Source organism: Flavobacterium sp. FlaQc-28 (genome assembly GCF_044007415.1).
Taxonomy (GTDB): Bacteria; Bacteroidota; Bacteroidia; order Flavobacteriales; family Flavobacteriaceae; genus Flavobacterium.
The window spans coordinates 1-230,686 of the sequence record NZ_JBIPCM010000003.1; the positions used below are offsets into that span (position 1 = coordinate 1).

Below are 230,686 nucleotides of genomic sequence, written 5' to 3' on the forward strand. Positions count from 1 at the left end.
AAAAGTGTGTCTAATTCTGCATCTGTTTTTTGATTAATCGATTCAAGGCTTAATCCAAGTACTTCAAATAAAGAGATGTATTTCTTTACTGTATTTCTGGAAAGAGACAAATACTTGCTAATAAACAATTTGCTCTTACCACCACAATGTAATTTAATTACTTTTCTAATTTTATTCATGTCTATTGTATTATTTGCCATAGTCTGTAGTTTTATACAGAGCCATGGTTAAACAACATGAAAAAGAAGTAGTTTTTTGGTGGTCACTTTGCAACGAAAACAGGTGCTCAGTTTAAATTGAAATTAGGTGATCAGTTTGCTCCGAATCGGGTGGTCACTTTAGACTGAAAAGGTATGGTCAATTTGACCGCTTTTTCCAATCTTGATGTTCTTAATAGTTTTTAAAAGAATAATAACTTTAAAATAATTTATCATGAATCAGAAAAATTTAGAATTCCTAAAAGATCAGTTAAAATATACTGGATTTGGAGAAACGTTCGATCAGGATCTGAAAGAAAAGATGCTAAAAGGAGAGACAGAGTTTAAGATTATAAAAGAAGGTGTTTATGGAAAAGATTCAATGACTGCCGAATTGAATTTTAAAAAATCTGACCAAAGTGATTTGTACTTTTTTAACTCTTATCATGTAAATCTTAAAAAGGAAGAATCAAAAGAAGGATTAGAACAGACTTTCTATATTAATAGCAACAGCAGCAATATCACCCTTAAAGAAGCCTATAATTTAATGGAGGGACGTTCTGTAAATAAGGACCTTAAAACTAAAGAGGGCGAAGTGTATAATTCTTGGATCAAAATTGACTTTAAAGAATCTGAGAGTAATTCCAACTTTAAAATAAATCATTACCATCAAAATTACGGATACGATCTGGAAGCATGTTTAGCAAAGCATTCTATAAAGGAACTTGAAACACCCAAGTATAAAGAAGATCTTTTAAATTCACTAAAAAAAGGAAATCTTCAGTCTGTAACGTTTGTTGTTAATGGAGTTGAAAGCAAACAGTATATAGAGGCAAATCCGCAATTTAAAACTGTAAATGTATATGACGGCAATTTACAAAGGATTAATCATCGCGAGAGCAAAGATGAGAAACAAAAAGAAACTCAAGGTAAATCTACTAGTAAGGACTTTAGCCAGAGAAAGGAATCTGTTTCAGATGAGCCGGCTGAAGTAGAAAAAAAAAGATCTCAAAGAAAAGGCAAAGCTAAATCTTTATAGTTACATGGAAAATTTAAAACCTTTATCCGATTTCTTTTTAGCTATTGAAAAAGATTTCCGCATAAGCACAACACACATTGCGCTTTATGCCGCTTTGCTTCAATATAGAGTTGCGAAAGGTTTTGTAAATCCTATACAGGTCTATAGATATGAAATAACTCCTTTGGCTAAAATTTTATCAGCTTACACCTATCATAAATGTATTCAGGAGTTGAGTAATTATGGTTATATAAAATACGAACGATCATTTAAGAAAACACAAGGGAGTAAGATTTATTTTTTTGAGTAATGGATTAAAAAAAATTAAAGGCCCGTAATAGGGCTTTTTTTTATATAAAATATTTTAGAGATGGAAGATGAAGAGGAAAACACAAGAGGGAGAATAACCCCAGAGAAAGCTATGAATATGTTAAACTCTGAGGGTATGAATGTTACAATTGAAGAAGCAACTGAAATTTTGCTATTTTTACGAAAAATGGCTCATGTAGCCGTATCTAAATTTTTGGAGTCATGAGTATTATAGCAGATTTATACATACGTGTAAGCACGGACGAACAAGCAGAGAAAGGTTATTCGCAGAGAAATCAGGAAGAAGTTTTAAGGAAATATTGTGCAATAAATTACATTGAAGTACGTAACGCTATTTATGAGGATCACTCCGCTAAAACGTTTAACAGACCGCAATGGAATAAACTTTTACTTAGTTTAAAAAAGCAAAAAAATACAACTGATCTAGTCTTGTTTACCAAATGGGATCGTTTTAGCAGAAACGCAGGAGATGCCTATCAGATGATAAGCTTATTGAGAAAGTTAGGTGTAGAACCTCAGGCGATTGAGCAACCTCTTGATTTGGCAATTCCAGAAAATAAAATGATGCTGGCTTTTTACCTAGCAGCTCCTGAAGTTGAAAACGATCGTAGAGCTTTAAATACTTTTCATGGAATGAGAAGAGCAAAAAAAGAAGGAAGATATATGGGGATTGCGCCGTTTGGATATGCAAATAAATCCAAAGAAGATGGAAGTAAATATATTGCACTTGTAGAACCTGCCGCCTCGGTTATGCGCTGGATTTTTGAAGAACTGGCTAAAGGAATATTCAATACAGAGCAAATATATCATATGGCGTGCAGGAGAGGATTTAAAAGAACTAAAAATAACATGTGGGGCTTGATAAGAAATCCTGTCTATTGCGGTAAAATATTTATACCGAAATATAAAGATGAAGAAAGTAGATTTGTTACAGGACAGCATGAGGCACTTATTTCCGAAGGGCTTTTTTATAATGTACAGGATATCCTAGATGGAAAATCACGCCTTTACAGACCTAAAATTAAAACTGTTGTTGATTTCCCATTAAGAGGCTTTTTTATCTGTCCAAAGTGCCAGAAGAAGCTACAAGGAAGTAAATGTAAAGGCAGACACAAATACTATAATTATTACCACTGTGAATCGCAGTGTAAGTTTAGAATTAACTCAGAAATCGCTAACGAGCTGTTTATTGAAGATCTTAATAAGTATCAACCTATAGCTGAAGTTAAAAAATTGTACAGCTCGATTTTGTATGAGACGCATCGTGATCTTGCAAATAACGCCGGCGAACAGAAAAGAAGACTTGTAGAACAGATAAAAGATTTTGAACTAAGATTAAGTAATGCAAGAGATCTTCTATTAACATCAAAAATTGAAGCTGATGATTATAAGCTGATGAAAGATGACTATGGTGCACGAATTGCAAACCTTGAACGCGAGCTATCAACAGTCACTAAAGATAAACATAGTATTGAAGAGCTACTGATAAAGGGAGTTGACAATCTTATCAAGCTTAATGATTCTTATTTGAAAAGGGATTTATCTGATGCAAGAAGCCTAATAGGTTTAGTTTACCCCGAAAATTTCACAATTCACGAAAATAAAGTACAAACCGCTAGAGTGAACAAAATAGTAGAATCTATTTATCTCATTAACAAACAGTTAAAAGCAAAAAAAAACGGGACAAAAGATGATTTTTATCTTTTGTCCCGAGAAGTGACCTCGACTGAACTACAATAGTTGCAAAAATACAAAATCAATTACACTAACATTTTATGTAAAATTACTCTAAAATATCAATAAAATCAATACTTTATAAAAATTTTCATTTTGATTTACTTTGCAATAGTTTGATGTAATTTTCATTTTACCGTACAAATACCGTACAAAATAATTATATTTGTATTATTCAAATACTCTATAATATGGCAACGGTTAATTTTTTGTATCGCTCAACTAAAGACAAAGCAAATTTGCATTTACGTTTATTGTATCGTTTCAATGATACTGATTTTGTTATTGGAGCAAATACAAAGTTTGAAATTGATTACTTAAATTGGTTTGGACATCACGCTGAAATTAAAGCAAACAAAGAAAAGGGCATTAAAGAAATCAAAATCAAAGGCTCAAAAGACCCTGATATTTTAAATAGACGTTTAGAAGTAAATACAGAACTTAATAAGATTGAAAATTACATTTTAAAAATTTTCAATTCTGTTAATCCTGATGAGGTAAACAAAGAATGGTTGCAAACTCAAATTGATTTTTATTACAACCCACCAAAGGAAGCGGAACAACTACCAACGGAACTTTTAAAGTACTTTGATTATTTTATGGAAGTCAAAAAAAATGAAATAACAATTGGTACTCAAAAAAAATACAATGTTTCAAAACACTTATTAGAGCGTTATCAAAAAACATTAAATTACAAAATTAAAATTTCTGATATAAACGATAAATTCAAAATGGATTTTGAAAATTATTGTTTAAAAAACAATTATGCTTTAAATACTATTTCAAAGGATTTAAGAACTATTAAAACAGTTTGTAATCACGCAAAGCATAACGGTATTACTACCAGCCACCAATTAGATAAAATTAAAACACCTCAACACAAAACAGAAAAGATTTATTTAACCTTTGAGGAACTTACAAAGATTGAGAACATTGACAAAAGACGTTTAAATGATAATTATGATAATGCCAAAGATTGGCTAATTATTAGTTGCTATACAGGACAAAGAATATCAGATTTTATGCGTTTTGATAAATCAATGATTAGATACGAAAAAAATAAACAAGGCGATTTGAAGCCATTTATTGAGTTTACACAAGTCAAAACCAATAAAGTTATGACGGTTGCATTACACCCGAAAGTAATCGAAATTTTAGAAAAAAGAAGTAATGAATTTCCTAAACCTATTTCAGACCCGAAGTATAATTTATTTATAAAACAAGTTTGCCGTATAGCTGGATTAACTGATGAAATTAAAGGCAGTAAATTAACAGATTTAAACCAAGAAGACAAAGCCCAAAAGAAAACCAAAAATAAAGATGAGGTTAAGCAGTATCGCAAAGAAATTGGAATGTTTAAAAAATGGGAATTAATAACTTCGCATATTGGCAGACGTTCATTTGCAACAAATTTTTACGGAACTATACCAACCACTTATTTAATTAATGTTACTGGACATAGTACCGAAGCGATGTTTTTAAATTATTTAGGTAAAAGCAATAAAGATTTAGCAATGGAAATAACTAATTATTTTTAGCATAAAAGTTTGTTTAAACATTCATTCTTTTAAAATTAAATACAAAAATATGATTACAGAAAAAATAAAAGCACTATTTAATTTCGTTGAATTTTTACATTCTAATATTGATAATTTCAAACAGTATGAAACTATAATTAATGAAGTTTATGGTTTGAAAGCTAAAAGAAACGTTTTAAAGCCTCAAAATAACTTTAAAGATAAAATTGAGCATGATGAGTTACAAAAAGAATTAATTATAAAATTTGATATAATTGTAAATAATATTACTAAGCCAATAGAATCAAAGGTAAACGAATTAAAAATTTGTGATTGGAATAGAACAGAATCGTTATGGAATAATAACATCGAGGAAATTTCAAATTTAAAAAGAGATTTTGATAATGATGATGTTGCAGAAATTTTTGAATTTAAAAATAAATATTTTGAATTTAGAACAAAGACAGCTTGTGATTATTTTCAGACATTCTTTTTTTCTGATTTAGATGAAGTATTTAAAGAATTATTTGATTTTTTTAAGGAAACAAGTGAAAATGAATTTGATAATTTTGAATCTAAGCCTTTAGAGGTTAATGATTTGTTTGAAGCAATTACATTATTTAAAGATGGACATAATGCATTTGAAATTCCAAATTTTATTTTAAATAAACCGAAAGAGCAACATAAAGTTAGCTATATTAAAGAAGCAGTCAAAGACCAAATATTTAACGAACTGGTTTTTAATAAAGGACTTTATTATTTTAGTGATATTCACAAAGACTACATACAAAAAAGATATAGAGATTTAGAAAATAACTTTGAAACAAAAATAGATTTTGAAAAAGCTGTAAATAGTTTACTACATTCAAACGGCTTACATTTTTACAGTAAATTAAGAACTCTCACAAAAGAGAGTGAGTTTATAAATTACATTGAAAGTCAATATAACTTATACAATGAGTACACACCTAATAATAGTTTAAATTGGTTAAATTTTACCAAGAAAGCAATAATGTACGGCTTCGGAATTTTAAGTGTCAATAGTGATGTTTTAAAGGCTTCATTTATGAATTGGTATAATGATGCTATAAGCAAAATAGAATCAAAAGAAAAACCAAAGACGGATTATTGGGAACAGGATATTAATAATGAATTGCTAATAACAGAGTTTGAAAAAGCAATTGTCAAATTAGTTGAAAATATTGAAATCGAAAAGGATTTAGGTTGTTTGCCAATGAGATTTCGAATGCTACCAAATGTTATTTTAAAAGAAGCTAGATATAATATTTCAGATAAAAAATATCTGTTAAAAAGAATGTTTTTCGTATTAGAGAGAAATAAATCAAATGAGATTATAAAGGAACTGATAGCGGAATTTAGACTAATTGTAGAACCTTACTTTGAAATTTATGATTTTATAATTAAAGAACCTCAACAAAATACAAACGATAAACCTAATAAAGGTAAACGAAAAAAAATTGCAGAAAAATGGTATGCTTTGCTGTATTGGATTGAGTTAAGTGCAAATGGACAACAACCTCCAAAAAGTATTGAAGGAACTTTTGTAAAAAGTGAAATTGAAAAAATCGGAAGAGAAAAAACGGGAACTACTGGACAAAGTTTTTACAGAGAATTTATAAAAATTGACTTAAACAACGAAAGATTAATTTCAAAAGCCTTTAGTAAAGAATGGAAAAATGAAATTATTAGATTATCAAATAACAGTCTATTAATTAGTAATTACATACAAGATAAATATAATTCAAAATAACTGGGTACTTCGGGGTACGTACCTAAAAAATACCCCTTAAAATACCTCACGTGGTTTGTGTAAACTTTTAAAGATAAAAAGATGCACAATTTAATTTTAACACCAATTTCAGTAGATGATTTAACTGAAAAAATTGCTTTAAAAACACTTGAATTTTTAGAGCAAAAAAAAGCAACCACAAATACTCATAATCCTGATGAGTTACTAACCCGAGAACAAACGTGCGACTATTTGCAAATTGATAGTAGCACGTTATGGCACTGGACAAATAAAGGCAAAGTTATAGCCTATGGAATTGGAAACCGCAGATACTACAAAAAAGCGGAATTATTGGAATGTTTAATTCCTTTAAAAAAATAGGACTATGCAAAGTAGATCTTTACAAAGTCCTTATTTTGAGGTATTAAAGCAAAACAAATTTAAGGTTTTTAGTGCTTTTAAGCAAATCATTTATAGTATTGTTTCAAGTGTATTTATAAAAATATAAGCTATGGAAACGGCAAACAATAAAGCCGTACCCAAAACTTATATTGCTGAATGGATTAAGTTAGATTTTTATAATAATTCTAATTTAAAAACTGATATTCAAAACCGTATTTCAAAGAATATCGAAACTGATTTTTTGGACGCTTTAAACAATATGAAAGGCGACAATAAAAGCGGTTTTGGTGTATCGTTTTCAGAAATTACACTTTTGGCTATGGCTTATTTTTATAGTGAAATTTTCACGTATAAAATAAAAGACAAGTACTATACAATTGAAATGGTTAAAGGGTTTATTGATGCTAATAATTTAACAACCTATACGGCAATTTATGAATTAGATGAAAAGTTCTATTCATTAGTTGATGCGCCATTATTCAAACATTGCTGGCTAATAATACAAAGTGCTTGGTTTTTTAATTCTCAATATTTTGGACATCACCAGCATATAGATTATGTTAATCACTACATAAATACTGGAGAAAAGCTACCTATTGAAAAGTATAATTTTGATCGAAATTATTTAGATAAAAAGTATAGTGATGTTGATAGTAGAAAGTCAAAATCAATACCGATTAATGGCTTTACTTTAGTTAGTCAATGGTATTACGGTATTTTGTTTTTAATATGTAAAGAATTGAAATTATCAACTTCGCATTTTAATATTTCAGTTAAAGACCATAGAGAATATAATCCATTGCCTAAAACGTCAAGACAATTAAGACCATTAGCACCGTTTAAGTTAATCGAATGCGACATAAAAAGCGCATTCCCTACATTTTTAGACATTGAAACTGGAGCAAATTTAAAAGATGACATTTATAATAATTTAATGCTTACAAAACGCATAAAAAGGAGTGAAGCAAAGATTTTGTTTAATACTATTTGTAATAGTGGTAAGTATAAAAGTAAAGAGTTTACAAAAGCATTTTTCTTGGATTGTGGTTATACAGACAAACAAAGTACAGATTTGCTATATTTTACGCATAACGAAAAATATAAATTTATTTCGTTTATGACTGAACAGGAAGAAAATGCAATAAATAATTTCATAAGCATTAATAATTTACAGCGTGGCGCACGGCTTCACGATGCACTACTTTTTATAGATGACAAAACAAAACCGCAAATTTTAAGAGTTGACCCAAATTGCGATTTTGGTTTGAAAGAACTTAACAGACCAGTAATAAAAGAAAACTTCTATTTATCAGACAAGCGATTGCCGTATGCTTACATTAATAGTTTGCCAAGTGGCTTAAATATGGTAACTAAACACGATTTCAAAAAACCTAAAATTAAAGGTAAAACAGATACTTTTATTATATACATTGATAATTTTGAGTACATAAGTGCTGGCTTTAATCTAAATAACTACAATGATTTTATTGAAGAAATAAAAGAAGAAGTAATCACTTTAAGTGAAAGATTTATCTATTATCATAAACAATTTGTTGGCAATCCAAATCAAATTTTTATTTCACTTTGTCAAAATATGTTAGATGTTTTATTTCATTTGAATAAACGTAAAATAAAGCCTTTAGAACTTGAATTAATATTAAAGCACATAAGAAGACAAAGTAATTATGTTTTTAATGTTAGAGCAACTTATTTGCGATTGATTAAATACAATAGCAATGGTTTGGATTTAAAGAACTTTAGAAAACGTGATTTTGATATTGTTGGAAAACCACAATTCAAAAAAAATATTGATTTTTTAAACGAAAAAAACAAAGCAATAAAAGAGGTTAACATTTTACTGAATTATAAAGATTTAGTAGATTTAATTCGTGAACGAATTCAAAATAATGATTACAGTTTTTTGAGTGAGAATACAATGGTAGGGCATAAACGAAACAATTTATTGACGTATGCTATAATTAAGAAATTCAATATGTTATGTACTGGGAGTTTTTATAAACCAAGAAAACCAAAAGTTTGTAACGTCTTTAATAATGATACTATAAAGAGGTTACAAACATTTGAAATAAACCAAGAAAGCAAACAATCAATACATCAATTATTTTTGATTTTATGCAAGATTGCTGGAGCAATATCAGAATTGGAAATTCAAACCGATACAGAAATTCAAAACCAGTTAAAATTTGAATTGATACAAGAAATTTCAAAAATTAAAATTAACGATATTGATGCTGGAGTAAATTGTTTTGAGTATTTATATAATGCAATGCCAACTAAAGAAGTTGCATTTAATTTGGATATTGAAAACAGTTTTGATACTGATTTAAGTAAAAGTGTTTTTAATTGCATTTCTCCTGAAGAAGCATTTTATAAAGGCGAACCATTTTTTAAAGAATATTTAAAATATCATAAAGTAAGTAAAAGTGCCGAAGCTATAAAGCCAGTAATTAAACCAAATCGAAATATAATATTTCCCGAGTTTGATTTTGATAAATTCTAATTTTAATTAAACTATTCCTTTTATAAAAAAAGATGTGATAACATTATTATATTTATACATTTACGAATTGTAAATAATTATCTTTTTATGAATAAAATTAGCACTAGAAAGGCACTAAATCCAGCGTATAGAAAACACAAACCCTTAAGGAATGATGTTACCACTTTTATAGAAAAATTAAAAGTGTGTATAGAAGCAGTAAAATTAAGTGATGAAAAAGGTGAAAGTGAAGAACATATAAAATCCCACTTTAAAGATTTCTTTCTAAACACATTTTACAAAGACAATTATATAAACACGAAAGAAAGAATAGATTTAGCAATATATTTAGACAGCACTGCAAAATCAGATATTGGTGTAATTATAGAAGCAAAAAAACCAAGTAATAAAGTAGAGTTTATTACAGAAAATAATCTCAATAAAAAAGCATTACAAGAATTACTGCTATATTACTTAAGAGAGCGTCTAGATCGAAAAAACAATAATTTAAAGCATTTGATTGCCACAAATGGCTACGAATGGTTTTTGTTTAAAGCAGAAGATTTTTACAATTATTTTTATAAAAACAAATCATTAATAAAAGAATATGAAGCATTTAGAGATGGTTTAAAAGATACCACTAAAAATGAATTGTTTTATACTGAAATTGCTAAAAAATATATCGAAGAAGTTAAAGAAGAATTGCCATTTGTGCATTTAGATTTTAGCACTACAAACCTAAACACTTTAGATGATAATAAACTAAACACTTACTTTAAAATATTTTCTAATGTTCATTTATTAGGACATAGTTTTGGAAACGACAGCAACCAATTAAACAAAAACTTCTATAACGAATTATTACACATTATTGGTTTAGAAGAAGTAGTTGATGGCGGTAAAAAAGTAATTCAAAGAAAAGATTCTAAATCAAGAGATTACGCATCACTACTAGAAAACACCATTTTTACACTTGAAGATAAGGATTATCTAAGAAAAGTAAATTTAATAGGAATTCAGGACAATAAAGCTTTCAATGTTGGTTTAGAATTATGTTTGACTTGGATAAATAGAATTCTTTTTCTTAAGCTTTTAGAATCACAATTAGCAACCTATCACAAAGGAGCAAAAGAATACAAATTTTTGCATAGTAATTTTATCAATGGTTTTGATGCCTTGAACGATTTGTTTTTTTCAGCATTAGCAAAACCTTATGATGAAAGACATGAAAAATTTGCTGAAACTTATAAATATATTCCTTATCTAAATAGTTCTTTATTTTCTGTAGAGGCTGGTAGTATGGAAGATTTGACTTTCACAATTTCAGCATTAAAAGATGATGAAATGACAGTTCATCCAAGTACTGTTTTGAAAGATGTTAATGGTAAAAAAATTAAAGGCAACCTAAAAACATTAGACTATCTTTTTAAATTTCTTGATGCTTATGACTTTGCTACTGATGGAACAGAAGGAATAGTTGAAGGAAAGGAAACAAAAACATTAATCAATGCATCTGTATTAGGTTTAATATTCGAAAAAATAAACGGGTACAAAGATGGTTCATTTTATACACCTGCATACATAACTATGTATATGTGTAAAGAAACCATACGTAGAACAGTAGTGCAAAAATTCAAAGAAAAAGAAAATGATACCATAGAGACATTTGAAGATGTAAAAGCATATACATCACGTTTTTTTAAACCCGACGATTCTAAACGATTCAATACACTCATAAATAGTTTACGCATTTGCGACCCCGCAGTAGGTTCAGGTCACTTTTTAGTATCTGCACTTAATGAATTAATTGTCATTAAAAATGAATTAGGCATATTAGTAGACGAAAAAGGGATACCATTACGAATTGATATACAAATAGAAAACGACGAACTATACATATCAGATGCGAACGGGTATTTATTTGAATACAACCCTAATGATACAGAAAGCGCTCGTATACAAAAAACACTCTTTGAAGAAAAACAAATCCTTATAGAAAATTGTTTATTTGGTGTAGATATTAACCCAAATTCAGTAAAAATATGTCGTTTACGTTTGTGGATAGAGTTATTAAAAAACGCTTATTATACAGAGAAGAAACAGCTACATACCTTACCAAATATAGATATTAACATTAAATGTGGTAACTCCTTAATAAGCCGTTTTAATTTGCAAGACGATTTAAAAGATGCCTTTAAAGGAAAAGAAGTAAAATACAATTTTACCAATTATAAAAAAGCAGTAAACGATTATAAAAACTCCAACAGTAAAGAGGAAAAATACCAAGTATTAGAAATAATAAACGAAGTAAAAAACAACTTTAAAAGTACACTAGACAATAAATTTATCGACAAAGTATCTAAAGCAGTAGGTACCTATGAAAACGAAAAACAACGACTAGATAATTTAGCACTTTTTGGCGAAAAAATTAAAAAAGCAGAAAAAGACAAACTAAAAAAACTAAAAGCCGATGCCGATAAGTTTGTACAAGAAAAAGAAGACACTATAAATAATGCTATTTATAATAATGCATTTGAATGGCGTTTTGAATTTCCTGAAGTGTTGGATGATAATGGAAACTATTTAGGTTTTGATGTTGTAATTGGAAATCCTCCTTATGTATACAGAAATGCTGATTTTGATAGCTACAAAAATTATTTTAAAGCTATTTTTTTTGCAACAAGTGGTAACTTTGATTTATATAAATTTTTCATTGAACTTTCTTTGAAAATACAAAAGGTAAATTCATTTCATTCTTTTATAACTAATTCTTCCTTCATTTTACAAAATTCATTTTCTAAAACAAGAGAATTTATTTTAAAAAGCTCACAAATAGTGCAGTTAATACCTTTAGGTCCAAACGTTTTTGAAGAAGCTACAGTCGATTCAGTAGTTTATATTTTAAAGAAAGCTAAAGAGAGTAATAATTTGATAGATGTAAAAACACCTTCCGAACCTAAAGAAATCTATAATACGAAGTCAAAAACAATCGAACAATCAAGGTTCACTAATAATGATGGGTTTATTTTTGATTATTTATTAGACGGAAAAGAATATGCATTGATTGACAAACTTTTTAAAACCTTTCCATTTATCGACACAAAGTATGACATTGGTGTAGGAATCAATACAGGCTATATTAAAGATGAACTGACTTCTGAATCTAAAATTAATGAAAAATATCACCCAATGGTGCCTGGCACAGGAATCCCTGTTAAATATGGTAAAGTTAAAACTAAAGGTTTTATTATGTATGATAAAGAATTTGTTAGAAGTAAAGGTAAATTAGGTCGTTCACTACCTGACGAGAAATTTTTTAATAGACCAAAAATATTGGTTGTAAGAACAAGGAATATTTCAATGAAAGTGCGCATAGTTTCTACTATTGATAATAATAACTGTTATAATTTAAATAGGCTCTCTAATATTATTTCTAAAGATGAAAATAGTTTAGAAGGCTTATTAGGAGTTTTAAATTCAAAATTATTTAACTGGATATATTCTGTAAGGTTTCTTGATTATGAAATTAAGCCTATTTATTTAAGAAATTCTCCTCTTTGCAATTCAAATGATGTAAAGTTAATTAATAAAGTCAACCAAATATTAGCCTTAAAACAAGAAAACCCAGAAGCAGATACAACAACTCTAGAAAAAGAAATAGATGCTATGGTGTATGTGTTATATGGCTTAAAACCTGACGAAATACAAATTGTCGAAAATAGTTAATTGAAGTACTTATTTATGTAGTGTTTTGAATTAGATTAATCGTATTATAAATAACTTGTTTTTAGTTAATTAGATTAATTTTTCGTAAATTAGTTATAGAAAACAAATCATTTATTCCTTAATAATTTAGGTTATTCTCTATGGGACGTTACGCTAATTATCCAGCAACAGTTGAAGACTGTTTGTATTTATCAATAAAGAAACTCAAAGAATGGGACTACTTAACTTATAACGGTACTAAATCCGGTACAGTTAGTTGGAGTAGGAACGGAACACCACATTCAAATATTGGTCTAAAAGTTACAAAGAATGATTTTGAAATGTTTGCTATTTTAGATTATTCAGTAAATGGAGAGCCTAAAAATTATAAAGTCAAGATAATTAGTAAACCGTCAAATTTAGGCAAAGGAGAGGTTTTATATTTTGTTTGTCCAAGCACTAAAAAACATTGCAGAAAATTATATTTGCATAGTGGTTATTTTTTGCATCGTGAAGCTTTTAACGGTTTGATGTATCAAAAACAATTAGAAAGTAAAAAAAGCAGAGATTTAGGTAAAATTTTTGAGGCTTGTTACCTTTCAGATAATGTATATGAGGAACGTTATAAAAAACACTTTAAAACGCATTACAACGGTAAGGAAACAAAACGCTACAAAAGATTAAATAATAAAATACTTAAAGCAGATAGTTTCCCAGTAGGAACGATTGAAAGATTATTGATGGGAAACTACTAAAGTAGTTCAAAGTAGTAATCTAAAGTAGATTAAAATAGACTTTTGATTAATCAATTTTTTCAAGTTTAATCATTAGGGTAACATTAGGGTTAAGCCTTACCGTAATCTTACCGTTAAAAAATATCATTAATTCATTAATGATTTTAAATGATTTTATTTTGCACTATCTGTAATGCTTATGTATTATTTGATTAATCAATTTTTTTCAAAAATTTGAGAGTTAAATAAGTCAACAATACAAAAATCGTACAAATATTAAAATAAAAAATCCTTAAACTCCTGATTATCAGTATGTTTAAGGATTTTCTTTGTGACCTCGACTGGATTCAAACCAGTAACCTTCTGAGCCGTAATCAGATGCGCTATTCAGTTGCGCCACGAGGCCTTTTTTATTATCAATTAGCTAATTTTTTGTAGCTTTGTTGATTGCTTATTGCGGGTGCAAAGATAGACATAAATGTGAGATATACAAGAGAAAAATAACATAAAAATAAAAAAAAATGCAGATTAAAAATTATATACGTGATATACAGGACTTTCCAAAAAAAGGAATTTTATTTAAAGATATCACTCCACTGCTAAATGACCCAATTGCAAGAAAAGAATGCCTTGAAATTTTAGTAAAATCATTAAAAGATCAAAAAATTGATAAAGTGGTAGGAGCAGAGAGCCGCGGGTTTTTCTTTGGTATGTTATTAGCGCAGGAATTAAACGCTGGCTTTATTCCGGTAAGAAAGCCAAATAAACTACCATATGAGACGATTTCGGCCTCTTATGAACTCGAATATGGTTCTGATAATTTAGAGATGCATACAGACGCTATAAAGAAGGGAGAACGCATTTTGATTCATGATGATGTTTTAGCAACAGGAGGAACCGCAAAAGCAGTTTGTGAACTTGTAGAAAAGCTGGGCGGTGAAATTGTACAATGCAATTTTTTAATGGAGTTGTCTTTTCTAAATGGTCGTGAAAAAATTAAAGACTATCCAATCTTTTCTGCGATTACTTATTAAGCGCTAAAAGGTATTGAATAAAAAAATCCCAATTCTAAAATTAATTCAGAATTGGGATTTATTATTTCTAAGGCTTTTTTATCTTAAACTTGCTCCAAGTTCAGTTTCAAAAGCCTGTTGCAATTTAGACATGATTTTATCAATCTGAGCATCAGTAAGCGTTTTAGTATTGTCTTGAATCGTAAAGCTCAGAGCATACGACTTTTTACCTTCTGGAAGTTTTTGGCCTTCATAAACATCAAATAAATTAATGTCTTTTAAAAGTGTTTTTTCCGTTTGCTTTGCCAAGTTAAAAATACTTTCGTACGTTGTATTTTTATCAATCAACAAGGCTAAATCTCTACGTACTTCAGGGTATTTAGGAATCTCAGTGTATTTAATTTTTCCAGTAATGATTTTCAAAATTAAATTCCAGTTAAAATCGGCATAATACACATCTTGTTTTATTCCAAAGTGCTTTAAAATAGATTTCTTAATTACTCCGGCTTCTACTAATACATCATTATTATAAGTAATTGCAGTTCCTTCAGAGAACACATCTGACTGTACTGGTGCATTCGAGATTTTTTCAATTCCTAAACGTGCCAATATACCTTTTACATATCCTTTCAATAAGAAAAAGTCAGTTCCTTTTTGCGGATTTGTCCAAGACTCTTTGTTTCTGTTTCCAGAGATTAATAAAGTCAAATGTTTGTGCTCTTCGTAACCGCTTAAAAACTTATGATATGTTTTTCCGAATTCAAATAATTTCAAATCAGAATTGCGTCTGTTAATATTGTAAGAAACAGCTTCAAGCCCAGAAAACAATAAAGATTGGCGTAATGCTGCTAAATCACTGCTTAATGGGTTTAGCATTAATACATTATGCTCTTCTTTTAAAACAGTCGATAATTTTGCATATGAAGCTGTTGTTAAAGAGTTTGCCATCATTTCATGAAAACCTTGTGAATTCAATTGTGAAGCAATTGTATTTTGTACTTTATAATCTTCGGTTCTTGGCGAATTTGCAACCGTCGCATTAAATTTCTTAGAGAAATTAATATTATTGTAACCGTAAACTCTTAGAATTTCTTCGATTACATCAATTTCACGCTGAACGTCTACACGATAAGCAGGAATAGTAAGTCCTAAACCAGAATCAGAAACACTATTTACTTTAATATCTAAAGAAACTAATATTTTTTTGATAGTATCTTTTGGAATCTCCTGTCCGATAATTTTTGAAACATGGCTGAAATTCAACACAACAGCAAAGTCTTCTACTTTTTTAGGATAAACTTCTATAACATCCGAAGTTATTTTTCCGCCCGCCACTTCTTGAATTAAAAGCGCTGCGCGTTTCAAAGCATATTCTGTAATAGTTGGATCAATGCCTCTTTCAAATCTAAAAGAAGCATCAGTATTCAATTGGTGTCTTTTTGCTGTTTTACGAACACTTACAGCATCAAAATAAGCACTCTCTAGGAATATAGTTGTTGTACCTTCAGATACACCAGATTTTTTACCTCCAAAAACTCCTGCGATACAAAGCGGTCCTTTTTCGTCGCAAATCATCAAATCCTCTTTATGCAATGTTCTTTCAACATCGTCTAAAGTTGTAAATTTTGTTCCCTCAGGAAGTGTTTTTACAATAACTTTTCCGTTAATTTTTGCCGCGTCAAATGCATGTAAAGGCTGTCCTAATTCATGTAATACATAATTAGTAACGTCTACAATATTGTTTTTTGGAGTTAAACCAATAGCTTTTAATCGATCTTGTAACCAGCTTGGCGATTCTTGAACCGTAATTCCAGAAATCGTTACACCGCAATATCTAGGAGCCAAAAGAGGTTCTTCGACATTAACATCAATTTTAAGCGTACGCATATCTACTCTAAAATTACTTACAGAAGGTGTAATCAATTCTATATTTACGCCACGCTGCAGCATTCCTGCTCTTAAATCACGCGCAGTACCAAAATGACTCATCGCATCAGCACGATTTGGAGTTAATCCAATTTCAAAGACTTCATCATTTGTAATTTGAAAAACTTCGGCAGCTGGAGTTCCTGGAACTAATTTATCGTCTAAAATCATAATTCCGTCATGACCAGTACCAAGACCTAACTCATCTTCGGCGCAAATCATTCCATGACTTTCCTGTCCGCGAATCTTACCTTTTTTAATAGTAAAATCACCACCGTCTTTATCGTATAAAACAGTTCCAATAGTCGCAACCGGAACTTTTTGTCCTGCAGCAACATTTGCAGCACCGCAAACAATTTGTATAGGTGTTTCTAAACCAATATTTACAGTTGTAACTTTTAATCTGTCGGCATCAGGGTGTTTTTCGCAAGTAAGTACGTGTCCTACAACAACCCCTTCTAAACCGCCTTTAATAGATTGGTATTTTTCGACAACTTCAACCTCAAGACCTAAATCTGTCAGTAATTCTGAAGTTTCTGCAGATGTCCAATCTGTTTTAATGAATTGTTTTAACCAGTTGTAAGATATTTTCATGTTAGCTTTATTATTCTTGTATGAGGTTACAAATATAAGAATTGCGCATTGTAGTAAGAAACAATTTATTTGGTTTTTTCGAGTAAGACTTTTTTTAAATTAAATGACTAGCGATCAGTATAAAATCATATTTAGTATTAATTTTTTAATAAAAATTCATTAAAAATTAGATAAAAAAATGAATGTGTGATTTTTGTGCTATTAGATGAATGAATAATGCTATTCTGTTTCTAATTATGAAACTAAATTTGATACAAATCAAAAATTTACTAATTATGAGCACTACCACACAAAGACCTGAATTTAAGGCAAAATATGACAATTACATAAACGGAAAATTTACAGCTCCAATTTCTGGAGAGTATTTTGACGTAGTTTCTCCAATAGATGGAAAAGTGTTTACCAAGGCAGCTCACTCAGGCAAAGGAGATTTAGAAAAAGCAGTAGACGCAGCGCATGAAGCATTTAAAACTTGGGGAAAAACATCGGTAACAGAACGAAGCATTTTACTTAATAAAATTGCACAAAAAATTGAAGATAATCTAGAGTATATAGCCACCGTTGAAACTATAGATAATGGAAAACCTATTCGTGAAACTCTTGCTGCTGATATTCCGCTGGCAATAGATCATTTTAGATATTTTGCAGGTGTAATTCGTGCCGAAGAAAGCTCGATTGCCGAATTGGATTCGCAGACGGTTTCAATTGCTTTAAGTGAACCATTAGGAGTTGTAGCTCAGATTATTCCATGGAATTTTCCTATTTTGATGGCCGTTTGGAAAATCGCTCCAGCCCTTGCAGCAGGAAATACCATAGTTTTAAAACCTGCCGAAAGTACTCCTATATCTATTATGGTTTTAATGGAACTTATTGGAGATATTCTTCCTCCGGGAGTTTTAAACATTGTAAACGGTTTTGGCGCCGAACTTGGACGCCCATTGGTTACCAATAAAAAAGTTTCGAAAGCCGCATTTACTGGATCTACAACAACAGGTCGTTTAGTAATGCAGTATGCAACCGAAAATATTATTCCAGTTACTTTAGAATTGGGAGGGAAATCGCCTAATATTTTCTTTCCATCTGTAGCAGATCACGATGATGATTTCTTTGATAAAGCCATTGAAGGTGCTGTTTTATTCGCTTTAAACCAAGGTGAAATTTGTACTTGTCCGTCAAGATTATTAGTTCATGAAGATATTTATGACAAGTTTATTGCCAAAGTAATTGAAAGAACAGAAGCTATAATTGCTGGAAATCCGTTAGACAAATCCACTATGATTGGAGCGCAGACCTCTTTAGTTCAGAAGGAAAAAATCATGTCCTACATAAAATTAGGTAAAGAAGAAGGTGCAGAATTATTAACAGGAGGCGACGCAAATCATTTAGGCGGAGATCTTGAAGGTGGTTATTACATAAAACCAACTCTATTTAAAGGTCATAACAAAATGAGAATTTTTCAGGAAGAGATTTTTGGACCTGTGCTAGCGGTAACAACTTTTAAAACTACAGAAGAAGCTATTGAAATTGCAAACGATACAATGTACGGATTAGGAGCAGGGGTATGGACACGTGATGCGCATGAAATTTACCAAGTTCCTAGAGCAATTCAATCTGGTCGCGTATGGATTAATCAATATCATTCTTATCCGGCAGGAGCACCGTTTGGAGGTTACAAACAATCAGGAATTGGGCGTGAGAATCATAAAATGATGCTGAGTCAATACCGTCAAACAAAAAACATGCTTATTTCTTATGATAAAAAGAAATTAGGTTTCTTCTAGAAAACAGTATCCCTATTAATATAAACCTGAGCATAATAAGTTTATTTTTTGTGCTCATTAAATCAATCTTTGTTATGTTACCAAAAACAATGAAAGCAGCAGTTATTAGAGAATTTGGTTCTCTTTTAAAAATTGAAGAAGTTGAAGTAAAACGACCGGGAAGAAATGAAATTCTTGTAAAAGTGATTGCAAGTGGTGTTTGTCATACCGATTTGCATGCCGTTGAAGGCGATTGGCCGGTAAAACCAAAAATGCCGTTAATTCCCGGACACGAAGCTGTAGGTTATGTTGCGGCTGTAGGTCAAGATGTGAAAAATGTTAAGGAGGGTGATGCTGTAGGAGTGCCGTGGCTTTACAGCGCTTGCGGCGGCTGCGATCAATGTATTACTGGATGGGAAACATTATGTGACAGTCAGCAAAATGGCGGTTATAGTGTAGACGGCGGTTTTGCTGAGTTTGTAATCGCTGATGCAAGATATGTTGGAATTTTACCTTCAAATGTAAATTTTATGGAAATGGCTCCAATACTTTGCGCTGGAGTTACTGTTTATAAAGGTCTGAAAGAAACAGAAGTAAAACCTGGAGAATGGGTAGCGATTTCTGGAATTGGAGGTTTAGGCCACGTAGCTGTACAATACGCTAAGGCAATGGGAATGCATGTTGCAGCAATTGATGTTGCCGATGATAAACTTAACCTGGCAAAAAAACTGGGTGCAGACTTAGTAGTTAATGCAAAAAATCAAAATCCTGGAGAATATTTAAAAAAGGAAGTCGGTGGGATGCATGGGGCATTGGTAACTGCAGTTTCTCCTATAGCTTTCAAGCAAGGTCTTGAAACCTTAAGAAGAAAAGGTACAATGGCACTCAACGGGCTTCCGCCAGGTAATTTTGATTTATCTATTTTTGATACGGTTTTAAACCGAATTACAATTCGAGGCTCGATCGTTGGTACACGTAAGGATATGAAAGAGGCAATAGAATTTGCCACTGAAGGAAAGGTAAAAGCTACCGTAACTGCCGAGAAACTGGAAAACATTAATACCGTTTTTGATAAAATGAAAAAAGGCCAGATAGAAGGACGAGTCGTTCTTGATATCGCAAATATTTAATTGGTAATGCAAAAAAGCAGTAAATTTATAACAATAAGTTTACTGCTTTTTTTAAATTGTAAAAGTCATGGTTAAAAGAATTGAAGCGACACAAGAGGCAATAGAATTAATTAAAATTCTAAAGGAAAAACATGGCGATTTAATGTTTTATCAAGCCGGAGGATGCTGTGAGGGCACACAGCCACAATGTTTTGAAAAAGGTGGTTACTACCAGCGAATAGGTGATGTTTGCATCGGGACTATTGAAGATACTGAATTTTGGGTTGACAATGATTTGTATGAATACTGGAAACATTCGCATTTTACACTTAAAGTTATTGATGCTTTTGGTGTTGGAGGTTTCTCTTTAGAAACACCTTTAAAAAAAACATTCCAAATTGAGTATCGAATCTTTACTGAAGAAGAGGAAAAAGATTTAGAACCCGTAAAGATCTTTGAGTAAGTTTTAAAAAAAGCGACAGAGGTTCAAAGGGGCAGAGAGACAAAGGATTTGCAGGGTTTTGTCATTTCGACTGAAAGGAGAAATCGCACTAGAAACTCCGCAAAGTATATCGCTAATCTTTATGGATAATCTTTGTCGAGCTTCTAGTGCGATTTCTCGTTCCTCGAGATGACAAGATGGCTTAGAAACTCAAAACCTTAGCACTTTAGTATCTTAGGACCTTTAATTAACATAAAGCAGCTGATACTGTTTTGGTGTAATTCCTTCGTGTTTTTTAAATAATCGGATGAAATAATTGGCATCTTCAAAACCTGATAAATAGCAAACTTCGTTTATTTGTATGCTTGGATTTTTGAGCAGTTTTTTAGCATATTTAATTTTCTCATTCAAAACATATTCTATTGGGCTCATGCCTAATTCTCTTTTGAAAAAACGATAAAAAGATGCTGTACTCATACAGGCTTTTTCGCTTAAGCTTTTTAGATTTATGTTTTCCTTCAAGTTAAGTTTGATAAATTCGGTAACTTCAAAAATTGGATTGTTGGATTGCAGCACAGCTCCGTCATCTAGAGATTTTACGGTTTGAGTTTGAATAATTCTGATTAACAATTCCTGTAATGTCAAATCGGCAATAACATCTTTTGTTATTGATGTACTCGTGCATTCTTTTATTAATTTGCTGATGGTTGAAGCAAGGTCCACATTATTGTAAAAAAAGTAATTCTGATAATTTAACTGCCAATAATTATTGGTGCTTCCTTTTTTTGGGTAACGTTCATTTAAGAAATCAAGAGTCTCGGTAATTTTTGTTGTGTCAATGGCTAAAGCAAGACATTGCGTTGGATTTTCTTTTGAAGCTTCTGGAAAATCAATTTTCATTTCAATATTTGAAGGAATAACAACTGTTTCCCCCGGCAGATAGTCAAATCCAGGCTCATCAAACAAATGCATTACTTTTTTTCCTCGAAGCATACTTGTAACTACAAAATCGTTGAATTTTAAAGGTACAAGTTTTGAAGATTCGTAAGTTTCAAAAATATTCAGCTCGCAATGGTTTAGAGTGTAAACACTCCTGTTTTCAACAAGTGTTTTTAATGATTTTTCATTAGATAAATCTGGCGGAGTAATTAAAACACGTTGATTTTGCATTGTATTAAATTTTCGAGTGGAACTCTAAATTTAATAAAAATAAGTTTAGCAATTTAAGATTTAACGTTTCATTAGATCAATTCTTCAACATGTTTCTTGATATTTTCAGCCATTTTTCTTGTCGGAAGGTCATTCTCGTCATCACCAAAAGGGTCTTCAATTTCTTCTGCGATAAGCTCTAAACTCGCTAAAACGTAAAAAATAAAAACAACTACAGGAATTACATAATAGCCTAATGTAAATACGTAACTAAAAGGGAGTGTGAGGACAAAAATAAATATAAATTTCTTGATAAAAGCGCTGTAAGAGTAGGGAATAGGAGTGTTTTTTATTCTCTCACAGGCTCCGCAAATATCTGTAAACGTTGTTACTTCATTGTTTAAGGTAATGAGCTGTTCGCCTGAAATTTTATTAGTTACATAAAGATCGTGTATTTTTTTGAACATTATTTTTGCAACCTGATTTGGTCTGTGCTTGTGATGATCCAGTTCTAAATCTACATTATCAAACAATTGCATTCCAGTTTCTTCATCCTTCAAATGTTTATTTAAGATAGAAGCATATCCTGGAATCATCTTTCTAAAAAAAGCTTTATCCTTTTCGTCCACTAAAATAACCGAAAGTTTCATAGCAAAATTACGACTGTTATTTACCAGACTTCCCCACATCCTGCGTCCTTCCCACCAGCGATCATAGGCAGTATTGGTACGATATGCAAGTAATAATGAAATTACAAAACCCAACATGCTGTGCATTGTTGAGATATTTTTAACCTTGCTGTCTTCTGGTAAATCCCAATATTCAAGTTCAAGATAAGCAATTCCGCCACAATATATTGCCATAAAAAACATTACGGGAATTAATTTACGGAAAGTATCGGCTTTGCTAAAATGAAAAATAAAACTAAACCAGTCTTTTGGGTTATACGAAGTCATTGCTTTTTTTTGCAGTAAATTTACTTTAAAAATTAATATTTCCTGCCAATTCTTTTAAAGCAATTTCAGATAATTTTGCCTCATATTGTGCATTGCTGTAACGCACTTTTGCGTTTACATAATTAAGCTGAGCCGTTCTAAAATCAAGAGTTGTAATAGTTCCGATTCTAAATTTGTCTAATGTAATGTCTAAATTTTGCTTAGCAATTGCCTCATTATCTTCTTCTAAATCGATCAATTCCAGATTGGTTAAATAAGTTTGAAAAGCAGTACTTAACTGTGTATTCAAAATCATATTTTGCTGTTCGATAGCAATTTGAGAGTTTTCGATTTGAAGTTTAGCAACCTTTTCATTTCGATGCTGATTAAAACCGTCAAAAATGTTTAAAGTTGCATTAAAACCGTAATTCAAACCACGTGATGAAGCTTGGCTAGTAAAGCCTAAGCTCGACTGACTTTCGTTAAAATTATAACCAGATGTTAAGTTTACAACAGGATATCGATCTGCTTTTACTTGTTTGAGCTGCAGTTCGGCTATACGTTTGTTAATGATTTGTGCTTCTAAAGCAGGATTTTGTTTTTGTGCTAAATCCATAAGATCAGCCAAAATCAATTTATTATCAACAGTAACTAAATCTGTAACAGTAAAATTTATTTTAGGATCTCTGGCTAAATATTGATTCAATAAAATTTTAGCATTTGCATACGATTCTTTTTGTCTCAATAAAGCAACTTGATCTGAATTTAAATCAACTTGCGCATTTAAAACCTCCAGTTTTGAAGCTTTTCCGATACTGAAACGGTTTTGAGCTAAAGTTAATCTTTGTTTTGAAATTACGATTGTAGTATCTAAAGCGGCTAACTGGTGCTGCTGCTGAACCAAATCATAATAAGCAGAGTTTACCTGACCAATTTTGATTAAAATGGTTCTCTTTAATTCTGCATCTCCTAATTTTTGAAGCTCTTTTAACTGATCTAGTTTAGCAAACATTTTCAATCCATCAAAAACAGTCCATCCTAAACTTACGCCGTAATTTAAGCTGTTATTTTTAGCGTTATCCAATGAAGTTGTTGTTCCGTCTTGACGCGTCTGCGAAGAATTTGTTACGCTGTTGTTGTCTGTAATCGAAGCGCCTGCATTTGGAAGCATTCCTGCATTTCCTAAAGTCACATTCGTTTCGCTTATTTTTGAGTTATTCTTGGCTATTTTAATCTCAAAATTGTTTTCTAAAGCAATTTTCATAGCATCTTCAATAGTCAAAACTTCTTGCGCATTAGTTTTTGTAATGCTTAAAAAGAGTAATAACAAACTGCTAATTAAAATTTTAATATTCATATTATTTTTCTTTTGCCTTAAATTCCTGAATTAATCAAATGCAATTCAGAAATTCAAGGCTAATAAATTATTTACTTACTTCTTTTTCGTATTCTTCGATATGATCAAATTCCGGATAATGTTTACGTGCTTTAGACCACATCATATAGATAGCAGGAATAACAAAAAGTGTTAATGCTAATGAAAATATAGTTCCGCCAACAATTACAACTCCCATACCAATTCTACTGGTTGACGCAGCTCCAAGTGACATCGCAATTGGCAATGCCCCTAAAGCAATGGCTAAACTGGTCATTAAAATTGGACGTAAACGCGCTTCTGAAGCTTCAAGAATTGCTTCTAATTTTGGTTTTCCTTGTTCTCGTAATTGATTGGCAAATTCAACGATCAAAATACCATTTTTAGTCACCAGACCAATAAGCATTACGGTTCCAATCTGACTGAAAATATTCCAAGTTTGATTGAATAACCATAATGAAAATAAGGCTCCAGCAACTGCCATTGGCACCGTCAAGATAATAATAAAAGGATCTATAAAACTTTCAAACTGAGCGGCAAGAATTAAAAATATTAATAATAACGCCAATCCAAAAGCAAAAGATGTATTCGAGCTGCTTTCCACAAAATCTCTCGATTCTCCGCTCAAATCTGTTGTAAAACTATCGTTTAAAACTTTAGCTTTAATTCTATCCATTTCAGCAATTCCGTCGCTGATGCTTTTGCCCGGAGCTAAACCTGCAGAAACGGTTGCCGACATATAACGGTTATTGTGATATAATTGTGGAGGATTACTTTGTTCTTCAACATTTACCACGTTATCCATCTGAATTAATTCTCCTTTTTTGTTCTTCACGAACATCGAAGTTAAATCTAGTGGTTTCGATCTGTCTTTTTGATCAAATTGACCAATAACCTGATATTGTTTTCCGTTTTTGATAAAATAACCAAAACGCTGTCCGCTTAAAGAAAGCTGCAAAGTTTGTGCAATATCAATAATTGAAATTCCTAAACTTTCGGCTTTTTCACGATTAATACTAACGTTTATTTCAGGTTTGTTGAATTTTAAGTTAACATCACTGATAGAGAAAACATCACTTTTACCAACTTCATCCATAAAAACAGGTATTTTTTCTCTTAATTTTTCAAAATTAGGAGCCTGAATAATATATTGAATTGGTAATCCGCCGCGTCTGTTTACAGCAATTGTAGGCTGTTGAATAACAGATGTTTTTGCGTCAGGATATTGCTTTGTCCATTTTGTTAATTGGTCGGCAATTTCTTTTTGCGATCTCTTTCTTTCGTGAGGTTCTTTTAAAGAAAGTCTGATAAAGCCAGTATTTGTAGCCGAAGCTCCAAAACCAGGTGCGGTAATCACCAAACTTACTTTTTTCTCAGGAATTGAGTCATCGACCAATCTTGAGATTTCCTGCATAAAACGATCTGTATATTCATATGATGATCCTTCAGGAGTTGTCATACGCATAGTTACAGAGCTTCGGTCATCATAAGGAGCGGTTTCTTTTGGTAAAATGGTAAAAAACAAATAAATCAATCCAAAACAAGCAATTAGAATTGGGAAACTAATCCATTTTCTTTCCATAAATTTTGAAAGAGCTTCGGCATAACTGCTGTTCATTTTTTCAAAGAAAGGCTCTGTTCTTACGTAGAATTTAGATTTTTTCTGTTCTCCGCCTTTCATTAAATAGGCATTTAACATTGGTGTTAAAGTAAGGGAAACAAATGCCGAAATTAATACAGCGGCACCAATTACAACCCCAAACTCCCTAAAGAGTCGCCCTACGAAACCTTCTAAGAAAATTACGGGCAGGAATACCGCTGCCAATGTTACCGAAATCGAAATTACGGCATAAAAAATCTCATTTGATCCTTTAATTGCAGCTTCAATAGGCGACATTCCTTCTTCGACTTTCTTAAAGATATTTTCGGTTACAACAATTCCATCATCCACAACCAAACCTGTGGCTAAAACAATTGCTAATAAAGTCAATACATTAATAGAAAAACCAAAAAGCCACATTATAAAAAACGTTGCAATTAAGGAAACTGGAATATCTATTAAAGGTCTAAAAGCAATTGCCCAGTCTCTAAAAAACAGATAAATAATAATGATTACTAAGATTACAGATATTCCCAGTGTTTCGGCAACTTCGAGTACCGATTTTTTTACAAAAATGGTGTTGTCAAGTGCAATATTTAGTTTAATATCTTTTGGAAGATCCTTTTTTAAAGCTTCGTATTTTTTATAAAATTCAGCTGAAATATCTAGATAATTTGCGCCAGGCATTGGTACGATTGCCAGTCCAATCATTGGTAATCCTGATTGGCTTAATTTGGTTTCGATATTTTCTGGGCCTAATTCTGCACCGCCAACATCACTTAGACGCACAATTTTATCTCCATCAGTACGAATAATGATATTATTGAATTCTTCTGGTTTCGAAAGATTTCCAACTGTTTTTACTGTTAATTCAGTGTTGTTTCCTGTTAGTTTACCAGAAGGTAACTCGACATTTTGAGCGTTAAGTGCATTACGAACATCTGAAACAGTACAGCCGTAAGCCGTTAATTTTACAGGGTCAATCCATAAACGCATGGCGTAGCGCTTTTGTCCCCAAATTTGAACACCGCTGACTCCTGGAATTGTTTCTAAACGCTGCGAAATAACATTCTCGGCATAATCACTTAATTCTAATGAATTTCGACTGTCACTTTGTACCGTCATCGAAATAATAGCATCACTATCGGCATCAGCTTTTGATACAACAGGCGGCGCATCGATATCTTGCGGTAAACTTCTTATAGCTTGCGAAACTTTATCACGCACATCATTTGCAGCTTCTTCTAGATCTTTATCTAAGTTAAACTCGATGGTAATATTACTGCTTCCTTGATTACTTGACGAAGTTATATTTCGAATTCCGTCAATCGCATTAACTGCTTTTTCAAGCGGTTCTGTAATTTGTGATTCAATAATGTCAGCGTTAGCTCCTGTATAATTGGTTCTAATGGAAACCTGTGCAGGATCTATCGAGGGAAATTCGCGGACACCCAAAAAAGTATAACCAATGAAACCGAATAATATAATTAATAGATTCAGTACAATGGTTAAAACGGGTCTTTTTATACTTGTAGTTGATAAACTCATTTGCAATTTTAGATTTTAGATTATTGATTTTAGATATTAGACTTATTACTAAATCTTACTGCATCTTTAAATCTATATTTAAGCCTTAATAATTTTCGACTTTGGACTATTTAACTTTAACTATTATTGGTGCTTCATTTTTTAATGACATAACACCGCTTGTAATTAAAGTGTCTCCTGCTTTTAATCCTGATAAAATCAAAATTGAAGAATCTGTTCTTGTTGTTGCATCAACCATAACTTCTTTAGCCTTGCCCATATTGGCTACATACACTTTTTTACCACTTTGTACAGGAACTATAGCTTCAGACGGAACTACGATTGCATCTTTAATAATGTTTAACGGCAGTTTTACATCGGCAAAAGTTCCAGGGAAAAGTTTTCCATCTGTATTATCAGCAATGGCACGAATTTGCAGTGTACGAGTAGCAACGGCAACTTCTGGTTCAATAGCATAAATTTTTCCGTTATAAGTTTTATCTGAGCCAGAAACGGTAAAATCGATTGTAGAACCTGTTTTTACTTGTGAAGCATATTTTTCTGGAATCGAAAATGTAATTTTTAGTTTTCCTGTATTTACCAGTTTTGCTACTACAACTGTTGGAGTAATATAGGTACCTGGAGAAATCGAACGTAAACCAATTTTTCCTGAAAATGGCGCTTTTACAGATGTTTTAGCAATTTGCGCTCTGATTAACTGACTTTGAGCTTGCGCCGAAGCATGATCGGCTCTGGCAACATCAGCTTCTTCTTGGCTGATTGCTTCTTTTTGCAGCAGTAATTTTGCTCTTCTTTCATTCTCAGCGGCTAAGCCTTCTCTGGTAACAGCTTGTCTTAATTGCGCTTTTAGTTCAATATCGTTTACTTTAAAAAGAACTTGTCCTTTATTTACATAACTACCTTCATTAAAATAAATTCCTTCTACAATTCCTGATACTTCACTGTGAATCTCAATTTGTTCGTTTGCTTCAATAGAACCAGATAAAGACAAATTATTGTCAAACGTTGAAGTTTTAACTACTATTCCTGTAACTGTGGTTGGTTTGTCTTTATCGCCAAACTTTTTTGAGTCTTCATTTTTACCTTTGTTAGATACTATCCTATAAGTGATAAATCCTCCAAAAATAATGATAATCAAGGCGTAGATTAGGTGTTTAATTTTCATAAAATTTAGGTGAATGTGATTTTTTTTGGTGTATGTTTTTTGCAACTCACAAATTTAACTTTTTGTACTGAAATCAATTGACGTTAGGTTTTATTTAACACTTGTAATACAATAAACTTCAAAGCACTGTTTTTCTTGGCTGTAACTGCAAAACTTTGCAGCTTAGATGTTAGTTTTTGCAAAAGGTTTAATGATGTGAATATATTTTGTTGGGTAATTTTTAACACTGGAGTGTAGTTTGTATTTAAAAATCTGTTAATCAATGTGTTATTTGTTTTTTGTTTTTTAGAAATTAATTGATTTTAAAGTTTAAAAGCGTTGTTGAAAAACTATTATTTAAGGGATTGAAAAAAAATACGCAGTTTGTCGAATTTATATTGCATTTCATCGATTTTATTTGTAACATTGATACGTTAGACAAAATAATTAATATGGCAGTATAATCAACGTGTTTTTGTATAATTAAATGTTAAAATATAGATTTTATAGCTTTTTTTAGATCATTAAAAAGAAATATAGTATTAATTGTTTTAACAAGTGTTTATGTTTTTTGTTCCAAATTATAAAAATAATAATAGATGAAGAAAAAAATACTCCTAGCATTATGGTTTTCATTTTTATTTGCTGCAATTGGTTTTCTTTTTTGGCAGAATGAGTTTAAGTACAGTCTGCCAACACCAATTCCAAAAAATTATCACAGCATTGCAATGGGAGCTAAAATTGATTTGTCTCAATGCTGTCCTTTTGATAGTAAACCTGTTTTTTTTCATTTCTTTAATCCAGATTGTCCCTGTTCACGATTCAATGTGCCGCACGTTGCTGGTTTGATAAAAAAGTACGGTGATAGGGTTAACTTTAAAATTGTTGTTTTAAACAAGCAAAAGACTTTTACAATCGAAGAAATACAGAAAAAGTTTGACGCACAAATTCCTGTTTATTTTGATCAAAATATTGCTAAAAAATGCGGTGTTATTTCGACTCCGCAAGCAGTTTTGTTAGACTCATCGCATAATCTATATTATCGCGGCAATTATAACAAAACAAGATATTGTACTGATGCCGACAGTAATTATGCTCAAATGGCTATTGACTCATTGTTAAAGCAGACTAATTCGCCCTCATTTAATGCTTTAGCTCTTAGAGCTTACGGATGTTCGTTACCAAATTGCACTAAATAAATCTATCCCTAACTTAATTTTTTAACCTATGAAAAGAAAAGCTAGTTTGAATGAGCAAGATTACTTGCACAGTTTTATGTCTACAATGACACAAAAGTCTGATACTATTATTAATTATGTTCTCGCAGTGTATTTCCTTCTCGGAATCGCATTGTCTTTTAAGTATGATACTTTTGAAATTGGAGTAGGAGTTGGAACTTTGAATCTTCTTTTGTATTATTCTGCAAAGTTTTTTATTAAGAATTCAAAATTCTATCAGTACGTTTTATCGGTTGTACTGGCTATATTCATGGCGCAGTACATCTATCAAATGCATGGAATGTTCGAAATGCATTTTACTGTTTTTATTGCCAGTACTATTTTAATTATTTATCAAAACTGGAAACTTCAAATTCCGCTTACTCTTTTAGTAGTGCTTCATCATGCTGGTTTAGCGTATTTGCAAAACTATATTTATAATGATGCAAATGGGCTTCAGGTTTATTTTTCGCAGGTAAATTTTGATCTTGAAACTTTAATTATTCATACTGTTTTAGCTGCAGTTGTATTTTTTATGAATGGTTATTGGGCTTATTATTTTAAGGAACACAGCGAAAATCATATTTCTAAAATCTCTGACGAATATGAACTGGAAAATATGAAGCTTGCATCGGCTAAATACAGTTCATTATCAGCAACCAAAGAGTACAATGATTTTATTCATAGAACAACTTTAGATTTAAAACTTCCAGTAACTTCAGTGCTAAAATTAATTGATGTTTCAAAAGGACATACTGACAATGATCAAATTTTGACTTATTTGGATATGATGCGAGAAAGTGCTAAAAAAATTGATGATCTCGTAAACGATATTCATGTAAAATCAACTAATACAAGAAAGTAAAAAGCACAAAATAATTTCCAAAAATGAAAAGACTCTCGAAAGGTATTTTAAAAACAGGTTTTTAGAGAGTTTCTTTTACAAGCAAAAAAACTCATGCCAATTAATTTTTAATATAAAATTTTATGGAGACCAGAACTACACGCCCGACTCCTTCAGACAGAGAAGTCGATTGGAATAAAAGCAAAGTATTGCTTAGCAAAACAGATAAAAACGGAACTATTTTGTATGCCAATGAAGATTTTATCGATGTTTCTGGCTATGATGAGTTTGAATTAATCGGACAGCCTCACAATATTGTGAGGCATCCTGATATGCCTAAGGTGATTTTTAAATTTTTATGGGACAGCATTAAATCCAGCCAAAATATTCATGTTGTTTTAAAAAACATGGCAAAAACAGGTCGCTATTATTGGGTTGTCACCGAATTTAAAATCATTGCGGATACTGACGGCGATATTGTTGGTTTTTTCGGAACAAGAAAATCAGTTCCCGAAAATATCATCGTAAAATTCATAGAACCATTGTACAAAAAACTTTTGCAAATAGAAGAAGTAAGTGGTTTAACGGCTTCTGAAGAATATTTGATTGGTTTTCTAGAAGAGCGTAAAAAAACGTATATGGAATATATCGATCATTTAATCGCTACAGGAAAAGATGATAAAAACAAAGTTAGTAAAGGTTTGTTCAGCGGTCTTTTTGAAAAGAAAACTCCACCAAAGAAATAATAAAGCTGGTTGTAGAATTATTTATAACACATAGAAACATAGGTTTTGTTGCTGTTGAAAGACATTTCACTTGCATTAACAAGCATGACTATGTTTCTATGTGTTTGATTTTTTTCAACATTTAGTCATATTAGGTTGAAGGATTTATTGCCTCAGATATGATGTAATTGGACTTACTTTTAATTTAAGAAACCTTTGAACCTTTGTATCTTTGAGTAAAAAAAAAACTAACTGATATAATTCCAGATACTTTTCTTTTTAGTAAGTTCAATAAAAACAGCTTTTAGAATCGCATGTTCAGGTTTGTTCAACGGACCGTCTTCTTTTAGTATTTTCATGGCATAATTTCTAGCAAGCCCTAAAATATCTCTATCACGAACAATATCTGCAATTTGCAGATTCAAAACACCGCTTTGCTGTGTTCCCATTAAATCACCAGGGCCGCGAAGTTTTAAGTCAACTTCGGCAATTTCAAAACCATCATTTGTCTGAACCATCGTTTCCATACGGGTTTTACTGTCAGAACTTAATTTATGTCCCGTCATCAAAATGCAATAACTCTGTTCAGCACCACGACCAACACGGCCGCGTAATTGATGTAATTGAGACAAACCAAAACGTTCAGCGCTTTCGATAATCATAACACTCGCATTGGGAACATTAACGCCAACCTCAATTACTGTTGTTGCCACCATAATATTCGTTTTCCCTTCAGAGAAACGTTTCATTTCGGCATCTTTATCGGCAGGTTTCATTTTTCCGTGCAAAATCGAAATTGAATATTGAGGCAAAGGAAAATCGCGAGAAATACTCTCGTAACCGTCCATTAAATCCTTATAATCCATTTTTTCCGATTCTTGAATTAGCGGATATACAATATAAATTTGTCTTCCAAGTGCAATTTCATCACGTAGAAACTTCCAAACTTTTAATCGGTTACTATCAAAACGGTGAACCGTTTGTATTGGTTTTCGTCCCGGAGGAAGTTCATCAATTACAGAAATATCAAGATCTCCATACAAGCTCATTGCTAAAGTTCTCGGAATTGGTGTTGCCGTCATAACCAAAACGTGCGGAGGAATTTCGTTTTTCTTCCACAATTTAGAGCGCTGCTCTACACCAAAACGATGTTGTTCATCAATTACAGCCAGTCCAAGATTTTGAAACTTCACTTTATCTTCCAATAAAGCATGTGTGCCTATTAAAATCTGCAAAGTGCCATTTTCAAGTTCTTCGTGAATCACTTTTCGAGCTGCAGTTTTAGTTGAGCCAGTTAATATTTTTATATTAATATTCAGAGTATTAGCAAATTCTGATAAACCAATAAAATGCTGGTTAGCAAGAATCTCCGTCGGTGCCATTAAGCAGGCTTGAAAACCATTATCCATTGCCAAAAGCATGCTCATAAAAGCCACAATTGTTTTTCCAGAACCAACATCTCCCTGCAATAATCGGTTCATTTGAGCATTGCTTCCCATATCTGAACGAATTTCTTTAACCACCCTTTTTTGAGCATTCGTAAGCTCAAAAGGAAGATGATTTTGGTAAAATTCAGTAAAAAAATCACCCACTTTGGTAAATGGATGCCCTTTTATTTTGTGCTTTCTAATTAGATTTTTAGTAATTAACTGCAGCTGAATAAAAAACAATTCTTCAAACTTCAATCTAAATTGGGCTTTCGCCAAAGCATCGGTACTTTTTGGGAAATGTATATTAAATAAAGCGGCTCTTTTTGAGATTAATTTTAATTCTTCAATTAAGTACAATGGAAAAGTTTCGGTAAACAAAGCTTGAGTTTCGATAAACAATTGTTCCATTAATTTGTTAATCGTTCTATTTGAAATACCTCTATTTGTTAATGTTTCCGTAGATGGATAAACGGGCTGCATGGCAGAACGCAGACTTTTTTCATGTTCTTTCAGTAACTCAATTTCGGGATGTGCCATGCTGAATTGGCTTCCGTACAAAGAACATTTTCCAAAAATGACACAAGGTTCGTTTAGTTTTAAACTTTCACGAATCCATTTATGTCCTTGAAACCAATTAAGATCTAATTGCCCTGTATCATCTACAAATGTGGCAACTAAACGCTTTTTATTCTTGGCAAATTCAACTGTTTTTATATTGATGATTTTGCCAATAATTTGAACCTCAGTGCCTGTATTTTGAAGTTCGTTTATTTTGTAATAACGAGTTCTGTCAATATATCTATTTGGAAAAAAGTTTACCAAATCTCCATATTTATGAATTCCTAATTCCTTACGAAGCAGTTGACCACGACTTGGTCCAACGCCTTTTAAGTATTCGATAGGAGTTTCAAGCAGATTATTAGACATTCTTAGATTGTTGATTTTAGATTTCAGAATATTGAAGATAGATTTTAGTCTATATTCTTTATTGTTTTATCTTTTAGAAAAGCGAAGATAGTTTTTTGTTTGTAGAATTAAAAATTGAATATTCCGTTATTTAAATGTAAGAAAAAAGCTGTTTTATTTGAATTTAAATTGTATTATTGTTTAGCAGTTAAGTGCTTAAAAAAAAACAACTATCAAAACCAACAAAAGAATGAAACTATCTAATTTATTACTATTTTTAATTGTTTTAGGTGCAAATACAATGCTTTTTGCTCAAAAACAAATTATTACAATTACACCAAAAGTTAATGACGATAATAGTGTTGATTTTTATTATGAAAAAACAAAACCTGGCAGTTATTCTGTTGATTTAGAATTTTCAAATGTAATTAATTGTGATATAAATAATTACAAAACGGTAATTAGAGGTAATTCAGGTACGTTGCAAAAACTTAGGCCTCTTGATAAAACGAAAGGGATCAGCTATTCATTTCGATATAATTGGATTATGGGGGATTTAGAGCCTAAAGTAGATAGTTTATTCCGGTATACTCTTCCTTTCAAAAATCGGATAAAAGTAAAAATTTATGAAGCAGGAAGTATTGGTGAAAAATACTATGGACAAGAAAAAGATCTAAATTGGAAATCTTACGTTGTGAAATCACAAACTCCTGATACGATTTGCAGTATGAGAAGAGGAATTGTAGTCGATTTAGTTAATGAATATGATGAGAGTTCATCATTGAATCCCGAGTTTACAAGCAAGAGAAATTTAGTAAAAGTTGAACATAAAGACGGAACATTTGCAATTTATAAGGGGTTAAAGAAAAATGCCATTTTCGTAAAATTGGGACAGGAAATTTATCCAAAAACTGAACTGGGAATAATGGAAATGTATGATAAAGGCAACTACAGGCTGGATTTTTCGGTTAATTATTTGTTTGATAAAGATTTCAAATCGAATAAGAACCAAACACTAAAAAATTACAAAAGCAATTATAAGTATATAAAGCCCTACTTTGTTACGGAAGAAGGTGAAATTCAGATTGAATCCAAAAATGATTATACTGCTTTGTTTACTGATGCCATAATTACTCGGGAATTTTCAAAATCAGAAAAGAAAAAATATGCTAAAGATCCAAAGTTGTTCAAATAAATCTTTTTGATCTATTGTAGTTCGAATTTAAAGATTAGAAAATAATATCTTTGAAGAATAAAATTCTAAAAATGACAACACACTTAGTACTTTTACGAGGAATTAATGTTTCTGGCCATAATATGATGAAAATGGATGCTTTGAAAACGATGTTAGAAAATATTGGTTTTCAGAATATTCGAACTTATCTGCAATCGGGAAATGTTTTTGTAGACAGCGAAGAAGATGCTTCGAAAGTTGGTTTTATGATCAAACAAGAAATATTTAGAGTTTTTGGACATGAAGTTCCAACGATTGTAATAACAAAAGAGGATTTAGAATTGTGTTTTAAAAATAGTCCTTTTCTGAAGGAGAAAGATATTGATACTAAAAAATTATATGTAGCTTTTGTTTCGGCACAATTAAAAAAAGAGAACATAAACGACTTAAAAATCAGCCAGTTTAAACCTGATGAAGCGAGTATTGATGGAAATAGAATTTTTATTAAATATGCTGTTGGTGCTGGAAAAACTCGTTTTGATCAAAAATATATAGAGAAAAAACTTAATGTTACAGCAACAATTAGAAATTGGAATACAGTTACTAATCTGCTTGCGATGTATAATGAGTAATTTTTTGCCGCGAATTTCATGAATTAACACAAATCAATTGGTGAAAATTCGTAAAATTCGTGGCAAACTTTTTTTAGAAACTATTTAGGAATCAAATCGCAATACCAAAATCCAAAATCGAAAGCATCAGAAGCGCTGGTATCGCAGGCAGTATCTGATGAGTTTTCTTTCTCAGGTTTTTCATATTTACGATAAACAATTTCTCCTATTTCAAAATCTATTGGCTGCGAAAAAATAGGACCATCAAAAGCAAAAGTGTGAAACTCTCCATTTTCTCCGCAAACGTCAACGTTTTCAGGTAAATCGTTTATAAAATCCTGATCTATAATTCGGCCGACAAAACTTTTATCTAAGTAACGCTCGTTTACACAAACTACAATAGTTTTAAATCCCAATGAAATAAACTCTTGGATTAAATCTTTTGTAGGTGTTTTCCAAAGTGGAAAAATGCCTTGAAAACCCATTTTTGCTAATTGATCTTCACGATACTTTCGTAAATCTTCCAAAAAAATATCTCCAAAAACAGAATGTGTAATACCGTTATCTTTTAATTCAGTTAACGTTTCGGTCATTACATTTTCATAGACTTCCATAGTTGGCATTTCTGGAATCTGCATAATTTTTAGAGGCAGTCCAATGCTGTTGGCTTGAGAATTTAATAATTCAACACGAACACCATGCATTGAAATTCGTTGGTATTGTTGATTCACGCTCGTTAATAAACAGTCAATTTTATACTCAGGATCTTGAAGGATTTTGTATAATGCAAGCGCCGAATCTTTTCCGCTGCTCCAATTAAATAAGGCTTTTTTGGGTGTAAACACGTTTTAGATATTTTGTGTGGTAAACTTACAAATTTGATTCGATTTGTTGATGAAACCTTTGTAACTTTGGAATTTTCGCCTTCAAATTTATTTCAATGAAATATATATTCTTATTATTTACCACTTTTCTTTTTGCACAGCAAACTAAATTTGTCGATTTTAAATCGGTTAATGCGCAATTGACTATTGATAATGCTCAAAAAACAATTGCAGGAAAAGTTGATTACGATTTTAACGTTTTGCAGTCTGTTGATACGATAAAAATTGATGCTAAAAACATGGAATTCTCTAATGTTCAAATAAATGGAGAGAATGCTGTTTTTGTAAATACGGGTAAAGAATTACAAATTGTGGGTCATTTTGAAAAAGGAAACAAACAGCTGACATTCAATTATACTGTAAAACCAAAACAAGCATTGTATTTTGTTGAAATTGAAAATGATGATGTTCAAATCTGGACGCAAGGACAGGGAAGATATACTAGTAACTGGTTTCCGAGTTTTGATGATGTCAACGAGAAGGTGATTTTTAATTTAGGTATTACTTACAATAATCAGTATCAGGTAATTTCAAACGGTATTTTAAAAGAAAAAACAAGCAACGGCGATTTGTTTCACTGGCAATACGCAATGGAGAAACCAATGAGTTCTTATTTATTGATGCTTGCTATTGGTAAATACGATAAAACGGAAATGCTCTCAAAGTCAAGAATTCCGCTAGAATATTATCTAGAACCAAAAGATAAAAAACGTTTTGAGCCAACGTATCGTTATTCTAAACGTATTTTTGACTTTTTAGAGAAAGAAATCGGTGTAAAGTATCCTTGGAAAATTTACAGACAAATTCCTGTTCGTGATTTTTTATACGCAGGAATGGAGAATACAACTTCTACACTTTTTGCAACTCGTTATGTGGTAGATTCTATTGGTTTTGAAGATCGAAATTATACCAATGTTGATGCGCATGAGCTGGCGCATCATTGGTTTGGAGATTTAATTACAGCCGAAAGCAGTAGGCATCATTGGCTTCAAGAAGGTTTTGCGACTTACTTTGCTGCTTTGGCAGAAAGAGAAATTTATGGAGACGATTTCTTTTATTCGAAATTATACAATACAGCGCAGCAAATAAAATTTGCCTCACGAACAGATTCTATTCCTGTTTTAAATGTAAAAGCAAGTTCACTTACTTTTTATGAAAAAGGAGCTTGGGCATTGTTTGTATTGCATGAATCAATTGGAGATAAAGCTTTTAAAAAAGCAATAAAAAGTTATTTGAAAAAGTTTGCTTATCAAACCGTAATAACTCAAGATTTCTTTGACGAAATAAAAAAAGTATCTGATTTTGATCTTGATAAATTTCAAAAAACCTGGCTGGAATCAACGGTTTTTGATACGCCGACAGCAAATGCTTTACTGAGCAAAAATAAAGCAATTCAAACTCGTTTAGAAATTGATAAACTTAAAAAAACGCCATTATCCGAGAAAGAAGTTTTTTTAAGGAAAACTTTAGAATCTAACGTTTACGAATCTGTAAAAGAAGCAATTGTAGATCAATTAGAAAACGAAAAGTATGAAGTAAAGAAAACGTTTTTACAAATCGCATTAAAAACAAATAATATTCAAGTGAGACAAGCAGTGGCGGGTTCATTGGCTAAAATTCCAGAAGATTTTAGAACGGAATATGAAACTCTACTTGATGACAAATCCTATCAAACACAAGAAGCTGCTTTGTTTTATTTGTGGAAAAACTTTCCAAATCATAGAGCAGATTATTTGAATAAATCTAAAAACTGGATTGGGTTTAACGACTTTAATCTTCGAACATTATGGCTTTCGCTGGCTTTATCAACACCAGATTACAGTGCAAATGCAGAAGGATTAATACATGAACTAATTGCTTTTTCATCAACTAAATACGAAGCTCCAACACGTCAGAATGCGCTTGAAAAACTAATTGCATTTAAAATTATTAACGATCAGGTTTTAACCAATTTAGTAAGCGCAACAACGCATCATATGTGGCAGTTTTCAAAATTTGGAAGAGATTCCATTAGGATTTTATTAAAAAATTCAGAAATGCGTGCTTCGTTTAATAGAATTTTACCTAATTTAAACCCCGATGAACAATATCAATTGAATCGTTTGTTGAAAGAGTAGAATAGAAAATAGAAGCAAGAAGAGAGGTGCAAGAAATTAGCGGTTAAAAGAAGTCTTTATTCTTGCTTCTTTTTTCTTTAAAAAAAATCAAAAAACAAACCTACATTAAATTTTATGAGAGCATTAGTTATTTCTGGCGGTGGAAGTAAAGGCGCATTTGCCGGCGGAGTTGCACAATATTTGATTGAAGAAAAAAGAAATGAATATGATTTGTTTATCGGAACATCTACCGGAAGTCTTCTAATTCCGCATTTGGCACTTGGTCATATTAAAAAAATTCATTCCGTTTATACCAATGTTACCATGACAAGTATTTTTAATATTTGTCCGTTTGTAGTTAAAGTAAAAGAAGGAATAGATATTGTTACTATCAATCACTTCAATGTATTACGCCAGTTTTTTAAAGGAAAAAGAACTTTTGGCGAAAGTAAAGGTTTAAGAAAGTATATTCAGAATAATTTCTCGTTATCCGATTTTAATAAGTTAAAAAAACTAAATACCGATGTTATTGTAACGGTAACCAATTTTACTAAAAACGAATCAGAATACAAATCGGTAAAAGACTGCAGCTACGAAGAGTTTTGCGAATGGTCATGGATTTCTAGTAATTATGTTCCGTTTATGAGTTTGGTTACTAAAAACAATTCAGAATATGGCGATGGAGGATTTTCAAGTTTAGTTCCCATTCGTGAAGCTATTAATCGCGGCGCAACCGAAATTGACGTTATTATTCTTGAAACCGAAGTTAATACAACAAAAACGGCTATTGGTAAAAATCCGTTTTCATTGATGATTGATTTGTTTAGAATTGCTCTAGATCAAGTAGAAAAACACGATATTGCGATAGGAAAGCTTATGGCAACTAATAAAGATGTAAAGCTAAATTTATATTACACACCAACTAAACTGACAGATAATGCTTTGATTTTTAATAAGGAGGTAATGAAAGAGTGGTGGGAACAAGGCTATGAATATGCTCAGAATAAATCTGAGGTAATGAGTGATAATAGGTGATTTGCAAATTTGCACTATGAAATAACAACATTTAAATAGTATTGATAATGAGAAAAATAATTACAGTTTTAATTTTTCTAGCTTATGTAATTCCTGTATTTTCACAAGTAAGCATAGGTAGTGAAATAACTGCTGAAGGAAATTCTAAGATCAAAGTTAAACCTGATTGTGCAAGATTTAGAGTTACAATTGAGAAACAAAATTTAATTGAAAAAACAGCCATTAAGGAGTTAAACGAAGAAATTGAAAAACTTCAAAAAGGGCTTTTTAACATTGGTTTTACTGAAAAAAATATAAAAATTTCTGAATACAGAATATCCAGCAGTGAGAACAATGATAATAAAAAAGAATATACAGTTACCAATTCCCTGTCAATAAATTTTGCTTTAGATAATAAGATAATTGAAGCATTTTATCAGGAAATACAAAGTGAAAACATTAAAGATTTGGACGTTGAATTTGAAACTTTTCTCTCTGAAGAATTAGAAAAAACGTTGAGATTGAAATTAGTTCAGAATGCAATTAATGATGCTAAGAATAATGCTGATAATATCGCAAAAGCATTAGACGTAAAAATTGTAAATGTAAAACAAGTATCGAAATATGCTTTACGAGATATGGTTGCTTATGATAGGGTAAATGAAGTAAAAGCAGGTCGAATCATGGCAGCGGCAGCTTCAAGTCCTAAAACGTCATTTGATAAATTTGAAGTTGAAGAAAAAGAGCTAGAGGAAACAATAAATATTATTTATGGGATCGCTAAAAACAAAAAATAATATAAAAACATTGAGTTTAGATTTAATCTTAAATCTAAACTCAATGTTTTTTACCAAAGTTCAGCAACTTCATTTTTAATATATCCTAAAGCCGCATTACTAGGAGATTGTTTTTCAAGCAAATCATTCAAGATTACTTCACGCAATTTATCGGCATTTTCTACTTTATCGCTCATTGCAGCTTTACGAATCATTTGAATTGTAGCATTTTTGGCTGTAGTGATAATTGTCCAACATTCATCAGACATATAAATTTGCTGCGTTAAATTATGTTCAAACTCTTGTTCAATTTGATCGATTACGTAATTTTCATAATTATGCTTATCGTTTGAAATTGGAGAAATTCTAATTAATAATTTAGTTAAATTAATACGTTCCAAAAACAAAGTCATACGCTCGTAGGCTTGTAAACGTATAGGCAGAGATTGCTTCTGATATTCTCTATTCAGTAAAAAAGCACGTTTTTTGTCATTGTTTTTAATATGCAGTTCAAAAAAGCGGTACGCAACAAATCCAGTCACAATTGCAGGTAAGGTATAACTGGCTAATTCTATAATTTTTGTAAAATCCATTTGGGTAATTTTTTTAGCAAAAATATACTTTTTGAGTAAAAATCTAATTTAAATTTATTGTAATAAACAAAATGTAAACTTTACTTTTGCATTCAGATTCTCAAAATCTACCGAAAATATACTTTTAATGGATTTATACATAATACTTTTTCTTTGTTTAGCTGCGTTCGCAGCAGGGTTTATCGATGCTATTGTGGGCGGCGGCGGATTAATTCAAACTCCAATGGGGTTAATTTTATTGCCGAATCTTCCAGTTTCAACAGTTATTGGAAGTTTAAAAATTCCAGCTTTTACAGGAACCGCTTTTGCGGCATTTCAATATCTAAAAAAAGTAGTAATTCAATGGAAATTACTATTGATTATGATGTGTTTGGCTGTTCCTTCGGCATTTTTGGGATCTACAATATTAACTATGGTCAGTAATGATTTTATGAAACCACTTTTACTTGTTGTTTTATCATTGCTGTTTATATATACATACGCTAAGAAAAACTTTGGTCAGCATGTTGCGAAAGACCATTCAGAAACCACTCAGATAATTTATGCAGTTGTAATCAGCACAATTGTTGGTTTTTATGACGGTTTTATTGGTCCTGGAACCGGAAGCTTTTTTGTGGTAGCTTTTATTGCACTTTTGGGTTTTGACTTTTTACACGCTTCTGCAAATGCTAAAATGGTAAATTTGGCAACAAATTTTGGTTCGATTTGTTTATTTATGATCAAAGGAAAAATCATTTGGGCAATCGCAATTCCAATGGCAATTAGTAACGGATTAGGCGGATGGCTTGGTGCAAAATTGGCGATTAATAAAGGAAATGGTTTTATTAGAATTTTCTTTTTGGTTGTAGTTGTCGGTACGTTGATTCGATTTGCTTACGATGTGTTTTATAAATAAGGTTCCAAGGTGCTGAAATTCTTTGATACTAAGTTTTTGGTTGCCATTGTTCTTAACTAATATTTTTTTTAGGTTGTATGAACAGTACTTTAATAACTTGAGGTAATGATCTTATACATCAGCAGCAATTGGAAGGAGCGGTATGTGAATTCTGTTTTATAAAATGCCAATTCTTTAGTTTAGAAAAGAAAAAAAATAGCTTCTGAGAACCTCAGAATCTTAGTAGCTTTTTCAATCATTAATTCTTATTTTTGCATCATATGGAGAAAAATTTCATGCAAAAGTACATTGATCAACTCAATGAAGCGCAACGACAACCTGTTCTTAAAAAAGACGGGCCAATGATTATTATTGCTGGTGCAGGTTCGGGGAAAACCCGTGTTTTAACAATTAGAATTGCTTATTTGATGGCTCAAGGTATTGATGCCTTCAATATTTTATCGCTGACTTTTACCAATAAAGCGGCTCGTGAAATGAAGCACAGAATTTCAGATATTGTAGGGGCATCTGAAGCAAAAAACCTTTGGATGGGAACTTTTCACTCCATTTTTGCTCGTATCCTGCGTTCAGAATCAGATCATTTAGGTTATCCATCAAATTTTACTATTTACGATTCGCAGGACTCTGCCAGATTAATTTCTTCAATTATTAAAGAAATGCAGCTGGATCGTGATGTTTATAAACCAAAACAGATTTTAGGACGAATTTCAAGTTATAAAAACAGCTTGATTACAGTAAAAGCCTATTTCAACAATCCAGAATTGGTTGAAGCCGATGCAATGGCAAAAAGACCAAGATTAGGAGATATTTATCAGCAATATGTAGAGCGTTGTTTCAAAGCAGGCGCAATGGATTTTGATGATTTGTTGTTGAAAACCAATGAATTATTAACTCGTTTCCCAGAGGTTTTGGCTAAATATCAAAACCGTTTTCGTTATATTCTGGTTGATGAGTACCAAGATACGAATCACTCTCAGTATTTGATTGTAAGAGCTTTATCAGATAAATTTCAAAATATTTGTGTAGTTGGAGATGATGCACAGAGTATCTATGCGTTCCGTGGAGCAAATATTAATAACATTCTGAATTTTCAGAAGGATTACGAGGGTGTTATCATGTTTCGTTTAGAGCAAAACTACCGTTCAACTCGTAATATTGTTGAAGCTGCAAATACGGTAATGGAGCATAATAAAACGAAACTTGATAAAGTAGTTTGGACAGCAAATGATTTTGGACCAAAGATTAAAGTCCACAGAAGTTTGACCGATGCAGAAGAAGGACGTTTTGTTGCAAGCACAATTTTTGAACAAAAAATGCAAAATCAGCTTCATAATGGCTCTTTTGCAATTTTGTATCGTACAAATGCACAGTCGCGTGCAATGGAAGATGCGTTAAGAAAACGTGATATTCCTTATAGAATATATGGTGGATTATCGTTCTATCAACGTAAGGAAATAAAAGATGTTTTGTGTTATTTGCGTTTAGTAATTAATCCAAAAGATGAAGAAGCTTTAATTCGTGTTATCAATTATCCAGCCCGTGGAATTGGTGATACAACGGTTGAAAAACTAACCATTGCTGCCAATCATTACAAACGCTCGATTTGGGAAGTAATGGTTAATATTGACAAAATTGACTTAAAGCTGAATGCTGGAACGAAGAATAAATTGAAGGATTTTGTAACAATGATTCAAAGTTTTCAGGTTATTGATCAAAATCAGGATGCTTTTTATATAACAGATCATGTCGCAAAAAAAACGGGTCTGGTTCAGGAATTAAAAAAAGATGCTACTCCAGAAGGAATGGCAAAAATTCAGAATATCGAAGAGCTTCTAAACGGTATTAAAGATTTTACTGAAGGACAAAAAGAAATTGATGGTGCAAGAGGTGCTTTAGCGGAGTTTATGGAAGATGTTGCGCTGGCAACAGATTTAGATAAAGATACTAATGATGATGATCGTGTAGCATTGATGACGATTCACTTGGCAAAAGGACTTGAATTTCCTCATGTTTTTGTAGTTGGTATGGAAGAAGATTTGTTTCCAAGTGCAATGAGTATGAGTACTAGGAGTGAATTAGAAGAAGAACGTCGATTATTTTACGTAGCTTTAACACGTGCAGAACATCAAGCTTATTTAACGTATGCACAATCTCGTTATCGCTGGGGGAAATTGACAGATAGTGAGCCTTCTCGTTTTATTGAAGAAATCGACGGACAGTTTTTAGAATATTTGACTCCTGCCGAAACTAACTATCGCTATAAGTCACCTATCGACGGAGATATTTTTGGAGATGTTGATAAGTCAAAATTACGATTAGCAAAACCAATAGGAGGGACACCTCCAAAACATGTTACAGATAATAATCCGAAGCCAGATTTAAATATTCGCAAACTAAAACCTGTTGCTGGAAATGCGCCCGCAAGTTCAAGTACTAATTTGTTTGATAATAAATTGACGGTTGGAAATGTAGTAATGCACGAACGTTTTGGAAAAGGCGAAGTGGTTAATCTTGAAGGTGTTGGAGCTGATAAAAAAGCAGAAATTAAATTTGAAGTAGGAGGTATTAAAAAGCTTTTACTAAGATTTGCTAAGTTAGATGTGGTGGGATAAATATATGTTTCAAGTTTCAGGTTTAAAGTTTCAAGTTTTGGAGCGCAAACTTGAAACTTGAAACAAAAAAACTTGAAACAAAAATATTATGGCAGAATTTATAAAAATATACCCAGATAAACCTAGTGAAGCTGCGATTGCAAAGGTTGTAAAAGTGCTTCAAAATGGAGGTTTGGTAATTTATCCAACAGATACTGTTTATGGTTTAGGTTGTGATATTACCAATTCACGTGCTTTAGAAAAAATTGCAAAAATTAAAGGTGTTAAATTAGAGAAAGCAAATTTTTCTTTTATCTGTCATGATTTAAGTAATTTATCAGATTATGTACGTCAAATTAATACATCGACTTTTAAAATACTAAAAAGGGCTTTACCAGGACCTTATACATTTATTTTGCCAGGGAATAATAATTTGCCTAAAGAGTTTAAAAAGAAAACTACTGTTGGTATTCGTGTTCCTGACAATAATATTATTTTAGAAATTGTTCGTCAGTTAGGGAATCCTGTGGTTTCAACTTCTATTCGAGATGAAGATGATGTAATTGAGTATACTACTGATCCTGAGTTAATTTTTGAAAAATGGCAAAACATTGTAGATTTGGTAATTGATGGTGGTTATGGAGATAATGTAGGTTCAACTATTATTGACTTATCAGAACATGAGCCGGTTATTGTTAGAGAAGGAAAAGGAGATATCGATATTTTGTAGGAGTATTTTATTGATTCTTTAGGTTATTGTAAAATTTTGTGGTTAATTAGCTTGTAATTTAACTAAACCATTTCTGTTTTATGAAAAATCTTTGTTTGCTTTTCTTTTTGTTCTTTACTGTTACTCTGTTTTCGCAAAACATTTTGAAAGGAAAAATTTCTAACAAGGACAATGTTCCGCTCGATGGTGTCAATATTTATTTAGACGGAACGACTATTTCGACTATTTCTGATGCTAATGGAAATTTTGCCATAAAATACGAACCTAATGCAAATAATATTGTTGTGATAAGTTCTATGGGATATCAAACTGAATATCTTACTGGTTTAGATGTCGCGAAGCCGCTGAATATTGTTATGACAGTTTCAGAAAACGCACTCAAAGAAGTTGTTATTACTAAAAATGAATTATTTACAAGAGCACAAAAATTAAAATTATTCAGAGAGTATTTTTTAGGAAAAACAGCAAATGGAAAATCATCAATAATACAAAATGAAAGTGATCTTCAGTTTAAATATGATAAGGATAATTTAATTTTTACAGCCACTTCAAATAAACCTTTGACTATTGTAAACGCATTTTTAGGCTATAAAATAGATTTTGAGTTGGTTGTGTTTGAAATTGCATTTAATAAATTGAGTATAAACTCTAAAGATGTTATAAAGAATTTTTATGGTGGAGTAAGTAAATTTGAAGAAATTGATAACTCGGCTGCAACTTTAGAACGAAGAGAGAAGACATTTCAAGGATCGCAAATTCAGTTTTTTAGAAACTTCGCTAAAAAAGAGTGGGGAATCAAAAAGTTTATTTTATTGAATGATGATCACAGTGTCGATCCACTTAAAAGATTTAAAATCATTGAAGAGGAAGATTATGTAAAAGTAGAAATACTTCCGCAGCCAAAAGGCGAAGTTAAAAACGATAATTTAAAAGATGTTGTAGCTTCTTATAATATTGCTTACAATAGACATGAAGAATCTAAAATTACTTTTCAAACAGATAGTTTTTATATTTATAAATACGGAAATAACTCTAATATTGAAAGTATACTATTTTCAGGAAAAATCTCTGAGAAAAAAGTGGGAGATATGCTGCCTTTAAATTATGGTATAAAATAAGTTTTATATTTTTTTATTATCTTGTGCAAAGAAATGTGAAGAGGGGTATTTGTAAAAAAAAACTTAAATAGTATAAAAGTTTAAAATAAATAACTAACTTTAATAAAGTTATAATTTAGTTAGTTAATTTAAAAATAATGCTATTCTTGATTTATATTTAATTGGTTATTAAAAAAATTAGGGATACATAAAAGCAGGTCAATTGACCTGCTTTTTCTGTATAATAAAGTATGTTACTTTAAATTATTTTGCTTGTTTTTTCATTTCTTTTTCAATCATGTCATAGAACTGATCGATTTTTGGCATAACAACAATACGAGTTCTTCTGTTACGAGCTCTATCATCTGGAGTATCATTAGATACTAAAGGAATATAAGAACTTCTACCAGCAGCAATTAATTTTGCAGGGTTAACACCAAGATCGTTTGTTAATACACGTACAATAGAAGTTGAACGTTTAACACTTAAATCCCAGTTGTCTAACAAAATTCCGTTGCTTTTGTATGGTACATTGTCAGTATGACCTTCAACCATACATTCAAAATCAGGTTTGTCGTTTACTACTTTTGCAACTTTAGCCAAAACAGTTTTTGCTTTGTCTGTTACGTCGTAGCTTCCGCTTTTAAATAACAATTTGTCAGCGATAGAAATAAATACAACTCCTTTTTCTACATTAATTTCAATATCTGGATCATTGATTCCAACAGCACCTTTCAAGCTTGTTACTAAAGCTAAAGTTACACTGTCTTTTTTAGTAAGTGCGTCTTGAAGTCTAGAGATTTTTAAGTCTTTTTCTTTCAAGCTTTCTAAAGATTTTTCAAGGTTTTCAGCTCCTTTAGTAGTTAAAACAGTTAAGTCTTTAGAAGTACTGATTAAGTCTTGATTGTGTTGTTTATAGCTTTCAGCTGTAGCTGCTAATGCTGCTTTTTCTTCTAGGCAAGAATTTAACTTAACAGTACAAGAGTTTAATAAGTCTTGAGTTTCTTTGTTCTTAGCTTCTAATGCTGCGTATTGCTTTTTCGATACACACGAAGTTAAGGCCATTAATACTGATAGTGCGATAACTATTTTTCTCATAGGTATTATATTTAATTAAACGTTGATTACAAATTTAGTTTTTAATATTTTGATTACTGTTAAAGATTTCTTTAAAAACCAGTAATTTCTTTATGTAATACAAGTAAACGATACTTTTTACGGTATAGTATTGTTGTATTTGAAAATCCTTGCGGTGTTTTAGATACTTTAAAGATATGCAATAAAATGAAAAATGTGCTTTTATAATGGCGAAAGTATGTTTGAACTTACCTTGTGTAAGAAAACGGATACCCGCAATTCCGTCTAAAACCATTCTAAAGAAAATCACGAAAAACAACCCTTTTTTAGGCAGGTTTTTAACCAGCATTAATAAGGAATTTCTAAAATTCAAAAAAGTTTTCTTCGGATTTCCTTGCTGTAATGTAGCGCCGCCAACGTGATATACTACAGATTTTGAATTGTACTTTATTATGTGTCCTTCATTTGCGGCGCGCCAGCATAAGTCGATTTCTTCTTGATGAGCGAAAAATGTCTCATCAAAACCGCCTAATTCATGATATACTTTCTTTCTAATAAAAAAGCAAGCACCTGAAGCCCAGAATAATTCGCAATTGTCATCGTATTGACCATTGTCTTTTTCTATGGTATCAAAAATCCTTCCTCTGCAAAAAGGAAACCCATATTTATCAATAAAACCTCCTGCTGCTCCGGCATATTCAAAGTATTCTTTGTTCTTGAAATCAAGAATTTTAGGCTGAATTATAGCGGTTTGTTTTTCTTTTTCGAAAGTTTTAATTATTGGCTGCAGCCAGTTCTCGGTTACTTCAATATCAGAATTTACTAATGCATAAATTTCTGCATCTATATGCTGAAGCGCATCATTATAACCCTTTGCAAAACCATGGTTGCCGCTATTTTGTACAATTTGTATCGTTGGGAAATTTTTCTTTACGAAATCAATAGAATCATCCGTCGAAGCATTATCTGCTACATAAATAGAGGCCCCTTCTGAATACTGTAAAACAGATGGCAAAAATTGCTCTAACAATTTTACTCCGTTCCAGTTTAAAATGACAACAGCTATTTTATCCAAAAGTAATTTTTATTTATTTTAATATTATTTATTCGCCGTAATTTGGCAAACCTCTTAAAAACTGATATTTTTCATTTTCAAAATCCATTTGACAATAAAAATGACTCAGTCCGTTTGTTACATTCAAAAACCGTGCCTGCATTGTCATATTGTAACGTGCAATTTGATCAAAAGTTGTTTGTGATATCTTAACCTCAGGAGCTTTGCACTCTACTAATATATGTATAGTTCCGTCTGAATTAAAAACGACTACATCATATCTTTTTCGCAAACCATTGACTGTTAAAACTTTCTCTACGTTTATAAGTGATTTTGGATATTTTTTCTCGTTCATTAAATAATGAACTACATGCTGACGAACCCATTCTTCTGGAGTAAGAATGATAAATTTTTTCCTGATTTCATCAAAAATAGACACTTTATTTTCGCTATTTTTGAATCGGAAAGTATAAGTAGGGAAATTTAGCTTTAACATAAAGCAAAAATATAAAATAGTTTCAGGTTTCAAATTTAAAGTTGCAAGTTATTGAGACGAGAAGTTTGAAACTTGAAACTTGAAACAAAAAATATTGAATGGACGAAGTTATAAAAATTGTTAATGATATCAAGGCAGGGAATATAAAGCCTATTTACTTTTTAATGGGTGAAGAACCTTATTATATAGATAAGCTGTCTGAATATATAGAACAAAATGTACTGGCTGAAGAAGAGAGAGGATTTAATCAAACTGTTTTATACGGAAGAGATGTTTCTGTAGAAGATATTGTTTCAACGGCCAAGCGCTATCCTATGATGGCTGATCGTCAGGTTGTTATTGTAAAAGAAGCACAGGATTTATCTAGAACAATTGACAAAATAGAATCGTATGTTAATAATCCGATGGAAACTACGGTTTTGGTTTTTTGTTATAAATACAAAACTCTTGATAAGCGAAAAAAAGTAACAAAACTTTTAGCTCAAAACGGAATTGTTTTCGAGAGTAAAAAATTGTACGAAAATCAAGTTGGAGATTGGATAAAACGTATTCTTGCAGGAAAAAAATATACTATTGACCCAAAAGCAAATGCAATGCTTGTTGAGTTTTTAGGAACTGATTTGAGTAAAATAAATAATGAGTTAGAAAAACTGCAGATTATTTTGCCGCAAGGAACTATGATTACGCCTCAACATATTGAAGAAAATATTGGTTTTAGTAAAGATTATAACGTTTTTGAACTTCGAAAAGCCATTGGAGAACGCAATCAGTTAAAAGCCTATAAAATTGCCGAAAATTTTGCGCATAACCCAAAGGAATATCCATTAGTTATGACTACAGGATTGGTTTTTGGATTTTTTATTCAGCTTTTAAAATACCACGGACTTAAAGATAAAAATCCTAAAAATGTAGCGGCCGCTATTGGTGTAAATCCTTATTTTTTAAAGGAATATGATTTAGCTGTAAAAAATTATCCAATGCGAAAAGTAAGTCAAATTGTTGGTGCATTGCGTGATATTGATGTAAAAAGTAAAGGAGTTGGAGCAAATGCTTTACCACAGTCAGATTTGTTAAAAGAAATGCTGTATAAAATATTTAATTAAGCCGTTAAAATTCACGATATTTGCCTTTCTAAAAAAAATACTACTTAAAAATAATAATTACACAATTATGGGAATGAATAAAAATACCGTTTTAGGATGGGCTACTTTTATAATGGTACTTATGGGATTGTTGCTTATAGGTCTTGGCGCTTTTAGATACAGAGATGTTTCAGGCTGGGGATTTGCTGCAGCAGGTGTTGGTTTTTTTGCCAATGCTTGGGTTTTTAATGCATTAAAAGGCAGAGTTTAAGAGTGTTTGCAATATAATTGCTGTTTAAAATCATAGAAAATAAATAATTAAAAATAAATAGAATGTCAGACGATAAGAAAGTAATTTTCTCAATGCAAAAATTGAGTAAAACCTATCAAGGAGCAGACAAACCGGTACTTAAAAACATTTATTTGAGTTTCTTTTACGGAGCTAAAATTGGTATTTTAGGACTTAATGGTTCTGGAAAATCTTCTCTTTTAAAAATTATTGCAGGAGTTGATAAAAACTATCAAGGAGATGTAGTTTTTCAGCCTGGTTATACAGTAGGTTATTTAGAGCAAGAGCCAATCCTTGATGATTCTAAAACTGTTATCGAAATTGTTCGTGAAGGAGCTGCTGAAACGATGGCTGTTTTAGAAGAATACAATCAAATTAATGATTTATTTGGTCTTGAAGAGAACTACTCAGATCCAGATAAAATGGATAAATTGATGGATCGTCAGGCAGCTTTACAAGATAAAATTGATGCTCTTGGTGCTTGGGAGATCGATACTAAATTAGAAATCGCAATGGATGCGTTACGTACGCCGGAAGGTGATACGCCAATTAAAAACCTTTCAGGAGGTGAGCGTCGTCGTGTAGCTTTATGTCGTTTGTTGCTGCAACAACCAGATGTATTACTATTAGATGAGCCAACCAACCACCTTGATGCTGAGTCTGTACTTTGGTTAGAGCAGCATTTAGCACAATATTCAGGAACTGTTATTGCTGTAACGCACGACCGTTATTTCCTTGATAATGTTGCTGGTTGGATTCTTGAGTTGGATAGAGGAGAAGGTATTCCATGGAAAGGAAATTATTCTTCTTGGTTAGATCAAAAATCAAACCGTATGGCTCAAGAAGAAAAAGTAGCTTCTAAACGCAGAAAAACGTTAGAGCGTGAGTTAGAATGGGTTCGTCAAGGTGCAAAAGGACGTCAAACCAAACAAAAAGCACGTTTACAGAATTACGATAAATTATTAAATGAAGACCAAAAACAATTGGATGAAAACTTGGAAATCTACATTCCAAATGGTCCTCGTTTAGGTACGAATGTTATCGAAGCTAAGAATGTTGCCAAAGCTTTTGGAGATAAATTATTATATGATAATTTGAACTTTACTTTGCCGCAAGCTGGTATTGTTGGAATTATTGGACCAAATGGTGCTGGTAAATCGACCATTTTTAAAATGATTATGGGAGAACAAGCGACAGATAGTGGAGAATTTTCTGTTGGTGATACTGTAAAAATCGCTTACGTAGATCAATCTCACTCAAACATCGATCCGAATAAATCTATTTGGGAGAACTTTGCTGATGGTCAGGAATTGATTATGATGGGAGGAAAGCAGGTTAATTCAAGAGCTTATTTATCTCGTTTCAATTTTGGCGGTGGTGAGCAAAACAAAAAAGTCTCAATGTTATCAGGTGGTGAGCGTAACCGTTTACACTTAGCAATGACTTTAAAAGAAGAAGGGAACGTACTTTTACTGGATGAGCCTACGAATGACCTTGACGTAAATACACTTCGAGCTCTTGAAGAAGGTTTAGAGAATTTTGCTGGTTGTGCGGTAATTATTTCTCACGACAGATGGTTCTTAGACAGAATTTGTACACACATTTTAGCTTTTGAAGGAGATTCTGAAGTATATTTCTTCGAAGGAAGTTTCTCTGATTATGAAGAGAATAAAAAGAAACGTCTTGGCGGTGATTTAACTCCAAAACGTTTGAAATACAGAAAATTAATTAGATAATAATTATCTAAGAATGTAAAAAGCCTCAATTTCAATTGAATTTGAGGCTTTTTTAATGTCTATTTTTATTAGAGTAATTATCTGTCTAAATGACCAATCTGCGACGGCAGTTCAAATATTTCAAGATCAAAATAAATAACCGAAGCCATAATGTGGTCAAAAATATCAGACATAATGTATTCGTAATTTGCCCAGCGTTTATCACTCGAAAACGCATAGATTTCTAATGGCACGCCATGAGCACTAGATTGCAATTGTCTACACATAATATGCATATCCTTATTCAATCCTGGATGTGTTACAAGATACTGCATAATGTATTTTCTAAATAAACCTAAGTTAGTCATATTACGACCGTTAAGGGCGAGAGATTTATCTATTCCTCTAAGGTCGTTATACTTCTCAATTTCAGCTTGCCTTGTTTCGATATAAGAACTTATCAGCTGTACTTTTTTCATATGATTCAGATCATCATTATTCAAAAAGCGAATACTGCTGCTTTTTATCAAAACGTGTCTTTTTATACGTCTTCCGTCAGATTTTTGCATTCCGCGCCAGTTCTGAAAAGAATCTGAACTCAAAGCATACGTTGGAATCGTTGTTATTGTATTGTCAAAATTTCGAACTTTTACAGTTGTCAAATTAATTTCGATAACATCACCATCTGCACCAAACTTATCCATTGTAATCCAGTCGCCAATACGAACCATGTCGTTAATAGCAACCTGAACACTTGAAACAAATCCTAAAATCGTATCTCTAAAAATTAAAATAATAATTGCCGAAAGTGTTCCTAGAATAGTCAGCAATTCGCCTTTCTTAATTCCGAATAAAGTCGAAATAATCATGGCAACACCAAAAATCCAAAGCACGATCATAATAACCTGAACAAAACTGTCAATTGGTTTGTCGCTGTATTCTGGTTTTTGCTTTAAATAATCACGAAGCGCATTAAAAATAGTTCTGATAATCCATAAACTAATCAAAACAATATAAATTCCGACTATTTTTCCAAACATCAATTCCCAATATTCGTACTTATCCAAAATAATTGGAACAGCTTTATAAATAAAGAAAAATGGAATTAAATAGGCGGTGTATTTGGTTGTTTTGTTATGAATTAAATAATCATCAAATTTTGTTTTTGTACGCTGTGCAAAAACAGCAGTTAAAGTAACCAGAACAAATTTTGCGGCATAATAAATGGCGTAAGCCAAAGCTATCATAACGGCAATATTAAAAATCAGGCTGATGTATGACGCAACATTGCGGTTCATCCCCCAATCTCTAAAAAGCGGATATAAAAAATTAAATATTTTATCCAAAAATTTATGCATTACTTTCTAAATACTTTTTCTCAATATAGAATGTTCCAAAAGGAATTAATGATGCAACAAGAATAATTAAAAAGGTTTTAAAATCCCAATTTTGAGATTTTCTCAACAATACTGCTAATATAATGTAGCCAATAAATAAAACACCATGTGTCATTCCTAACGGGCGTAATAAAGTATGATATAGTTCTGGGTTGTTAGTTTTAATAAAAAGCATATTAGCAAACAATACTAAATAAGAGATTCCCTCTAAAATCGCAGTAACTTTAAAAATCTTGAGCATATATTTGTTTTTTTGAAATTATAGCAGCAAAATTAAGGATTCTGGTTGGTTTTTGAGTTATGTATCAATAAAGTAATTTACTTTTACAATCTTAAACTTTGATAATGAGTAAGCGTGATTTAAAAAAATATTTAACCGAATTGAGTAAAGAACAACTTGAGGAGCAGCTTATGGAGTTGTATGAAAAATTCAGCCCTATAAAAGTGTATTATGATTTTGTTTTTAATCCAAAAGAAGACAAGCTTTTACAAGAATCTAAGGTTAAAATTTCGCAGGAATATTTTCCTGTAAAAAAAGCAGGTACAAAACGGTATCCAAAAGCAAAATTGCGTCGTTCTGTAGCTCAAAAAATTATCAAACATTTTATTATGCTTGGTGTTGATCCATTTATTACAGCAGATATAATGTTGTATAATATCGAAATTGCACAAACTTATTCTTCTCAAAACTTTGTGAAGCAAGAATTGTTTTACAAAAGCATGTTAAATTCATTTGAACAAGCTGTTAACTTTATAATTTCGAATGGAATTTTAGCAGAATTTAAAACAAGAATTGAAGGAATAAATGAAATAGTTTTAGAACAAAAATGGAGAAATAAGTACGATTTTGAAGCTATTTTAGACAAATTAAGCCTTTAAAATGCATTCCCATAAAAAATCTTATTTATAAAAAAACATTTATTTTAGGTTAAAATAAGATGAATAACTGTTTTTTCGGTGTATTTTTGCAAAAATCCAAAAATAAACAATGTCTCAAAACACTTTAGAAATAGAAAGAGAAGAGAAAAAAGAACTTTATGCATACCAAAAAGGCGATATCGATGCCATTTTTGAACGTCTAGATAATGCTCCTTCAAAACATCATTTATTATATCAATTGCCTACAGGCGGTGGAAAAACTGTGATTTTTTCTGAAATCGTTCGTCGCTATTTATCTAATAATGATAAAAAAGTAGTGGTACTAACACACCGTATTGAACTTTGTAAACAAACCTCAAAAATGTTGAAAGGTTTTGGTGTAAGCAATAAAATTATTAACAGTAAAGTAAAGGAACTGCCTGATCAAAACGATTTTTCATGTTTTGTGGCGATGGTTGAAACTTTAAAAAACCGTATCAACGATGAAAAACTGCATCTTGATAATATTGGTTTGGTTATTATTGATGAAGCGCATTACAACTCATTTAGAAAATTATTAAACTCATTTAAAAATGCTTTTATTCTTGGAGTAACAGCAACGCCTTTGAGTTCGAATATAAAATTACCAATGCATCAAAGTTATGATGAACTTATTGTAGGTGATACAATTGGTTCATTGATTGATCAAGGATTTTTGGCTAGAGCAACAACTTATAGTTATGATGTTGGTTTAACTTCGCTTAAAGTTGGTATAAATGGTGATTATACCGTAAAATCATCTGATGATTTATATACAAATACTTTAATGCAGGAGAAATTACTGCATGCCTATACAGAACGCTCTTTAGGAAAAAAAACGTTGATTTTTAATAATGGTATCCACACTTCTTTATATGTATATGAAACATTTAGAGAAGCAGGTTATGATATTAGACACTTAGACAACACGAGCAGTTCTGAAGAACGTAAAGATATTTTGCAGTGGTTTAAGAAAACTCCGGATGCTATTTTAACTTCGGTTGGAATTTTGACAACTGGATTTGATGAACCTACAGTTGAAACTATTATTCTAAACAGAGCGACAAAATCATTAACTTTATACTATCAGATGATTGGTCGCGGATCTCGTAAATTACCTGGTAAAGACGAATTTACAGTTATTGATTTAGGTAACAATGCGGCTCGTTTTGGATTATGGAGCGAACCAGTAAACTGGCAGCACATTTTTAAATCTCCAGAATTTTATCTTGAAAATCTAAGAGACGATACTGAGATCGAAATGTTTTTTAAATACACGATGCCGCCCGAGTTAAGAGCAAAATTCAGCAAAACTGCCGAAGTCACTTTTGATGTAGATGAAGAGCATAAATTGGCGATAAAACAAAACTTACGTTCTAAAATTGTATTAGACAAATCATTAGATCAACATGCAGCAATGTGTGTCGATAATACAGAGACACTTCAAGAAGCAAAATCATTGTCTAAAGAATTAGATGACGATATTGAGTGTCGTATTAAGCGTTATGCAAAATGTTTAAGCCAATGCAGTAAAAACTACCGCGAATGGCTTCTTGATGATTACAAGCAGAGATTGACCTTATTAGTAGGTAAAAAATATCGTGAAAAAATCATGAACGAACCAGATTGATAATTTGAAGTTCTATTTGTTTCAGATTTCATGTTTCAAGTTATTGGAATCTAAACAAAATAATGATCTTAAAAGGAGAAATCACATTTCAGAGTAATTCATTCTATTGTGATTTCTCCTTTTCGAATTAATAAAACTTATTTTTAAGTTTTGAAAGTAACCTGAAACTTGAAACAAATAAAAACAAAACAAACAAAGATAAATCATGTCTAAACAATTCTCAACATTAGGTCTATCAGCACCAATTTTAAAAGCTTTAGGCGAATTAAACATTGTTGAACCTACAGAAATACAACAAAAAACAATTCCGCTTTTATTGACTGAATCCCATGATGTTGTAGGTTTAGCCAAAACAGGAACCGGAAAAACGGCTGCTTTCGGATTGCCTTTATTACAATTAATTGATACTGAATTACCAGTTGTTCAAGCTGTTATTCTGGTACCGACAAGAGAGCTTGGTCATCAGATTTTTAGAAATTTAGAAGATTTCTCAAAACATATTCCAAATATTTCAATTGCAGCAACTTGCGGTGGAATTCCTATAAAACCTCAAATCGAGCGTCTTACTTCGCCAACACATATTGTTGTGGCAACACCTGGACGTTTAATTGATTTAATTCAAAGAAAAGCAGTTGATTTAAAACAAACTCAATATTTAGTTTTGGATGAAGCCGATGAAATGGTTTCGATTCTAAAAGAAAGTTTAGATGAAATCGTTGCTGAGCTTCCTAAAAAGCACCGTACTTTATTATTCTCAGCTACTTTGCCGGGAACAATTAAGCAGTTGATTCAGAATTACTTAAACAAAAATGTAGTTCAGGTAAGTGCTAGTATGGAAGTAATTGGAAACCAAGGTATTGATCATGAATATATTGTAGTAGATCCAATTGAAAAATTAGATGTTTTAATGCATTTTCTTAATTCAAAAGATGGTGAACGCGGTATTATCTTCTGTAAAACTAAAGCTGCCGTCAATAAATTAGCTAAAAATCTAGCAATAAATCGTTTCTCTTCTGGAGCAATTCACGGGAGTTTATCGCAGGGAATTCGTGACAGAATTATGGAGCAGTTTCGTGAAGGACATATCAATATATTAGTAGCGACCGATTTAGCAGCAAGAGGAATTGACGTGAAAGAGATTTCTTATGTTGTAAATTACCATTTACCAGATGCTTACGAAACTTATGTTCATAGAAGCGGAAGAACAGCGAGAGCAGGAGCAAAGGGACTTTCTTTAACCGTTTTACAGGAAGAAGAAGTTGCAGAAATTGCCGATTTTGAAAGAGAACTGGGATTGAAGTTTTCTGAGTTCAAAAAGCCTTCAGCATTAAGTATTGAAGAAAATAATACGCTTTTATGGGCAAAACAAATCTTCAAAACCAAACCAAATCATGATATTTCAAATGATCTAAAAACAAAAGTTAAAACAGTTTTCCATCATCTTACCAAAGAAGAATTGATAGAAAAGTTGTTAGCCAATTATGTTCTTCAAAACAAAATCGATGTAGTTGAAAAACCTGTTAAAAAATTCAAAAAGTAACAAGCATGACATTTATCATTGCATATTAAAGTTGTATATTTATAAGGTATTATTCTATAATCCTACTTAATAACAACATATAATATGAAGATAGTCATCATAGGAGGTGGTTTTGCAGGAATCAATCTAGCAAAGGAACTTGTAAACCACCCTCAAATACAGGTTACTCTTGTAGATAAAAACAATTATAACTTTTTCCCGCCGCTGATATATCAAGTTGCTACAGCATTTTTAGAACCTTCAAGCATTAGTTATCCTTTTAGAAAATTTTTTGCAGGAAAAAAAAACCTGCAGTTCCGTTTAGGCGAATTACTTTCAGTAGTTCCTGCTGAGAATAAAATTATACTTAATAACGGCGAATTGACTTACGATCATTTGGTTTTTGCAACTGGAGCTGAAACCAGTTATTTTGGAATGGAAAATGTAATGAAAAATGCCATTCCGATGAAGACCTTAAATGATGCTATCGAAATGCGTAATACACTGCTTAAAAACCTTGAAAAAGCAGCAATTACAAAAGATATTCGTAAACGCCGTAAATTATTAACCATTGTTGTTGCAGGAGGAGGACCAACAGGAGTAGAGGTTTCAGGAATGTTTGCTGAAATGCGAAAAAACATTCTGCTAAAAGAATATCCCGAACTAGAAACATCTGCCAGCAATGTTTATTTAGTCGATGGGGGAGACGCTCTCCTTTCGCCAATGAGTAAAGCTTCGCAAAAAGATACTTTAGAGGCGCTTACAAATTTAGGAGTTGTAGTAAAATTGCACACTCGAGTAACGGATTATGTTGATGATACTGTCTTTTTTGAAAATGGAGAAAAGATTCAAACCAAGAACTTAATTTGGGCAGCTGGAGTTTCTGCAAAACTTTTTGACGGAATTCCACAAGAAAGTTACGGACGCGGCAGACGTATGGCAACAAATGAATACAATAAAGTAAATGGTTTTGAAAATATTTATGCAATTGGTGATACCGCAATTTTAGCTGGAGATAAAAACTTTCCTGACGGGCACCCGCAAGTTGCACAAGTTGCTATACAACAAGGGTTAAACCTAGCTAAAAACTTTAAAGCAATAGCGCAGAATAAACCTTTAAAAGCATTTGCTTATATAGACAAGGGGTCAATGGCAATTATTGGAAAAAATAAAGCAGTAGTTGATTTGCCAAGCCCTAAATGGCATTTTAAAGGATTTTTTGCTTGGGTAATTTGGTTGTTTATTCACTTAATTTCCTTGATCACATACAGAAACAGATTGAATACTTTCTGGAATTGGATGGTTGCTTATTTTGCAAGGGATCAGTCACTTAGAATGATTATTAGACCTGATAAAAGATCTTAAAAAGTAAATATAATCTCAATATTAAAAATTCCAAATTCCAGAACTGGAACGAGCATAAAAAAACAGAATCTTTTTAGATTCTGTTTTTTTTATAAGTAAACGAAATTTTTGGAATTTAAGTATTGGAATTTAAAAAGTTAGTGCCCAATCACCACATTATCATTTCCAGATAATTCTACTTTATGTTTAATAAAGCGTTTTCCAATATTTAGAACAATAAAAGCTGTTATTGTTGTTGTTGTCATAATAGCAACCATTGGCGCAATAGAATCTTTTACAAAAACACCAATCGCAAATGATGCAAAAGCACCAATTCCTAATTGAATTGCGCCCATTAATGCAGAAGCACTTCCAGTATTTTTTGCAAACGGAGCCAAAGTTAATCCAGCTGTATTTGGATTTGAAATTCCTAAACAAGCCAAGAATAAAAACAACATTCCAATAGTTTCATATAATCCCAAAAGATTATTTAAAGATAAAATTAGAAAAACAATGCTTACCACAGATTGCGAAATCAAAGCGCCGTAGATCATTTGCTCACTAGAAAATCGCTTCAATAAAATAGAATTTAATTGACTAGAACCAATAAAACTTACAGACATAAATGCAAAAATCCAACCATAAGTTTTAGCATCGACATGGTAAATATCCATAAAAATAATAGGAGAGGCTGCTACATACGAAAATAATCCAGAAAAAGCGATTGCTCCAGTAAAAGCATAAGTATAAAACTGTGGTTCTTTTAATACTTTTAGAAAATTGGTAATAATGGGTTTTGGTTTTAAAGATATTGACGGGTCTGGTTTATAAGTATTTGGCAGACCAATTTGCGAAGCTGCCAGAATAAAAATTCCCATAAACATTAAAATCAAAAATACAGTATGCCAGCCAAAATCCTCAGTAACATATCCGCCGACTGTTGGTGCTAACATTGGCGAAAGCCCAACGACAAGCATTAATAACGAAAAAACTTTAGGAATATCTTTGACAGGAAATAAATCTCTAACCATTGCAACTGATGCAACAGTGGCAGCACAACTTCCAATGGCTTGAACAAAACGTAAAAATATAAACGAATCAATATTAGTCACATATATACAGCCTAATGAAGCTAAAATATAGACTAATAAACCAATAAATAATGGCTTTTTTCGTCCAAATCTATCTAATAATGGCCCGTAAAGCAATTGCCCAGCTGAAATTCCAACAAAATAACTAGACAAACTCATAGAAACTTTTGCAACAATTGTGTTCAAATCTTTTGCAATATCAGAGAAACCTGGTAAATACATATCGATTGAAAACGGACCGAGTGCAGTTAAAGAACCTAAAATAAGTATGAGTTTAATATATTTTTTTGTAGTCATTTTTTGAAATAAAAGGCGTTTAATTTTTTGCAAAGGTAAAGATTTCATATCTTGTAATAGAATTAAACACATTTATATCTAAAACAAAGCATTATTAATCCTAAAAATTAAGTAATTATGAAGAAGTATATTTTGTTGTTATCGCTAGCTTTTACAGCTGTTTCATTTGCACAAACAATTACATCAAAAAAAGAAGATGTGAGTATTGAACAGTACGAATTATTAAAAAAAGTAAATCAGTATTATCCTGATATCACATTAAACAAAACAATTACAAATTTTTACGCTGACGGAAATATAATCGATTCTCAGCAAGAATTTGACGTTAGTTCGTCAAAATTTTCAAGTTATAAAATTGGCATTGAACCAGGAAATAAAAAATTATCATTTGAGTATGTTTCTGATGAAACTGGAAAAGTTTATGGCGATGTTTCAATTTTTAAAGGAAATGCTTTAAGAACAACTTTTTCTGAAAAAAACAATGAAATAAACGTTTCTTTAAATGGTAAGTCGGTTTATTTGAAGAAATTGAAACAATAGACAATATTAGTAAAAAGCATCACAATTGTGGTGCTTTTTAGATTATCAGCCGTTCTTACGGCTGATTTATTAATGGTGTATAATTTGAACTATAATTTATATTATGTAAAATAGAAAATTCAAGACATGAGAATCTCATAAATACACTTCTGCATTAAAATTTTGTAAATATTCAAATCTTAGCGATCTTATAGTGTACACTCCTTAGAAAGTCATTATACAAAAAAGAATATTTTTGAAATGACAAAATGCATTTTAAAGCCTTGAATTTGCTAAATCTTAACATTTCTTTAAAATAATCACTTTCTAATCAAGATGCGTTCAAAGTGAAACTAAATTTTATTATTTTTACATTAGATACTTTAAAAAAAATATCAACTCTATGAATACAATTGCTGAGCATATTGCAGATTTTTTAAAAGAATACCCGCCGTTTGATAATTTAACTTTTCAAGAATTATCAGAAATTGCAACTAATATTCGTGTTATCAATTTAGAAAAACATGCTGTATTGTTTCAAAATAATGATTTATTGCACGACAGTTTTTATGTTGTTGCTTCTGGCATCATTAATTTGACAACAATTGCTGATGCTGAGGAAACAATTATAAATAAATGTCATGAAGGCGATATTTTTGGTTTACGTCCATTTTTTGCCAAAAATAACTACATGATGACTGCAAAAGCGCGTGAAGAAAGTATAATTTATGCTATTCCAATTGCTGTTTTTAGACCATTTGTGGCTAATAATCCTGACGTTTTAAATTTTCTGTTGGAAAGTTTTGCAATAAATTCAAGACATACGAAAGATAATGTGCGTTCTAATGGAAAATTAGATGCTGACAACAGCTATATAGATCAGCAGTCAGAAATGCAATACATACAATCTCTAGCCTATAATAACTCGCCGTTAACAACTGAGGCGCATCATATTGTAAAAGATGTTGCGATTTTAATGACGGAAGCTATGGTAGATAATATTGTGGTTACTGAAAAAACAAAACCAATTGGTATTGTTACAAATGCTGATTTGTCTTCAAAAATTGCAACTGGCCGTTATCCAATATCAGAAACTATAGACAAAATTATGTCCTCGCCTGTTGTGACCGTAATTGAAAACGTTTCTTTAGCCGAAGCACAGTTACTTATGTTGAAACATAATGTATCACATTTATGCGTAACAAAAGACGGAACAAGTAAATCTGCGGTAAAAGGAATTATTTCTGAGCACGATTTAATTGTAGCTCAAGCAAGTAACCCAGGTGTTTTAATCAAAGAAATTAAGCGTTCGCAGCTGCCAAAAGACTTAAAACAAATACGTGATCGATTATCTGATTTAATTCAGAATTCAATTCAAAAAAACATACCAATTTCTCATATCAGCAATATTGCGAGTGAGATTAATTTGGCAATCATAAAACGTGCTGTCGAATTATCAATTTTAGATTTAGGCTCACCTCCTGCTCGATTTGCGTGGTTAAGTATTGGAAGTCAAGGTCGTAAAGAACAGCTTTTATTAACAGATCAAGACAGTATCTTGATTTTTGAAGATGTAGCTCCTGAAAAATACAGAGAAGTAAAAGACTATTTTTTAAGACTCGCAAAAAGAACCACTTCTATTCTTGAAAAAGTAGGCTACGAATATTGTCCAAACGGACATATGGGCAGTAATATGCTTTGGTGTAAGTCATTGACAGACTGGACGAAACAATACAACAGCTGGATGAATACTCCAGGTGAAAACAGCAATGATTTAAGTTCGATTTTCTTTGATTATGAGATCGTTTTTGGCGAACCAAAGATTGAAGAAGTGATTGAAAATGTGATTTTTAAAAACGCTGTAAACAATACTTTGTTCTTCGACTTTTTAGGAAACGATGCCTTAAAGAGAAATTCTCCTTTAAGCTTTTTCAAAAAATTCATTGTAGAGGAAGACGGCCCGCATAAAACTAAATTTGATATTAAAACCCGTGCTTTAATGCCGTTGATTGATGGCGCGCGCTTGTTAATTTTGAATGCGAATATAAAAGGAATTAAAAACACCTATTTAAGATTCAAACAATTAGCAATTACTGATTCTAAAAATGCCGAAATATATTTAAGTTGTGCTGAAGCTTTTCTAACACTTTCAAAGTTTAGAACGGTCGAAGGTTTAAAGAATGATGATTCTGGACAATATATTAATCTAAGAGAAATGTCTAAAACAGACAAAGAAAAGTTAAAAAATGCTTTAACCCCAATGAAAGACCTTGAGGAACTTATTAAGAGTAAATTTCAACTTACACAATTCTCGTAAATATGCTAGACTGGCTTAAAAATATTAATAAAGAATATCCGGATTTTTGGAAGGATTACTTGACTAAATTAGAAACAAAACCTTCCAAGTTTGTAGTGTTGTCAACTGAAACATCTGGTTTAAATCCAAATAAAGACGTTATTCTGTCTTTGGGAGCATTTTCTGTTGTGGAAGACAGTATTTTAATTAAAGAAAATTTTGAGGCCGTTTTACTTCAGTATAAATTTCTGCAGGATAACGGACTGTCAAATGAGTTTATCATTGAAAGTAAAATGATGAAAATGCCTGAACCTGATGCGGTTGAAGCTTTTGTCAATTTTATTGGAAATGCAATTCTAGTGGGGCATCATATCAATTTTGATATAGAAATGCTTAATGCGGCTTTGGAAAGATTAAATTGCGGCAGATTAAAAAATGAAGCTTTAGATGTAGATGTTATGTATCGCAAATTAACAGACATTAACGACAAGCAGTTTTCATTAAATGATCTATGCGAAATTTACAAAATTCCAAAAAGTGATCGAAATTCTTCAGCTGAAGATGCTTATAAAATCGGACTTTTATTTCTGAAATTGAAGTCTCGATTGGGAATAAAATAGTTTTAAAAACAGCATAAAAAAAGCCTCTTAAATTTAAGAGGCTTTTTATTTTGTGCTTAAAGGAAGATTATTTTCCTTTTCTGCGTTTGCGTTCTGCTTTTATCATTGATAATTCACGGCTTGTTTGTCCTGCAACCGAAGTATTTTCTTCAGCACGACGAATCAAGTATGGCATAACATCTTTTACAGGTCCAAAAGGAAGGTATTTAGCAACATTATAACCATTCTCGGCTAAGTTGTAACTAATATTATCGCTCATTCCGTACAACTGTCCAAACCAAATTTTGTTATCATTTTTTGCAATACCTCTTTGAGCCATCATTTCCATAAGTTTATAAGAACTTAACTCGTTATGAGTACCTGCAAAAATTGACATCGTTTCTAAATGGTCTAACATATAATGTACAGCGCTGTCATAATTCACATCTGTAGCTTCTTTAGAAACACAAATTGGCGAAACATAACCTTTTTCTTCTGCGCGCTTGTTTTCTTTTTCCATGTAAGCACCGCGAACCAATTTCATTCCAATAAAAAAGCCTTCTTGCTTAGCAATTTCATGTAGTTTTTTCAAATAGTCCAAACGATCCCAACGGTACATTTGCAATGTATTAAATACAATTGCTTTCTCTTTATTGTATTTGCGCATCATTTCGGTTACTAGATCATCAGCTGCATCTTGCATCCAGCTTTCTTCCCCATCAATTAATAATGCAACATCTTTTTTATGTGCTTCGCTGCAAACTTGGTCAAAACGAGCTACTACTCTATTCCATTCAGTTTGCTCTGCTGGAGACAATGTTTGTTTTTCTCCTAGTTTTTCATATAATTCAAAACGTCCTAAACCAGTTGGTTTAAAAACGGCAAAAGGAATTGCTAAACGCTCTTTTGCAAATTCAATAGTTTTTAAGGTCATTTGTAAAGCAGCATCAAACTGCTCCTCCTCTTCTTTTCCTTCAACAGAGTAATCTAGTACAGATGAAACTCCTTTTGTAAACATTTTATCTACTACTGTAATACAATCGTCTTCGTTTACACCACCGCAAAAATGGTCAAAAACGGTAGCACGGATTAATCCTTCAACAGGAAGATGTGCTTTGATTGCAAAATTAGTAACAGCAGTTCCAATTCTTACTAAAGGCTCACTGTCAATCATTTTAAAAAGAAAATAAGCCCTATCAAGTTCAGTATCACTTTTTAGTGAAAATGCAACTTGTGTGTTATCGAATATTTTTTCCATTAAGTTTAGTTTTTATGCAAATATAAAGAGTGTTTTGAATATTATTTACTAAACAGGGGCAAATTTTTCGGTATCGTTAATAACATTCTTAGAAATATCAAATTATTTAGGTAAAAATTTACTTTTAGGGAAATATGTATTTATAAAAGTGTCCATTTTCTTCTTTTAGAACTGTCGTAAAGCTTGATTTTAAAACAAAATAGCATCAAAAATTGAATAATTATTGCTTAAAAATGCCTTATTTTGCGCTTTCAATTAACCTAAGAACTTATGAAGTCTATTCAAGCCAATAATTATCTGGTACATTTTAACCAAAATGCATACGAAGCTTTAAATAAACATTTAAAAGAGAATAAATATTCTAATCTTTTTATAATTGTTGATGATCAAACAAATGAATTTTGTCTGCCTAAGCTTTTGCCGGTAATTGAAACGGATCTTAATATCGAAATTATTGAGTTTGAGGCTGGAGAAGCTAACAAAAATATAGAAACTTGTATTCAAATCTGGAATGTACTTACTGAACTTGGTGCCGACAGAAAATCACTTGTAATTAATCTTGGCGGCGGTGTTGTTACAGATTTAGGCGGTTTTGTAGCTTCTACTTTTAAAAGAGGTGTCGATTTTATTAATATTCCAACTACCCTATTGTCTATGGTAGATGCTTCGGTTGGAGGAAAAACAGGAGTAGATTTAGGGAATCTAAAAAACCAAATAGGTGTTATTAATGTACCGCAAATGGTTTTAATCGATACAGATTACCTTCAAACTCTGCCACAAAGTGAAATGCGTTCTGGTCTTGCCGAAATGTTAAAACACGGCTTAATATATGATGCTGCATACTGGAAACAATTTTTAGACTTAAAAGAGATTGATTACGACGCCCTAGATCAACTGATTTATCGTTCTGTAGAGATTAAAAATGAAATAGTAATTCAGGATCCAACTGAAAAAAACATACGAAAAGCATTGAATTTTGGACACACTTTAGGTCATGCAATAGAAAGCTACTTTTTAGAAAGTGAAGACAAGACTACTTTGTTGCACGGAGAAGCAATTGCAATTGGTATGATACTGGAAAGTTATATTTCTTTGCATAAAAACTTAATTTCTGAAGCAGAGTACAACGAGATTAAAACTGCAATTAAGAGTATTTATGATGATGTAAAAGTGGAAGAAAATGACATAGATCCGATCCTTGAATTGCTCGTTCACGACAAAAAAAATGAATACGGTTTAATTCAATTTGCCTTGATTGAAGGAATCGGTAAAATAAAAATTAATCAATCCGTTGAAAATAAATTGATTCTAGAGGCGTTTCAAGATTATAAATCTTAAACTTTTTTTAATAAAAAGCATTGCTTTAGGTATATATTATTTTTTACATTTGCCACGATGAAAACAAACAATAAACAAAGACAATTCAGCTCTTACAGAAACCGTCTCAACAGTTCTTTACTAAGAATGTTGAACCGTTTTTATAATAGTAAAAGTCCGTTTTGTTTTGATGTTTTCCAATGTTCAAAAGCCGAACACGAAAAACTGCAAATTATATTTGCCAATATTAGAGTTTGAATTTTAGATTTAGCACAGTATCCTAAATTTAAAAATTACAACTTAAAATATTGAAAAATAAATGAATACAAAATATTCTGATCTAATAAATCAAACATACTACTTTCCACAAACGGAGTTTAAATTAAATAAAGACAACCTTCAGTTTCACAATATCGATTTGATGAAATTGGTTGAACAATATGGTACGCCATTAAAGTTTACTTATCTTCCTCAGATTTCTGAAAACATCAACAAAGCAAAAGCTTGGTTCAGAAAATCAATGGAAAAAAACAAATACGAAGCAAAGTATTACTATTGTTATTGTACAAAAAGCTCTCATTTTGAATATATCATGAATGAAGCTTTCAAAAACAATATTCATATCGAAACATCGTCTGCTTTTGATGTTAATATAGTTGAGAATTTATTAGAAAACGGAAAAATCAACAAAAGTACTTATGTAATTTGTAATGGTTTTAAAAGAGACGAGTATATTACTAATATTGCGAGATTAATCAATAACGGACATAAAAATACTATTCCGATTATTGATAACTACGAAGAACTTGATTTGCTTCAAGGTGAAATCAAAGGAAAATTCAAAATTGGAATTCGTATCGCTGCCGAAGAAGAGCCTAAATTTGAATTTTATACTTCTAGATTAGGAATTGGTTATAAAAATATCGTTTCATTCTACAAAAAACAGATTCAGGAAAATGATAAATTAGAGCTTAAAATGCTTCACTTTTTCATTAATACTGGAATTAATGATACATCATATTACTGGAATGAGCTTGTAAAATGTATTAAAGTATACATTGCACTTAAAAAGGAATGCCCTACTCTAGATGGTTTGAACATTGGAGGCGGTTTCCCTATTAAAAACTCACTTGCATTCGAATATGATTATCAATATATGATTGATGAAATTATCAATCAAATTAAAATTGCTTGTGATGAAGCCGAAGTTGATGTGCCAAACATTTTTACTGAATTTGGTTCATTTACAGTAGGCGAAAGCGGCGGAGCTATCTATCAAATCTTGTATCAAAAACAACAAAATGATAGAGAAAAATGGAATATGATCGACTCATCATTCATTACAACTTTGCCAGATACTTGGGCTATAAACAAACGTTTTATTATGCTGGCAATTAATCGCTGGAATGATACTTACGAACGGGTTTTATTAGGTGGTTTGACTTGTGATAGTGACGATTATTACAATTCAGAGCAGAATATGAACGCGATTTATCTGCCTAAATACAACAAAGAAAAACCGCTTTATATTGGTTTCTTTAATACTGGTGCGTATCAAGAAACTATTGGAGGTTACGGAGGGTTACACCACTGTTTAATTCCACAGCCTAAACATATTTTAATTGATCGTGATGAAAATGGTATACTGGCTACAGAGGTTTTCTCTGAACAGCAGACTTCAGACGATGTATTGAAGATTTTAGGGTACAAGAAAAAATTGTAAAAAAAAAGAATGCAAATTAAAAGTTCATACTTAAAAAATTATTAATTTGCATAACAACGTAAGAAGGTTAAAAGCTTTTAATTCAAAAAAAAAAATAAAAAACAAAAACAAATGAAAGGACCAATCAGTCAGTTTATTGAAAAACATTATTTACACTTTAATTCTGCTTCACTAGTAGATGCAGCCAAAGAGTACGAGCAACAATTAGCAAACGGATCTAAGATGTTGGTAAGTATGGCTGGAGCAATGAGTACTGCAGAAATTGGTAAAATTTTTGCTGAAATAATTAGACAAGATAAAGTACAAATTATTTCATGTACTGGAGCCAATCTAGAAGAGGATATTATGAATTTAGTAGCTCATTCGCATTACGAAAGAGTTCCTAATTACCGTGATTTGACACCAGAAGACGAATGGGCTTTGCTTGAAAAAGGCTTGAATCGTGTTACAGATACTTGTATTCCTGAGCATGAAGCCTTTAGACGTTTACAAAAGCACATCTACAAAATCTGGAAAGATGCTGATGATAATGGAGAACGTTATTTTCCACATGAATTCATGTACAAAATGTTATTATCAGGCGTTCTTGAAGAATACTACGAAATTGATTTAAAAGACAGCTGGATGTATGCAGCTGCCGAAAAAAATCTTCCAATTATCGTTCCAGGATGGGAAGATAGTACAATGGGAAATATTTTCGCATCATATGTTATTAAAGGAGAATTAAAAGCCTCAACAATGAAATCAGGTATTGAGTACATGACTTTCCTAGCGGACTGGTACTCAAAAAACAGCCAAAACGGTATCGGGTTTTTCCAAATTGGTGGTGGTATTGCAGGAGATTTCCCTATCTGCGTTGTACCAATGCTTTACCAAGATATGGAAATGCATGACGTTCCATTCTGGAGTTACTTCTGTCAAATATCAGATTCTACAACAAGTTACGGTTCATATTCTGGAGCAGTTCCAAATGAAAAAATTACTTGGGGTAAATTAGATATTAAAACTCCAAAATTTATTATTGAGTCGGATGCTACAATTGTTGCTCCATTAATTTTTGCATATTTATTAGATTTATAGGATATTTTTATGAAGAGAGTTATAGTAGACTACGCTAAACTTACCAATGAAATTTTAAACCTTTTAGTAGAAAAATTTCCTGATGGTTATGATGATTCGGATGTTATCCGTTTTAGAAACGCTAAAAACGAATTAGTAGAAGCTGTTGAAGTTCGTACTGAAGACACTATTTATTTAGTAAAAATTAGTACTAAACTTGCAGATAGAATCGAAAATTACGACGAAGATGACGATATCGATCTTGATGTAGATACAATCGAGCCGGTAAAAGGAATCGATCTTGATAACGATGACGATGATGATGACGAAGATGATGATAATCAAGACAAACCTGATTCAGATGGCGGCGATGACGAGGATGATGAAGACAAAGATGATATAGCTGACGACGACGAAGATGAAGATGATGAAGATTAGTCATTTTCTTTTTAAATAAAATAAGGGAACTCTTTTAGGGTTCCTTTTTTTTATTACTCATAACAATATTAAATATAAGAAAATTACTATATTTATTGTTTTGTACTATTCGCAAAACATAAATTATCTACCATATGACTTCAGAATTACTACACGCCAAATTAAAAGAGAATTTTGGTTTCGAAAAATTCAGACCTAACCAAGAAACGATTATTACAACGATACTTTCTGGTCAGGACACATTGGCAATTATGCCAACTGGCGGCGGGAAATCGATTTGTTTTCAATTACCGGCTTTAGTTTTGCCTGGAATTACAATAGTAATTTCACCATTGATTGCTTTAATGAAAGATCAAGTTGACAGTTTAAAAACCAACGGAATCTCAGCTTGCTATATTAACAGCAGTCAATCTAGTGAAGAACAGCAATTTTATATTGACAATCTAAGATCCAATACTTTTAAGCTGGTTTATATTGCTCCAGAAAGTTTATCTTACTTAGATTCGGTTTTCAATGAGTTGACAATTAGTTTGATAGCGATTGATGAAGCGCATTGTATTTCTTCTTGGGGTCATGATTTTCGTCCTGCATATACTAATTTGGGGTATTTAAAAAGCCGCTTCCCTTCTACTCCAGTTTTGGCATTAACGGCAACGGCCGATAAAGCAACGCGAACTGATATTACAAAACAGCTGAATCTTAAAAATCCAAAAACATTTGTAGCTTCTTTTGATAGGAAAAATTTAAGCTTAGAAGTGCGTCCGGCTTTAGATCGTGTAAAACAAATTATTGATTTTGTTGAAAGAAAACCAAATGAATCTGGAATAATTTATTGCTTAAGCCGAAAAACTACTGAAGAACTGGCAGAAAAACTTCAAAAAAATGGCATTACGGCAAAAGCGTATCATGCAGGTTTAGATAATAAGCTTCGTGCAAAAACACAAGATGAATTTATTAATGATGATTGTTCGGTGGTTTGTGCTACAATTGCCTTTGGAATGGGAATCGATAAATCGAATGTTCGCTGGGTAATTCATTATAATCTTCCAAAAAATATTGAAGGTTATTATCAGGAAATTGGTCGTGCCGGTCGTGATGGGCTTCCAGCCGAAACGGTTCTCTTTGAAAGTTATGCAGATGTAATACAACTTCAGAAATTTGCATCCGACGGATTAAACTCTGATGTGCAGCTCGCAAAATTAGAACGAATGAAACAATATGCAGATGCTGTAAGCTGCAGACGAAAAATTCTTCTTTCATATTTTGGAGAACTAGTAACTGAAAATTGCGGTAATTGTGATATATGCAAAAATCCTCCAACGTTTTTTGACGGAACTGTTTTAGCTCAAAAAGCATTGTCAGCTATTACTCGTTTGCAAGAATCAGAATCTTTGGCCGTAATTGTAGATTTTTTAAGAGGCTCGAGAAACGCGTATATCTACGAAAAAAATTATCAAACGCTAAAAACGTACGGAATTGGCGCTGACATTTCTTGGTACGATTGGAATCAATATTTAATTCAGTTAATAAATCTTGGCTATTGCGAAATTGCCTTTCATCAGCATAATAAGATTTTATTGACTCCTTTTGCAAAGAAAATTTTATTTGAAGGTGAAAAGGTAAAACTAACAACCGTTGTCAAAAAAGTAATCGATAAAAATGAAATTAAAGAAGCAAAAGCAAAACCAGTCAAAAATTCTCTTTTTGAAACACTTAGAAAATTGCGTTACGAAATTGCACAAGAAGAAGAAGTTCCTGCTTATGTCATTTTTAGTGATGCTGCTTTAAGACAAATGGAAATTTTAAGACCAATGACTGATGATGATTTTCTTGCAGTTGATGGTGTTGGAAAAGTTAAGCTTGAAAAATATGGTTCAGATTTTATAAATGCAATAATTGAGTTTCATAAAAATAAATCAGTAAAAAAAGAAAAAAAAGAAAGTACATACGCTAAAACTTTAGAACTTTTTTTAAGCGGACTTTCGGTTGAAGAAATTGCCGAACGAAGAAGTGTAAGTAAAACAACAATAGTTTCACATCTAGCAAAACTATATGTAGATGGTCAAGATTTCGATTTAAGCCAATTTGTTTCTGAAGACGAAATTGCAGCAATTGAAAAATCCCAAATCGAATTAGAAAAACCAAGTGCTTTAAAACCGTATTTTGATTATTTTGAAGAAAAAATTTCTTATGATAAAATTCGGTTTGGTTTGGCGTTTTTAGAAAGAAAACATAACAAGTCTATTTTGTGATCTTTCAGTCGAAATGACAAGATTGCGGTGAAATAAAAAAATCCTGTGAATTTCACAGGATTTTTAATTTATAAATTTTCTAACATTTACAAATATCTTTCTTCAAAAACTTTTTGATGATGTTTTTGATGTCCAATTATTACAAAACCCAAAGCGCGAACAGAAATTTGATTGTTCGAAGCTGTTCCAATATTTTTAAGCTGTTCTTCAGATAAGCTTTTGTAAAACAACAAAGTTGAATGTCTTAATGCAGATAATTCAGTCAATAAATCTTGAATACTTCGGTTGTTTGAATTTGCGTTATTGGCATAATCATTTTCTTCAAAACTAGACAAAGGTGTTTTGTCGTTTCTTGAAAACCTCAAAGCACGATAAGCAAAAACACGTTCAGAATCTATAATATGCTGAATGATGTCTTTAATTGTCCACTTACCTTCTGCATATCGGTAATCAAATTTATCGAGTGGAATATTTTGAACAAATCGGATAAATTCGTGTAATGAAATCTCTAATTCCTCTATTAATTTTCCGTCGCCAGCTTGTTTGATATAGGTACTGAAATGTCCTGAATATTCATTTTCTGCTAATTGATTGCTGTACATTTTTATAAAAATTAAAGGTCTAAATTTAATTTATGCTGAATTTCTGCTTGCATTTGTATTTCCGAAAAGTGATCTGGTTACGATTTTTTCGTAAACTTTAATCAACTCTTCATTCTTAACTGCATCTTTATTTAATTCATTAATTCTTAACAAAGCATATTGTTGTATTGTCAACAAAGGCAATACGATACGCTCTCTTATTTGAATTGATGCTATACCATCAGGATAATTTTCCATAAGGGTTTTATGACCAGCAATTTTCAATAGCATACGTTTTGTTTCTGAAAATTCGTCATAAATAATCTGCCAAAATTCACCAAATTCTGGATCATTTCTCATATAAGCGGTCAATGGTAAAAATGATTTTGCCAACGACATCATACTATTTTCCAACAGTGTTTTAAAGAATAGAGAATTATGATACAAATCGCTTACTTTATCCCATTGATTAGTGTCTTCAAAATGTTTTAAAGCAGTACCAACTCCAAAGAATCCAGGTACGTTTTGTTTTAACTGACTCCAAGAACCTACAAACGGAATTGCTCTAAGATCAGCAAAATCTAATGATTCTGATTTACTTCTTTTTGAAGGGCGGCTTCCAATATTTGTTTTAGAGTAATATTTCAAAGTACTCATCTTTTCTAAATATGGAATAAACTTTGGATGATTCTTAAAGTTTAAATATTTCTCATATCCTAAATCAGCCAATTGAGTTAAAATTTGAGTTTCTTCAGTAGTAAGTTCGTTCTTTTCTTTACTAAATACTTGATTTGTAACACCAGCACTTAATAAGTTTTCGATATTATAGCGACAAGAATCTAAAGTTCCAAAATTAGAACTAATCGTTTGACCTTGAACTGTAATTTGAATTTCGTTGTTTTCAATTTTTGGACCTAGAGAAGCATAAAATTTATGCGTTTTTCCACCACCACGAGCTGGAGGGCCGCCGCGTCCATCAAAGAAAATAGCTTTAATTCCGTATTTTCTAGAAATTTCAGTTAGCGAAATTTTGGCTTGATAAATACTCCAGTTTGCCATCAAGTATCCACCGTCTTTTGTTCCATCAGAGAAACCAAGCATTATAGTCTGCTTATTTCCTCTAGCTTGTAAATGCTTAGAGTATTCTGGATTAGTGTACAATTGCTCCATGATAGAATGTGCATTTTGTAAATCATCAACTGACTCAAAAAGCGGAATAATATCAACTGTTGGATCTTCCCAATCATTCAAACGAATCATTGCAAAAGTTTCCATTACATTTAATGCACTTTCATTGTTGCTGATAATATAACGATTGGCTCCTTCTTCTCCATTATTTTCTTGAATCGTTTTTATCGCCTGTACAGATTCTAAAGTAGATCTTGTAATTTCATTTTCGAAATCACTTGGATTTAAATCCCCTTTTACTTTAGATAAAATACTAATTTTTTCGTTTTCTGTTAATTCAAAATAATTTTTTGGAAATACATTTGAATTAGAGTTTAAGTAGAAATTGACAACATCTTTGAAAACGGCGTTGTGAATTTTACTGTTCTGACGAATGTCTAATGTCGCAAAATGGAATCCGAATAGATTGATTTTTACCAAAAGAGCTTCCAATTCATCTAGATATAATGATTGATGTTTCTCAATAATTATACTTCTAATTTTATTTAACTGGCTTAAAAGTTCATCTAAAGTAATGTAAATTTCACCTTTTGAATAAAAAACAGAACGATAAAGTTTATGTTCAAGTTCAGCTACTAAAGTATCTACTCCTGAGAAGGTTAACTTACGTTTAAGATTTCTCATTTCGACATAATAACACTTTAAAATAGAGGTACGCAAACGTTCTGCTACTTTAAGAGTGATTTCGGTAGTTACAAAAGGGTTTCCGTCTCTATCTCCGCCCGGCCAAAATCCTAATTTGATTAACTGATTTTGAATTGCATTTCCGTTAAGGATGTTTTTTTGAAGATAATGTACAATTTCTCCCGATGTAGCATAGAATACATTTTCAAGATACCAAATTAAACTTACGGCTTCGTCGTAAGGATTTGGTTTTTCGTTTTGAATAAAAGGAGTTTTACCAAGCTGCGCCAGTAACTGTTTTATCTGCAATAAGTCATTCTGACGAATAGCTTCGGTCAAATCGTTGATAATTCCTAGAACTGGTCCTGGGTAAAATTGAGTTGGATGCGCTGTTAAAACAGTTCTTACATTGAAATCTTCCAAAAACTGAATTAATTCGTCATCTTTCTCCTTAGCGTCTGATTTTTCTTTGATATCTCTCAAAGAACCTCTTCCTTCCATATTGTTTACTTCTGGAAAAGCGGCATCTTCGATTGCGTCAAACAATACAATTTGACGCTCTATATATTGAATAAATCGAAACATTAAGTCGATTTTTTCAGTCTCAGAAGCGTTGTTTAGAAATTTGTTTGAAAAGAAATCAAAAATTTCTTTTGGTGTTTCTTGTTTTTTAAAACCTGTTTCGCAAGTTTCTGTAAATAATGGCAGTAAAACGCCTGTATTATCTATAGAATCAAAAGGTAATGTTATAAAAACACTGTTGTAAATGTGATATTTAGAAAGAACATCTCGATTAAAACGTTCAATTTTTGGCAACGTGTACATAATTGTGTTGTAGTTGGTTGGTTAATTAGTCATAAAAAAACCCCAAGAATAAACTTGAGGTTATATTTTAAATATAGCATTCAAGAGGAATTCTTACATATTTTTGAAAATAGTATGCATCAAACGCTTCTTGTCGTTAATACTTTCTTCTAATGAAATCATTGTTTCAGTTCTGTAAACACCTTCAATGTCATCGATCATGAAAATAACTTCTTTTGCATGTTTTGTATCTTTTGCTCTAATTTTACAAAAGATATTAAATTTTCCTGTCGTTACAGATGCAACTGTTACGAACGGAATTTGGTTGATTCGCTCTAATACAAATTTAGTTTGAGATGTATTATTAAGAAATACCCCAACGTAAGCAATAAATGAATACCCTAATTTATCGTAATCTAAGGCTAATGAAGATCCCATGATTATTCCTGCATCCTCCATTTTTTTTACTCTAACATGTACTGTACCAGCAGATATCAATAATTTTTTTGCAATGTCAGTAAACGGAACTCTCGTATTGTCTATTAACATATCTAAAATCTGGTGATCTACTTCATCTAAACGAAATTTACTCATAATTCTTTAATTAATATTACTAATTGCTATTACAAAGTATAAAAATATATATAAAAAACAACAAATTCACATAAAAATTAACTTTTTATCAACCCGTTAACAAATTTAATATTTTTATTTAAATAAAAATCTGCTTTTTGATTCAATTTCGGAAAACCACTATAGTCATCAGAATAAACAGCACCATTTCCATCATATTCGTAATGTCCAAAATAATTTTCCAAATCGCCTGCTTCAACTATGTAGGCATTAAAATGAATCTTATTTTCAATCAATTCTTCTTTGTATTGTGCGACAAAATTCGTAATAATTTCGATACCATCATAATTTATTTTGATGTTTTTATACATAAAATCATAAAAAACAGGTTTATTTTGTGAAATATTCAAATAATCATTAATTCTATTGTAAACTAAATCGTTTTCGCTAAGCAGTTTAAAACTCTGAATAAGTGAGAAAAATATGAACTTTCTAGTGATTTCGCGCTCATAATCTCCCGCAAAATGTCCAGCCTCAAATAAAATAGTCGGCACTCCTAAAAACTGAAAAGTATCACCAATACAATTTATATTAAAAGAATCATCAAATCGGCCTATTTGACCTGGAATATATTTTTGTAATTCGTCATTGATACCAGCAATTAGATTGATTGCTTTTAATCTATTATCATTTATTTCGCGCTCTTCATTGTAAGAAGGTGCTAAAAAAGAAACAGTTGCAGGTTTTCCTGTATCTGCCACACCAAAGATAGTGCGCTGATCGTGCAGGTTAAAACAGTAATCCGGCTTGAAGCTTTCAAAAGCTTCTCTCAAAACGTTGCTTTCTGGCTGCGTTAGATTTTGTGAATCTCTATTTAGATCAATTTTATTGGCATTTTCACGTGTATAAAGACGTGCTCCATCTGGATTTAGAATTGGAATACTATAGAATGTAAAAGTATTAAGTAATTTCTCGGCAAACTCAGATTTGTTGTTTAGAACATTTATGAAATCAAAAAGTGCTTTGGTTGTTGTGCTTTCGTTACCATGCATTTGTGACCATAAGTAAATACGAGTTTTTCCTGTTCCTATTTCGTAACTATAAATAGGTTCTCCTAAAACAGATTTACCAATAATTTTAACCTGATCATTGGTGTTTAGTTTTTCTAAAAGCGGCTTGATATGATCTAATGTCAGGTAACGGCCTGAAATAGATTCTTCTTTATTTTGGATGAATAATTCTTCTAAATTCATTGTCTTTTGATTTGTTTACAAAAGTAAACATCTTTATTTTTACAATTGTAAACTCATAAAAACAAATAAAAGTTAGAATTGTAAACAGATTTTTCGAGGTTTAACTTTGTTTTAAAGCGGAATTATTGACTAAAAATTACAAAAGTTAATTATGTTAATAAATATATTTGTTTTCAATTAGTTATGAATATTTAATTAAAGTGTTAATTATAGTAATTTCTAAAGCATTCTAGGATTTACAGTTGTAATATTGCTAGATCAATGCAAATTAGTTACATTTGTAAACAAGTTAATTTTAAACTGTAATTTACAATGGTAAACATAGATGATTTTGTAAAACGACTGGAGAGTATACTGGATTATTATGGTTTAAATGCTTCTTCATTTGCAGATAAAATTGGTGTGCAGCGATCAAGTATGTCTCATCTTCTCTCTGGAAGAAACAAACCAAGTTTAGATTTTGTCATGAAAATTTTGGATGTTTTTCCTGATGTAGATTTATATTGGATTTTAAATGGAAAAGGAAATTTTCCTAAATCAGATGATGAAGAGGCAATTTCAAAAGTGGAGAATTTTGTAGAAAATAAAAATCTAAACTCCCCTGCTCCGTCGACTGAAAATTTTGCTGGTGAGAATTTATTTTCTCAAATTGAATATAAAGCAGAAAATCCTCAGACAAAAAAAATAGAGTTAAACAAAAACTCTAATTTAAATGTTGAGGAAGATGAAATAGAAAAAATAGTTTTTTTCTATAAAAATGGAACTTTTAAAGTGTACACACCTTAGTTTGAAATTTTCGCATATTTGAAAAATTTCAATTTTTTTTTTTGATTTAAGCGATTCTCACGCAATTAAAGAAATATCGAAAATTTAGATTTGAATTCCGTTTTCTGGAATTTTACCTAAAACACCTTTATAATGTTGTTTTAAAATTTCAAGATCTGCTTCATAATTTCCCGTTGGAAAAAAAGCTTTACCTAGATCAACTATTTTCTTTCCCCAATCAAAAGCGACTGGAACAATAGGAACATTTGCTTTGAGTGCAATATAATAAAAACCGCTTTTAATTTCGGTAACGCCTTTTCGGGTTCCTTCTGGAGCAACAGCCAAACGAAAGATTTCTTTACGGTCAAAAATAGCAGCAATAGAATCTACTTTGTTTAATCCTCCCGTGCGATCAATAGGTTCTCCGCCAACATTCTTAAAGTAATATCCAAAAGGGAATCTAAACAATTCCTTTTTTCCTACCCAATTCATTTGTAAACCAGAGATTCCTCGGGTAAAAAGGCCTATATAAAAATCATGATTACTAGTATGAGGCATAACCATCAATATACATTTTTTTACTTCAGCGTTCTTCAACCCTGTTATTTTCCAGCCCATTAGCTTGCAAAAGATAAAATTGTATAATTGTTTCTTCATTAAAATTTAATTTTTGCTACAAAATAAAAGATTTAAAATGGTATTTTTGAGTAAAACCATTATAAAATGATTCAAAAACTGTTCAGTTATCTTATACCTATAAATATATTCAAAAAAAAGTCAGCAAGAAGTAAAATAATTGAAGTTACTTGGACAAATGGAGAATTGGTAATCGATTCTGAAAATACAAATTATTCATATGGAAGCTTACAGCGAATATTAAGATATGGTCTTAGAAATATAGGATATGATAAGGTTTTAAAAATGGATCATATTCTGGTTCTTGGAGTGGCCGGCGGAAGCGTAATTAAAACTCTTGTTGATGAAATAGAATACAAAGGAAAAATTACTGGTGTCGAGATCGATTCAGACATGATTCAGATTGCTAATGAATATTTTAATCTCAATCAAATTAAGCAGCTTGAAATTGTAATAGATGATGCTTTTGAATTTGTTTTAAAAACAAAAGATAAATATGACTTGATTATAATCGATATTTTTGAGGATACTAATATGCCAAACTTTTTGTTTGAGAAGTTTTTCAGCGAAAGAGTCTGCTTTTTATTAAAAGATAAAGGCTTCATTTTGTTTAATACCATGATTCTTGATGAAGCACATAATGTTCGTAATAGAAAATACAAAACCGAAATAAACACTGAATCGTTTACGGTAAAAATGCTGCCTCGCATAGAAGTGCATAATGAAATAATAATAATTGAGAAATTGTCCTAAAATCGTATATACATGAAGTCCCTTATTTCTATTCTAAAAACCTTGCCGCCTGCTAAAGTAATTGATGATGTTATTGATTTTTCAAAATATCTTCTGCTTGATTTATCGTCAACAAATACCGAATTGGTTGAAAGTAAACCAGAAAGTGCAGCTGATTTTGAGCGTTTTATTACTGGTTATTTAAAAAGAAATAATGCCGAAGTGGCTTATGGCGGATATATTGAAGGACGTTCTTTATACAGACGAAGTTCTATTTTTAGAAATGATTCAATTCAAGAACGAAATATTCATATAGGACTGGATTTATGGACAAAAGAAGGCACTTCTGTTTTGGCGCCTCTTGATGGAAAAGTTCACAGTTTTAAAAACAATGTTGGTTTAGGCGATTATGGCCCGACTATTATTTTAGAGCACGAAATTGAAAATGAAATATTTTATACTTTATACGGACATTTATCGTTAGAAAGTATAGAAAACCTTACTGTTGGGGCGATTTTTACAAAAGGTGAACAAATTGCATCTTTAGGAAATGCATCTGTTAACGGAGATTATGCTCCTCATGTTCACTTTCAAATTATACGAAATTTGGGAGATTACTGGGGCGATTATCCGGGAGTATGCAATACAAATGATTTGAATTTTTATATTGAAAACTGCCCTGACCCTAACTTATTATTAAAAATTACTTAAATGATTATGAAGAAAGCAGGATTGATTATATGTTTGTTGTTATTAATTGGATGTAAAACGAAAACGATAAGTCGAGATACTGAAGATTTAAAGATAAAAAAAGTTCCAAGTGTCGAGATTAATTCACAGCAGCAACGAAAAGCTTATGAATTAGGCAAAAGAGTATTAGAAACTTGTAACACATCAAAATTCAAGCCTTTTAATGAAACCGAAGTAACACAGTCTGTGAGAGAAAACACAACTGAAGAACGATTGACTAAAACTTGTACAAGATTTAGACAATATTACGGGAGTTTTATTGATTTGAAATTAGATGGCGTTTATAAAACCAAGCAAGAAGTAATTTACCGTTATCATGCCTTGTATACTAAAAAGGTTGCCAACAAAGAACTTCGTGTATTTGTAAACAATGACAATTTAGTTTCAGCAATAAAATCAATGGATTGGGATGAGAAGTTTGACTCAAAATTAACCGAACAATAAAGTAAAATTATGAATTTAAAAATGCCCCTGTTTTTCTTACTGTTATTCTCAACTATTGTAAATGCTCAAGAAACTATGAGCATTAAAGGCGGAGCTCCTCTTTCTGCAACAAAAACGTATACATTTATCTGCGAGAAATATGCTTTTACAGGAGAAGCTGATGTTCAAATTGCGAAAACAGACAAAGGCGGCGTTTTAAAAATTACAATTTTGCCATCAAATGATAAAGCAAAAATTTCTGGCGGTTTATATGTTGATCTGGCAAATGCCGATGTTATCGCTTGCGTAGATAAAAATGTGAAAGAAACTGCAGACGGTAAAATATCTGCCTATTATTATTTTACTCCAGCCGAATTTGCAAAACTAAAGAAAAACGATATTTATGCTGTTCGGTTTATTATAACTGGCGGTTCTAATGCTTTTGGAAATGATAATGGATATTTTACAGCGCATAACAAAATGAACTATTTCTCAACGGCTTACGATAAGTCTAAGAAGAGTTACGATACAGCAAAAGAAATTAGTGTTTTATAAATATAAAATTTATTAGAATAAATCTTATATTTATAATCTAATTACAATTTAATATGACTCCTAACGAAGCAGTAATAACAAAGTTTTATACCGCATTTGCTAATTCAGATGCTCAAACAATGTCTGAATGCTATCATCCAAAAGTACATTTTATTGATCCTGCATTTGGTTTATTGAAAGATGAGCAGGTTTCTAAAATGTGGAAAATGCTGTTGCTTAAAAGCAGAGGAAACATTAAAATTGAATTCTCAGATGTAAAAGCGGATGATTTTTCGGGTTCTGCAAAATGGGTTGCAACCTACAACTTTAGCAAAACAAATCGTAAGGTAGTCAATAAAATTAGAGCTGAATTCGTATTTCAAGACGGCTTAATTATTAAACATATTGACGATTTTGATGTTTGGAAATGGTCACAACAAGCTTTTGGACTTACTGGTTATTTACTTGGATGGACTGGTTTTTTTCAGAAAAAAATTCAACAGCAAGCTTTGCTGTCACTTAATAAATTTGAGGAACCCAAATAATTTTCCTAACTTAATTTTTTCTTTTGTACCAAAACTAATGTAGTTCTCTGCATTTATACGCCTCTTGCAAAAGTCTAATACTTTGCCCTTCATTATTTTCTAAGTCAATTGTTTTCAATTCTATTAAAAATGAAAGAAATTATACACAAGAGATTAAATCAATTACAAGCTACGGCAATATGCGGAAACGATATAAGTTCTTCTTGCTTGTATGTATCAGCATTAACTATTTTATACGCAGGACAATACGGATGGATTTCATTGTTGATTGTAGCTGTAGTGTTGTTTTTATTTAGAAAAATTTACGGCGAAGTTGTTGGTGCAATTCCTTTAAATGGTGGTGCTTACAATGTATTATTAAATACATCTACTAAAAAACTCGCGTCACTGGCTGCAACGCTTACCGTTTTATCCTATATGGCAACCGCAGTAATTTCTGCTTCAGAAGGAATGCATTATTTGCACGGAATTTTTGAAGGAATCAATGTTACAATTGCTACCGTTGTCGTTTTAATTCTTTTTACTTTTCTGGCCATTTTAGGAATCGGAGAATCTGCTTTTGTGGCGGTGATTATATTCGTAATCCATTTAATCACTTTAAGTTTACTAGTTTTAGCATCGCTTTTATATATCGCCATGAACGGTTTAGATGTTTTTCATCTGAATTGGCAGGCTCCTATTGCTTTTGGAAATTTAAAAACGGCCCTTTTCTTAGGATTTTCAGCTGCAATGCTTGGAATTTCAGGATTTGAAAGTTCTGCTAATTTTGTTGAAGAGCAGGAAGCTGGAGTGTTTCCTAAAACACTCCGCAATATGTGGGCGATTGTCAGCTTTTTTAATCCCGTAATTGCAATTCTAATTATTGGAGTAATTCCGTTAGCGCAAGTTGGCGAAAACAAAGAGTCATTATTGGCTTTTTTAGGGCAAACAACCGGCGGTTCTTGGCTTGCATGGTTAATTTCTATTGATGCAGTTTTAGTGCTTTGTGGTGCTGTATTAACTTCATTTGTTGGTGTTTCTGGACTTTTAAACCGTATGACTTTAGATCGAATTCTGCCAAATTATTTTCTAAAACAAAATAGAAGAGGATCGCATTATCGTATCGCAATAAGTTTTTTAATTCTTTGCATATCTGTTCTTTTTGCTACAAACGGACATTTAGAATCTTTAGCGGGCGTTTATACATTTTCGTTTTTAGCGGTAATGGCATTGTTTGGAATAGGAAATCTGCTTCTTAAATTTAAACGCAGTAAACTTCCAAGACCTGTGCGGGCACGTGGTGTAGCCGTTGTAACTGCCATAACTTTTGTTATTATTGCATTTTTAGGCAATATGGAGTTAAATATCCACGCATTTTATACTTTTCTAAAATACATGGTTCCGTCATTATTATTTATCGGAATAATGCTGAATCGAGTTATACTTATTAAACTTTTGATCGAAGCTTTAGAATATTTTTATCAGCCATTACGAAAAATGGTGATTTTAAGTAATCGATATTTACAAAAAATGAGTGTTCAAATTAACTCTCAGGAGTTTGTATTTTTTACTAAGGGCGATGATATTGCGATTTTAAACAAAGTGTTGCAATATGTTCAAGGCAATGAAACTACCAAAAAACTAAAAATAGTTCATGTTAAAAGTGATTCTGTAAATAATGAAGCTCTAATAAAAGATCTTGAAGTTTTAGATCGAGCCTATGATGATATTGATATCGAATATCTTGAAATTCAAGGTGTTTTTGGTCCAGAAATTATAGATGAATTATCTCAAAAATGGAAAATTCCTAAGAATTTCATGTTTATTGGTTCACCTGGTAATAAATTCTCTTATAGAGTTTCTGATCTTGGCGGCGTCCGTTTGATTATGTAGTTCTGCAAACAGTAAACAAGAAACCCGATAGATTTTTAAAGTCTATCGGGTTTTTAATATCTAAAAGTTCTTCGTGTAAAATTTAACGAAGCCTGTAGTAAACTAATTCTTAAGATTTAAACCAACCTTCAACTAATTCATCTTCAAAAGAAGTTGCATTTTTGTGAACAAACTCATTTGTATCTTTATTGTAAGAATAGTCTAAAGCCCATTCTTTGTGGTTTTTAGCTAACTCTTTAATACTGTCGCAAACAAAAGCAATTTCTTCATCAGTTGTTGTTGGGTGAATAGACATTCTAATCCAACCCGGTTTTTTGATTAAATCTCCAATGGTAATTTCGTTAACCAGTTTATTTGAAGTTTCTTGATCAACATGCAGTAAAAAATGCCCGTAAGTTCCTGCACAGCTGCATCCTCCCCTAGTTTGAACTCCAAATCGGTCATTTAATATTTTTACACCTAAGTTAAAATGTAGGTTTTCAATAAAAAACGAAACAACCCCTAATCTATTTTTATGTTGTCCAGCTAGAATTTTAATATTATCAACTGGTTCTAATTGACTAAAAACATAATCAACAATTTCATGTTCGCGTTGTAAAATGTTTTCAATCCCCATTTCTTCCTTTAACTCAATTGCCAAAGCTGTTTTAATAACTTGAAGAAATCCTGGAGTTCCGCCATCTTCACGATCCTCGATATTATCAATATATTTATGCTCTCCCCAAGGATTTGTCCAGCTCACAGTTCCACCGCCTGGACAATCAGGAATCATATTGTTGTAAAGTTTTTTATTGAAAATAAGAACTCCAGAAGTACCAGGTCCGCCTAAAAATTTATGCGGAGAAAAGAAAATAGCATCTAAATAGGCTTCTTCATCTGCAGGATGCATATCAATTTCTACATAAGGCCCTGAACAGGCAAAATCAACAAAACAAACACCATTGTATTGATGCATTAATTTAGCAGCTTCATGAAAAGGTGTTTTTAATCCCGTAACATTCGAACACGAAGTAATTGATGCAATCTTTATTGTTCTGTCGCTGTATTTTTGTAATAACAGTTCTAATTGATCTAAGCTAAAAAGTCCTTTTTCGCAAGATGGAATAATTTCGACATCAGCAATAGTTTCTAACCAAGAAGTCTGATTAGAATGATGCTCCATATGCGAAATAAAAACAATAGGTTTTTTTTCTGCAGGAACTGTAGTAAAACTTTTTAGATTTTCAGGAATTTTCAAACCTAAAATACGCTGAAACTTATTAATAACACCAGTCATACCAGTTCCGTCTGTAATCAAAACATCATCGTTATTAGCGTTTGTATGACGTTTGATAATATGTCTTGCATGATGATATGCCTTAGTCATGGCAGTACCAGATACAGTGGTTTCAGTATGTGTATTGGCAACAAAAGGGCCAAATTGATTCAGAAGTTTCTCTTCAATTGGTCTGTAAAGCCTTCCGCTGGCAGTCCAATCTGTATAAACAATATTTTTTTTGCCAAAAGGTGACATAAATTCCTGATCTATGCCAACAATATGTTGTCTAAAGTCCTGAAAGTAGGTTTCTAGACTGATGGTATTATTTTTGGTATTCATTAGTGTGCCTGTGTTTGAATGCAAATATATTGTTTTTTTATAGAATTGAGAATTTATCAATTATAAACTTCAAACAGTGAGTAAACTTTTAATATCTTTAGTTAAAAAGCTATTTTTTAGATAAATTATCATAATATTCTATCGGATTAATAGGGCATGTAAACTTTAAACTATTTACATTTATGGAAAATTTGTCAACAGCCACCTTTGGTGGTGGATGTTTTTGGTGTGTAGAAGCTGTAATTCAGCGTTTAAAAGGAGTTGAAACAATAAAATCAGGATATTCAGATGGTTTTATAAAAAATCCAGCATATCGTGAAGTTTGCACGGGACGCACTGGTCACGCAGAAGTGATTCAGGTAACCTTTAATCCTGACATAATTTCATATCATGATTTGATAACTGTGTTTATGACGAGTCATGATCCAACAACTTTAAATCGTCAAGGCGGTGACAGCGGTACCCAATATCGTTCGATTGTTTTGTATCATGATGAGGAACAAAAAGAAATTGCTGAAAAAGTGTTTCAAGAAGTGCAGTCTGTTTACGCAGATCCAATTGTTACGCAGTTAAAGCCTTTCGAAGTCTTTTATGAAGCCGAAGATTATCATCAAAACTATTACAACAACAATCAAGAAGCCGGCTATTGTCAGTTTGTAATCGATCCAAAAGTTCAAAAACTTAAAAAAATGTATGCTGATAAATTAATTGGCTGATATTTTTTTTCAGCCACAGATTAAAAGGGTTTCTTCTGTACTGTTTTTCAATTTATGACTACACAGATTTTAATGATTTTTTAAATCTATGTAGGTTTTAATATTTTTTACACATAAAAAGAGAAATCCTTTTAATCTGTGCATCCCGATAGAGCTATCGGGAGTGGCAAAACATAAAAAACTCAAATGAAAAATTTAAAAATAAATAATCGATTTACTGCGGAATTGCCTGCAGATCCTGAAACTATAAATGAAGTGCGTCAGGTAAAGAATACTGTGTTTTCATATGTAGATCCAACAAAACCATCGAATCCAAAATTAATTCATGCTTCCGAAGAAGTTGCAGAATTAGTTGGTATTTCAAAAGACGAAATTCATTCTGAAACTTTTTTGAATGTTTTTTCAGGAAAAGAAATCCTATCAGGAACACGTCCGTTTGCAATGAGTTATGCTGGACATCAGTTTGGAAATTGGGCAGGTCAATTAGGTGACGGCCGTGCTATTAATTTAACAGAAGTGGAAAACAACGATAAGTTTTTTATGCTTCAATTAAAAGGAGCAGGAAAAACACCTTATTCGAGAACCGCAGATGGTTTGGCGGTTTTGCGTTCTTCTATTAGAGAGTATTTATGTGCTGAAGCCATGCATTATTTAGGCGTGCCCACTACTCGATCGCTTTCTTTAATGCTTTCTGGTGATCAAGTATTGAGAGATGTTTTGTATAATGGAAATCCAGCTTACGAAAAAGGCGCAATTGTTTGTCGAGTTGCTCCGTCTTTTATCCGTTTCGGGAGTTTTGAAATGTTGACAGCCAGAAACGAACTCAAGAATTTAAAACAGTTTGTTGAGTATAATATCAAACATTATTTTCCTGAAATTACAGGTGAGCCAAAAGAACAATATTTAGCATTCTTTAAAAAAGTGGCTGATTCTACTCGCGAAATGATTTTGCATTGGCAGCGCGTGGGTTTTGTACATGGTGTAATGAATACAGATAATATGTCGATTCATGGAATTACGATCGATTACGGTCCATATGGCTGGTTAGAAAACTACGATCCAAACTGGACACCAAACACTACCGACAGTCAATATAGAAGATACAGATTTGGAAATCAGCCTCAAATTGCACAGTGGAATTTGTACCAATTGGCTAATGCAATTTACCCTTTAATAAACGAAACAGAACAATTGGAAAAAATCTTAGAATCATTTATGGATGATTTTGTTAAAGATTATAAAATTATGTTTTTAAGTAAATTAGGTTTGTTTACTTTAAGTGAAACTGATAATGCTCTAATTGATGATTTGGAAGCTAATTTGCAATTATCAGAAACGGATATGACTATCTTTTTTAGAAATTTGAGTGCTGTTGAAAAAGAAGATTCAGTTGAAAAAGCGATAAAGAAAATTGAATTTTCGTTTTATAAAATTGAAGAAGTTTCTGGGGAAATTCTAGAAGCTTGGAAAAAATGGTTTTCAGAATATCTAGAAAGATTAAAAGCTGAAAGTTTATCAGATCAGGAGCGTTCACAAAAGATGAACTCCGTTAATCCAAAATATGTGCTTCGTAATTATATGGCGCAATTAGCTATTGATGCAGCAGACAAAGAGGATTATTCGTTGGTAAATGAGTTTTACACGCTTTTGCAAAAACCGTACGACGAGCAGCCTGATTATCAAAAATGGTTTGCAAAACGACCGGATTGGGCAAGATCAAAAGTTGGTTGTTCAATGCTTTCTTGCAGCTCTTAAGTTTTATTTTTAGCCACGAATTTGCTTCGCCTGTTCGCTATCGCTTGGGTCGTGGCTAAAAAAAACTATTTCGAAACAATATAATTCATAATCATATTAGAATGGATTCTTGAGTTCTCGATAAACCACTTGTGTGTCTGCATTCCGCCGCAGACAACGCCAGCAAGAAATAAACCTTTTACATTTGTTTCCATTGTTTCTGCATTGTAAATAGGAATCTTTAGTTCATCATTTGAAAGCTCAATTCCTATTTTTTCTAAAAAAGTTAAATCTGGTTTATAGCCCGTTAAAGCCAAAATAAAATCATTTTCAATCGTAACTTTTCCGTTTGGAGTTTCAATTTCGACTTCGTTATCTTTTACTTTAGTAATATTAGATTCAAAGTAAGCCTTAATACTGCCCTCAGCAATTCGGTTTTCAATATCAGGTTTTACCCAATATTTTACTCTGCTATTTATTTCGTTTTTACGAATCACCATTGTAACATCAGCGCCTTTTCGCCAGCATTCTAAAGCGGCATCGACAGATGAATTATTGGCGCCGACAATTAAAACTTTACGAAAAGCATATTCGTGGGCTTCTTTGTAATAATGACGTACTTTAGGCAATTCCTCTCCTATTACATTCATTTGAATTGGAATATCATAAAAACCAGTAGCAATAATCACATTCTTTGCTTTGTACAACTTTTTATCAGTAGAAACTACAAAAGTCGAATTTTCTATTTTTTTGACTTCGGTAACTTTTTCAAATAAATTGATATTGAATTTAAAATAACGATGAATATTTCGATAATATTCTAAAGCTTCCTGTCTGCCGGGCTTTGGAGCGAGACAATTAAACGGAATATCTCCAATTTCTAACCTTTCGGCAGTAGAGAAAAAGGTCATGTACAACGGATAATTGAAGATACTGTTTACAATAGCGCCTTTTTCGATTATTAAATATTTTAAATTGTTCTTTTGAGCTTCAATTGCACAGGCAAGTCCTATTGGCCCGCCTCCCACAATAATTACATCATATTGATTCGTCATAAATTATTCTTTTTCCCAGCTTTTAAAAGGATGTTTACTTAAATAAGCATTGTAATATCTTTTGTCATCTGTTACCTCTTTCCCCAGCCATTCTGGTTTTTCAAAAGTTTCTGTTTCAGATTTCAGTTCCACTTCGGCCATTATTAAGCCTTCATTTTCGCCATAAAATTCATCAACTTCAAAAATATGATTTCCAAGTTTTACCTCGTAACGTGTTTTTTCTATTTTACCTTTTTCGCATAATTTCAAAAGCTCTATTGCTTCATCTAGCGGAATTTCATTCTCCCATTCAAAACGCGACATACCGCCTTGATGCCCAATTCCTTTAATGGTCAAAAAGGCTTTTTCGCCTTTAATTCTAACTCTTACGGTTCTTTCAGGAATCGAACTTAAATAGCCTTGGGCAATTTTATTATGAGTAAAAGCTTGTTCTTTAAAATCATTTGATTTTACAAGAAACTTTCTTTCTATTTCGAGCATTTTGTTTCTGAATTAATTTTACTCAAAGTTACTTAATTAAATTAAGTTTGAGAATTTACATTTTAGAAACCTCTTTTTTATTTGTTCCGTAATTAAATTTAAGAAAAGTGGAATATGCAACCATGTTGATTGATTGTTAGTAGGTTACGTGTTTGTATTTTTCCTAAATTTGATAAAACCTTAACTTCATTACTATGTCTAAAAAAGCACTTTATCTATTGGGCATTGCAATAACAATCATTTTGGGGACTTTTTTATACCTGAAATTCTGTTGCAATTGTTGTACGAAAACAGCTGACGTTACTACTGAAACAGTAAGCGTTGTTGTAGCTCAGGACACTAATTTTGTTCCTTTTGTTTTAAACGGCTCCGGAATTGATTATCGCACACACGGTAATCTGAAGTTCCTTAAAAACAATGCTGCAGTAATCATGCCTGTTCATGATTCGGTAGCTATAGGAATTGAAAATTTAAAAGGGTTTTTAATTAAAAATCCACAGCAAAAAATTACGATTACTGGTTACGCCACATCTGATGAAAAGAACACCACAACTTTTGAGAATCTTGGTTTAGCAAGAGCAAATGAAGTTAAGAACTATTTTGTTTCTAAAGGATTAGCAGCTTCTAATTTTGATACAAAGGGCAAAATTATCGATAAATGGAAAATGAGTTCTGATACGCTTCTTGGTCCTGTTGAGTATAATTTTGAGAGCGCAGATACTGCGACGGTATCGACAGATGAGTGGGTTATTCTAAAGAATAAGATTAATGGCGATGCATTAGTTCTTCATTTTAGTACGAATAAATCCAGTGAAGATTTAAGTGCTGACGAGAAGCAAAAAGTTGCAGATATTGCCAAATACATGGATCATGTTAAAGAAGCTGTTGTATTGGTTGTTGGACACAGCGACAATGTAGGGAATCGTGATTCGAATATTGTTCTTGGGCAAAAACGTGCTGATTTCTCTAAAAACTATCTGGTTAAAAATGGTATTGAGACTACCCGAATTGAAACACAATCAAAAGGTCCTGATGAACCAATTGGAGAAAATACTACTGCAGAAGGAAAAGCAAACAATAGAAGAACTGTAATTACAATTAAATAACTAATTAAAATATACGATTATGAATATACCATGTATCTTAATACCGATTTTAGTGGGGTTAATCTGTGGAATTTTAGGTTACTTACTAGGGAAAATGAATTCTAAAGGAGATGATTCGCTGGCTGCATCTTTACAAGCCGATTTGGATGCCTGTAAAGCAAACACTAAAAGTTTAAATGCTAAAATAGCTGAATTAGAAGCAGATTTAGCGGCAAAAGTAAAAAATACTTCGTCTACGGCGCAGTCGTTTGTGTCTCCAGCTGCCTCAATCGCATTTGATGCAGGTCTTGCAGCCACAGTTTTTGGTAAAAAAATAAAAGAAAATGATTTGAAAGTTGTTGAAGGAATAGGTCCAAAAATTGAAGCTTTATATCATGCAGCAGGAATATCAACTTGGCATCAATTATCAGAAACATCTACAGAAAAATCACAATCTATTCTGGATGCAGGTGGAGAAAATTATGCCATTCACAATCCAAGTACTTGGGCTAAACAAGCTTTATTAGCCTATCAAGGTAAATGGCAGGAATTGAAAGACTGGCAGGATAATTTACGTGGAGGAAAAGAGTAAAAAAGTTGCAAAGGTTCAAAGCTGCAGAGATTCTACACTTTGTCCCTTTGAACCTCTGCAGCTTTTAACCTTAAAAACTGGCTCCCAGCCAGTTTTTTTTCATATTGTACCATAGTTGTCCTTGTTTTACTTCAAGCGGACAATCAAAATTATTGGTATAAAGTGCTCCTGTTCCTAATCCTTGCGGCATTTTAGAATTTAAAAGAAAAGTCCATTGAGCAATTGCATTTAAACCAATATTGCTTTCTAATGCAGAAGTAATCCACCAACCGATATTATACTTTTCGGCTAAAGTGATCCATTCTTGTGTTCCTCTAAAACCGCCGACAAAACTTGGTTTTAAAATAATGTATTGCGGTTTAATTTTTTGCAGCAATTCTTCTTTTTCTTGTAATGAAAAAACGCCTATCAATTCTTCGTCTAAAGCAATTGGAAAAGGTGACGCATTACATAAATCAGCCATTGCAGTGCTGTTTCCTTTTTTTATAGGCTGTTCAATGCTATGAAGCTGAAATGTATTAAGTTGGTTAAGTTTATCTAAAGCTTCATTTAAAGAAAAAGCACCATTTGCATCAACTCTAATTTCGATTTGTTCTGCCGAAAAATGGCTTCGGATAAATTCAAGTAATTCTAATTCTTTTTGAAAATCTATAGCGCCAATTTTAAGTTTGATACAATTAAAACCATCCGTTAATTTCTCTTCAATTTGTTGTTTCATAAACGATGCTTCACCCATCCAAACTAAGCCGTTTATAGGTATTGATTCAGAATGCGACGTAAAATTTGAAGGAAAAAGTAAATAAGGATTTTCACTTTTTAATGATAAAAAAGCCATTTCTACTCCAAACTGTATCGAAGGAAACTCTAACAAAGCTTCCCAAAGTGCAGTTTCTCCTAAATGAATATTTTCACAAGTCCATTTAAGTTTTTCCTCATAATCATCACGATCATCAGCGCTTAGACCTCGAAGAATTCCGCATTCTCCTATTCCTTTTCTGCCATTATCTTCTAGAACGATAAACCAGGTTTCTTTTTCAGTCATAATGCCGCGAGATGTCCCAGACGGGCGTTTAAACTCGAGCATGTATTTATGGTAGGCAGCTTTCACTATGTTGAATTTAAATTAAGGAAAGGTTTTTAATTATAAAGTTTTAAAACTTTCTCAAAATCCTTTGATGGCAAACCAGCTTTCTGAAAAACAGTAAAATCTTGTTTTGTTTTTTCTTTCCAGCTTACACTATCTGTTACATTTTGAGTTTGGTATTTTTTGTAAATTGCTTTGGCTTCGCTGTAATCATCGCTTATTAAGTAAACATGAGCGAGATTTAGTTTAACTAACAATTCAGTATCATCAAGTTTTTCACCTTCTTTTAAAAATTTCAGCGCTTTTCCATATTGCTTAGTTAAAATAAAACAATAACCAATAGAGCTGTAATCTAAAGCAGTAGCTTTTCCATCGTTAATAATTGAATTTAACTTAGGAATAGCTTCGTTGTATTTCTGTTGTTTTATCAATAAAGAAGCTTGCTTTCTTAAATCGCTGTAAACGTTTTTAGAAATATCTTCATCTTTATAACAAGCGCTTCCAAAATCTTTGTATGCTTTGGTTTTTTCGACTGCTAACAACTTCTGAAACTCAGTATAGCGGTATTGTTTGATGATTTTATTTAGAATACAAACGCAAAAATCATCAGAATTGGCCATTTTTTGTGCTAATGTAGATGTTTTACATAAGCTGATAATTTCATTTTTATTGTCTTTATCCCAACCACGACTAAGAACGGTATTAACCCACGGAACAACTTCTAATACTACTTTTTGATTCAAAAACCAGTTTTTACTCTGAAATGCAAACCAAATTGTATTTGAATTTTGATTCAAACAAGAAGATTTATCAACAGATAAACGTTTGGCATCTTTGCTTAACGGTTCTGTTTGTGCATAACAAGCTTTATCTGTTTTACCGTCTATAATATACCTTTTTGCATCGTCATTTGAAGTAAACAAGGCATAGGTGCAAGTATCATCTCCAGAAATTTTTGACATCAAAAAAACTGCTCCTGCAGATCCCTGACCAATTCCATACGGATCTGGAATTGCTTTTAGTACTGAAACTAAACTATTTGCCATTTGCTGGTTTTCGTCTAAAAGAGTGATTCTGTAAACTATTTCGGTAGTGCCTAGAGGCAGATCTTCTATTTTAAAAGTTACTCTGTCTCCCGCAGAAACAATAAGTTCTTTAGTTGTAGCTCGTTCTTTATCCCAATAACCGTCTTTTTGTGCAAAAGAGCTGTAAGATACAATCATTAAAAAAAGAGATAATATTGGTCGTAGATTCATGATCTCACTTTTAAACTTAGTTAGCATTTAATCTTTCTTCTGTGAAATTAATCCATTGATAATCATTGATGTATTTGTCAATGTAAAAGTCCGGCTGAATACCTTTACCGTCAATTTGCATATCTGGAATTCTAAAACTTTTGGTTAATGAATAACCCAGTTTAAAATTGTTAGAAGGAGACTCAACAAAATACATATTAGAAATATCGAGTACACCTTCAGTAGTTCTTCCAAAAAGTTTAACCTTTTTGCTTTGTTTTGCAACTAATAGAAATTGCTCTGTTGTACTGGCATTATTTTCGTTTATAATAATGGCGATATTCTTTGGGTTCTTATAAAACATATCTAATTTGGTTTCTGTTACCAATTGTTCGTTAAGATTTACAAATTTCCCAATATTAGCGTTTAGTTTATCAAAACCCTTCTTAGCCCATTCTTTGTCTTCTGCAGACCAATCAGGATTAGCCATAAAATCCAGCATTCTTTTGTTGTTTTGTACTGTTGACCAGTATTCAACTCCTACATTTCTAATTGGGTTTGTGTATAAGTAAGGGATAATTTTTTGAAAACTGGCATCAGATCCTCCTCCGTTATTTCGTACATCAATTATTAAATTGTCTTTTGAGGTTATAAGATTATGATTTGCAGTTATAAGACTGTCAATCTTTTTTTTATTGGAATAATCGAATGAAGGTATGCGCAGTAGTACTGTTTGCTTTGAAATTTCTTTTAAGAAAGGTTTTTGTGCAGTAAATGATTCAATATAATCCGTTATTTCTGGACTGTCACTCAAATTATTGGGGAAGCTTCTTTTTAAAGCAACAAATCCAATTTTTAAAAAATTATTTCCAATGAGTTCTACGTTACTGAATCTCTGAGCGGAGTAATCGCCCATATAGAAAACGGCATTGTATGTTTTATTTGGATTTTCGGTAATTTTAAACTTTACCTGGTATTGTTTCCATTTGCTGTTTTTTACCTCTAAAACAAATCCGATATATTGATTTTCTCTTTTTACAACACCAATGGTATAAGGCGGTGAAAGCCATATTCCTTCAAAAGTAGGATGTTCTATTTTAGAAGTAATTTCTTTTAATTCACTTTCGGTTATTTCAATTTTCTCCCAATTATTTTCAGTTTCAGTTTTCTTTCCTGTTTTAATAATTGCTTTAGAATTTACTGTTAAAGATAAATGTGATGGTCTAAAAAAAAGCATCCAATCAAAAAGTACGTTTCGACATTCGTTGAGTTCTTTTATTTTTTTTACTTTATCAGCAAATAGTTTATTGTGATTTTGATAGGCATTCTCTCCTTTTTTATCAATAACATACTGAAAACCTGCGTCATTGGTTTCAAAAGTTTTCTTAAGCCAATTAAACTCTTCTTTGCAGTTGCATTTTTGTGCGGCGATATTAAAGGAAACACTAAATAAAGTAAACAAAAATATTTTTTTTAAATTCATTTTAGAAAATTTAGTTAAAGATCTCATGCAAATTTCAAGCCTATTTTTTAAGTATTGCGTTTATTCTCTTTTCAGCTTCTGCTTTAGTGATTCCTTCGTAATAATCTTTTACAAAAGGATGATCAAAATCTTCGTGAGGAAATATTTCCGGTCTTTCATTTCCAGTTTTTGTTACCACTGTTGTGGGAATGCTGTTTGAGAACTCATATTGCGGAATATAGTTTGAAAGCCAGCCGAAATACTGGTTTTCTTCTTTTTGATCATCAAAGTTTTCTAAGTAGTTTTCAAAACTTTTTTCGCTTAACGAAACCCAGAAGCCATATTCTAAATCTTCACAGTGATCATTAACTTTTTGAACTAGAACGCATCTAATAAATCGATCTACTCGATCGGAATGTTTTATAACGCAAAAGTCTTCATCAATTACAGCAATATCTTCCTTTTCCTGAGAAGATAGGTTACTGTAGCTGTTTGGAGCATTATAAGTTATTGCGGGCCAGCTTTCATGCTCTTCGCCACAGCAATCACATGTAAATTTAATATCACTCATATTTTAACAAATGCTATTATAACTCAATTGAGGCACCAATTTCTAAAAGCATTAAATCTTTTCCTTTATCAAAGAATTTACGAATTGATTCTTCGTGATTAATTTCGATATAGCCAAAAGTGTCAAAATGATAGCCTAGAATTTTATCGCATTCAATAAAGTCTGAAGCAATAATTGCATCTTCAACATCCATTGTAAAATTATTTCCGATTGGAAGAATAGCAAGATCAAGTTTAGTTCTCAGCGGAATCAATTTCATGTCGTAAGTAAGTGCTGTATCGCCGGCAATGTAAATGTTTTTGTGTTCGCCTTCGATTACAAATCCGCCAGGATTTCCTCCGTAAGTACCATCAGGAAAAGAACTTGAGTGAATTGCATTGACATATTTTACTTTTCCAAAATCAAAATTCCAGCTTCCGCCATGATTCATCGGATGCGAATTAAGACCATTTTTAGCATAGTAACCTGCAATCTCAGCATTTGAAACAATGACTGCGTTAGTTCGTTTTGCAATGCTTTCAACATCAAGAACATGATCGCCGTGAGCGTGCGTTAATAAAATATAATCTGCCTTTAAGCTGTTGATATCAATGTGTGAAGCTTGCGGATTTCCTGTAATAAATGGATCAACAATAATGTGCTTTCCTCCTACTTCAATTCCTAAAGAAGCATGTCCGTAAAAAGTGATTTTCATTTTATGAGTGTTTTATAGTTGAACTTGATTTTATCTTCCGCCTAAAAATAGATTAACAATTATATCTGAAATCAATGAAATCATACATACTGTTAATAATATAGAAAGTAAAAATGTACTTAATGCTAGTTTTTTTAATTCGGGATCTAAAAGTTTAGGGTTTTGATTTTTATAAACCGTAATTAAATGTTTAGTTAAAGGAATATAAGCTAATAAGAACAAATATTGATCGAAGTTATAATCGCTTAAAAAGGCAAAAACTACAACTAAGATCATTGCTGTAATAATCAATGAGAAATGATAGATTTTTGCTTTTGCTCCTCCAATTTGAACTACGATTGTATTTTTCCCTGATTTTCGATCAGATTCTTCGTCACGCATATTATTCAGGTTTAAAACACCTACGCTTAATAATCCAATAGAAATTGCAGGAAGAATTAAAAGCGGATCAACTTCTTTTGAATATAAAAAGTTAACACCCAATGTACTTACAAGTCCAAAAAAGATAAAAACAAATACATCACCAAAACCTTTATAACCGTAAGCAGAATTACCAACTGTATAACGAATTGCGGAAACAATTGCAGCAATACCTAAAAGCAGAAAGAATATTGAATAACCAAAATTTGATTCTCCAAAAGCAAAATAAATCAAGATAATGGCTGATAATAAAGTTAACAGAGAAGTAATTATTATTGCCTTTTTCATGGCTTGAGGCGTAATAACGCCGCTCTGAATAGCACGCTGCGGCCCTACTCGATCAGCATTATCGGTACCTTTTACACCATCTCCGTAATCATTTGCAAAATTGGATAAAACCTGCAAACCCAAGGTGGTTAAAAGAGCAAAACCAAAGATTTTCCAGCTAAAAACGTCTGTTGGTGTATTGATGGTTTCTGTTGGGTTTGAAAGTGCATAAATACTTCCAACTATAATTCCAGAAATTGATAAAGGTAATGTGCGCAGTCTAGCCGCTTCAATCCAATGTTTCATTATTTATTTTGTTTATTTTTAGTTTCAAGTTTGAGGTTTCAGGTTTCAGGTTCGTAACTTGAAACCTGAAACTTTAAACTATTTTATAATTTCTTTACGGCAGCCATTTATTTTCACCAAAGTTTGGTTTTCTTTTTTCTAAGAAAGCATTTCTTCCCTCTTTTGCTTCTTCAGTCATATAAGCTAAACGAGTTGCTTCTCCAGCAAAAACCTGCTGTCCTACCATTCCGTCATCCGTTAAGTTCATAGCAAATTTTAGCATTTTAATAGATGTTGGAGATTTTTGAAGAATTTCCTGAGCCCATTCATAAGCTGTAGCTTCAAGTTCATCGTGAGGAATTACAGCATTAACCATTCCCATGTCCATCGCTTCTTGAGCAGAATAATTTCTTCCCAAAAAGAAAATTTCTCTGGCTTTTTTCTGTCCAACCATTTTAGCCAGATAAGCAGATCCGTATCCGCCGTCAAAACTGGTAACATCAGCATCAGTTTGTTTAAAAATAGCATGTTCTTTACTAGCCAAAGTCATGTCGCAAACCACATGTAAACTATGCCCGCCGCCAACTGCCCAGCCTGGAACAACTGCAATAACTACTTTTGGCATAAAACGAATTAAGCGCTGTACTTCTAGAATGTTTAAGCGGTGTTGACCATCTTCACCCACATAACCTTGATGTCCGCGTGCATTTTGATCACCGCCGCTGCAAAATGAATAAACTCCGTCTTTTGTCGACGGTCCTTCAGCAGAAAGCAATACTACTCCAATCGAAGTATCTTCCTGTGCATCGTAAAAAGCTTGGTATAATTCTGAAGTTGTTTTAGGTCTGAATGCATTTCTAACATTTGGTCTGTTAAAAGCAATTCTAGCAACTCCGTTACATTTTTTATAAGTTATATCTTCAAATTCTCTGGCAGTAATCCAATCCATTTCTGTTTGTTTTATTTTAAAAATTTATAGTGTAAAAATAAGCCATTTTTTAGATTTTCACCCACTGAATTTGGTTTATATAGCGGTTAACAATTTGTCGTAATGTTAACAATTAAGCTTTTTGCTCAAAAAATAACATTTTTTAACATTAGTTGTAAAAAATAATAAGTAATTTTACATCCTAGAAATCAACGAGATACGATTTATTTTGTTGATACAAGATTGATTTTCTTTCACTGATTTATTAACCTAAAAAATGATTTTTTTGAGAAAATTTAAAAAATTTGTCGCTCATTTTTTTATGGTTTTTATTAGTAAACCCTTGAATAATGAGCAAATGATTTATTCATTTGTCAAGACTTCGAAAAGAAGATAGTAACACCTAAGGTTAAACACTAGAATTGTTTAAGTAATTAGTATGAAATTGATTACGAAAAGAGGAAAAGATACTAACTAAAACTTTCTATAAATTATTTTCTAAAACCAATGGATTAGCCGTGAAATTAACGTTTCGCTTTTAAGATGAATGTATTGATTGTTTAAAGACATACCTTTTCAAGAAGTAGCTTCTAAAATTTTTAAAGCTGTTATTTTTTGATCAGATTCGAATTTATTTTATTTCTGTTTTTTTTTAATTACAATTTTTTTTAAAACGAGAATAAAAAGGGAAAGGCTGCTTGTAATGAGCAGCCTTTCCTGTTATAGTAAGTTTGTTTAAACTCCAAAAAATAGAAATTCCAAATTCCAATTGAGCATTCAATGCCATTGGAATTTGGAATTTTTTTATTGTAATTTTAAAGATGTTAATTTTCTTTTACCAAATAAATACCATCTTCCTTAATCTCGATAAGTTTTTCTTTGTACAAAGCTCCAATTGCTTTCTTAAAAGTTTTTTTACTCATTTTTAAGACCGTTTTAATGTCTTCAGGGTGCGAATTATCGTTTAAACGTAAAAAACCTCTATTTGCTCTTAATTCATCTAAAATCTTCTCTGCATTTGGTTCAATACTTTGATAACCTTGAACTTGCAATGCAACATCTATTTTATTGTCAGGACGAATATTTTTAATGTAACCGCGCATTCTGTCACCGGTTCTTATTGAATCGTCGTAAACTTCATCTTTGTACAACAAACCTTTGTGCTGCTCATTGATAATTACATTTATTCCTAATTCAGTAATATGCGAAACGATCAAATCAACTTCTTCTCCTTTTTCAACTGTAAGCTGATCGTTGTTTAAAAATTGATTTAATTTACTTGATGCTACTAAACGATTCGTTTTTTCGTCTTTATAAAGGTAAACCAGATAACGTTTTCCTTTTTCCATAGGACGGGCTTGTTCTTTAAACGGAACAAGAATGTCTTTCTCCATTCCCCAATCCATAAAAGCGCCCACATTATTAATGTAATTTACTCTTAAAAGCGCAAATTCATTTAATAAAATATAAGGTTCAAGTGTAGTTGCAACTGGTCGTTGTTCGTGATCTAGATAAACAAAGACAACTAGTTCTTCGCCTATTTCGAATTCATTTGGTACATATTTGTTGGGTAATAAAATGTCGTGAATTCCTTCTGGATCTTTCTCAGGATTTCCTAAAAAAAGTCCCACTTTGGTATCACGTAATATAGTTAGTGTATTGTATTTTCCTATTTCAATCATATTCATAAAGTTCTAAGGTGCAAATGTACGAAGTTTGAAAATGGTAATCCGAAAAATATGCGGGATAAAAAAAGAAGCTGCCATTTTATTGTAGTTTGCTGCTTTTGGTTACATTTGAAAACTTGTAATTAATCCCAAATCAATGAAAAAGAATCTTATTTATACTGCTTTTGCCTTTCTTCTTTTCGCGCAGGCTTCAATTTCGCAAGTTTTCGAAGACTTGGAAATAAAAAAAATGATAGGCGAAATTAAGGCCGAAAATCTAGAAGCTACCGTTCATAAATTAGTTTCATTTGGAACTAGACACACTTTGAGCGATGCAAAAAACAAAACAAAAGGGATTGGGGCTGCGCAGCAATGGGTGAAATCTGAGTTTGATAAATTTGCGTTAGAATCCAACGGAAGATTAACTTCTGAAATTGATTACTTTACTGTTAAAGCCGACGGCAAGCGAATTAACGTAGACAGTAAGATTGGGAATGTAATGGCGACTTTAAAAGGAACTGATCCTACAGACAATCGTGTATTGATTATCAGCGGGCATCTTGATTCACGCGTTACTGATGTTATGAATGTAAAAGCAAATGCTCCTGGAGCAAATGACGATGGTTCTGGTGTTGCGGCAGTTATTGAACTTGCTAAAGTAATGAGCAAAAGATCATTTCCTGCTACTATAATATTTGTTGCTGTAACTGGCGAAGAGCAGGGTTTGATTGGAGCTCGACATCTTGCCGAAAAAGCAAAAGAGCAAAACTGGAATATAGTTGCAATGCTTAATAATGACATGATTGGCAACAGCTTATCAAGCGGTACCAATTTAAGAGACAATACTCAAATTCGTGTTTTCAGTGAAACAATTCCGTATTTAGAAACTGAAGAAGAAGCAAAAATGCGTAAAGCTGTAAGCCGAGATAATGATAGTCCGTCAAGACTTTTGGCTCGATATATTAAAACTGTTACAGAACAATATGTAGATCAGCTGAAAGTAAAATTAGTATACCGAAATGATCGTTTTTTGCGCGGTGGTGATCATACTCCTTTTAGTCAAAATGGTTTTACTGCTGTTCGTTTTTGCGAAATGAATGAAAATTTTGATCATCAGCACCAAGATTTAAGAACCGAAAACAATATTAAATATGGCGATTTACCAGAATTTATGGATTTTGATTATTTAAGAAAAAATACCTGTTCGAATTTAGCAACTTTAGCTAATCTTGCTTCATCACCAAAAGCACCAGAAAATGTTGGAATTGAGGTTAAAAAACTTTCTAATTCATCAACTTTAATTTGGTCAGCACCAGCAGGAAAAGAACAGTATGGTTATCAAATTTTAATGCGAGAAACTTCTTCTTCACATTGGGAAAAAACTTTTTTTGTAAAAGATACTCGAGCTGAAATTCCTTATTCTAAGGATAATTACTTTTTTGCTGTGCAAACCGTTGATGCTTTAGGACATGCAAGTTTGCCTGTTTTTCCAATTCCAATTAAATAAATTAAATGATATAAAGAAAAAGCGCCATGAAGGCGCTTTTTTAGGTCTATTTATAAACACTTTCTTTTTTAAAGTGAAGTGTTAATAAGTAATATACAACAACTCTGTACTTATGTTTGTTAGACTTACCATACTTTTCTAAGACAGTATTTATAGCTTCATCTAACGCTTTTGTATCAGGTAAACCTAACTTTTGATTAAAAAGTTATTTTTTACAGTATCTAATTCTGACTGCTGGCTTCCTGCTACAGTAGAAGCATCATCATTATATATAGATGGACCGCAGCCTATTGTTACTTTAGTCAATAAATCCATGTTCGGAGTTACTCCGCATTTTTCTTTTAAATCTGCTGCATACTTTGCAATTAATTCTTCTCTTTTACTCATAATTATAGTTTTAAAATTGGTAATAAGCCCAAATTTAAACTAAAAAACATATATAAAGATTAATTTTAATAAAATTTAACTTACATATTAAATCAACTCCTTAAAATATTGTTTTAAGACAATATCGTTCTCTATTGTTGGCGTGAAAATTTCTAATATTCCAGGAGTGTTATTTGCGTTATAAAGCAATTCTAGATTCTGCTCTAATGAAGCTGTATCGTCAGCTTTGAAATAATTGCATTTATACATCGCAGCTAAATGTTCTGCAGTTAGATGATGTGAAGTTTCAAAATAGGTATTAAACACAGGTTTTTCTTCATGTCCCGGTAAAATTCTAAATATTCCACCGCCGCCATTATTAATCAGAATAATTTTAAAGTTCTTAGGGATATAGGAGTTCCATAAAGCGTTACTATCGTATAAAAAACTAATATCGCCTGTAATAAATATATTTTGTTTGGTATTTCCAACAGCTGCACCAATTGCGGTTGATGTACTTCCGTCAATACCACTGGTACCGCGATTACAGAATACTTCGATACTTGAATCAATATCAATTAATTGTGCATATCGGATTGCAGAACTGTTACTGATTTGTAATTGACTGTTTTTAGGAAGTGATTCAATAACTTTTTCAAAAACTTTAAAATCTGAAAAGGCAATTTTATCTAAATATTCTTGTTTTCGGACTTTTCTTAAAGTATAGATTTCGGTAATCCTAGAAGAATAGTCACTTATTGTAAACTCAGCTTTTGGCAGCAAAGATTTGAAGAAATCATTTGGCTTCATAACAAAATGTTTTGTTAAAGCACTAAAAGTATCATAAGCTCGAAGTGTATCTATATGCCAATGATTTTGCGGTTTGTACTTACGTAAAAAACCTTTAATTCGTTTAGATACAATCATTCCGCCAAAAGTCACTAAAATATCTGGTTGAAATGCCTGAAAATCAGAATCGTCAAATGGAGTAATTAAAGTATCAATACTGCTGATAAAACTAGGATGATGCAGGTTTGAAGTAGTTTCTGTAAGAACTACAACTGAAGGATCAGCGGCTAAATTCTCAAGAATTTTAGTATCAATTGAATTGGCATCATTTACTCCAACAAGGACTAACTTTCGCTTTGCTGAATTCCAAATTGAAACAAACTCTGCTTCATTTTCGATGATTTTTACATCTGCTTCTTCTTCTATACTTGTAATTTTTGGTTGTACAGAAAGCGTTTCAACAGTTTCATATAAAGGTTCTTCAAACGGAGCATTAATATGAACTGGTCCTTTTTGAAGAATTGCAGTTTCTATAGCCTTGTTTATTTTTAAATCATTTTCAACAGAAGCTTCTGCTATTAAATTAGCATTAAAAACAGAGTGATTTTTAAAAACATTTTCTTGGCGAATAGTTTGTCCATCACCAATATCGATTTTGCTTTGCGGGCGGTCTGCAGAGATTATGATCAACGGAATCTGACTGTAAAAAGCTTCGGCAACAGCTGGATAATAATTAAGCAATGCTGAACCTGAGGTACAAATAACTGCTGTAGGTTTTTTAGTTTGCTGCGCAATTCCTAATGCGAAGAAAGCAGCACAACGCTCATCAGCAATGCTGTAACATTTGAAGTTAGAGTTTTGGGCAAATCCGATAGTTAATGGTGCGTTTCGTGAACCCGGAGAAATTATAATATTGTGAATTCCTTTTGCTGAACAAATTTCGATAATGCTTTGTGCAAGCTCTATTTTGGGGTAAATCATTCTAAATAGTGTATTACTTTTTAAAGAAAATCTATTGCTTAGAATTTCTTTTGCAATTACAAAGTTACAAACTTCATGCATGATTTAACTTATATTAGCAAGATATTATGCCCCCTTTTTAGAAAAAGGGGATATATTTGTAAATCGAACATTTTTTATTAAAACAGATCGTTTATGCGCTTCTTATATTTACTTTTTATTCTCATTTCAGTTCAGTCTATACAAGCACAAAATCAGTTTACTGTTGATGAAACGCCATATAAAACAGCGTTAGAAAGTGCTAAAACACAAAATAAATCACTGTTTGTGATGCTTTTTGCAGATTGGTGTCCGCATTGCAATAAAATGAAAAAAGAAGTTTTTAGTGACCCAAATGTGATGGCTTTTTTAAATAAAAATTATATCTGTGTTTGGAAAAATGTGGATAAAGAAGAAGGAACTGCGCTGAAAAATAAATTTAGAACGACTTCACTTCCTGCTTTTCTATTTTTAGATTCAAATGAAAATCTTTTGTATGCTTTAAAAGGCGAAATGAAAACAGCCGATTTTTTAACAGAAGCAGCAAATGCTTTAAATCCAAAATTGCAATTGCCTTATTTAGAAAAGCAGTTTCTAGCCGATCCAAGCAATTCTAATGCCTATTTTGCTTATTTGAATAGTTTGAAAAAAGGAAGAGATAGAAATGAGATAGCAATTCCAACACACATTTATCTTAATACACAATCAGATGCACAATTAGTAAGTGAGACCAATTGGCGAATAATTGCAAATGGTGTTATAGATATTAATTCGAGAGAATTTCAGTACGTTTTAAAACATCAAAATGAATTTGCTGCTGTTGCTTCTCAAAAACGTATTGATCGTAAAGTTGAAAGTATTGTAAACGAATTACTTCGACCTTTAGTGGATAATTTAGATACTATGAACTACTATAAACAAAGAGAAGTTGCAAAATCGATTCGATTGCAAAAAACAGATTCTCTCGTGTTTAAATTTGATTTAACGCTGGCTGAACGTACAGAAAAATGGCAGTTTTACAAAAAAGTAACGCTAGAAGATACTCAAAAATTAGTTTGGAATGATGCCAGTTTTTTGAAAGATATAGGACAAACATATTTAAAACATATTTCTGATGTCGAAAGTTTAAAAAAATGCATTTTTTGGGTAAAACATTCGATAGAACTAAATGATTCTTATGACGGTAATTTACTTCTCGCAAGACTTTACAATAAGATAAAAGACAAAAAAACAGCACTGAAATATGCCAAAGATGCAAAAGTAATTTGTACCGAAATGACTTGGAGCACCAAAGATGTTGATACTTTACTGGCCGAATTAAACTCTAAATAAATCAAAAAATAAATGCAAATTTGCTTCGTGAGTTTGCTTTCGTTTGAATCACAAAGTAGTTTTTGTGATTTGAATTTTCAAAAAACAAACAAAACATGGCACTTATTCTTAGACCTGCAATAAAAAAAGATTTAGAAAAAATTCTTGAAATTGTAAATCATTCTATCCTGCATACAACGGCAAATTATAGTTACGATATTCAAACTATTGAAGTACAAACAAAATGGTTTGAAGATAAGAAAACTAAGAACCTTCCAATTGTCGTGGCTGAGTTAGACAATGAAGTTGTTGGTTTTGGAAGTTATGGACAGTTTAGGGAGAAAATTGGTTATCAATATACTGTTGAACATTCTGTATATGTAGTGGATAATGTGATTGGAAAAGGAGTAGGTTCAAAATTGCTTACAGAACTTATTCGATTGGCGAAAGAACAAGGTTTTCATGTAATGATTGGTGCAATCGACGCAGATAATGCAGGAAGTATTGCTTTTCATGAAAAATTTGGTTTTGTGTCAACTGGTACAATTCGCGAAGTTGGATATAAATTTGATCACTGGCTTGATTTGGTTTTTATGCAATTGATCTTGAAATAATTTTAAAATGAATTCAAACCCTGCAATACAAAAAGGATATCTTCAAGTTAATAATTTACATGAAATCTATTATGAGGTTTGTGGTTCTGGAGAGCTCTATTTGTTTGTTCATGGAGGACCAGGTGCTGGTTTTTCAGAAAAAGACAAACGTTTTTTTGATTTTAAAAAAACATAAAGTTGTTTTCTTTGACCAGAGAGGAGCTTCAAAAAGTAAACCATTTGCGAGTATAGAAGATAATACGACTCAAGATTTGGTTAATGATATTAATGCCCTTTTGTCTCATCTTAATATTGAAAAAATAAACGTTTTTGGTGGTTCATGGGGAACAGCGTTAAGTCTTGTTTTTGCAATTCAGAATCCCGAGAAAGTAAAAAGTCTTTTACTAAGAGGTGTTTTTCTAGCAGATCAAAAAACAATTCACCACTTTTTAGGAGGAGCTCTTAACAAACAATATCCCGCAGAATGGCAAAGGTTTAAAAAAAATGTTCCTGTTGACACTTCACTAAGTATTTCAGAATATTATTTAGATCAGATGCTGAACGGAACTCTTGAAAATAGAGATTTTTATTGCTATGAATGGGCTTATTATGAAATTTCTATTTTTATAAAAGGAATTAAAGCAAATGAAATCGATGGCATTATTCAACAATTTTCCTATCAGTCTTTAAGTATTATGGAGGCTCATTATATAAGTAATAATTGTTTCTTAGAAGATGATTACATAGTTGATAATCTAAGAATTATTGAAGATATTCCAATTACTATAATACATGGAGAACATGATGCAATTTGCCCGGTTGAGTTTGCGCAGGAAATTCACAGTAACTTAAAAAAATCCGTTTTATATATTGAAAATGCAGGTCATTCAGATTCTGAACCTGCCATTGAAAAACGAATCATAAGTATCTTAAATCAATAATTTTTAAAGGAAAAACAAAGAGTACTCTGCTCCTATGCACCTTTGCCTCTTTGTACCTTAAAAAAAAGCTCCAAATTCGAAGAATTCAAATTTGGAGCTTTTTTATTCAGAGCGTTTTTAACTCTTAATCCATTTAATAATTTCAGGATCTGTTGGAAGTGTTTTTGGTTTAATAACCTTTACCAATTCTCCTTTTTCGTTGATTAAATATTTTTGAAAATTCCATTCTACCTCAGAGTCCTGCAAACCATTTTTAGATTTTTGAGTCAGAAATTTATAAATTTCACACATATCATCTCCTTTTACCGAAACTTTATTCATCATCGGAAAAGTTACGCCATAATTTTGCTGGCAAAACGTTTCGATTTCTTTATTGGTTCCAGGTTCTTGTGAAGCAAAGTTGTTTGCTGGAAAACCTACAATTACAAATCCTTTATCTTTATATTCTTTGTAGATTGCTTCAAGATCTCTGTATTGCGGTGTTAATCCACATTTTGAAGCTGTGTTTACAATCATGACTTTTTTGCCTTTTAAAGACGCAAAATCGAAGGTATCACCTGATAAATCTTCTACTTTAAATTGGTAAATGTTTTCTTTTGTCATGACATCTTTTTTAGGTTTATGGCTCGTTTGAGCCTGAATTTGCGGAGCTATCGTAAATAAAGCGCTGCAAATTAAAATTGCTATATTTTTCATTGTTTAATTTTTTATAAAATTAGTCAAAATCTGTTTTGCAGTATATTTTTGAAGTCTTTATTTTTATTAAACATACGTTAAATAAAAAATTGAAGCCTAGCGTTAATCAGACGCTAGGCTTCCCCCCATACAAACAAATCAAACCATGAATTTATTTTTAAATACTTTTATATCTTTCTAAAATTATAGTTGATGCTTCGGTTATGTAAAAATTATTTTTTCAATCTTAATCACTAAATTTTCTTTCGATGGCGTTTATATGTTGATTGTTTTCTTTACTGTTTTTGTGATTACTTTTTTGCTTTAATAATTTTTGATTGGAAGTCCGAAGACATCAACTATCTTATTTTTTATTGTATTTCTTTAGTTTTTTTGTTCCAATTTTTTTCAATTTCTTTTCTAAAATAACTTTCGCTGTAATTCTGTAAAGCCAAAACCGTTGTTAAACCCACGATTAATATTTTAAATCTATTTATGTTTATCATAGGTTCAATTTTATAAGATTTACCTTCTGTTTATTTCTCTTTAAAAATTATTTTTTTTGAATCTTGACTGCTAAAAAAATATTTCTAATTGCCTTACTATCAATTCAAAATAAAAAGGACTGCTGTTTGACTTGAAATTTTTTACATGTTATAATAGCATTTACGTAATTGGTTCACTTTTGGTTTTAAAAAAGTGAAAAAAAAATGCATTTTTTTTCAATCCCCTTGTTTTACTAGGTTTAAGACTGTTAAAAAAAATATAAAATTGACGAAAAAATAAATTATCTTTATCTCAGGTTATAAATAATGTTCACAAATTTTTTGTTTAAACTTTAAAATCAAATCTATGAGTCAAGAAGAATTATTAGTTTTAATTTACAAAAAAGACGAAAGAGCTTTTACCCATTTGTACGATATGTACGCCAAAAGTTTATACTCGGTCATACATGTTTTAATAAAAAACCGAGAAGAAGCTGAAGATGTTTTACAAGAAGTTTTTGTGAAAATCTGGAAAAACATTGATTCTTATAACGAGAGTAAAGGTCGATTTTACACCTGGATTCTTAATATTGCCAGAAATACCTCCGTTGATCAACTTCGATCAAAAAATTTTAACAACAGTCAAAAAAACCTTTCATCCGATAATTTCGTAAATCTGTTAGACGACAGTAATAAACTCCTTGATAAAATTGATACCATTGGTATTCAGGAATTTGTCAAAAAACTGAAACCAAAATGTATTGCAATCATTGATTTATTATTTTTTAAAGGATATACCCAACAAGAAGCTTCAGAAGAATTGGCAATGCCATTGGGGACTATCAAAACACAAAACAGAAACTGTATTAACGACTTACGTAATTATCTAAAAATCTAATGGAAGCACAAGAATATATAGACTCAGGAATTCTAGAACTTTATGTTTATGGTTTATTAACCGAAACGGAGAATTTAGAAATAGCCGAAATGGCTAAAAAAAGCCCAGAAGTTGAAAAGGAAATTATCTCGATAGAAAAAGCGATTGTTGCTTTATCTTCAAGCTTCTCTCCTTTCCACTCTGTTGCTAATTTCGAAAAAATAAAAGCACGTTTAGAGCTTAAACACGGGAAAGTAGTCGAAATGAAACCTGCTTCAAACTGGACACAATATGTGGGCTGGGCTGCTGCTGCATTGTTATTGTTAGGCTTTGGTTATCAGACTTTAGAACTTACAAAAACAAAAGAAGCGATTACTACTGTTGGAACAGAGAAAAGTAAAATCGAGAAAGAGTATGCTTTTTTAGGTGAGCAAAATAAAGAGATCACCAAGAGTTTAACCATTGTGAGAGATATTAAAAATACAGGAGTAACACTGGGAGGTCAAGCTGTTTCACCAACATCTTTTGCAAAAGTGTACTGGAATAAAGACACTAAAACGACTTATATTGATGCTGCAGGATTGCCAGAACCGCCTAAAGGAATGGTGTATCAGGTTTGGGCATTAAAATTAAGTCCGGTACTCACACCAACCAGTATTGGTTTATTGAGTGATTTTGAAGGAAACTCACAAAAAATCTTTGCTGTTGATCGTACAAATGAAGCCGAAGCTTTTGGAATTACTCTTGAGCCTGCCGGCGGAAGCTTAACTCCAACAATGACACAATTGTATACTTTAGGAAAAGTTTAAAATTTAACTTGTCATAAAAACTCAAAACGCATATTATAGTAATATGCGTTTTTTATTATTTTAAATGAATTAAATCCAAAATTAAATTTATGAAAGGACTAATACTTTTACGAATTGCTGTTGCTGTTATACTCCTAACCCATTCTGTTTTTGGAATTTTTAATAACGGAATTAATGACTTTGGAAATTTGTATTTAAATCAAATTGGCTTCGCTCCTTTTGGATTGTTTTTAGCTTGGTCAATCAAACTTTCTCATATTGTGGCTGCTATACTTTTAATTTTAAACAAATATGTTAGAGCAGCTGGTTTTGTTACCATATTTATTCTTATTATGGGAATTGTTTTAGTTCACTTTCAAGAGGGCTGGTTTGTTGTTGGCGGCGGAAGAAACGGAGTGGAATATAATTTTTTATTAATTTGCGTTCTTTTGGCAATTATGTTTCCAGATGGTTTGAAAAAGAAAAACTAATCTGTTTACAGCTAATCGTAATTTTTTAACATCTAAATTGATATTGTAAAGTATGGAGATAATTTGTAAAAACTGTCATCAGGTTTTTAAGGGAGATTATTGTAATAACTGCGGGCAAAGTGCTGAAACACATAAAATTAATATACATTTTTTATGGCATGATATTCAGCACGGATTATTTCATTTTGATAAAGGTGTATTGTACTCTTTTAAAGAATTATTTACCAGGCCCGGAAATTCAATACGTGAATTTATTGAAGGAAAACGTGCAAAACATTTTAAGCCTTTATCTTTAGTTGTAGTTTTAGCGACACTTTATGGATTCATGTTTCACTATTTTGATATTAATTTATATCCAGGAAACAATGAAACTGTTATAGACTATGATAGGTTTAATGAGTGGATGGCAACGCACTTTTCTTGGATTACAATCGCCACAATACCTATTTATACTATTGGGACTTATATTTGTTTTAGAAAACAAGGGTATAATTTTGTAGAATATTTTGTTCTTAATACCTTCAAAGCTTCTCAACGATTATTTGTTCATATTGTTACATTTCCGCTTTTATGCTATTTTAATGGAAATCCAAAAATTTCTATAATTGCCGAGGTTTTATACGTAATTGACCTTTTGCTCATTTTTTGGACAAATATTGAATTTTTCAATAAAATGAAAAAAATCAAAGCTTTCTTCTTGTCTGTATTGAGTCATTTAATTTTTTTGACCATCTTTTACCTTATTGTAATTTTAGTCGTGCAAATGGTTTTAAAATAACTCGTTTTTATTTTTTATACAAAAAAAGCATAAAAAATGCTTTTTTTGAAATTTATATCGTAATATTGCAATATTAATATATAAAAATTGGGAGCAACTAAAACAGATCATTTTACTGAGAGCCAAAATCAGATCGCGACAATTGCAAAAGCTTTAGGACATCCAGCAAGAGTGGCAATAATAGAATATTTACTAAAAGTTAATACTTGTATTTGCGGAGACATTGTAAACGAACTCCCTCTTGCACAGCCAACAGTTTCTCAGCATTTGAAAGAATTGAAGAATGCAGGATTAATAAAAGGAACTATCGAAGGAAACGCAATTTGCTATTGTATCGATGAAAAGACTTTTGATGTATTGAAAAACTACTTTTCTGCAATTATATTGGGTGTAACTAAACAAAAATGCTGCTAGTATGGAAATGGCTTTTATACTCTCAAGTATTTTACTAATTAGTTATTCGGCTTTAGCACTTTTTGATGGTGTTTATCTACATCTTTTTAAATATAGATTGCACGAACAAGAATCAAGCAAGTTCGAACATTTTACACATAGTATAAGAGCATTTTTGTTTTCGGGAATTCTTTATACTCTTTATATTGGTATAGAAAACAACAGGCTCTTTCTTATTGGATTACTGCTAATTCTTATTGATGTAATCACATTGATTATAGATGCATATGTAGAAAAAAACAGTCGTGAGTTCATGGGAGGATTACCTCGTTGGGAATATATTCTGCATCTTTTGGTTAATGGTTTTCATTTTGCAAGTATTGCAGTCTTTCTGGTTATTAAAGTTGAATTAACAAATGATGGTATGATCTTACATGATAATTTTCAGAGCTTTGAAAATTATAGTCTTTTCAAAATGATTGCCATAAATCTTTTACCAGGTGCTATTTTAATCGCCTTGCTGCATGTACTAGTGTGCAATGCAAAGTTTAATCTTTTATTCAAAAAGCTTCGCTTCAATTGCTGTTAAGCTTTTTTTTAAAACAACAATATCGCAATATTGCAATAAGATAATTTAAATATAAAAACTATGAAACTTTCAGAAATTAAAACAATTTTAAATACTGTTGAAACAGTAAATTTTCAATTACCAAACGGAACTTTTGTTCCTGAACATTTTCATGTAACCGAAGTTGGTTTGATCACTAAAAACTTTATAGACTGCGGAGGTGTTGTACGAAATGAAACTGTAGTAAACTTTCAGCTTTGGGATGCAAATGATTTTGAGCATAGGTTAAAGCCGAAAAAACTAATGCATATTATAGAACTTTCAGAAAAAGTGCTGAACATTCCAGATTTTGAAATTGAAGTAGAATATCAAGACAATACAATTGGAAAATATGACTTAAGTTTTAATGGAAAAGATTTCTTACTGCTGAATAAGCAAACAGCTTGCTTGGCACAAGATCAATGCGGAATTCCAACTGAAAAAACGAAGCTGAATCTAACGCAATTAAGTCCTGATAATTCAAATTCTTGTACTCCTGGAAATGGATGCTGTTAATCATTTAATTAAGTGATAGTATGAATGTTTTATTTCCTGAAATTGAGAAACTTATTTTGACTTTTGATTTTCAAAGTATTACTGCAGAACGTAAAATTGTTCTGCAGCCATTAATTGATTTTATTCAATTTAAAAATAAAAATAATCTGGAGATCAGATTAAATTTAATCTGCACGCATAATTCAAGAAGAAGTCATTTATCACAAGTTTGGGCACAGACAGCAGCTTTCTATTATAATATTCCGAATGTAAATTGTTATTCGGGCGGCACCGAAGCAACTGCTTTGTTTCCTAAAGTAGCTGAAACTTTGAAGAAAACGGGATTTAGAATTAAAACATTATCACAAGACGATAATCCTGTTTATTTCATAAAATTTGCATCAAATGAGAATCCTGTAATCGGATTTTCAAAAACTTATGATGATGATTTTAATCCTGAAAATGGTTTTGCCGCAATAATGACTTGTTCTCAAGCTGATGGCGGCTGCCCATTTATAGGTGGAGCTGAAAAGCGTATTTCTATTACTTTTGAAGATCCGAAAGCTTTTGACAATTCACCACAGCAGGACGAAAAATACAGTGAAAGAAGTCTGCAAATTGCAACAGAAATGTTTTATGTTTTTTCTCAAATTAAATAATTTTTATGTCAATAAATAATTGTTTTCCTATAAACGAAAGGAAACGTCTAGGATTCTTGGATCGTTGTCTAACGCTTTGGATTTTTCTTGCAATGGCCATTGGAGTTTCTGTAGGATATTTTATCCCTTCAAGTAAAAACGTAATCAATTCATTTTCTACAGGAACGACAAATATCCCGTTGGCCATAGGATTAATTTTAATGATGTACCCTCCTTTAGCAAAAGTTAAATACGAACGTCTTAAAAATGTTTTTACAAATAGTAAAGTTCTCATAGCATCCTTATTTTTAAACTGGATAATAGGCCCAATCTTAATGTTCGTATTGGCATTAGTATTTTTGAATGGATATCCAGAATATATGGTTGGTTTAATTTTGATTGGGCTGGCGCGCTGTATTGCAATGGTAGTAGTTTGGAATGATTTGGCCGATGGCGATAGAGAATATGCCGCGGGATTAATTGCACTTAATAGTATTTTTCAGGTTTTACTGTATAGTTTTTATGCTTTTGTTTTCATAACAATCTTACCTCCTGTTTTTGGTTATACAGGTTTTAATGTTTCTATTGGTATTGGTGAAATTGCTGAAAGTGTCGGGATTTATTTGGGTATACCGTTTGCATTAGGAATTGTTAGTCGTTACGCTTTAATAGGAATTAAAAATGAAGAATGGTTTCAAAATAAATTCATACCATTTATTTCTCCTATTACTTTAATTTCTCTTTTGTTGACAATTATTGTAATGTTTAGCTTAAAAGGAGAATTAATAGTTAGAATTCCAATGGATGTTTTACGTATTGCTGTTCCTTTGGCAATTTATTTTGTATTGATGTTCGTTTTGAGTTTTTTCATTGGAAAATATTTTGGAGCAGATTATTCTAAAAGTACAGCAATTGCATTTACCGCTACAGGGAATAATTTTGAACTTGCTATTGCGGTTTCAATTGGTGTATTTGGAATTAACAGCGGACAGGCATTTACAGGAGTAATTGGTCCATTAGTTGAAGTTCCTGCTTTAATTGCATTAGTAAATGTTGCATTTTGGTTCCAAAAAAAGTATTTCCTAAAAGGAAATAAAACTCTAAATAAAATTTAGAATTTATTTTAATAAAAAAGGTTCAACTATAAGTTGAACCTTTTTTTTGCTTATTATTTTTTCTTGGTTTTATAATATTTGCGGTATTTTGGATATGTTATTGCTCCAATTACAGAAATTGTACCTAAGCAATAATAAACCCAACTTAATGAGTGCGCTTCTCCGCTTGCGTAGGAATGCAGACCAACTAAATGGAAGTTTACTCCATAGTAAGTAAATAAAATAGAAACAAACGCAAACATACTCATCAAATTAAAGAACCATTTTCCGCGTAAAGCTGGAACAAATCGAGCATGAATTACAAACGCATAAAGCATGATAGAAATTAAAGCCCAAGTTTCTTTTGGATCCCATCCCCAGTAACGTCCCCAACTTTCGTTTGCCCATTGTCCACCTAGAAAGTTTCCAATCGTCAACATGATAAGACCAATAGTTAAAGACATTTCGTTGATATAAGTTATCTCTTTAATGTTTAATTCCATTTTAGCTTTGTTTTTCTCAGTTGTAAAGAAAATCAATACTAATGCTACAAAACCTAAAATCATTCCTAATGCAGTTGGACCATAACTACCTACAATAACTGCAACGTGAATCATTAACCAATACGAGTTAAGAACTGGCTGTAAGTTTGCAATTTCTGGATCAATCCAGTTCATATATGCCGCCATCAAAATCATAGCTGTAACAAATGTAGATGAAGCAACAGTAAGTTTCGATTTTCTATCAAAAGCCAAACCAAAGAACATTGTTGACCAAGCTACATATACAATAGATTCGTAAGCATTACTCCAAGGTGCGTGACCAGAAATATACCAACGCGCTATTAATCCTAATGTATGAAGAGCGAATAGCAAGCCCACCATGATATGGAATGCGTTTATTGTAATACGAAGCCATTTTTTTTCAAAGAAAATATTGACAATAATAAATATAAACATAAAGCTCGCCACTGTGATGTACCAATAAGGCAATACTTTAAAAACATCATATTTATTGTATGCAATTTCGGCATCAATTTTTTGTTCGCTTGGACGAACTTTAGCACCAAATTTCTTTTGAAAACCATTAAGACTTTCTACTAATTGATCGGCAGTATCCCAATTCTTAGAAATAGAAGCATTATTTAATGCGCTAAAATAAAGTGGTAAAATTTGCTTTACATAAGTAGAATCCATTCCTTTTAAACCTGCATTTTCACGTTCTAAATAAGAAACCCATTTATGGTTTGGATCATTTGGGACAGGGAAAATTTTCAAAATGCTTCCGCTTAAAGCAGATTCCATTAAATTTACTTTTTTATCCGTTTCAATAAAATCTTTCTCAAAGCTATTTGGATTTGCCGCCTTATAAGCCGCATCTAAATAAGGAGAAAGTTTGTAGTTTCCGTTTGCATCAAAAAAGTTAACAAATGCAACCGCTTTTGCTTCTTTATCTACTCCAATAATTTTACGAATACTGTCATTTCCAGATTTGATATAGATTATAGGAACCTGAATCCAAACTTGTGCATATTGCGTCATAGACAATAATACCTGATCGGAGTTCATTCCGTTATAAGTATCGTCATGGCTTACTTTCCTTAGTAATTCTGAAGAGAAAGTATTAACAGGTTTCATTCTACCTCCGGCATCTTGAATAATCAAACGCCCAAATTTTGCGGCATGCGCTGCTGGTGCTTTGTAAATAGACAATAAAGAGTCTAATTGCTTTTTACTTGGTGGAGCTGTTACATGATTTGCATGATCATTTGGATCTGCTGTATGATTATGATTGTGATTGTGATTGTCACCTGGTGTATGAACATGAGGTGCTTGAGCAAAACCACTCAAACTAATCATTAAAACTAAGATCGTGATAAATTTTTCTTTTTTCTTTTTTACAACTTCTAATTTGCGTTTCAAATCAGCAAAACGAGAATGTTTGGTAAACATAATTGCCATTAATCCTAGATATAACATAAAGTAGCCAAAATAAGTAATTGAAGTTCCCCAAAAATCATGGTTTACAGATAAAACTGTTCCTTTTTCATCTGGATCAAATGAAGATTGGAAAAAACGATATCCTTTATGATCTAAAACGTGATTCATATAAATATCAGCATCAAAGGTTTCTGTAGAATCTAAAACGGTTACTTTACTTTCAAAAGCGGAATAACTTTTTTCTGTTCCTGGATATTTCGTAGCGATAAAATCGTTCAATCTTACTTTAAAAGGTAAAACATAAGCTTTACTGCCGAAGAATAAGCTGTATTCTATTTTTCCAATTTTTACAGTTTGAGGCTCTCCAGTACTTCCTTTAGAACCTAAAAGCCTAACTTCTTTTTCTTCACCGTCAGCTTTTACTTTTACAATTAAAGCGTCTGTATGAGATTTTGCTTTGAAGTCGTTGCTAGATTCGTAATCAACAACACCTTTAATGGCTGGATCTGGAAACACAATTCGAATGTCGCCAATACTATATAAAGAACGCATCATTAAAGGCTGTACATTATCTTTAGTTACAGCACCTTTTAATTTATCAGCCATTCTCATAAATTCTCCTTCAAATGGAGTTTGAATGGTATATTGCTCACCAGTTGTATTAATATTGATTGCACCGTCAGTTGGTTTATTTAAAGCAAATAATACGTTGTGAATGTTTTGTACTTCACCATCTTTCAAGAAATGCTCTTCACGTCCGCCGGCTCCAGCTTCAACTAACTTTAAGTAAAGTGTTCCTTTAGGGTCTGGTTTTATCATTTCTTTTGCTCCCATGATATAGTTTACATAACTTACTTCAAAAGGAGTTTCGTCAAATTTACCTGAAAGTGTAAAATCGTTATTGGTTACAGGAGATAGCAAAAGACTTTTATCAAAAACCCTGCGTTTCATTTCACCTTTATATTCACCATCAGCAAAAACGGTTATAAATGTTTTGTCTGAATAAATTTGATTCTCGGCTGCGCCTTCACGAATAGGCATCATCCCTTCGTAACTAATATATCGAGTAATAAAAGCACCTAAAAGAATAAAAACGAAAGCAAGATGAAGCAATAAAGTTGCCCATTTTTCTTTTTTTAATAATTGATAACGTTTGATATTTCCGAAGAAGTTAATCATGAAAACCGCCATTATAGCTTCAAACCACCATGTATTGTAAATTAAAATTCTGGCAGTATCGGTATTATACTTACTTTCGATAAAAGTTCCAATACCCATTGCGATTGCAAATGCTAAAAAAAGAACGGCCATTAATCGTGTAGAAAACAAAAAAGAGAATATTTTTTTATCCATTTTTAAGGAATTACATTGTATAAAAGTGCCACAAAAGTACTTAAAAATGTTGATTAGCAGTAGGGCTATTTTGTTAATAAAAACCAAATAAAGAGCCTGAAATTTAATCATATTAATAAAAATGTACGCTTAGTTTTACAAAATAGCAACTGCAGATTATTTGGTATTTTATCTGCTGGAGATCTAAGGATTTAGACCAATTCTTTATTCTATTATCAAAAATTGTGAGGAGCGAAAACCATTCTAATGGGTGTTGTGTGTGGCAAAACTTTGTTATATATAAGTTACTTAAGCTTTTGTTCTATTTTAGAAAGTCTTTCAGATAGTTTTTGAAAGAATTTATTCTCTTTTTTTAGTTCTTCAATTTCTTTACTTTGTTGTATGGAGTATAATGTCAATTCTTCAATTTTTTGTAAAAGTTTAGCATTCATTTCTCCCAAATTAATACCATTTTTAAGGACTTCTTCCTCACTTGGAATATTCTCCAAGTGCCCTTTTTTATTGATATGCCTTTCAACTTCTGCAAGTGTTGGTAAAGTATAGTCTTTTTTAAAAACAAAATCAGACCAGCCTATCATATCTACCTTTACTTCTTTCGAATGTATTGTTCCATTTACGTCTAGTTTATTATTTGGAGTTGAAGTGCCAATTCCTACATTTCCACCATAAAAAACTAGAGACTTATAATCTATATTATTATATCTTTGGATAAACTCATGCCAAATTCCATTATCACTCCAAGTTGTTTGTAGTGTAAGATTAAAGCCTGGATTCCCAGAGTTCCATTTTTGAGAATCATAAGTTCCTTTTGTTTGTATTGGCGTATAAATTTCCAAGAAAGCTGCTGGTTGAATACCAATTCCTATTTTGCCGTTAAAAACCTGATTTCCAGTGAAAGTATTTGTTCCTCGGGTTGCTAACTCCAACCAGGTAGGATTTTTTGGAGCTAATGTACTAGCATCTAGTTTTCTAAAAAATAATCTATCGTTTTCCAAAAAAGATGATGCAATTTGCAATTGAAAATTATAATTAGGATTTCCCTGACGTATAACGAAGAAATGCTGCCATCCATAAGGATCTGGAGTTGCACCGTAAGTTACATCCAGTCCACTGTAAACTCCCGATTTTATTGGGATTGTAAAATCATTTAAAATAGGCGCATACCCATCACCTATTTGTTGTGAAAAAGCGACCGTCGTGATAAGTAAGGATATAATTGTAGTTATTTTTTTCATTAAATAAATTATTAAAATTAGTTTTAACAAAACTATAAATTATAACTGAAATATTAACAACCTTTTTTTTACAAAAAAAAAAGCTGTTTGACTAATTAAACGGTAAAACTTAAATTATCAACAGAATCAACTAATTCAATACTTCACACTTGCTTTAAAAAAAAATACTAATTTTGTCCTTATGATTCGAATAACGATAATTGGTTCTGGAAATGTTGCTCAGCATTTAATAAAAGCGTTCTCTGCAAGTAATCTTGTTGAAATTGTACAGATATTTTCTAGAAAAAAAGAAGCCTTGAATTCTATTATTAATTCAGAAAAAATTGTAACCGAATTTTCGGCTTTAAAAGAAACAGATTTATGTATTATTTCAGTTTCTGATAATGCGATTTCTGAAGTTTCAAAGCAATTACCTTTTAAAAATCAATTAGTTGTTCATACTTCCGGTACTACTTCAATTGATATTTTAGATTCCAAAAACAGAAAAGGTGTTTTTTATCCGCTGCAGACTTTTTCTAAAAGTAAAGAGGTTGATTTTTCTATAATCCCGATTTGTTTAGAAGCTGAAAATGAAGAAGATTATACAGTCTTAGATAATGCCGCGAAATGTATTTCAAAAGCTGTTTTTGCAATTAGTTCAGAACAGCGAAAAGCGCTGCATGTAGCCGCTGTTTTCGTTAATAATTTCACGAATCATCTGTATCAAATAGGAAAAGAAATCTGTGACGAACATCATGTTCCGTTTGAAGTTTTGAAGCCTTTAATTCAGGAAACTGCCGATAAAATTAAAACCCTTGATCCGATTGATGCCCAAACTGGACCTGCAAAACGCCGAGATTCAGTAACAACAAATGCACATTTGGAGTTTATAACAAATGAGAATCAAAAGAATATTTATAAAATACTAACACAATCTATAGAGAATAATGGCAAAAAGTTATAAAGAAATGATGAACGACATTACAACATTTATTTTTGATGTTGATGGCGTACTTACAGACAGTTCCGTTTTTGTAACCACTGAGGGAGAAATTCTTCGCACAATGAATATTCGTGATGGTTATGCTATGAAAGCTGCCGTAGAAAGCGGTTATAATGTTTGTATTATTTCTGGCGGAAGTAACGAAGGCGTTCGAGTGAGACTTCAAAATTTAGGAATTACCAATATTCATTTAGGAACTCCTGATAAAGTTAAAACATTTAAAGAGTATACAGAAGCGAATAACATCAAACCAGAACAGGTTTTATACATGGGAGATGATATTCCGGATTTTCATGTAATGAAATTAGTAGGTTTACCAGCCTCTCCGCAAGATGCAGTTCCCGAAATTAAAAATATCTGTCGTTACATTTCGCACGTAAAAGGCGGAAAAGGTGCTGCACGTGACGTTATTGAGCAAGTTATGAAAGTACAAGGGAAATGGATGGAGTATTTTAATGGGAAGCATGATTAGTGCTCAGTTTTTTAGTGTTCAGTTTGCAGCCGCGGTATTCAGTCACAGTTTAGGGGTAATAAAACCGCTGAACCTTTGCCTCTCTGCCTCTTTGAACCTTTAAAAAAACTTAGAATTTAGCATCTTAGCCACTCAGAACCTCAAAAAATGAAATACCTAAAACTCATTCGATATAAAAATCTACTAATGCTTGCTTTTATGCAGGTTTTATTTCGTTATGCTTTTTTAAAACAACAGGATATTCCGTTGGCTTTATCTGACTGGCAATACGGACTTTTGATTTTAAGTACAGTTTTATTGGCTGCTGCAGGTTATGTAATAAACAATATTTACGATGTTGCAACAGATACTATAAATAAGCCAAATGATGTGGTTGTTGGAAAAGGAATTTCAGAAACTGCAGCATATAATATTTATATTGGACTTAATATTAGCGGTGTTGCGATAGGTTTTTTGTTGTCAAATATTATTCTGCGCCCTAGTTTTGCATCACTTTTTATTTTAATAGCTGCACTACTCTATTTTTATGCGACAACTTTAAAGCAAATTATGATTTTGGGCAATTTTGTTGTTGCCGCACTCCTTTCTGTAAGTGTTCTTATTATTGGAATCTTTGATCTTTTTCCAGCCGTAAATTCAGAAAACCAAGCGCAAATGGCTAGTTTATTTTCGATTTTAATAGACTACGCTTTGTTTGCTTTTATGATTAATTTTATTCGCGAGATAGTTAAAGATATTGAAGATGTAAATGGCGATTATAATCAAGGAATGAATACTTTACCAATTGCAATAGGTATTAGCAGAGCAGCTAAAATCGCATTAGGTTGTGCTATAATTCCGTTTATTTTATCGTTGCTTTACATCAATACCTATTTCGTTCAAAACCATCTTTATATTGTTACTTTTTATGCATTTGCTTTTGTTCTAGCGCCATTACTTTATTTTATTGTAAAAGTATTCAGCGCCAAGTCAAAAAAGGATTTTCAGCATTTAAGTACTGTTTTAAAATTTATTTTGTTCTTCGGAATTTTATCAATTCTCATCATTAGTTTAAATATCAAATACAATGCTTAAAGAAAAGCTTAAAAAATACAGTTTAATTCTTGCTTCGGGATCGCCGCGCAGACAGCAGTTTTTTAAAGATTTAGATCTTGATTTTCAAATTCGTTTAAAAGAAATTGAAGAAATCTATCCGCCAGAGCTGAAAGCAGTTGAAATTACAGATTATCTGGCACAATTAAAGGCAGATGCTTTTGATGGAGAATTAAATGATAATGAGATCTTGGTTACAAGCGACACTATTGTTTGGCATGACAATAAAGCATTGGGGAAACCAAAAAATGCAGAAGATGCTTTTCAAATGATAAAATCAATGTCGAATGCAACACATGAAGTGTTTACATCGGTTTGTTTTAAAACCAAGTTATCTTCTACTCTTATTAATGATGTTACAAAAGTAACTTTCGCAGATTTATCAGATGAAGCCATTTTATATTACATAGAAAACTATAAACCTTATGATAAAGCTGGTGCTTATGGAATTCAGGAATGGTTTGGTTTTATGGCAGTTGCAAAAGTTGAAGGTTCTTATACGAATGTTATGGGACTGCCAACGGCCAAAGTTTATGAATATTTGAGTACTTTAGTGTAAAAAAAATAGATATGTTTTCTTTTAAAGAGTATAGCGAAGAAATTATTGCTACCGTAATTGTTCTTTTATTATTAGTAGCAGTACGTATTATTGTGGCAAAATTAATTCGGCGTTTTGCCAGCAGCAGTCAGCTATTGGAGCACAGAACAAATTTGGCAATTAAATATACTCATGTGTTAATGAATGTACTTGTTGTAATAAGTTTGATTGTAATTTGGGGTGTTGAAACAAAAGATATACTTTTTACAGTTTCATCTATTGCAACAGTAATTGGCGTTGCTTTTTTTGCACAATGGTCTATTTTAAGCAACATTACTTCGGGAATGATTTTGTTTTTTTCGTTTCCATTCCGAATTGGAGATACTATTAAAATACACGATAAAGATTTTCCTATCGAAGCTGAAATTGAGGATATCAGCGCTTTCCATGTGAATCTAAAGACTAAAGAAGGAGAAAAAATTATTTTTCCTAACAACCTGCTTCTTCAAAAAGGTATTTCGATTATGCCTACACAATATGAAGAAAAGGAATTTTTTGATTAAAATTTGAATGGGAATTTTATAAGGCTTAACTAAAAAGCTGGAACGTAAAATGTTAAATAAATGGCAATATTTGTTTAACTTATTAACCTTTCACTATAAAATCTCTCCAAATGATTCCAACAATAAAACTGCCATTCTATGCAAAACTCTCTTGTATATTAGTAAGTCTAATTGCACTTGCTTATATTTTTTGCATTGCAAAAGATATTCTTACACCAGTATTCATGGCATTTTTATTTGCTGTTTTATTACTCCCAATTTTTACAATATTAAATACTAAATTGAAGTTTCCGCGGCATTTTGCGGCTATAATTTGTGTATTAATTTTCCTGTTGTTTATAGTCGGAATTTTGGTTTTCATTTCCTATCAAGTTACGAATATGGCAAATGATTTTGATACGATTAAAAAGAATGCCAACTCTTTTCTAACTGAAATTCACAAGTTTATAAAAGATAATTTTCATGTAAGTATTGGCGAGCAGAAAAAGTATTTAGATAACGTAACCAAAGATTCAGTTAAAAACGGAAATGCTACTTTAGGATCAGCAATAATTTCTATAAGTGATCTACTAGTAGACTGCACTATTATTCCAATTTATACGTTTCTATTTCTGCTCTATAAAGATCATTTTATACTTTTTTTAGCCAAACTAATCAACAAAGAAAATCACGCTGCATTAAAAGATATTCTTACTCAGATAAAAGTTTCAATCAATAATTATATTGTAAGTCTGATTTTTGAAATGATTGTAGTTTCGGTACTTACCAGTTTGGGACTCTGGATTATTGGTGTAAAGTATTTCATTCTTTTAGGATTAATAACAGGTATTTTAAACCTGATTCCTTACATCGGAATTGCAATTGCAGGTTTAATTACGATTCTTGCCTCTTTAACTGGTTCTGCCGAAGTATCATTAGTTGTTGGAATTTTGATCGTAAACCTAATTGTTCAACTAATTGACAACAATTTGCTCGTGCCTTTAATTATTAATTCAAAAGTCGAAATAAATGCTTTTGTTTCTATTATCGGAATTATTATTGGAGGTACAGCGGCTGGAATTTCTGGAATGTTTTTAGCAATTCCGCTTCTTGCAATTTTAAAAATTATCTTCGATCGTATAGAATCACTAGAACCTTGGGGGTATGTTATGGGTAATCATATGCCTAAAAAATTCACCTGGCGAGTTCGAAAAACCAAAGCTGTCAATTAAAATAAGCTGTCAATTTTAAAAATGTTCGTATTATTTATCTTATATTCATATAAAAATCAGTAAAAAAGTAAGTTTAAAAATATCTGAATGTTTCTAAATAAAAAGATAGTAGTTTTTATTTTGTTATGCTTTAGTTTGCAAAGCATTTATGCTCAGTCAGATACTTTAAAGGAAAAGACAAAAACTAAAAAAGACACTACCGAAATATACAATCGAATTCGAAATTATTCTAAGAAGAACAAGTTCACCAAAACCTTACATAAGCTTATATTCAGAGCAAAGAAACCTAGAAAAAAAGAGGAGCTCCTTGTGTCGAATGATACCACAAATTTTGATGGAAAAATTATTCGAAAAATCAACATCATTACATTAGATCCGTTTGGACATTCTGTAGTTGATTCTACTGTGATGCCAAAAAACTGGGGAGAACGTACAGGAAATCGACTTCACTTAAAAACAAAAAAAATTGCCATAAAGAACCTGTTGCTATTTAGAAAAAACACAGTTTATGACAGCTATAAAGTTCAGGAAACAGAGCGTTTAATACGATCGCAGAGATATGTTACGGCAGTCAGAATTTCAAATAAGGCAGTTGGTATGGCAGCAGATTCTGTTGATGTTACCATCAGGGTTTTAGATTCATGGAGCACCATTCCAAGATTTTCAATATCTAGCAATCAAATGTCAGTAGGTATTAAAGAGAAAGATTTTTTTGGTTCGGGACAGCAATTGGAATATCGATACACTAATCGATTTGATGATGGTCGAAATGGTAATGATGCCACGTACACTATTCCTAATATTAAGAATACGTATATTGGAGCCGCCTTGCATTACAACATGGATCTCGATAACAATTACAGCAAATCAATAGATATTGAACGTGATTTCTATTCTCCTTTGACTAAATGGGCAGGCGGCGTTTATATTGGGCAGAACTTCAGGAAAGATACACTGCAGGCTCCTGATTTGACTTATGCGTATCAGCCCTTTAAATATAATTTTCAAGATTTATGGGGAGGTCACGCCACGAAAGTTTTTGAAGATGAAAATAAAGCAATTACAAATCTAATTGTAGCGGCACGTTTTTTAAATGTGGATTTTACCGAGACACCTTCAGAAGTTTATGATCCAACAAATTTCTATTCAGATCAAAAACTGCTTTTAACGGGTATTGGATTGAATAGACGTAAATTTATAAAAGACAGTTATATTTTTAGAAACGGACAAACAGAGGATGTCCCAATTGGTCGTATTTATGGCATTACTTTGGGATATCAATACAAAAATACCTTTTGGAGACCTTATGCCGGTGCACAATTTTCATTTGGAAACTACTACAGATTGGGTTTTTTAAGCATGAATTTTGAAGCTGGAACTTTTTTTCATCAATCAAAAACTTACGAAACGGCCTTTTTATTAGAGTCTAATTACTTTACCAAATTGTTCACTATAGGAAACTGGAAATTAAGACAGTTTGTGAATCCAAAGGTCGTTATTGGTGTAAACCGCGAGAATATCATTGGAGATGAACTAAATATAAACGAGCAGAATGGTTTAGCAGGATTTAATAGTGCTATTTACGGAACGAGCAAAGCTGTTTTATCACTTCAAACTCAAACCTACTCGCCGCATTCTATTTTAGGTTTCCGTTTAAATCCATTTTTCAACTATTCGATAGCAGTTTTAGGAAGTCCAGATAATGCAATGTTAAGAAGTAAACCTTATTCTAAAATTACTTTGGGATTATTAATAAGTAATGATTATTTAGTTTTCAGTTCCTTTCAGCTCTCATTATCTTATTATCCAAGTATTCCAAATCAAGGAGACAATGTTTTTAAAACAAATACATTTGAAACTACAGATTATGGACTTCAAAGTTTTGAACTTGCAAAACCAAGAATTGTCGATTATAAATAGATAGACCTCATTTTTTTTTACTTTTTTTTGTGTTTTATTTTTGGTTTAAAAATCAATGTATTACGAGTTTTCTAAGACTAATTCACTCGTTAAAAAGTATATTTTATCCGACAAACGGTATCATGTTTTTATTTTTGGCACGGTATATGAAAATCCTTAAACAAGATTAACAATTAAACTTTAGAAAAGATGAAAACAATGAAAATAGCAATCGCCGGATTATTCCTTTTGATTGCAAATGCCACACAAGCTCAGGTATCAATAAACGTTAACATAGGTAATCCGCCAGCTTGGGGACCAGCAGGATATGCAGATATGGAGTATTACTATTTGCCAGATATTGAGGCTTATTATGATGTTAGAGCTTCGCAGTTCATCTATTTTGGAGGCGGAAGATGGGTCAGAACAACTTATTTACCTAGACAGTACAGAAACTATGATTTATACGGAGGTTACAAAGTAGTTTTGACAGATTATCACGGAAGAACTCCTTACACTTATTTTGATCGACACAAAGTAAAATACTATAAAGGATATTGCGGTGCACCACAAAGACCTTATAAACCTAGACCAGTTTATGGTTACAATGATCGTCGTAATGATAATAGAAATTACAAGCACTACGACAAACATTATGATAAACATTACAACAAACATCATGGAAAACATGATAGAGATGATGATGACGATCGCCACGAAGGTCGCGGAAGAAGATAAATAACTATAAAAGAGCGCATTAATCCTGATTAATACGCTCTTTTTGCATGTTTAAACAGTATCTAATTAGTTTTCAATAACTAAACATTAACATTTCATTTAAATACTGTTCCATAATTTAATTACTATTTTTGAGTCTATTAAAAAACCAATTAACCAAGCATGATAAAAACTCCAGTTCGACTAATTCTATTTTTTTTAATAGGTTTTAACATCGCATTTGCACAGCAGCCACAAAAACCAAACGCGATTGAAATTTATAATCAAATCAAAAAATTAAACTTTTTAGGATCTGTTTTATATGTTGCTGCACATCCTGATGATGAAAATACTCGTTTGATTTCTTATTTTGCAAACGAAGTAAATGCAAGAACTGGGTATTTGTCGCTGACAAGAGGAGATGGCGGTCAGAATTTAATTGGCCCGCAATTACGTGAGTTACTTGGTGTAATACGAACTCAAGAACTTATTGAAGCCCGAAAAATGGACGGCGGCGAACAGTTTTTTTCTAGAGCAAATGACTTTGGCTTTTCAAAAAACCCTGATGAAACTTTACAAATTTGGGATAAAGAAAAGGTCTTGGCTGATGTTATATGGACCATTAGAAAATTTCAGCCGGATGTAATAATTAATCGATTTGATCATCGTTCACCAGGAACAACCCACGGACATCATACGTCATCTGCAATGCTGAGCGTTGAGAGTTATAATCTAACAAACGATTCAAAAGTATATCCTGAACAGTTAAAATTTGTTTCGCCTTGGCAGGTAAAAAGACTATACTTTAATCCGTCGTGGTGGTTTTATGGAAGCCAGGAAAAATTTGATGCTGCTAACAAATCTAATTTTGCAAAATTAGAAACGGGTGTATATTATACTGGATTAGGAAAATCAAATCAAGAAATAGCCGCATTGAGCAGAAGCCGTCATCAATCGCAAGGTTTTGGAAGTACTGGTGTTCGTGGTGAAGAAACAGAGTATTTAGAAGTAATTAAAGGGGAAAACGGATTAGATAAAAACAATGTTTTTGATGGAATCGATACTACTTGGAATCGTGTTAAAAACGGAAAACCAATTGGTGATTTGATATCGACAATTATTGCCAAGTACGATTTTAGTAATCCATCAGCGAGCATACCAGATTTAGTAAAAGCCTACACCATGATTGAAGCTTTAAACGACGATCATTGGAAGAATTTAAAATCTGAAGCTGTAAAAAATATTATCGCATCTTGCGCAGGTTTATACTTAGAAGCCGTTGCGAGTGAGCAGGAAGCCACTCCGGGAAGCATTGTAAAACTTAGTTTAGAGGCAATAAACAGATCTCCAGTAAACATGCAGCTCATAAGTGTTACTTCATTGCCAGACAATAAAATAACTATTCAAAATAGTGTTTTAAAAAACAACAGCAATCAAAAGTTTATTCTTCAAACAAAGCTGCCAGAAAATATTGAATACACACAGCCTTATTGGTTAAAAGAAAAAGCAACCGTTGGAATGTATACCGTTTCTAATCAGGAAAACATTGGAATTCCAGATATTATTAGAAATGTAAAAGTTGTTTTTACGATAAAAATTGAAGGTGTCGAAATTCCGTTTGAGCGTACCGTTATTTACAAATACAATGACAGCGTAAAAGGCGAAATGTATAACTTTCTTGATGTTGTGCCAGACGTTACCACTTCAATTTTAGAAAAAGTACTTGTTTTTAGAGATACTAACAGTAAGATGGTTCCCGTAAAAGTTCGCGCAGGAAAAGATAATGTTAAAGGAAATTTACAATTGGAATTGCCAAAAAGCTGGAATGTAGTTCCAAAACAAATTCCGTTTACTTTAGATAAAAAAGGAAACGAACATATTTTTTATTTCGAAGTTACACCTCCTGTAAATCCTGAGGAAACTACAGCGCAAAGTATTGTTACTATTGATAATAAACGTTTTGATAAAGCAGAAACAATTATTGATTTCAGCCATATTACAAAACAAATGGTTCTAAAATCAGCCGACTCAAAAGCAATACGAATTGATTTAAAAACTTCAGGAGATGCCATTGCTTATATAATGGGCGCAGGTGATGAAGTTCCTGAAAGTCTTTCTCAAATGGGGTATAAAGTAACGATCTTAAAACCTGAAGAAATCACACCAGAAAAATTAGATTCATTTAATGTTGTTATTACAGGAGTTCGTGCTTACAATACCGTAAATGCTTTGGCAAATAAACAAAGTATCTTATTCAATTTTGTAAAAAGCGGTAAAAATATGATTGTTCAATACAATACAAATGGACAATTGGTAACGGATAAAATTGCACCCTATCCGTTAAAATTATCATACGACCGAGTAACAGAAGAAAATGCAAAAGTTACATTCTTAGCACCAAATCATCCTGTTTTAAATACCCCAAACAAAATTTCATCAAAAGATTTTGAAGGCTGGACACAAGAGCAAGGCTTGTACTACCCAAATCAATATGATCCTGCCTTTACTCCTATTATCTCTTCACATGATAAAGGAGAATCGGCTAAAGAGGGTGCTCTATTAGTAGCGCCATACGGAAAAGGATATTATATTTACACCGGTTTAAGTTTCTTTAGAGAATTACCTGAAGGTGTTGCAGGAGCCTATAGATTATTATCTAATATGATTTCGCTGAAACAGCCAATAGAAGCTCCTAAACAAGATATTAAGCAATAAAAACGAAAATATGGAAGCTAAAAAAGTAAAAAAATGGAAAAAAAGCTACACCTATGTTTTGGTTGCTAATGCCATTTATATTTTAATATTTTTCTTAATCATGCAATTATATTCATAACCTATGCAGCTATTTGATTGGATCGTACTTATTGTAACACTTTTATTCATAGTTGGATATGGTTCTTGGAAAACCAAAGGAAGTAAAAATGTTGAAGACTTTATTCTAGGTAATAACGAAACGCCTTGGTACACTGTAGGACTTTCGGTTATGGCGACACAAGCCAGTGCCATTACTTTTTTATCGACTCCTGGACAGGCTTATCATGACGGAATGGGTTTTGTACAGTTCTATTTTGGACTGCCAATTGCAATGATAGTAATATGCGTTACTTTTATTCCGCTCTATCATAAAAACAAAGTTTTTACCGCTTACGAGTTTCTTGAAAAACGTTTTGATGTAAAAACACGTTCACTTGCAGCCATTTTATTCCTTGTTCAAAGAGGATTAGGAACTGGACTTACCATTTATGCACCAGCAATTATCCTCTCGGCACTTTTGGGTTGGAATCTTACCGTGATGAACATTATTATTGGGGTTTTAGTTATTATTTACACATTTTCGGGTGGAACAAAAGCTGTAAACGTTACACAGAAACAGCAAATGTTTGTGATTATGTCGGGTATGTTTATTACATTTTTCCTGATTTTACATTATCTGCCAAATGATATGACATTTAACAGCGCTCTGCATATCGCTGGTGCAAACGATAAAATGAATATTGTTGATTTTTCGTTTGATCCTGAGGAAAAATACACTTTTTGGAGTGGTATTACTGGAGGTTTTTTCTTAGCCCTTGCCTATTTTGGTACAGATCAATCGCAGGTTGGACGATATTTATCAGGTAAATCGATTCGTGAAAGCCAAATGGGATTAATCATGAACGGTCTTTTAAAAGTTCCAATGCAGTTTTTTATCCTGCTCACAGGAGTTATGGTTTTTGTGTTTTTTCAATTCAATCCAGTTCCTTTAAATTTTAATCCAAATAACAAAACAGTAATTGAAAAATCGCCTTTTAAAGAAGAATATCATGTTTTGGAGAAAAAGCTTAGTAAGCTTTCGGAAGATAAAAAAGTAATTAATTTATTGTACATCGATCAGTTAAATCAGGATTATGATAATCCGATTCTGCGTAAAGAATTGGTGACGCTGTCAAATAAAGAAAAAGATTTACGTGACCGTGCCAAAGAAATTATTTCGAGAGCAGATAGCCGCAGTGAAACAAACGATAAAGATTACGTGTTTTTTCACTTCATATTGCACTATTTACCAAAAGGATTAATCGGTTTATTATTAGCCGTTATTTTATCTGCTGCAATGTCATCAACAGCTTCAGGGTTAACTGCTTTGGCATCGACAACAGCAATAGATATTTATAAAAGAAATCTCAAAACAGAGAAATCTGAAAAACATTATCTAAATGCGACTAAATTCTTTACACTATTTTGGGGAATTATAGCGATCCTTTTTGCTTGCGTTGGAACTCTGTTTGAGAATTTGATTCAGCTTGTAAATATAATTGGATCAATATTTTATGGCACCGTTCTAGGAATATTTTTAGTTGGATTCTATTTACGTCGTGTTAAGGCAAAACCTATGTTTTACAGTGCTATCATTAGCCAGTTAACCATTTTTGTTATTTATTATTTCATGATTTATACACAGGAAAAATTAGGTTATTTATGGCTTAATTTTATTGGAGCTATCCTAACGATATTATTGTCATTGATTATGCAGTTTTTATTCTTTAGAGGGAAAACAGATAATGATAAGATGATTTTAGAATAACATTTTTTTGACTTAAGTATTTTAGAAGATCTTTGTTGAAGTTTTAAACTTTTACAAAGATCTTTTTTTAAATTCTAAATGGTTTTTAAACATTTACATAAAATCTTTTATCTTTGAAAAAACCTTCAAATCACTAAAAATGAAACCATTAATTGTTCTGATTCTTGTTTTTTTAGTTTCAATTTTCACTTTTAAATTCCTCACAAATCAATACGATATGCCAATGGCAGCAAGAATAGCAATGTGTGTAATGTTGTGTTTTACGGCAATAGCACATTTTGTTTTTACAAAAGGAATGGTAATGATGCTTCCTGAAAAAATTCCATTTCGAACAGAGTTGGTTTACATAACTGGGATAGTCGAAATTGTATTAGGAATATGTCTTTTGATTTCTTCAACGAGAGTTTATTCCGGCTGGATATTAATTATATTCTTTATCGTTTTACTTCCTGCTAACATTTATGCGGCTATAAAACATATAGATTATCAAAAAGGAACTTACAATGGAAATGGAATTTCGTATTTGTGGTTTAGAATCCCGCTGCAGATCGTTTTTATTATTTGGACATTTTGGTGTGCAGTTTTAAACTAAATCCATTTTCAATTTTTAGCTGTAATCAAGAATCAGGAAATAAACTAATTGCAATATTGCTAAAATACCATATTAAATTTTGTAAATTAGTCGATTAAAAGCTTTTTCATGAAAGACCTTAAGAAGTACAGTAATAAAACCAAAGCAGCCTTTGTTTTGCTGATCGTAATGCTGCTAATTTTACTTGGAAATTTTAATACGCTGCAAAATTCTAAAAATGTAAACAAACATATCAATGCCATTTACAATGATCGATTGGTTGTAGCGCATTATATTTTTCAATATTCAAAGGAACTTCATTTTATAAAGGCAGAAGCGGAAAAACTGGACTTAAGTGACAATATTAAGAAGAATGAAATTATACACACGCTGAATATCATTCATAACATTGATGATTTGTATGCCAGAACGGTTCTAACAAATAAGGAAAAACAGCATTTTGATACATTTTTAAAATCTTGTAAAGAGATCAATAAACAAGTCGAGAATAAAGATTGGAATAAAATTGCTGTGTCAAGTGCAGAAGCTTTAAAAACACTTGAATCATTGTCGCAAATTCAGATTCAAGAAGGAAAATCACAATTAGCAAACGCTAATGCAATGTATAGTAAAAACAATAGTCTTGGTCAGCTTCAAATTGCGTTGCTTATAATTTTAGGCGGAGTTACCTGTTATCTTCTTATTGTCAAAAAAATTAAAAGAACAATTAAAATTCCTGAACCGCCAAGTTTAAACTAAGATATAAAAGCTATTTGTAATTATTAAACAAAACCACTCTGCACTTTTATTCAGAGTGGTTTTGTTGTTTAAGCTAAGCTTCTAAACACTTTTTCGTCCGCTAACCAGCGAAATAACAAATAATACGAGAAATATAAAAAATAAAATTTTTGCTATACTAGCGGCTCCAGCGGCAATTCCGCCAAAACCAAATATTCCTGCAATAATTGCCAGAATAATAAATATGACTGTCCATCGTAACATAATAAATAATTTTAGTTAATATCGATTTTGTTTGCTTCTCACCTATTCTACTCAAGTGATACATGAGTTAATCAAACTGATTTATCAAAATTCATTAAAAAGAAAGATTTTTCTGTTATATAATTTTATGAATTACTTTCATAATTAAGGTTAAAGACTTAATTAACAAACTTGTAAATTCATTTTTCTCCAAAAAAAACTCCCAATTCTTTAAAATTGGGAGTTCTATATTTTTGTTAGAAATAATATCCAGTGAAACTTAGCTTTTCAAAAACTCAGTCCCTCCATAAATCATTTTACCTTTATAAAATACGCCTTCTCTTTTAGGCAGACGAGCTACAGCTTCGGCAGAGCAGCTTGCTTTTACAAGAATAAAATTGGCATCATTATTTTCTGCAGGCCAAACGCGAGTTCCAGAATCGTTTAAAGGCAATACTTCATCAGTTGTTGCAATGTGAAGCGCACGACTTAAACCAAACTCATCTGTCCAGCCGTATAATTGAGCGCATAATTTTGCCTTTTCGAGCATATCACACGTGCCAAAAGGCTGCCAATGATCAACAATACTATCCGTTCCAGTCATTAATTTAACCCCGTATTTTTTCAATGTCGGAATTGGCATAATTGTTCTCCCAATCGGAATTGTCGACACTACTCCTATTCCAAGATTCCCCATTTGTTCTGCAATTCTTTCAAGATCTTTTGGATCCATTCTTGCAAGCGCAAAACCATGACTGATGTATGTTTTTCCTTGTAATTGTTTGTTTTCCTCGGTTTTCTTTATAATATATTCAATCGCTGCTTGACCAGACGGTGGTGATTCATGCAAATGTATGTCTATCCCTTTATTTGTATCAATGGCAATTTGAAACATAGTATCAAGCGATTTTTCCATGTTGCCATCAACTGTTGTAGGATCAAGACCGCCAATAAAATCAACTCCCATTGCAGCAGCTTCTCTTAATAAAGGCTCTGATTTCGAGTACAAAATTCCGTGCTGCGGAAAAGCAACAATTTCCCAGCCAAAACTATCTTTATTATTATCCAATGCGGCTAGTAAATGTTCCAAACTTTTTAATCCGCTTACAGGATCAATATTACATTGGCAGCGAGCAAAGAAACTTCCTTGACTTTGCATTAGTTTAATCGCTTCTTCGGCTTTACGCTGAGAGTCTGGCAATAATTGCGGAATTATCTTCTGCTCGAGCGTTATCATATCTTTTACCGTATATCCTTTTCTAGGTGCAGCATTCCAAGTTCCGCCGTAGTACGTTTTATCAATATGAATGTGCATATCTCGTAATCCAGGAAGCATAAGCATACCTTTAGCATCAACATTTTTAAGCTTTAAAGCAGGTTTATCTAAAGTAATACTTTTAATCTTTCCATTAGCAATATGCAAATTATACAAACCCGTTTTAGTCGAAATAACTTCGTTTTTTTCGTTGTAATTAAAACCTTCTTCTAGGCGTACATTAGTCAATAGATATTCTCCCAAAACTTTTTCTTTAGTTTCTTCAGGCAGCGATGCCGCATTTCCAGCAATTCCAGAGAATAAAGCTGCTCCAGTTGCAGCAGCTCCCAATCCTAAGAATTTTTTCCTACTGATTATATTATCTTCCATAAGTTATGATTTGTTTTTTAGTACGATTTTAGAATATACTCTAAAATTGCTAGAATATATGAATATGCAAAAATCGTTTAGAAATTAAAACCGCAACTGTAATATTACGGATAAGGATGGTAAAAATTATAACTTTCTTTAAAATCACCAGGTGTTTTCCCTGTGTACTTTTTAAAAACTTTAGAGAAATAGCCATTGTCATTAAAGCCAAGCTGATAAGCGATTTCTTTAATAGATAAATCTGTACTCGTAAGCAAACGTTTTGCTTCTAGTATTGTTCGCTCTTTTATAATATCTCCCGCAGGAGATTTTAAGTATCTCTGAGAAAGTATATTGAGATAATTGGGAGTAATATTTAACTTATCGGCATAAAAGTTAACCGAGAATTCTTCATTGAAATGATTGTCTATCAAAGAATTGAATTTTTTAATCATTTTTTCCGGCTTAGTAGATGAATTGTGCTGTGGAAATTGTATTAAATAATTCTTTTGTAATACTTTAAGTAATAAATGCAATCGAAGTAATACAATTTCTTTTGTGCTTAAATCATTATCAGGTAAAATTTGTTCAATTTCATTCAAATGATTTTTTAAACCTTCAAACTGTTCTTGGGTTACAGAAAGACAGGAAGGGACATTTTGTTCAAAAAAAGGAAACGCTGATAAATTAGAAAATGCATTAACAATTTCTGGCGAAAGCATAAGCTGAAAACCAATTGTATCAACGTTTAACAGCCAATTGTGAACTTGCCCCTGCCTCACAAAATACACTTGATAATCATTGACTGTATACTGCGTAAAATCGACATTGTGCATTCCTGACCCTTTCTCAACAAAAAACACAAGGTGAAAATCGTGTTTATGCGGCTGTTCAAATGCATTTCGTCCTTTTGCACTATGACGAAACAAAGTAATACCTAAAGTTTCTTCTCCAAGTATATTGCCAACGGATAAAACGGGAATTGGATGTTTTGTCAAAGGATAATGCTGTTAGTAATAGATTTTCAAAAATATAGAATTTAAGAATATAAAAACTATTTTAAACCTCAGTTTCTTTGTTAAACAAAAAAGAGCTCTGGATCAATACAACAGAACTCTTTTGTTATTTGTAATACTATAAAATTATAGTATTAATGCTATGTGTTTTAAATCTTATAATTTGAAGTTCCATAATATTCTTCATCATTTACACTTTCCAGCCAAACTCCTGCACCTTTGTCTATTTCTGTAATAATAGTGATATACGAGAACTTACTAAAAGGTGTCGCGCCATACCAATGCTCAATTCCAGGTAAAATTGTAACCACTTCATCTTTATGAAGTGTTCTTATTTCACCTCCTTTTTCTTGGTAAAAACCAACTCCGTTTGTTGCTATAAGCATATGTAAACTTGCATTTTTATGCCATTTACTTCTTGCGCAAGGTTCAAATGTTACTTCTTTAATTACGGTATTCTCGGGATGAATTTCGCTTGTTTGTTTTTTATAAGATACTTCGCCCGTCATATACGTATTCGGTACTTTTCCTTCTTCAATTACAGCTGTATAATTTGTTGACATAAGTTATTTTTTGAGATTAATTTTTATTTAAAACTATTATATTCTTCATCAGTCACAGGTTCAAGCCAGTCTACAATACCTCTTTCCGTATTTGTACTTATGGCGATATGCGTAAATTCGCTGTTTGGTGATGCGCCGTGCCAATGTTTTAGTTCTGGCTGAATATTTATTACATCACCCACTCGAAGCAGCTGAATGGGTTTTCCTGCTTCTTGATAGTATCCAGTTCCCTGCGTTACAATTAAGATTTGTCCGCCTGGATGTGTGTGCCAATTGTTTCGTGCACCAGCCTCAAACACAACATTTCCAACAGCTGTATTTAAAACTGGATCGTTTGGAACTAACATTTTTACCCATGCTTTTCCTGTAAAATAAGCGGCAGCTGCTAAATCTCCTTTTGGAAAAATACTTGTATTAAATTCATTTTCTGATGCTTTCATAATTTTCTTATTTGGAATTATCAGAATCAGAAAACTAAATCGAGAAAGCTAGAGTGCGCTTTATGAAGTATTATTTAGTCTATTAAAAACTGATAAAAGATTAATACTATAATTTCAAGGCAAAAGTAGTTCAAGCCGGCTTTTGCAAAATAACAATATTCAAACAAAAAATTAAGAAATTGAAACAATTTATGTTCTCAATGATTTTGGAACCGTTCCCGTAAGTCTTTTAAAATAATTATTAAAATAACTCGGATATTCGAATCCAAGCGAATAACCAATATCCGAAATACTCCAGTCTGTATGCTGTAATAAAGCTTTTGCTTCGCCAATAATACGCTCTGTAATATGAGCAGTAGTTGGTTTTCCTGTAACTTCTTTTACAGAACGATTTAAATGATTTACGTGCACAGCAAGACTTTGTGCGTAATCCTGAGGTGTTTTTAAAATCAGCGGTTCATTTTTAGTCTCTATAGGAAATTGTCTTTCGAGCAGTTCTAAAAACAAAGAGGTAATTCTTGAAGATGCATTTTTATGTTTGAAGAAGTTTTCTGAGGGCTGCATTTTCATCGATTCGTGAATTATCAAATTGACGTAGCTGCGCATTAAATCGTCTTTAAAAACATAATCCGTTTCATATTCTTTAATCATTTTCTGAAACAAAGAGTCTATAAAAATCTTCTGCTCAGCATTTAAAGAAAATATTGGCGTTCCCCCTATTTTAAACAAAGGTGATTCGTGAAGTGTTTCTGAACGGTCTTTTGATTTTAGAAACTCTTCTGTAAAAACGCAGGCATAACCTTCGTAACCTTCAGAGATAGTTTCCCACGAATACGGAATAATTGGATTACCAAAAAACAAAATAGTTCCATCAGTCTCTATTCCACGGTCAGCATATTGTATGATACTTTTACTGGTATTGATACAAATTTTATAAAAATCCCGACGGCTGTAAACCGGAATTTTACTTTGATCTCCATTTATTTGATATACTTTAAAACCTTTAAGTTTTAAATCTGAAGTAAAATCGCAACTCTGAGTTTCTGTTTGATTATTCATTTTGCAAAGTTATGAAAATCAAATATATTTTTCAGCTGTTTTTCTTTAGACAAATCTTACGTGAAAATTTTCAAAGCCTTTTTTCAAAATAAACTATGCTGAAAACAGAAGTACGGTTTGTGTCATTAAATTAGATGTAAGAGCTTCTTTATATGGCATGAAAATGGTTATTAAAAATTTAGAATCATTCTATTGGCTATACTTCATAAAATGATTCTGATTTGATGTAATTTTATATAAAAAATAAAAAAACAAAGATTACTATGAGTGTTATTAAAGATGAAAAAAAGCTTCTTAATGCCATTAAACGTATCGATGAAAAAATCGATAAGAATAATGACCAAAAGATACTCGCCTTTTTTGAATCTCTTGGATTAACTGAAAGAGAGGACGTTCCTAAGAATTTTCTAGATTGGGACACGATTCTTATTGTTGTACCTGATCGTCACATTTCGCATGAATTAAAATATTACAAATTCTCTATATCAAGACTTTTTTTTGTTACAAATCCATATGCAGATCAAATTTATATTTATGATTTTGACGAATGGAAAAGTGTTACCCGAAACAAAACACAATTCCAAATTAGAGAAATGATGAAAACAAGTTTTGGCGGCGTTAAAAAATCCGGAGCAGATAACGACTAGTTTTAATTCTCTGAAAAGTAATGAAATGGATCACTCGTGAAAGACCAAAAATTGACAGGATCGCAAGTCCGTGGCTGATCAAAAAATTTGTTGACAGTGATGCCGAGTTTATTTACGTGCCTTTTAATGAAGTTTTAGAAAAAGCAAAACAACTAGATGCAATTCCGTTTGATATTCCCGAAGTAGAATTTACCCATTATAATGAAGAATGCACTTTTGATTACATTATAAAAAAATATGAAATTGTTGATCCTGCGGTTCTAATTATGGCTAAAATTGTTCGCGGCGCCGATACGGACCGCCACGAACTTGCAAAAGAAGCCGCGGGACTTTGGGCAATTTCTGCTGGGCTTTCTCATAACATTACTAATGATACCGAGTTATTAGAAACAGGATTAAAGCTTTATGATGCGCTTTACAGCTGGGCAAAACATTTGTATAAACAAAATCATCTTCAAAATAGTCCGTTTGAAAATCTGCTTCATGAAGTATATAAAAAGTTTTTGATCGAGAAAAAAACAAATCAAAAAACACCTTTATGGGTTAAGGAATTAAAAAACATAATTCAAGATCAAATCGATGCACAATTTACTTTTGATCTAAAGAAAATTTCAAATGATTTAGAGCTTAATCCTTCCTATTTATCAAGAGAATTTTCTAAGTATTTTGAAGATTTAAACTTTGGAGAATATGTCCGAAAGCTTAGAATTGAGAAAGCTATAAATCTTATTGAGAGTTCAACTTATACTTTAACAGAGATAGCCTATATGACCGGTTTTTCAGATCAAAGTCACTTTACTAGAATATTTAAACTGCAAACGGGTAAAAATCCTTCGTCGTATCGTAAAAACGCACTTAAAAGTAATTCAAATACAAAAGGTAAATAGCATACTATTTATAAAATTGCATTGTCTATAGTTTTGTTTTTTAATTAACAAAACTATTATGATTTCATTCAAACACCTTTTTCCTGTTGTTTTATTCTTTTTAAGTTTCAATGCATTTTCACAAACTGTTTATCCAAAAATTACGGGTTATTTCGGAATTCTTCATCCTATCGTGACTTTTAGCGATGAACAAACTAGTGTAAATTTTAGAGATTATTATGCTGTTGGTTTTCCTACCGGGATTAATATTTGGAAGAATCAAAAAATAGGATTTTCATTTGAAGTTGTTCCTAATATAAAAGTACAAGGAAACAGCGATAAAGTAACTAATTTATTGTTTCATCCTGGTGTTTTGGTTGCCTTAGGACATGGTTATACTTTTGCAGGAAGAGCCGCTTTTGAAAGCAGCGGCAGATACGGCATAACTCCTGTAATAAATAAAACCATCATAAAAAGTGACAACTGCAGTTATTTTGCGGCTGTTCCGCTGCCCGTTCGTTTTGGCAATAATCATCCCGCTTCTTTTACGATTGGTTTTCAATTTGGAATTGCTTTTTAAAATCTCTTAAAAAAATAAGTTGAAATAAGCTTATCTTTTTTTAGACTCATCTAATTTCAAAAACTCTGATGAATTTTTGCTCTAATTTTTTTCTTTTTCTTTCTTCTTTCCATCTTGAATAGAATATAACAATAAGGAGAAACAAACTCACAATTGTAGTTGCCCGCCTGAGGCCTCTGCCAATGAAAAGAAAAAAAATATTAATAAATATTAGAAAAACTACTGGAGAATATTGTGTCCAAAGCAATTGAAATTTGCTATTTTCTTCAACAACATAACTTACATTAACTTTATTATTAATGTTTTTATAATTTCCTCTCACAATAAAAATTGTTGGAGATGCAGCTGAATTTATTGTTAATCGAAAACTGGTGTCATCAAAAAGTCCGTAAAAAGGTTTTACTCCGCCGAATATAGGAAATAATCTAAAACGGCTTAAATTCACTTTTAAAGAGCCAATTTCGATACTATTCTGTAATCTTGTACGAAAGTCTGATAAAGAAAGGTTTGATTCCATTTTATGAAGCATCATGGCGCTAACAAACTTTTAATTTTGTTTTCCAAAGCCTGTCCATGAATGTTTTTTGCTAGAATAATTCCGTTTTTATCCACTAAAAAGTTTAACGGAACAGATTGAAGCATATAATCGCCAACAACTGGAGACTGCCAGTATTTTAAATCACTGACATTTACCCAAGGTAGTTTTCCTTTTGTTACAGCTGTCTGCCAAAGCGTTTTTTTAGTATCCATAGAAACACTGTAAATTGATAATTTATCAGGATACGTATTGTATAATTTAAGTATTAAAGGTTGTTCTTTTATACAAGGGCCGCACCAAGATGCCCAAAAATCGACTAAGACTAGAGAACCTCTTAAAGAAGAAAGTGCCACTAGATCGCCTTTTAAATCTGGAAGGTCAATTTCGGGAGCGATGTCGCCAACATCAGTGCCAACGGTTTGTGCTTTTGAACCCGTTATTATGCAAAATAGAAATATTGAAGCCAGTAAAGTTTTTTTCATCATTGATTAAGTTTAGTAGTTTGGAGCTTTTGAAACTAGAAGCAAATATAAATTTTCTAATTATTTTTTTGATTCTTTTTATTGTACTTTCCTCTCCTCCGTCATAAAGTTTTGCTAAAAACATTTTGCTTAATTGGTATATCGGGAAAAGTCGATATATTTGTACCATGGAAAATATAGAAATATTTAAGGCACTCTCTAACAAGTCTAGACTACAAATGCTGGAATGGCTGAAGGAACCCGAAATAAACTTTCCGGGACAGCTTGAGCATGGTGGATTTGAACACGGAGTTTGTGTGGGACAAATTCAAGCCAAAGCCGGCTTAACACAATCTACAGTATCTGAATACTTGTCTATTTTACAACGCGCCGGATTCATCGAAGCCAAGCGTGTCGGGCAATGGACTTATTATAAACGCAACGAAGGTGCCTTTGAAGCACTTAGTAAATTAATTCAATCTAATTTGTAAATTACTATGAGTACAAACAACCTGTTTTCGCCATTTAACCTAAAAACGTTAAATCTTAAAAACCGAATCGTAATGGCGCCAATGACGCGCTCTTTTTCTCCAAATGGAGTTCCAACTGACGAAGTAGCTTCTTACTACCAAAAAAGAGCTGAAGGTGAAGTTGGTTTAATATTATCTGAAGGAACAGTAATCGACAGACCTTCGTCATCTAATGATGCAAATGTACCTCACTTTTACGGTGAGCAAGCTTTAAACGGCTGGAAAGAAGTGATTGACGAAGTTCATGCTGCCGGCGGACAAATGGGACCGCAAATTTGGCATATGGGCGTTATGGATAATCACCATTCTGGATGGGTTCCTCCTGTTCCTTTTGAAGGACCATCTGGATTAAATCGTCCAGATTTTAAAAATGGAATTGCCATGTCTGAAAAAGATATTGAAGATACAATTCTAGCTTTTGGTAAAGCTGCTGCTGATGCCAAAAGATTGGGTTTTGATACTATCGAAATTCACGGTGCACACGGTTATTTAATAGATCAATTCTTTAGAGCCGAAACGAATCTGCGTACTGATATTTATGGTGGTAAAACATTGCCGGAACGTAATCGTTTTGCTATCGAGGTTGTAAAAGAAATTAGAAAACAGGTAGGAAATGATTTCGCTGTTATTATGAGATTTTCTCAATTTAAACCTTCTGATTACAACTATAAATTGGCTAAAAATCCGCAGGAATTAGAAGCTTGGCTAACTCCTCTTGTTGATGTTGGTGTGGATGTTTTGCATTGTTCGCAACGCAGATTTTGGGAGCCTGAGTTTGAAGGTTCTGATCTGAATTTTGCAGGATGGGCTAAAAAAGTAACCGGAACTCCAACTATTACAGTAGGTTCTGTTGGACTTTCCAGTGATTTCTTTGGTGCATTTGCGGGTGAAAGTTCTGAGCCAACTTCTTTAGAGGAATTAAACAGACGTTTCGACAGAGGCGATTTTGATTTAGTTGCCGTTGGAAGACCTCTTTTATCTGATCCGAATTGGGTTGCCAAAATTAAAGAAGGAAAAACTGGAGAACTAAAAGGTTTCAGTAAAGAAGCTTTAGGCCAATTGATATTAGAATAAATTTTAAAAGTTATTAATTAAAAAATTATATTTGCAATCGAATGAAATTCTTGAACAGCATATTACGCCTTCCTTTTTTCAGCACTTATTATTATGCAATAATACTTGCTCGGAAAGGCTATGCATATAATTCAACGTATTCACGATTGTAAATTAAAAGAATAAATTATATATCAACCTTTAAGCCCGGGCATTTTGTCCGGGCTTTTTTATTTTCAAAAAATGGAAACAATTCAAAAACTTAAAGAAAATGCAGCAATATTTCTTCCTGAAAATGGCTTGAAAGAAAAAATAAATCTAGCTGAAAAAGAAAACAGAAAGTTAATTATCAAGCTTGGTTTTGATCCAACCGCTCCCGATTTGCATTTGGGACATGCTGTTGTTTTGAAAAAACTAAAACAATTTCAGGATTTAGGACATCAAATTGTAATTGTAGTAGGAAGCTTTACTGCCAGAATTGGTGATCCTACTGGGAAAAGCAAAAGTCGAAAACCATTGAGTACTGAAGAAGTAAAACATAATGCCGAGACTTATATTTCGCAATTGTCGAAAATTATTGATGTTGAGAAAACAAAAATCGTTTTCAATTCAGAATGGTTGGACAAACTATCTTTTTCTGAAATAATTCAGATTATGTCAAATGTTACAGTTGCTCAACTGATGCACAGAAATGATTTTAACAAACGCTTTTCAGAAAACACGCCAATTGCAATGCATGAATTGGTTTACCCTATTTTACAGGGTTTTGATTCTGTAAAAATCAATGCCGACATCGAAATGGGCGGCACAGATCAGTTATTTAATTGCACTATGGGAAGACAATTACAGGAAAATTTTAACATACCAGGACAAATTGTGATGTGCATGCCATTGCTAAAAGGACTTGACGGAAAAGAAAAAATGAGTAAATCGTTGCACAATACAATTGGATTAATAGACGAACCAAACGAAATGTTTGGAAAAACGATGTCGATTCCAGACGCTCTCATTTTAGAGTTCTTGGAATTGACAACCGATTTTTCATTAGAAGAAAAACAAGAAATCAAAAAAAGATTGGAAAATGATAATCCAATGAATATTAAAAAGTTGATTGCGAAAAATATTATCACTCAGTACCATAATAAAAATAGTGCCGAAGAAGCTGAAGAATTCTTCATTAATCAATTTCAAAATAAAAATTTGGAGTCAAAATCATTTGTCTCAGTTATGATATCTTCTTTAAAAATTGAAAAGAATGGAATAACCTTAATTGATCTTTGTTCTTTAATTAAAAATGACATTACGAAGTCGGCAAATAGAAGATTGATTGAAAGTGGTGCAGTTCAGATTAATAATCAAAAAATTCTAAATCCGTTCGAAATGATTTCATTAGAAAAAGAAACAAAAATCAAAATTGGAAAGAGAAATTTCTATGAATTACTATAAAATACGAAAGAGATGAAAATATGAAATTTAGAAATTCAATGTTTTTGTTTTAAGTTCAAAGTTACAAAGGTTCAAAGGAACAGAGTTTTTTACTTTGTCCTTTGAACCTTTGTTTTTTTTTAGCTTCAAAGTTGCAAAGGTCCAAAGGGACAGAGTTTTTTTGTCCTTTGAACCTTTACTGCTCTGAGCCTTTGTCCCTTTAAAAAAACTAATTATTAGCTACAGCTGTTTTTAGTTTTTGATATTTATTTGTAAGCCAATTTCGAACAGGTTCATCATAGAATTTCAAACATAATATTGCAATTACAATACTCGAAAATAAAACTAAAATTCCTAATGGGTAACCTTCTTTCAAAGTAACTTTGTTATCAGCAACCCAAGCCATATACCAGTAAATTAATGGATAATGTATGATGTAAATTGGATATGAAATATCTCCTAAAGCTTTACATACTTTAAGCGATACAGGATTTGTGATCTGTCCTCCTGCTCCAATTGCAACAATTATTGGAAATAAAACAATAATACAAAACGATTCATATAAACCGTTCATCCATAAACTGTTTTCGTCGCCAAGTCTTGGTATACTGAAAATAATGATGATTAAAAGGCTGCAAACCCAAAAAGCACCTTTGATATGAATTAGTTTTCCTAATCTTGATAATAAAACTCCTGCAAAGAATGGATACAACAAACGTGTAAAACCAATATTCATTTGCTCAAGATTTAACGACCAGCCTCCAATAACATCACCTTTTGGTCCAAAAACGGTTAAATTGATAAGCATACCTGCAAATATCAAAACGAAGATTGATAAAACAGTATTTGAAAATTTACGAAAGAATAAGGCGTATAAAATATTACCAATATACTCAAAGAATAAAGACCATGCAGGCCCATCTAGCGGATGCATTTCTCCCCACCCTCTGATTTCTAATGATGGCGGAATTGGCAATAAGGTAAAACCAATCACCATGGTTAAAATTACTTTCCATACTTCCATTCCTGCAATCTGCGGGAACATAACATCTGAGGCTTGAAAATAATAGAAAATGGCTCCTATTATCATTCCCATAATTACCATGGGTTGTAAACGAATTAAACGACGTTTGTAAAACTCCCATTGCGTCAGCTTGCCCCAACGATCATCATAGGCATATGCAACAACAAAACCTGATAAAAGAAAAAAGAAATCAACAGCCAAATAACCGTGATTCATAAGTTGTTTAAATCGGCTTCCCTCATTAAAAGCCTCGAAGATGTGAAAAATAACGACTAGAACTGCAGCCACTCCACGTAAACCGTCTAAAATTTCATAATGTTTTTTTGGTTTAATGTCAATAGAAATTGAACTCATAAAATACTTTTTTTGTGGTTAAAAGATTAATTTATGTTATTTGGCATTGGCTAAAATAGCGTTTTTTTTTGCAATGAAAGTCAGGTTTTAACTTAGTTGCAAAAAAAAATGCGTTTTTTTTGCAATATGTATTCATATGCAATAAAAACAGAAAAAATTATCTCATTTAACTACTGATGATTTTTAAGCCATTCTGTTCTGCGTTGATCTGGTAAATGTTTTACAGAAAAATTTTCAAACTTTGCTTCAAAACCTTTTCCATCTGGCGAAGCAGCCATTAATCCTACCATTACGGGCTTATTATCCTGCAAAGGCGCATTTCTGGTCATTATATAATTTTTATCATCATAAGAGAAAAACACTTCGACGGCATCTAATCGTCTAACGGCTTTTATCCAAATAAAAGGCGGTGCTTTTTCCAGTGTTGTAACGCTCCAATCACTTTTGTCGTGTGTAACTACGGTGCTGATGTTAAATTTGCCGTCTACAAACTCAACTCCGGTTTTGATATAATTTTTTTCATCAACACGAATCATAAGCCCCATTTGGTCAAACCGAGCAATATAATTCCCTGTTAGTTTTACCTTTACCTCAAACTCTCCACCATAATCAGCATAATAAAAAGGCGCATCATCAACCGTAAATCCGTAATGAGAAATACGCCAGTAATCGCTGTTTGGAGTAACATTCATAATTAAAGTATTGTTTTTAATTTCCCATTTTTCAGGTTCATTAAACCATTGCATTTTATTTAGGCTTTGCGCCGAAAGATTTTGGGCTAAAAGTAACGTCATTGCCCCAAGTAAAACTTTTTTCATAATAACAATTTAGATAATAAAGTATTTTTTACGCTGTAAGATAATAAGTTTAATTCCTTAATTAACTCAATACCTTAAAGGTAAGTTTAGCTAAAAAGCAAAGCTGCAACTTTTTACACTTGCAGCTTTACTAACCAACCAATTTAGAAATAATGAAATTATTTAAGTGAGAATCCCACTTTAGATTTTATATCTGTTGAAGAAGCTCCAATAATTGCTTCGAAATCTCCAGGTTCAGCCACCCAGTCATGTTTTTTATCATCAAAGAAACTTAAAGCTGTTTTATCAACTGTAAAGGTTACTGTTTTTTCTTCTCCAGCTTTAAGCAAAATTTTCTCAAAACCTTTTAATTCTTTTATTGGGCGTGGCAATGAAGATTTCAAATCACTAATATAAAGCTGAACAACTTCTGCACCTTCTCTACTTCCTGTGTTTTTTACTTTTACCGAAAATGTAATTTGATCTCCAATACTCATTTGTTTTTTATCAGCAGTAACTTTTTCGTATGCAAAAGTGGTGTAACTTAAACCGTGTCCAAATGAGAACAATGGTTTTGCTTTTTGTTTATCTGCCCATCTGTAACCAACAAAAATACTTTCGTTGTATTTTACAGTATCTCCACCTGGAAATTCTCCTAAAGCGTGCGCACCATTATCTGATAATTTTACTGGGAAAGTAAAAGAAAGTTTTCCTGATGGATTTGCATCTCCAACTAAAATTGCAGCTAGAGCAGTCCCTGCTTCTGTTCCTAAGAACCATCCTTGTACAATTCCTGGAACTTCTTTAATCCAAGGCATTGCAACTGCATTTCCAGATATATTTACAAAAACGATGTTTTTATTTACTTTCGCTAAATCAGTAATTAGTTTATCTTGATTGTACGGAAGCCCAAGTTCTGTACGATCGAATCCTTCAGCATCTTGTTTGTCGCTTTTATTTAAACCGCCAATAAAAAGAACGATATCAGCATCTTTAGCCGCTTTTAATGCTTCTGCAGTCAATTCTGCAGGAGAACGTTTGTCTTCTAAACTTACTTTAGCTATAACCCCATTATAATCGCTTGTTGGATCTCCTACATAACCACGAGCGTACACAATTTCAGCTTGACTGCCAATTCTTTTCTTTAAACCTTCAAGTGGCGTAATTTCATATTTTGCTTTAAGAGAAGAACTTCCACCGCCAACAGTCATCATTTTAATTGCATTCTCACCAATTACAGCAATTTTCTTAGTTTTAGAAAGGTTAATTGGCAGAATGTTGTTTGTGTTTTGCAATAATACAATACCTTCTTCGGCAATTTTACGGCCGGCTTCAGCATGTTCCGGAGTTCCAAATGATCCAAAAGGGCGATTTCTATCCATTGTTGTCAAGAAAGATAAACGTAAAACACGACGCACTTTTTCGTCTAATTCTTTAGTTCCAACTTCACCTTTTTTTATCATTTCTGAATAAGGTTTTGCTAAAAAGTAATTATCATAAGCGTTACTTGTTCCCCAAGAAAGTCCGTTTGTCCAAGAACCAAATTCCATGTCCAAACCATTATGAATCGATTGTTTTGTATCGCTCACACCTCCCCAATCTGAAACTACAGCTCCTTTAAAGCCCCATTCACCGCGAAGTATATCATTCAATAAAAATTCATTGTGGCAGCATTGCTGACCTTTGTATTTATTGTAAGCACCCATAATTGACCAAACGTCACCTTCTTGAACTGCGGCTTTAAAAGCAGGCAGATATATTTCGTACAAAGCACGATCATCTACGATTACGTCAACAGAATTACGTTTTGTTTCTTGATTGTTTAAAGCAAAATGTTTTACACAAGCCGCTACTCCGTTTGACTGCACACCTTTAATGTAAGGAACAACCATTTTTGAAGCTAAAAATGGGTCTTCGCCCATGTATTCAAAGTTACGGCCGTTTAATGGACTTCTATAAATATTTACTCCTGGTCCTAATAGAACATTTTTGTTTCGGTAACGCGCCTCTTCTCCTAGTGATTTGCCATATAAATGAGCTAATTCTTTATTCCATGTTGCCGAAAGTGCTGTTAAAGCCGGAAATGCAATACAAGAATCATTTGTCCAGCCCGCTTGGTCCCATTCGTCCCATTTTACTTCAGGGCGAATTCCGTGAGGTCCGTCAGTCATCCAGTTTTCAGGAATTCCTAATCTTGGTACACCTGGAGAGCTAAATTTTGACTGTGCATGAATCATGGCAATTTTCTCGTCGGTAGTCATTCGAGAAAGCGCATCTTCTACACGTTCATTAATTGGCTTTTTATCATCTAGATAAACAGGGACTTTATTTTGCGCATTCAATCCGAATGAACTCAATAAAACTAAAACAACGATTGTTTTAACGTTTTTAAACATAACTATTAATTATTTAAGCATTCAATTTATTTAAAGATACAAGCAATCATTTTGCACCATTTAATAATATTGTAAAACTAAAACGTTATAGTTCGTGTTAGATTTTTAAACGAAAAAAAGTAGTGAATTAAAAATTTAAATATTTGATTTTCAAATAATTAAACAAAATTAAGAAGCAAAAAAAGTAGTGCTTTTAAAACCAAAAACTACATTTTTTGTGTAATTAAACCAATTTTTATGACCATTTCTTCAAAATCATTTCTCGAAACTGCTGCTTTATTCCGAGCTCTTGTTCGATAATTATAAATTGTACTTAAAGAATAACGAAGAAATGCTGCAATCTTAACGCTGTCTGTAATTCCAAGGCGGATTAAAGCAAAAATGCGAAGTTCAGTATTTAGCAATTCTCCCTGTTTTAAAATGATCTGTTCTTCTTTAATCAAAAGTGCATTAAAATCTTTTACAAACGTTGGATATAAATTCAGAAAAATGATATCAAAATTTTTATAAAGTTCTTCAAGTTCATTATCTACTAGTGTTGTTGATTTTAGGATCTTATAAATTTCGTCAAACTGTTTTGCTGTTGCTTTCTTGTTTAGAATGATTCGGTAATTTTCTAATTTATTGATATAAGTAGAACAAAGACTGAAAAAATGGGCAATATATTCCTCTTTTACATGGTTTGATTCTGATAATTGTGCGTTGCGTTCTTGCAGCTGTTTATTTGTTTCGGATATATCTTGATTTAATTCTGCTAATTTTTGACTGGTTTCATAAAGTTCTCCACGTATTTTAGAAACTCTTTTCATTTGTTTGTAAACATAAATCACAGCCGCAATCAAAAAGGCCGATAATAAGCTTATGCATAATAAATACAGCTGCAGCTCTGTTTTTCGTTTTGCTTCTTTCTCTAAATAAACGGTATTAATAATCGAATACACTTCAGACATTAACAAGGTGCGAAATTGTACATTGCAGTAAAGCGCATCTTCAATGGCTGATTGTGTAAGTTTATAGGCCATATCGACATCTTCTATTTCATAAAAAACTAAAGCCAGTTCCTGAATAGATGCATTGTCCTTGTTTACATTTTTAATATCTGCAGTGGCTGAAAGTGCGTAGTATTTTTTCTGTAATTCGACTTGATGTGTTTTCTCATAAATTTTTCCCAGTAAATAGGTAATCATTGCATATTGAGGCTCTTCTTCTTTTGAGTTTTTCAATAATAACAACAATTCTTTTTGAGAGCTTACCAGTTTTTTATGATAAATATCTTGCTGGATTTTATTGATTTTATAGGTTATTGATTTTGGGTCTAAAACCGTCAATAAAGAATCTCTGTATTTTTGTATCTGCTCAATGTAGTGTATACTGTAACTATTGGCAGCATAATGCTCAAAAAACTCGCGGTAAGCAATGAAATAATTGGGAAGTAAATTTTTGGATAATTTACTCTTGTCGATACTTTTTAAAATGGCTTCAGATTCGCGATATTTTCCTGATGAGGAATAAAGCGTTACTAACTGTAATTGGGCTAAATGCAGTAAATCTTTGTTTTGAAGCTGATCGGCAATTTTTAAGTTCTTTTTTACATAAAAAATAGCTGAATCAGAATTGAATTTTTGATATTCTGTATATAATGTTTTGTTGTAATTGTACTCCTGCTCCTTTGTTAAACTATCCGATTTAATCTTTTTGAAGTTTAAAATCCGCTCTTCTTTTAGTTTAACGTAATGTTCTTTGTTTTCTAAAGCACGATTTAGTTTCGCTAAAATATCATCAATGCTGTCTGCAGCAAATACAGGAACGTTTACGAGAACGAAGAATAAAAACAGTACGTATTTTTTCAAGTTGATTTAAGGTAAAAAGAATTACAAATATAATAAAGTAATCACATTGGTCTAGTTCCTAAATTTTTATTTGTTGTGAAAGCTCCGCTGGAGCAGTTTTTTAATGCTATAACTTAGAAATTGGCGCTGACAAACAACTTTCTGGAATGTCAAAAGCATTAACCAGAGCCAGCGCATCTGGGCGGATATCCCAGCATAATTGATTTACCATTTTTCTGATTGCTTTTGTTTTTACCGCTTCCATGTATCCATCTTCAAGAAACCAAGCTTTGTTTTTTTCTAATTGAGAAAGTGCATACAGCTGACTTAATTTTGTCAATATTTCTTTTGTTTTTAAATCTTCTACAGCTTTAACAGCAATTTGAAACTGTTCTAGAACTACTCTTTCTAAATACGCTTGAGATACATCTATCATTTGATGCTGCACTACATTAAAAGCATCATAAGTATCTAATCCGTCATCAATTAACCTTTTGATACGTTTTGCTGCCGATGCTAAAATTGTTTTTTCTCTGTGAATGAAAGCCTGCAAATGGAATTCCCCATCTAATAAATGTTCGTCTTCTGTTCTGCGAGTAGCAATTGGGTTCTTTTCGGTAATTGCGGTTTTTGCATTTTCATACACATAATTTATAATTCCGAGTGATCCCATTTCACCAAAAGATTTTCTAAATTCAGATAAACGATTTTTGGCCGTTAACTGCATCAGAACGGTATTATCACCTTCAAAAGTGGTGTAAATTTCAGTGTCATTTTTTAAAGCATCAATTCTATTTTCAGACAAATATCCTTTTCCACCGCAAGCTTCACGGCATTCTTGCAGTATATCTCTTGTGCTCCAAGTTGAGTATGATTTCAATCCCGCCGCCAATGCTTCTATTTCCTGCATTTCAGCCTCGGTTCGATTCAAAAATCTATTAGTTAGATATTGCAGAGCAAAATGTACAGCATAGGTTTTAGTCAAATGCGGCAGTAAACGACGCTGATGAATTCTATAATTTAAAATTGGAACTTCTGATCCTCCTTCTGGTCCAAACTGTCGGCGCTGGTCACTGTATCGAATTGCAATTGTTAATCCCGATTTTGCTGCTGATAATGCTGAACGTGGAATCCCAATTCTTCCTCCGACTAGAGTTCCTAACATCGTAAAAAACCGTCTGTTATCACTTGGAATCGGGCTTTCAAATTCTCCTTTATCATTTACCGATGCAAAACGATCGAGCATATTTTCTTTCGGAATCACGACATTATCAAAGCTTATTGTTCCATTATCAACTCCGTTTAAGCCCATTTTATGACCGCAATCGCCTATCGTAACTCCGTTTAGAATATTTCCATCTGCGTCTCTTAGTCCAACTATAAAAGCATTTACACCATAATCATGACCATCAATAATTAGTTTTGCAAAAACGGTCGCCATTTGACCATGTACTGCAGCGTTGCCAATATATTCTTTTTGGGCATTTTTGTTTGGCGTATGAATTGTAAAAGTTTGATCGTTATGATTATAAGTTGCCGTGGTTTCCAGTCCTTTTACATTAGATCCATGATGTGTTTCGGTCATTGCAAAACAGCCGGGAAGTTTTAAAGAACCAATATCTTTTAGATATTTAGCGTAATGTTTCTCTGTTCCAAGAGATTGCACACTCATTCCCCAAAGTCCAAATTGAACTCCAAATTTTATTACCAAACTCAGATCATGGTAACTTAATGTCTCCATTACAGCAAAATAATCTGCAATGTTTTCTCCTCCGCCATATTGCTTTGGATAGGCCATATTTCCTAGATTTTCCTCTGCTAAAATTTTACACCATTTATATACTGTTTGGCGGTAAACATGAATATCTGTCGAAGTTTCATAAGCAAACTCTGGTTTCGAAATTATTGATTTTACTCTGTTAATTATTGGTGCTTCTTTACCGTTTAGAATTGACGTTAATTGTTGAATATCAAAACTATTTGTTGTTTGAGAATTAGCAGTTAATGAATCTGATTTTGTTTTAAAATTCTGAATTACTTCTTCTCCCAGAATTCCAAGATCATTTTCCAGTTTTGTAAAATCTGATTCTAAAGCCGAAATATCCAAGTCTTTTTCTGAAAGTGCAACCGCAATATCAAAAATAGATTTTATCGACGATTTGTCTTTTATATTAGCTTCAATGTCTGATTTCCACTGTGTAAGTTCATTTCGCGAAGGCGGATTTGAAATATCAACTTTTGAAAGAAGATATTCTTGCTCTTCGACTGAAAGGGCTTTTTGAGATTTTATAAACTCTTTTAGTGTAACAAATTCTTTTTGAGTTAAAAGATCATCGGACCACACTAAATAAAACAATGGAGTAAAGGCTTGAAGTTTGGTGTTTTTCATAGAGAATCTTAATTTTTTACTTCTGTTAAATTAAATAAATTTCACTTAAAGTCCGTTAAGATTCTCTTAATATATAAATTTAGTAAGTTGTTCAATTTAACTACAATTGAATATTTTATCCGTTAACCTTACCATTCATCATACCGCTTACAACATTAATCATTGCTTTTCTAGTTAAGAATCTAGGTAAAAAAGATTGAGCATAATTCATTACTCCAACGATTTTAAAGCTACGATTCTTTAATAGTGCATTAATTCCTTGTTTGGCAACTAGTTCAGGAGTATCTGCAGACATTCCATTTGTATTTGCTTTAGCAATAGATTGAAAACCAGTTGTAGTATTGCCAGGACAAAGAGCAGTTATAGCGATGCCCTTTTTATTATATTCGCCATAAAGAGCTTCAGAAAAATTAAGAACAAATGACTTACTCGCGCAGTATGCAGCCACATAAGGGCAAGGCTGTAAAGCACCCGTTGAAGCAACATTAATGATTCCGCCCTCACCTTTCTTAAGCATATCTGGCAATACCAAATGGCAGAGTTTTACCAATGCATTGATATTAACTTCTATCATATCTTCGTACTGCTGAATACTTTCGTCGAGAAAATTTGCCCATTTACCAAATCCAGCATTATTTATCAATAAATCTACTGATAAACCTGCTTGCTTTATTTGGTCGTACAATTTGAAAGGAGTGTCTTTTTGTAAAAGATCACCTGTAAAAACGGTTACTTTTACTTTATAGTCGCTAGAAATTTTATTAGCTAAAAGGTTTAATTTACCTTCTGACCTCGCTGTTAGAATTAGGTTTACACCTTGTTTTGCCAGTTCATATGCAAAAGCTTCTCCAATGCCAGATGAAGCCCCTGTAATTAATGCCGTTTTGTTTTTTACTGTTTTCATTTTTTAGTTATTTTTCTGAAGCAAAATTCAGTAATAACTAAATCAACCTACTTGACCTATGTTAGGAAATTAGTTTTCTTCTAACTCTGCTCAAACTTTCAGGTTTAATCCCTATAAAAGAGGCAATATATTGAAGTGGAACATTCTGAATTATATCAGGATTATGTTTTAACAGGTTTAAATAGCGTTCTTCTGCTGATAAATTTATAATATCCTTGGTTCTTTGCTCATTGTAAATAACAGATCTTTCATAAATAATTCTTGCAAAATCAGCCCATTTTTGACTATTTTGACAAAGAAGATTAAAATTGTCTTTTGTAATACGTAAGACTTGACATGAAGTTATACATTCAACATTATCATTTGAGACAGCTGCATTTATAAAACTATTAAATGAAGTAATGAAACCAGATGGGCAATTAATATGAGTTGTAATTTGGGAGCCATTTTCATTATAAAAAACTCTAATAAAACCTGAATTTATAAAATAAAGATACTTAACAGGTTTGTTTTCTATTTCTAAAATCTGGCCTTTATCACAAAAAGAAGGTTCAAAATAACGCTGAACCATAACAACATCATTCTCATCGGTTTTTATAATCTCTCGGATTAAATTTAAAAGTCTATCGTACATTTAAAATTTAGTTTCAATTAATCTGAAGTGGTATTTTTCAATTTACTGCATAAAAAAACAGGAATGAAAAATACTCATTCCTGTTTAAACATCCTGTTAAGATTCTGGTAATTTATATTTTAAACCAATAAAAAATATAAAAAACGGTTGTTATTTAGAACCTTTGGATACTGGGATTAATTTTTGCTTAATGGCAAAAATATGATGTGAATTAAAAACCAATACAGCAAGAAATACAATTCCGTATGCGATAATTTGAATAGACCCAATTGGCTCTTTATAAAAGAATGCGGCCAAAAGAAATGCAATCATTGGATTAATATTCAAAAGCATCCCAACTGTTGAAGAATTAATACCTGAAAGTGCATATAAATTAAGGAATAACGGAAAAATCGTAAACAAAATAGCAATGGTTTCGATACAGAAATAAAACTTAAATTCTGTTGGAACCTGTCCGCTGTAAGCAGGATAAAAAGGCAGTAAAAATAAAGCGGCCAATGTAATATGGAAGGTTAAAACTATAAATTTATCAAACCCCTTGTTTATACGCTGACTTACTAAATAAGAAGCATAAGTAAAGCCGATTATAATACTGAAAACCATATCCATAATATTAGTATAAGATAAAAGCAAACAGCCCGAAATACTTAAACCAACAGCCATCCATTGTGTTCTACTTAGTTTTTCATGCAAAATAAAATAAGCCAATAAAGTGGTTAAAATTGGACATACTAAGTAAGCTAATGAAGTTGCTTTTACACTAACGTGATTCATTACGTATATAAATGTAAACCAGTTTGCCATTAAAAAAACGCTTCCGCCAATATTTAGTAAAATACTTCTTCGTTTTTCAGAAACCGGCATAACTTTAAAAGTAGCTATAGTTTCTTTTATTTTTTTTCTTCTAAAGGTAAAAGCAATCAACAGCATTAGAATACTGCAGCTGAAAACACGATAAAATAATATATCCAATGATGGATACTCATGTATTGGCTTTAAAACCAAACTAAAAAATCCCCAGATTACAAAACATGTAATGGCTGCGATGTAGTATTTTGTTGTTTTCATCTGGATATTATTTATACTTTTTTTGATGAAACAAATTTCTAAAAAATTATACAGCAATACAGATACAGTTTTTGTAAATTGCAGCATAACAGTTTTTTTTATGAAAGATTCGAATTACTTGTATTTACAGTTTGCTGACCGTATTGAAAAACAGATTAAATCTGGTGTTTTAAACGTGGGCGACAAACTGCCTTCTATACGTGAAGTATGTGCAGAAACAGGTTACAGCATGAGTACCGTAAGCAAAGCTTATTACGAAATTGAGAGCAGATCACTTATAGAATCAAGACCGCAATCTGGGTATTATGTAAGTAATATTTCGGCTAGAACAATTCCTGAACCATCACCAAGCAGTCCTATTTTAAAATGTGAAAATATTGATCGCGAAGATTTGATCGATCAGGTTTATGGCAACATGACCGATAAAAGTATTACAATGCTCTCTTTAGGATTTCCTTCAAATGAATTGCTTCCTATTGCGAAGTTGAACAAAGGAATGGTTCAAGCCATGCGACAGCTTCCAAACAGCGGAACAAGCTACGAACAAGTTCAAGGAAATTTAAATTTAAGAAAAGAAATTGCCCGCTGGTCCTACACTTGGGGCGGATCTTTGACTGAACATGATATAATAACAATGCCGGGCTGTACAAGTGCTATTTCACATTGTTTAATGACTTTGACAAAGCCTGGAGATACTATTATAACCGAAAGTCCTGCATATTTTGGAATTTTACAATTGGCAAAATCATTGGGTTTGTATATTATGGAACTGCCAACAAACATGACAACAGGTATAGAATTGGAGGCTTTAAAAAAGGCTCTTTCTTCAAAGAAAGTAAAACTTTGTTTGTTGATGAGCAATTTTAGCAATCCATCTGGGAGTATGATGCCTGCTGAACATAAAATAGAAGTCGTTCGATTAATGGAATTTTACAATATTCCGCTGATTGAAGACGACATTCACGGTGATTTGTACTTTGGTTCCAGCCGTCCTACAAACTGTAAAACGTATGACGAAAGCGGTATTGTATTGTGCTGCAGTTCTGTTTCAAAAACGCTTGCGCCGGGTTATCGTGTAGGCTGGGTTTCGCCTGGAAAGTTTAAAAAACAGATTTTACGAAATAAAATTTATCATAGTCTCTCCTCGCCTACTATTACACATGAAGTTGTGGGAGATTTTCTAAAAAATGGGCGTTACGAGAATCATCTTCGTAAAATCCGTCAAATTTTAAATCGTAATTGTAATAATTATATAAACACGGTTTTAGAATCTTTTCCAGCAGGAACAAAAGTAAGTCAGCCGCAAGGAGGTTTTTTTCTGTGGATTGAGCTTGATAAAAGTATTGATACGGCTGCATTTTATCACCTAGCTATGAAACACAATATTAGTATTGCTCCAGGACGAATTTTTTCTTTTCAAGATCAATTTTCAAATTGTATGCGCTTGAGTTTTGGTCTTCCTTGGACAAATGAACTTAGAGAATCAATACAAACTCTAGGAAAACTGGCTGCCAAATAATATAAAAAAAGCTGGACAGTTACAATATATACTGTCCAGCCAACAATTAAGAGACCAAAATTAAAATTGTTATAAAACGAAATAAGCGTCTTTCTCGACTTTTACTGGTTCGTCTTTTAAATCAAATTCTTTTATAATATCAAATTCACTTTGATACTCATTAAGCATTTGTTTGATATTTCTTTCGATCGTATTAGCAATAGTTGTTACAGGTGTGTCTGAAGGTCTGTTCTCAAATGGATCCTGCAAGTGAATAGCCATTCTTTCTATTAAAAAGAAAGCTCCCGAAATTGCAGTGATTAATGGAATGGCAAACCAGCTTAATACGCTTGTTAAACCAAACGGAAGCAGAAAAATAAACAAACACAGCGTCAATCTAATGTACATACTGTAAGTAGTTGGGAAAATAGTATTTTTAATTCTCTCACATTTACCCATCTCATCACATAATCTTGACAATGTATTATCAATTTCTACTTGTTGATACATATTGATTCGCTTTTCGTTCTTAGCATTTCTAAGATCTCGCGCATGCAGCATTAAAATAGCATTTGGTATATTTTGATGGTTTTTAATGTAACGAAGTTCTTCTTCGCTTACCAAACCTTCAAGCGGTTTTATGGCATCTTTGTTTCGCAGTGCCTGACCTAAACTATAACACCATGCAATCTGTCTTTTGGCAAAATTCTCTTTGAATTCGCTTGCTTTGACAGAAAAATCTGGATCTTTATAAAAAGTTAATACTTGACGGATTAAGGTTCTTGAGTCGTTTACAATTGCTCCCCAAACAATTCTTGCTTCCCACCATCTATCATAAGCCTGATTAGATTTAAAGGCTAATAATAAGGAAATAATCGTTCCAATCATTGTTGGAATCGCAATTGGAATATCTACAGGAAGATTTATAAAATAGTGATGAAAAATTTCAAATAGTATGGTATAAGCTAATACCAAAGCAATTTCTACTTTAATTTTCCCGAGAACGTACTTCATTGGTATTCTTTTCTTTAATAACATATCGTCGGTTTTAATTAAATTAATATTTGAGTTGTTTATTTTTTTAGCGATTAGTACTAAGTACCTAGTAATTAGACTTAAGATATATAAACTATATCTATAAGTTTTACATTTGTAAAATCGAGTCCATTGTATCGACAAAAGCAGGAACAGTTACTAAGGACTAAAAACTTTAAACCAACTCTTCGTATAACGAAAGAACAGGAAGTCCTAAACGTTCGTTAATACTCTCTTTTTTAGTTTTCTTAAATTTGATTTTCTCTCCTTTACGAGTTTCTACAAGCAAATCGATGTCATATTTTGAAATTGCTTCATTTAAATATGGAGCCATATCTTCATAGTTATCATCGATTTTTGAAGTTTGGCTTACAATTTCATAGGAGAAATTATCATTCAAAAATTGCTGTACATCTTTAATATGCATATTTGCCTTACCATTTTCGATATAAAGTGCTTTGTTGAAATCGTTTTTAGGTTGTTCAATTCCTAAGTGCAGAATTGGGCATTTTTGGTTTCCTGCCAGCTGAGTTAAATACTGATGGATACGTTTGGTCTCTTTTTTATAAGAGTGAGTTAAGATGACCAATTTAACAGAAAAGTTGTCTATAATACCTCTAAAAATTGGAGATGAAAGACCGTATTGATTGTGGATTTTTATTTTGCAGTTTTGCGTATGATCAATCATATATCGGCAAGTTTCTAAAACTTCTTCTTGGCTTCTTGTAAGTCCAGTTCTCATTTCACGCAAAAAATGAGAAGAAGAAAAAGTATCCGGAGTGTCAGAAACCATCATTAGAATGATTTCGCACTCCGATTCTTTTGCTTGATTAATAGCGGCATTTACTGCGCTGATTGTATCGTCTTTTAATGTAGTAGGTATAAGGAAATTTTTCATAAGTATATTCTTTTAGTTTATACATACAAAATAACTCCTTGGAAATTAGATCGTTCTTAAGCTCTAATTAGATTTTTCTAAGATTCAACATTAGAATTTTTAATGTTATTCTTTTTGATTTTTGATTTATTAAAGATTATAGTAACGATAGTTCCTTTGTTTTGCTCAGATTGCACTTGAATTTCTCCATCATGCATACGGATAATTTTTGAAGCTAAAGGAAGACCTAAACCATATCCAATATACTTGGCCGCAATTTTTCCTCTAAAGAAAGGTTCATATAAATGAGGGATATCCTCAGGTGGAATTCCAATTCCGATATCATTAATAGAAATTTTAATTAAATCATGGTTAACTGTAAGAACCACAAAAACCTCATTATTATCGGAGTATTTTACTCCGTTGGTAATAATATTATTAATAGCGAGCTCTAAAAGAGGTTTATTACAAGGCAGCAGCAGTAAACTTGAATCTTTTGGAGCAAAGTTTAACTTGATGCTTTATCATTAAAGGTTTCTGTAAGATCAGAGATCTCATCAGAATTTTTAACTTCAGGAAGACGGTTGTGCAAATTTGATGCACTTATTCGGTTTACTTCTCTAATAATTCTTGCTACAGGATTAATAACTCGTTTAGCCAAAAAGCGACCTAGAAAGAAAGCCAAAAACATAAACGCAATACCTCCTACGATCAATATTTTTACAATATAAATAGAAGTCGTTTTTCCTTGGCGATCTCGCGCACCAACGATTACTATGTATTTTTGATTTCCTTCTTTAAAAATCTGTCCTAAATAATATTTGCTGTTTATTTCGTAATAGTTTCTTCCTGTCTCTAATATGGTAGAATAAAACTCATTTGGAAGATTTAAGTCTGTATTGTAATCAAAGCTGTTAGCGCTGTTTACTTTAAGCACATACTCTTCTTCCTCGATAAGTTCCTCGAGTCCGTTTTTCTTTAAATTACTATAATATTTTATCTTTTCAGGATCATTTTGAAAATGAATAGAAGACACAATTTTTGCCCTGTCATCTAATCGTTTCAAAAAATGATAACGATTGTTTTCTCTAAACAAAACAAAAACAAGTACACTTAAAAGTAAGGTACTAAAAGTTGAAAGCGCTACATAGGTTAAAGTAATTTTTTTTCTTATATCCATTTTATGGTTTTATAACATAACCTAGTCCTTTCATTGTATGAATGAGTTTGGTTTTGAAAGGTTTGTCTATTTTCTTTCGTAAATATGTAATATACACATCTACAACATTTGTGTTCATATCAAAATTAATATCCCAAACATTATCTAAAATTTGATCTCGAGAAACAATCATACCAGCATTTTTGCCTAAATAGTACAATAATTTAAACTCTTTTGCAGTCAAAATTATAGATTCTCCGTCTCTTTTAACTGTTTTTGCGCGTCCATTTATCTCTAAATCTCCTACTGAAATAACATCAATTTTATCTGTTTCTTGATGTGCTCTACGATGTAAAGCGTTAACTCTTGCATCAAGTTCTCCAAACTTAAATGGTTTAACCAAATAATCATCAGCTCCTGCATTAAGGCCGGTTACGATATTTTCTGATGTTCCTAAAGCTGTTAAAAGCAAAACAGGCACAAAGTTTTTACTCGCGCGAAGTCTTCTGCATATTTCAATTCCATTAATATCAGGCAGCATTACATCTAGAATTACAACATCAAAATTATAGTTGTGAATCATTTCTAGTGCAGTTTTACCATCAAGTGCCACACTTACTTCGTTGTTATTTTCTGCAAATCCTTTGCGTAAAATCGATAAAAGATTTGGTTCGTCTTCGACTATAAGTAGTTTCATATTAATTTGTATCAACAACAAAAATAGGGATTGCCATTAAAAATACTATTCATAACTGTTATAAATTATGATTTTATTATGAACTATTACTCAGATTTTAATGCAAAAAAAAAGCAACTCATAATAAGTTGCTTTTTTATATACTAAAATTGGGTTATTTAATACTAGTTTTTGAAATTAAAGCTCAATACAGCTCCTAAGCCAAACTGGAAAGTAGAAACATAATCATCAACTGCAACTGGTCCATACCAATATGTCCAATAATAACTCTCACCAACTGCTGCTGACATAGATTGTAAATAGGCATTAATATTTACAGAGACTGTTGAAGCGGTTTTAATCTTTACCCCTCCTTTTATATCCCAGGCAAAATAAGTACCACTTCCGCCCTGAGGTGTTTCAATGATACCAACTCCCGCTCCAGCGCCTAAATAAGGCAAAAGATTTGAGCCTGTATCAAAATAATGAGTAAAATCGGCAAGAATAAAATTGAAAGCTCCTTTATCATTTCCAGCATTGATTTGGTTTCCTGTTGGACCATAAAATGGAATTTTAGTATCAGCTCTTAAATACTTTAATTCAACTGAATTGTTTGTTGAAAAGAAATACTCAAATCCTGCTCCATATTGAAAACCATCTTCAACTGTTGCTGAATAACCATCGTAATCGATGCTGTCAGAAAAATTGTAACCACCATACAAATTAAGAGAAAATGACCTCGCATCTTGTGCATTCATTCCTATTACAAATAGGAAAAAAACTAAAAATAAACTGTACTTTTTCATAAATTTTGTTTTTGAAAGTTAATAGGGAAATCAAATTTAAGTTTTTTCTTCTAAATTTTAAATAAATTTTAACAAAAAAAATCAGACCAGTAAAAAATTAAGTCACTAAAATACACTCAATTACAAATTTAAAATGTTTCACCTGCATTCAAATAGAATCCTTTAGAACTATTTCCCCATGCATAATCCACAATTAAATTGGTCCGCGTTTTTTTATCAATCAGAATTCTTAATCCAATACCAGCCGCTGGTTGAATTGTGTGAAAAAGAGATGTATTGGCATCCTTATTACTAGCAGTTACAAAATTGGTAAAAACGGTACCGCTTATCATTTGATTGCAAGTAATGGGAAATCGAAGTTCTGTAGACAGATAAATCAGTCCATCTCCTCTAAATAAGCCTTGTGTATATCCCTCTCCACTCCTGCTGCGCTGATCCCAGCCAATTGCGGGTAAATTTAAATAAGGTACTTTACCACGTGTTACAAATTGTCCGTAAGCCCAAATTCCTAAAATATAACGGTCGTTTTTACTTGATAAGGGAATAAACTGTCTGAATTCTGTATACAAAACATTACTGTATTGTTGATTATCAAATAAAACGGGATTAAAACGATAATTAACATTGGCAAACCATCCTCTGTTCGAATTCACTTGATTATCTCGTGAATCGTATACCATATTAAAGCTTACACCTGTTAGGAAATATTCTAAATTATTAAATCCGTGCTGTTGGCTGTAATTGTAATGATAAGTCAAATTTCCGTTAGCTACATCCAACTCTTTATCGTTTATATTAGTGTACCAATCAATATTTACACCTCCGCCCACATAAAAATTCTTTCTTACCTCAAAAGAAGCCGTTTGATGAAACTTAAAATAATTGTAATCCATTGATTGAGCAATCGAGTCGATACTAAAACTTGGATCTCGATCGCGTCGAGGCGGAATAATATCGGTGCCTAGACCGTAATTGGGCTGTGAGAAAATGTATAGGCGATAATCGCCGCTTAAAAAAATTCTGTTATTTTTTAGTAGAATATTATTTTTTACATTGATCATCCACTGCTTTTTCAAAGTGTAAATAATTCCAAGATTTGCTACCGAATATTTATCAGCTTCTTGTTTCCCTTTGAACGTGTACTGGGCAACACCGCCAAAAAAAAATCCGGTCGCTGGTTGTGAGCCAATTGCCGGGATTACAAGAAAAAAATTGCTTTTAGTGGGTTTAACAATATAAATGGAATCTTTCTTTTTAAAGACTTCAAAAATAGTTTTTGGCGCACATATTTCTGAGTTGCTTGTCTCAGATTCCGATTGTGCATTTAAATATAAAGGAGTAAAAAGAAGCAAAACTGCTAATTTCAGGATGTGTTTAAAATAAGTATTTTCTAAGAATTTCACTCTTTAAAAGTTTTAATTTCTACTAAAATCATATTCAAACCTTCTGTAAATATAGCTTATTTTCAACACATTACTTAAATTTAATTCGTTTAATTGTATAAAAAAAACCGTCAATTTGCATTGACGGTTTTTACTAACGAATTATATAGAATCAATTATTTCGTAATAAACTTTGGGTGAATTAAATTTTCTAATGAATAAATTTCATCCCATTTTCCTGTGTGATCAGCTTTCTTTCTAAAACCGCAATTTGATGTACGCTTTTGTTCGTTTTCAAAGCTTCGCCGGCAATACTTGCACTTTCTTCGTAGCCAATAATTGGATTTAATTGTGTTACAATTCCAATGCTGTTCATTACCATATTATAACAGTGATCAACATTTGCAGTAATTCCGTTGATGCATTTATCAATTAAAGTCTGAATAGCATTTGACAGATAATCAAGCGATGTAAACATGGCAAAAGCAATTACAGGCTCCATAACATTCAATTGCAATTGTCCAGCTTCTGCGGCCATCGTAACGGTTAGATCCTGACCAATTACATAAAAACAGGTTTGATTTACGACTTCTGGAATTACTGGATTTACTTTTCCAGGCATTATAGACGAACCAGGCTGACGTGCCGGCAGATTAATTTCGTTTAAACCTGTTCTAGGCCCTGAACTTAGCAATCTTAAATCGTTGCAGATTTTAGAAATCTTAACAGCAGAACGTTTTAAAGTTCCCATAATCTGTACGTATGCTCCTGTATCAACTGTTGCTTCGATTAAATCTGGAGACAGCGTTAAAGCAATTCCAACTTCTTCAGCAAGATATTTCACGCAAATTTCAGGATAACCTTCGGGTGCATTTACTTTCGTTCCAATCGCAGTTGCTCCCATATTGATTTCTAATAATAGTTCCTGAGCATTTCTTAAACGTTGAATATCTTCGCCAATCGTAGTCGCATAAGCTTTAAATTCTTGTCCTAAAGTCATTGGCACAGCATCTTGCAGCTGCGTTCTTCCCATTTTCAGAACTTCTTTAAACTCCTCACCTTTTTTTGCAAAAGCAATTTCTAATCCAGAAAGCGTTTTAATAAAACTTTCCATTTTTAGATACAATGCAATTCTAAATGCCGATGGGTAAGCATCGTTTGTAGACTGTGAACAATTTACATGATTATTGGGGTGCAAAAAGTTGTATTCGCCTTTTTTATGTCCCAAATATTCAAGTCCAATGTTTGCAATCACTTCATTAGCATTCATATTTACAGATGTCCCTGCACCGCCTTGAATTAAATCACTCACAAATTCGTCATTAAATTTTCCAGCAATTACCTGATCGCTTCCATAACAAATCGCTTCGGCAATTTTAGGATCTAATGCACCGCAGTCTTTGTTTGCCAAAGCAGCTGCCTTTTTTACATATCCTAAAGCTTTGATGAACAAAGGCTCTTTAGAAATAGGAATTCCAGTAATATTAAAATTTTCTACCGCTCTAAAAGTCTGGATTCCGTAGTATAAATGATTTGGAATTTCTAGCTCTCCCAGAAAATCATGTTCCTTTCTTGTTGATTCCATATAATAAAATTGCTATGTTTTTAACTTAAAAATAAATGTAAAGCTACATCAAATTATGCATTAAAAATGTGAATGAAATCAAAATGATTTGCGATTTGCATAGAATATTTTATTCTAAATTATTACCTTTTCACTCTCAAACAATTATAAGAACAGAGTTGAAAAAAGAAAGCGAATATTTTCTTGATAAAGAGTTTAATACCATTATTTACGCCAAAGACGATCTAAATTTTAAAGATTTTGAATGCTGCGTTTTTAATAATTGTAACTTTTCTGCCTGTACTTTTCTTGCTGTTACTTTTATTGACTGCGTTTTTAACGATTGCATTTTTAATGAAGCCAAAATTAATTATGTAGCTTTTAGAACTGCTTCTTTTAATCGATGTGAAATTAAAGAAGTAAACTTCGCCATGTGCGACAAACTAATTTTTGAAGTCAGCTTTACAGATTGTATTCTGGACTTTTCAAAATTCTATACTTTAAAAATAAAGGGAACGCCATTTGTCAATTGCAGTTTAATTGCAGTAGATTTTATGGCCGCTGATTTAACCAATGTTATTTTTGACAATTGCGATTTATACCGATCTGAGTTTGATAGAGCAATTGCCAACAAAGCCGATTTTAGAACTAGTTACAACTATACGATTGATCCGTCTAAAACTAAACTTAAAAAAGCCGTTTTTGCTTTGAAAGAATTAAAAGGCTTGTTGTTTAAACATGATGTAATTGTGAGTTAATGAGTAACATTAATCTGCTTTTTTAGGAAGTACTGACTTTGGCAGATACAATAAAATCACTAACACACTTACCAAGCAAAAAAAATGAATAAGCATGCCATAGAAAAAAGCATTGTAGAAATGCTGAAAATCTGTGGTACCTTTTGTTAAATAGTAAAATACACTTCCAGTAATAGCAATTCCAAAAGCCCCAAACAACTGCTGCAATGTAGAATAAACACCAGAAGCATTTCCTATAAGATTTTGTGGTAAATTTTTGAGAGCAATATTAGCAAATGAAGGCAAAACCAGTGCAACACCAGCGCCATGTAAAAACATTACTATATATCCTCTAAAATCAATTGTTTCGTAATAAAAAAGAATAAGTTGTAGAATAAGCACAAACATAAGTAACAGTACGCCAAATATCAATACAAATTTCCCATAACGCAGCACTAATTTTGCAGAAAAAAATGAGGCAAGAATAAAACCGCTTCCTTGAAATACAATAAAATATCCTGCATGCATCGGAGACAGTCGAATTCCTTCCTGAAGAAAAATCGCAAGTACAAAAAAATAGGCATCCAGCATTAACATAAAAAGTGCTGACGCTGAAATTGCCATATTAAAGTTCCTATAGGTGAAAAGTTTCATATCTAATAAAGGTTCTTTTTCTTTAGATTTTCTTCTTATCTGTCTGAATATAAAAGCAAAAACAAACAAAATAGATAAAGGCAAACCAATTTTAATAGAACCGTTTTGTTCTCCTCCAGTACTTAAAGTAAAAACTAATATGGCAAGTCCTCCACATAAAATAAAAGCACTCAAATAGTCCATTTGCATAGAAGAATTATCCCTAGATTGAGTAAGATAGCGAGTCGCCAGCAATAGACCAGCTGCACACATAGGAATGTTTATGAGAAATATATAGCGCCAAGAATCGTCAATTAAAAACGGTTTAAGTTCTACCAAGAAACCACCTAAAAACTGCCCCAGCATAGTACCAATACCTATAGCAATTCCGTACCAGCCCATCGCATAGGTACGTTCCTTATGATCAGTAAAAAGAACTTGTATATAAGATAAAACTTGTGGTGACATTAAAGCCGCACTTATTCCTTGAAAAAATCTTAGTAAAATTAGATGGTCGATTGTTTCTGCAAAACCACATCCAGCAGAACAAATCATAAATAGAAACATTCCTAGAATAAAAATTTTCTTTCTCCCGTAATAGTCCCCTATTTTACCCCCAATTATTAAAAAAGAAGCAAACCCGACCATGTACATTGAAACCACCAGTTGTATTTTTCCATTATTGGAACCAAGTCCTCGTTGAATGGAAGGAATGGCGATGTTTACAATAAATATGTCTAGTATAGTAAGTAAATGTCCGAGTAACAGAATGAGCAATGAAATGTATTTTGTATTTTTCATAATATATAGAACGATCTATCTATTTTGGATTAAAAAAAATTAGAAAAGTTGTTTAATGGTATTTTTAAAAGTTTGGAGATCATTAGTATTTCCGTTTATACTTGCTGATACTACTGCTCCTTCTATTGTTAAAAAGACAATATTTTGTACGGTGCTTTTTTCAAGCGAAAGTTTTTCTACAGCACTTATTTCATCAATCAAGACATTAATATAATCTTTTTGACGCTTTTTATGTGCAGCAATAAATTGCTCAACTCTTTTATCTTCTCTACCAATTTCGGCATTTATTTTAATAAAATGGCATCCAGAACAATTAGAATCCTCTTGAAGTTTAATACGATAATCAACCAGTTTAAGCAGTTTTTGTATAGGATCTATCTCTTCTTTTAAACAGCTGTCAAGATCATTAAAATACTCTATTTCTTGTTGCTCTAAATAATGATACAACAAATCACTTTTGGATTGATAATGCTTGTAAAGAGAGCCAATAGCAATACCGGCTTCAGCGATAATCTGATTAATTCCTGTGCTGTTATAGCCTTGATGATAAAACAGACGAGAAGCTGTTTCAAGTATTCTTTCTTTTACGCTGGCTTTCTGTTCCATTCTCTTTTTTTGTCAAAGATACATCAAAAACAGATAGATCTATCTATATATTTTAATCAAAATTAATAATTCATCAAGTGTGAATTTAATTAACTAAAAACTATAATGGTTTTCTCATTACATAATCTTCCATTAAATAACCATTTCCAATTTCAATATCAACTTCTTCTTTTACGTCGAAACCAACTTTTTTATAGAAATTTAATGCCGTATTGAAACGGTTTACATTTAATAAAAGCGCAGTAGAATTATTCTTTAAAGCTAATTCTTCAATTAAATCAAAAACAATTTTGCCATATCCTTTCCCCTGAGTTTCTGGTAAAAGATATACTTTATGAATTTTAGTTACAGCTTCTTTTTTGTAATTATGTTCAATTCCGATGAATCCTATTGTGGCTTCTGAATCTAAAATTAAGTAAAACAATTGTTCCTTATTATCGATTTGTTTACTTAAAGCTTCATCTGAATAAAAAAGCCCTAACATGTAGTCTAACTGGGTTTTAGATAAAATACTTCCATATGTAATTGGCCAGGTGATGTTTGTGATTTCTTGAATTATTTTAACATCATTTACATCTGCTTCTGAAATTGTAATCATATTATACTCTGAGATTTCTTTTAATTTGTAAAAACTTGATTTTCTTGTTCACTTACTCTTATAAATGTAGTTCGTTTAGAAAGTTCTTTTAATCTTGGGGCGCCAACATACGTACAAGTACTTCGTAATCCTCCTAAAATATCCAAAACAGTTTGAATTACATTTCCTTTAAAAGGCACCTGAACTGTTTTTCCTTCGCTAGCTCTATATTCTGCAACCCCTCCAACATGTTTGTCCATTGCAGTTGCCGAACTCATTCCGTAGAATTGTTTAAATTTTTCACCGTTTATTTCGATTAGCTCTCCTCCGCTTTCAGTATGTCCGGCAAGCATTCCGCCTAACATTACAAAATCTGAACCTGCTCCAAAAGCTTTTGCAACATCACCTGGAGTTGTACAGCCGCCGTCACTTATAATATGTCCGCCTAAACCGTGTGCTGCATCTGCACATTCAATAATTGCAGAAAGCTGCGGATAACCAACGCCTGTTTTTACACGTGTTGTACAAAAAGAACCTGGTCCAATACCAACTTTTACAATATCGGCGCCTGCCAAAAGTAATTCTTCTACCATTTCGCCTGTAACAACATTGCCGGCAATAATAACTTTATCTGGATATTGTTTTCGTGTTTGTTTTAGAAACTGAACAAAATGTTCTGAATAGCCATTGGCAACATCAATGCAAATAAATTTTAAGAGCGGGTTTGCAGTAACTACTGTTCCAATTTTTTCAAAATCTTCTTTTCCTGTTCCTGTGCTTATGGCAATATAGTTGTAGAAATCTGGCGTAACATTTTTCAGAAAATCATTCCATTCTTCTAAAGTATAATGTTTATGAATTGCGGTAAAAAGTTTTTCTTTTGCTAAGACCTTCGCCATTTCAAAAGTACCGACTGTATCCATATTTGCTGCCATAATCGGAATCCCTGTCCAATCTGCTGTACTGTGTAAAAACTTAAAATTTCGTTCGAGAGAAACTTCAGATCTGCTTTTTAGTGTAGATCTTTTGGGGCGAATCATTACATCTTTAAATCCTAATTTCAGATCAGTTTCTATTCTCATAGTTCAAGATTTTGGTTACTCTCAAATATACAATTTTAGATTTTAGATTGTTGAATTTAGATTGCTAAACTTTATCTTTATTTGAACGCAGATGACGCTGATTCGCTATCGCGAAAACGCTGATGGAAACGGATTTTTCTTTCTGTGCTTTATGCCGACTTTCACTTCGCTCAACCTGACAAGCCTGAAACTTGAGACTTTAAACAAAAGAAACAAGGAAATTATCCGTGAATAGTTTCACCTTTTCCGTAATTGGTAATGATTGATTCTTCAAATTCCAACCATTCTCTCCAGCGTTTTTCAACATCTATGCCAACTCCATATTTTCTAGCATAAGTAATAAAGGTTGTATAATGACCTGCTTCGCTTTCCATTAATTCTCTGTAAAAAACGGCTAGTTCTTCATCTTTAATGTTTTCAGAAAGCACTTTGAAACGTTCACAGCTCCTAGCTTCGATCATTGCCGAAAATAATAATCGTTCTACTAAACCTGAAACACGACTTCCGTCGCCGCTTTTCTTCATATATAAATAAAGTTCATTTACATAATCGTCTTTGCGTTCGCGTCCAAGCTTTAATCCTCTTTTAATAATGATATTGTGAACTTGCTCAAAATGATCAATTTCTTCTTTGGCTAAAGCCAATAAATCCTGAACTAAATCTTGATGTTCAGAGTTGTTGGTGATAATTGTAATAGCATTTGTTGCTGCTTTTTGCTCGCACCATGCATGATCTGTTAAGATTTCTTCTATATTTTTCTCAACAATATTTACCCATCTAGGGTCAGTTGGCAATTGTAATCTTAGTACGCCCATTTTTTTATATTTGTTTCAGGTTTATTTTGTTTAACGTTTCAAGTTTTCTATTCTAAACGAAAAAAGTTTAAAGTTCTAAACCGTCTTTTGAACAGTTCAAAACTTTAAACTTGAAACTTTAAACTTGAAACTATTTTTTAGTAAGCAAAAATTGGTCTTTCGCTCATCATTTCGTTTACTTGTTCAGCAACTTCTTCGATAACATCTTCATTTGTGTGATCTGTAAGAACTTTATCGATTAAAGCAACGATAGTTTCCATATCTTTTTCAACTAAACCACGAGTAGTGATTGCAGCTGTTCCTACACGAATTCCAGAAGTAACAAATGGTGATTTGTCATCAAATGGAACCATGTTTTTATTTACTGTGATTTCTGCTTTTACTAATGCATTTTCTGCTTCTTTACCAGAAATATTTTTATTTCTTAAGTCAATAAGCATCATATGGTTATCAGTTCCTCCAGAGATAATGTTGTAACCTCTTTTTACGAAAGCATCAGCCATTGCATTTGCATTTTTTTGCAATTGCATTGCGTATGTAAAGAATTCATCTTTAAGTGCTTCACCAAAAGCAACTGCTTTTGCAGCAATAATATGCATTAAAGGCCCTCCTTGATTTCCAGGGAAAACAGCTAAATCTAATAATGAAGACATCATTCTGATTTCTCCTTTTGGAGTTTTTAAACCTTGTGGGTTTTCGAAATCTTTCCCCATCAAGATCAAACCTCCACGAGGTCCGCGTAATGTTTTGTGAGTTGTTGTTGAAACAATATGACAATGAGGGATTGGATCATTCATCAAACCTTTTGCAATTAAACCTGCAGGGTGAGAAATATCAGCAAATAAAATTGCTCCTACGCTGTCAGCGATTTGTCTGAAACGAGCAAAATCCATATCACGAGAATAAGCCGAAGCTCCTGCGATAATTAATTTTGGCTGCTCTTTTGTAGCAATTTCTTGAATTTTGTCATAATCTAAACGACCTGTTTCAGCATCTACACCGTAGAAAACTGGACGGTATAAACGACCAGAAAAGTTAACTGGTGAACCATGAGTTAAGTGACCACCATGAGATAAATCAAATCCTAAAATTGTATCACCAGGATTTAAACAAGCGTGATATACAGATGTATTTGCTTGTGAACCTGAGTGAGGCTGTACGTTTGCGTATTCAGCACCAAACAATTCTTTTGCTCTGTCAATAGCAATTTGCTCAATAACGTCAACTACTTCGCAACCGCCGTAGTATCTTTTGCCAGGATACCCCTCGGCATATTTATTAGTTAAAACAGACCCTGCTGCTTGCATTACTTCATCACTTACAAAATTTTCTGAAGCGATAAGTTCTAATCCGTGAATTTGTCTATCTTTTTCCTCTAGGATAAGATTAAAAATTTGTTCGTCGCGTTGCATTTTTTCGTTTTTCGTTAATTTCCTGCAAAAATACAAAAAAACGTTTGTGATACTGTTAGATTATGATATATTTGACAAGTAATTTTTCAACAAATAATTAACATCCAACATGCCAATAACCGCTAACGATACCAAAAGAAAATCATGGTTAGAAGTACCAGAAAATAGCGACTTTCCTATTCAAAACATTCCTTTCGGTGTATTTCTTACTAAAGAAAATGTTGTGACCGTAGGAACAAGAATTGGTGATTACGCTATAGATTTAGGGGCTTTACAACAATTGAACTATTTTGCAGGAATTGATTTGACTGACGATATGTTCATGCAGGATACGCTTAATGATTTTATTTCTGATGGAAAAAAAACATGGCGTTTAGTTCGAAATCGCATTGCCGAAATTTTCGACGAAACCAATCCACAACTTAGAGATTCAACAAAAGACAGAGATATTGTTATTTTTAACATCGATGATGTAGAAATGCAGCTTCCTGTTTTAATTGGTGATTATACTGACTTTTACTCGAGCAGAGAACACGCTACAAACGTAGGAAAGCTGTTTCGCGACCCTGAAAATGCGCTTTTTCCAAACTGGCTGCATATCCCAGTAGGTTATCACGGAAGAAGCTCAACAATTGTTCCGTCAGGAATTCCAGTTCACAGACCAATGGGACAAACTTTGCCGGCAGGTGAAAAATATCCTGTTTTCGGCCCGTCTCGTTTAGTTGATTTTGAATTGGAAACTGCTTTCATTACAACTGATGTCAATGTAATGGGAGAAAATATTTCAACGTATGAAGCTGAAGATTATATTTTTGGTATGGTTTTACTAAATGACTGGAGTGCGCGTGATATTCAAAGATGGGAATATGTGCCGCTTGGACCATTTTTAGCTAAAAACTTTGCAACTTCAATTTCTCCATGGATTGTTACAATGGATGCTTTAGAACCTTTTAGAACAAAAGGGCCTAAGCAAGATCCTACTCCGCTTCCATATTTACAAACAAAAGGAAAAAAAGCTTTTGATATTCATTTAGAAGTTTCAATAAAACCAGAAGAACAGGAAGAAACTGTGGTTTCTAAATCTAATTTTAAATATTTATACTGGTCAATGAGTCAGCAATTAGCACATCATACTTCAAACGGATGTCGTGTAAATTCTGGTGATATGATGGGTTCAGGAACTATTTCAGGACCAACTGATGATAGTTTTGGCTCTATGTTAGAATTGACTTGGGGAGGAAAAAATCCAGTTAAGCTAAATGATGGCAGCGAACGTAAATTTATTGAAGATAACGACACGGTAATTATTCGTGGTTTCTGCGAGAGCAATGAAGTACGAATTGGATTTGGAGAAGTTTCAAGCCAATTATTACCTCCGTTCATTAGACAATGAAGAGCTGATCAATCTGAAGAGATATAAAAAAAGAAAACCTTGGTGAGAGCCAAGGTTTTTTTTATGTTTATTTTAATCTCGCAAAGACGCAGAGTCGCAAAGTTTTTTATTCATTTTATGTCATTTCGACGAAGGAGAAATCACACTAGAAACTCCCTACTCAAAATCGCCAATCTTTGTCGATTTACGCGTGTGATTTCTCCTTCGTCGAAATGACAAACAGTGCGAATTAAGCAGGAATCTGTTGACTTAAGCAATGTAATGTTCCGAATCCCCAAATGAAATCAATACAACTTATTCCAATTACTTCTCTATCAGGGAAACACTCAGCTAAAATATTTAATGCCACGCGATCGTTGCTGTCGTTAAATGTTGGTACTAAAACGCAGTTATTCAAGATTAAGAAATTAGCATAACTTGCAGGTAATCTTAAATCTTCAAAATCTACACGTTTTGGCATTGGAAGTGCTACAATAACAGGCGATTTTCCGTTTTCTAATTTTGCATTTTGAAGACGTTTCAAATTATCCTGTAAAGGTTTGTAATTTGAATCGTTTTTATCTGTTTCTACAATAATTGCAATTGTATCTTCATTTACAAATCGGCATAAATCATCGATATGACCATGAGTATCATCACCTTCGATTCCATCACCCAGCCAAATTACATTCGTAACACCTAAATATTCTTTAAAAACAACTTCGTAATCCTCTTTTGTAAAACCTTGATTTCTCACCTGAATCGTAGGATGCATTAAGCATTCCTCAGAAGTAAGTAAAGTACCTTTTCCGTTTACATCTATTGCTCCGCCTTCTACGATTACTGGTTTGCCTTTGTACATAACCTGAGTTAAAGGCACATCAATAAAATCAGCTACTATGCCTGGAACGAACTTATCCAATTGATAATTTTTGTATTTCGCCCAACCATTAAAATTAAAATTTAACGCTTCTCGTTTTGAACCATTTTTTACAATAATCGGCCCAGAATCGCGCATCCAGCTTCTGTTAGTTTTATGAATGATAAAAGAAACATTTTTAATGTTTACACGAGCTCTTTCAAGCATATCAGCCACTTTTTCTTTTAATTTCTCGTCGGCAACAACCAAAAAAACAGTTTCAAATGTTGCTACTTTTTTTATAAATTCTACAAAAGCCCACTGAACAGCTTCATATTTTCCTGGCCAGTCATTACCATTATGCGGAAAACATAATACAATTCCTTGTTGTTTTTCCCATTCTGCTGGAAATCTTCTATTATTTGTTGACATAAAAAGGTTCTATTTTGAAAGAGTACAAAGATAAACATTCGTTAGGATTTTAAAACATTTGAATAGAAATGATCTGAGATTTAATAATTATTGCCTTCTAAAAATTAAGTTAAAGATTAAATAATGAAGGCTTAATATACTGCCGAGATCAGCTAATTACATTTGGCGAAACTAAAAAACTAACAAATGAAAAAATTAAGTATCACATTATTAGCAGCATTAGCTCTTATGACAAGCTGTAATAACGATGAAAACTCAAAAAATGAAGAAAACGAAGTTGTTGCAAATGAAAACCCAGCAACTTTTAAAGAAATCGGCTCAATTACAATTGGCGGAGAGGCTGCTGCCGAAATTTCTGCTTACTGCGAAAAAACAAAAAAGCTTTTTACAGTAAATAACAGCGGAACAAATCAAATTGATGTGATTGATTTGTCAGACCCAACTAAGCCTGCAAAAATTGGAAAAATTGATTTAACACCATATGAAGGTGCATCAAACAGTGTTTCTATTTATGATGGAAAACTTGCCGTTGCTTTAGAATCAACGACAAATAAACAAGGAAACGGAAAAGTTGTAATTTTTAATACAAGTGATTATAGCTTAATAAAACAAGTTACTGTTGGCGCATTGCCGGACATGATTACATTTTCGCCAGATGGAAAGTTTATTATGACTGCAAATGAAGGTGAACCAAATACAGATTATTCTCAAGATCCTAACGGAACAATCTCAATTATTGACACTAATACGTATACTGTTACAACTCTTGATTTCAGTTCATTCAGCAGTCAAGCTGCAGCATTAGCTAAAGATGGATTTAGAATTTCTAAGTTTGCTAAGAGTTTTGCTCAGGATATTGAACCAGAATACATTACTATTTCTGATGATTCGAAAACGGCATGGGTAACTCTTCAAGAAAATAATGGTGTTGCAAAGGTAGATTTAACTTCAAAAACTATTACAGCAATTTATCCTTTAGGCTTAAAAGATTATAATACTGTAGAAAACGCTATTGATGTAAGTGACAGTGATGATAAAATTGCTTTCAATCCATGGAAAGTAAAAGGAATGTTTATGCCAGATGCAATAAGTCATTTTTCTGCTAATAATGTTCCTTATTTCGTAACTGCAAATGAAGGCGATGCAAGAGAATATACTGCATATACAGATATTAAGCGTATGAAAAGCATGAAACTTGATGCAACCGTTTTTCCAGATGCAGCGACCTTAAAACTTGATGCTAATCTGGGTCGATTAAATCTTGTTACTGACATGGGAGATACTGACGGAGACGGCGATTTAGATCAAATGGTAAGTTTTGGTGCTCGTTCTTTTTCTATCTGGAATGGAAATACTGGAAAAATTGTTTACGACAGCAAAAATGATGTAGATAAAAAAACAAACGAATTTGGAACTTATGATGATAAACGAAGCGATGACAAAGGATCTGAGCCTGAAGCTGTAGTTGTGGCTAAAATGGGAAATCAGAACATTTTATTCGTTGGACTTGAAAGATCTGATGCTTTCATGACTTATGATGTAACAAATCCTTCTTCTCCGCAATATTTGCAAACGGTAAAAACTGGAGATGCTCCAGAAGGACTTTTATTTATACCAGCTTCAAAAAGTCCTAATAAAAGAAGTTTAGTAGTCGTAAGCAGCGAAGGCGATGGAACCCTAAAGATCTATCAACCAGATCTTAAGTAGTTCATTTTAATAAAATTATTGAGAGGGTAAAATTAATATTTTGCCCTCTTTTTTTATCAAAAACTGAGTTTTTATTAACTAATTTACATAATTAAATGCCAAAATATGGGAATTATGTAAGACCCAATAGAACACAATCTAAAACATGAAGCATAATTTTGTCAGGAGTTTAATAATAAAAACAACTAAATTTTTGATATCATGAAAAAGAAATTAGCTTCCTTATCACTTTTATTCTTAGCATTTGCTGCAAGTGCACAAAATATGGCTACGACTTCTGTGCGGTCAACTGTCGATCAACCTGCTTATAACAAATGGTCTATTGAACTTAACGGCGGTGTTAACAAACCAACACGAACAATGACTTCTGGTTATTCTACATCAACTTTAAATCCGTTTCATGCTGATTTAGGCGTTAGATATATGTTTAATCCAAAATTTGGTGTTAAACTGGATGTTGGATACGATCAGTTTACAGAACGTGACAATACTCCAAATTTTGAAAGCAGATATGTTAGAACAAGTTTACAAGGTGTTGTAAATATTGGACGAGCTTTAAATTTTGAAACGTGGACAAATACTATCGGAATCTTAGCTCATGGTGGATTTGGTGTTTCGCAAATAAGCACTGAAACTGGTTTTGGCGGTCAAGATTATATGGCGCACGGAATTGTTGGTTTAACGGGACAAATTAAAGTAAGCAACAGAGTGGCTTTGACTGGTGATCTTACCGGAATTGTTAATGGAAGACAAAACTGGAACTTTGACGGAATGGGGAACACTACAACTGGTTCTTTTGATGGTGTTTTACTAAATGCTTCTGTAGGTTTGACGTTTTATTTAGGTAAAAATGAAAAACATGCGGACTGGGTAAGCGAAGAAGATCGATACGGAAAATTGGAGAAAAGAGTTGACTTGATAGAGAGCGGTCTTTTAGACACGGACAAAGATGGTGTTGCTGATTTGTACGATTTAGAACCAAATTCTATTGCAGGTGTTGCTGTTAACACAAAAGGGCAATCAATTGATACAAATCAAAATGGGGTGCCTGATGAAATGGAAAGTTACTTAGACAAAACTTACGAAAAGAAAGGCAACGGAACTGCAACTAACAACACTGTTGAAGAATTAATTAACGGTGGTTATGTAAATGTTTACTTTGACTTTAATTCGTCTAAACCTACAAACGCTTCATTATCTGGTGTTGATTTCTTAGTTAAATATCTAAAAAACAATCCTGGAAAATCTGCAGATATTATTGGTTATGCTGATGAAATTGGAAACACAAGCTACAATCAATCGCTGTCTCAAAAAAGAGCTGAAGCTGTTAAAAAAGTAGTTGTAAATGCGGGAATTGATGCTTCAAGACTTAATGTAATTGGTAATGGAGAAGACACTTCTGTAAACAAAAAATCAAAAGAAGCTCGTCAAATCGTGAGAAGAGTTACTTTCCAAGTGAAGTAATACATATAAAGCTAAAAACAAGAAAAGGAGCTGTTTCATTTTTGAAACAGCTCCTTTTATGTTATAAATAGATAAATTTTAAAAAAAAGATTTTATTGTTTATCTAAAGCTACATTTATTAGGTTTAAAAAAGATGTCACTCTGCTGGAGCTTTATACTGTAACCATTCATTCTTTGCCATTAATATTTCGCTTCTTAGAAGCAAAAAGGGCAAAATAATATTACTTTGCCCTTTTTTATATTTATGATAAATCTAATTATCTATCTATTGCTCTTTTTGTAATATCTCCGAAAGCATCAATTCTTCTATCTCTAAAGAATGGCCAGTTTTGACGAACATTTTCTTGTAAATCTAGATCAACTTCTGCAATTAGAATTTCTTCTTGATCGTGAGAAGCTTGTGCTAAAATTTCACCTTGCGGGCCAGCAATGAATGATGCTCCCCAAAATTGAATTCCTTCCGTTCCTTCAATGTACTTTTCAAGACCAATTCTATTTGCTGCTGCAACAAAAACACCATTTGCTACTGCGTGACCTTTCATTACATTCATCCAAGCGCCATATTGATTTTCACCATATTGCTCTTTTTCTTTTGGATGCCACCCAATTGCCGTAGGATAAAATAAAACTTCTGCTCCTTTTAAAGCTGTAATACGCGCTGCTTCTGGATACCATTGATCCCAACAAATTAAAGTTCCTACAGTTCCTTTTTTAGTTTCGATTGCTTGAAAACCTAAGTCTCCAGGTGTAAAGTAGAATTTTTCATAGAAATGCGGATCGTCTGGAATGTGCATTTTACGATATAAACCAGCCTCTGTACCGTCAGTATCAATAATATAAGCGCTATTGTGGTAAATACCTGCCATTCTCTTTTCGAAGAAAGGAACAATAATTACTACTCCTAATTCTTTTGCCAATTCGCTGAAAGCAATAAACGAAGTACTGTAAAGCGGTTCTGCTAGTGCAAAATTGTCTACATCTTCGCTTTGGCAGAAATAATGACTGCTATATAATTCTGGAAGTAAAATAACTTCTGCTCCTTTTCCGGCAGCATCTCTTACCCAGCTGATACATTTTTTAAGATTATTTTCGGCTACGTCATTCAAGTTTAATTGAATAACCGCTATTTTATACTTTCTTTTCGGCATGACATAAAATTTAGAGTGCAAAAATAGTAAATTTTAGAGGAATGGCAAACTAAGCGTAATAGGCATCCCCAGAAAACTACAATCAAACATTTAAACAAAGATCTGTTTTAGAAAGTTTATTTTAAACGAAAACCATTTTACAATTCTCTATTTATATTTTGAATAAAACAGATATTTGCAAAATGGTCTTCCAACCTATTTCTCTTATAAGAAACTACTCAATAACCACTTTTTTAGTCAAGAATTCAGTTTCAGATTTTTTGAATTTAATTTCAAAAGTTCCTTTTTCAGCTGATTTAAATTTATAAACCGTTTTCTTAGGATCTGGAACTTGTTGCGTACAAAGTCCTGATGGGTACTTAACATCTATTTGAAGACCTTTTACTTCACCAATTTTAGTCTCAGAAATTTTTACAAATTCACCGCAAGCATTATCCACAAGATAAGTTACATCATAACTTAGTTCGTCATTTACTTTTCCTGTTTCTGGACCTTTAATTTCTGTTGCAAATGCTGCTTTTATGTTTTCAGGTGCTGTTGCTTTATCATCATCGTTGCTGCATGAAACAAATGCTGTTGTTAAAAATAATACTACTAATGCTGATGTTAATCTAATACTTTTCATATAAAATAATAATTAATTGTTAATTACTATGAAGATGTATCAAAATTGAGATGGTTGCTTTTAGAGAATGTTAAAAAAAACAATAAGCAAATAAACACTTAACAATCAGTGATTTATTTTTAATAATAATTTTAAAAAATAACTATATTTTCTATTAAAAACCAAAATATTTCGAATAGCCCCGGTAGAAACGGCATCCTTTTTCTTGCTTCTTTAGCAAGAAAAAGATAAAGTGGATAACGGGACAAATGGTCTTAAAAAAACGCTTAGAACTGCTCCAAAAAAAAACATCAGCCTCTCGACTGATGTTTCTTATAATGAGTAATACTTCTGCTATTTTTTCTTTTTAAAGATCAATTTAAAAAGATTAACAAAACCTAAAACGACAAGTCCCAGGGCTAATCCAATTACAAATTCTTTTATAATTGATGGAATATTAATCGTTTCTGATAAGTGGTGAAAATATGGGATATAGTGCACAAAGATACCTCCAGCAACTAATAATAAAGCTATTGTACCTATTACCGTTAAACTTTTGATTACTAATGGAAGTCCTTTCACTAAGAGATTTCCAATGAATTTAGAGATACTTTTTTCTCCTTTGCTAAATTTGATAAGCTTATACCCTGCTTCATCCATTCTAACAATTAGGGCAACAATACCATAAACTCCAATTGTTGCTACCAAAGCAATGATTGAGGTTACAGCTATCTGTTGTGAAATTGGTTTTCCTATAACTGTTCCCAGCGCAATAATTACGATTTCGACGGATAGAATAAAATCGGTTACAATTGCTGATTTTATTTTACCTTTTTCGGCTTCTAAAATCTGTTCTTCTGTAAAAGTTTCTTCCGTAATTCCTTCAGATTCTTCATGACTATGAGGAAAAATAAACTCGTAAATCTTTTCTGCACCTTCATAAGCTAAGAAAAGCCCGCCTAGAACAAGAATTACAATGATTGCAATAGGAAAAAATGCACTTAACAAAAATGCAATTGGTAAAATGATAATTTTGTTAAGTAATGAACCTTTACTGATTGCCCATAATACAGGAAGTTCTCTTGAGGAAGCAAATCCTGATGCTTTTTCTGCATTTACTGCTAAATCATCGCCTAAAATTCCTGCTGTTTTCTTTGCTGCAACTTTACTCATTACGGCTACATCATCCATAATTGCTGCAATATCGTCTAGTAATACGAAAAAACCTGATGCCATTATATTTGTTTTTGTTTAAATTTAGTTGTGCGAATCTAAGACTTTTTATGCTAATCTTAATGCTGTAAAATCACAATTAATTCCTAACTGCACTGTCCTAACAGCACCCAAATAATGATAAAAATAAATACGGTGCTAAAACAGCCGCATCCTAGTTTCTTAGCTCCATAACCCGCAATTAATCCTCTAACTATATTATTCATATTTGTCTTTTTTAAACTACTGTAAATTTGAGAATTAAAGATCAGATTGGTTTACATTACTTAAAAAAAAAGTTTTATTATTTTATGGACATAAAAAAAACACCAGCATTTCTGCTGGTGTTTTTCTGGTGAGTAAAAAGGCGCACAGCAGTGCGTCTCTACCTTATTTTCTAGTACTAAATTATTTTACTTCATGGGTTTGGTTTCTAAAAACCAATTTTCCATCAAAAGCATCGATTAAAATAATACTGTCTGTTGTAATATTGTTTGCCAAAATTTCTTTTGACAATTGGTTCAGTACTTCTCTCTGAACGATACGTTTTACCGGTCTTGCTCCAAACTGAGGATCATATCCTTTTTCAGATAAGTAAGCAACAGCCTCTGGTGTGGCGTCCATTGTGATACCTTGCAGGGCAAGCATTTTTGTAACACTCTTAAGCTGCAGACTTACAATTTTCGAAATATTATCTACCGTTAATGGCGTAAATAACACAATTTCATCAATACGGTTTATAAATTCCGGACGAACGGTTTGCTTCAATAAGCCTAAAACTTCAACTTTTGCAGCCTCAGTAGTATCTTCAATACTTCCTTTTAGATTCTCAAACTTTTCTTGTATAATCTGACTTCCCATATTAGAAGTCATAATAATAATTGTGTTTTTAAAATCGGCTAGACGACCTTTATTATCCGTTAATCGGCCTTCATCTAAAACTTGCAATAAAATATTGAAAGTATCTGGATGTGCCTTTTCTATCTCATCTAATAAAACTACTGAATATGGTTTTCTACGAACAGCTTCTGTTAACTGCCCGCCTTCATCATAACCTACATATCCTGGAGGTGCACCAACCAAACGGCTCACACTGTGACGTTCTTGGTACTCGCTCATATCGATACGAGTCATAGCGTTTTCATCGTCAAAAAGATATTCTGCCAATGCTTTTGCGAGTTCTGTTTTACCGACACCAGTTGTTCCTAAAAATAAGAATGTACCAACTGGTTTTTTCAAATCTTGCAAACCTGCACGGCTTCTTCGAACAGCATCACTCACCGCTTCTATCGCTTCTTCTTGTCCTACAACACGTTTGTGCAGCTCGTCTTCAAGATGTAATAATTTTTCTCTTTCAGTTTGAAGCATTTTCATTACAGGAATTCCTGTCCATTTTGCTACCACTTCGGCAATATCTTCTCTGGTTACTTCTTCTTTAATTAAAGAAGTTCCTGATTGAAATTCTTGCAGTTGTTTTTGCAGTGCTTCAAGACGTTCTTGAGCTTCTTTTATTTTTCCGTAACGTATTTCAGCCACTTTTCCATAATCACCATCACGTTCTGCACGTTCTGCTTCATATTTAAAATCTTCAATTTCTAATTTTACAGCCTGAATTCCGTCAACTATATCTTTTTCAGATTTCCATCTTGCATAGATTTCGTTACGTTCTTCTTTTAAATTTGCCAAATCCATGCGAAGGATTTTCAACTTGCTTTCTTCTTTCTCACGTTTTATCGCTTCGATTTCGATTTCGAGCTGCATAATTTTACGATCCAAAACATCTAATTCCTCAGGTTTTGAATTGATTTCCATACGCAGTTTTGAAGCCGCTTCGTCCATTAAGTCAATCGCTTTATCTGGTAAGAAACGGTTAGTAATATAACGCTGCGAAAGTTCAACAGCCGCAATAATAGCTTCGTCTTTAATTTGAACTTTATGATGCGTTTCGTACTTTTCTTTAATACCACGTAAAATTGAAACTGCACTTTCGGTATCTGGCTCATCAATTAATACCTTTTGGAAACGTCTTTCTAAAGCTTTATCTTTCTCAAAATACTTTTGATATTCATCTAAAGTAGTTGCTCCAATAGCTCTCAATTCACCACGAGCCAAAGCTGGTTTCAGGATATTAGCCGCATCCATTGCGCCTTCTCCTCCACCCGCGCCTACAAGTGTGTGAATCTCATCGATAAATAAAACGATATCACCTTCGGCAGACGTAACTTCTTTTACTACCGATTTCAAACGCTCTTCAAATTCTCCTTTAAACTTAGCTCCTGCAATCAAAGCTCCCATATCCAATGAGAAAACGATTTTATCTTTTAAATTTTCAGGAACGTCTCCATCTACAATTCTGTGCGCTAAACCTTCGGCAATGGCAGTTTTACCAACCCCAGGTTCTCCAATCAACATTGGATTATTTTTTGTTCTACGAGTTAGAATTTGCAATACACGTCGAATTTCTTCGTCACGTCCAATAACAGGATCTAATTTTCCTGTACGAGCTAATTCGTTTAAGTTTTTTGCGTATTTATTTAATGAATTATAAGTTTCTTCGGCAGATGCAGATGTTACTCTTTCACCTTTACGAAGTTCTTCGATAGCAGCTTTTAAGCCTTTTCCCGTAACACCTTGATCTTTTAATATTTGTGAAACTTTGCTTTTTGAGTCGAAAATAGCTAAAATTAAATGCTCAATCGAAACATACTCGTCGTTCATTTTTTGTGCTATAATTTCGGCTTCATTCAAAGCTTTATTTGCGTCTCTAGAAAGCAGAATATCGCCTCCTGAAACTTTTGGGAAACTCTGTATTGTACTGTCTAATATTTGTAAAAACAACGGCACATTTACATTGAGTTTTTTCAAAATAAACGGTGCAACATTTTCATCTACTTCAAAAATAGCTTTAAAAATGTGTTCGTTTTCTATTTGCTGCTGACCATTTCGTTGTGCCAACTGTTGTGACAGCTGAATGGCTTCCTGCGATTTAATTGTAAATTTGTTTATGTTCATATTTTTTCGATTTGATTGATTTATTTGCCTGATTTTCAATAGGATTAAAGTTACAATTTATTAAGCTACATTTTTAACTCAAATAATTTAACTTTGCATTTTAACAAACAAATTATATTCCATAGTAATAAAACAGACAAAACGGCATTAAAAATAGTAAAAACACCAATTTCAAATGTCAAAAAGTCATAAAATAAGCCAAATATGAGTTTTTTTAATTCAATCTTCGGAAGTTCAGAGAACTCAGAAGCTTCAAAAAGTAAAATAAACTGGACAGAATTAACAGATATTCTTCAATTAATGGAGATCGAAGCTATCTCAAATGAAAAACCAGTAGTTATTTTTAAGCATAGCACAAGATGCAGTATCAGCCGTATGGCTTTGAAACAATTTGAAAAAGAATTTGATCTTGAAAATGTAGTAGATGCATATTTTCTTGATCTAATTGCGCATCGTGATATTTCAAATGAAATTGCCAGCAGATTTGGTGTTTATCACGAATCTCCACAATTGATTTTAATCAAAAACGGAAAAGCAGTTTACGATGTTTCGCACAGCGATATTGATGCTGAAGCTTTGAAAAGTAAAGTATAAGTTTATGTGAAATGTTTTTTTGTAAAAAGTGAAATGTGAGAAGCAAACTTATTGTTACATCTCACATTTCACTTTTTACATTTAACAAATAACGCAATTAAAAGCTTCCTCCCGATCCTCCGCCGCTAAATCCGCCTCCGCCAAAATCCATAGGAGAATCTGTTTTTACTTCTGGTTTCATACCAAATGTTGAAGCAACAATTAAAGCTTCTGCATTTAAAATTGCATTGGAATTATTAATTCTGTCTGGTTTAAAAGTTAAACCTTCTTCTTTGTTTTTTAAATTTTGAATAGAAAAATAAGCTATCACAAACATCACTAATCCGCCAAACGTTAATGCCACTTCGATTGGTAAAACAGAATAATAGAATCGTATAGTAAAAATTGAAAAACCAATTGCTGCCAAACTAATCCAAAGCATGATTCTGTCTCTTGTTCTTAAAGCTTGAATCAAATAAACAACTGGTACTATAAAAGTAAAGGCATAAAAGAAAAAAGCAAACGGAATGTCCTGACCTGGAAGAACATCTACTCCTAAAAGCTCAAAAGAAAGCTCTCTTACCACTAAATAATTACAAGAAAGATAAAATAGAATCAAACAAAAACTATTCGCTAATAATAATCCATTGTAATAGTACCATCCTGTTAAACTTTTAATTCTGTTTTTTGTAAAGAGATAAAACCCTGCTGACGCTAACATTGCAACAAAAGGCAAGATTGTTTTTCCTATATCGCCAATTTCAAACATTCCGAAGAATAAAACTGCAGAAGAAGCGAGACAAAAAACAAGCATCGATAATAAGTGCAAGTATCTTCTGTATGTAAGGAAAGAGGTAATAGCAACAAAAACGGCAATAATAATTTCGTATCCTTCTGTAGTAATTGCGATTGCAAAGCCTATATTTAAAAGGATTCCCAAAATAAAAGCATCATCTAAACCATGCCTGTAATATTTTTGATTGGCCAAAAATTCAGCACCTATAATACCAACTCCTGCAAAAAGATAACAGCAAATTTTAAAATAGAAATCTTCACCGCTGAGCCCAATTAATGAAATGGCGCCGCAAATAGATAAATATAAAAATGACCCCAATAAAAAGAACCCCAATCGAACCAAAATATTATTTTGACTTCTAAAGGAAGGTAATGCATTCTTAATTATTTTTGTTTGTTCTTTGCTTATAAAACCACCATTTTGCAAAGTTTCAGCTTCTTCGACTAAAGCTAAATTATTCAATAGATTTTTATCGTGTAGTATCATTCGGCAATTTTTTTATGGAAGTTCTTAATCAGTTTTATAAATAACACAATCGAACCAATAAAGTATGCCGGCAAAAGGAAAATAAAAAGCTCCCAAATGTCTGAGAAATCTATGTGTTCAAAAATTCTAAACAAGACAATATTTAGTCCGATATAAGCATAAATAATCATAAAAACATACAATGACATTGCTTTCAAATCATGACTGACTTTATAAAAATAATAAGATGAAGCCGCCAAAATACAGGCAAAAATCATCCAGAAAAGCTCGTGATTAATCAAATTACTTATTGAAGCAATTGCTATAATATGCAAAGCAAATGTTTGAAAGATTATGGAAAAATGAGTTTTTAAATTGATTCTAAAACTATAAATCGTCCAGAGAATAAGCAAAACTCCGAGCATAATTGCCGAATAACTTAAGTTTTGATTGTTATAGAAATTATTATTCTCATTAAAAATATCCTGCGGTGTTACCGAAAGCCCAACATAAGCCGCTAAACCTGTAACAGCAATCGTTAAAACGCTTTTATTATCAAAATAATAGGCACAAACAAAGCTGACAATCGTTGGTACTAAAGTTGCTAAACCATAATGCGCTCCAAAAGGTTTATATTGAAACTGAAGATATCCAATAAAAATACATGTCAAAATATTAGCCAATAAAACCAAATATTCTAAAACAGGATTATCAAAAGCAGTTTCTGTTTTTTGAAAGCCTTTTGAATTTTTAAAACAATAATAAAAACAGCCAACAATAATCACAAGTAATATCGACAAAAGAGCGATATGCCCAATAGTATCAATATTATTATAGATTAAGATTCCAATTCCCGACGTAAAAAGTAATACTGAAAAATAAAGCAATAGTTTTAATTCAGCATTTAGAGAAAATATATTTAAGCTTCTATACTTGTTAATCTCTTGAAACTGATTTTCAGTAATTAGATTTTTCTCATAAAGACCTTGAGTTGCCTGTTCATCAAATTGCGTCATATTTTTAATTTAAAAATGATCAATTCTCAAATGTAAAGAATTAGGTCGAAATTTCTTAAATTCTTAAGAATATATTTCACAACATAAAAAAACCGATTTGCATAATTTACAAATCGGTTCTATAATACTTAAAAAGAAGAGCTATTAAAAGGCCGCTTTCATTTTATCTTTAATAGCATCAAGACATAAATTATTGATACTGCCTTCATGTGTGTGTTTTGTTTCTTTGGGAGATTTATACGTTCCTGCTTCTAATTGTTCAGCAACGGCTTTGTAAGCATCTCTAAACGGCATTCCTTCTACAACCATTTCGTTTAAAGTATCAACTGTAAACAAATAATCGTATTTTTTATCTTCTAAAATATGATCTTTAACCGTAATATCTTTAATTGAAAATATAGCAATATCCAAACAAGATTTTAAAGTTTGAATCGCCGGAAATAAACCTTCTTTTAAAAGCTGTAAATCTCTGTGATAACCGCTTGGAAGATTATTGGTGATCAAAGTGATTTCGTATGGAAGTGCTTGAATCTTATTGCATTTTCCTCTAATCAATTCGAAAACATCTGGATTCTTTTTGTGAGGCATAATACTTGAACCTGTTGTAAGATGAGCTGGAAGACCAATAAAATCAAAGTTCTGGCTCATATACAAACATACGTCCATCGCAAATTTTGATAATGTTCCTGCAACGCTTGTCATCGCAAAAGCAACTGTTTTCTCTGCTTTTCCACGGCTCATTTGCGCTGCAACGGCGTTGTATTTTAGGGTTTCAAAACCTAATTCTTTTGTGGTAAATGTTCTGTTGATTGGGAATGAACTTCCGTAACCTGCAGCAGAACCTAACGGATTCTGATCTACAATTTTAGACGCTGCGTTCAACATTGTAATATCATCAATTAAACTCTCTGCGTAAGCAGAAAACCACATTCCGAATGACGATGGCATCGCGATTTGTAAATGCGTGTATCCTGGCAATAAAACGTTTTGGTGTTTTTCTGCCGATTCCATCAACAAATCAAACAATGTTTTTACTTGATCTTTTATTGCTTTTAATTCGTCTTTTAAATACAAATGAACATCAACCAAAACCTGATCGTTACGAGAACGTGCCGTATGGATTTTTTTTCCTGCATCTCCCAATTTTACTGTTAGAAGATATTCGATTTTAGAATGCACGTCTTCGAAACTATCCTCGATTTCGAAATTTCCAACTACGATATCAGCGATGATTTCGTTTAATGCATCAACTAAAGAAGTTGTTTCTTCAGCAGTTAATAGACCAATTTGCCCAAGCATTTTGGCATGTGCGATTGAACCTAAAGCATCGTATTTTGCTAAAACTAAATCCAATTCTCGGTCGTTTCCAACTGTGAATTGTTCAATTTGTTTATCTGTTGGTATTCCTTTTTCCCAAAGTTTCATAGGTACTATTTTTAGAAACCCGACAGGTTTTAAAAACCTGTCGGGTTTAATTTCGTTTCGATTATAATTTAAAGAAATCAGTTAGTATTTTGATGTACAAATCGACTCCTTCTTCAATTTCATTTACAAAAATAAATTCGTCTGCTGAATGCGAACGCAATGTTTCTCCTGGTCCTAATTTTAAAGACTGACAACTTAAAACCGATTGATCTGAAAGTGTTGGCGAACCGTAAGTTGTTCTTCCTAATGCGATTCCTGCTTGAACCAAACCGTGCGAAACCGGAATAGAAGAAGCATTTAAGTGCATTGATCTTGGCGTTACTTCTGCGTTTACATTTGCTTTTACAACTTCCAAAATTTCAGCATTTGTATAACGATCTGTTACTCGAATATCTACAACTAAATCACATTCTGAAGGCACAACATTATGCTGTTTTCCAGCATTAATCTGTGTTACGGTCATTTTTACGGGACCTAAAACGTCTGAGATTTTGTCGAATTTATAGTTTTTAAACCATTCCATTACTGGAATTGATTTGTATAATGCATTATCGTCGTTTTGGTGTGCGGCGTGGCTTGCGGTTCCTTTTACTTTTACGTCAAGAACTAATAAACCTTTTTCGGCAACTGCTAATTGCATTAAAGTTGGTTCTCCAACAATCGCACAATCTAATTCTGGTAAATGCTTTAAAACGCTGTTTAAACCATTTTTTCCACTGCTTTCTTCTTCGGCGGAAGCTACAATTACAATATTGTGAGAAAGGTTTTGATTTTCGTAAAAATGTACAAATGTTGCTAATAATGAAACTAAACATCCACCTGCGTCATTACTTCCTAAACCAAATAATTTACCGTCTTTTTCGATCGCTTTAAAAGGATCATTGGTGTACGCCTGATTTGGTCTTACTGTATCGTGATGTGAGTTTAGTAAAAGTGTTGGTTTGTTTTCGTCGAAATATTTGTTGAAAGCCCACACATTATTGTTTTCTCTCTTGAAAGGAATTTCATTCTGATTGAACCAATTTTCGATTAATAGAGCCGTTTGATCTTCTTCGCTTGAAAATGAAGGGGTTTCGATTAGGCTTTTTAATAAACTAATTGCTTCCTGGGTAAGCGTATCTATACTTTTCATAAGTTTGGTTTCTTTGCCATGATCCCGATAGCTATCGGGGCGAAGTCACAAAGTTTTTTAATTAAATCGTGACATTTTTTATTTGCGCAAATTTCTTAAATTAATATTTAAAAGCACTGCGCAGTTCTGTTTTTTTGCCCCTAATTACACGTATTTTCGCAAATTGTTTTTTTGCGAAAGATTTAAAATCAAAATAATCTTTTTAATGTCTAGCTAAAATTATTTTCTCTTTTAACAGAGTAAATTAGCGTCAATTTGTGACAACATTTTTTACAATGTAATTGTTGTATGCGGAATATCTGAATTCTGGAGCATTTTGTGATGTCCAATTTTGATTTTCTGCACACCTCTTGATAAACTATTGAAGCAGTTATCCAGTTTTGGTATCATTCCTGAGTGGATTACTTTTTCTTCTTTTAGTTTATTGTATAAGGCTTCGTTGATTTCTGTTATTACAGATGAATCGTCTTCTGAATCTTGTAAAACGCCTTGTTTTTCAAAACAATACGTCAGCGTTACATCAAAAACTTCTGATAATGCGATTGATAATTCGCTTGCAATGGTATCCGCATTGGTGTTTAACAATTGTCCGTTTTTGTCATGTGTAATCGCACAGAAAACAGGAACAACTCCAGCTTCAAGTAAAGTTGCCAATAATTTGGTATTAACTTGCTTTACATCGCCTACAAAACCGTAATCAATTGTTGGGTGGTTTCTTTTTGTTGACTGAATCAAATTTCCATCAGCTCCCGAAAAACCAATTGCATTATTGTCTTTTGCCTGCAATTGCGCCACAATGTCTTTATTGATTTGTCCGGCATAAATCATTACTACAACGTCTAACATTGAAGCATCTGTAATTCGGCGTCCGTCAATCATTTGCGGAACCAAACCTATACTCTGCGCCATCTTTGTAGCCGATTTTCCACCGCCGTGAACTAAAACTTTATAGCCTTCGATTTTAGAAAAATCGGTTAAGAATTGTTCTAATTCTGCTGGATTGTCGATGATGTTTCCACCTATTTTTATTACTGATACGTTCATTTCTGTCAAGGTTCAAAGTGGCAGAGGTTCAAAGGTTCAAAGGTTTCTCAAGGCTGTAAAACCTCTGAACCTTTGCCACTTTGGACCTTTGCACCTAAATTTACAATTTCTTAAGAATCTTTTGTAAAACTAATTGTGCTGAATACGTTCTGTTATTCGCTTGTTCGATTACGATTGAATTTTCTCCATCTAAAACTTCGTCACTTACAATTACGTTACGACGAACTGGAAGACAGTGCATGAATTTCCCGTTGTTGGTTAAAGCCATTTTTTCGGCCGTAACCGTCCAATTTGGATCGCTGTTAGTGACTTTTCCGTAATCGTTGAAGTTACTCCAGTTTTTTACGTAAACGAAATCAGCATTTTCGAAAGCTTTGTTTTGATCGTATTCGATTGTGCAATCTTTTGTGATTTCCAGGCTTAATTCATAACCTTCTGGGTGTGTGATTACGAAATCCATATCTTTCTGCAACTGCATCATTTCTACAAAAGAATTGGCTACAGCCTGAGGCAAAGCTTTTGGATGCGGTGCCCATGAAAGTACCACTTTTGGTTTGTGTTTCGTTTTGAATTCTTCCATCGTAATCGCATCTGCAAGTGATTGTAATGGATGACGAACAGCACTTTCCATGTTCACAATTGGCACTGTTGCATATTTCAAAAATCCTGAAATAACAGTTTCCTGATAATCTTTTTCTTTATCAACCAAACCTGCAAAAGCACGGATTGCGATAATATCACAATATTGAGAAACTACTTCTGCAGCTTCTTTAATATGTTCAGAAGCACCAGAATTCATCACTGCTCCATCTTCAAATTCCAAAGTCCATCCTTCATTGGTAAAATTCATTACCATAACGTTCATTCCTAAGTTTAAAGCGGCTTTCTGAGTACTCAAACGCGTTCTTAAACTCGGATTGAAGAATAACATTCCTAAGGTTTTGTTTTTTCCTAAGCTTTGATTTTTAAGCGGATTCTTTTTGATTTTAATCGCTTGTTTTACCCATTTTGATAATGAGTTGATGTCTTTTATTGAGATATAGTTCATTTGTTTTCTTTTTAATTTAGATAATGTGATAATTAGAAAATTGGATAATTTTGCATTATCTGATTAACTAATTTTCTAATTGACTCATTAGATTATTTTCGTAAAAGGAATTTCGTCCTTTAATGCCTTTAAAATAAAATTATCATTTAATCCATTGACAATCCATGTTTCGATATTTGCGGCTTTTGCGATTCCTGCTGCTTCTATTTTGGACTGCATTCCTCCTGTTCCGTGTGATGATTTTGATTCGCCGATTTCTTTTTCGAGTGATTTTAAATCATTTACCAATTTGATTGTTTCCGGAACTTCATCGTGAATGGATTCTTTGGTGTAAATTCCGTTTGTATTGGTGGCAATTATTAGAATATCAACATTTAACAGCACTGCTGTTAAAGCCGCTAATTTATCATTATCTCCAAACCGAATCTCATCTGTGGCAACGGTATCATTTTCATTGATAATCGGAATGTAATTGTTTTTAACCAATACATTAATCGTATTTACAATGTTCTTTTTGGTCTGCTCTTTTTCGAAATCAGAATAAGAAAGTAAACACTGCGAAGTATTTAATCCTAAATCCTTAAAATTTTCATTATAAATCCGCATTAAATGTGGCTGTCCGATAGACGCCAAAGCCTGTTTTACAAAAACATCTTTATCTTGATTATCCAGTTTTACAAATTGCTTTGCTGCCGCAATTGCTCCTGAACTTACGATGATAAACTCATATTCGTCGTTTAAAGCTGCAATCTGAATTCCGAGGTCTTCAATCTTTCCCCGCGAAATATGATTGGTTTCTTTGGTTAAAGTATTACTTCCTATTTTTAATAAAATCCGTTTTTTCATCTTGTTATCTGCCACAAAGGCGCTAAGGCACAAAGTTTTTTTTAATCTATTAGGGTTGCAATTGTTTAATTATTTAATTGACACATTATCTAATTATCTAATTTTCTAATTATCTAAATTACCTAATTTGTCCTTCTCCGTAAACGTACCATTTATTGGTTACCAAATGCTGTAAACCAATTGGGCCTCTCTGATGCAATTTATCTGTGCTTATCGCTAATTCTCCGCCTAAACCAAATTGTCCGCCGTCTGTAAAACGGGTTGAAGCATTTTGGTACACTGCAGCGGCATCTATAGATTCCATAAATTGCTGTGCACAATCATTATCTCTTGTTATAATTGCTGCAGAATGTCCTCCACAGTATTTATTAATCATATCGATTGCATGATCCTGAGAATCGATGGTTCCAATTACAATTTTATAATCTAGAAATTCTTCATACCAAATGTCTTCGTTTTGAAGTGTTTTCGTGTTTTCAAAATTCTCTAAGGACTTATCAACGATAACTTCAACTTTTGCTTCAATTAAGGCTTCAATTAACATTGCTGTGAAACCTTCAAAATTTGGAAGTTTTGAATCGATTAAAACTTTATCTAAAGCATTACAAGCTGAAATTTTAGCTGTTTTAGCGTTTAAAATCACTTTTAAAGCTAAATCTGTGTCCGCTTTTTCATGAACGTAAACAAAATTATTCCCTCGTCCGCTTACAATTACGGGACAAGTCGCATGCGCTTTTACAAACTCAATTAATTTTTCGCCTCCTCTAGGAACAATTAAATCTACTTTTTGAGTTGGTTTTTCTAAAAATGCCTGAGTTTCTGTTCTGTTGTAATTTAGATATTCTACCCAGTCCTTCGAAACTCCATTTTCTTCTAGAGCTTTATGCCAAAGACTTACAATTTTCAGATTTGATTTTAAAGATTCTTTTCCTCCCTTTAATAAAATCTTATTTCCAGATTTAAAAGCGATTCCTCCCGCTTCGATGGTAACATCTGGACGAGATTCATAAATAATTAAAATCGTTCCGAAAGCTGCTGTTTTATTAATGACTTTTATTCCATTATCATGTGTAAATTGAAAACGCTCAACGCCAACGGGGTCTTCCTGAGAAGCCAATTGGTTTAATGATAAAATCATTTCGTCGACTTTTTTATCATCTACTTTTAAGCGTTCTTCCATCGCTAAATCTGTGCCGTCGTAATCGGCAAGATCTTCCTGATTAGTCAAGATTATCTGATTCCGTTCCTGCTCGACCAGCTTTGCCATGGACCGCAAAACCGCATTACGTTTTTCAATTGATAATGGATTCATAATTTCTAGTTGGTTATTTTTTGGTTGTTTCTATTTTAGAGAAACTTATTAATACCTAACAGGTTTTGGAAACCTGTTAGGATAATTGTATGTTTAGTTTTTTAATTCTTCTAAACTTTCTTTTAAAGCTTTTACAAACGTATCGATATCAGCTTTTTTGACAGTTAAAGGTGGTAAAATTCTTAATAGATTTTTGTTGTTGGCGCTTCCTGTAAAAATGTGTTTTTCGATGATTAATTTCTTTCTTAAAGCTGCAACATCAAAATCAAATTCTACTCCAAGCATTAAGCCTTTTCCTTTTACTTGTTTGATCCCTTCAACTTCTTTGATTTTCTCTAAGAAATATTCATAAACTTCATTTACATTTTTCTGTAAATCAAGTTTTTCAATTACATCTAAAACTGCAATTCCTGCTGCACAAGATAAATGGCTTCCGCCGAAAGTAGTTCCTAATAAACCAAAACTAGCTTCAAATTTTGGAGAAATTAAAATTGCTCCAACAGGGAAACCGTTCCCCATCCCTTTTGCAACTGAAATAATATCAGCGTTGATTCCGTGATGTTGGAAAGCGAAGAATTTCCCGCTTCTTCCGTATCCAGATTGTACTTCATCTAAAATCAAAACAACATCGTGTTTTTTACATGCTTTTTCTAAAGCCTGGAAAAATTCAGTTGTTCCTTGGTCTAAACCTCCAACTCCTTGAATTCCTTCAATAATTACTGCTGTAACATCGCCTTTAGCTAATTCAGCTTCAACCAATTCGATTTGATTAAGAGGTAAAAAAGTAACAACTTGCTGCGCATTTATTGGCGCAACAATTTTTTTGTTGTCAGTAACCGCAACTGCTGCAGAAGTTCTACCGTGGAAAGAATTATCAAAAGCCACAACTCTCGATTTTCCGTTGTGGAAAGAAGCTAATTTTAAAGCATTTTCGTTTGCTTCAGCTCCAGAACTGCATAAAAACAATTCATAATCTTCAAGACCAGAAAGTTTTCCTAATTTCTGAGCCAATTCCACCTGCAAAGGATTCTGAATGGCATTTGAATAAAAACCTAAGTTATCTATCTGATTCTTCAATTTTGCGACATAATCCGGCTGTGTATGTCCAATAGAAATCACACCATGTCCGCTGTATAAATCTAAATATTCTACTCCTTTGTCATCAATGATTTTACAATCTACTGCTTTTACTGGAGTTATGTCGTATAATGGGTAAACGTTGAATAAGTTCATTTTTGTTTTGTTTATTTTGTTTCAGGTTTCATGTTTCAAGTTACTCACTGAACGTGAAAACTAAAACTTCAAACCTTAAAACTAGTTATGTTTCGTCGTATCTATTTCGAGTCACGCACAGAACGTGAAACCTGAAACTTTAAACTTGAAACTAAAAAATTAAAATCCGCTTGGTTTCAAATGTAAACCTGTGGTTTCTTCTAATCCGAACATTAAATTCATGTTTTGAATCGCTTGTCCTGAAGCACCTTTGGTTAAGTTATCTATAATTGATGTTATCAAAACCCGGTTTCCTTTTTTCAATAAACTAATGATACATTTATTCGTTTGCACCACTTGTTTCATGTTGATGTTTGTTGTGGTAACGGTTACGAAAGGCTCATTTTTATAGAAATCTTCGTATTTGGCAACCAATTGTTCCAAACTATCATCACACAAAGTATATAAGGTTGCAAAAATTCCTCTTGGAAAATCCCCTCTATTTGGAATAAAAAGTAATTCGCTGTCAAAATCATCTTGCAACTGAACTAAACTTTCTCCAATTTCTCCCAAATGTTGGTGCTCAAAAGCTTTATAATGCGACATATTGTTGTTTCTCCAACTGAAATGAGAAGTTTCTGAAAGACTTATTCCTGCTCCTGTACTTCCTGTTGTCGCATTAATATGAACATCATTATTCAACAGATTATGTTCTGCTAAAGGCAATAAAGCCAATTGTATAGCTGTAGCAAAACAACCCGGATTTGCGATATAATTTGCTTTTTTGATTTCGGCTTTATTGATTTCAGGCAATCCGTAAACGAAATCTTTTCCTTCGAAATGAGCATCTTTATTCAATCTGAAATCATTTCCTAAGTCGATGATTTTTGTATGACTCGCAAACTGATTTTCTTTCAAAAATGAAATCGATTTTCCGTGCCCTAAACACAAGAAAACTACATTCACATTTGGATTGATTTCATCAGTAAATTTCATTTCGATATCTCCCATCAAATCTTGGTGCGCCACAGAAAGTGGTTTTCCGGCATTTGTAGTACTGTAAACAAAATCAATGTTTACTTTTGGGTGATACATTAAAATTCTGATGAGTTCTCCGGCTGTGTAACCTGAACCACCAATAATTCCGACATTAATCATGATCTAATTGATTTACAGATGAAAATATGTTTTGTGCATTTCCAAGGATTTTGATAAATCCTTTTGCATCGTCAGATGTCCAGGCATTGTTCATTTCTCCGTATTGACCAAATCCTGTGTTCATCAAATCGTTTTTAGATTCGATTCCGTCAAGTGAGAAATGATATGGTTTTAAAGAAACTGTTACCGTTCCATTTACTGTTTTTTGTGTGTCTTGCAAGAAAGTTTCGATGTTTCTCATTACTGGATCTAAGAACTGACCTTCATGGAATAACATTCCGTACCAGTTTCCTAATTGTTCTTTCCAGTATTGCTGCCATTTTCCTAGAGTATGTTTCTCTAATAAATGGTGCGCTTTGATAATAATTAACGGAGCAGCAGCTTCAAAACCAACTCTTCCTTTAATTCCGATAATCGTATCTCCAACGTGAATATCTCTGCCAATTGCGTAAGCGTTTGCTAGTTTTTCAAGTACTACAATATTGTTAGATGGTTTGTCCGTTTTTCCATTGATTCCAACCAATTCTCCTTGCTCGAAATGAAGTGTTACTTTTTCTTCTCCTTCTTTTTGTAATTGCGAAGGATAAGCTTCACTTGGCAATGGCTGACTAGAAGTTAAAGTTTCTTTTCCTCCAACACTTGTTCCCCAAAGTCCTTTATTGATAGAATATTGTGCTTTTTCCCAAGAATAGTGAACTCCGTTTTGAGCTAAATAATCCACTTCTTCTTGTCTTGACAATTTTAAATCTCTAATTGGCGTAATGATTTCGATTTCTGGAGCAATAGTTTGGAAAATTAAATCAAAACGAATTTGGTCATTTCCTGCACCTGTACTTCCGTGTGCGATTGCACTTGCTCCAACTTTTTTAGCGTATTTAATTGCTTCAATAGCTTGAAAAACACGTTCTGCACTTACTGATAACGGGTAAGTATTATTTTTTAATACGTTTCCGAAAATCAAATATTTTATAGCTTTATCATAATACTTGTCTACGATTGTAAGATTTGCGTGTTGAGCACTTCCTAATTCATAAGCTCTTTTTTCTATAGCTGATAATTCTTCTGCATCAAACCCTCCTGTATCAACAAGTACAGTATGAACTTCGTATCCTTTTTCGTTCTTTAAATATTTCAAACAATAAGAGGTGTCTAATCCTCCGCTATAAGCTAATACTACTTTTTTCATAATGTTACTTTTTTAAAAATAAGGCTTGTTTAATGGTTCTCAGTCTATTAAGAACTTTTTCGTTAAAAGGGTGTTTTGGCGGTATTTTTTGTTTTTCCTTTGGATCATACAACATACCAGTGCATAAACACATTTTGTTTTCTTTACTTTGTAAAATTTGATAATTGGTACAGGTTTTACAGCCTGCCCAAAAACTAGGATCAGTTGTCAATTCGGAGAAAGGAACTGGTTTGTAACCTAAATCCGAATTGATTTTCATTACAGCTAAACCAGTTGTAATACCAAATATTTTAGCATCTGGATATCTTTGTAATGAATAATCAAAGACTTTAGATTTGATTTTTTTTGCCAATCCTAAACTTCTATAATCAGGATGAACAATTAAACCAGAATGTGCCACGAATTTTCCGTGCTGCCAGCTTTCGATATAACAAAAACCTGCAAATTTCCCGTCTGCCAGAGCAATCATTGCATCACCATTCGACATTTTTTTCTGAATATACTCAGGAGTTCTTTTAGCTATCCCCGTACCTCTTAGCAAGGCCGATGATTCTATCGTATCACAAATTTCTTGTGCGAATTTGAAGTGTTCTTCCTGAGTAACAACAATAGAGATCTTCATTTCAATAATTGAAGTTAGAGTTAAAAATTAAAGCATACTGTTTGGTTTGAAATTCAGAATTGAATCCAATAAAATTAAGCAAAATAGTAGTAACATTCTCAAAATCAAAATATTGATTAAGAAAATTTACAAAATAATAAATACTTTTAGGATATGTTTGTCCAATGGACAAATTATGTAATTTCAAAATGAAAAGGGAGTATGAATAAATATACGGCTAAAAACTCAATGAATACTATATAGATAGTATCCGTACTTCGGGAGAAGTAATCGGTGAGTTTGTCCGTGACAAAGAAGTTATATGTAAACTTATTTTATTCATCGACGCAAAAGTACATAAAAATTTAATTCACAAAACAAAATTTTAAAAATATAACATTTTTTTATCTCAATGTTAAACCATACAAAAGCAAAAACCCGATAGTTCTAATTAACTATCGGGTTTTTAGTGTTTTAATTTCTATATTTTTAGTTCTTAGTAAACGGTATTATTTGTCCGTTAGCTAAAAGTGTCATATCAACTGCTGTTTTAGCTTCGTTAAATTTAAATTTTACTCCTGCACCAGTAGACTGAAATGTATCTTTTTCATTTTCAACAGCCGTTAAAGGAAATTTAGGATAGTTGGTAATTTCAACATTTAGTGTACTATTTTTTTCGCTAAAAATAAGTTTTAATGGCGCTCTGCTTGTTGAAAAATTCCCTAAATAACTATCCAAAATTACATCTTTTTCAATTTTACCTTTTCCTGCTGTCCAAACATTGTTTGACTCGTTGTTATCTGGAAAAAGACGTTCTGGATCAAGTGTAATACTCTCAATTTCTTCTGTAGAATTATGTTTAAAAGTCCAAACATTATTACGCTGCCAAACTTCTACCGGTAGTTGTACTCTTGAAACTTTACCGCTTTTTGTTTTTACATCTAAAATAATAGGCATTGGCATTTTATCGAAGTTTTCAACAGTAATTGCAACTCCTTTTGAAGGATCGTTTTTGATATATTTAATTGAATTAATTCCTTGATCAAACCTCCAATTGTTTACAAACCAGCTTCTCCAAAACCAGCTTAAATCTTCACCAGCAACATTTTCCATTGATCTAAAAAAGTCATCTGGCTGCGGATGTTTGTACGCCCAACGTTGTATATAAGTACGGAAAGCATTATCAAAACGTTCTTTTCCTAATACTTGCTCTCTTAAGATAATTAAAGCCGAACTTGGTTTAAAATAACACAACATACCAATATTTGCTTCTTTCATATTATCGGGAGAACTCATTACAGTTTCTAAATCTGTACGTGTAAATGATTCTGCTCTTTTATGAAAATCTGTTGGCTCTTCTTTATATTCACCATTATTAAATGCCGCTGTACTTAATGAATTTATAAAAGTATTAAATCCTTCATCCATCCAACCGAATAATCTTTCGTTTGACCCAACAATCATAGGAAACCAAATATGTCCGAATTCATGATCTGTAACTCCCCACAAATCTTGTCCTTTTGATTCCCAGCTGCAAAAAACAATTCCTGGATATTCCATTCCTCCTTCATTTCCTGCAACATTTGTTGCTGCTGGATAAGGATATTCAAACCATTGTTTGGAGTAATGTTCAATTGATGCTTTTACATATTCAGTCGAACGCCCGTAAGCATCTTGACCAGCACTTTCTACAGGATAAGCTGATAATGCTAATGCTTTTTTACCACTTGGCAAATTAATTTTCGCACCATCTAAAACAAAAGCAGGAGAAGATGCCCAAGAAAAATCACGAGCATTTTTAATTTGAAAATGCCATGTTTTTTCACCTGAAGCATTTTTATTTGCAGCTGCTGCAACTTCATCGGCAGATCGAATGGTAACTGTTTTATCGCTCAAAGATGCTTCTTTATAACGCTTAAACTGATCTGCTGATAAAACTTCAGCTCCATTTAATAGTTCTCCTGAACCTACAACATAATGATTTGCTGGTACAGTAAGTTTTACATCAAAATTCCCGTATTCCAAATAAAACTCAGAAGCTCCTAAATAAGGCGCAGTATTCCAACCTTTTACATCATCGTAAACACACATACGAGGATACCATTGTGCGATGGTAAAAATTTTACCGTTTTTAGTTTCTAAAACTCCCATTCTGTCTGATCCTTCAAAAGGAGAAATGAATGAAAACTCAATCTTAATTTTTACTGTTCCACCTTTTGACGCTAATGCTTCTGGAAGAAATACCTGCATTCTGGTATCAGTAACTACATATTTTGCATCAACAGTCGTTGGTTTCTTTCCACCAGTAATTACTTTTACTGATTTAATTTTATTTCCTCCTTCAAAAACCTGACCTTGCGCACCATTACGACTTCCTGTTAAAGGTACAACAGCATTTCCTCTAGAATCTTCTTTAAATAAGTTTTGATCTAAATTTAACCAAACAAATGATAATTTATCAGGGCTATTATTGGTATACGTGATTTCATCTGTACCAATAATTTCATTTGTAGTACCGTTTAACTTAGCAGTAATTTGATAGTCAGCTCTATTTTGCCAGTATTCAACTCCGGGCTGACCGCTTGCTGAACGGGTTGGAGTGCCGTTTTTGGTATAAAAATTCGGCCCAAATGCATCATGATAATTGTAATTATTAACAGGATTTGCTGCTGTTGTTGCTGGCGTTTGTTGTGCCCAAACAGAAGAAATCCCAACAAATAAAGCCATGGTTAGTAAGGCTTTCGAAGATTGTATTTTCATATTTTTTTGCTGTTTATGCAACAAATTAATGAAAAAAAAAGCTATTTACAGAGAAAACTACACGTCTAAATTTAATTTTAGCAAAAATTTATCAGAAAAAATATTTTACGGTTTTTTCTTAAAAAAACGAATTTTATAAAATACATTTACATCAAGATTAAGTTTAATTTTATTCAACATTATCCCCTTGAACACAATCATCTCAAACTCAATACTTAAAGCCTCTATTAATCATGCAGGAGCTGAATTATTCTCTTTAAAAAATTATCAAGAGAAAGAATTTATATGGGAAGGCAACCCTAGTTTCTGGGGCAAACACTCTCCTATCCTTTTCCCAATCGTAGGAACATTAAAAAACAATACTTACACTATTGATCAAAAAGAGTATCAGTTGTCTAGACATGGTTTTGCAAGGGATATGGAATTCGAATTGATTGAAAAAACAGAGAACAGTGCTGTGTTTTCTTTAGAATCAAACGATGAAACTTTAAAAAAATATCCTTTCGAATTTGAACTACAGCTAGTTTATTCACTTGAAAAAACATCCTTAAATATTGAATATATTGTAATTAATAAAAGTGATAGAAAAATGCCTTTCTCGATTGGCGCGCATCCAGCAATTGCTTTGCCTGAAAATTTTGAAAACTATTCTTTTAAATTTGAAAAAGAAGAAGTTTTAAAATTTAATCTTTTAGAAAATGATTTAATTTCTAACAAAACAGAGGTTTTAAAAACTTCGAATAATTTAGTTCGATTAAACTACAAACTTTTTGAAAATGATGCTTTGGTTTTCAAAACGTTAGAATCAAAATCACTAACTATTCTGGAAAATGAAAAACCTTATATTGAGGTTGATTTCGAAGATTTTCCAAGTTTAGGAATCTGGACAAAGGATCAAGCGCCGTTTGTTTGTATTGAACCTTGGTTTGGTTATTCAGACACAGCAGATAATTCTGGAGACTTATATCAAAAAGAAGGCATCGTACTTTTAGATGCAGATCAAATATTTCACTCCAAATTCAGTATAAAAATTTTATAAAAAATGTTAGAATTTAATTTTCACCCTTTTCCTATAATTAAAACTGAGCGCTTAGTTTTAAGAAGACTTACAAATGATGATGTTAATGAGGTTTTCGAAATACGTTCGAATCCTGAAACCATGAAATATATTCCGAGACCACTGGCAAAAAGTAATGAAGATGCGCTAGAGCTCATTGCACAGATCGAAGATAAAATTGTAACCAACACAGGAATCAACTGGGCAATTACTTTAAATAACGACCCAAAACTACTTGGTATTATAGGTTTTTACCGTACTCAACATGAAAATTATCGTTCCGAAATTGGCTACATACTGCATCCTGAATTTCACGGAAGAGGAATAGTTTCTGAAGCAGTAAACAGACTAGTTCAATTTGGCTTTGAAGATCTTAAACTCCACTCTATCGAAGCAGTAATTGATCCTGAAAACACTGCCTCAGAACGAGTATTACAAAAATGCGGTTTTGTTAAAGAAGCACATTTAAAAGAGGCCGATTTTTATGAAGGTGTTTTTCTAGACAGAGTAATATATTCAATATTAAACAAATAGCTTTTAAGTATTTTATCACAAAAATTAATTCTTGTTAAAAGCACTATATTTCGCAATAGTCAATGATCTATTACGTTATATTTGTGCCGAAAATAAATTAAGCCCTTTTGATCTTAAAAAATGCCATGAAAAAAATACTTTATTTAGCCGTTCTTCTTTTATCAATTCAATCTCAAAGTCAAACTTTTATCAAGTTCAATGCCGCAACAGCGCTATTAGCTGTTCCAAACATTGGTGTAGAAACCAGCCTTGGCGAAAAAACTACTTTCAGCTTTGATGTTATGGCTTCTTTTTGGGAGTCTTTTAATGGTCATAGCCCAATGAAATTTTACACTTTTACACCAGAAGTTCGTTACCATTTTAAAGAAAAATATAATGGTTTTTATGTGGGAGGACATGCAGGTGCCGATATGTACGACCTTCAAAAATGGAATTATTGGGATACTAATAAGTATGAGCACGGATTTGGTTACCGTTTTGGGGTCACTGTAGGATATAATCTAAAATTAAGCGACAAGTTTTTACTTGATATTTTTGCAGGAGGCGGATGGCACCAAGGTTTTTATCATGGATACTATAATGATGGAACTCCTGGGAGATATGAAAAAGCACAAAACTGGAATAAAAGCGGTGAATGGCTTCCTTATCGAGGCGGTGTAATGATTTCTTATAAATTATAATTAATTTGAAAGCTTAGGCAGCGTTTTTACATACAAGTCCTCTACTTTTTTTCGAGCCCAATCTGTTTTTCTTAAAAAAGTAAGACTCGATTTTATAGTCGGATTAGAACTGAAACATTTTATTGGAATCAATTCTGCCAAAGTATCAAATCCGTAAAAATTTACTAGAATTTCTAGAATATTTTGAAGTGTAATACCGTGAAGCGGATCTTTAGATTTATTTTGCATTTCTATATATTTTAAAACAACAATAAAAAGACCGTACTTAAAAAAGCACGGTCTTTCTTTTTTTACAAAATTAATGAATTGATTTAAAACAAATCAATATAATTAGAATACAAATTTAAATCCAACAGAAAGTGGAGTTGTTAAGTTTGGTGCGCTTCCAGCTAATGCTGTATTATAATAAGAATCAACATTAGCAACGTGAGCTAATCCAAAATTTGTAACAGTTGTTTTCTCTCCATTCTCTGGTTTTAGAGTTGTAGAAGTAAAGTTTGCTAAATCATAAGAAAACTCAACTGAGAAGTTTTTAGTTACAAAATAATCAAAACCTCCTGATACAGATAATCCAACTTGATTTACTTTTAAGTTACTTTCTTTTTCTTTTCCTGTAATAACCGGTAAAGCTAATTGCCCAAAGAAATATAAAGATCCTGCTACATTCCAGTATTTTCTCGCTAATGGCTGAATTACAAATAAATTAGTATTTGCAGCAGTTTTAGCATCTGTTTCTGATTTAATATTAATGTAACCCAAACCTGCTCCAACAGCAATAGATGGCGTAATAAATGTTCCTACAATAGGCAATACAGTAAGATTTGTGCCTTTTGTATCTCCACTTTTTGTCTGCTGATAACCAAATTGTGAGGTTGCAAACCAAGCTCCTTTTAACCCTTGACTAGCATCTTGAGCTTTTACTGATAATCCAAATAATACAATGGTTGCGATAGTTAAAATTTTCTTCATTTTTAATAGTGTTTTTAAATTATGAAGCAAACTTATGAGTAAGTTTTTTCCTTAAAACTGATTAAAATCATTGTTTAAAAGAAATCTTTATTTATTTTAGATTGCAGTAAAGTTTTTCAATTTTGTTTACATTTGCACTTATGTTAAAATCAGTCAATATACTTAATAAAAGAGCTAGGTTTGATTATGAAATAATCGATACTTATGTGGCGGGAATTGTCTTGACAGGAACCGAAATTAAATCTATCCGATTAGGAAAAGCTAATATTACAGAAAGCTTTTGCGAGTTTAATAACCTTGAACTTTTTGCCATCAATACTTACATTGAAGAATATTCTTTTGGAAATCAGTTTAACCACAAATCACGCAGCGAACGAAAACTTCTTTTGAATAAAAAAGAACTTAAAACACTGCATAAAAGTGTTCAAGCAAAAGGCCTTACCATTGTACCTTTAAAATTATTTACTAATGAAAAAGGTCTTGCTAAGCTGCAAATTGGTCTTTGTAAAGGAAAAAAGAATTACGACAAACGTGAATCGTTAAAAGAACAAGACACAAAACGTGATTTAGACCGTATTAAAAAAGCGTACAATTAAACGATATTTTTATTTTTAATCTGCTTTATTATTAATTTTTATAGTTATTTTTACTACAAACAATATAACTATACCATATGAAAAAGCACTTAATTATGTTAATCGTTATTCTGTCACTTTCAAGCTGCGGCAGTAATACCTCTATTGTTAACAGCTGGAGAGATCCAAAAATAACAGTAGCTCAAGAACAATTTAAAAAAGTTTTAGTGGTTGCGCTGGTAAAAGATGAGGCTTCTAGAAGGGTTGCAGAAAACAGAATTGCAGCCAGTAATCCCATTTTTAGAACTTCTTATCAGTATTTAAACGAGACAACTAAACAGCTTTCGCAGGAACAAAAATTAAAAATTTTACAAGACGAACATTTTGATGGTGTTGTAACTATGCGATTGGTTAGTACTGAAAAAGAAACTAATTACGTTCCAGGAACTTACACAGGAATGTATTATGGTGGTTTTGATGGCTTATACAGTGGAATGTATGGTTATGGTTTTGGAAATTGGTACGGAATGTATTCGCCAAATTTCTACGATCCGGGATATTATCAAGAAACAACATCTTACATGGTAGAAACTAACATCTTTTCATTAAAAGAAAACAAACTAATCTGGACGGGAACTACAAAGTCTGATTACGTAACAGATTTGGGACAAACGGTAGATGCGATTATGCAGACAGTTGTTAAAGAAATGAGAAAAGACGGTTCTCTTCCTCCAAAATAAAAGACACTTTAAAAAGCAACATTTCTAATGTTGCTTTTTTCATGACTAAAAAATTGACTATTTTTGTCAAGACTTAAAATTTCATTTACATGAAATCACTTTTAAAAAATGCACGAGAGCAAAAAGAATTAAAAACCCGAGAAGTGGCCCAGCTTCTTGGTATTGATCAAGCTTTAATTAGCAAATTTGAATCTGGAACGCGAAAACCTACAAAAGAACAAATTTCAAAACTAGCTAATCTTTTAGAGATTGATTACGAAACCTTGATGATTGCATGGTTAAAAGAAAAAATTCTTTATGAAATTGGAAACGAAGAGTTTGCCTTGAAAGCTTTACTTTTAGCAGAACAGGAAATTCAAAACAATAGCAAAAAACTAAATCCTGAAACTTTCCCATCTATAAAATCTTTATTAGACGAAATTGAGGTATTAAAAAATAAGATATTATCTTTTCAGCATTTCGATTTGCATCGAATTTCTAAAATTTTGGAACTCGAATTCATTTCAGAGATTAATAGAATGAATGGAAATTCTTTGACATTTCAGGAAACTAAAGCTGTAATAAATGAGGGCTTAATGATTCCCGGTAAAAACATGCAGGAACATCTTGAAGCTGTAAATCTTAATGATGCCATTGTATATATAAAAGACATAAATCAGAAGAAACTTCCAGTATCAGAGAAAGATCTTCTTGCTGTTCATAATCTTGTTTTTAGAGGAATTAAAATTAAAAATTCTGGAAAGTATAAAGAGGACCCAATAATTATTAAAGAAATGAATTTATTTTTTAATTGGTATGAAACCAATAAAAACAATATGCATCCTTTATTATTAGCTACTGAAGCGCATCTTAAAATAATGTCAATCTGTCCTTTTGAAAATGGAAATATTCAAATTGCAAATCTTTTAATGAATTGGATTCTATTAAAAAGCAGTTTTGTTTTTGCCGCAATAAAAGGAAATGAAGAAGAAATAAACAATTATTTAGCAACATTAGAATCGGCTCAGAATAAAAATGATAAGTCAGTCTTTATCAATTATATTCTTCAAAAAGAAAAAGAAAACCTAATTCATGCCATAACATTAGTTAATTAAAAAAGCCCGATCAAATCGGGCTTTTTTACTAATTTTTATCTTCTAATAAAGGAACAAATCTAAATTCTCCAAACTCATGCTTTTCAAATTGTGTTTCGTTTTTTCTTATCAACAAAGTCATAATCTGAACATCCTCGCCTAACGGAATAACGAGCCTTCCTCCTATTTTTAACTGCGCCATTAATGGCTGCGGAATAAACGGAGCACCTGCAGTAACAATAATACTATCAAAAGGTGCGTAACCCGGTAACCCTTTATAACCATCACCAAAAGACAGGTGTTTTGGGCGAATATTTAATTTTGGAAATAAATTGGACGTTTTCTTAAACAATTCGTTTTGTCTTTCTACACTAAAAACTTTTGCTCCCAGCATACACAAAACTGCTGTTTGATAACCAGAACCAGTTCCGATTTCCAGAATTTTGTGTTCTTTTTTTACTTCCAATAACTGTGATTGAAAAGCAACGGTGTAAGGCTGCGAAATAGTTTGCCCCGCGCCTATAGGAAATGCCTTATCTTGGTAAGCATAATCTTCGAAACTTGAATTTAGAAAAAGGTGTCTTGGAATTTTTTTTATCGCCTCTAAGACCGCTCTATCAGTAATTCCTTTTTGTTCTAAAGTGCTTACTAATTGATTGCGAAGTCCTTGATGTTTGGCAGTATCTTTCAAAATGGGTAGGTTTTATTTTGGCAAAAATAAGAAACTAAATAGGAAATCAAAATAATGATTTTTAAATATTAAATCGTTAAATCTTTATTGCATTAACTTTCACTTTAAACAAATAAATTATATTTTTGTTTAAAATACATTCTCATGTTAAAAGTAGGAGTTTTAGGTGCTGGTCATCTTGGTAAAATACATTTACGCTTATTACAACAATCTGACCAATACGAATTAGTTGGATTTTACGACGAAAATCAAGAAAATGCCGAAAGAATTTCAAAAGAATTTGGCTATACAAACTTCAGTACAATTGCAAAACTTATTCACGCTGTCGATGTTATCGATATTGTAACACCAACACTTTCGCACTATAAATGTGCAAAAGTGGCGATAAAATCTGGTAAACATATCTTTATTGAAAAACCAATTGCCAATACTGTAGAAGAAGCTGAAGAAATTATTGCTTTGGCTAAAGAATACAATGTAAAGGGACAAGTTGGTCACGTAGAGCGCTTTAATCCCGCTTTTATTGCCACAAAAGAAATGATCGAAAACCCAATGTTTATCGAAACACATCGTTTGGCAGAGTTTAATCCTCGCGGTACAGATGTTCCTGTAGTTTTGGATTTAATGATTCATGACATTGATGCTATTCTTAGTGTTGTCAATTCAAAAGTAAAAGATATTCACGCAAGCGGTGTTTCTGTAATCAGTGATACTCCAGATATTGCAAATGCCAGAATTGAATTTGAAAATGGCTGTGTTGCCAACTTAACGGCAAGCCGAATTTCAATGAAAAACATGCGTAAAACTCGTTTTTTCCAAAAAGACGCTTATATCTCAGTTGACTTTTTAGAAAAAAAATGCGAAGTAGTCCGCATGAAAGATGCACCAGAAACGCCAGGAGATTTTGATATGATCTTGCAAAATGCCGAAGGTGTAAAGAAGCAAATCTATTTTACAAATCCAGATGTTGAACACAACAACGCAATTCTAGATGAATTAGAATCGTTTGCAAATGCGATCAAAACAGATACAACTCCAGTGGTAACACTTGAACAAGCAACTGATGCTTTGCGTGTCGCATATCAAATAATTGATTGTTTCGATAAATAAAATATAAATAAATTTTAAAACTTAAATTAGCCACGTAATTTGCTTCAAATAGCGAATTCGTGGCTAAAATCATAAATATAATATCAAAATTCAAATGAAAACGATAGCTGTAATTGGTGCTGGAACTATGGGTAACGGAATTGCTCACACTTTTGCACAAAGTGGTTTTGTTGTAAAACTAATTGATGTTTCAGAAAAATCATTAGATAAAGGAATGGCAACTATTGCGGCCAATTTAGACCGTATGCTTGCAAAAGGTTCTATAACTCAAGAAGACGTTGCAAAAACCATTACTAATATTATTACCTATACTGATATTAAGGATGGAGTTGTTGGTGCAGATTTAGTTGTTGAAGCTGCTACAGAAAATGTAGAATTAAAACTTAACATTTTTAAACAGTTAAACGAAGCTTGTTCTCACAATACTATTCTAGCAACGAACACTTCTTCTATTTCAATTACGCAAATTGGCTCTGTTGTAGCACATCCTGAGCGTGTTATTGGAATGCATTTTATGAATCCGGTGCCGATTATGAAATTAGTCGAAATCATTCGTGGATACAACACGAGCGATGAAGTCACTAAAATCATCATGGATTTATCTGTAAAACTTGGAAAAACACCTGTTGAAGTAAATGACTATCCTGGTTTTGTTGCCAACAGAATTTTAATGCCAATGCTAAACGAAGCAATCGAAACATTATACAATAAAGTTGCTGGAGTTTATGAAATAGATACGGTAATGAAATTAGGAATGGGACACCCAATGGGACCGCTTCAATTAGCCGATTTTATTGGTCTTGATGTTTGTCTTGCTATTTTGAATGTAATGTACGAAGGTTTCAAAAATCCAAAATACGCTCCTTGTCCATTATTAGTAAACATGGTTAGAGCAGGAAAATTAGGAGTGAAATCTGGTGAAGGTTTTTACGATTACAGCGAAAGCAAAAAAGCAGAGAAAATCTCTAAGCAGTTTTTATAAAAAATAATTATCATGTCGATTCAATCGAATTTAAATACAATTGCAGCAAGTTTACCTGAGCATGTAACTCTGGTTGCTGTTTCAAAAACAAAACCTGTTTCAGATTTGATGCAGGCTTATGAAGCCGGCCAGCGCATTTTTGGAGAAAACAAAATTCAGGAGATGACTGATAAATGGGAAGAAATGCCAAAAGATATTCAATGGCATATGATTGGTCATGTTCAGTCTAATAAAGTCAAATTCATGGCGCCTTATGTAAGTTTGATTCATGGTGTCGACAGTTTGAAATTATTACAGGAAATCAACAAACAAGCTTTAAAAAACAATAGAATTATAGACTGTCTTCTTCAAATATATATAGCTGAAGAAGAATCTAAATTTGGTTTAGATGAAGCTGAATTAAATGAGCTTTTAGCATCTTCAGTATTTAAGGAATTAAAAAATATCCGAATTTTGGGATTGATGGGAATGGCTACTTTTACAGAAGATCAAAACCAGATTAAAAAAGAATTCACCCATTTGAAATCAATTTTTGATTCGATACAAGAGAAAAAGAATGCATTGTTTGGCGCCTCTAAATTAGATAATTTTTCAACAATTTCTATGGGAATGTCTGGCGATTATAAGCTTGCGATCGAATGTGGCAGTACTATGGTGCGCATTGGAAGCAGTATTTTTGGAGGAAGATAAACGATAAAAAAAACAACTATTCTTAAAATAAAAAGAATAAACGAATTAAACACAAATAAATGAAATCGATCATTTTACGAGAAATAAAATCTTTTTTCGGCTCACCTATCGGCTATTTGGTCATTGCGATTTTCCTGATAAGCAACGGACTGTTTTTATGGGTTTTCGAAGGTGAATACAACATTTTAAATACGGGTTACGCTGATTTGACTCCATTTTTCACTTTAACTCCATGGATTTTAATTTTCTTGATTCCAGCTATTACAATGAGAAGTTTCTCTGACGAAAAGAAACAAGGAACACTAGAATTACTCTTAACTAAACCGCTATCAATTTGGCAGATTGTAAACGGAAAATTCTTTGGTTCTTTAATCCTTATTATTCTGGCAATCATCCCTACTTTTATTTACGTAAAAGTGATTTCAGGTTTAGGTTCTCCAGAAGGAAATATTGATATGGGAAGCACAATTGGTTCTTACTTTGGATTACTTTTTTTAATTGCTTCTTATTCTGCAATTGGAATCTTTACTTCTACCCTTTCAGAAAATCAAATCGTTGCATTTATCATTGCCGTTTTTTTATGTTTTTTCTTCTATTTTGGATTTCAAGGTTTAGCAGGATTACTGCCAGGTTCTTCGAGCATCATTGCAGCATTTGGCATGCAGGATCATTTTAAAAGTATAAGCCGAGGTGTTATTGATACTCGTGATGTTATCTATTTTTTAAGCATCACTATACTATTTTTATCCTTTACCGTTTACCAATTAAAATCTTTTAAAGCGTAATGAAGCCATATACTCAAAAAAATCTCAAAGCGTTAGGTATTACAATTTTTGTTTTAATTGTTTTAAATGTTCTCGGAAGCTTATTTTTTCACCGTTTCGATTTAACTAAAGACAAAAGATACACTTTGTCTGAGACCTCTTTACAAATTGTAAAACAGGTTAAAAATCCATTGTCTATTAAGATCTATATGCAGGGAGATCTTCCTGCAGATTTTCGTCGTTTACAACAAGAAACCAAACAATTACTAGAAGAATTTCAAGCTTACAACAACAATATTGTTTTTGAATTTGTTAATCCAATGGAAAACGGAGAAGAAAGCATGGATGTTGTAAAATCACTGTATCAAAAAGGACTTACGCCAATCAACATAACTGTTGATGATAAAGGAAAACAATCTCAAGCAATGGTTTTTCCTTGGGCAATTGCAGTTTACAATAATAAAGAAGTCAACATTCCTTTATTAAAAAATATAATGGGAGCTTCAACTACTCAAAAAGTAATTGGTTCTATCCAGCATTTAGAATATTCAATTGCGGATGCAATTAATAAAATCACTAAAGACAGACAGAAAAAAGTAGCCATTATTAAAGGAAACGGGGAATTATCTGAAATTCATATTGGCAAATTACTAAGACAAATTAAAGAAAGCTATTATATTGGTCCTTTTACTTTAGATTCTGTTGCCAAAGATCCCAACGGAACGTTAGCTGCTCTTAAAAAATATGATTTAGCGATAATATCAAAACCAACTGAAAGGTTTTCTGATGAAGAAAAACAGGTTTTAGATCAGTTTATCATGAACGGCGGTAAAACAATATGGCTTATTGATCAGGTCGCTGCAGATATGGATAGTTTATACAATCAATCAGGTGCTATTTTAGCTTATCCAAGAGATTTGAATTTAAACGATATGTTCTTTAAATACGGATTTAGAATTAATCCTGATTTAGTAAAAGATGAACAAGGAAGCCCTATAAAATTAGCGACTGGGGAGCAAGGAAGTGCAACGCAATATCAAGATTTTATCTGGAAATTTGCTCCGCTTGTTCGCCCTAACTCCGAGCATCCAATTGTAAAACATTTGGGAGGTATTAAATTCGACTTTGCAAATCCAATTGATACTTTGAAAAACGGAATTAAAAAGACTATTTTATTGCAATCTTCTCAATATTCAAGACAAATTGGTTCTCCAGCTGAAGTTAACTTGAACGTTGTTGCTGAAAAAACATCTCCGCAAGATTATATCAATAAAGGATACTTAAACTTATCTGTTTTATTAGAAGGAAATTTCCATTCCGCTTTTGAAAATCGTGTTTTACCATTCAAAGATGATTCATTTCAAGCAAAAGGGAAACCAACAAAAATGATTGTTATTTCTGATGGAGATTTAGCAAGAAACCAATTAGACAAAAACATGATGCCGGTTGAACTGGGTTATGATCAAAGAACTGGAAATCTTTACGACAATAAAGATTTTATGATGAATTGTATCAATTACCTGCTGGACGATACTGGACTTATTAACATTAGAAGTAAAGATGTAGAGCTGCCATTATTAGATAAAGAAAAAGTTTATGAAAATTATACCACAACACAATTCATAACTATCGGACTTCCAATTCTAATTTTACTGGTTTTTGGGCTTATATTTACATTTATAAGAAAAAGAAAATACAGTAAATAGATGTTGATAAAAAAATTGGAAAACTAAGAATGTTTACGATATATTTGTAATCTGTATCTTTAGAATATAAATACTAAAGAATACTCCAAAAAATAAAACAAAAGACGATGAAATTTATAGTATCGAGTTCGTACTTATTAAAACAATTACAAGTTCTAGGCAGTGTTATTAACAGCAATAATACACTTCCTATTTTAGATAACTTTTTATTTGAACTAGACAATAATGAGTTGACAGTTTCGGCATCAGATCTTGAAACGACAATGTCAGCTACATTAACAATCGATTCTACAAGTAAAGGAAGCGTTGCAGTTCCTGCAAAACTTTTACTTGAAATTTTAAAAACATTTCCTGAACAACCTTTAACTTTTACAGTTGAAGATAACAATACGGTTGAGATCAGCTCTAACTCAGGAAAATATGCTTTAGCATATGCTGCAGGAGAAGAATTTCCTAAATCAGTAAATCTTGAAGAGCCGTCAGTAACTTTAGTTCCTGCTGATGTTTTAGCAACTGCTGTAAGTAAAACTATTTTTGCTGCTGGAAATGATGATTTACGTCCGGTAATGTCTGGAGTTTTCTTCCAGTTTTCGCCAGAAGGATTAACTTTTGTTGCTACAGATGCTCACAAACTAGTAAAATATGCACGTACTGATGTAAAAGCATCTCAAGTTGCAGATTTTATTATGCCAAAGAAACCTTTGAATATTTTAAAGAGTATTTTAGGAGCTTCTGATGCTGAAGTAAAAATTGAATATAACGACTCAAATGCAACTTTCTCATTTGACAATTATATTTTAACATGTCGTTTAATTGATGGAAAATATCCTAATTATGAAGCGGTAATTCCTAAAGAGAATCCAAACAAATTAATGATCGATCGTTCATTATTTTTAAGTTCGGTTAAGCGTGTTGCGATTTTCTCAAATAAAACGACACACCAAATTCGTTTAAAAATTGCTGGAGCTGAATTAAATGTTTCTGCAGAAGATATAGATTACTCAAATAAAGCTGAAGAAAGATTAACTTGTGATTATCAAGGAGATGATCTTCAAATTGGTTTTAACTCACGTTTTTTAACTGAAATGCTTACTAACTTACAATCAGACATGATTATGTTAGAAATGTCATTGCCTAACAGAGCAGGAATCCTTACTCCAGTTGATGGTTTAGAAGAAGGAGAAACTGTTACTATGCTGGTAATGCCTGTAATGTTAAATAGTTAACATCAAAAGTTCTTTTTGTTACAGGGATTTTTTTTAATTTCAAATTAAAGACATATCATTGTAAAAAAAATAATATCGCTATTAACCAACCATTTTTTATACCTAGAAACCGCAATTCTTTTTGAGAGTTGCGGTTTTTTAGTTTTAGTTTTTTTTTGTTTCAAGTTTCAGGTTTCAGGTTAAAATGCGTTGGAGCTTTGCGCTGATTTTTACCGCAAAGTTCGCTAAGTTTTACTCAAAGCTTTGCGAACTTTGCGTTTATAGATACAATCCTAGTTAAGAGAACTTTGCGTTCTTTGCGGTTAAATTTCATCCTTGACTTAAAACCTGAAACTTGAAACAAATATTTCTTATTTTTGTAATATGAAAATAGAAATTTGGTCGGACATCATGTGTCCGTTTTGTTATATCGGAAAAAGACAATTGGAAACGGCTTTAGAACAGTTTCCTAATGATGAAATTGAAATTGAATGGAAAAGCTTTCAGCTTGATCCAACAATTGAACCGCAATCTGGTAAAGATGTTTACACGTTTCTAGCAGAACGAAAAGGTATTTCTGTAGAACAATCTATAGAAATGCATAAAGGTGTCGTAGAACGTGCTAAAAGTGTTGGTTTAGATTATCATTTTGATAAAGCAATTATCTCAAACTCTCTAACTACGCATAGAATTATTCATTTGGCAAAAAAGAATAATCTTGGCGATGAAATGGAAGAAATTTTCTTCAAGGCTTATTTTACTGAAGGACGAGATTTAAATGATACTGACACTCTAATTGAATTAGGAACAAAAGCTGGCTTAAACTCAGATGAAGTTAAAGAAGTTGTTGAAAATGAAGATCTTTATTTAAACGATGTTCATTCTGACATTCATGAAGCCAATCAAATTGGTGTACAAGGAGTTCCGTTTTTCGTTTTTGATCGAAAGTATGCAGTTTCTGGCGCACAGCCGGTTGAAGCTTTTGTTCAAACCATTAAAGAAGGACTTAAATAAATTTTAGATATTAGATTGTTGATTTTAGATTCTTGATCTCGATTGTGTTTTACTTTCAATTCATTTTTTTTACTAAAATTTGAACATTAGAAAAAATACACTCTAAAATCTAAAATCAACAATTTTAAATTAAATAACTCCCATTTTCTGCATTAAAAAAGTAGCACTTTTATTTTTGCAGATTCCTGCGCGAAGTTTATAATCAAAGTGAAGTTCATTGTCTTTTATTTCAACTTCAAAACATTGGTTTGTTAGAATCTTAGGATATTCATTTGTTGTTAAACAAACCTCAATATCATGTGTCGCAATCGCACCAATTGCTTTCTTGGCAATTACTTTTTTTACTACCTCAATAGTTCCATTTCGTTTATCGTCAGAGTTTGTACCTCTTAAAATTTCATCGAGCAGTACAAATGCAGGACGATCTTCTAAAGCGTCCATAATTTGCTTTAAACGCTTAATTTCAGCAAAAAAGTACGATTCGCTGTCTGCTAAAGAATCGGACAATCGCATTGAAACCAAAACTGGAAGTGGATGAATATTTGCCTTTGAAGCACAAACAACTGAACCAATTCCGCCAAGAACCATATTAATTCCTAAACTTCTCAAAAAAGTACTTTTTCCAGACATATTTGATCCTGTTAAAATCATAAATGATTCAGGATAAAAGTATGTGTCATTCCCTACTCTGCTTATCGGATTTAATAATGGATGGCTTAAATTTTCGAAACCTATTTTGTATTCTGTATTAATTTCAGGATATACAAAGTCTGGATTATTGTGTGCTAAATTTGCTAAACTGTTCAAAGCTTCAAATTCTCCAATAATCGAAATCCATTTTTCAAGTTCTTCTGAATAATTTTCTTTCCATTTTAAAAGTGATCTCAAAACATGAAGATTAAACAAAAAGGTACCGTTAAAAACAATTGCAGTCACTAAATTATTTATCGTATCCATTCTTGAAAACAATTCAGATAATTGTTTTAGATGTGTGCTTGCGGTTGCATTTTTAAAAAACAACTGTTTCTGCAAATCGATTAGCTTCTTTGATTGAAAGGTTTCTTTTTCTATTTTTTCAACTAATAAACTATATTGTTTTATGATTTTATCAACGTTATCAGCCTTGGCAATTTCTGAATGAATTCGCTTGAAAGATTTTCCCATAACCATCATATTGAATATAAAAACATAGGTCAAATAGGATAATAAAATGGTTTTTGATGTAATAATATAAGCGATTAGAAAACCAAAAAAAAGAGTTGGAAGAATAACTGAAAGTGCAATTAAAACTTTAGGTAAAGTATTATTTTTAAATGAATTCCAATGAAGTAATGATTCATAAGAGCTTTTAGAATCGTTGCTTACAATTGCTAAAGCGTGAAACTCCTGACGCCAATCGATCTTTTTATTTAATTCATGAATTGCCTCTTGATTTTCAAGAATTGCTTCATTAGGAAACAGAATTAATAGTTTTTCTGCTAATGTTTTCTTGCCAATAAAAGTAGCGGTTCGGTTTAAGTTTTGAAATAACGAATGCTCTCCAAAAATATCTAAATCGTACGCATAAGGATGATGAAAATCATTGAATTCAATTCCGTTTTCAAAAGGAAGTTTTTCCCTTTTTAAAAACGCGATTTCATTTTCATTGATTTTTAATATTGCTTTTGTGAGTTCCTTTTCAATTGATAATTTAGAATGGATTCTCATTAAAATAAGAAAACCAACAAAAGATAAAAAAGCAAAACCAATATAAAATAATTGATTTGTTTTAATGTAATAAAACAACATAAACAAGCATAGAAATACGCTTAACAGTCTTAAAACACTGATGCTGTTGTATCTTTTATTGATTTTATTAAAAACTTTTGTAAAGTGTTCAACTTTATTTTGATATAATTCCATCTTTATCTTTTAATGAAATACAAATATAGGTTTTACACTTACAAAAAGCTTGTGTTTAAGAGTGAATTCATTTTTCATGCATGATCAAAACAGGTATAGAAACTTCTTTGGTAATTTTTTTACTAAAACTTGATTCGAAAATCGACTCAAAAAAAGATCTCTTATGCGTGATAGTTGTCAGAATATCAATGTCTTTATAAAGAATAAAATCAAGAATGGTTTCTTTTATTTCGTCGCTTGGTAGTACCAAAAATTCAACATTCTCAGCAGCAAATTCTTTATCCCATTCTTTAATAGTCGCATCATCAACATCTGTATCCGATGATCTTACATACAAGCTTTTTACTTTTGCATCAGTTTTCTTAGCGATTTTTAATATTTTTCTAAGTACTTCTTTATCTTTTTCGCGATAACGGGTTGTGAAACCAATTGTTTTAATTTTCTTAAATTTAGCATCAGCTGGAACACATAAAACCGGTACATCAACTCCTGAAATTACGGAATTAGTATTTGATCCTGTAAAGAATTTTGTCCAATCTGAAGCTCCGCTTGTTCCCATTATTACAAAATCTATCTGATCTTCTTCTACTGCATTTTTAAGATTATAAATCAAATCCCCATCCATTAAACGGTGTTTGATAACAATATCTTCCAACTTTCGTTCTGCCGCAATAGCACGAAGTTTTGGAATTTCATCTTTAAACATTTCAAACTTTGCCAATTCTATCGAACTATAAATCGAAGCATAATTCTCTGGAAAAAACTGACTGTCGTAAACCGGAATCTCAAATGTATGAAGCAAAACAAGCTCGGCTTTGACAATCTTAGCAAATTCTAAAGCGTGTACAAACGCATTTGTTGCTGCTTCAGAAAAATCCGTAGGAAATAATATCTTTTTCATTTTATTTGAGTTTTATAGGTTTGTTACTCAAATTTAAACATTATAAAAACAAAAAGGCCTGATAATTATCAGGAATTTAACAGTTAATAATTCCTTAATACGATAAATAAAAACAGTTATTCTCAACTTTAATTCAAACGCTAAGCTCTTTTAATGATTTCCCCTTTTTTTATACCTTTGCACTATGATAAATCAAGATTCTATAGTTGCATTGGCTACTCCATCTGGAGCGGGCGCTATTGCAATAATTCGTATTTCAGGTGCTGAAGCCATTTCAATTGGTAATTCTGTTTTTAAATCTATTAAAAATAAAGATCTAACTAAGCAAAAAACACATACTTTACATTTAGGGCATATTATAGATAATGAAAAAACACTTGACGAAGTTTTGATATCTGTTTTTAAGGGGCCCAATTCTTATACGGGCGAAGACACAATCGAAATTTCTTGTCACGGCTCTACTTATATTCAGCAGCAGATTATTCAGTTATTATTGCGAAAAGGCTGCAGAATGGCTGATGCGGGAGAATTTACTTTAAGAGCTTTCTTGAACGGAAAACTTGATTTATCGCAAGCAGAAGCTGTTGCTGATTTGATTTCATCAGATAATGAGGCTTCTCACCAAATCGCTATGCAGCAAATGCGCGGCGGATTTAGTAATGAAATTGCGAAACTAAGAGAGGAACTTTTGAACTTCGCTTCTTTAATTGAGCTTGAATTAGATTTTGCTGAAGAAGATGTTGAGTTTGCTGATAGAACGCAATTCCATGAGTTACTGAACCGAATTGAATTTGTTTTGAAACGTTTAATTGATTCGTTTGCTGTTGGAAATGTAATTAAAAACGGAATTCCGGTTGCAATTGTAGGGGAACCGAATGTTGGAAAATCAACTTTGTTGAATGCTTTATTAAACGAAGAACGTGCGATAGTTTCGGACATTGCAGGAACTACTCGTGATACTATTGAAGACGAATTGGTGATTGGCGGAATTGGTTTCAGATTTATTGATACGGCAGGAATTCGCGAAACTAAGGATGTGGTTGAAAGCATTGGAATCAAAAAAACTTTTGAAAAAATTGATCAGGCTCAGGTTGTGATTTATTTGTTTGATGGTTTAAAATTCCAGGTTTCAAGTTCTGAGTTTGTTTCTGAAATTGAACAAATCAAGAATAAGTATCCGCTGAAACCTTTAGTAATTGTCGTAAATAAAAGAGATATATTGTCTGCTGATGAAGTTTCAAACATCACGACTAAACTTGAAAATTTAAATGCAAAACTTTTATTGATATCAGCTAAAGAGAAAATTGGTGTTGAAGATTTAAAAAATGAATTACTTTCTTTTGTAAATACTGGCGCTCTTCGTAACAATGAAACTATAGTCACTAATACAAGACATTATGACTCTTTACTTAAAGCTTTAGATGAGATTCAAAAGGTAAAATACGGTCTTGAAACTAATCTTTCAAGCGATCTTATTGCGCTCGATATCCGTGAGGCTTTGTACCAATTTGGGTTGATTACAGGTCAGGTTTCTAATGATGAATTGCTTGGTAATATTTTTGCTAATTTTTGCATCGGGAAATAAAAGCACTTTCTTTAAGCTTCCTTACCTTTCCATTAGTTGACTACCATTGATTTAGCTTGATTTTTACTTTCTAATATTATCTTTAGTTTGTACATTTGTTACACTCAATGTACACCTCGAAGCTAAAAAGGTGTAAAAATGTACACCTATGAATATTACTTTAAAGAAAAAGAAATTACAAAATGGTAAGTTCAGTTTATACCTAGAATACTACAAAGGCTCTACTCTAAACATGGAGGGTAAAAGGATTCATTTAAGAGATTTTGAATATTTAAAACTATATCCCCATCAAGATCCAAAGACTGCTGCTGAAAAAAAAGAGAATAAAGAAATTGATATTTTAAGTGAACAAATATTATCTATCCGAAAAGCAGAATACTTTCAAGGCAAGTTTGACATCAAAAATACGACTAAATCTAAAAGAAGATTTTTAGATTTTTTCATGGAGAAAACAGAAGAGAAAATTGATTCTCCTAAAAACTACGGAAACTGGACGGCAGCTTCACTTCATTTAAAAAAATGCATTTCAACCAACTTAACATTTGAAGAAGTTGATGAAAATTTCGTCAAAAAAGTACGCCTGTACTTTGATAAAGAAGCCAAAACGAAAAGCAACTTATCTCTATCGCTAAATTCGAAATATTCTTATTTCAATAAATTTAAAGCAGCACTTCGCAGTGCATTCGATGATGGCTATTTATCAATCAATTATGCTTCAAAAATAAAGTCATTTGAGCAAGCTGAAAGCCAGAGAGAATACTTAACTCATCAAGAATTACAATCATTAGCAAGTACTCCATGCAAATATGAAATTTTAAAACAGGCCTTCCTTACCTCTGCATTATCAGGTCTTAGGTGGTCAGATATCAATACACTTCTTTGGTCAGAAATAAGGGATGAAGATAATGGTGTGAGTAGGATAAATTTTCGCCAACAAAAAACCGAAGGTGTTGAATATCTTTACATCTCAAAACAAATTCGAGAATTGTTTGGCGAAAGGCAAGATCCTTCGGAAAGAGTATTTAAAGGTTTAAAATATAGTGCCGTTTACAATAACGAAATAGTTCGTTGGTGTAATCGTGCAGGAATATCAAAACATATAACTTTTCACAGCGCCAGGCACACGAATGCAGTGCTTTTGCTTGAAAATGGGGCTGATATTTATACCGTTTCCAAAAGATTAGGTCACCGTGAAATACGGACAACAGCCATTTATGCTAAAATTGTTGACCAAAAAATGAAAGAAGCGGCTAACTTAATTCCTAACATTAATATCTAAATAACATGCTGCATTCATATTTCAAAATTAAAGACAAACATTATAAAACTTTAAATTGCATTAAAAACAATTTAAACTATCAACAAGACGCATTATCCATTAAGAAAAAGATGAACAAACTAAATGAATATCAGTTTTTCTTTTTACTAAACGATCTTATGCATGAGCATCCAATGGAACATTTTTCTTTGCATACACTTGAGTTATTCTTTGAAAAAGGTGAGATAATTATAAATCAAAATTACCACTTACCTTTTCAAGATAGTAGCATTTGGAATGATTTTGTTCCTGCAACAGCAGATTGGGTTTATTTTAAATATAAAAATGATGTTGATTATGTAACAGATTATTTTTTAAACACAAAAGAATATCCAAAGGAAACACTGATTACTAAACTTTTAGTTTTATCAGATAAAATCTTTGAACTTATATTTCACCCCTTAATTCAAATAAGAAATTCCTTTGAGCTATATATTGAAAACGAACATATCGTTGAGAAAGACGAAAAGTTTCACTTTTTAAAGGGTATCATAAATGCATTAGATAGTCGCGAAAAACAAATATTAGAATTATCATATAATATACAAGAAAAAATAGATACATTATCTAAAATTAGCATTCAAAATGAAAATTACCTAATTGATACCAATAATGAAACTTTAAATAAACTCTATTTTGGTTTAGAACAAAATATGCTAATTGATCAAGATAAAACTTCACTAAAGCAGTTCCTAGAAGTTTTGAAACACGATTGGAATACTCACAATTCAATTATACATCTTGAAATCGGTAATATTCAATTTAAATATTTTATTGACTGCATGCATCAATTTTTGCATATAAAAATACCGCTAACATTTATTCAGCGCTCTGGAAACATCAGAAATAAAAATGGAATAATAAAAGCAGGTTCGATGTATACAACCAGTTCTAATAATAGCATAAAACAAAAAGATATTGAGTTGATTAAATCAGTTTTTGAAGAATTACAATAAAAAAATATTAAGGTCCTTAACCTTCTTAATTTTTTCTATTTTCCTTTAATGACTTTTGCTTCTATAACGATAAAACAAATCACTTATGGAAAGCAATGCTATTATTCAAAAACTAACCCAAATCGAGAAACTTATTATTGGGACAAACAAACAAATCTTCACAGTAGATGATGTTGTAAACTATACGGGGTTTTCAAAAAGTTATGTTTACAAATTGGTTCATACAAACATCTTGCCCTATTCTAAACCAAATAACCGAACACTGTTTTTTACCAAAACAGAGATTGACGAATGGTTACTTCAAAACAAATCAAAATCTATTTCTCAAATCGAAAAAGAAGCAATTAATTATACAAACTCTAATAAAAAATAAAAGCGTCCAATTCCGACAAATTGTGACGCTTTACTTAATTTTTTAATCCCTTTGTATCTGACAAAGATACGATAAATCTTTGTTACATAATGAATAGTATAATCGAAAACAACCAGTTCAACGAAGCAAGGGTAATTTCTATACCCCATAAAAAATCACAAAATGGAGATCAATTAAGTCATCATATTGATTTACCTTATTATGTCACTGCCGATTTTAAAGACATAGAAAATGACATCAAAAAATATAAAATTTTTATGTCAGACAATAGAATCTATATCAGAAGAAAAAAAGATAAGGATGAAGATGAGTCTTATTATTTTCAGGAAATTTCCAATTTTGAAATTAAAATTCTACAACACATTCAGGACGAAAAATTTCCAATAAAACTCTTGAAAGTTAAAAACGTATTTAATTTAGAAAAGATTTTTGATATACCTTCAGATCTATTCAATACGCTTGGAAGCTTTGAAAACTGTATCGCTCGTCAAGGCAATTTTTTATTTACAGGCAATGCTTTAGATTTTAAAATGTTAAAATCCTATTTATTTGATAAGATGGGTAATGGACATAAGATCGATAGTTTAGGTTATCAAGTTGGCTTTAAATTCTGGCTGTGGAATAACAAAGTTAATTTGTTAAATGGAGAAAGTTTAGCAATAGACGAGAACGGCATTTTTACTTACAACAATAGATCCTTCTATGTACCTTCAGCAAACAAAATCTATTTCAATAATATGTCCGCTTTTCTACCTCAGAAAAAAATGATTGCGATTGAATCTGATGTATCTATAAGTTCTTACCTTCAAATGATGATGGAGGTACATAAAGACTACTCTATTACTGCAATTCTCTTTACCATTAGCAGTATATTTCAAGATATTATTGTAAATGAAATTGGAAACTTCCCCATTCTTTTTTTGTATGGTCCTGGATCTAGCGGTAAAGACCAGCTAGCCGATTGCTGTCAAAGCTTCTTTGGCATACCTCAATCTGCAATAAATTTAGAAGGAGGTGCATCAACACTAAAAGGACAAATTAGAAAATTTGCTCAGTTTACAAATATTATTTGTCATTTATCAGAGTACAAACGTGGAGATACTAAACTAGATGGAACCATAAAAGGTTTTTGGGATCGACGTGGATATGAATTTGGAACAATTGAAACCAAAGTGAGTACTGACACTGTACCTATTTTATCTTCAACTTTATTGACCGGAAATGAATATCCTGAATCCGAAGCTTTAATATCAAGACTATTATGGCTCGAATTTCAATCGAAAGCATTTACTCTAGAAGAGACTAAAAATTACGATATCTTAAAAGATTACACTAAAAAAGGAGTCAGTCATTTTACAGACACATTACTAATGCATCGCTCATTGGTTGAAACCACTTTTAAAAGTAAATTCAGGCAATGTAAAGAAAATTTCATACCAAAATTTGATGTTAAACATACTAGAGTAATCAGTAATCTTGCTGTTCTTGGTTCTATATACGACATTTTCAAAGATTTAATTGTATTTCCATTCACCTATAACGAAATGATCAAACATTTTGAAAAGTGCACCGAAAATCAAACTAGAAAACTAAATTCTTCAAGTATTAGTACCAAATTTTGGGACTGCTTTTTGGCTTCTATGCGTGGCATAAAAGATGATAGGATTGTTGTATTCAGAGACCTCAGATTAGACGGGAATAACCTTTGTTTTCAATTTACTAGCTGTTACAACAAAATACAAAGACAATGGATGCAACAATATAGAGAAACAGCTCCAAATAAAGCTGCATTACAAGATTATATAAAAAAAGATCCTTGCTACCTAAAAGAAGTTAGCAGCATTAAATACGAAAAAGGAAAGAACGCAAGAAATACTTCTGGCTATTTAATTGACATTTCAAAGTTGCAGATTCAAGATGAAATTATCAATGCTATTGAATGGCAGATATGCGAACAATTAGCCCAATAATACCTATTTACTTTCCTACCCTTCCTACTTTCACTTAAAGAACTATATATTAATGATTTAAATTAATAAAGTAGTCGGAAACGTAGTCGGAAGTAGTCGGAGATAGTCGGAAATGTTTTTTGAGTTTCCGCCCACTTCCGACTACTTCCGACGTAATTCAAGTGATACATACATGCTAATTACTTAAAAATAAACAAAGTAGGAAGTGTCGGATAGGTCGGAAGTGATTTCGCTTTTAATAGAGACCTTTTAAAGTGCTCATTAAACTATTGCTATTGAAAAAAAACATAAAAAAATTATCTCATGAACTCGTATCAAGCAAAATTAATTCCAGTCGAAACAATTTTAAATTCATTGGGATTCCATGCAGTAAGACAAACAAGCAATGATCTTTGGTTCACAAGCCCTTTTTCAAACACTGAAAAAACACCATCCTTTCATGTGAATACACAAAAAAATTTTTGGTATTGTTTTTCAAGTGGATTTGGTGGCAACACATTAGATCTAATTATAAAATTTCAAAAATGTACCATTAGCGAAGGTTTGGCATTTCTAGAAAACTTTGACTCTTTTTCTTTTCAAAAGCAAATTACAGCTGTTTCTCAAATAAAAAAGACAGAAAGCGAAACTCAGATAGTAAAAATTGTTCCAATCGAACATATCGCCTTACAACAATATTTAGCAGGTAGATGTATAACCAAACCTTTTATTCATTTTCAGATAAAAGAAGTTCATTATGAAGTGAATCAAAAAAGATACTTCGCAATTGGATTTAAAAATCGAAGTGATGGATGGGAACTTAGGTCAAAATATGCAAAAATATGTATCGGAAAAAAAGACGTGACATTTATCAACAATCAAAGTACAAGACTGAGAATTTTTGAAGGTTTTTTCGATTACCTCAGTTTCCTGCAAATTAAGATGAATAAAATCGAAGATCAATTTGATTATTTGATATTAAATTCAACAGCACTACTACTTAAAAATGTAGACATGTTACAATATTACAAAACAATTGAGCTCTATTTAGATAATGATAATACAGGCGAAAAATATACCAATATCATTACAAGCAAACATACTGAAGCATTCGATTTTAGATCAATGTATAAAGATTCAAAAGATATAAATGAATGGTTGATAGCAAATCAGTTTAAGCTAAATCAATAGTGTCAAATCATTTTTTGAATTTTTAAACTAACCAATCCCAACAAAAGGGAATGAACAATAATTTTAAATGAAGTCATTTAGCGAGGTGTGTTTCGATGCCGTGAAAAACATCAAATCTTCGATTTTTGTCTTTCACGCATCAAAACGCCTTGCCCTTCGGGAAGGTAAATACTCCAAAGTCGTATTTTAATTGTAATTTTTTATTTATGAGTAATATTAATAAAGGTGGCAGACCAAAAAAAGAAGTTAAGAGAATTAAAGAAAAAAGAATTTTACTTACTGAATTTGAATTGGAACAAATTGATAAAATGTTCTCCGAGAGTGATTATACAAATATGAATAGTATGATTAGAGATATTCTTTTAAAAAAGAAATATAGAATCGTAACGTTCAATAATGATGCTCGAATCCAAAGAGGAATCTTAATTGAAGAGGTTAGAAGAATTGGAAACAACTTTAATCAATTAATGAAAAGCTTCAATGAACGGAAAATGGATTCATTTAGCAAGATAGAAATTGGAATGTTATTAAAAAGTCTTGACGAAATAAAAGAAGTTTTTTTCAAAATTGAAGATATCGCTAAAGAGAATTACCTGCCAGAATCACGTACACCATAATAGTAAGTAAGTAAGTAAGTAAGTAAGTAAGTAAGTGCTTAATTAATTTATTAATTAAGCACTTACTATAGTAATACATTGCTATAGAACTATAGTAATGTATTACTATAGTAAATCTTGATCTATAATCCCAAGAAAAGACATGAGTAATATATTACTCATTAATCATTTTTTTGCTAATTTATAACCTAAACGTTACATAATGGAAGATATAAAATCCCTAGAAGAATACATGATTCTAATTGGTCAGAAACTTGAAAAGCTCCGTCAAAATATGGATTTTGTACAAAGCGACATCAAAGATGAAGTTGGAATAAGCAGAAAAACCGTGAGTTCTATTGAGAATGGAAATAATTTTTCAGTAGAAAATTTAGTAAAATTATTAATTACTTATAACCGAATAGAACCTTTTTTAAACGCCCTCACTCTACCCTATGATTTTGATATTAAACAATATAAAAAAGAACTGAAAGAATTTAATAAAAAATACAAAAATGAATGGTGGTTCAATCAAAAAAAAGAAGTTTAATAATTGAAAAATTATGCTTAAAAACATCAATACACTATGGAACAGTATTATAAACTTATGAATGAATATTCCGGAACAGAATTATTCAAAGAAACCATTCATTTTATGAATATGTCTTTTCCTGAATGGAAAACCAACCGAGGAATTGGGTTTTCTGCTGCTGAATTTATATTGCATTGTATGGAGTTTTTAAATCAATGTACTATGGACAAAAAAGATGAGGACTTTAATCTTGAATCTTTGAAAACAATCTATCTGAGCGTAGCGGAAGATTATCAAAGATTTAAAACAGAATATAAATTTATATTTTCATCTTTTGCATTAAAAAAATTTGCTACGGAATACGCAGATGAAATTGAAGACAAATACTTGACCGATTTTAGGTATAGTGACTTATTTGATGCTTTTTTTAAGCAAGAAATTGAAATAGTGACTTATGACTTTAAGTAGTAACTAATGAAAGTAGAACCATATTAAAAGAAAAAAATATTTACTTTTTTACGGTTTTCCACAATTTTGAAAATCTTTTTTTCAATATCTTAGCAAAAAAACGATAGAACTTAATGAATTAAGTGCTACTATCAATACAAGGCCCATTGGAGTCGTTTTACGACAAATACAAGTAAGTTATGTTCTATTCTAAAAACGACTTATACAAAATACATAAATAATATTGCTATTCTAACAAAATAAATTAACTACAGAGAAATTATGACAGAAAAACTTAACTTGGTTGATAAGTTGTTTGAATCCTATAATTACAAAATTGCCAAAAGTTCTACAGAAGAAGTAAGGATTTATACTTTGCAATATGGAATGTATCACGCAGCTGAAATAATTTCTTTTGATGAAAAAACGGACGTTACTGAATTCAAAAATGAATTTTCAGAGTTAGGTTATGCTACAGATTTAAAAGTTGTCAAAAATTTGGAAGAAGTTGAGGAATATTTATTCGAAGGCTTCTTTATAAAAACACCTTTAGGGAATCAATTAAAAAATAGGTACAAAAACTTTATAAAGAAGCAACTACTTAATTTACCAGATAACAGTAAATACAAATACATTGATAGCGATTTTGATTATATTTTACAAAACAACTTTGGAGAAATTGTAGAAGCAAAATCTTACTCTTCAAGTGACAACAGCATTATAACCAAAATAAATGAACTTTTTACACAGACGAAAGGGGCTTTATTTATTATTATTGAGGCACCAGCTGGTTTCGGAAAAACTTGTACTGCAAACGAAATTCTGAATTGTATAACAGTAGAAAATTCTAGAATACTACCATTTTTTACCGAATTATCTAGAAATAGAGAAGCACGTATTTTTAAACATATTCTCTTAAAAGAAATTGATGAGCAATTTCCAAATGGTATTAAACAGAACGTTGTTCTCGAGCAAATTTATAAAGGTCGTATTCCGTTGATTATTGATGGTTTTGATGAGTTAATAACCAGAGATAGTAATAAAACAGATGTGGAAAGTATGTTATCAACTATTGTTGATCTTCTTCAAAACGATGCAAAAATAGTAATAACATCGAGAAAAACTGCGATTTTGAATAGCGAAGAATTTATTGAAACTATAAATTCTTCAATAGAAAGTTTTTCACTTGCACGTTTTGAAATAAAAGAACCAACTATTGAAAATTGGCTAACTTCTGATAGATACAGTGTTATTGAAGATAATGGTTTTCCTATTAATCAAATTTCAAATCCAGTTCTTCTTTCATATCTTAGAAATATTCCTTTGGAAAAATTGAAAGAGTTTCTATTATCAAAAGAAAGTACTTTAATCGATAAATATTTCGATTATTTACTTACAAGGGAGCAACAACGACAAAATTTAAAATTGGATAATAAAACCCAATTTAGAATTTTCAGAAAACTTAATCGCTTCATGTCTGAATATAATTTTACGGCTGAAACGAAAGAAACTATTAAAGATTTCATAAAGGACTACAATATCAAAATATTACAAGCGAGCTTAAAAGAATACAAAGATACTGTAAAGCCGACAATAGAAGAACTTACAGAAACTTTATCAAATCACGTTTTTTTAGACCGACGAACCGATGGAAATGTAGGTTTTATTAATGACTTTATTTTTGGCTTTTTATTAAGCGAAAATTTGATTTTAGAAAAATTTCAAGAGCACTATAAAACGAATTTCACAAAAGTAATTCCTCAAGATTTTGCCCAAAAATCTATAGAAGCTTCAAGAATTCAAAGTACAGAAAATAGAAATAAGTTATGGGAAGTATATAATGTTAATAATTTTGAATATGATTCTGTATTTTATTTTGATGTAGATTACTTCTTAAAAAATGAAATTAAACGAAATTTTAACTCTCTTTTTCTTAGCGACAGAACTATTAAAGAATTAAATTTTACTACTTACACTTTTGAAAACTCTGTTTTTGCAGGTATTACCTTTGAAAATTGTATTTTCACAACAACGTCTTTTAAAAAATCATCATTTCAAAATTGTAAGTTTTACAGCTGTGAACTGCAAGACAAAACACCTATTGTGTATGAAAATTTTGCAATTTATGTATGTCAGGATAACAATAATTTTATTAATGACATAAATTCTCTCTATTGTAAAGATAATGATGAAAATACGGTTGAAAGTAATACTCCACTAACAGAACAAAAAGTGCTTCTACAGTTTTTACAAGTTGATGAAAAAAGACCTAAACCAAGAAAATTTTCAGTTATCAAACAACGTTTATACGAATACTCAGATAAAGAGATAAACGGTGTTATAGATACATTAATCCGCAAAGAATATTTACATTTTAAAGATGATGTTGGATTCATCACAAGAGAAGCAATGAACTTTTTAAATCATATCGGAAACTAAATGAGTAGAGATTTACAACTAATAGAAAGAGACATATGTTCCAAAATATGTGAAAGACTTGATAAAGTCGGTCTTTTATATAGAATATTTAGTCGAGTAAAGGACTTCAATTCAATTAGAGAGAAAATAGATAGAAAAAAAGCTGAAGGCAAACCTTACTCTATTGATGGTAAGAAAATACAAGATATTCTTGGTATACGAATTGTCACTTACTTTTACGATGATGTTAATTTAGTAAAAGAAATTGTATCTGATCTTTTTAAATATGTCGGTGAGGAAATTGATATTGTTGAGCCAACAGTTTTTAAACCTAAGCGTACCAACATTGTTTGTGGATTTGATGAGAGACATAAAGAAACTTTTGAGGAAATTGTCAAAATAACTAATAACGAGTTACTTCAATTATGCGATCATACTTTTGAACTTCAACTAAGAACAATTTTATCAGAAGGTTGGCACGAAATAGATCATAGTTTGAGATATAAATCAAAGGACGAGTGGTCTAAACATTCCGAAAAGGAAAGACTGCTTAATGGTATTTATGCAAATCTAGAAGTAAATGATTTAGCAATGAAATCTTTATTTAGTGAATTAGCATATCAACATTTTAAAGAAAAAAATTGGGAAGCTATGTTGAGAAATAAATATAGACTAAAATTTCAATCGACAGTATTGAAGAGTGAATTGAAACAACTATTAAACGAAAATTCTACTATCGCTAAACAAATATTAAAAGCCGACCGAATTAATGTAATAAATGAACTTTCAAAATTTGAAATTTCATTTCCAATAAATTTTAATAATATTATTTATTTTATTAATCACATTGAATTGAAGAACGATAAGATAACTGATTTAACACCTAGTTTAATAAAAAACAACACCTAATAACAGTTTGGGAAAAATTGGTATTATATTAGAACTTTCTTTTTACATATATTCCGTAAATCAAAAAATACTCCGCTACTAATTCCCAACTCCGTCAAACGTCAGATCGTTATATACAAATTAGAAAAAACCTAGAATACAACTAATGAGGTACAAGACAGCAGACATTAAATTTGAAGAAATTACTCCCAGAGGGTTTGAAAATTTATGTTATGATTTATTGATTAAATTTAACTTCCATAATTTAATTTGGAGAGAAGGTGGAGCAGATAATGGACGAGACATTGAAGCAAATTACAACTTTATAAATCCTATAAAAAAGATCGAGACAAAATGGTTTTTTGAATGTAAACATTACAATTCAGGTGGCGTTCCTCCAAATGACATTAATTCCAAAATAACTTGGGCTGATGCAGAAAACCCAGATTATTTAGTTTTTGTACTAAGCTCTTACTTGACTAATGGCGCAAGAACTTGGCTTGAGAAAATCGAAAGTAAAAAAAAATATAAAATTATTATAATTGAAGGAGAAGAAATAAAAAATAGACTCGTACAATATCCGGAACTTATAGAAGCTTATTTTTCGCAAAACAGGTATGAAAAGCTTTTCGCAGACATAAAAGATTATAAGGTAAAATTTAATATTAAGCCAAGTATAGAATTTCTAAAAGAAATTATTAATAATATTGACTTAACTAAACTTGATATTGAAGATTTCGGATTCCTACTTATTAACTTTTATGAGCAATTTGATATGTTTATTAGTCGGAATAATCATTATGACGATTTCGAAGAAAGTAACATTTATAGATTATTAGTTTTTTTAAAGACTTTTATCAAAAGCGAAAAACTTTCAACCTTTGAAGAATATAAAAATGAATATGTTGAATTAGGTGGGACAGGAATTTTCGAAGAAATTTATTATGCTGATGATAATGAAATAAAACATTATAATTTTCAGTTTTATCATCTTCATTTAAATAATAGAAAGGACCAAAAATACTGGAAAGTTGCTTATTATTTATTTGTAATTTTTGAAGATGTTGCTTTTGAATTATTCAACGATGAAATTACTGAAATGCGAATTATAAAAGATTTCAATCCTGAAAAAATAAAAGACCTTTCAATTAAAAAATCCGAAAATATTGTAGAAGAATATAAAGAATATCTGCAAAAATTCGTTATACAAAAGCCGCTAATCAAAATTGGATTTTAGTACTAGTGATTTCTTGTTAAGAGTAACAATAAAAAGAGTACACTTAAAAAAATGCGATAAAAAGCAACTTAATATCCGCATTTTTTGCGGAGATTAATTACTATATTTACCGCATAAACAAAAAAATTAATGGCAATCTATATCCATCAGCTTAAAAAATGGCCAAATCTACAGTGGAATGAGCAAGAATTCATTTCGTTACTAAGCGAAGTAAGGAGCTTGCAAGGCAAGCTTATGGGTAAAGTTGAATTGTTAGGTTTCGAGTTAAAAGACGAAGCTAACTTAGAAACCTTAATTCAAGATGTAATACAGACTTCAGAAATAGAAGGAGAAATACTAAATCCTGAACTAGTTCGTTCCTCAATCGCTACAAGACTTGGTTTGGAATATTCCGGTCTAGAACATTCAGATAGACACGTCGATGGAATCGTAGAATTAATGCTTGACGCTACGCAAAACAACAATAAAACATTGACAGATGAGCGCTTGTTTGGTTGGCATGCTGCACTATTCCCAACGGGAAGAAGCGGTATGCATAAAATTGAAGTTGCCAATTGGCGTTCAGGAGACATGCAAGTAGTTTCCGGTGGCATAGGCCGTGAAGTAGTTCACTATGAAGCTCCAAAAGCAGAACAATTAGCGCCAGAAATGAAAAAATTTATAGATTGGTACAATAACGAACAAAATCTAGAATCATTGCTTAAAGCTGCTGTAGCTCACTTATGGTTTATAACTATACATCCGTTTGACGATGGAAATGGAAGAATAGCCAGGGCAATTACAGATATGCAGCTTTCGAAATCTGATGGTGTTAATCAAAGGTTTTACAGTATGTCTACTGAAATAAACAAACAAAAGAAAAGCTATTATACAATACTAGAGCGAACTCAAAAAGACGATTTAGACGTTACAGAATGGATCATCTGGTTTTTAGAATGCTTAAAAAATAGTATTCTTCACTCAAGTATAGTCGTTGACAAAGTGGTTAAAAAGCATCATTTTTGGGTTAAAAATACAAGCAAAATAAGTAATGAGCGTCAACAAATTATGCTTAATAAACTTATAGATAATTTTGAAGGTAACTTAAATACAAGCAAGTGGGCCAAAATGACTAAAACTTCTCCAGATACTGCTCTCAGGGATATAACAGATTTAGTAAATAAAGGCATATTAATTAAAGCAAATTCGGGGGGAAGAAGTACGCATTATATTTTGAAAGATAAATTTTAGATAAATTTAATAAAAAGATCGTTATAAAAGTTAAATTTAATACTTCTTCATTCTAAATATTTGAGTTATGGAAAGAAAAATGAGAAATATTCATCCCGGAGAAATCCTAAAGATGGAGCTTATTGAAGGGAGAAAACTTTCAATGCGTAAAATTGCGAAGTTGTTAGATACTTCACTTTTAAATGGTTCTAATATTTTAAATGGTCTCGAAGGAATTTCTCCAACTATAGCATTAGGACTTGAAAATGTTTTTGGAGGAAAAGCAGATTTCTTTTTACGTCTACAGGCTACTTATCATTTAGAAGAAGCAAAAAAATAGCTTAATAACAAGCAGACCTGATCACTGTGTCAAATTCACATTTGACCGTTTAGAACTAAATTTATTAGAACAAGAGGAACAAGAACTGAAAAAAGATCACTTAATTGAAGGTAGTGCTCTTTACATACAAGGGGGGGGATTAGAAGCAAAAAAAATTAATAAGCGAGGAAAAAAACTAAAAAAATCAACAAATGGAACTAAAAGATTTCATATCAGAAACGATTAAACAGATCACAGATGGTGTTCTAGAAGGAAGTTCATACATCAGAAAACAGAGTAATTCGTCGGAAGGTATTAGAGACCAGTACACCAAGATTGACTTTGACATTGCAATTACAACGAATGAAGAAAATAAAGACGATTTAGGAGGGAAAATTTCTGTAGTACAAGTTTTTAGTGCTGGGGCTTCTACATCAAAATCCGCTTCAACTTCAAGTCAAAATAGAATTAAATTTGAAGTACTCGCACACATAAAGACCAGTTAAATTATTATAAAAATATTGCTGGTGACAGCTACTACGACGATTTAAGCAATTGACTTGATGGAAAGGTGATTTTGTATTTCGGATAATTTAGCCAATCAAAAAAAACAAGGCTTAACTTAATTTCAAACCTGACTTAATATCAAAATATTGGCTAATATTTTCAACAACGACAACCATTCAATGAACTTAAAAGGGATATCATGATTTTTTTAGAAGTAAAACCAATAACTGAAATTGTAATTACTGCTTTATCTGCAGGATTAGTAGCTTTACTTGGTAACATTATTTTTTATGTCTACATAAAGTCATCACTTGAGAAAAACCTAGAAACATACAAAATCGCCTACTCTGGAATTTTCAAAGAAAAAATTGAAATTCATAAAGAATTATTGAAAAGGGTTTACAGTTTTAAAAGTAAACTGCAAAAATATGGAATCTATGGAGCTTATGATAATGATAATCAAATGATAATTGAATTATTTAAAGAATCTGATGATTTTATTAATTACTATAGAATTAATCAGCCTTTTTTAAAACCATCAATTTTAGAACTAATAGAGAAACTGAATAAAGAATATCAAGAATGCTTTGAGATTTTCCATGATTATATAATTTACAGAACACCAGGAGTAGATTCTAAATTGCTCGCAAGTTCAGCATTAAAAGCTGTTGAAGCTTCACATCGCCTTAGAAGCGCTGACTTTAAAGATATTGAAGATGAAATAATTAAAGCAATGCGAGAGGATTTAAAAAACACTTAAGAGAATTAGAAAACACAAAACCTACGCTAACAGCCCATATAATAAATTGTTCAATTATCATAACTGAAATATTTAAAATCTTCAAGAACATCATCTTGGTCGAAAAAATATTGCTAGTATTTGATCAACTTCACATTAACGTAAAACTTGACATGAAAGTAAAAAAGCTGTCTAAAAAGACAGCTTTTTTTGTGGAGGATCCAGGAATCGAACCTGATTTCCTATTTCCGTTACCATAAGATTTGCATTTAAATTCGAGTGTGTTAGACGAATCCTCCGACGATTCCAACAGGACCCAAAACCAAAGAGATATTCTCTCCAAACTGTGTAAGACAGTAAAAAACTGCTAAGTGTAAAATATTTATTTTCATAATTTCTCTAAATTTAAATTGACCATGTAAAATTACATGGGAAAGAGTTACAACACATACATCAATAAGATGCAAATTCTCAAAGAACTGACAAAACAAGCGACCCAGATTTTATATATGTTAATATTTTTAAAACCTTAACCAAGTACAAACTTACAAAAAAATTAACAACACATTTCTCTTATCACTTGTAAATTCAATAGAATCATTATTTTTCATCGTATTTTCGTACTGTCGAAATTAATAGTAGGTATAGCTAATTATTTTTAATATAATAAATTGTCTATAGCTTTATAAAATCACTACACCTCCTGTACACCTCTACCCTCAAAACCCCTGATAAATAAAGAGAAATTAGATATTGCATCGGGAAATAAATGACAATACAAGATTTAGTTGGTGATTATTCAATTTCGGGAAAGAATCAAGACGAAAACCATGAAATTACCTATAAAGGTGTTTTGAGTTTATCATTAGATAAAAACAATAGAATTAAAGCGAAATGGCTTATTAATAATTCACAAGAACAAAAAGGTTCTGGTTTCTTTAAGGACAATATTCTGGTTATCAATTTCAACTACAAAGGTGAAGACAACAAAACTTACAAAGGAGTTGCTGTCTATCGATGCCTAACCAAAGATGTTCTGGATGGATTTTGGTCTGAAAAACACGGAAATCCACTCTATTT

Annotated in this window: 208 protein-coding genes, 1 tRNA gene and 3 pseudogenes (1 of these 212 cut by a window edge); 120 read left to right on the plus strand and 92 right to left on the minus strand. The window is 32.0% G+C overall.

All coding sequences use genetic code 11. From position 1 onward, the window contains the following. Window positions 1-200: pseudogene (locus ACHRVL_RS09535) on the minus strand (IS21 family transposase); the annotation flags it as partial. A gap of 232 nt (window positions 201-432) precedes the next feature. Between ACHRVL_RS09535 and ACHRVL_RS09540 the strand changes: the two are divergent. From ACHRVL_RS09540 to ACHRVL_RS09585, 10 genes are all read left to right on the plus strand, one after another. Further along, entirely contained in the window at window positions 433-1,236 is an 804-nt protein-coding gene (locus ACHRVL_RS09540) for a hypothetical protein (RefSeq protein ID WP_395412191.1), read from the plus strand. A 4-nt stretch (window positions 1,237-1,240) separates the two neighbouring features. Further along, a complete protein-coding gene (locus ACHRVL_RS09545) occupies window positions 1,241-1,525 on the plus strand; it encodes a hypothetical protein (protein WP_395412194.1) in 285 nt (94 codons plus the stop codon). Between the two features lie 60 nt (window positions 1,526-1,585). After that, the gene (locus tag ACHRVL_RS09550; protein WP_395412196.1) at window positions 1,586-1,750 is read left to right on the plus strand and encodes a hypothetical protein; all 165 of its coding nucleotides are present in this window, start codon (window positions 1,586-1,588) and stop codon (window positions 1,748-1,750) included. Continuing rightward, window positions 1,747-3,285 carry a recombinase family protein gene (locus ACHRVL_RS09555; RefSeq protein WP_395412199.1) on the plus strand — a complete coding sequence of 513 codons (1,539 nt, stop codon included), beginning with the start codon at window positions 1,747-1,749 and terminating at the stop codon, window positions 3,283-3,285. The genes ACHRVL_RS09550 and ACHRVL_RS09555 overlap by 4 nt, the downstream gene beginning before the upstream one ends. A 185-nt stretch (window positions 3,286-3,470) precedes the next feature. Further along, window positions 3,471-4,817, plus strand: coding sequence for a tyrosine-type recombinase/integrase (locus tag ACHRVL_RS09560; RefSeq protein ID WP_395412201.1), 1,347 nt, complete (start codon window positions 3,471-3,473; stop codon window positions 4,815-4,817). A gap of 49 nt (window positions 4,818-4,866) precedes the next feature. Continuing rightward, on the plus strand, window positions 4,867-6,567 hold the full coding sequence (locus ACHRVL_RS09565) for a hypothetical protein (protein ID WP_395412203.1): 1,701 nt from the start codon (window positions 4,867-4,869) through the stop codon (window positions 6,565-6,567). A gap of 81 nt (window positions 6,568-6,648) precedes the next feature. Next, window positions 6,649-6,927, plus strand: coding sequence for a helix-turn-helix domain-containing protein (locus tag ACHRVL_RS09570; protein ID WP_395412204.1), 279 nt, complete (start codon window positions 6,649-6,651; stop codon window positions 6,925-6,927). A gap of 130 nt (window positions 6,928-7,057) precedes the next feature. Continuing rightward, window positions 7,058-9,469: a hypothetical protein gene (locus tag ACHRVL_RS09575; RefSeq protein ID WP_395412206.1), complete on the plus strand. Its 2,412-nt coding sequence runs from the start codon at window positions 7,058-7,060 to the stop codon at window positions 9,467-9,469. Window positions 9,470-9,556: 87 nt separating this feature from the next. Then, window positions 9,557-13,174, plus strand: a complete 3,618-nt coding sequence (locus ACHRVL_RS09580; RefSeq protein ID WP_395412207.1) for an Eco57I restriction-modification methylase domain-containing protein — start codon at window positions 9,557-9,559, stop codon at window positions 13,172-13,174. A gap of 140 nt (window positions 13,175-13,314) precedes the next feature. Then, the gene (locus tag ACHRVL_RS09585) at window positions 13,315-13,908 is read left to right on the plus strand and encodes a hypothetical protein (RefSeq protein WP_395412209.1); all 594 of its coding nucleotides are present in this window, start codon (window positions 13,315-13,317) and stop codon (window positions 13,906-13,908) included. 311 nt (window positions 13,909-14,219) lie between these two features. Here the strand turns inward: ACHRVL_RS09585 and ACHRVL_RS09590 are convergent. Then, window positions 14,220-14,293, minus strand: a tRNA-Arg gene (locus ACHRVL_RS09590). Between the two features lie 115 nt (window positions 14,294-14,408). On the opposite strand from ACHRVL_RS09590, the gene ACHRVL_RS09595 reads away from it, so the two are divergent. Continuing rightward, complete coding sequence (locus ACHRVL_RS09595) at window positions 14,409-14,921, plus strand: adenine phosphoribosyltransferase (protein ID WP_370432043.1); 513 nt, start codon at window positions 14,409-14,411, stop codon at window positions 14,919-14,921. A gap of 78 nt (window positions 14,922-14,999) precedes the next feature. Here ACHRVL_RS09595 and pheT read toward each other — a convergent pair whose 3' ends face one another. After that, window positions 15,000-17,420, minus strand: coding sequence for a phenylalanine--tRNA ligase subunit beta (pheT, locus tag ACHRVL_RS09600; RefSeq protein WP_395412212.1), 2,421 nt, complete (start codon window positions 17,418-17,420; stop codon window positions 15,000-15,002). A 275-nt stretch (window positions 17,421-17,695) separates the two neighbouring features. Between pheT and ACHRVL_RS09605 the strand changes: the two genes are divergently transcribed. From ACHRVL_RS09605 to ACHRVL_RS09615, 3 genes are all read left to right on the plus strand, one after another. Then, a complete protein-coding gene (locus ACHRVL_RS09605) occupies window positions 17,696-19,201 on the plus strand; it encodes an aldehyde dehydrogenase family protein (RefSeq protein WP_395412214.1) in 1,506 nt (501 codons plus the stop codon). Between the two features lie 89 nt (window positions 19,202-19,290). Further along, entirely contained in the window at window positions 19,291-20,310 is a 1,020-nt protein-coding gene (adhP, locus tag ACHRVL_RS09610) for an alcohol dehydrogenase AdhP (protein ID WP_241686423.1), read from the plus strand. 67 nt (window positions 20,311-20,377) lie between these two features. Further along, complete coding sequence (locus ACHRVL_RS09615; RefSeq protein ID WP_395412215.1) at window positions 20,378-20,752, plus strand: DUF779 domain-containing protein; 375 nt, start codon at window positions 20,378-20,380, stop codon at window positions 20,750-20,752. Between the two features lie 222 nt (window positions 20,753-20,974). Here ACHRVL_RS09615 and ACHRVL_RS09620 read toward each other — a convergent pair whose 3' ends face one another. From ACHRVL_RS09620 to ACHRVL_RS09640, 5 genes are all read right to left on the minus strand, one after another. After that, on the minus strand, window positions 20,975-21,901 hold the full coding sequence (locus tag ACHRVL_RS09620; protein WP_395412218.1) for an AraC family transcriptional regulator N-terminal domain-containing protein: 927 nt from the start codon (window positions 21,899-21,901) through the stop codon (window positions 20,975-20,977). Between the two features lie 71 nt (window positions 21,902-21,972). Continuing rightward, window positions 21,973-22,836 carry a bestrophin family protein gene (locus ACHRVL_RS09625; protein WP_395412220.1) on the minus strand — a complete coding sequence of 288 codons (864 nt, stop codon included), beginning with the start codon at window positions 22,834-22,836 and terminating at the stop codon, window positions 21,973-21,975. 25 nt (window positions 22,837-22,861) lie between these two features. Continuing rightward, window positions 22,862-24,172: a TolC family protein gene (locus ACHRVL_RS09630; RefSeq protein ID WP_370432046.1), complete on the minus strand. Its 1,311-nt coding sequence runs from the start codon at window positions 24,170-24,172 to the stop codon at window positions 22,862-22,864. A gap of 67 nt (window positions 24,173-24,239) precedes the next feature. After that, a complete protein-coding gene (locus tag ACHRVL_RS09635) occupies window positions 24,240-27,338 on the minus strand; it encodes an efflux RND transporter permease subunit (protein ID WP_089055652.1) in 3,099 nt (1,032 codons plus the stop codon). 106 nt (window positions 27,339-27,444) lie between these two features. Beyond that, a complete protein-coding gene (locus ACHRVL_RS09640; protein WP_395412222.1) occupies window positions 27,445-28,503 on the minus strand; it encodes an efflux RND transporter periplasmic adaptor subunit in 1,059 nt (352 codons plus the stop codon). A 578-nt stretch (window positions 28,504-29,081) separates the two neighbouring features. Between ACHRVL_RS09640 and ACHRVL_RS09645 the strand changes: the two genes are divergently transcribed. The 3 genes from ACHRVL_RS09645 (at window position 29,082) to ACHRVL_RS09655 (ending at window position 31,289) form a co-directional block, all read left to right on the plus strand. Further along, window positions 29,082-29,681, plus strand: a complete 600-nt coding sequence (locus ACHRVL_RS09645) for an AhpC/TSA family protein (RefSeq protein ID WP_395412224.1) — start codon at window positions 29,082-29,084, stop codon at window positions 29,679-29,681. 28 nt (window positions 29,682-29,709) lie between these two features. Continuing rightward, on the plus strand, window positions 29,710-30,564 hold the full coding sequence (locus ACHRVL_RS09650; protein ID WP_395412226.1) for a hypothetical protein: 855 nt from the start codon (window positions 29,710-29,712) through the stop codon (window positions 30,562-30,564). Window positions 30,565-30,686: 122 nt separating this feature from the next. Next, window positions 30,687-31,289: a PAS domain-containing protein gene (locus ACHRVL_RS09655; RefSeq protein ID WP_395412228.1), complete on the plus strand. Its 603-nt coding sequence runs from the start codon at window positions 30,687-30,689 to the stop codon at window positions 31,287-31,289. 227 nt (window positions 31,290-31,516) lie between these two features. Here the strand turns inward: ACHRVL_RS09655 and recG are convergent, their stop codons facing one another. After that, window positions 31,517-33,625: an ATP-dependent DNA helicase RecG gene (gene recG / locus ACHRVL_RS09660; RefSeq protein ID WP_395412229.1), complete on the minus strand. Its 2,109-nt coding sequence runs from the start codon at window positions 33,623-33,625 to the stop codon at window positions 31,517-31,519. A 229-nt stretch (window positions 33,626-33,854) separates the two neighbouring features. Between recG and ACHRVL_RS09665 the strand changes: the two genes are divergently transcribed. Together ACHRVL_RS09665 and ACHRVL_RS09670 are read left to right on the plus strand one after the other, a co-directional pair. Continuing rightward, window positions 33,855-34,799, plus strand: coding sequence for a hypothetical protein (locus ACHRVL_RS09665; protein WP_395412231.1), 945 nt, complete (start codon window positions 33,855-33,857; stop codon window positions 34,797-34,799). Window positions 34,800-34,870: 71 nt separating this feature from the next. Beyond that, window positions 34,871-35,410 carry a DUF1697 domain-containing protein gene (locus ACHRVL_RS09670; RefSeq protein WP_395412232.1) on the plus strand — a complete coding sequence of 180 codons (540 nt, stop codon included), beginning with the start codon at window positions 34,871-34,873 and terminating at the stop codon, window positions 35,408-35,410. Window positions 35,411-35,490: 80 nt separating this feature from the next. Here ACHRVL_RS09670 and ACHRVL_RS09675 read toward each other — a convergent pair whose 3' ends face one another. Then, window positions 35,491-36,234 carry a diphthine--ammonia ligase gene (locus ACHRVL_RS09675; RefSeq protein WP_395412234.1) on the minus strand — a complete coding sequence of 248 codons (744 nt, stop codon included), beginning with the start codon at window positions 36,232-36,234 and terminating at the stop codon, window positions 35,491-35,493. 95 nt (window positions 36,235-36,329) lie between these two features. Between ACHRVL_RS09675 and ACHRVL_RS09680 the strand changes: the two genes are divergently transcribed. The 3 genes from ACHRVL_RS09680 to ACHRVL_RS09690 all read left to right on the plus strand — a co-directional run bounded on the left by ACHRVL_RS09680 (window position 36,330) and on the right by ACHRVL_RS09690 (window position 40,180). Then, window positions 36,330-38,390 carry a M1 family metallopeptidase gene (locus tag ACHRVL_RS09680; RefSeq protein WP_395412236.1) on the plus strand — a complete coding sequence of 687 codons (2,061 nt, stop codon included), beginning with the start codon at window positions 36,330-36,332 and terminating at the stop codon, window positions 38,388-38,390. Between the two features lie 114 nt (window positions 38,391-38,504). Beyond that, window positions 38,505-39,404, plus strand: coding sequence for a patatin family protein (locus tag ACHRVL_RS09685; RefSeq protein WP_395412239.1), 900 nt, complete (start codon window positions 38,505-38,507; stop codon window positions 39,402-39,404). Between the two features lie 47 nt (window positions 39,405-39,451). Beyond that, complete coding sequence (locus tag ACHRVL_RS09690; RefSeq protein WP_395412241.1) at window positions 39,452-40,180, plus strand: SIMPL domain-containing protein; 729 nt, start codon at window positions 39,452-39,454, stop codon at window positions 40,178-40,180. Window positions 40,181-40,230: 50 nt separating this feature from the next. Here the strand turns inward: ACHRVL_RS09690 and ACHRVL_RS09695 are convergent, their stop codons facing one another. Next, entirely contained in the window at window positions 40,231-40,752 is a 522-nt protein-coding gene (locus tag ACHRVL_RS09695) for a hypothetical protein (protein ID WP_395412243.1), read from the minus strand. 127 nt (window positions 40,753-40,879) lie between these two features. Between ACHRVL_RS09695 and ACHRVL_RS09700 the strand changes: the two genes are divergently transcribed. From ACHRVL_RS09700 to ACHRVL_RS09715, 4 genes are all read left to right on the plus strand, one after another. Beyond that, the gene (locus ACHRVL_RS09700; RefSeq protein ID WP_395412245.1) at window positions 40,880-41,647 is read left to right on the plus strand and encodes a sulfite exporter TauE/SafE family protein; all 768 of its coding nucleotides are present in this window, start codon (window positions 40,880-40,882) and stop codon (window positions 41,645-41,647) included. Window positions 41,648-41,922: 275 nt separating this feature from the next. After that, complete coding sequence (locus ACHRVL_RS09705; RefSeq protein ID WP_395412246.1) at window positions 41,923-44,259, plus strand: ATP-dependent helicase; 2,337 nt, start codon at window positions 41,923-41,925, stop codon at window positions 44,257-44,259. A gap of 88 nt (window positions 44,260-44,347) precedes the next feature. Then, entirely contained in the window at window positions 44,348-44,968 is a 621-nt protein-coding gene (locus tag ACHRVL_RS09710; RefSeq protein WP_089055666.1) for an L-threonylcarbamoyladenylate synthase, read from the plus strand. An 80-nt stretch (window positions 44,969-45,048) separates the two neighbouring features. After that, complete coding sequence (locus tag ACHRVL_RS09715) at window positions 45,049-46,086, plus strand: carboxypeptidase-like regulatory domain-containing protein (protein ID WP_395412248.1); 1,038 nt, start codon at window positions 45,049-45,051, stop codon at window positions 46,084-46,086. A 243-nt stretch (window positions 46,087-46,329) separates the two neighbouring features. Here the strand turns inward: ACHRVL_RS09715 and ACHRVL_RS09720 are convergent, their stop codons facing one another. From ACHRVL_RS09720 to ACHRVL_RS09730, 3 genes are read right to left on the minus strand one after another with little or no spacing between them, the layout of a single operon-like run. Beyond that, window positions 46,330-47,163, minus strand: a complete 834-nt coding sequence (locus ACHRVL_RS09720) for a flagellar motor protein MotB (protein WP_129022476.1) — start codon at window positions 47,161-47,163, stop codon at window positions 46,330-46,332. Window positions 47,164-47,197: 34 nt separating this feature from the next. Then, on the minus strand, window positions 47,198-48,217 hold the full coding sequence (locus tag ACHRVL_RS09725) for a glycosyltransferase family 2 protein (protein WP_395412250.1): 1,020 nt from the start codon (window positions 48,215-48,217) through the stop codon (window positions 47,198-47,200). A 28-nt stretch (window positions 48,218-48,245) separates the two neighbouring features. Next, window positions 48,246-48,692 (minus strand): type I restriction enzyme HsdR N-terminal domain-containing protein, encoded by a 447-nt coding sequence (locus ACHRVL_RS09730; RefSeq protein ID WP_395412252.1) that lies wholly within the window; start codon window positions 48,690-48,692, stop codon window positions 48,246-48,248. Window positions 48,693-48,790: 98 nt separating this feature from the next. Between ACHRVL_RS09730 and holA the strand changes: the two genes are divergently transcribed. The 3 genes from holA (at window position 48,791) to ettA (ending at window position 51,799) form a co-directional block, all read left to right on the plus strand. Beyond that, window positions 48,791-49,795 (plus strand): DNA polymerase III subunit delta, encoded by a 1,005-nt coding sequence (gene holA / locus ACHRVL_RS09735; protein ID WP_089057835.1) that lies wholly within the window; start codon window positions 48,791-48,793, stop codon window positions 49,793-49,795. A 67-nt stretch (window positions 49,796-49,862) separates the two neighbouring features. Next, on the plus strand, window positions 49,863-50,045 hold the full coding sequence (locus ACHRVL_RS09740) for a CAL67264 family membrane protein (protein ID WP_071637907.1): 183 nt from the start codon (window positions 49,863-49,865) through the stop codon (window positions 50,043-50,045). Window positions 50,046-50,107: 62 nt separating this feature from the next. Continuing rightward, window positions 50,108-51,799 (plus strand): energy-dependent translational throttle protein EttA, encoded by a 1,692-nt coding sequence (gene ettA / locus ACHRVL_RS09745; protein WP_089055672.1) that lies wholly within the window; start codon window positions 50,108-50,110, stop codon window positions 51,797-51,799. 77 nt (window positions 51,800-51,876) lie between these two features. Here the strand turns inward: ettA and ACHRVL_RS09750 are convergent, their stop codons facing one another. Further along, a complete protein-coding gene (locus ACHRVL_RS09750; RefSeq protein WP_395412254.1) occupies window positions 51,877-53,136 on the minus strand; it encodes a mechanosensitive ion channel family protein in 1,260 nt (419 codons plus the stop codon). After that, window positions 53,129-53,416 carry a DUF3817 domain-containing protein gene (locus tag ACHRVL_RS09755; protein WP_089055674.1) on the minus strand — a complete coding sequence of 96 codons (288 nt, stop codon included), beginning with the start codon at window positions 53,414-53,416 and terminating at the stop codon, window positions 53,129-53,131. Before ACHRVL_RS09755 ends, ACHRVL_RS09750 begins: the two co-directional genes overlap by 8 nt. Window positions 53,417-53,520: 104 nt before the next feature. Here ACHRVL_RS09755 and ACHRVL_RS09760 point away from each other — a divergent pair, with 104 nt between their 5' ends. The 4 genes from ACHRVL_RS09760 (at window position 53,521) to ACHRVL_RS09775 (ending at window position 58,586) form a co-directional block, all read left to right on the plus strand. Next, a complete protein-coding gene (locus ACHRVL_RS09760; RefSeq protein ID WP_395412256.1) occupies window positions 53,521-54,054 on the plus strand; it encodes a DUF6155 family protein in 534 nt (177 codons plus the stop codon). A gap of 109 nt (window positions 54,055-54,163) precedes the next feature. Continuing rightward, window positions 54,164-55,702: a DEAD/DEAH box helicase gene (locus tag ACHRVL_RS09765; protein ID WP_089055676.1), complete on the plus strand. Its 1,539-nt coding sequence runs from the start codon at window positions 54,164-54,166 to the stop codon at window positions 55,700-55,702. 205 nt (window positions 55,703-55,907) lie between these two features. Continuing rightward, the gene (locus ACHRVL_RS09770; RefSeq protein ID WP_395412258.1) at window positions 55,908-57,242 is read left to right on the plus strand and encodes a DEAD/DEAH box helicase; all 1,335 of its coding nucleotides are present in this window, start codon (window positions 55,908-55,910) and stop codon (window positions 57,240-57,242) included. A gap of 84 nt (window positions 57,243-57,326) precedes the next feature. Then, the gene (locus tag ACHRVL_RS09775; protein WP_089055678.1) at window positions 57,327-58,586 is read left to right on the plus strand and encodes an NAD(P)/FAD-dependent oxidoreductase; all 1,260 of its coding nucleotides are present in this window, start codon (window positions 57,327-57,329) and stop codon (window positions 58,584-58,586) included. A 137-nt stretch (window positions 58,587-58,723) separates the two neighbouring features. Here the strand turns inward: ACHRVL_RS09775 and ACHRVL_RS09780 are convergent, their stop codons facing one another. Then, window positions 58,724-59,953, minus strand: coding sequence for a multidrug effflux MFS transporter (locus ACHRVL_RS09780; protein WP_395412260.1), 1,230 nt, complete (start codon window positions 59,951-59,953; stop codon window positions 58,724-58,726). A gap of 117 nt (window positions 59,954-60,070) precedes the next feature. On the opposite strand from ACHRVL_RS09780, the gene ACHRVL_RS09785 reads away from it, so the two are divergent. The 3 genes from ACHRVL_RS09785 to ACHRVL_RS09795 all read left to right on the plus strand — a co-directional run bounded on the left by ACHRVL_RS09785 (window position 60,071) and on the right by ACHRVL_RS09795 (window position 63,388). After that, window positions 60,071-60,493 carry a hypothetical protein gene (locus ACHRVL_RS09785; protein WP_089055679.1) on the plus strand — a complete coding sequence of 141 codons (423 nt, stop codon included), beginning with the start codon at window positions 60,071-60,073 and terminating at the stop codon, window positions 60,491-60,493. 382 nt (window positions 60,494-60,875) lie between these two features. Beyond that, window positions 60,876-62,789, plus strand: a complete 1,914-nt coding sequence (locus ACHRVL_RS09790; RefSeq protein WP_395412262.1) for a DUF294 nucleotidyltransferase-like domain-containing protein — start codon at window positions 60,876-60,878, stop codon at window positions 62,787-62,789. A 2-nt stretch (window positions 62,790-62,791) separates the two neighbouring features. Next, on the plus strand, window positions 62,792-63,388 hold the full coding sequence (locus tag ACHRVL_RS09795) for a 3'-5' exonuclease (protein ID WP_089055690.1): 597 nt from the start codon (window positions 62,792-62,794) through the stop codon (window positions 63,386-63,388). 67 nt (window positions 63,389-63,455) lie between these two features. Here ACHRVL_RS09795 and ACHRVL_RS09800 read toward each other — a convergent pair whose 3' ends face one another. Then, the gene (locus tag ACHRVL_RS09800; protein WP_395412264.1) at window positions 63,456-64,625 is read right to left on the minus strand and encodes a proline dehydrogenase family protein; all 1,170 of its coding nucleotides are present in this window, start codon (window positions 64,623-64,625) and stop codon (window positions 63,456-63,458) included. A 270-nt stretch (window positions 64,626-64,895) separates the two neighbouring features. Between ACHRVL_RS09800 and aroB the strand changes: the two genes are divergently transcribed. From aroB to recQ, 5 genes are all read left to right on the plus strand, one after another. Further along, window positions 64,896-65,963, plus strand: coding sequence for a 3-dehydroquinate synthase (gene aroB, locus ACHRVL_RS09805; RefSeq protein WP_395412265.1), 1,068 nt, complete (start codon window positions 64,896-64,898; stop codon window positions 65,961-65,963). 298 nt (window positions 65,964-66,261) lie between these two features. After that, a complete protein-coding gene (locus ACHRVL_RS09810) occupies window positions 66,262-67,665 on the plus strand; it encodes an arginine decarboxylase (protein ID WP_089057813.1) in 1,404 nt (467 codons plus the stop codon). A gap of 111 nt (window positions 67,666-67,776) precedes the next feature. Then, window positions 67,777-68,745, plus strand: a complete 969-nt coding sequence (locus ACHRVL_RS09815; RefSeq protein WP_089055694.1) for a deoxyhypusine synthase family protein — start codon at window positions 67,777-67,779, stop codon at window positions 68,743-68,745. A gap of 9 nt (window positions 68,746-68,754) precedes the next feature. After that, complete coding sequence (locus tag ACHRVL_RS09820; protein ID WP_089055695.1) at window positions 68,755-69,162, plus strand: DNA primase; 408 nt, start codon at window positions 68,755-68,757, stop codon at window positions 69,160-69,162. Between the two features lie 134 nt (window positions 69,163-69,296). Beyond that, window positions 69,297-71,414: a DNA helicase RecQ gene (recQ, locus tag ACHRVL_RS09825; RefSeq protein ID WP_395412267.1), complete on the plus strand. Its 2,118-nt coding sequence runs from the start codon at window positions 69,297-69,299 to the stop codon at window positions 71,412-71,414. 86 nt (window positions 71,415-71,500) lie between these two features. Here recQ and ACHRVL_RS09830 read toward each other — a convergent pair whose 3' ends face one another. The 4 genes from ACHRVL_RS09830 to ACHRVL_RS09845 all read right to left on the minus strand — a co-directional run bounded on the left by ACHRVL_RS09830 (window position 71,501) and on the right by ACHRVL_RS09845 (window position 76,437). Beyond that, complete coding sequence (locus tag ACHRVL_RS09830; protein ID WP_395412269.1) at window positions 71,501-72,016, minus strand: DinB family protein; 516 nt, start codon at window positions 72,014-72,016, stop codon at window positions 71,501-71,503. A gap of 30 nt (window positions 72,017-72,046) precedes the next feature. Next, entirely contained in the window at window positions 72,047-74,632 is a 2,586-nt protein-coding gene (locus ACHRVL_RS09835; protein ID WP_395412271.1) for a phosphoenolpyruvate carboxylase, read from the minus strand. Window positions 74,633-74,725: 93 nt separating this feature from the next. Continuing rightward, window positions 74,726-75,205 (minus strand): Lrp/AsnC family transcriptional regulator, encoded by a 480-nt coding sequence (locus ACHRVL_RS09840; protein ID WP_007805990.1) that lies wholly within the window; start codon window positions 75,203-75,205, stop codon window positions 74,726-74,728. Window positions 75,206-75,282: 77 nt separating this feature from the next. Then, window positions 75,283-76,437: a M14 metallopeptidase family protein gene (locus ACHRVL_RS09845; RefSeq protein ID WP_395412273.1), complete on the minus strand. Its 1,155-nt coding sequence runs from the start codon at window positions 76,435-76,437 to the stop codon at window positions 75,283-75,285. A 312-nt stretch (window positions 76,438-76,749) separates the two neighbouring features. On the opposite strand from ACHRVL_RS09845, the gene ACHRVL_RS09850 reads away from it, so the two are divergent. After that, window positions 76,750-77,223 (plus strand): helix-turn-helix domain-containing protein, encoded by a 474-nt coding sequence (locus ACHRVL_RS09850; protein ID WP_395412274.1) that lies wholly within the window; start codon window positions 76,750-76,752, stop codon window positions 77,221-77,223. Window positions 77,224-77,307: 84 nt separating this feature from the next. On the opposite strand, the gene ACHRVL_RS09855 is transcribed toward ACHRVL_RS09850, so the two are convergent. Then, the gene (locus ACHRVL_RS09855) at window positions 77,308-77,859 is read right to left on the minus strand and encodes a 1-acyl-sn-glycerol-3-phosphate acyltransferase (protein WP_089055701.1); all 552 of its coding nucleotides are present in this window, start codon (window positions 77,857-77,859) and stop codon (window positions 77,308-77,310) included. 66 nt (window positions 77,860-77,925) lie between these two features. Between ACHRVL_RS09855 and ACHRVL_RS09860 the strand changes: the two genes are divergently transcribed. The 6 genes from ACHRVL_RS09860 (at window position 77,926) to ACHRVL_RS09885 (ending at window position 82,694) form a co-directional block, all read left to right on the plus strand. Next, the gene (locus ACHRVL_RS09860) at window positions 77,926-78,591 is read left to right on the plus strand and encodes a spermidine synthase (RefSeq protein WP_395412276.1); all 666 of its coding nucleotides are present in this window, start codon (window positions 77,926-77,928) and stop codon (window positions 78,589-78,591) included. 12 nt (window positions 78,592-78,603) lie between these two features. Next, window positions 78,604-79,281: a peptidoglycan DD-metalloendopeptidase family protein gene (locus tag ACHRVL_RS09865; protein ID WP_395412277.1), complete on the plus strand. Its 678-nt coding sequence runs from the start codon at window positions 78,604-78,606 to the stop codon at window positions 79,279-79,281. Window positions 79,282-79,287: 6 nt separating this feature from the next. Further along, window positions 79,288-79,764, plus strand: coding sequence for a hypothetical protein (locus tag ACHRVL_RS09870; RefSeq protein WP_395413006.1), 477 nt, complete (start codon window positions 79,288-79,290; stop codon window positions 79,762-79,764). A gap of 21 nt (window positions 79,765-79,785) precedes the next feature. Further along, window positions 79,786-80,298: a hypothetical protein gene (locus tag ACHRVL_RS09875; RefSeq protein WP_395412279.1), complete on the plus strand. Its 513-nt coding sequence runs from the start codon at window positions 79,786-79,788 to the stop codon at window positions 80,296-80,298. 53 nt (window positions 80,299-80,351) lie between these two features. Beyond that, window positions 80,352-80,822: a nuclear transport factor 2 family protein gene (locus ACHRVL_RS09880; protein WP_395412281.1), complete on the plus strand. Its 471-nt coding sequence runs from the start codon at window positions 80,352-80,354 to the stop codon at window positions 80,820-80,822. A 129-nt stretch (window positions 80,823-80,951) separates the two neighbouring features. Continuing rightward, on the plus strand, window positions 80,952-82,694 hold the full coding sequence (locus ACHRVL_RS09885) for an APC family permease (RefSeq protein WP_395412283.1): 1,743 nt from the start codon (window positions 80,952-80,954) through the stop codon (window positions 82,692-82,694). A 109-nt stretch (window positions 82,695-82,803) separates the two neighbouring features. Here the strand turns inward: ACHRVL_RS09885 and ACHRVL_RS09890 are convergent, their stop codons facing one another. After that, window positions 82,804-84,291 carry an aminotransferase class V-fold PLP-dependent enzyme gene (locus ACHRVL_RS09890; protein WP_395412285.1) on the minus strand — a complete coding sequence of 496 codons (1,488 nt, stop codon included), beginning with the start codon at window positions 84,289-84,291 and terminating at the stop codon, window positions 82,804-82,806. Between the two features lie 182 nt (window positions 84,292-84,473). Between ACHRVL_RS09890 and msrA the strand changes: the two genes are divergently transcribed. Further along, window positions 84,474-85,007, plus strand: coding sequence for a peptide-methionine (S)-S-oxide reductase MsrA (gene msrA / locus ACHRVL_RS09895; RefSeq protein ID WP_089055708.1), 534 nt, complete (start codon window positions 84,474-84,476; stop codon window positions 85,005-85,007). Between the two features lie 186 nt (window positions 85,008-85,193). Then, window positions 85,194-86,762, plus strand: a complete 1,569-nt coding sequence (locus ACHRVL_RS09900) for a YdiU family protein (RefSeq protein WP_395412287.1) — start codon at window positions 85,194-85,196, stop codon at window positions 86,760-86,762. A gap of 65 nt (window positions 86,763-86,827) precedes the next feature. On the opposite strand, the gene ACHRVL_RS09905 is transcribed toward ACHRVL_RS09900, so the two are convergent. Both ACHRVL_RS09905 and ACHRVL_RS09910 read right to left on the minus strand, forming a co-directional pair. Continuing rightward, entirely contained in the window at window positions 86,828-87,796 is a 969-nt protein-coding gene (locus ACHRVL_RS09905) for a YpdA family putative bacillithiol disulfide reductase (protein ID WP_395412289.1), read from the minus strand. A gap of 3 nt (window positions 87,797-87,799) precedes the next feature. Further along, complete coding sequence (locus ACHRVL_RS09910; RefSeq protein WP_089055711.1) at window positions 87,800-88,276, minus strand: CYTH domain-containing protein; 477 nt, start codon at window positions 88,274-88,276, stop codon at window positions 87,800-87,802. 194 nt (window positions 88,277-88,470) lie between these two features. Between ACHRVL_RS09910 and ACHRVL_RS09915 the strand changes: the two genes are divergently transcribed. Both ACHRVL_RS09915 and ACHRVL_RS09920 read left to right on the plus strand, forming a co-directional pair. Then, window positions 88,471-89,382, plus strand: a complete 912-nt coding sequence (locus ACHRVL_RS09915) for an OmpA family protein (protein ID WP_395412291.1) — start codon at window positions 88,471-88,473, stop codon at window positions 89,380-89,382. A 19-nt stretch (window positions 89,383-89,401) separates the two neighbouring features. Continuing rightward, window positions 89,402-89,953, plus strand: a complete 552-nt coding sequence (locus tag ACHRVL_RS09920; protein WP_395412293.1) for a hypothetical protein — start codon at window positions 89,402-89,404, stop codon at window positions 89,951-89,953. A gap of 70 nt (window positions 89,954-90,023) precedes the next feature. On the opposite strand, the gene ACHRVL_RS09925 is transcribed toward ACHRVL_RS09920, so the two are convergent. The 8 genes from ACHRVL_RS09925 to ACHRVL_RS09960 all read right to left on the minus strand — a co-directional run bounded on the left by ACHRVL_RS09925 (window position 90,024) and on the right by ACHRVL_RS09960 (window position 98,581). Then, window positions 90,024-91,061: an o-succinylbenzoate synthase gene (locus ACHRVL_RS09925; protein WP_395412295.1), complete on the minus strand. Its 1,038-nt coding sequence runs from the start codon at window positions 91,059-91,061 to the stop codon at window positions 90,024-90,026. 29 nt (window positions 91,062-91,090) lie between these two features. After that, window positions 91,091-92,293, minus strand: a complete 1,203-nt coding sequence (locus tag ACHRVL_RS09930) for a tetratricopeptide repeat protein (protein WP_395412297.1) — start codon at window positions 92,291-92,293, stop codon at window positions 91,091-91,093. A 16-nt stretch (window positions 92,294-92,309) separates the two neighbouring features. Next, window positions 92,310-93,755 carry a S41 family peptidase gene (locus ACHRVL_RS09935; RefSeq protein WP_395412299.1) on the minus strand — a complete coding sequence of 482 codons (1,446 nt, stop codon included), beginning with the start codon at window positions 93,753-93,755 and terminating at the stop codon, window positions 92,310-92,312. Window positions 93,756-93,795: 40 nt separating this feature from the next. Next, window positions 93,796-94,305, minus strand: coding sequence for a DUF2199 domain-containing protein (locus ACHRVL_RS09940; protein WP_395412300.1), 510 nt, complete (start codon window positions 94,303-94,305; stop codon window positions 93,796-93,798). 16 nt (window positions 94,306-94,321) lie between these two features. Further along, window positions 94,322-94,999, minus strand: a complete 678-nt coding sequence (locus ACHRVL_RS09945; protein WP_395412302.1) for a metal-dependent hydrolase — start codon at window positions 94,997-94,999, stop codon at window positions 94,322-94,324. 30 nt (window positions 95,000-95,029) lie between these two features. Next, on the minus strand, window positions 95,030-95,992 hold the full coding sequence (gene menA, locus ACHRVL_RS09950) for a 1,4-dihydroxy-2-naphthoate octaprenyltransferase (RefSeq protein WP_395412304.1): 963 nt from the start codon (window positions 95,990-95,992) through the stop codon (window positions 95,030-95,032). A gap of 94 nt (window positions 95,993-96,086) precedes the next feature. Then, entirely contained in the window at window positions 96,087-96,920 is an 834-nt protein-coding gene (locus ACHRVL_RS09955; protein ID WP_017498510.1) for a 1,4-dihydroxy-2-naphthoyl-CoA synthase, read from the minus strand. A gap of 803 nt (window positions 96,921-97,723) precedes the next feature. Next, a complete protein-coding gene (locus ACHRVL_RS09960) occupies window positions 97,724-98,581 on the minus strand; it encodes a S1 RNA-binding domain-containing protein (RefSeq protein ID WP_089055719.1) in 858 nt (285 codons plus the stop codon). Window positions 98,582-98,723: 142 nt separating this feature from the next. On the opposite strand from ACHRVL_RS09960, the gene ACHRVL_RS09965 reads away from it, so the two are divergent. Next, the gene (locus ACHRVL_RS09965; protein WP_395412307.1) at window positions 98,724-100,073 is read left to right on the plus strand and encodes a M20/M25/M40 family metallo-hydrolase; all 1,350 of its coding nucleotides are present in this window, start codon (window positions 98,724-98,726) and stop codon (window positions 100,071-100,073) included. Between the two features lie 46 nt (window positions 100,074-100,119). Here the strand turns inward: ACHRVL_RS09965 and ACHRVL_RS09970 are convergent. Together ACHRVL_RS09970 and menD are read right to left on the minus strand one after the other, a co-directional pair. After that, window positions 100,120-100,460: pseudogene (locus tag ACHRVL_RS09970) on the minus strand (DUF2853 family protein). A gap of 87 nt (window positions 100,461-100,547) precedes the next feature. After that, a complete protein-coding gene (gene menD, locus ACHRVL_RS09975) occupies window positions 100,548-102,209 on the minus strand; it encodes a 2-succinyl-5-enolpyruvyl-6-hydroxy-3-cyclohexene-1-carboxylic-acid synthase (protein WP_395413008.1) in 1,662 nt (553 codons plus the stop codon). Between the two features lie 174 nt (window positions 102,210-102,383). Between menD and ACHRVL_RS09980 the strand changes: the two genes are divergently transcribed. The 4 genes from ACHRVL_RS09980 (at window position 102,384) to ACHRVL_RS09995 (ending at window position 105,072) form a co-directional block, all read left to right on the plus strand. Next, window positions 102,384-103,559, plus strand: coding sequence for a thioredoxin family protein (locus ACHRVL_RS09980; RefSeq protein ID WP_395412309.1), 1,176 nt, complete (start codon window positions 102,384-102,386; stop codon window positions 103,557-103,559). Between the two features lie 95 nt (window positions 103,560-103,654). Further along, window positions 103,655-104,152 carry a GNAT family N-acetyltransferase gene (locus ACHRVL_RS09985; RefSeq protein WP_395412311.1) on the plus strand — a complete coding sequence of 166 codons (498 nt, stop codon included), beginning with the start codon at window positions 103,655-103,657 and terminating at the stop codon, window positions 104,150-104,152. Between the two features lie 7 nt (window positions 104,153-104,159). Next, window positions 104,160-104,327, plus strand: a complete 168-nt coding sequence (locus ACHRVL_RS09990; protein WP_395412313.1) for a hypothetical protein — start codon at window positions 104,160-104,162, stop codon at window positions 104,325-104,327. Next, window positions 104,308-105,072 carry an alpha/beta fold hydrolase gene (locus ACHRVL_RS09995; protein ID WP_395412315.1) on the plus strand — a complete coding sequence of 255 codons (765 nt, stop codon included), beginning with the start codon at window positions 104,308-104,310 and terminating at the stop codon, window positions 105,070-105,072. Before ACHRVL_RS09990 ends, ACHRVL_RS09995 begins: the two co-directional genes overlap by 20 nt. 117 nt (window positions 105,073-105,189) lie before the next feature. On the opposite strand, the gene ACHRVL_RS10000 is transcribed toward ACHRVL_RS09995, so the two are convergent. Continuing rightward, on the minus strand, window positions 105,190-105,768 hold the full coding sequence (locus tag ACHRVL_RS10000) for a glutathione peroxidase (RefSeq protein WP_395412317.1): 579 nt from the start codon (window positions 105,766-105,768) through the stop codon (window positions 105,190-105,192). An 831-nt stretch (window positions 105,769-106,599) separates the two neighbouring features. Here ACHRVL_RS10000 and ACHRVL_RS10005 point away from each other — a divergent pair. The 9 genes from ACHRVL_RS10005 to arsB all read left to right on the plus strand — a co-directional run bounded on the left by ACHRVL_RS10005 (window position 106,600) and on the right by arsB (window position 112,414). Then, window positions 106,600-107,130 (plus strand): RNA polymerase sigma factor, encoded by a 531-nt coding sequence (locus ACHRVL_RS10005; RefSeq protein WP_395412319.1) that lies wholly within the window; start codon window positions 106,600-106,602, stop codon window positions 107,128-107,130. Continuing rightward, on the plus strand, window positions 107,130-107,918 hold the full coding sequence (locus ACHRVL_RS10010; RefSeq protein WP_395412321.1) for an anti-sigma factor domain-containing protein: 789 nt from the start codon (window positions 107,130-107,132) through the stop codon (window positions 107,916-107,918). The genes ACHRVL_RS10005 and ACHRVL_RS10010 overlap by 1 nt, the downstream gene beginning before the upstream one ends. Before the next feature lie 89 nt (window positions 107,919-108,007). Further along, complete coding sequence (locus tag ACHRVL_RS10015; RefSeq protein WP_395412323.1) at window positions 108,008-108,388, plus strand: DoxX family protein; 381 nt, start codon at window positions 108,008-108,010, stop codon at window positions 108,386-108,388. Window positions 108,389-108,440: 52 nt separating this feature from the next. Beyond that, a complete protein-coding gene (locus ACHRVL_RS10020) occupies window positions 108,441-109,166 on the plus strand; it encodes a DUF3667 domain-containing protein (protein WP_395412325.1) in 726 nt (241 codons plus the stop codon). 87 nt (window positions 109,167-109,253) lie between these two features. Then, the gene (locus tag ACHRVL_RS10025; RefSeq protein ID WP_395412327.1) at window positions 109,254-109,580 is read left to right on the plus strand and encodes an ArsR/SmtB family transcription factor; all 327 of its coding nucleotides are present in this window, start codon (window positions 109,254-109,256) and stop codon (window positions 109,578-109,580) included. Window position 109,581: 1 nt separating this feature from the next. Next, the gene (locus tag ACHRVL_RS10030; protein WP_395412328.1) at window positions 109,582-110,148 is read left to right on the plus strand and encodes a hypothetical protein; all 567 of its coding nucleotides are present in this window, start codon (window positions 109,582-109,584) and stop codon (window positions 110,146-110,148) included. 60 nt (window positions 110,149-110,208) lie between these two features. Then, window positions 110,209-110,682 (plus strand): DUF6428 family protein, encoded by a 474-nt coding sequence (locus ACHRVL_RS10035; protein WP_395412331.1) that lies wholly within the window; start codon window positions 110,209-110,211, stop codon window positions 110,680-110,682. Window positions 110,683-110,702: 20 nt separating this feature from the next. Next, complete coding sequence (locus ACHRVL_RS10040; RefSeq protein WP_395412333.1) at window positions 110,703-111,320, plus strand: low molecular weight phosphatase family protein; 618 nt, start codon at window positions 110,703-110,705, stop codon at window positions 111,318-111,320. 5 nt (window positions 111,321-111,325) lie between these two features. Further along, window positions 111,326-112,414, plus strand: a complete 1,089-nt coding sequence (arsB, locus tag ACHRVL_RS10045; RefSeq protein ID WP_395412335.1) for an ACR3 family arsenite efflux transporter — start codon at window positions 111,326-111,328, stop codon at window positions 112,412-112,414. Window positions 112,415-112,467: 53 nt separating this feature from the next. Here arsB and ccsA read toward each other — a convergent pair whose 3' ends face one another. Together ccsA and ACHRVL_RS10055 are read right to left on the minus strand one after the other, a co-directional pair. Further along, entirely contained in the window at window positions 112,468-115,686 is a 3,219-nt protein-coding gene (gene ccsA / locus ACHRVL_RS10050) for a cytochrome c biogenesis protein CcsA (protein WP_395412338.1), read from the minus strand. A 284-nt stretch (window positions 115,687-115,970) separates the two neighbouring features. Further along, window positions 115,971-116,921: a hypothetical protein gene (locus ACHRVL_RS10055; RefSeq protein ID WP_395412339.1), complete on the minus strand. Its 951-nt coding sequence runs from the start codon at window positions 116,919-116,921 to the stop codon at window positions 115,971-115,973. 181 nt (window positions 116,922-117,102) lie between these two features. Between ACHRVL_RS10055 and ACHRVL_RS10060 the strand changes: the two genes are divergently transcribed. The 12 genes from ACHRVL_RS10060 to ACHRVL_RS10115 all read left to right on the plus strand — a co-directional run bounded on the left by ACHRVL_RS10060 (window position 117,103) and on the right by ACHRVL_RS10115 (window position 130,286). Continuing rightward, window positions 117,103-117,864 (plus strand): Rossmann-like and DUF2520 domain-containing protein, encoded by a 762-nt coding sequence (locus tag ACHRVL_RS10060; RefSeq protein ID WP_395412341.1) that lies wholly within the window; start codon window positions 117,103-117,105, stop codon window positions 117,862-117,864. After that, window positions 117,848-118,375, plus strand: a complete 528-nt coding sequence (locus ACHRVL_RS10065; RefSeq protein WP_395412344.1) for a KdsC family phosphatase — start codon at window positions 117,848-117,850, stop codon at window positions 118,373-118,375. The genes ACHRVL_RS10060 and ACHRVL_RS10065 overlap by 17 nt, the downstream gene beginning before the upstream one ends. A gap of 147 nt (window positions 118,376-118,522) precedes the next feature. Continuing rightward, a complete protein-coding gene (locus tag ACHRVL_RS10070) occupies window positions 118,523-119,449 on the plus strand; it encodes a geranylgeranylglycerol-phosphate geranylgeranyltransferase (protein ID WP_395412346.1) in 927 nt (308 codons plus the stop codon). Then, window positions 119,442-120,026 carry a Maf-like protein gene (locus ACHRVL_RS10075; RefSeq protein ID WP_395412348.1) on the plus strand — a complete coding sequence of 195 codons (585 nt, stop codon included), beginning with the start codon at window positions 119,442-119,444 and terminating at the stop codon, window positions 120,024-120,026. The genes ACHRVL_RS10070 and ACHRVL_RS10075 overlap by 8 nt, the downstream gene beginning before the upstream one ends. Window positions 120,027-120,037: 11 nt before the next feature. Further along, entirely contained in the window at window positions 120,038-120,568 is a 531-nt protein-coding gene (locus ACHRVL_RS10080; RefSeq protein ID WP_395412350.1) for a mechanosensitive ion channel domain-containing protein, read from the plus strand. 110 nt (window positions 120,569-120,678) lie between these two features. Next, window positions 120,679-121,779 carry an AI-2E family transporter gene (locus ACHRVL_RS10085; RefSeq protein WP_395412352.1) on the plus strand — a complete coding sequence of 367 codons (1,101 nt, stop codon included), beginning with the start codon at window positions 120,679-120,681 and terminating at the stop codon, window positions 121,777-121,779. Window positions 121,780-121,866: 87 nt separating this feature from the next. Continuing rightward, window positions 121,867-123,699: a hypothetical protein gene (locus ACHRVL_RS10090; RefSeq protein WP_395412354.1), complete on the plus strand. Its 1,833-nt coding sequence runs from the start codon at window positions 121,867-121,869 to the stop codon at window positions 123,697-123,699. A 189-nt stretch (window positions 123,700-123,888) separates the two neighbouring features. Then, window positions 123,889-124,416: a hypothetical protein gene (locus ACHRVL_RS10095; protein WP_395412356.1), complete on the plus strand. Its 528-nt coding sequence runs from the start codon at window positions 123,889-123,891 to the stop codon at window positions 124,414-124,416. Window positions 124,417-124,578: 162 nt separating this feature from the next. Next, window positions 124,579-127,110 carry a PIG-L family deacetylase gene (locus ACHRVL_RS10100; RefSeq protein WP_395412358.1) on the plus strand — a complete coding sequence of 844 codons (2,532 nt, stop codon included), beginning with the start codon at window positions 124,579-124,581 and terminating at the stop codon, window positions 127,108-127,110. A 121-nt stretch (window positions 127,111-127,231) separates the two neighbouring features. Then, window positions 127,232-128,956 carry a sodium:solute symporter gene (locus ACHRVL_RS10105; protein ID WP_395412360.1) on the plus strand — a complete coding sequence of 575 codons (1,725 nt, stop codon included), beginning with the start codon at window positions 127,232-127,234 and terminating at the stop codon, window positions 128,954-128,956. Window positions 128,957-129,095: 139 nt separating this feature from the next. Then, complete coding sequence (locus ACHRVL_RS10110; protein WP_395412361.1) at window positions 129,096-129,548, plus strand: hypothetical protein; 453 nt, start codon at window positions 129,096-129,098, stop codon at window positions 129,546-129,548. A gap of 108 nt (window positions 129,549-129,656) precedes the next feature. Further along, window positions 129,657-130,286, plus strand: coding sequence for an MCP four helix bundle domain-containing protein (locus tag ACHRVL_RS10115; RefSeq protein ID WP_395412363.1), 630 nt, complete (start codon window positions 129,657-129,659; stop codon window positions 130,284-130,286). An 81-nt stretch (window positions 130,287-130,367) separates the two neighbouring features. On the opposite strand, the gene ACHRVL_RS10120 is transcribed toward ACHRVL_RS10115, so the two are convergent. From ACHRVL_RS10120 to ACHRVL_RS10145, 6 genes are all read right to left on the minus strand, one after another. Next, window positions 130,368-130,529 (minus strand): DUF1328 family protein, encoded by a 162-nt coding sequence (locus ACHRVL_RS10120; protein ID WP_089055742.1) that lies wholly within the window; start codon window positions 130,527-130,529, stop codon window positions 130,368-130,370. A gap of 259 nt (window positions 130,530-130,788) precedes the next feature. Continuing rightward, window positions 130,789-132,153, minus strand: a complete 1,365-nt coding sequence (locus ACHRVL_RS10125) for an amidohydrolase (RefSeq protein WP_395412365.1) — start codon at window positions 132,151-132,153, stop codon at window positions 130,789-130,791. Window positions 132,154-132,257: 104 nt separating this feature from the next. Then, window positions 132,258-133,130 (minus strand): AraC family transcriptional regulator, encoded by an 873-nt coding sequence (locus ACHRVL_RS10130; RefSeq protein ID WP_395412368.1) that lies wholly within the window; start codon window positions 133,128-133,130, stop codon window positions 132,258-132,260. A gap of 167 nt (window positions 133,131-133,297) precedes the next feature. Continuing rightward, on the minus strand, window positions 133,298-133,711 hold the full coding sequence (locus ACHRVL_RS10135) for a cupin domain-containing protein (RefSeq protein WP_395412369.1): 414 nt from the start codon (window positions 133,709-133,711) through the stop codon (window positions 133,298-133,300). Window positions 133,712-133,734: 23 nt separating this feature from the next. Beyond that, window positions 133,735-134,151 carry a cupin domain-containing protein gene (locus tag ACHRVL_RS10140; protein WP_395412371.1) on the minus strand — a complete coding sequence of 139 codons (417 nt, stop codon included), beginning with the start codon at window positions 134,149-134,151 and terminating at the stop codon, window positions 133,735-133,737. A gap of 189 nt (window positions 134,152-134,340) precedes the next feature. Further along, complete coding sequence (locus ACHRVL_RS10145) at window positions 134,341-135,210, minus strand: helix-turn-helix domain-containing protein (RefSeq protein WP_395412373.1); 870 nt, start codon at window positions 135,208-135,210, stop codon at window positions 134,341-134,343. 263 nt (window positions 135,211-135,473) lie between these two features. Here ACHRVL_RS10145 and ACHRVL_RS10150 point away from each other — a divergent pair, with 263 nt between their 5' ends. The 3 genes from ACHRVL_RS10150 to ACHRVL_RS10160 are packed head-to-tail and all read left to right on the plus strand — an operon-like array spanning window position 135,474 to window position 137,303. Then, entirely contained in the window at window positions 135,474-135,857 is a 384-nt protein-coding gene (locus tag ACHRVL_RS10150; RefSeq protein ID WP_395412376.1) for a hypothetical protein, read from the plus strand. 20 nt (window positions 135,858-135,877) lie between these two features. Next, complete coding sequence (locus tag ACHRVL_RS10155) at window positions 135,878-136,744, plus strand: chromate resistance protein ChrB domain-containing protein (RefSeq protein ID WP_395412379.1); 867 nt, start codon at window positions 135,878-135,880, stop codon at window positions 136,742-136,744. A gap of 58 nt (window positions 136,745-136,802) precedes the next feature. Continuing rightward, complete coding sequence (locus ACHRVL_RS10160; protein WP_395412381.1) at window positions 136,803-137,303, plus strand: hypothetical protein; 501 nt, start codon at window positions 136,803-136,805, stop codon at window positions 137,301-137,303. Window positions 137,304-137,349: 46 nt separating this feature from the next. Here the strand turns inward: ACHRVL_RS10160 and ACHRVL_RS10165 are convergent, their stop codons facing one another. Together ACHRVL_RS10165 and ACHRVL_RS10170 are read right to left on the minus strand one after the other, a co-directional pair. Continuing rightward, entirely contained in the window at window positions 137,350-137,835 is a 486-nt protein-coding gene (locus tag ACHRVL_RS10165) for a hypothetical protein (RefSeq protein WP_395412382.1), read from the minus strand. After that, entirely contained in the window at window positions 137,832-138,326 is a 495-nt protein-coding gene (locus tag ACHRVL_RS10170) for a TlpA family protein disulfide reductase (RefSeq protein WP_395412384.1), read from the minus strand. Before ACHRVL_RS10170 ends, ACHRVL_RS10165 begins: the two co-directional genes overlap by 4 nt. Window positions 138,327-138,490: 164 nt before the next feature. On the opposite strand from ACHRVL_RS10170, the gene ACHRVL_RS10175 reads away from it, so the two are divergent. From ACHRVL_RS10175 to tyrS, 3 genes are all read left to right on the plus strand, one after another. Continuing rightward, window positions 138,491-138,793, plus strand: a complete 303-nt coding sequence (locus tag ACHRVL_RS10175) for a helix-turn-helix transcriptional regulator (protein WP_012025367.1) — start codon at window positions 138,491-138,493, stop codon at window positions 138,791-138,793. Between the two features lie 6 nt (window positions 138,794-138,799). Next, a complete protein-coding gene (locus ACHRVL_RS10180) occupies window positions 138,800-139,906 on the plus strand; it encodes an NADH:flavin oxidoreductase (RefSeq protein ID WP_395412387.1) in 1,107 nt (368 codons plus the stop codon). Window positions 139,907-140,128: 222 nt separating this feature from the next. Next, window positions 140,129-141,331, plus strand: a complete 1,203-nt coding sequence (gene tyrS / locus ACHRVL_RS10185; RefSeq protein ID WP_395412388.1) for a tyrosine--tRNA ligase — start codon at window positions 140,129-140,131, stop codon at window positions 141,329-141,331. Window positions 141,332-141,539: 208 nt separating this feature from the next. Here tyrS and ACHRVL_RS10190 read toward each other — a convergent pair whose 3' ends face one another. The 8 genes from ACHRVL_RS10190 to ACHRVL_RS10225 all read right to left on the minus strand — a co-directional run bounded on the left by ACHRVL_RS10190 (window position 141,540) and on the right by ACHRVL_RS10225 (window position 152,705). Next, entirely contained in the window at window positions 141,540-142,688 is a 1,149-nt protein-coding gene (locus ACHRVL_RS10190) for an acyltransferase family protein (protein ID WP_395412390.1), read from the minus strand. A 170-nt stretch (window positions 142,689-142,858) separates the two neighbouring features. Next, window positions 142,859-143,506, minus strand: coding sequence for a DUF1349 domain-containing protein (locus ACHRVL_RS10195; RefSeq protein ID WP_395412392.1), 648 nt, complete (start codon window positions 143,504-143,506; stop codon window positions 142,859-142,861). 158 nt (window positions 143,507-143,664) lie between these two features. Continuing rightward, entirely contained in the window at window positions 143,665-145,881 is a 2,217-nt protein-coding gene (locus ACHRVL_RS10200; RefSeq protein ID WP_395412394.1) for a glycoside hydrolase family 3 C-terminal domain-containing protein, read from the minus strand. A 206-nt stretch (window positions 145,882-146,087) separates the two neighbouring features. Beyond that, window positions 146,088-147,731 carry a DUF6377 domain-containing protein gene (locus tag ACHRVL_RS10205; protein ID WP_395412397.1) on the minus strand — a complete coding sequence of 548 codons (1,644 nt, stop codon included), beginning with the start codon at window positions 147,729-147,731 and terminating at the stop codon, window positions 146,088-146,090. 106 nt (window positions 147,732-147,837) lie between these two features. Beyond that, window positions 147,838-150,099 (minus strand): acyl-CoA dehydrogenase, encoded by a 2,262-nt coding sequence (locus ACHRVL_RS10210; protein WP_395412399.1) that lies wholly within the window; start codon window positions 150,097-150,099, stop codon window positions 147,838-147,840. A gap of 115 nt (window positions 150,100-150,214) precedes the next feature. Beyond that, window positions 150,215-151,003, minus strand: a complete 789-nt coding sequence (locus ACHRVL_RS10215; RefSeq protein ID WP_395412401.1) for an SDR family NAD(P)-dependent oxidoreductase — start codon at window positions 151,001-151,003, stop codon at window positions 150,215-150,217. Window positions 151,004-151,064: 61 nt separating this feature from the next. Beyond that, on the minus strand, window positions 151,065-151,637 hold the full coding sequence (locus ACHRVL_RS10220; protein ID WP_395412404.1) for a Crp/Fnr family transcriptional regulator: 573 nt from the start codon (window positions 151,635-151,637) through the stop codon (window positions 151,065-151,067). 150 nt (window positions 151,638-151,787) lie between these two features. Further along, a complete protein-coding gene (locus ACHRVL_RS10225; protein WP_395412405.1) occupies window positions 151,788-152,705 on the minus strand; it encodes an EamA family transporter in 918 nt (305 codons plus the stop codon). A 100-nt stretch (window positions 152,706-152,805) separates the two neighbouring features. Here ACHRVL_RS10225 and ACHRVL_RS10230 point away from each other — a divergent pair, with 100 nt between their 5' ends. Continuing rightward, complete coding sequence (locus ACHRVL_RS10230; RefSeq protein WP_395412408.1) at window positions 152,806-154,224, plus strand: PLP-dependent aminotransferase family protein; 1,419 nt, start codon at window positions 152,806-152,808, stop codon at window positions 154,222-154,224. Window positions 154,225-154,293: 69 nt separating this feature from the next. Here ACHRVL_RS10230 and ACHRVL_RS10235 read toward each other — a convergent pair whose 3' ends face one another. From ACHRVL_RS10235 to aspA, 8 genes and pseudogenes are all read right to left on the minus strand, one after another. Then, window positions 154,294-155,241, minus strand: a complete 948-nt coding sequence (locus tag ACHRVL_RS10235; RefSeq protein WP_395412409.1) for a bestrophin family protein — start codon at window positions 155,239-155,241, stop codon at window positions 154,294-154,296. Window positions 155,242-155,413: 172 nt separating this feature from the next. Beyond that, complete coding sequence (locus ACHRVL_RS10240; protein WP_395412410.1) at window positions 155,414-156,136, minus strand: hypothetical protein; 723 nt, start codon at window positions 156,134-156,136, stop codon at window positions 155,414-155,416. 77 nt (window positions 156,137-156,213) lie between these two features. Then, window positions 156,214-156,633, minus strand: a complete 420-nt coding sequence (locus ACHRVL_RS10245; RefSeq protein WP_395413010.1) for a sensor histidine kinase — start codon at window positions 156,631-156,633, stop codon at window positions 156,214-156,216. Next, complete coding sequence (locus ACHRVL_RS10250) at window positions 156,624-157,295, minus strand: HAMP domain-containing protein (RefSeq protein ID WP_395412412.1); 672 nt, start codon at window positions 157,293-157,295, stop codon at window positions 156,624-156,626. Before ACHRVL_RS10250 ends, ACHRVL_RS10245 begins: the two co-directional genes overlap by 10 nt. 1 nt (window position 157,296) lies before the next feature. Continuing rightward, entirely contained in the window at window positions 157,297-157,971 is a 675-nt protein-coding gene (locus ACHRVL_RS10255; protein ID WP_395412414.1) for a response regulator transcription factor, read from the minus strand. Window positions 157,972-158,135: 164 nt separating this feature from the next. Further along, window positions 158,136-158,756 (minus strand): outer membrane beta-barrel protein, encoded by a 621-nt coding sequence (locus ACHRVL_RS10260; protein WP_395412415.1) that lies wholly within the window; start codon window positions 158,754-158,756, stop codon window positions 158,136-158,138. 128 nt (window positions 158,757-158,884) lie between these two features. After that, on the minus strand, window positions 158,885-160,159 hold the full coding sequence (locus tag ACHRVL_RS10265; RefSeq protein WP_395412417.1) for a BamA/TamA family outer membrane protein: 1,275 nt from the start codon (window positions 160,157-160,159) through the stop codon (window positions 158,885-158,887). Between the two features lie 155 nt (window positions 160,160-160,314). Then, window positions 160,315-161,723 (minus strand): annotated as a pseudogene (aspA, locus tag ACHRVL_RS10270) (aspartate ammonia-lyase). Between the two features lie 158 nt (window positions 161,724-161,881). Between aspA and ACHRVL_RS10275 the strand changes: the two are divergent. Beyond that, on the plus strand, window positions 161,882-162,460 hold the full coding sequence (locus ACHRVL_RS10275) for a pentapeptide repeat-containing protein (protein WP_395413012.1): 579 nt from the start codon (window positions 161,882-161,884) through the stop codon (window positions 162,458-162,460). Window positions 162,461-162,469: 9 nt separating this feature from the next. On the opposite strand, the gene ACHRVL_RS10280 is transcribed toward ACHRVL_RS10275, so the two are convergent. The 6 genes from ACHRVL_RS10280 to glyA form a co-directional block, all read right to left on the minus strand. Further along, the gene (locus tag ACHRVL_RS10280) at window positions 162,470-163,873 is read right to left on the minus strand and encodes an MFS transporter (protein WP_395412420.1); all 1,404 of its coding nucleotides are present in this window, start codon (window positions 163,871-163,873) and stop codon (window positions 162,470-162,472) included. A gap of 39 nt (window positions 163,874-163,912) precedes the next feature. Further along, window positions 163,913-164,479: a TetR/AcrR family transcriptional regulator gene (locus ACHRVL_RS10285; protein WP_395412423.1), complete on the minus strand. Its 567-nt coding sequence runs from the start codon at window positions 164,477-164,479 to the stop codon at window positions 163,913-163,915. Window positions 164,480-164,579: 100 nt separating this feature from the next. Next, the gene (locus ACHRVL_RS10290; protein WP_395412426.1) at window positions 164,580-165,077 is read right to left on the minus strand and encodes a GNAT family N-acetyltransferase; all 498 of its coding nucleotides are present in this window, start codon (window positions 165,075-165,077) and stop codon (window positions 164,580-164,582) included. A gap of 20 nt (window positions 165,078-165,097) precedes the next feature. After that, entirely contained in the window at window positions 165,098-166,138 is a 1,041-nt protein-coding gene (locus ACHRVL_RS10295) for a GMP reductase (protein WP_395412429.1), read from the minus strand. A 221-nt stretch (window positions 166,139-166,359) separates the two neighbouring features. Continuing rightward, a complete protein-coding gene (locus ACHRVL_RS10300; RefSeq protein ID WP_089055797.1) occupies window positions 166,360-166,953 on the minus strand; it encodes a tRNA-(ms[2]io[6]A)-hydroxylase in 594 nt (197 codons plus the stop codon). Window positions 166,954-167,090: 137 nt separating this feature from the next. Then, window positions 167,091-168,365, minus strand: coding sequence for a serine hydroxymethyltransferase (gene glyA, locus ACHRVL_RS10305; protein WP_089057729.1), 1,275 nt, complete (start codon window positions 168,363-168,365; stop codon window positions 167,091-167,093). A gap of 109 nt (window positions 168,366-168,474) precedes the next feature. Between glyA and fahA the strand changes: the two genes are divergently transcribed. Beyond that, window positions 168,475-169,758, plus strand: a complete 1,284-nt coding sequence (gene fahA, locus ACHRVL_RS10310) for a fumarylacetoacetase (RefSeq protein ID WP_395412431.1) — start codon at window positions 168,475-168,477, stop codon at window positions 169,756-169,758. Window positions 169,759-169,987: 229 nt separating this feature from the next. On the opposite strand, the gene ACHRVL_RS10315 is transcribed toward fahA, so the two are convergent. Continuing rightward, window positions 169,988-171,028, minus strand: a complete 1,041-nt coding sequence (locus ACHRVL_RS10315) for an agmatine/peptidylarginine deiminase (RefSeq protein WP_395412434.1) — start codon at window positions 171,026-171,028, stop codon at window positions 169,988-169,990. Window positions 171,029-171,214: 186 nt separating this feature from the next. Here ACHRVL_RS10315 and ACHRVL_RS10320 point away from each other — a divergent pair, with 186 nt between their 5' ends. Continuing rightward, window positions 171,215-172,735 carry a choice-of-anchor I family protein gene (locus ACHRVL_RS10320; RefSeq protein ID WP_395412437.1) on the plus strand — a complete coding sequence of 507 codons (1,521 nt, stop codon included), beginning with the start codon at window positions 171,215-171,217 and terminating at the stop codon, window positions 172,733-172,735. A gap of 201 nt (window positions 172,736-172,936) precedes the next feature. After that, window positions 172,937-174,199 (plus strand): OmpA family protein, encoded by a 1,263-nt coding sequence (locus ACHRVL_RS10325; protein WP_395412439.1) that lies wholly within the window; start codon window positions 172,937-172,939, stop codon window positions 174,197-174,199. Between the two features lie 257 nt (window positions 174,200-174,456). Here ACHRVL_RS10325 and ACHRVL_RS10330 read toward each other — a convergent pair whose 3' ends face one another. From ACHRVL_RS10330 to clpB, 4 genes are all read right to left on the minus strand, one after another. After that, the gene (locus ACHRVL_RS10330) at window positions 174,457-175,347 is read right to left on the minus strand and encodes a carbon-nitrogen hydrolase (RefSeq protein ID WP_089055803.1); all 891 of its coding nucleotides are present in this window, start codon (window positions 175,345-175,347) and stop codon (window positions 174,457-174,459) included. Window positions 175,348-175,561: 214 nt separating this feature from the next. Then, the gene (locus ACHRVL_RS10335) at window positions 175,562-175,972 is read right to left on the minus strand and encodes a hypothetical protein (RefSeq protein WP_395412442.1); all 411 of its coding nucleotides are present in this window, start codon (window positions 175,970-175,972) and stop codon (window positions 175,562-175,564) included. A 333-nt stretch (window positions 175,973-176,305) separates the two neighbouring features. Then, a complete protein-coding gene (locus ACHRVL_RS10340) occupies window positions 176,306-177,187 on the minus strand; it encodes a DUF808 domain-containing protein (RefSeq protein ID WP_129053774.1) in 882 nt (293 codons plus the stop codon). Window positions 177,188-177,571: 384 nt separating this feature from the next. Continuing rightward, window positions 177,572-180,175: an ATP-dependent chaperone ClpB gene (gene clpB / locus ACHRVL_RS10345; RefSeq protein ID WP_089055806.1), complete on the minus strand. Its 2,604-nt coding sequence runs from the start codon at window positions 180,173-180,175 to the stop codon at window positions 177,572-177,574. 204 nt (window positions 180,176-180,379) lie between these two features. On the opposite strand from clpB, the gene ytxJ reads away from it, so the two are divergent. Beyond that, entirely contained in the window at window positions 180,380-180,769 is a 390-nt protein-coding gene (ytxJ, locus tag ACHRVL_RS10350) for a bacillithiol system redox-active protein YtxJ (RefSeq protein WP_395412446.1), read from the plus strand. A 97-nt stretch (window positions 180,770-180,866) separates the two neighbouring features. Here the strand turns inward: ytxJ and ACHRVL_RS10355 are convergent, their stop codons facing one another. From ACHRVL_RS10355 to ACHRVL_RS10415, 13 genes are all read right to left on the minus strand, one after another. Beyond that, entirely contained in the window at window positions 180,867-182,030 is a 1,164-nt protein-coding gene (locus ACHRVL_RS10355) for a hypothetical protein (protein ID WP_395412449.1), read from the minus strand. Then, window positions 182,027-183,025 (minus strand): DUF2157 domain-containing protein, encoded by a 999-nt coding sequence (locus ACHRVL_RS10360; protein WP_395412450.1) that lies wholly within the window; start codon window positions 183,023-183,025, stop codon window positions 182,027-182,029. Before ACHRVL_RS10360 ends, ACHRVL_RS10355 begins: the two co-directional genes overlap by 4 nt. A 144-nt stretch (window positions 183,026-183,169) precedes the next feature. Further along, window positions 183,170-184,450 carry an argininosuccinate lyase gene (gene argH, locus ACHRVL_RS10365; protein ID WP_395412453.1) on the minus strand — a complete coding sequence of 427 codons (1,281 nt, stop codon included), beginning with the start codon at window positions 184,448-184,450 and terminating at the stop codon, window positions 183,170-183,172. 61 nt (window positions 184,451-184,511) lie between these two features. Continuing rightward, complete coding sequence (locus tag ACHRVL_RS10370) at window positions 184,512-185,582, minus strand: M20 family metallo-hydrolase (protein WP_395412455.1); 1,071 nt, start codon at window positions 185,580-185,582, stop codon at window positions 184,512-184,514. 270 nt (window positions 185,583-185,852) lie between these two features. Then, window positions 185,853-186,626 (minus strand): acetylglutamate kinase, encoded by a 774-nt coding sequence (argB, locus tag ACHRVL_RS10375; protein ID WP_395412458.1) that lies wholly within the window; start codon window positions 186,624-186,626, stop codon window positions 185,853-185,855. 100 nt (window positions 186,627-186,726) lie between these two features. Further along, the gene (locus tag ACHRVL_RS10380; protein ID WP_395412461.1) at window positions 186,727-187,674 is read right to left on the minus strand and encodes an N-acetylornithine carbamoyltransferase; all 948 of its coding nucleotides are present in this window, start codon (window positions 187,672-187,674) and stop codon (window positions 186,727-186,729) included. A gap of 87 nt (window positions 187,675-187,761) precedes the next feature. Continuing rightward, window positions 187,762-188,520, minus strand: a complete 759-nt coding sequence (proB, locus tag ACHRVL_RS10385; protein WP_395412464.1) for a glutamate 5-kinase — start codon at window positions 188,518-188,520, stop codon at window positions 187,762-187,764. A gap of 118 nt (window positions 188,521-188,638) precedes the next feature. After that, complete coding sequence (locus ACHRVL_RS10390) at window positions 188,639-189,832, minus strand: glutamate-5-semialdehyde dehydrogenase (RefSeq protein ID WP_395412467.1); 1,194 nt, start codon at window positions 189,830-189,832, stop codon at window positions 188,639-188,641. A 93-nt stretch (window positions 189,833-189,925) separates the two neighbouring features. Then, window positions 189,926-191,065: an aspartate aminotransferase family protein gene (locus ACHRVL_RS10395; RefSeq protein WP_395412470.1), complete on the minus strand. Its 1,140-nt coding sequence runs from the start codon at window positions 191,063-191,065 to the stop codon at window positions 189,926-189,928. A gap of 159 nt (window positions 191,066-191,224) precedes the next feature. Further along, a complete protein-coding gene (gene argC / locus ACHRVL_RS10400) occupies window positions 191,225-192,202 on the minus strand; it encodes an N-acetyl-gamma-glutamyl-phosphate reductase (protein ID WP_395412473.1) in 978 nt (325 codons plus the stop codon). Further along, entirely contained in the window at window positions 192,195-193,388 is a 1,194-nt protein-coding gene (locus tag ACHRVL_RS10405; protein WP_395412476.1) for an argininosuccinate synthase, read from the minus strand. The genes argC and ACHRVL_RS10405 overlap by 8 nt, the downstream gene beginning before the upstream one ends. A gap of 4 nt (window positions 193,389-193,392) precedes the next feature. Beyond that, complete coding sequence (locus ACHRVL_RS10410) at window positions 193,393-194,010, minus strand: GNAT family N-acetyltransferase (protein ID WP_089055819.1); 618 nt, start codon at window positions 194,008-194,010, stop codon at window positions 193,393-193,395. Window positions 194,011-194,478: 468 nt separating this feature from the next. Then, window positions 194,479-196,749 (minus strand): M1 family metallopeptidase, encoded by a 2,271-nt coding sequence (locus ACHRVL_RS10415; RefSeq protein WP_395412479.1) that lies wholly within the window; start codon window positions 196,747-196,749, stop codon window positions 194,479-194,481. 187 nt (window positions 196,750-196,936) lie between these two features. Between ACHRVL_RS10415 and ACHRVL_RS10420 the strand changes: the two genes are divergently transcribed. From ACHRVL_RS10420 to ACHRVL_RS10430, 3 genes are all read left to right on the plus strand, one after another. Further along, window positions 196,937-197,788 (plus strand): aldose 1-epimerase family protein, encoded by an 852-nt coding sequence (locus ACHRVL_RS10420; RefSeq protein WP_395412481.1) that lies wholly within the window; start codon window positions 196,937-196,939, stop codon window positions 197,786-197,788. 3 nt (window positions 197,789-197,791) lie between these two features. Next, the gene (locus tag ACHRVL_RS10425; protein ID WP_395412483.1) at window positions 197,792-198,340 is read left to right on the plus strand and encodes a GNAT family N-acetyltransferase; all 549 of its coding nucleotides are present in this window, start codon (window positions 197,792-197,794) and stop codon (window positions 198,338-198,340) included. A 125-nt stretch (window positions 198,341-198,465) separates the two neighbouring features. Continuing rightward, window positions 198,466-199,020 carry a DUF3575 domain-containing protein gene (locus ACHRVL_RS10430; protein ID WP_395412485.1) on the plus strand — a complete coding sequence of 185 codons (555 nt, stop codon included), beginning with the start codon at window positions 198,466-198,468 and terminating at the stop codon, window positions 199,018-199,020. On the opposite strand, the gene ACHRVL_RS10435 is transcribed toward ACHRVL_RS10430, so the two are convergent. Next, window positions 199,021-199,248 carry a VF530 family DNA-binding protein gene (locus ACHRVL_RS10435; protein ID WP_395412488.1) on the minus strand — a complete coding sequence of 76 codons (228 nt, stop codon included), beginning with the start codon at window positions 199,246-199,248 and terminating at the stop codon, window positions 199,021-199,023. A 102-nt stretch (window positions 199,249-199,350) separates the two neighbouring features. Continuing rightward, window positions 199,351-199,989 (minus strand): outer membrane beta-barrel protein, encoded by a 639-nt coding sequence (locus tag ACHRVL_RS10440; protein WP_395412490.1) that lies wholly within the window; start codon window positions 199,987-199,989, stop codon window positions 199,351-199,353. 140 nt (window positions 199,990-200,129) lie between these two features. Between ACHRVL_RS10440 and smpB the strand changes: the two genes are divergently transcribed. The 3 genes from smpB (at window position 200,130) to ACHRVL_RS10455 (ending at window position 202,398) form a co-directional block, all read left to right on the plus strand. After that, the gene (gene smpB, locus ACHRVL_RS10445) at window positions 200,130-200,585 is read left to right on the plus strand and encodes an SsrA-binding protein SmpB (protein WP_089055825.1); all 456 of its coding nucleotides are present in this window, start codon (window positions 200,130-200,132) and stop codon (window positions 200,583-200,585) included. A gap of 77 nt (window positions 200,586-200,662) precedes the next feature. Further along, window positions 200,663-201,304 carry a hypothetical protein gene (locus ACHRVL_RS10450; RefSeq protein ID WP_395412493.1) on the plus strand — a complete coding sequence of 214 codons (642 nt, stop codon included), beginning with the start codon at window positions 200,663-200,665 and terminating at the stop codon, window positions 201,302-201,304. An 89-nt stretch (window positions 201,305-201,393) separates the two neighbouring features. Beyond that, window positions 201,394-202,398, plus strand: a complete 1,005-nt coding sequence (locus ACHRVL_RS10455) for a helix-turn-helix domain-containing protein (RefSeq protein ID WP_395412496.1) — start codon at window positions 201,394-201,396, stop codon at window positions 202,396-202,398. 28 nt (window positions 202,399-202,426) lie between these two features. Here ACHRVL_RS10455 and ACHRVL_RS10460 read toward each other — a convergent pair whose 3' ends face one another. Further along, a complete protein-coding gene (locus ACHRVL_RS10460; RefSeq protein ID WP_089055828.1) occupies window positions 202,427-203,068 on the minus strand; it encodes a protein-L-isoaspartate(D-aspartate) O-methyltransferase in 642 nt (213 codons plus the stop codon). A gap of 144 nt (window positions 203,069-203,212) precedes the next feature. On the opposite strand from ACHRVL_RS10460, the gene ACHRVL_RS10465 reads away from it, so the two are divergent. From ACHRVL_RS10465 to ACHRVL_RS10495, 7 genes are all read left to right on the plus strand, one after another. Then, the gene (locus ACHRVL_RS10465; RefSeq protein WP_089055829.1) at window positions 203,213-204,178 is read left to right on the plus strand and encodes a Gfo/Idh/MocA family protein; all 966 of its coding nucleotides are present in this window, start codon (window positions 203,213-203,215) and stop codon (window positions 204,176-204,178) included. Window positions 204,179-204,272: 94 nt separating this feature from the next. Beyond that, window positions 204,273-205,160, plus strand: a complete 888-nt coding sequence (locus tag ACHRVL_RS10470) for a 3-hydroxyacyl-CoA dehydrogenase family protein (RefSeq protein WP_089055830.1) — start codon at window positions 204,273-204,275, stop codon at window positions 205,158-205,160. A 12-nt stretch (window positions 205,161-205,172) separates the two neighbouring features. Continuing rightward, window positions 205,173-205,850, plus strand: a complete 678-nt coding sequence (locus ACHRVL_RS10475; protein WP_395412500.1) for a YggS family pyridoxal phosphate-dependent enzyme — start codon at window positions 205,173-205,175, stop codon at window positions 205,848-205,850. A 59-nt stretch (window positions 205,851-205,909) separates the two neighbouring features. Next, window positions 205,910-206,635 carry a gliding motility-associated ABC transporter permease subunit GldF gene (gene gldF / locus ACHRVL_RS10480; RefSeq protein WP_395412502.1) on the plus strand — a complete coding sequence of 242 codons (726 nt, stop codon included), beginning with the start codon at window positions 205,910-205,912 and terminating at the stop codon, window positions 206,633-206,635. Further along, the gene (gene gldG / locus ACHRVL_RS10485; protein WP_395412504.1) at window positions 206,635-208,320 is read left to right on the plus strand and encodes a gliding motility-associated ABC transporter substrate-binding protein GldG; all 1,686 of its coding nucleotides are present in this window, start codon (window positions 206,635-206,637) and stop codon (window positions 208,318-208,320) included. The genes gldF and gldG overlap by 1 nt, the downstream gene beginning before the upstream one ends. A 107-nt stretch (window positions 208,321-208,427) precedes the next feature. Next, window positions 208,428-209,546 carry a DNA polymerase III subunit beta gene (dnaN, locus tag ACHRVL_RS10490; RefSeq protein WP_089055834.1) on the plus strand — a complete coding sequence of 373 codons (1,119 nt, stop codon included), beginning with the start codon at window positions 208,428-208,430 and terminating at the stop codon, window positions 209,544-209,546. Window positions 209,547-209,909: 363 nt separating this feature from the next. Further along, window positions 209,910-210,539 carry a DsbA family protein gene (locus ACHRVL_RS10495; RefSeq protein ID WP_395412505.1) on the plus strand — a complete coding sequence of 210 codons (630 nt, stop codon included), beginning with the start codon at window positions 209,910-209,912 and terminating at the stop codon, window positions 210,537-210,539. Window positions 210,540-210,668: 129 nt separating this feature from the next. Here ACHRVL_RS10495 and ACHRVL_RS10500 read toward each other — a convergent pair whose 3' ends face one another. Together ACHRVL_RS10500 and ACHRVL_RS10505 are read right to left on the minus strand one after the other, a co-directional pair. Beyond that, complete coding sequence (locus ACHRVL_RS10500; protein ID WP_395412506.1) at window positions 210,669-212,441, minus strand: DNA mismatch repair protein; 1,773 nt, start codon at window positions 212,439-212,441, stop codon at window positions 210,669-210,671. 67 nt (window positions 212,442-212,508) lie between these two features. Then, complete coding sequence (locus ACHRVL_RS10505; protein WP_089055838.1) at window positions 212,509-213,342, minus strand: universal stress protein; 834 nt, start codon at window positions 213,340-213,342, stop codon at window positions 212,509-212,511. Window positions 213,343-213,526: 184 nt separating this feature from the next. Between ACHRVL_RS10505 and mnmE the strand changes: the two genes are divergently transcribed. The 17 genes from mnmE to ACHRVL_RS10590 form a co-directional block, all read left to right on the plus strand. Next, window positions 213,527-214,927 carry a tRNA uridine-5-carboxymethylaminomethyl(34) synthesis GTPase MnmE gene (gene mnmE, locus ACHRVL_RS10510; protein ID WP_395412508.1) on the plus strand — a complete coding sequence of 467 codons (1,401 nt, stop codon included), beginning with the start codon at window positions 213,527-213,529 and terminating at the stop codon, window positions 214,925-214,927. Window positions 214,928-215,075: 148 nt separating this feature from the next. Further along, window positions 215,076-216,206, plus strand: coding sequence for a site-specific integrase (locus ACHRVL_RS10515; protein ID WP_395412510.1), 1,131 nt, complete (start codon window positions 215,076-215,078; stop codon window positions 216,204-216,206). A gap of 5 nt (window positions 216,207-216,211) precedes the next feature. After that, window positions 216,212-217,201 carry a hypothetical protein gene (locus tag ACHRVL_RS10520; protein ID WP_395412512.1) on the plus strand — a complete coding sequence of 330 codons (990 nt, stop codon included), beginning with the start codon at window positions 216,212-216,214 and terminating at the stop codon, window positions 217,199-217,201. A gap of 85 nt (window positions 217,202-217,286) precedes the next feature. Next, window positions 217,287-217,574, plus strand: a complete 288-nt coding sequence (locus ACHRVL_RS10525; protein WP_089057687.1) for an AlpA family transcriptional regulator — start codon at window positions 217,287-217,289, stop codon at window positions 217,572-217,574. Window positions 217,575-217,663: 89 nt separating this feature from the next. Continuing rightward, window positions 217,664-219,544, plus strand: a complete 1,881-nt coding sequence (locus tag ACHRVL_RS10530) for a hypothetical protein (protein WP_395412515.1) — start codon at window positions 217,664-217,666, stop codon at window positions 219,542-219,544. Between the two features lie 303 nt (window positions 219,545-219,847). Beyond that, window positions 219,848-220,714 (plus strand): toprim domain-containing protein, encoded by an 867-nt coding sequence (locus ACHRVL_RS10535; RefSeq protein WP_395412517.1) that lies wholly within the window; start codon window positions 219,848-219,850, stop codon window positions 220,712-220,714. A 206-nt stretch (window positions 220,715-220,920) separates the two neighbouring features. Further along, complete coding sequence (locus ACHRVL_RS10540; RefSeq protein ID WP_395412519.1) at window positions 220,921-221,331, plus strand: hypothetical protein; 411 nt, start codon at window positions 220,921-220,923, stop codon at window positions 221,329-221,331. Window positions 221,332-221,533: 202 nt separating this feature from the next. Beyond that, on the plus strand, window positions 221,534-221,860 hold the full coding sequence (locus tag ACHRVL_RS10545) for a helix-turn-helix domain-containing protein (RefSeq protein WP_395412521.1): 327 nt from the start codon (window positions 221,534-221,536) through the stop codon (window positions 221,858-221,860). Window positions 221,861-221,896: 36 nt separating this feature from the next. Then, window positions 221,897-222,310: a hypothetical protein gene (locus ACHRVL_RS10550; protein WP_395412523.1), complete on the plus strand. Its 414-nt coding sequence runs from the start codon at window positions 221,897-221,899 to the stop codon at window positions 222,308-222,310. Between the two features lie 261 nt (window positions 222,311-222,571). After that, complete coding sequence (locus tag ACHRVL_RS10555) at window positions 222,572-224,728, plus strand: NACHT domain-containing protein (RefSeq protein ID WP_395412525.1); 2,157 nt, start codon at window positions 222,572-222,574, stop codon at window positions 224,726-224,728. Continuing rightward, window positions 224,729-225,616, plus strand: a complete 888-nt coding sequence (locus tag ACHRVL_RS10560; protein ID WP_395412526.1) for a hypothetical protein — start codon at window positions 224,729-224,731, stop codon at window positions 225,614-225,616. 145 nt (window positions 225,617-225,761) lie between these two features. Then, window positions 225,762-226,832: a restriction endonuclease gene (locus tag ACHRVL_RS10565; RefSeq protein ID WP_395412528.1), complete on the plus strand. Its 1,071-nt coding sequence runs from the start codon at window positions 225,762-225,764 to the stop codon at window positions 226,830-226,832. A gap of 129 nt (window positions 226,833-226,961) precedes the next feature. After that, window positions 226,962-228,062: a Fic family protein gene (locus ACHRVL_RS10570; protein WP_395412530.1), complete on the plus strand. Its 1,101-nt coding sequence runs from the start codon at window positions 226,962-226,964 to the stop codon at window positions 228,060-228,062. A gap of 67 nt (window positions 228,063-228,129) precedes the next feature. Continuing rightward, entirely contained in the window at window positions 228,130-228,381 is a 252-nt protein-coding gene (locus ACHRVL_RS10575) for a HigA family addiction module antitoxin (RefSeq protein WP_395412533.1), read from the plus strand. A 191-nt stretch (window positions 228,382-228,572) separates the two neighbouring features. Next, on the plus strand, window positions 228,573-228,866 hold the full coding sequence (locus tag ACHRVL_RS10580) for a hypothetical protein (RefSeq protein WP_395412535.1): 294 nt from the start codon (window positions 228,573-228,575) through the stop codon (window positions 228,864-228,866). Between the two features lie 200 nt (window positions 228,867-229,066). After that, complete coding sequence (locus tag ACHRVL_RS10585) at window positions 229,067-229,627, plus strand: hypothetical protein (RefSeq protein WP_395412537.1); 561 nt, start codon at window positions 229,067-229,069, stop codon at window positions 229,625-229,627. Window positions 229,628-230,375: 748 nt separating this feature from the next. Continuing rightward, on the plus strand, window positions 230,376-230,686 hold the 5' portion of the coding sequence (locus tag ACHRVL_RS10590) for a hypothetical protein (protein WP_395412538.1). It continues 49 nt past the right edge of the window; only the first 311 of its 360 coding nucleotides appear in the window; its start codon is at window positions 230,376-230,378; its stop codon lies off the right edge, out of view.

Bases quoted from the DNA above. Each gene is read 5' to 3' on its own strand.
- ACHRVL_RS10000 (WP_395412317.1), bottom strand. From the start codon at position 105,768: ATGAAAAATATAGCAATTTTAATTTGCAGCGCTTTATTTACGATAGCT.
- ACHRVL_RS09980 (WP_395412309.1), top strand. From the start codon at position 102,384: ATGCGCTTCTTATATTTACTTTTTATTCTCATTTCAGTTCAGTCTATA.
- ACHRVL_RS10315 (WP_395412434.1), bottom strand. From the start codon at position 171,028: ATGTCAACAAATAATAGAAGATTTCCAGCAGAATGGGAAAAACAACAA.
- ACHRVL_RS10075 (WP_395412348.1), top strand. From the start codon at position 119,442: ATGCTTAAAGAAAAGCTTAAAAAATACAGTTTAATTCTTGCTTCGGGA.
- ACHRVL_RS10010 (WP_395412321.1), top strand. From the start codon at position 107,130: ATGGAAGCACAAGAATATATAGACTCAGGAATTCTAGAACTTTATGTT.
- msrA (WP_089055708.1), top strand. From the start codon at position 84,474: ATGGAAAATTTGTCAACAGCCACCTTTGGTGGTGGATGTTTTTGGTGT.
- ACHRVL_RS09875 (WP_395412279.1), top strand. From the start codon at position 79,786: ATGCCCCTGTTTTTCTTACTGTTATTCTCAACTATTGTAAATGCTCAA.
- ACHRVL_RS09845 (WP_395412273.1), bottom strand. From the start codon at position 76,437: ATGAATTTAGAAGAATTATTCATCCAAAATAAAGAAGAATCTATTTCA.
- ACHRVL_RS09935 (WP_395412299.1), bottom strand. From the start codon at position 93,755: ATGAATTTAAAAAAAATATTTTTGTTTACTTTATTTAGTGTTTCCTTT.
- ACHRVL_RS09690 (WP_395412241.1), top strand. From the start codon at position 39,452: ATGAGAAAAATAATTACAGTTTTAATTTTTCTAGCTTATGTAATTCCT.
- ACHRVL_RS10515 (WP_395412510.1), top strand. From the start codon at position 215,076: ATGAATATTACTTTAAAGAAAAAGAAATTACAAAATGGTAAGTTCAGT.
- ACHRVL_RS09900 (WP_395412287.1), top strand. From the start codon at position 85,194: ATGAAAAATTTAAAAATAAATAATCGATTTACTGCGGAATTGCCTGCA.
- ACHRVL_RS10330 (WP_089055803.1), bottom strand. From the start codon at position 175,347: ATGCCGAAAAGAAAGTATAAAATAGCGGTTATTCAATTAAACTTGAAT.
- smpB (WP_089055825.1), top strand. From the start codon at position 200,130: ATGTTAAAATCAGTCAATATACTTAATAAAAGAGCTAGGTTTGATTAT.
- ACHRVL_RS10195 (WP_395412392.1), bottom strand. From the start codon at position 143,506: ATGAAAAAAGTTTTACTTGGGGCAATGACGTTACTTTTAGCCCAAAAT.
- ACHRVL_RS10540 (WP_395412519.1), top strand. From the start codon at position 220,921: ATGAGTAATATTAATAAAGGTGGCAGACCAAAAAAAGAAGTTAAGAGA.
- ACHRVL_RS10575 (WP_395412533.1), top strand. From the start codon at position 228,130: ATGGAAAGAAAAATGAGAAATATTCATCCCGGAGAAATCCTAAAGATG.
- ACHRVL_RS09795 (WP_089055690.1), top strand. From the start codon at position 62,792: ATGCTAGACTGGCTTAAAAATATTAATAAAGAATATCCGGATTTTTGG.
- ACHRVL_RS09575 (WP_395412206.1), top strand. From the start codon at position 7,058: ATGGAAACGGCAAACAATAAAGCCGTACCCAAAACTTATATTGCTGAA.
- ACHRVL_RS09820 (WP_089055695.1), top strand. From the start codon at position 68,755: ATGAAGAGAGTTATAGTAGACTACGCTAAACTTACCAATGAAATTTTA.
- ACHRVL_RS10140 (WP_395412371.1), bottom strand. From the start codon at position 134,151: ATGAAAGCATCAGAAAATGAATTTAATACAAGTATTTTTCCAAAAGGA.
- ACHRVL_RS09800 (WP_395412264.1), bottom strand. From the start codon at position 64,625: ATGGAAAAAATATTCGATAACACACAAGTTGCATTTTCACTAAAAAGT.
- ACHRVL_RS09715 (WP_395412248.1), top strand. From the start codon at position 45,049: ATGAAAAATCTTTGTTTGCTTTTCTTTTTGTTCTTTACTGTTACTCTG.
- ACHRVL_RS09605 (WP_395412214.1), top strand. From the start codon at position 17,696: ATGAGCACTACCACACAAAGACCTGAATTTAAGGCAAAATATGACAAT.
- ACHRVL_RS09670 (WP_395412232.1), top strand. From the start codon at position 34,871: ATGACAACACACTTAGTACTTTTACGAGGAATTAATGTTTCTGGCCAT.
- ccsA (WP_395412338.1), bottom strand. From the start codon at position 115,686: ATGGATAAAAAAATATTCTCTTTTTTGTTTTCTACACGATTAATGGCC.
- ACHRVL_RS10005 (WP_395412319.1), top strand. From the start codon at position 106,600: ATGAGTCAAGAAGAATTATTAGTTTTAATTTACAAAAAAGACGAAAGA.
- ACHRVL_RS10360 (WP_395412450.1), bottom strand. From the start codon at position 183,025: ATGACGCAATTTGATGAACAGGCAACTCAAGGTCTTTATGAGAAAAAT.
- ACHRVL_RS10015 (WP_395412323.1), top strand. From the start codon at position 108,008: ATGAAAGGACTAATACTTTTACGAATTGCTGTTGCTGTTATACTCCTA.
- ACHRVL_RS10455 (WP_395412496.1), top strand. From the start codon at position 201,394: ATGAAATCACTTTTAAAAAATGCACGAGAGCAAAAAGAATTAAAAACC.
- ACHRVL_RS10300 (WP_089055797.1), bottom strand. From the start codon at position 166,953: ATGGGCGTACTAAGATTACAATTGCCAACTGACCCTAGATGGGTAAAT.
- ACHRVL_RS09930 (WP_395412297.1), bottom strand. From the start codon at position 92,293: ATGAATCTACGACCAATATTATCTCTTTTTTTAATGATTGTATCTTAC.
- ACHRVL_RS10070 (WP_395412346.1), top strand. From the start codon at position 118,523: ATGAAATACCTAAAACTCATTCGATATAAAAATCTACTAATGCTTGCT.
- ACHRVL_RS09830 (WP_395412269.1), bottom strand. From the start codon at position 72,016: ATGTACAGCAATCAATTAGCAGAAAATGAATATTCAGGACATTTCAGT.
- ACHRVL_RS10155 (WP_395412379.1), top strand. From the start codon at position 135,878: ATGAAATGGATCACTCGTGAAAGACCAAAAATTGACAGGATCGCAAGT.
- ACHRVL_RS10410 (WP_089055819.1), bottom strand. From the start codon at position 194,010: ATGAAGATCTCTATTGTTGTTACTCAGGAAGAACACTTCAAATTCGCA.
- ACHRVL_RS10335 (WP_395412442.1), bottom strand. From the start codon at position 175,972: ATGAAAAGTATTAGATTAACATCAGCATTAGTAGTATTATTTTTAACA.
- ACHRVL_RS09580 (WP_395412207.1), top strand. From the start codon at position 9,557: ATGAATAAAATTAGCACTAGAAAGGCACTAAATCCAGCGTATAGAAAA.
- adhP (WP_241686423.1), top strand. From the start codon at position 19,291: ATGAAAGCAGCAGTTATTAGAGAATTTGGTTCTCTTTTAAAAATTGAA.
- ACHRVL_RS09885 (WP_395412283.1), top strand. From the start codon at position 80,952: ATGAAAGAAATTATACACAAGAGATTAAATCAATTACAAGCTACGGCA.
- ACHRVL_RS09655 (WP_395412228.1), top strand. From the start codon at position 30,687: ATGGAGACCAGAACTACACGCCCGACTCCTTCAGACAGAGAAGTCGAT.
- ACHRVL_RS09955 (WP_017498510.1), bottom strand. From the start codon at position 96,920: ATGGATTGGATTACTGCCAGAGAATTTGAAGATATAACTTATAAAAAA.
- ACHRVL_RS09905 (WP_395412289.1), bottom strand. From the start codon at position 87,796: ATGACGAATCAATATGATGTAATTATTGTGGGAGGCGGGCCAATAGGA.
- ACHRVL_RS10250 (WP_395412412.1), bottom strand. From the start codon at position 157,295: ATGGATATAAGAAAAAAAATTACTTTAACCTATGTAGCGCTTTCAACT.
- ACHRVL_RS10175 (WP_012025367.1), top strand. From the start codon at position 138,491: ATGGAAAATATAGAAATATTTAAGGCACTCTCTAACAAGTCTAGACTA.
- gldF (WP_395412502.1), top strand. From the start codon at position 205,910: ATGAAATCGATCATTTTACGAGAAATAAAATCTTTTTTCGGCTCACCT.
- ACHRVL_RS10395 (WP_395412470.1), bottom strand. From the start codon at position 191,065: ATGAACTTATTCAACGTTTACCCATTATACGACATAACTCCAGTAAAA.
- ACHRVL_RS10435 (WP_395412488.1), bottom strand. From the start codon at position 199,248: ATGCAAAATAAATCTAAAGATCCGCTTCACGGTATTACACTTCAAAAT.
- ACHRVL_RS09790 (WP_395412262.1), top strand. From the start codon at position 60,876: ATGAATACAATTGCTGAGCATATTGCAGATTTTTTAAAAGAATACCCG.
- ACHRVL_RS09870 (WP_395413006.1), top strand. From the start codon at position 79,288: ATGAAGAAAGCAGGATTGATTATATGTTTGTTGTTATTAATTGGATGT.
- ACHRVL_RS10520 (WP_395412512.1), top strand. From the start codon at position 216,212: ATGCTGCATTCATATTTCAAAATTAAAGACAAACATTATAAAACTTTA.
- ACHRVL_RS10200 (WP_395412394.1), bottom strand. From the start codon at position 145,881: ATGTTTAAAAACGTTAAAACAATCGTTGTTTTAGTTTTATTGAGTTCA.
- menD (WP_395413008.1), bottom strand. From the start codon at position 102,209: ATGATTTACCCCAAAATAGAGCTTGCACAAAGCATTATCGAAATTTGT.
- ACHRVL_RS10525 (WP_089057687.1), top strand. From the start codon at position 217,287: ATGGAAAGCAATGCTATTATTCAAAAACTAACCCAAATCGAGAAACTT.
- ACHRVL_RS09945 (WP_395412302.1), bottom strand. From the start codon at position 94,999: ATGAAAATCACTTTTTACGGACATGCTTCTTTAGGAATTGAAGTAGGA.
- ACHRVL_RS09595 (WP_370432043.1), top strand. From the start codon at position 14,409: ATGCAGATTAAAAATTATATACGTGATATACAGGACTTTCCAAAAAAA.
- ACHRVL_RS09780 (WP_395412260.1), bottom strand. From the start codon at position 59,953: ATGACTACAAAAAAATATATTAAACTCATACTTATTTTAGGTTCTTTA.
- ACHRVL_RS10290 (WP_395412426.1), bottom strand. From the start codon at position 165,077: ATGATTACAATTTCAGAAGCAGATGTAAATGATGTTAAAATAATTCAA.
- ACHRVL_RS10035 (WP_395412331.1), top strand. From the start codon at position 110,209: ATGAAACTTTCAGAAATTAAAACAATTTTAAATACTGTTGAAACAGTA.
- ACHRVL_RS10430 (WP_395412485.1), top strand. From the start codon at position 198,466: ATGAAAAAAATACTTTATTTAGCCGTTCTTCTTTTATCAATTCAATCT.
- ACHRVL_RS10110 (WP_395412361.1), top strand. From the start codon at position 129,096: ATGAAACCATTAATTGTTCTGATTCTTGTTTTTTTAGTTTCAATTTTC.
- ACHRVL_RS09850 (WP_395412274.1), top strand. From the start codon at position 76,750: ATGGTAAACATAGATGATTTTGTAAAACGACTGGAGAGTATACTGGAT.
- ACHRVL_RS10500 (WP_395412506.1), bottom strand. From the start codon at position 212,441: ATGGAATTATATCAAAATAAAGTTGAACACTTTACAAAAGTTTTTAAT.
- ACHRVL_RS10225 (WP_395412405.1), bottom strand. From the start codon at position 152,705: ATGAAAACAACAAAATACTACATCGCAGCCATTACATGTTTTGTAATC.
- ACHRVL_RS09685 (WP_395412239.1), top strand. From the start codon at position 38,505: ATGAGAGCATTAGTTATTTCTGGCGGTGGAAGTAAAGGCGCATTTGCC.
- ACHRVL_RS10565 (WP_395412528.1), top strand. From the start codon at position 225,762: ATGAGGTACAAGACAGCAGACATTAAATTTGAAGAAATTACTCCCAGA.
- ACHRVL_RS10370 (WP_395412455.1), bottom strand. From the start codon at position 185,582: ATGAAAAGTATAGATACGCTTACCCAGGAAGCAATTAGTTTATTAAAA.
- pheT (WP_395412212.1), bottom strand. From the start codon at position 17,420: ATGAAAATATCTTACAACTGGTTAAAACAATTCATTAAAACAGATTGG.
- ACHRVL_RS10340 (WP_129053774.1), bottom strand. From the start codon at position 177,187: ATGGCATCAGGTTTTTTCGTATTACTAGACGATATTGCAGCAATTATG.
- ACHRVL_RS10585 (WP_395412537.1), top strand. From the start codon at position 229,067: ATGATTTTTTTAGAAGTAAAACCAATAACTGAAATTGTAATTACTGCT.
- ACHRVL_RS09635 (WP_089055652.1), bottom strand. From the start codon at position 27,338: ATGAGTTTATCAACTACAAGTATAAAAAGACCCGTTTTAACCATTGTA.
- ACHRVL_RS10530 (WP_395412515.1), top strand. From the start codon at position 217,664: ATGAATAGTATAATCGAAAACAACCAGTTCAACGAAGCAAGGGTAATT.
- ACHRVL_RS09855 (WP_089055701.1), bottom strand. From the start codon at position 77,859: ATGAAGAAACAATTATACAATTTTATCTTTTGCAAGCTAATGGGCTGG.
- ACHRVL_RS10085 (WP_395412352.1), top strand. From the start codon at position 120,679: ATGATTCCAACAATAAAACTGCCATTCTATGCAAAACTCTCTTGTATA.
- ACHRVL_RS10105 (WP_395412360.1), top strand. From the start codon at position 127,232: ATGCAGCTATTTGATTGGATCGTACTTATTGTAACACTTTTATTCATA.
- ACHRVL_RS10060 (WP_395412341.1), top strand. From the start codon at position 117,103: ATGATTCGAATAACGATAATTGGTTCTGGAAATGTTGCTCAGCATTTA.
- ACHRVL_RS09730 (WP_395412252.1), bottom strand. From the start codon at position 48,692: ATGTTAAAGCTAAATTTCCCTACTTATACTTTCCGATTCAAAAATAGC.
- ACHRVL_RS09555 (WP_395412199.1), top strand. From the start codon at position 1,747: ATGAGTATTATAGCAGATTTATACATACGTGTAAGCACGGACGAACAA.
- dnaN (WP_089055834.1), top strand. From the start codon at position 208,428: ATGAAATTTATAGTATCGAGTTCGTACTTATTAAAACAATTACAAGTT.
- ACHRVL_RS09775 (WP_089055678.1), top strand. From the start codon at position 57,327: ATGAAGATAGTCATCATAGGAGGTGGTTTTGCAGGAATCAATCTAGCA.
- ACHRVL_RS10555 (WP_395412525.1), top strand. From the start codon at position 222,572: ATGACAGAAAAACTTAACTTGGTTGATAAGTTGTTTGAATCCTATAAT.
- ACHRVL_RS10160 (WP_395412381.1), top strand. From the start codon at position 136,803: ATGATTTCATTCAAACACCTTTTTCCTGTTGTTTTATTCTTTTTAAGT.
- ACHRVL_RS10355 (WP_395412449.1), bottom strand. From the start codon at position 182,030: ATGATACTACACGATAAAAATCTATTGAATAATTTAGCTTTAGTCGAA.
- ACHRVL_RS10030 (WP_395412328.1), top strand. From the start codon at position 109,582: ATGGAAATGGCTTTTATACTCTCAAGTATTTTACTAATTAGTTATTCG.
- ACHRVL_RS10150 (WP_395412376.1), top strand. From the start codon at position 135,474: ATGAGTGTTATTAAAGATGAAAAAAAGCTTCTTAATGCCATTAAACGT.
- ACHRVL_RS09785 (WP_089055679.1), top strand. From the start codon at position 60,071: ATGAAGAAGTATATTTTGTTGTTATCGCTAGCTTTTACAGCTGTTTCA.
- ACHRVL_RS09765 (WP_089055676.1), top strand. From the start codon at position 54,164: ATGTCTCAAAACACTTTAGAAATAGAAAGAGAAGAGAAAAAAGAACTT.
- ACHRVL_RS10425 (WP_395412483.1), top strand. From the start codon at position 197,792: ATGTTAGAATTTAATTTTCACCCTTTTCCTATAATTAAAACTGAGCGC.
- ACHRVL_RS10465 (WP_089055829.1), top strand. From the start codon at position 203,213: ATGTTAAAAGTAGGAGTTTTAGGTGCTGGTCATCTTGGTAAAATACAT.
- ACHRVL_RS10440 (WP_395412490.1), bottom strand. From the start codon at position 199,989: ATGAAGAAAATTTTAACTATCGCAACCATTGTATTATTTGGATTATCA.
- recG (WP_395412229.1), bottom strand. From the start codon at position 33,625: ATGTCTAATAATCTGCTTGAAACTCCTATCGAATACTTAAAAGGCGTT.
- ACHRVL_RS09570 (WP_395412204.1), top strand. From the start codon at position 6,649: ATGCACAATTTAATTTTAACACCAATTTCAGTAGATGATTTAACTGAA.
- ACHRVL_RS09550 (WP_395412196.1), top strand. From the start codon at position 1,586: ATGGAAGATGAAGAGGAAAACACAAGAGGGAGAATAACCCCAGAGAAA.
- ACHRVL_RS10325 (WP_395412439.1), top strand. From the start codon at position 172,937: ATGAAAAAGAAATTAGCTTCCTTATCACTTTTATTCTTAGCATTTGCT.
- ACHRVL_RS09700 (WP_395412245.1), top strand. From the start codon at position 40,880: ATGGATTTATACATAATACTTTTTCTTTGTTTAGCTGCGTTCGCAGCA.
- ACHRVL_RS10220 (WP_395412404.1), bottom strand. From the start codon at position 151,637: ATGTACGATAGACTTTTAAATTTAATCCGAGAGATTATAAAAACCGAT.
- ACHRVL_RS09695 (WP_395412243.1), bottom strand. From the start codon at position 40,752: ATGGATTTTACAAAAATTATAGAATTAGCCAGTTATACCTTACCTGCA.
- ACHRVL_RS10390 (WP_395412467.1), bottom strand. From the start codon at position 189,832: ATGAATCCATTATCAATTGAAAAACGTAATGCGGTTTTGCGGTCCATG.
- ACHRVL_RS09720 (WP_129022476.1), bottom strand. From the start codon at position 47,163: ATGAGAAAAATAGTTATCGCACTATCAGTATTAATGGCCTTAACTTCG.
- ACHRVL_RS09680 (WP_395412236.1), top strand. From the start codon at position 36,330: ATGAAATATATATTCTTATTATTTACCACTTTTCTTTTTGCACAGCAA.
- ACHRVL_RS09755 (WP_089055674.1), bottom strand. From the start codon at position 53,416: ATGCTCAAGATTTTTAAAGTTACTGCGATTTTAGAGGGAATCTCTTAT.
- ACHRVL_RS10125 (WP_395412365.1), bottom strand. From the start codon at position 132,153: ATGGAAGATAATATAATCAGTAGGAAAAAATTCTTAGGATTGGGAGCT.
- ACHRVL_RS09650 (WP_395412226.1), top strand. From the start codon at position 29,710: ATGAAAAGAAAAGCTAGTTTGAATGAGCAAGATTACTTGCACAGTTTT.
- ACHRVL_RS09560 (WP_395412201.1), top strand. From the start codon at position 3,471: ATGGCAACGGTTAATTTTTTGTATCGCTCAACTAAAGACAAAGCAAAT.
- ACHRVL_RS10165 (WP_395412382.1), bottom strand. From the start codon at position 137,835: ATGATGCTTCATAAAATGGAATCAAACCTTTCTTTATCAGACTTTCGT.
- ACHRVL_RS09815 (WP_089055694.1), top strand. From the start codon at position 67,777: ATGAAAGGACCAATCAGTCAGTTTATTGAAAAACATTATTTACACTTT.
- ACHRVL_RS09890 (WP_395412285.1), bottom strand. From the start codon at position 84,291: ATGAATACCAAAAATAATACCATCAGTCTAGAAACCTACTTTCAGGAC.
- glyA (WP_089057729.1), bottom strand. From the start codon at position 168,365: ATGCAACGCGACGAACAAATTTTTAATCTTATCCTAGAGGAAAAAGAT.
- ACHRVL_RS09915 (WP_395412291.1), top strand. From the start codon at position 88,471: ATGTCTAAAAAAGCACTTTATCTATTGGGCATTGCAATAACAATCATT.
- ACHRVL_RS09620 (WP_395412218.1), bottom strand. From the start codon at position 21,901: ATGCAAAATCAACGTGTTTTAATTACTCCGCCAGATTTATCTAATGAA.
- ACHRVL_RS09810 (WP_089057813.1), top strand. From the start codon at position 66,262: ATGAATACAAAATATTCTGATCTAATAAATCAAACATACTACTTTCCA.
- ACHRVL_RS09840 (WP_007805990.1), bottom strand. From the start codon at position 75,205: ATGAGTAAATTTCGTTTAGATGAAGTAGATCACCAGATTTTAGATATG.
- ACHRVL_RS10580 (WP_395412535.1), top strand. From the start codon at position 228,573: ATGGAACTAAAAGATTTCATATCAGAAACGATTAAACAGATCACAGAT.
- argB (WP_395412458.1), bottom strand. From the start codon at position 186,626: ATGAACGTATCAGTAATAAAAATAGGTGGAAACATCATCGACAATCCA.
- ACHRVL_RS10545 (WP_395412521.1), top strand. From the start codon at position 221,534: ATGGAAGATATAAAATCCCTAGAAGAATACATGATTCTAATTGGTCAG.
- ACHRVL_RS09615 (WP_395412215.1), top strand. From the start codon at position 20,378: ATGGTTAAAAGAATTGAAGCGACACAAGAGGCAATAGAATTAATTAAA.
- ACHRVL_RS10255 (WP_395412414.1), bottom strand. From the start codon at position 157,971: ATGAAACTACTTATAGTCGAAGACGAACCAAATCTTTTATCGATTTTA.
- clpB (WP_089055806.1), bottom strand. From the start codon at position 180,175: ATGAACATAAACAAATTTACAATTAAATCGCAGGAAGCCATTCAGCTG.
- ACHRVL_RS10295 (WP_395412429.1), bottom strand. From the start codon at position 166,138: ATGAGAATAGAAACTGATCTGAAATTAGGATTTAAAGATGTAATGATT.
- fahA (WP_395412431.1), top strand. From the start codon at position 168,475: ATGCCAATAACCGCTAACGATACCAAAAGAAAATCATGGTTAGAAGTA.
- ACHRVL_RS10470 (WP_089055830.1), top strand. From the start codon at position 204,273: ATGAAAACGATAGCTGTAATTGGTGCTGGAACTATGGGTAACGGAATT.
- argH (WP_395412453.1), bottom strand. From the start codon at position 184,450: ATGAAACTTTGGGAAAAAGGAATACCAACAGATAAACAAATTGAACAA.
- ACHRVL_RS10535 (WP_395412517.1), top strand. From the start codon at position 219,848: ATGAACTCGTATCAAGCAAAATTAATTCCAGTCGAAACAATTTTAAAT.
- ettA (WP_089055672.1), top strand. From the start codon at position 50,108: ATGTCAGACGATAAGAAAGTAATTTTCTCAATGCAAAAATTGAGTAAA.
- ACHRVL_RS09990 (WP_395412313.1), top strand. From the start codon at position 104,160: ATGAATTCAAACCCTGCAATACAAAAAGGATATCTTCAAGTTAATAAT.
- ACHRVL_RS09880 (WP_395412281.1), top strand. From the start codon at position 80,352: ATGACTCCTAACGAAGCAGTAATAACAAAGTTTTATACCGCATTTGCT.
- ACHRVL_RS10090 (WP_395412354.1), top strand. From the start codon at position 121,867: ATGTTTCTAAATAAAAAGATAGTAGTTTTTATTTTGTTATGCTTTAGT.
- ACHRVL_RS10240 (WP_395412410.1), bottom strand. From the start codon at position 156,136: ATGAAAAATTTCCTTATACCTACTACATTAAAAGACGATACAATCAGC.
- ACHRVL_RS10115 (WP_395412363.1), top strand. From the start codon at position 129,657: ATGAAAGACCTTAAGAAGTACAGTAATAAAACCAAAGCAGCCTTTGTT.
- ACHRVL_RS09640 (WP_395412222.1), bottom strand. From the start codon at position 28,503: ATGAAAATTAAACACCTAATCTACGCCTTGATTATCATTATTTTTGGA.
- proB (WP_395412464.1), bottom strand. From the start codon at position 188,520: ATGAAAAAACGGATTTTATTAAAAATAGGAAGTAATACTTTAACCAAA.
- ACHRVL_RS09770 (WP_395412258.1), top strand. From the start codon at position 55,908: ATGTCTAAACAATTCTCAACATTAGGTCTATCAGCACCAATTTTAAAA.
- ACHRVL_RS09645 (WP_395412224.1), top strand. From the start codon at position 29,082: ATGAAGAAAAAAATACTCCTAGCATTATGGTTTTCATTTTTATTTGCT.
- ACHRVL_RS10100 (WP_395412358.1), top strand. From the start codon at position 124,579: ATGATAAAAACTCCAGTTCGACTAATTCTATTTTTTTTAATAGGTTTT.
- ACHRVL_RS09865 (WP_395412277.1), top strand. From the start codon at position 78,604: ATGAAGTCCCTTATTTCTATTCTAAAAACCTTGCCGCCTGCTAAAGTA.
- ACHRVL_RS09705 (WP_395412246.1), top strand. From the start codon at position 41,923: ATGCAAAAGTACATTGATCAACTCAATGAAGCGCAACGACAACCTGTT.
- ACHRVL_RS09920 (WP_395412293.1), top strand. From the start codon at position 89,402: ATGAATATACCATGTATCTTAATACCGATTTTAGTGGGGTTAATCTGT.
- ytxJ (WP_395412446.1), top strand. From the start codon at position 180,380: ATGAGTTTTTTTAATTCAATCTTCGGAAGTTCAGAGAACTCAGAAGCT.
- ACHRVL_RS09625 (WP_395412220.1), bottom strand. From the start codon at position 22,836: ATGACTTCGTATAACCCAAAAGACTGGTTTAGTTTTATTTTTCATTTT.
- ACHRVL_RS10505 (WP_089055838.1), bottom strand. From the start codon at position 213,342: ATGAAAAAGATATTATTTCCTACGGATTTTTCTGAAGCAGCAACAAAT.
- ACHRVL_RS10230 (WP_395412408.1), top strand. From the start codon at position 152,806: ATGAAAGATTCGAATTACTTGTATTTACAGTTTGCTGACCGTATTGAA.
- ACHRVL_RS10405 (WP_395412476.1), bottom strand. From the start codon at position 193,388: ATGAAAAAAGTAGTATTAGCTTATAGCGGAGGATTAGACACCTCTTAT.
- mnmE (WP_395412508.1), top strand. From the start codon at position 213,527: ATGATAAATCAAGATTCTATAGTTGCATTGGCTACTCCATCTGGAGCG.
- ACHRVL_RS10320 (WP_395412437.1), top strand. From the start codon at position 171,215: ATGAAAAAATTAAGTATCACATTATTAGCAGCATTAGCTCTTATGACA.
- ACHRVL_RS10080 (WP_395412350.1), top strand. From the start codon at position 120,038: ATGTTTTCTTTTAAAGAGTATAGCGAAGAAATTATTGCTACCGTAATT.
- ACHRVL_RS10570 (WP_395412530.1), top strand. From the start codon at position 226,962: ATGGCAATCTATATCCATCAGCTTAAAAAATGGCCAAATCTACAGTGG.
- ACHRVL_RS09760 (WP_395412256.1), top strand. From the start codon at position 53,521: ATGAGTAAGCGTGATTTAAAAAAATATTTAACCGAATTGAGTAAAGAA.
- ACHRVL_RS10135 (WP_395412369.1), bottom strand. From the start codon at position 133,711: ATGTCAACAAATTATACAGCTGTAATTGAAGAAGGAAAAGTACCGAAT.
- ACHRVL_RS10040 (WP_395412333.1), top strand. From the start codon at position 110,703: ATGAATGTTTTATTTCCTGAAATTGAGAAACTTATTTTGACTTTTGAT.
- recQ (WP_395412267.1), top strand. From the start codon at position 69,297: ATGACTTCAGAATTACTACACGCCAAATTAAAAGAGAATTTTGGTTTC.
- ACHRVL_RS09565 (WP_395412203.1), top strand. From the start codon at position 4,867: ATGATTACAGAAAAAATAAAAGCACTATTTAATTTCGTTGAATTTTTA.
- arsB (WP_395412335.1), top strand. From the start codon at position 111,326: ATGTCAATAAATAATTGTTTTCCTATAAACGAAAGGAAACGTCTAGGA.
- ACHRVL_RS09985 (WP_395412311.1), top strand. From the start codon at position 103,655: ATGGCACTTATTCTTAGACCTGCAATAAAAAAAGATTTAGAAAAAATT.
- ACHRVL_RS09960 (WP_089055719.1), bottom strand. From the start codon at position 98,581: ATGATTGAAATAGGAAAATACAATACACTAACTATATTACGTGATACC.
- ACHRVL_RS09630 (WP_370432046.1), bottom strand. From the start codon at position 24,172: ATGAATATTAAAATTTTAATTAGCAGTTTGTTATTACTCTTTTTAAGC.
- ACHRVL_RS10055 (WP_395412339.1), bottom strand. From the start codon at position 116,921: ATGAAAAAAATAACTACAATTATATCCTTACTTATCACGACGGTCGCT.
- ACHRVL_RS10180 (WP_395412387.1), top strand. From the start codon at position 138,800: ATGAGTACAAACAACCTGTTTTCGCCATTTAACCTAAAAACGTTAAAT.
- ACHRVL_RS09860 (WP_395412276.1), top strand. From the start codon at position 77,926: ATGATTCAAAAACTGTTCAGTTATCTTATACCTATAAATATATTCAAA.
- ACHRVL_RS10170 (WP_395412384.1), bottom strand. From the start codon at position 138,326: ATGATGAAAAAAACTTTACTGGCTTCAATATTTCTATTTTGCATAATA.
- ACHRVL_RS09940 (WP_395412300.1), bottom strand. From the start codon at position 94,305: ATGAGTGATATTAAATTTACATGTGATTGCTGTGGCGAAGAGCATGAA.
- ACHRVL_RS10020 (WP_395412325.1), top strand. From the start codon at position 108,441: ATGGAGATAATTTGTAAAAACTGTCATCAGGTTTTTAAGGGAGATTAT.
- gldG (WP_395412504.1), top strand. From the start codon at position 206,635: ATGAAGCCATATACTCAAAAAAATCTCAAAGCGTTAGGTATTACAATT.
- ACHRVL_RS10190 (WP_395412390.1), bottom strand. From the start codon at position 142,688: ATGAGTTCAATTTCTATTGACATTAAACCAAAAAAACATTATGAAATT.
- ACHRVL_RS10475 (WP_395412500.1), top strand. From the start codon at position 205,173: ATGTCGATTCAATCGAATTTAAATACAATTGCAGCAAGTTTACCTGAG.
- ACHRVL_RS10280 (WP_395412420.1), bottom strand. From the start codon at position 163,873: ATGAAAAATACAAAATACATTTCATTGCTCATTCTGTTACTCGGACAT.
- ACHRVL_RS10380 (WP_395412461.1), bottom strand. From the start codon at position 187,674: ATGAACTATATCTCAATAAAAGACATCAACTCATTATCAAAATGGGTA.
- tyrS (WP_395412388.1), top strand. From the start codon at position 140,129: ATGGAAACAATTCAAAAACTTAAAGAAAATGCAGCAATATTTCTTCCT.
- ACHRVL_RS09545 (WP_395412194.1), top strand. From the start codon at position 1,241: ATGGAAAATTTAAAACCTTTATCCGATTTCTTTTTAGCTATTGAAAAA.
- ACHRVL_RS10210 (WP_395412399.1), bottom strand. From the start codon at position 150,099: ATGAAAAACACCAAACTTCAAGCCTTTACTCCATTGTTTTATTTAGTG.
- ACHRVL_RS10120 (WP_089055742.1), bottom strand. From the start codon at position 130,529: ATGTTACGATGGACAGTCATATTTATTATTCTGGCAATTATTGCAGGA.
- ACHRVL_RS10235 (WP_395412409.1), bottom strand. From the start codon at position 155,241: ATGTTATTAAAGAAAAGAATACCAATGAAGTACGTTCTCGGGAAAATT.
- menA (WP_395412304.1), bottom strand. From the start codon at position 95,992: ATGAAACATTGGATTGAAGCGGCTAGACTGCGCACATTACCTTTATCA.
- ACHRVL_RS09740 (WP_071637907.1), top strand. From the start codon at position 49,863: ATGGGAATGAATAAAAATACCGTTTTAGGATGGGCTACTTTTATAATG.
- ACHRVL_RS09910 (WP_089055711.1), bottom strand. From the start codon at position 88,276: ATGCTCGAAATAGAAAGAAAGTTTCTTGTAAAATCAAATGATTTTAAA.
- holA (WP_089057835.1), top strand. From the start codon at position 48,791: ATGGACGAAGTTATAAAAATTGTTAATGATATCAAGGCAGGGAATATA.
- ACHRVL_RS10560 (WP_395412526.1), top strand. From the start codon at position 224,729: ATGAGTAGAGATTTACAACTAATAGAAAGAGACATATGTTCCAAAATA.
- ACHRVL_RS10215 (WP_395412401.1), bottom strand. From the start codon at position 151,003: ATGAAAACAGTAAAAAACAAAACGGCATTAATTACAGGGGCTTCATCT.
- ACHRVL_RS10285 (WP_395412423.1), bottom strand. From the start codon at position 164,479: ATGGAACAGAAAGCCAGCGTAAAAGAAAGAATACTTGAAACAGCTTCT.
- ACHRVL_RS10495 (WP_395412505.1), top strand. From the start codon at position 209,910: ATGAAAATAGAAATTTGGTCGGACATCATGTGTCCGTTTTGTTATATC.
- ACHRVL_RS10065 (WP_395412344.1), top strand. From the start codon at position 117,848: ATGGCAAAAAGTTATAAAGAAATGATGAACGACATTACAACATTTATT.
- ACHRVL_RS10550 (WP_395412523.1), top strand. From the start codon at position 221,897: ATGGAACAGTATTATAAACTTATGAATGAATATTCCGGAACAGAATTA.
- ACHRVL_RS10095 (WP_395412356.1), top strand. From the start codon at position 123,889: ATGAAAACAATGAAAATAGCAATCGCCGGATTATTCCTTTTGATTGCA.
- ACHRVL_RS09750 (WP_395412254.1), bottom strand. From the start codon at position 53,136: ATGCATAAATTTTTGGATAAAATATTTAATTTTTTATATCCGCTTTTT.
- ACHRVL_RS09835 (WP_395412271.1), bottom strand. From the start codon at position 74,632: ATGTACACGTTGCCAAAAATTGAACGTTTTAATCGAGATGTTCTTTCT.
- ACHRVL_RS09540 (WP_395412191.1), top strand. From the start codon at position 433: ATGAATCAGAAAAATTTAGAATTCCTAAAAGATCAGTTAAAATATACT.
- ACHRVL_RS09665 (WP_395412231.1), top strand. From the start codon at position 33,855: ATGAAACTATCTAATTTATTACTATTTTTAATTGTTTTAGGTGCAAAT.
- ACHRVL_RS10450 (WP_395412493.1), top strand. From the start codon at position 200,663: ATGAAAAAGCACTTAATTATGTTAATCGTTATTCTGTCACTTTCAAGC.
- ACHRVL_RS10260 (WP_395412415.1), bottom strand. From the start codon at position 158,756: ATGAAAAAGTACAGTTTATTTTTAGTTTTTTTCCTATTTGTAATAGGA.
- ACHRVL_RS09585 (WP_395412209.1), top strand. From the start codon at position 13,315: ATGGGACGTTACGCTAATTATCCAGCAACAGTTGAAGACTGTTTGTAT.
- ACHRVL_RS09965 (WP_395412307.1), top strand. From the start codon at position 98,724: ATGAAAAAGAATCTTATTTATACTGCTTTTGCCTTTCTTCTTTTCGCG.
- ACHRVL_RS10415 (WP_395412479.1), bottom strand. From the start codon at position 196,749: ATGAAAATACAATCTTCGAAAGCCTTACTAACCATGGCTTTATTTGTT.
- ACHRVL_RS09710 (WP_089055666.1), top strand. From the start codon at position 44,348: ATGGCAGAATTTATAAAAATATACCCAGATAAACCTAGTGAAGCTGCG.
- argC (WP_395412473.1), bottom strand. From the start codon at position 192,202: ATGATTAATGTCGGAATTATTGGTGGTTCAGGTTACACAGCCGGAGAA.
- ACHRVL_RS10145 (WP_395412373.1), bottom strand. From the start codon at position 135,210: ATGAATAATCAAACAGAAACTCAGAGTTGCGATTTTACTTCAGATTTA.
- aroB (WP_395412265.1), top strand. From the start codon at position 64,896: ATGAAGTCTATTCAAGCCAATAATTATCTGGTACATTTTAACCAAAAT.